This window comes from Nicoliella sp. ESL1149, assembly GCF_058107265.1.
Window position 1 is genome coordinate 230,686 of record NZ_JBYLUE010000002.1, and the last position, 230,686, is coordinate 461,371.

235 protein-coding genes, 30 tRNA genes, 3 rRNA genes and 2 riboswitches (2 of these 270 running past the window's edge) are annotated in these 230,686 nt (G+C 34.1%); of the genes, 49 read left to right on the forward strand and 219 right to left on the reverse strand.

What is annotated here, in order from left to right:
• The 13 genes from AC3B6G_RS01125 to AC3B6G_RS01185 form a co-directional block, all read right to left on the reverse strand.
• Positions 1-607: the beginning of a PolC-type DNA polymerase III gene (locus tag AC3B6G_RS01125; protein WP_489848624.1), read on the reverse strand. 3,710 nt of this gene lie to the left of the window's left edge; the window shows 607 of its 4,317 coding nt (coding positions 1-607); the start codon lies at positions 605-607; its stop codon lies off the left edge, out of view.
• 70 nt (positions 608-677) lie between these two features.
• Complete coding sequence (locus AC3B6G_RS01130; RefSeq protein ID WP_489848625.1) at positions 678-2,387, reverse strand: proline--tRNA ligase; 1,710 nt, start codon at positions 2,385-2,387, stop codon at positions 678-680.
• A gap of 16 nt (positions 2,388-2,403) precedes the next feature.
• Entirely contained in the window at positions 2,404-3,672 is a 1,269-nt protein-coding gene (gene rseP, locus AC3B6G_RS01135; RefSeq protein WP_489848626.1) for an RIP metalloprotease RseP, read from the reverse strand.
• Between the two features lie 24 nt (positions 3,673-3,696).
• The gene (locus tag AC3B6G_RS01140; RefSeq protein WP_489848627.1) at positions 3,697-4,482 is read right to left on the reverse strand and encodes a phosphatidate cytidylyltransferase; all 786 of its coding nucleotides are present in this window, start codon (positions 4,480-4,482) and stop codon (positions 3,697-3,699) included.
• 12 nt (positions 4,483-4,494) lie between these two features.
• Positions 4,495-5,247 carry an undecaprenyl pyrophosphate synthase gene (gene uppS / locus AC3B6G_RS01145; RefSeq protein WP_489848628.1) on the reverse strand — a complete coding sequence of 251 codons (753 nt, stop codon included), beginning with the start codon at positions 5,245-5,247 and terminating at the stop codon, positions 4,495-4,497.
• A gap of 65 nt (positions 5,248-5,312) precedes the next feature.
• On the reverse strand, positions 5,313-5,723 hold the full coding sequence (locus tag AC3B6G_RS01150) for a hypothetical protein (protein WP_489848629.1): 411 nt from the start codon (positions 5,721-5,723) through the stop codon (positions 5,313-5,315).
• Positions 5,724-5,736: 13 nt separating this feature from the next.
• The gene (gene frr, locus AC3B6G_RS01155) at positions 5,737-6,297 is read right to left on the reverse strand and encodes a ribosome recycling factor (RefSeq protein ID WP_489848630.1); all 561 of its coding nucleotides are present in this window, start codon (positions 6,295-6,297) and stop codon (positions 5,737-5,739) included.
• A gap of 1 nt (position 6,298) precedes the next feature.
• Positions 6,299-7,030 (reverse strand): UMP kinase, encoded by a 732-nt coding sequence (gene pyrH / locus AC3B6G_RS01160; protein ID WP_489848631.1) that lies wholly within the window; start codon positions 7,028-7,030, stop codon positions 6,299-6,301.
• Positions 7,031-7,157: 127 nt separating this feature from the next.
• Positions 7,158-8,033, reverse strand: coding sequence for a translation elongation factor Ts (tsf, locus tag AC3B6G_RS01165; protein WP_489848632.1), 876 nt, complete (start codon positions 8,031-8,033; stop codon positions 7,158-7,160).
• Positions 8,034-8,134: 101 nt separating this feature from the next.
• Complete coding sequence (gene rpsB / locus AC3B6G_RS01170; protein WP_489848633.1) at positions 8,135-8,896, reverse strand: 30S ribosomal protein S2; 762 nt, start codon at positions 8,894-8,896, stop codon at positions 8,135-8,137.
• A gap of 146 nt (positions 8,897-9,042) precedes the next feature.
• Positions 9,043-10,044, reverse strand: coding sequence for a D-2-hydroxyacid dehydrogenase (locus AC3B6G_RS01175; protein WP_489848634.1), 1,002 nt, complete (start codon positions 10,042-10,044; stop codon positions 9,043-9,045).
• A gap of 60 nt (positions 10,045-10,104) precedes the next feature.
• A complete protein-coding gene (locus AC3B6G_RS01180) occupies positions 10,105-10,368 on the reverse strand; it encodes a GIY-YIG nuclease family protein (protein ID WP_489848635.1) in 264 nt (87 codons plus the stop codon).
• Positions 10,355-11,104 carry a tRNA1(Val) (adenine(37)-N6)-methyltransferase gene (locus AC3B6G_RS01185; protein ID WP_489849549.1) on the reverse strand — a complete coding sequence of 250 codons (750 nt, stop codon included), beginning with the start codon at positions 11,102-11,104 and terminating at the stop codon, positions 10,355-10,357. The genes AC3B6G_RS01180 and AC3B6G_RS01185 overlap by 14 nt, the downstream gene beginning before the upstream one ends.
• Positions 11,105-11,190: 86 nt before the next feature.
• On the opposite strand from AC3B6G_RS01185, the gene AC3B6G_RS01190 reads away from it, so the two are divergent.
• Positions 11,191-11,832, forward strand: coding sequence for a lysophospholipid acyltransferase family protein (locus AC3B6G_RS01190; protein WP_489848636.1), 642 nt, complete (start codon positions 11,191-11,193; stop codon positions 11,830-11,832).
• A gap of 16 nt (positions 11,833-11,848) precedes the next feature.
• Here AC3B6G_RS01190 and AC3B6G_RS01195 read toward each other — a convergent pair whose 3' ends face one another.
• Together AC3B6G_RS01195 and AC3B6G_RS01200 are read right to left on the reverse strand one after the other, a co-directional pair.
• A complete protein-coding gene (locus AC3B6G_RS01195) occupies positions 11,849-12,064 on the reverse strand; it encodes a YneF family protein (protein ID WP_489848637.1) in 216 nt (71 codons plus the stop codon).
• Positions 12,065-12,131: 67 nt separating this feature from the next.
• Positions 12,132-12,383, reverse strand: a complete 252-nt coding sequence (locus AC3B6G_RS01200; RefSeq protein ID WP_489848638.1) for a DUF896 domain-containing protein — start codon at positions 12,381-12,383, stop codon at positions 12,132-12,134.
• 172 nt (positions 12,384-12,555) lie between these two features.
• Here AC3B6G_RS01200 and lexA point away from each other — a divergent pair, with 172 nt between their 5' ends.
• The gene (gene lexA, locus AC3B6G_RS01205) at positions 12,556-13,158 is read left to right on the forward strand and encodes a transcriptional repressor LexA (RefSeq protein ID WP_489848639.1); all 603 of its coding nucleotides are present in this window, start codon (positions 12,556-12,558) and stop codon (positions 13,156-13,158) included.
• A gap of 23 nt (positions 13,159-13,181) precedes the next feature.
• On the opposite strand, the gene AC3B6G_RS01210 is transcribed toward lexA, so the two are convergent.
• The 10 genes from AC3B6G_RS01210 to uvrC all read right to left on the reverse strand — a co-directional run bounded on the left by AC3B6G_RS01210 (position 13,182) and on the right by uvrC (position 23,515).
• A complete protein-coding gene (locus tag AC3B6G_RS01210; RefSeq protein ID WP_489848640.1) occupies positions 13,182-14,354 on the reverse strand; it encodes a hydroxymethylglutaryl-CoA synthase in 1,173 nt (390 codons plus the stop codon).
• A 57-nt stretch (positions 14,355-14,411) separates the two neighbouring features.
• Positions 14,412-14,657 (reverse strand): hypothetical protein, encoded by a 246-nt coding sequence (locus AC3B6G_RS01215; RefSeq protein WP_489848641.1) that lies wholly within the window; start codon positions 14,655-14,657, stop codon positions 14,412-14,414.
• Between the two features lie 17 nt (positions 14,658-14,674).
• The gene (locus AC3B6G_RS01220) at positions 14,675-15,802 is read right to left on the reverse strand and encodes a family 20 glycosylhydrolase (RefSeq protein ID WP_489848642.1); all 1,128 of its coding nucleotides are present in this window, start codon (positions 15,800-15,802) and stop codon (positions 14,675-14,677) included.
• A 107-nt stretch (positions 15,803-15,909) separates the two neighbouring features.
• Positions 15,910-15,997, reverse strand: a tRNA-Ser gene (locus AC3B6G_RS01225).
• A 73-nt stretch (positions 15,998-16,070) separates the two neighbouring features.
• Positions 16,071-16,589 (reverse strand): adenine phosphoribosyltransferase, encoded by a 519-nt coding sequence (locus AC3B6G_RS01230; RefSeq protein ID WP_489848643.1) that lies wholly within the window; start codon positions 16,587-16,589, stop codon positions 16,071-16,073.
• A gap of 22 nt (positions 16,590-16,611) precedes the next feature.
• Positions 16,612-18,918: a single-stranded-DNA-specific exonuclease RecJ gene (recJ, locus tag AC3B6G_RS01235; RefSeq protein WP_489848644.1), complete on the reverse strand. Its 2,307-nt coding sequence runs from the start codon at positions 18,916-18,918 to the stop codon at positions 16,612-16,614.
• 17 nt (positions 18,919-18,935) lie between these two features.
• Positions 18,936-19,292 (reverse strand): lipopolysaccharide assembly protein LapA domain-containing protein, encoded by a 357-nt coding sequence (locus AC3B6G_RS01240; protein ID WP_489848645.1) that lies wholly within the window; start codon positions 19,290-19,292, stop codon positions 18,936-18,938.
• Positions 19,293-20,240 carry a ribonuclease Z gene (rnz, locus tag AC3B6G_RS01245; RefSeq protein WP_489848646.1) on the reverse strand — a complete coding sequence of 316 codons (948 nt, stop codon included), beginning with the start codon at positions 20,238-20,240 and terminating at the stop codon, positions 19,293-19,295. It abuts the gene before it with no gap.
• Positions 20,241-20,379: 139 nt separating this feature from the next.
• Positions 20,380-21,666 (reverse strand): GTPase ObgE, encoded by a 1,287-nt coding sequence (gene obgE / locus AC3B6G_RS01250; RefSeq protein WP_489848647.1) that lies wholly within the window; start codon positions 21,664-21,666, stop codon positions 20,380-20,382.
• A 40-nt stretch (positions 21,667-21,706) separates the two neighbouring features.
• Positions 21,707-23,515, reverse strand: a complete 1,809-nt coding sequence (uvrC, locus tag AC3B6G_RS01255) for an excinuclease ABC subunit UvrC (protein ID WP_489848648.1) — start codon at positions 23,513-23,515, stop codon at positions 21,707-21,709.
• 83 nt (positions 23,516-23,598) lie between these two features.
• Between uvrC and AC3B6G_RS01260 the strand changes: the two genes are divergently transcribed.
• Positions 23,599-23,772, forward strand: a complete 174-nt coding sequence (locus tag AC3B6G_RS01260) for an SPJ_0845 family protein (RefSeq protein WP_489849550.1) — start codon at positions 23,599-23,601, stop codon at positions 23,770-23,772.
• A 27-nt stretch (positions 23,773-23,799) separates the two neighbouring features.
• On the opposite strand, the gene yihA is transcribed toward AC3B6G_RS01260, so the two are convergent.
• The 7 genes from yihA to rpsO all read right to left on the reverse strand — a co-directional run bounded on the left by yihA (position 23,800) and on the right by rpsO (position 31,734).
• Positions 23,800-24,378 (reverse strand): ribosome biogenesis GTP-binding protein YihA/YsxC, encoded by a 579-nt coding sequence (yihA, locus tag AC3B6G_RS01265; RefSeq protein WP_489848649.1) that lies wholly within the window; start codon positions 24,376-24,378, stop codon positions 23,800-23,802.
• Positions 24,379-24,430: 52 nt separating this feature from the next.
• The gene (clpX, locus tag AC3B6G_RS01270) at positions 24,431-25,669 is read right to left on the reverse strand and encodes an ATP-dependent Clp protease ATP-binding subunit ClpX (protein ID WP_489848650.1); all 1,239 of its coding nucleotides are present in this window, start codon (positions 25,667-25,669) and stop codon (positions 24,431-24,433) included.
• Positions 25,670-25,812: 143 nt separating this feature from the next.
• Positions 25,813-27,123 carry a trigger factor gene (tig, locus tag AC3B6G_RS01275; RefSeq protein ID WP_489848651.1) on the reverse strand — a complete coding sequence of 437 codons (1,311 nt, stop codon included), beginning with the start codon at positions 27,121-27,123 and terminating at the stop codon, positions 25,813-25,815.
• Positions 27,124-27,293: 170 nt separating this feature from the next.
• Positions 27,294-28,481, reverse strand: coding sequence for an elongation factor Tu (gene tuf, locus AC3B6G_RS01280; RefSeq protein ID WP_489848652.1), 1,188 nt, complete (start codon positions 28,479-28,481; stop codon positions 27,294-27,296).
• Between the two features lie 195 nt (positions 28,482-28,676).
• Positions 28,677-29,582, reverse strand: a complete 906-nt coding sequence (locus tag AC3B6G_RS01285) for a hypothetical protein (RefSeq protein WP_489848653.1) — start codon at positions 29,580-29,582, stop codon at positions 28,677-28,679.
• Positions 29,575-31,302 (reverse strand): ribonuclease J, encoded by a 1,728-nt coding sequence (locus tag AC3B6G_RS01290; RefSeq protein WP_489848654.1) that lies wholly within the window; start codon positions 31,300-31,302, stop codon positions 29,575-29,577. Before AC3B6G_RS01290 ends, AC3B6G_RS01285 begins: the two co-directional genes overlap by 8 nt.
• Positions 31,303-31,464: 162 nt before the next feature.
• A complete protein-coding gene (gene rpsO, locus AC3B6G_RS01295; RefSeq protein WP_489848655.1) occupies positions 31,465-31,734 on the reverse strand; it encodes a 30S ribosomal protein S15 in 270 nt (89 codons plus the stop codon).
• Positions 31,735-31,958: 224 nt separating this feature from the next.
• Here rpsO and rpsT point away from each other — a divergent pair, with 224 nt between their 5' ends.
• Positions 31,959-32,213 (forward strand): 30S ribosomal protein S20, encoded by a 255-nt coding sequence (gene rpsT / locus AC3B6G_RS01300; RefSeq protein ID WP_489848656.1) that lies wholly within the window; start codon positions 31,959-31,961, stop codon positions 32,211-32,213.
• Between the two features lie 71 nt (positions 32,214-32,284).
• On the opposite strand, the gene holA is transcribed toward rpsT, so the two are convergent.
• The 11 genes from holA to AC3B6G_RS01355 all read right to left on the reverse strand — a co-directional run bounded on the left by holA (position 32,285) and on the right by AC3B6G_RS01355 (position 42,758).
• Entirely contained in the window at positions 32,285-33,313 is a 1,029-nt protein-coding gene (gene holA / locus AC3B6G_RS01305; protein WP_489848657.1) for a DNA polymerase III subunit delta, read from the reverse strand.
• 6 nt (positions 33,314-33,319) lie between these two features.
• Positions 33,320-35,347, reverse strand: coding sequence for a DNA internalization-related competence protein ComEC/Rec2 (locus AC3B6G_RS01310; protein WP_489848658.1), 2,028 nt, complete (start codon positions 35,345-35,347; stop codon positions 33,320-33,322).
• Between the two features lie 197 nt (positions 35,348-35,544).
• Positions 35,545-36,027, reverse strand: a complete 483-nt coding sequence (locus AC3B6G_RS01315) for a ComE operon protein 2 (RefSeq protein WP_489848659.1) — start codon at positions 36,025-36,027, stop codon at positions 35,545-35,547.
• Positions 36,028-36,060: 33 nt separating this feature from the next.
• Positions 36,061-36,738 carry a helix-hairpin-helix domain-containing protein gene (locus AC3B6G_RS01320; RefSeq protein ID WP_489848660.1) on the reverse strand — a complete coding sequence of 226 codons (678 nt, stop codon included), beginning with the start codon at positions 36,736-36,738 and terminating at the stop codon, positions 36,061-36,063.
• A 65-nt stretch (positions 36,739-36,803) separates the two neighbouring features.
• A complete protein-coding gene (locus AC3B6G_RS01325) occupies positions 36,804-37,847 on the reverse strand; it encodes a SepM family pheromone-processing serine protease (RefSeq protein ID WP_489848661.1) in 1,044 nt (347 codons plus the stop codon).
• A 2-nt stretch (positions 37,848-37,849) separates the two neighbouring features.
• Positions 37,850-38,326, reverse strand: coding sequence for a pantetheine-phosphate adenylyltransferase (gene coaD, locus AC3B6G_RS01330; RefSeq protein WP_489848662.1), 477 nt, complete (start codon positions 38,324-38,326; stop codon positions 37,850-37,852).
• Positions 38,327-38,328: 2 nt separating this feature from the next.
• On the reverse strand, positions 38,329-38,886 hold the full coding sequence (gene rsmD, locus AC3B6G_RS01335; RefSeq protein WP_489848663.1) for a 16S rRNA (guanine(966)-N(2))-methyltransferase RsmD: 558 nt from the start codon (positions 38,884-38,886) through the stop codon (positions 38,329-38,331).
• A gap of 14 nt (positions 38,887-38,900) precedes the next feature.
• Positions 38,901-39,167 (reverse strand): DUF2129 domain-containing protein, encoded by a 267-nt coding sequence (locus tag AC3B6G_RS01340; RefSeq protein ID WP_489848664.1) that lies wholly within the window; start codon positions 39,165-39,167, stop codon positions 38,901-38,903.
• A gap of 5 nt (positions 39,168-39,172) precedes the next feature.
• Positions 39,173-40,366 carry an FtsW/RodA/SpoVE family cell cycle protein gene (locus AC3B6G_RS01345; protein WP_489848665.1) on the reverse strand — a complete coding sequence of 398 codons (1,194 nt, stop codon included), beginning with the start codon at positions 40,364-40,366 and terminating at the stop codon, positions 39,173-39,175.
• 107 nt (positions 40,367-40,473) lie between these two features.
• Entirely contained in the window at positions 40,474-42,309 is a 1,836-nt protein-coding gene (gene typA, locus AC3B6G_RS01350; RefSeq protein WP_489848666.1) for a translational GTPase TypA, read from the reverse strand.
• A gap of 170 nt (positions 42,310-42,479) precedes the next feature.
• Positions 42,480-42,758 (reverse strand): UPF0223 family protein, encoded by a 279-nt coding sequence (locus AC3B6G_RS01355; protein ID WP_489848667.1) that lies wholly within the window; start codon positions 42,756-42,758, stop codon positions 42,480-42,482.
• A gap of 73 nt (positions 42,759-42,831) precedes the next feature.
• Here AC3B6G_RS01355 and def point away from each other — a divergent pair, with 73 nt between their 5' ends.
• Positions 42,832-43,389 carry a peptide deformylase gene (def, locus tag AC3B6G_RS01360; protein WP_489848668.1) on the forward strand — a complete coding sequence of 186 codons (558 nt, stop codon included), beginning with the start codon at positions 42,832-42,834 and terminating at the stop codon, positions 43,387-43,389.
• 44 nt (positions 43,390-43,433) lie between these two features.
• On the opposite strand, the gene AC3B6G_RS01365 is transcribed toward def, so the two are convergent.
• Positions 43,434-43,874 (reverse strand): hypothetical protein, encoded by a 441-nt coding sequence (locus AC3B6G_RS01365; protein WP_489848669.1) that lies wholly within the window; start codon positions 43,872-43,874, stop codon positions 43,434-43,436.
• Positions 43,875-44,071: 197 nt separating this feature from the next.
• Between AC3B6G_RS01365 and AC3B6G_RS01370 the strand changes: the two genes are divergently transcribed.
• From AC3B6G_RS01370 to AC3B6G_RS01380, 3 genes are all read left to right on the forward strand, one after another.
• Positions 44,072-44,287, forward strand: coding sequence for a DNA-directed RNA polymerase subunit epsilon (locus AC3B6G_RS01370; RefSeq protein ID WP_489848670.1), 216 nt, complete (start codon positions 44,072-44,074; stop codon positions 44,285-44,287).
• Positions 44,288-44,289: 2 nt separating this feature from the next.
• On the forward strand, positions 44,290-45,972 hold the full coding sequence (rnjA, locus tag AC3B6G_RS01375; protein ID WP_489848671.1) for a ribonuclease J1: 1,683 nt from the start codon (positions 44,290-44,292) through the stop codon (positions 45,970-45,972).
• A gap of 109 nt (positions 45,973-46,081) precedes the next feature.
• Positions 46,082-47,023, forward strand: a complete 942-nt coding sequence (locus AC3B6G_RS01380) for a diacylglycerol/lipid kinase family protein (RefSeq protein WP_489848672.1) — start codon at positions 46,082-46,084, stop codon at positions 47,021-47,023.
• A gap of 27 nt (positions 47,024-47,050) precedes the next feature.
• On the opposite strand, the gene AC3B6G_RS01385 is transcribed toward AC3B6G_RS01380, so the two are convergent.
• From AC3B6G_RS01385 to AC3B6G_RS01510, 26 genes are all read right to left on the reverse strand, one after another.
• Positions 47,051-47,260: a hypothetical protein gene (locus tag AC3B6G_RS01385; RefSeq protein WP_489848673.1), complete on the reverse strand. Its 210-nt coding sequence runs from the start codon at positions 47,258-47,260 to the stop codon at positions 47,051-47,053.
• Positions 47,261-47,466: 206 nt separating this feature from the next.
• Positions 47,467-48,456 (reverse strand): aldo/keto reductase, encoded by a 990-nt coding sequence (locus AC3B6G_RS01390; RefSeq protein ID WP_489848674.1) that lies wholly within the window; start codon positions 48,454-48,456, stop codon positions 47,467-47,469.
• Positions 48,457-48,511: 55 nt separating this feature from the next.
• The gene (gene recD2 / locus AC3B6G_RS01395; RefSeq protein ID WP_489848675.1) at positions 48,512-50,926 is read right to left on the reverse strand and encodes an SF1B family DNA helicase RecD2; all 2,415 of its coding nucleotides are present in this window, start codon (positions 50,924-50,926) and stop codon (positions 48,512-48,514) included.
• A 16-nt stretch (positions 50,927-50,942) separates the two neighbouring features.
• Positions 50,943-51,671, reverse strand: a complete 729-nt coding sequence (locus tag AC3B6G_RS01400; protein ID WP_489848676.1) for a tetratricopeptide repeat protein — start codon at positions 51,669-51,671, stop codon at positions 50,943-50,945.
• A gap of 14 nt (positions 51,672-51,685) precedes the next feature.
• Complete coding sequence (locus AC3B6G_RS01405; protein WP_489848677.1) at positions 51,686-52,345, reverse strand: histidine phosphatase family protein; 660 nt, start codon at positions 52,343-52,345, stop codon at positions 51,686-51,688.
• A gap of 66 nt (positions 52,346-52,411) precedes the next feature.
• Positions 52,412-53,542, reverse strand: coding sequence for a tRNA 2-thiouridine(34) synthase MnmA (gene mnmA, locus AC3B6G_RS01410; protein WP_489848678.1), 1,131 nt, complete (start codon positions 53,540-53,542; stop codon positions 52,412-52,414).
• A 101-nt stretch (positions 53,543-53,643) separates the two neighbouring features.
• On the reverse strand, positions 53,644-53,991 hold the full coding sequence (locus AC3B6G_RS01415; RefSeq protein WP_489848679.1) for a cysteine desulfurase: 348 nt from the start codon (positions 53,989-53,991) through the stop codon (positions 53,644-53,646).
• A gap of 2 nt (positions 53,992-53,993) precedes the next feature.
• Entirely contained in the window at positions 53,994-55,151 is a 1,158-nt protein-coding gene (locus tag AC3B6G_RS01420; protein WP_489849551.1) for a cysteine desulfurase family protein, read from the reverse strand.
• Positions 55,152-55,160: 9 nt separating this feature from the next.
• Entirely contained in the window at positions 55,161-55,853 is a 693-nt protein-coding gene (locus AC3B6G_RS01425; RefSeq protein ID WP_489848680.1) for a 5'-methylthioadenosine/adenosylhomocysteine nucleosidase, read from the reverse strand.
• Positions 55,854-56,144: 291 nt separating this feature from the next.
• The gene (locus AC3B6G_RS01430) at positions 56,145-56,690 is read right to left on the reverse strand and encodes an NUDIX hydrolase (protein WP_489848681.1); all 546 of its coding nucleotides are present in this window, start codon (positions 56,688-56,690) and stop codon (positions 56,145-56,147) included.
• A 48-nt stretch (positions 56,691-56,738) separates the two neighbouring features.
• Positions 56,739-56,948, reverse strand: coding sequence for a cold-shock protein (locus AC3B6G_RS01435; protein WP_489848682.1), 210 nt, complete (start codon positions 56,946-56,948; stop codon positions 56,739-56,741).
• A 54-nt stretch (positions 56,949-57,002) separates the two neighbouring features.
• Positions 57,003-59,798, reverse strand: coding sequence for an isoleucine--tRNA ligase (gene ileS, locus AC3B6G_RS01440; RefSeq protein WP_489848683.1), 2,796 nt, complete (start codon positions 59,796-59,798; stop codon positions 57,003-57,005).
• Between the two features lie 214 nt (positions 59,799-60,012).
• On the reverse strand, positions 60,013-60,717 hold the full coding sequence (locus tag AC3B6G_RS01445) for a DivIVA domain-containing protein (protein WP_489848684.1): 705 nt from the start codon (positions 60,715-60,717) through the stop codon (positions 60,013-60,015).
• 16 nt (positions 60,718-60,733) lie between these two features.
• Complete coding sequence (locus AC3B6G_RS01450; protein ID WP_489848685.1) at positions 60,734-61,519, reverse strand: YlmH family RNA-binding protein; 786 nt, start codon at positions 61,517-61,519, stop codon at positions 60,734-60,736.
• 5 nt (positions 61,520-61,524) lie between these two features.
• Positions 61,525-61,788 (reverse strand): YggT family protein, encoded by a 264-nt coding sequence (locus AC3B6G_RS01455; RefSeq protein WP_489848686.1) that lies wholly within the window; start codon positions 61,786-61,788, stop codon positions 61,525-61,527.
• Between the two features lie 12 nt (positions 61,789-61,800).
• Positions 61,801-62,199 carry a cell division protein SepF gene (locus tag AC3B6G_RS01460; protein ID WP_489848687.1) on the reverse strand — a complete coding sequence of 133 codons (399 nt, stop codon included), beginning with the start codon at positions 62,197-62,199 and terminating at the stop codon, positions 61,801-61,803.
• 31 nt (positions 62,200-62,230) lie between these two features.
• Positions 62,231-63,508, reverse strand: a complete 1,278-nt coding sequence (ftsZ, locus tag AC3B6G_RS01465) for a cell division protein FtsZ (protein ID WP_489848688.1) — start codon at positions 63,506-63,508, stop codon at positions 62,231-62,233.
• Positions 63,509-63,531: 23 nt separating this feature from the next.
• Complete coding sequence (ftsA, locus tag AC3B6G_RS01470) at positions 63,532-64,860, reverse strand: cell division protein FtsA (RefSeq protein ID WP_489848689.1); 1,329 nt, start codon at positions 64,858-64,860, stop codon at positions 63,532-63,534.
• A 120-nt stretch (positions 64,861-64,980) separates the two neighbouring features.
• Complete coding sequence (locus tag AC3B6G_RS01475; RefSeq protein ID WP_489848690.1) at positions 64,981-65,898, reverse strand: cell division protein FtsQ/DivIB; 918 nt, start codon at positions 65,896-65,898, stop codon at positions 64,981-64,983.
• Positions 65,899-65,913: 15 nt separating this feature from the next.
• On the reverse strand, positions 65,914-67,008 hold the full coding sequence (gene murG, locus AC3B6G_RS01480) for an undecaprenyldiphospho-muramoylpentapeptide beta-N-acetylglucosaminyltransferase (protein WP_489848691.1): 1,095 nt from the start codon (positions 67,006-67,008) through the stop codon (positions 65,914-65,916).
• Positions 67,008-68,387 (reverse strand): UDP-N-acetylmuramoyl-L-alanine--D-glutamate ligase, encoded by a 1,380-nt coding sequence (gene murD, locus AC3B6G_RS01485; RefSeq protein WP_489848692.1) that lies wholly within the window; start codon positions 68,385-68,387, stop codon positions 67,008-67,010. Before murD ends, murG begins: the two co-directional genes overlap by 1 nt.
• Positions 68,388-68,400: 13 nt before the next feature.
• Entirely contained in the window at positions 68,401-69,351 is a 951-nt protein-coding gene (gene mraY / locus AC3B6G_RS01490; protein ID WP_489848693.1) for a phospho-N-acetylmuramoyl-pentapeptide-transferase, read from the reverse strand.
• Between the two features lie 17 nt (positions 69,352-69,368).
• Positions 69,369-71,519, reverse strand: a complete 2,151-nt coding sequence (locus AC3B6G_RS01495) for a penicillin-binding transpeptidase domain-containing protein (RefSeq protein ID WP_489848694.1) — start codon at positions 71,517-71,519, stop codon at positions 69,369-69,371.
• Positions 71,516-71,902, reverse strand: coding sequence for a cell division protein FtsL (ftsL, locus tag AC3B6G_RS01500; protein WP_489848695.1), 387 nt, complete (start codon positions 71,900-71,902; stop codon positions 71,516-71,518). Before ftsL ends, AC3B6G_RS01495 begins: the two co-directional genes overlap by 4 nt.
• A 13-nt stretch (positions 71,903-71,915) precedes the next feature.
• A complete protein-coding gene (gene rsmH, locus AC3B6G_RS01505; protein WP_489848696.1) occupies positions 71,916-72,863 on the reverse strand; it encodes a 16S rRNA (cytosine(1402)-N(4))-methyltransferase RsmH in 948 nt (315 codons plus the stop codon).
• 104 nt (positions 72,864-72,967) lie between these two features.
• Positions 72,968-73,345, reverse strand: coding sequence for a DUF3397 family protein (locus AC3B6G_RS01510; RefSeq protein WP_489848697.1), 378 nt, complete (start codon positions 73,343-73,345; stop codon positions 72,968-72,970).
• A 56-nt stretch (positions 73,346-73,401) separates the two neighbouring features.
• Between AC3B6G_RS01510 and AC3B6G_RS01515 the strand changes: the two genes are divergently transcribed.
• Positions 73,402-73,521 (forward strand): DUF4044 domain-containing protein, encoded by a 120-nt coding sequence (locus AC3B6G_RS01515; RefSeq protein WP_489848698.1) that lies wholly within the window; start codon positions 73,402-73,404, stop codon positions 73,519-73,521.
• A 32-nt stretch (positions 73,522-73,553) separates the two neighbouring features.
• Here the strand turns inward: AC3B6G_RS01515 and AC3B6G_RS01520 are convergent, their stop codons facing one another.
• The 4 genes from AC3B6G_RS01520 to yjbM are packed head-to-tail and all read right to left on the reverse strand — an operon-like array spanning position 73,554 to position 76,389.
• On the reverse strand, positions 73,554-74,069 hold the full coding sequence (locus AC3B6G_RS01520; protein WP_489848699.1) for a tRNA (cytidine(34)-2'-O)-methyltransferase: 516 nt from the start codon (positions 74,067-74,069) through the stop codon (positions 73,554-73,556).
• A 13-nt stretch (positions 74,070-74,082) separates the two neighbouring features.
• Positions 74,083-74,973 (reverse strand): RluA family pseudouridine synthase, encoded by an 891-nt coding sequence (locus tag AC3B6G_RS01525; protein ID WP_489848700.1) that lies wholly within the window; start codon positions 74,971-74,973, stop codon positions 74,083-74,085.
• On the reverse strand, positions 74,966-75,775 hold the full coding sequence (locus AC3B6G_RS01530) for an NAD kinase (RefSeq protein ID WP_489848701.1): 810 nt from the start codon (positions 75,773-75,775) through the stop codon (positions 74,966-74,968). The genes AC3B6G_RS01525 and AC3B6G_RS01530 overlap by 8 nt, the downstream gene beginning before the upstream one ends.
• Positions 75,772-76,389 carry a GTP diphosphokinase gene (gene yjbM / locus AC3B6G_RS01535; RefSeq protein ID WP_489848702.1) on the reverse strand — a complete coding sequence of 206 codons (618 nt, stop codon included), beginning with the start codon at positions 76,387-76,389 and terminating at the stop codon, positions 75,772-75,774. The genes AC3B6G_RS01530 and yjbM overlap by 4 nt, the downstream gene beginning before the upstream one ends.
• A gap of 174 nt (positions 76,390-76,563) precedes the next feature.
• Here yjbM and AC3B6G_RS01540 point away from each other — a divergent pair, with 174 nt between their 5' ends.
• Positions 76,564-77,181 carry a DsbA family protein gene (locus tag AC3B6G_RS01540; RefSeq protein ID WP_489848703.1) on the forward strand — a complete coding sequence of 206 codons (618 nt, stop codon included), beginning with the start codon at positions 76,564-76,566 and terminating at the stop codon, positions 77,179-77,181.
• Between the two features lie 39 nt (positions 77,182-77,220).
• On the opposite strand, the gene AC3B6G_RS01545 is transcribed toward AC3B6G_RS01540, so the two are convergent.
• The 3 genes from AC3B6G_RS01545 to AC3B6G_RS01555 are packed head-to-tail and all read right to left on the reverse strand — an operon-like array spanning position 77,221 to position 79,763.
• Positions 77,221-78,300 carry a competence protein CoiA gene (locus AC3B6G_RS01545; protein WP_489848704.1) on the reverse strand — a complete coding sequence of 360 codons (1,080 nt, stop codon included), beginning with the start codon at positions 78,298-78,300 and terminating at the stop codon, positions 77,221-77,223.
• 52 nt (positions 78,301-78,352) lie between these two features.
• Entirely contained in the window at positions 78,353-79,009 is a 657-nt protein-coding gene (locus tag AC3B6G_RS01550) for an adaptor protein MecA (RefSeq protein ID WP_489848705.1), read from the reverse strand.
• 19 nt (positions 79,010-79,028) lie between these two features.
• Complete coding sequence (locus tag AC3B6G_RS01555) at positions 79,029-79,763, reverse strand: MBL fold metallo-hydrolase (protein WP_489848706.1); 735 nt, start codon at positions 79,761-79,763, stop codon at positions 79,029-79,031.
• A 53-nt stretch (positions 79,764-79,816) separates the two neighbouring features.
• Between AC3B6G_RS01555 and AC3B6G_RS01560 the strand changes: the two genes are divergently transcribed.
• Positions 79,817-80,287 (forward strand): hypothetical protein, encoded by a 471-nt coding sequence (locus tag AC3B6G_RS01560; protein ID WP_489848707.1) that lies wholly within the window; start codon positions 79,817-79,819, stop codon positions 80,285-80,287.
• Positions 80,288-80,371: 84 nt separating this feature from the next.
• Here the strand turns inward: AC3B6G_RS01560 and AC3B6G_RS01565 are convergent.
• The 28 genes from AC3B6G_RS01565 to AC3B6G_RS01700 all read right to left on the reverse strand — a co-directional run bounded on the left by AC3B6G_RS01565 (position 80,372) and on the right by AC3B6G_RS01700 (position 93,318).
• Positions 80,372-80,446, reverse strand: a tRNA-Asp gene (locus AC3B6G_RS01565).
• A 4-nt stretch (positions 80,447-80,450) separates the two neighbouring features.
• A tRNA-Met gene (locus AC3B6G_RS01570) sits at positions 80,451-80,524 on the reverse strand.
• 31 nt (positions 80,525-80,555) lie between these two features.
• A tRNA-Glu gene (locus AC3B6G_RS01575) sits at positions 80,556-80,628 on the reverse strand.
• 8 nt (positions 80,629-80,636) lie between these two features.
• Positions 80,637-80,726: transfer RNA gene (locus AC3B6G_RS01580), tRNA-Ser, on the reverse strand.
• A gap of 5 nt (positions 80,727-80,731) precedes the next feature.
• A tRNA-Ile gene (locus AC3B6G_RS01585) sits at positions 80,732-80,805 on the reverse strand.
• A 4-nt stretch (positions 80,806-80,809) separates the two neighbouring features.
• Positions 80,810-80,880: transfer RNA gene (locus AC3B6G_RS01590), tRNA-Gly, on the reverse strand.
• Positions 80,881-80,902: 22 nt separating this feature from the next.
• A tRNA-Phe gene (locus tag AC3B6G_RS01595) sits at positions 80,903-80,975 on the reverse strand.
• Positions 80,976-80,982: 7 nt separating this feature from the next.
• Positions 80,983-81,057: transfer RNA gene (locus AC3B6G_RS01600), tRNA-Asp, on the reverse strand.
• A 4-nt stretch (positions 81,058-81,061) separates the two neighbouring features.
• Positions 81,062-81,135: transfer RNA gene (locus AC3B6G_RS01605), tRNA-Met, on the reverse strand.
• Between the two features lie 8 nt (positions 81,136-81,143).
• Positions 81,144-81,232 (reverse strand) — tRNA-Ser (locus AC3B6G_RS01610).
• Between the two features lie 22 nt (positions 81,233-81,254).
• Positions 81,255-81,328: transfer RNA gene (locus AC3B6G_RS01615), tRNA-Ile, on the reverse strand.
• Positions 81,329-81,336: 8 nt separating this feature from the next.
• A tRNA-Met gene (locus AC3B6G_RS01620) sits at positions 81,337-81,410 on the reverse strand.
• Between the two features lie 28 nt (positions 81,411-81,438).
• Positions 81,439-81,512 (reverse strand) — tRNA-Pro (locus tag AC3B6G_RS01625).
• A gap of 6 nt (positions 81,513-81,518) precedes the next feature.
• Positions 81,519-81,592, reverse strand: a tRNA-Arg gene (locus tag AC3B6G_RS01630).
• A 5-nt stretch (positions 81,593-81,597) separates the two neighbouring features.
• Positions 81,598-81,683: transfer RNA gene (locus tag AC3B6G_RS01635), tRNA-Leu, on the reverse strand.
• Positions 81,684-81,698: 15 nt separating this feature from the next.
• Positions 81,699-81,770 (reverse strand) — tRNA-Gly (locus AC3B6G_RS01640).
• A 6-nt stretch (positions 81,771-81,776) separates the two neighbouring features.
• Positions 81,777-81,849 (reverse strand) — tRNA-Thr (locus AC3B6G_RS01645).
• A 39-nt stretch (positions 81,850-81,888) separates the two neighbouring features.
• Positions 81,889-81,978: transfer RNA gene (locus AC3B6G_RS01650), tRNA-Ser, on the reverse strand.
• Between the two features lie 36 nt (positions 81,979-82,014).
• A tRNA-Val gene (locus AC3B6G_RS01655) sits at positions 82,015-82,087 on the reverse strand.
• Between the two features lie 7 nt (positions 82,088-82,094).
• A 5S ribosomal RNA gene (gene rrf, locus AC3B6G_RS01660) occupies positions 82,095-82,211 on the reverse strand.
• A gap of 71 nt (positions 82,212-82,282) precedes the next feature.
• Positions 82,283-85,198: ribosomal RNA gene (locus AC3B6G_RS01665) — 23S ribosomal RNA — on the reverse strand.
• 223 nt (positions 85,199-85,421) lie between these two features.
• Positions 85,422-86,998 (reverse strand): 16S ribosomal RNA (locus AC3B6G_RS01670).
• The 16S, 23S and 5S rRNA genes sit together here with 19 tRNA genes alongside, the layout of an rRNA operon.
• Before the next feature lie 425 nt (positions 86,999-87,423).
• Complete coding sequence (locus AC3B6G_RS01675) at positions 87,424-89,481, reverse strand: LTA synthase family protein (RefSeq protein ID WP_489848708.1); 2,058 nt, start codon at positions 89,479-89,481, stop codon at positions 87,424-87,426.
• Entirely contained in the window at positions 89,481-90,527 is a 1,047-nt protein-coding gene (locus tag AC3B6G_RS01680) for a lysylphosphatidylglycerol synthase transmembrane domain-containing protein (protein WP_489848709.1), read from the reverse strand. Before AC3B6G_RS01680 ends, AC3B6G_RS01675 begins: the two co-directional genes overlap by 1 nt.
• Positions 90,528-90,529: 2 nt before the next feature.
• Entirely contained in the window at positions 90,530-91,552 is a 1,023-nt protein-coding gene (locus AC3B6G_RS01685; RefSeq protein ID WP_489848710.1) for a glycosyltransferase family 4 protein, read from the reverse strand.
• A gap of 10 nt (positions 91,553-91,562) precedes the next feature.
• Complete coding sequence (locus AC3B6G_RS01690; RefSeq protein ID WP_489849552.1) at positions 91,563-92,747, reverse strand: glycosyltransferase family 4 protein; 1,185 nt, start codon at positions 92,745-92,747, stop codon at positions 91,563-91,565.
• 42 nt (positions 92,748-92,789) lie between these two features.
• The gene (locus tag AC3B6G_RS01695; RefSeq protein ID WP_489848711.1) at positions 92,790-93,053 is read right to left on the reverse strand and encodes a phosphocarrier protein HPr; all 264 of its coding nucleotides are present in this window, start codon (positions 93,051-93,053) and stop codon (positions 92,790-92,792) included.
• A 76-nt stretch (positions 93,054-93,129) separates the two neighbouring features.
• Positions 93,130-93,318 carry a hypothetical protein gene (locus AC3B6G_RS01700; RefSeq protein WP_489848712.1) on the reverse strand — a complete coding sequence of 63 codons (189 nt, stop codon included), beginning with the start codon at positions 93,316-93,318 and terminating at the stop codon, positions 93,130-93,132.
• Between the two features lie 171 nt (positions 93,319-93,489).
• Between AC3B6G_RS01700 and AC3B6G_RS01705 the strand changes: the two genes are divergently transcribed.
• Positions 93,490-95,637 (forward strand): ATP-dependent Clp protease ATP-binding subunit, encoded by a 2,148-nt coding sequence (locus AC3B6G_RS01705; RefSeq protein WP_489848713.1) that lies wholly within the window; start codon positions 93,490-93,492, stop codon positions 95,635-95,637.
• 49 nt (positions 95,638-95,686) lie between these two features.
• On the opposite strand, the gene AC3B6G_RS01710 is transcribed toward AC3B6G_RS01705, so the two are convergent.
• The 5 genes from AC3B6G_RS01710 to recX form a co-directional block, all read right to left on the reverse strand.
• The gene (locus AC3B6G_RS01710) at positions 95,687-97,111 is read right to left on the reverse strand and encodes a C69 family dipeptidase (protein ID WP_489848714.1); all 1,425 of its coding nucleotides are present in this window, start codon (positions 97,109-97,111) and stop codon (positions 95,687-95,689) included.
• Between the two features lie 12 nt (positions 97,112-97,123).
• Positions 97,124-98,698: a peptide chain release factor 3 gene (locus AC3B6G_RS01715; protein WP_489848715.1), complete on the reverse strand. Its 1,575-nt coding sequence runs from the start codon at positions 98,696-98,698 to the stop codon at positions 97,124-97,126.
• A gap of 122 nt (positions 98,699-98,820) precedes the next feature.
• Positions 98,821-99,237 (reverse strand): glycerol-3-phosphate cytidylyltransferase, encoded by a 417-nt coding sequence (tagD, locus tag AC3B6G_RS01720; protein WP_489848716.1) that lies wholly within the window; start codon positions 99,235-99,237, stop codon positions 98,821-98,823.
• Positions 99,238-99,335: 98 nt separating this feature from the next.
• Positions 99,336-100,442, reverse strand: a complete 1,107-nt coding sequence (locus AC3B6G_RS01725; RefSeq protein WP_489848717.1) for an AI-2E family transporter — start codon at positions 100,440-100,442, stop codon at positions 99,336-99,338.
• Positions 100,443-100,451: 9 nt separating this feature from the next.
• The gene (gene recX, locus AC3B6G_RS01730) at positions 100,452-101,249 is read right to left on the reverse strand and encodes a recombination regulator RecX (protein WP_489849553.1); all 798 of its coding nucleotides are present in this window, start codon (positions 101,247-101,249) and stop codon (positions 100,452-100,454) included.
• An 81-nt stretch (positions 101,250-101,330) separates the two neighbouring features.
• Between recX and AC3B6G_RS01735 the strand changes: the two genes are divergently transcribed.
• Positions 101,331-101,780 (forward strand): flavodoxin, encoded by a 450-nt coding sequence (locus AC3B6G_RS01735; protein WP_489848718.1) that lies wholly within the window; start codon positions 101,331-101,333, stop codon positions 101,778-101,780.
• Positions 101,781-101,794: 14 nt separating this feature from the next.
• Here AC3B6G_RS01735 and AC3B6G_RS01740 read toward each other — a convergent pair whose 3' ends face one another.
• Both AC3B6G_RS01740 and wecB read right to left on the reverse strand, forming a co-directional pair.
• Positions 101,795-102,703, reverse strand: coding sequence for a YihY/virulence factor BrkB family protein (locus tag AC3B6G_RS01740; RefSeq protein WP_489848719.1), 909 nt, complete (start codon positions 102,701-102,703; stop codon positions 101,795-101,797).
• Positions 102,684-103,811, reverse strand: coding sequence for a non-hydrolyzing UDP-N-acetylglucosamine 2-epimerase (wecB, locus tag AC3B6G_RS01745; RefSeq protein ID WP_489848720.1), 1,128 nt, complete (start codon positions 103,809-103,811; stop codon positions 102,684-102,686). The genes AC3B6G_RS01740 and wecB overlap by 20 nt, the downstream gene beginning before the upstream one ends.
• A 150-nt stretch (positions 103,812-103,961) precedes the next feature.
• Here wecB and AC3B6G_RS01750 point away from each other — a divergent pair, with 150 nt between their 5' ends.
• From AC3B6G_RS01750 to rbsU, 3 genes are read left to right on the forward strand one after another with little or no spacing between them, the layout of a single operon-like run.
• On the forward strand, positions 103,962-104,900 hold the full coding sequence (locus tag AC3B6G_RS01750) for a glycosyltransferase family 2 protein (protein WP_489848721.1): 939 nt from the start codon (positions 103,962-103,964) through the stop codon (positions 104,898-104,900).
• Positions 104,900-105,313 carry a GtrA family protein gene (locus tag AC3B6G_RS01755; RefSeq protein WP_489848722.1) on the forward strand — a complete coding sequence of 138 codons (414 nt, stop codon included), beginning with the start codon at positions 104,900-104,902 and terminating at the stop codon, positions 105,311-105,313. The genes AC3B6G_RS01750 and AC3B6G_RS01755 overlap by 1 nt, the downstream gene beginning before the upstream one ends.
• A gap of 14 nt (positions 105,314-105,327) precedes the next feature.
• Positions 105,328-106,206: a ribose/proton symporter RbsU gene (gene rbsU / locus AC3B6G_RS01760; RefSeq protein ID WP_489848723.1), complete on the forward strand. Its 879-nt coding sequence runs from the start codon at positions 105,328-105,330 to the stop codon at positions 106,204-106,206.
• Positions 106,207-106,261: 55 nt separating this feature from the next.
• On the opposite strand, the gene AC3B6G_RS01765 is transcribed toward rbsU, so the two are convergent.
• The 3 genes from AC3B6G_RS01765 to AC3B6G_RS01775 all read right to left on the reverse strand — a co-directional run bounded on the left by AC3B6G_RS01765 (position 106,262) and on the right by AC3B6G_RS01775 (position 108,440).
• Positions 106,262-106,334: transfer RNA gene (locus AC3B6G_RS01765), tRNA-Arg, on the reverse strand.
• 42 nt (positions 106,335-106,376) lie between these two features.
• Positions 106,377-107,660, reverse strand: coding sequence for a DEAD/DEAH box helicase (locus AC3B6G_RS01770; protein ID WP_489849554.1), 1,284 nt, complete (start codon positions 107,658-107,660; stop codon positions 106,377-106,379).
• 60 nt (positions 107,661-107,720) lie between these two features.
• Complete coding sequence (locus tag AC3B6G_RS01775; RefSeq protein ID WP_489848724.1) at positions 107,721-108,440, reverse strand: GH25 family lysozyme; 720 nt, start codon at positions 108,438-108,440, stop codon at positions 107,721-107,723.
• Positions 108,441-108,559: 119 nt separating this feature from the next.
• Here AC3B6G_RS01775 and gntK point away from each other — a divergent pair, with 119 nt between their 5' ends.
• On the forward strand, positions 108,560-110,107 hold the full coding sequence (gene gntK / locus AC3B6G_RS01780; protein ID WP_489848725.1) for a gluconokinase: 1,548 nt from the start codon (positions 108,560-108,562) through the stop codon (positions 110,105-110,107).
• A gap of 97 nt (positions 110,108-110,204) precedes the next feature.
• Positions 110,205-111,518: an APC family permease gene (locus AC3B6G_RS01785; RefSeq protein WP_489848726.1), complete on the forward strand. Its 1,314-nt coding sequence runs from the start codon at positions 110,205-110,207 to the stop codon at positions 111,516-111,518.
• Between the two features lie 38 nt (positions 111,519-111,556).
• On the opposite strand, the gene AC3B6G_RS01790 is transcribed toward AC3B6G_RS01785, so the two are convergent.
• The 11 genes from AC3B6G_RS01790 to AC3B6G_RS01840 form a co-directional block, all read right to left on the reverse strand.
• Entirely contained in the window at positions 111,557-112,015 is a 459-nt protein-coding gene (locus tag AC3B6G_RS01790) for an ASCH domain-containing protein (RefSeq protein ID WP_489848727.1), read from the reverse strand.
• A gap of 13 nt (positions 112,016-112,028) precedes the next feature.
• Entirely contained in the window at positions 112,029-113,399 is a 1,371-nt protein-coding gene (rlmD, locus tag AC3B6G_RS01795) for a 23S rRNA (uracil(1939)-C(5))-methyltransferase RlmD (protein ID WP_489848728.1), read from the reverse strand.
• Positions 113,400-113,453: 54 nt separating this feature from the next.
• On the reverse strand, positions 113,454-114,443 hold the full coding sequence (locus AC3B6G_RS01800) for a diacylglycerol kinase (RefSeq protein ID WP_489848729.1): 990 nt from the start codon (positions 114,441-114,443) through the stop codon (positions 113,454-113,456).
• Positions 114,444-114,461: 18 nt separating this feature from the next.
• Complete coding sequence (gene gatB / locus AC3B6G_RS01805; protein ID WP_489848730.1) at positions 114,462-115,883, reverse strand: Asp-tRNA(Asn)/Glu-tRNA(Gln) amidotransferase subunit GatB; 1,422 nt, start codon at positions 115,881-115,883, stop codon at positions 114,462-114,464.
• Entirely contained in the window at positions 115,883-117,343 is a 1,461-nt protein-coding gene (gatA, locus tag AC3B6G_RS01810; RefSeq protein WP_489848731.1) for an Asp-tRNA(Asn)/Glu-tRNA(Gln) amidotransferase subunit GatA, read from the reverse strand. Before gatA ends, gatB begins: the two co-directional genes overlap by 1 nt.
• A 2-nt stretch (positions 117,344-117,345) precedes the next feature.
• Positions 117,346-117,651 carry an Asp-tRNA(Asn)/Glu-tRNA(Gln) amidotransferase subunit GatC gene (gatC, locus tag AC3B6G_RS01815; protein ID WP_489848732.1) on the reverse strand — a complete coding sequence of 102 codons (306 nt, stop codon included), beginning with the start codon at positions 117,649-117,651 and terminating at the stop codon, positions 117,346-117,348.
• A 61-nt stretch (positions 117,652-117,712) separates the two neighbouring features.
• Positions 117,713-118,828 carry a CamS family sex pheromone protein gene (locus AC3B6G_RS01820; RefSeq protein WP_489848733.1) on the reverse strand — a complete coding sequence of 372 codons (1,116 nt, stop codon included), beginning with the start codon at positions 118,826-118,828 and terminating at the stop codon, positions 117,713-117,715.
• Positions 118,829-118,842: 14 nt separating this feature from the next.
• Positions 118,843-120,852 carry an NAD-dependent DNA ligase LigA gene (gene ligA, locus AC3B6G_RS01825; protein WP_489848734.1) on the reverse strand — a complete coding sequence of 670 codons (2,010 nt, stop codon included), beginning with the start codon at positions 120,850-120,852 and terminating at the stop codon, positions 118,843-118,845.
• Between the two features lie 24 nt (positions 120,853-120,876).
• A complete protein-coding gene (pcrA, locus tag AC3B6G_RS01830) occupies positions 120,877-123,135 on the reverse strand; it encodes a DNA helicase PcrA (protein WP_489848735.1) in 2,259 nt (752 codons plus the stop codon).
• A gap of 56 nt (positions 123,136-123,191) precedes the next feature.
• The gene (locus AC3B6G_RS01835; RefSeq protein ID WP_489848736.1) at positions 123,192-124,304 is read right to left on the reverse strand and encodes an ATP-grasp domain-containing protein; all 1,113 of its coding nucleotides are present in this window, start codon (positions 124,302-124,304) and stop codon (positions 123,192-123,194) included.
• Between the two features lie 33 nt (positions 124,305-124,337).
• Positions 124,338-124,910: a xanthine phosphoribosyltransferase gene (locus AC3B6G_RS01840; protein ID WP_489848737.1), complete on the reverse strand. Its 573-nt coding sequence runs from the start codon at positions 124,908-124,910 to the stop codon at positions 124,338-124,340.
• Between the two features lie 129 nt (positions 124,911-125,039).
• Here AC3B6G_RS01840 and AC3B6G_RS01845 point away from each other — a divergent pair, with 129 nt between their 5' ends.
• Complete coding sequence (locus AC3B6G_RS01845) at positions 125,040-125,351, forward strand: DUF2187 domain-containing protein (RefSeq protein WP_489848738.1); 312 nt, start codon at positions 125,040-125,042, stop codon at positions 125,349-125,351.
• A gap of 26 nt (positions 125,352-125,377) precedes the next feature.
• Here the strand turns inward: AC3B6G_RS01845 and AC3B6G_RS01850 are convergent, their stop codons facing one another.
• From AC3B6G_RS01850 to rpsL, 39 genes are all read right to left on the reverse strand, one after another.
• The gene (locus AC3B6G_RS01850) at positions 125,378-125,944 is read right to left on the reverse strand and encodes an ECF transporter S component (RefSeq protein ID WP_489848739.1); all 567 of its coding nucleotides are present in this window, start codon (positions 125,942-125,944) and stop codon (positions 125,378-125,380) included.
• A gap of 74 nt (positions 125,945-126,018) precedes the next feature.
• The gene (rpsI, locus tag AC3B6G_RS01855) at positions 126,019-126,411 is read right to left on the reverse strand and encodes a 30S ribosomal protein S9 (protein ID WP_489848740.1); all 393 of its coding nucleotides are present in this window, start codon (positions 126,409-126,411) and stop codon (positions 126,019-126,021) included.
• A 12-nt stretch (positions 126,412-126,423) separates the two neighbouring features.
• Positions 126,424-126,867 carry a 50S ribosomal protein L13 gene (gene rplM / locus AC3B6G_RS01860; RefSeq protein WP_489848741.1) on the reverse strand — a complete coding sequence of 148 codons (444 nt, stop codon included), beginning with the start codon at positions 126,865-126,867 and terminating at the stop codon, positions 126,424-126,426.
• A 118-nt stretch (positions 126,868-126,985) separates the two neighbouring features.
• Positions 126,986-127,783 carry a tRNA pseudouridine(38-40) synthase TruA gene (truA, locus tag AC3B6G_RS01865; protein WP_489848742.1) on the reverse strand — a complete coding sequence of 266 codons (798 nt, stop codon included), beginning with the start codon at positions 127,781-127,783 and terminating at the stop codon, positions 126,986-126,988.
• A 4-nt stretch (positions 127,784-127,787) separates the two neighbouring features.
• A complete protein-coding gene (locus tag AC3B6G_RS01870) occupies positions 127,788-128,585 on the reverse strand; it encodes an energy-coupling factor transporter transmembrane component T family protein (RefSeq protein WP_489848743.1) in 798 nt (265 codons plus the stop codon).
• A 4-nt stretch (positions 128,586-128,589) separates the two neighbouring features.
• Positions 128,590-129,450: an energy-coupling factor transporter ATPase gene (locus AC3B6G_RS01875; RefSeq protein ID WP_489848744.1), complete on the reverse strand. Its 861-nt coding sequence runs from the start codon at positions 129,448-129,450 to the stop codon at positions 128,590-128,592.
• The gene (locus AC3B6G_RS01880) at positions 129,420-130,259 is read right to left on the reverse strand and encodes an energy-coupling factor transporter ATPase (RefSeq protein ID WP_489848745.1); all 840 of its coding nucleotides are present in this window, start codon (positions 130,257-130,259) and stop codon (positions 129,420-129,422) included. Before AC3B6G_RS01880 ends, AC3B6G_RS01875 begins: the two co-directional genes overlap by 31 nt.
• 167 nt (positions 130,260-130,426) lie before the next feature.
• Positions 130,427-130,810 (reverse strand): 50S ribosomal protein L17, encoded by a 384-nt coding sequence (gene rplQ, locus AC3B6G_RS01885; RefSeq protein WP_489848746.1) that lies wholly within the window; start codon positions 130,808-130,810, stop codon positions 130,427-130,429.
• Between the two features lie 15 nt (positions 130,811-130,825).
• On the reverse strand, positions 130,826-131,776 hold the full coding sequence (locus AC3B6G_RS01890) for a DNA-directed RNA polymerase subunit alpha (RefSeq protein ID WP_489848747.1): 951 nt from the start codon (positions 131,774-131,776) through the stop codon (positions 130,826-130,828).
• A 91-nt stretch (positions 131,777-131,867) separates the two neighbouring features.
• A complete protein-coding gene (rpsK, locus tag AC3B6G_RS01895) occupies positions 131,868-132,257 on the reverse strand; it encodes a 30S ribosomal protein S11 (protein WP_489848748.1) in 390 nt (129 codons plus the stop codon).
• Positions 132,258-132,283: 26 nt separating this feature from the next.
• Positions 132,284-132,637 (reverse strand): 30S ribosomal protein S13, encoded by a 354-nt coding sequence (gene rpsM / locus AC3B6G_RS01900; protein ID WP_489848749.1) that lies wholly within the window; start codon positions 132,635-132,637, stop codon positions 132,284-132,286.
• 30 nt (positions 132,638-132,667) lie between these two features.
• Positions 132,668-132,781: a 50S ribosomal protein L36 gene (gene rpmJ, locus AC3B6G_RS01905; protein ID WP_489848750.1), complete on the reverse strand. Its 114-nt coding sequence runs from the start codon at positions 132,779-132,781 to the stop codon at positions 132,668-132,670.
• A 40-nt stretch (positions 132,782-132,821) separates the two neighbouring features.
• Positions 132,822-133,040 (reverse strand): translation initiation factor IF-1, encoded by a 219-nt coding sequence (gene infA / locus AC3B6G_RS01910; protein WP_489848751.1) that lies wholly within the window; start codon positions 133,038-133,040, stop codon positions 132,822-132,824.
• A 75-nt stretch (positions 133,041-133,115) separates the two neighbouring features.
• Positions 133,116-133,793, reverse strand: coding sequence for an adenylate kinase (locus tag AC3B6G_RS01915; RefSeq protein WP_489848752.1), 678 nt, complete (start codon positions 133,791-133,793; stop codon positions 133,116-133,118).
• Between the two features lie 28 nt (positions 133,794-133,821).
• Positions 133,822-135,138, reverse strand: a complete 1,317-nt coding sequence (gene secY, locus AC3B6G_RS01920; RefSeq protein ID WP_489848753.1) for a preprotein translocase subunit SecY — start codon at positions 135,136-135,138, stop codon at positions 133,822-133,824.
• Complete coding sequence (rplO, locus tag AC3B6G_RS01925; RefSeq protein WP_489848754.1) at positions 135,138-135,569, reverse strand: 50S ribosomal protein L15; 432 nt, start codon at positions 135,567-135,569, stop codon at positions 135,138-135,140. The genes secY and rplO overlap by 1 nt, the downstream gene beginning before the upstream one ends.
• Positions 135,570-135,592: 23 nt before the next feature.
• A complete protein-coding gene (gene rpmD / locus AC3B6G_RS01930) occupies positions 135,593-135,775 on the reverse strand; it encodes a 50S ribosomal protein L30 (RefSeq protein ID WP_489848755.1) in 183 nt (60 codons plus the stop codon).
• Between the two features lie 14 nt (positions 135,776-135,789).
• Positions 135,790-136,308: a 30S ribosomal protein S5 gene (gene rpsE / locus AC3B6G_RS01935; protein WP_489848756.1), complete on the reverse strand. Its 519-nt coding sequence runs from the start codon at positions 136,306-136,308 to the stop codon at positions 135,790-135,792.
• Positions 136,309-136,332: 24 nt separating this feature from the next.
• Positions 136,333-136,686 carry a 50S ribosomal protein L18 gene (rplR, locus tag AC3B6G_RS01940; RefSeq protein ID WP_489848757.1) on the reverse strand — a complete coding sequence of 118 codons (354 nt, stop codon included), beginning with the start codon at positions 136,684-136,686 and terminating at the stop codon, positions 136,333-136,335.
• Positions 136,687-136,730: 44 nt separating this feature from the next.
• The gene (rplF, locus tag AC3B6G_RS01945; protein ID WP_489848758.1) at positions 136,731-137,270 is read right to left on the reverse strand and encodes a 50S ribosomal protein L6; all 540 of its coding nucleotides are present in this window, start codon (positions 137,268-137,270) and stop codon (positions 136,731-136,733) included.
• A gap of 27 nt (positions 137,271-137,297) precedes the next feature.
• Complete coding sequence (gene rpsH / locus AC3B6G_RS01950) at positions 137,298-137,696, reverse strand: 30S ribosomal protein S8 (RefSeq protein ID WP_489848759.1); 399 nt, start codon at positions 137,694-137,696, stop codon at positions 137,298-137,300.
• Between the two features lie 30 nt (positions 137,697-137,726).
• Entirely contained in the window at positions 137,727-137,912 is a 186-nt protein-coding gene (locus tag AC3B6G_RS01955; RefSeq protein ID WP_489848760.1) for a type Z 30S ribosomal protein S14, read from the reverse strand.
• Positions 137,913-137,951: 39 nt separating this feature from the next.
• The gene (rplE, locus tag AC3B6G_RS01960; RefSeq protein WP_489848761.1) at positions 137,952-138,494 is read right to left on the reverse strand and encodes a 50S ribosomal protein L5; all 543 of its coding nucleotides are present in this window, start codon (positions 138,492-138,494) and stop codon (positions 137,952-137,954) included.
• A gap of 25 nt (positions 138,495-138,519) precedes the next feature.
• A complete protein-coding gene (gene rplX / locus AC3B6G_RS01965; RefSeq protein ID WP_489848762.1) occupies positions 138,520-138,825 on the reverse strand; it encodes a 50S ribosomal protein L24 in 306 nt (101 codons plus the stop codon).
• A gap of 33 nt (positions 138,826-138,858) precedes the next feature.
• Positions 138,859-139,227, reverse strand: a complete 369-nt coding sequence (rplN, locus tag AC3B6G_RS01970; protein WP_489848763.1) for a 50S ribosomal protein L14 — start codon at positions 139,225-139,227, stop codon at positions 138,859-138,861.
• A gap of 52 nt (positions 139,228-139,279) precedes the next feature.
• Positions 139,280-139,546, reverse strand: a complete 267-nt coding sequence (rpsQ, locus tag AC3B6G_RS01975) for a 30S ribosomal protein S17 (protein WP_489848764.1) — start codon at positions 139,544-139,546, stop codon at positions 139,280-139,282.
• 26 nt (positions 139,547-139,572) lie between these two features.
• A complete protein-coding gene (gene rpmC, locus AC3B6G_RS01980) occupies positions 139,573-139,767 on the reverse strand; it encodes a 50S ribosomal protein L29 (protein WP_489848765.1) in 195 nt (64 codons plus the stop codon).
• A gap of 1 nt (position 139,768) precedes the next feature.
• Positions 139,769-140,188 (reverse strand): 50S ribosomal protein L16, encoded by a 420-nt coding sequence (rplP, locus tag AC3B6G_RS01985; protein WP_489848766.1) that lies wholly within the window; start codon positions 140,186-140,188, stop codon positions 139,769-139,771.
• 2 nt (positions 140,189-140,190) lie between these two features.
• The gene (gene rpsC / locus AC3B6G_RS01990; RefSeq protein ID WP_489848767.1) at positions 140,191-140,886 is read right to left on the reverse strand and encodes a 30S ribosomal protein S3; all 696 of its coding nucleotides are present in this window, start codon (positions 140,884-140,886) and stop codon (positions 140,191-140,193) included.
• 12 nt (positions 140,887-140,898) lie between these two features.
• Positions 140,899-141,246 carry a 50S ribosomal protein L22 gene (rplV, locus tag AC3B6G_RS01995; protein ID WP_489848768.1) on the reverse strand — a complete coding sequence of 116 codons (348 nt, stop codon included), beginning with the start codon at positions 141,244-141,246 and terminating at the stop codon, positions 140,899-140,901.
• A gap of 17 nt (positions 141,247-141,263) precedes the next feature.
• Positions 141,264-141,542 carry a 30S ribosomal protein S19 gene (gene rpsS / locus AC3B6G_RS02000; protein WP_489848769.1) on the reverse strand — a complete coding sequence of 93 codons (279 nt, stop codon included), beginning with the start codon at positions 141,540-141,542 and terminating at the stop codon, positions 141,264-141,266.
• Between the two features lie 32 nt (positions 141,543-141,574).
• The gene (gene rplB / locus AC3B6G_RS02005; protein ID WP_489848770.1) at positions 141,575-142,414 is read right to left on the reverse strand and encodes a 50S ribosomal protein L2; all 840 of its coding nucleotides are present in this window, start codon (positions 142,412-142,414) and stop codon (positions 141,575-141,577) included.
• Between the two features lie 17 nt (positions 142,415-142,431).
• A complete protein-coding gene (gene rplW, locus AC3B6G_RS02010; RefSeq protein WP_489848771.1) occupies positions 142,432-142,719 on the reverse strand; it encodes a 50S ribosomal protein L23 in 288 nt (95 codons plus the stop codon).
• Positions 142,719-143,342 (reverse strand): 50S ribosomal protein L4, encoded by a 624-nt coding sequence (gene rplD / locus AC3B6G_RS02015; protein ID WP_489848772.1) that lies wholly within the window; start codon positions 143,340-143,342, stop codon positions 142,719-142,721. Before rplD ends, rplW begins: the two co-directional genes overlap by 1 nt.
• A gap of 17 nt (positions 143,343-143,359) precedes the next feature.
• Positions 143,360-143,992 (reverse strand): 50S ribosomal protein L3, encoded by a 633-nt coding sequence (gene rplC / locus AC3B6G_RS02020; protein WP_489848773.1) that lies wholly within the window; start codon positions 143,990-143,992, stop codon positions 143,360-143,362.
• 35 nt (positions 143,993-144,027) lie between these two features.
• On the reverse strand, positions 144,028-144,336 hold the full coding sequence (gene rpsJ, locus AC3B6G_RS02025; protein WP_489848774.1) for a 30S ribosomal protein S10: 309 nt from the start codon (positions 144,334-144,336) through the stop codon (positions 144,028-144,030).
• A 272-nt stretch (positions 144,337-144,608) separates the two neighbouring features.
• The gene (fusA, locus tag AC3B6G_RS02030; protein ID WP_489848775.1) at positions 144,609-146,702 is read right to left on the reverse strand and encodes an elongation factor G; all 2,094 of its coding nucleotides are present in this window, start codon (positions 146,700-146,702) and stop codon (positions 144,609-144,611) included.
• 114 nt (positions 146,703-146,816) lie between these two features.
• Entirely contained in the window at positions 146,817-147,287 is a 471-nt protein-coding gene (gene rpsG, locus AC3B6G_RS02035; protein ID WP_489848776.1) for a 30S ribosomal protein S7, read from the reverse strand.
• Positions 147,288-147,321: 34 nt separating this feature from the next.
• Positions 147,322-147,735: a 30S ribosomal protein S12 gene (gene rpsL, locus AC3B6G_RS02040; RefSeq protein WP_489848777.1), complete on the reverse strand. Its 414-nt coding sequence runs from the start codon at positions 147,733-147,735 to the stop codon at positions 147,322-147,324.
• Positions 147,736-147,915: 180 nt separating this feature from the next.
• On the opposite strand from rpsL, the gene AC3B6G_RS02045 reads away from it, so the two are divergent.
• The gene (locus tag AC3B6G_RS02045; protein ID WP_489848778.1) at positions 147,916-148,590 is read left to right on the forward strand and encodes a prepilin peptidase; all 675 of its coding nucleotides are present in this window, start codon (positions 147,916-147,918) and stop codon (positions 148,588-148,590) included.
• A gap of 40 nt (positions 148,591-148,630) precedes the next feature.
• Here AC3B6G_RS02045 and rpoC read toward each other — a convergent pair whose 3' ends face one another.
• The 15 genes from rpoC to AC3B6G_RS02120 all read right to left on the reverse strand — a co-directional run bounded on the left by rpoC (position 148,631) and on the right by AC3B6G_RS02120 (position 163,252).
• Entirely contained in the window at positions 148,631-152,278 is a 3,648-nt protein-coding gene (rpoC, locus tag AC3B6G_RS02050; RefSeq protein WP_489848779.1) for a DNA-directed RNA polymerase subunit beta', read from the reverse strand.
• Positions 152,279-152,295: 17 nt separating this feature from the next.
• A complete protein-coding gene (gene rpoB / locus AC3B6G_RS02055) occupies positions 152,296-155,901 on the reverse strand; it encodes a DNA-directed RNA polymerase subunit beta (protein ID WP_489848780.1) in 3,606 nt (1,201 codons plus the stop codon).
• A gap of 234 nt (positions 155,902-156,135) precedes the next feature.
• Positions 156,136-158,610, reverse strand: coding sequence for an ATP-dependent Clp protease ATP-binding subunit (locus tag AC3B6G_RS02060; RefSeq protein WP_489848781.1), 2,475 nt, complete (start codon positions 158,608-158,610; stop codon positions 156,136-156,138).
• A gap of 23 nt (positions 158,611-158,633) precedes the next feature.
• Positions 158,634-159,101: a CtsR family transcriptional regulator gene (locus AC3B6G_RS02065; protein ID WP_489848782.1), complete on the reverse strand. Its 468-nt coding sequence runs from the start codon at positions 159,099-159,101 to the stop codon at positions 158,634-158,636.
• 91 nt (positions 159,102-159,192) lie between these two features.
• Positions 159,193-159,266, reverse strand: a tRNA-Pro gene (locus tag AC3B6G_RS02070).
• Positions 159,267-159,295: 29 nt separating this feature from the next.
• A tRNA-Pro gene (locus tag AC3B6G_RS02075) sits at positions 159,296-159,369 on the reverse strand.
• Positions 159,370-159,380: 11 nt separating this feature from the next.
• Positions 159,381-159,454: transfer RNA gene (locus tag AC3B6G_RS02080), tRNA-Arg, on the reverse strand.
• A gap of 19 nt (positions 159,455-159,473) precedes the next feature.
• Positions 159,474-159,559, reverse strand: a tRNA-Leu gene (locus tag AC3B6G_RS02085).
• Positions 159,560-159,571: 12 nt separating this feature from the next.
• Positions 159,572-159,643 (reverse strand) — tRNA-Gly (locus tag AC3B6G_RS02090).
• Between the two features lie 5 nt (positions 159,644-159,648).
• Positions 159,649-159,722, reverse strand: a tRNA-Thr gene (locus tag AC3B6G_RS02095).
• A gap of 12 nt (positions 159,723-159,734) precedes the next feature.
• Positions 159,735-159,818, reverse strand: a tRNA-Leu gene (locus tag AC3B6G_RS02100).
• A gap of 29 nt (positions 159,819-159,847) precedes the next feature.
• A tRNA-Lys gene (locus AC3B6G_RS02105) sits at positions 159,848-159,920 on the reverse strand.
• 6 nt (positions 159,921-159,926) lie between these two features.
• Positions 159,927-159,999: transfer RNA gene (locus AC3B6G_RS02110), tRNA-Val, on the reverse strand.
• A 220-nt stretch (positions 160,000-160,219) separates the two neighbouring features.
• Positions 160,220-161,509 (reverse strand): serine--tRNA ligase, encoded by a 1,290-nt coding sequence (serS, locus tag AC3B6G_RS02115; protein ID WP_489848783.1) that lies wholly within the window; start codon positions 161,507-161,509, stop codon positions 160,220-160,222.
• 273 nt (positions 161,510-161,782) lie between these two features.
• A complete protein-coding gene (locus AC3B6G_RS02120; RefSeq protein ID WP_489848784.1) occupies positions 161,783-163,252 on the reverse strand; it encodes an amino acid permease in 1,470 nt (489 codons plus the stop codon).
• Positions 163,253-163,328: 76 nt separating this feature from the next.
• Positions 163,329-163,503: riboswitch (Lysine riboswitch) on the reverse strand.
• Between the two features lie 136 nt (positions 163,504-163,639).
• On the opposite strand from AC3B6G_RS02120, the gene AC3B6G_RS02125 reads away from it, so the two are divergent.
• Complete coding sequence (locus tag AC3B6G_RS02125) at positions 163,640-164,443, forward strand: lp_1002 family arylesterase (RefSeq protein ID WP_489848785.1); 804 nt, start codon at positions 163,640-163,642, stop codon at positions 164,441-164,443.
• A gap of 33 nt (positions 164,444-164,476) precedes the next feature.
• On the opposite strand, the gene AC3B6G_RS02130 is transcribed toward AC3B6G_RS02125, so the two are convergent.
• Entirely contained in the window at positions 164,477-165,142 is a 666-nt protein-coding gene (locus AC3B6G_RS02130) for a phosphatase PAP2 family protein (protein WP_489848786.1), read from the reverse strand.
• A gap of 120 nt (positions 165,143-165,262) precedes the next feature.
• Here AC3B6G_RS02130 and AC3B6G_RS02135 point away from each other — a divergent pair, with 120 nt between their 5' ends.
• Together AC3B6G_RS02135 and AC3B6G_RS02140 are read left to right on the forward strand one after the other, a co-directional pair.
• On the forward strand, positions 165,263-166,108 hold the full coding sequence (locus tag AC3B6G_RS02135; protein WP_489848787.1) for a sulfite exporter TauE/SafE family protein: 846 nt from the start codon (positions 165,263-165,265) through the stop codon (positions 166,106-166,108).
• Positions 166,108-166,488 (forward strand): DUF1634 domain-containing protein, encoded by a 381-nt coding sequence (locus AC3B6G_RS02140; RefSeq protein WP_489848788.1) that lies wholly within the window; start codon positions 166,108-166,110, stop codon positions 166,486-166,488. The genes AC3B6G_RS02135 and AC3B6G_RS02140 overlap by 1 nt, the downstream gene beginning before the upstream one ends.
• 22 nt (positions 166,489-166,510) lie before the next feature.
• Here AC3B6G_RS02140 and AC3B6G_RS02145 read toward each other — a convergent pair whose 3' ends face one another.
• The 3 genes from AC3B6G_RS02145 to AC3B6G_RS02155 are packed head-to-tail and all read right to left on the reverse strand — an operon-like array spanning position 166,511 to position 168,466.
• Positions 166,511-167,023, reverse strand: a complete 513-nt coding sequence (locus tag AC3B6G_RS02145; RefSeq protein WP_489848789.1) for a threonine/serine exporter family protein — start codon at positions 167,021-167,023, stop codon at positions 166,511-166,513.
• 13 nt (positions 167,024-167,036) lie between these two features.
• Entirely contained in the window at positions 167,037-167,789 is a 753-nt protein-coding gene (locus AC3B6G_RS02150; protein WP_489848790.1) for a threonine/serine exporter family protein, read from the reverse strand.
• A gap of 17 nt (positions 167,790-167,806) precedes the next feature.
• Complete coding sequence (locus AC3B6G_RS02155; protein ID WP_489849555.1) at positions 167,807-168,466, reverse strand: metal-dependent transcriptional regulator; 660 nt, start codon at positions 168,464-168,466, stop codon at positions 167,807-167,809.
• Between the two features lie 140 nt (positions 168,467-168,606).
• On the opposite strand from AC3B6G_RS02155, the gene AC3B6G_RS02160 reads away from it, so the two are divergent.
• Complete coding sequence (locus AC3B6G_RS02160) at positions 168,607-168,951, forward strand: hypothetical protein (RefSeq protein ID WP_489848791.1); 345 nt, start codon at positions 168,607-168,609, stop codon at positions 168,949-168,951.
• 71 nt (positions 168,952-169,022) lie between these two features.
• Here AC3B6G_RS02160 and AC3B6G_RS02165 read toward each other — a convergent pair whose 3' ends face one another.
• The 8 genes from AC3B6G_RS02165 to helD all read right to left on the reverse strand — a co-directional run bounded on the left by AC3B6G_RS02165 (position 169,023) and on the right by helD (position 178,694).
• A complete protein-coding gene (locus AC3B6G_RS02165; RefSeq protein ID WP_489848792.1) occupies positions 169,023-169,904 on the reverse strand; it encodes a cation diffusion facilitator family transporter in 882 nt (293 codons plus the stop codon).
• A gap of 77 nt (positions 169,905-169,981) precedes the next feature.
• Positions 169,982-171,691 carry a hypothetical protein gene (locus AC3B6G_RS02170; RefSeq protein ID WP_489848793.1) on the reverse strand — a complete coding sequence of 570 codons (1,710 nt, stop codon included), beginning with the start codon at positions 171,689-171,691 and terminating at the stop codon, positions 169,982-169,984.
• Between the two features lie 24 nt (positions 171,692-171,715).
• Positions 171,716-172,114 (reverse strand): hypothetical protein, encoded by a 399-nt coding sequence (locus AC3B6G_RS02175; RefSeq protein WP_489848794.1) that lies wholly within the window; start codon positions 172,112-172,114, stop codon positions 171,716-171,718.
• A 4-nt stretch (positions 172,115-172,118) separates the two neighbouring features.
• A complete protein-coding gene (locus AC3B6G_RS02180) occupies positions 172,119-172,901 on the reverse strand; it encodes a DUF1003 domain-containing protein (RefSeq protein ID WP_489848795.1) in 783 nt (260 codons plus the stop codon).
• 10 nt (positions 172,902-172,911) lie between these two features.
• Positions 172,912-173,787 carry an RluA family pseudouridine synthase gene (locus AC3B6G_RS02185; protein ID WP_489848796.1) on the reverse strand — a complete coding sequence of 292 codons (876 nt, stop codon included), beginning with the start codon at positions 173,785-173,787 and terminating at the stop codon, positions 172,912-172,914.
• 57 nt (positions 173,788-173,844) lie between these two features.
• Positions 173,845-175,398 carry a glutamine-hydrolyzing GMP synthase gene (gene guaA, locus AC3B6G_RS02190; protein ID WP_489848797.1) on the reverse strand — a complete coding sequence of 518 codons (1,554 nt, stop codon included), beginning with the start codon at positions 175,396-175,398 and terminating at the stop codon, positions 173,845-173,847.
• Between the two features lie 67 nt (positions 175,399-175,465).
• Positions 175,466-176,389 carry a type I pantothenate kinase gene (gene coaA / locus AC3B6G_RS02195; RefSeq protein WP_489848798.1) on the reverse strand — a complete coding sequence of 308 codons (924 nt, stop codon included), beginning with the start codon at positions 176,387-176,389 and terminating at the stop codon, positions 175,466-175,468.
• A 1-nt stretch (position 176,390) separates the two neighbouring features.
• Positions 176,391-178,694, reverse strand: a complete 2,304-nt coding sequence (gene helD / locus AC3B6G_RS02200; RefSeq protein WP_489848799.1) for an RNA polymerase recycling motor HelD — start codon at positions 178,692-178,694, stop codon at positions 176,391-176,393.
• Between the two features lie 124 nt (positions 178,695-178,818).
• Between helD and AC3B6G_RS02205 the strand changes: the two genes are divergently transcribed.
• Positions 178,819-179,472, forward strand: a complete 654-nt coding sequence (locus AC3B6G_RS02205; protein WP_489848800.1) for a histidine phosphatase family protein — start codon at positions 178,819-178,821, stop codon at positions 179,470-179,472.
• A gap of 77 nt (positions 179,473-179,549) precedes the next feature.
• On the opposite strand, the gene AC3B6G_RS02210 is transcribed toward AC3B6G_RS02205, so the two are convergent.
• The 5 genes from AC3B6G_RS02210 to AC3B6G_RS02230 all read right to left on the reverse strand — a co-directional run bounded on the left by AC3B6G_RS02210 (position 179,550) and on the right by AC3B6G_RS02230 (position 185,245).
• Positions 179,550-180,494 carry an ABC transporter ATP-binding protein gene (locus AC3B6G_RS02210; protein ID WP_489848801.1) on the reverse strand — a complete coding sequence of 315 codons (945 nt, stop codon included), beginning with the start codon at positions 180,492-180,494 and terminating at the stop codon, positions 179,550-179,552.
• Positions 180,484-181,542: an ABC transporter ATP-binding protein gene (locus AC3B6G_RS02215; protein WP_489848802.1), complete on the reverse strand. Its 1,059-nt coding sequence runs from the start codon at positions 181,540-181,542 to the stop codon at positions 180,484-180,486. The genes AC3B6G_RS02210 and AC3B6G_RS02215 overlap by 11 nt, the downstream gene beginning before the upstream one ends.
• A gap of 12 nt (positions 181,543-181,554) precedes the next feature.
• Positions 181,555-182,583 carry an ABC transporter permease gene (locus tag AC3B6G_RS02220; protein ID WP_489848803.1) on the reverse strand — a complete coding sequence of 343 codons (1,029 nt, stop codon included), beginning with the start codon at positions 182,581-182,583 and terminating at the stop codon, positions 181,555-181,557.
• 3 nt (positions 182,584-182,586) lie between these two features.
• Positions 182,587-183,513 (reverse strand): oligopeptide ABC transporter permease, encoded by a 927-nt coding sequence (opp3b, locus tag AC3B6G_RS02225; RefSeq protein ID WP_489848804.1) that lies wholly within the window; start codon positions 183,511-183,513, stop codon positions 182,587-182,589.
• 103 nt (positions 183,514-183,616) lie between these two features.
• The gene (locus AC3B6G_RS02230; protein WP_489848805.1) at positions 183,617-185,245 is read right to left on the reverse strand and encodes a peptide ABC transporter substrate-binding protein; all 1,629 of its coding nucleotides are present in this window, start codon (positions 185,243-185,245) and stop codon (positions 183,617-183,619) included.
• A gap of 152 nt (positions 185,246-185,397) precedes the next feature.
• Here AC3B6G_RS02230 and hflX point away from each other — a divergent pair, with 152 nt between their 5' ends.
• Positions 185,398-186,669 (forward strand): GTPase HflX, encoded by a 1,272-nt coding sequence (hflX, locus tag AC3B6G_RS02235; protein ID WP_489849556.1) that lies wholly within the window; start codon positions 185,398-185,400, stop codon positions 186,667-186,669.
• 27 nt (positions 186,670-186,696) lie between these two features.
• Here hflX and AC3B6G_RS02240 read toward each other — a convergent pair whose 3' ends face one another.
• The 7 genes from AC3B6G_RS02240 to AC3B6G_RS02270 all read right to left on the reverse strand — a co-directional run bounded on the left by AC3B6G_RS02240 (position 186,697) and on the right by AC3B6G_RS02270 (position 191,646).
• Entirely contained in the window at positions 186,697-187,548 is an 852-nt protein-coding gene (locus tag AC3B6G_RS02240; protein ID WP_489848806.1) for an amino acid ABC transporter substrate-binding protein, read from the reverse strand.
• 12 nt (positions 187,549-187,560) lie between these two features.
• On the reverse strand, positions 187,561-188,190 hold the full coding sequence (locus tag AC3B6G_RS02245; RefSeq protein ID WP_489848807.1) for an amino acid ABC transporter ATP-binding protein: 630 nt from the start codon (positions 188,188-188,190) through the stop codon (positions 187,561-187,563).
• Between the two features lie 15 nt (positions 188,191-188,205).
• Positions 188,206-188,859 carry an amino acid ABC transporter permease gene (locus AC3B6G_RS02250; protein WP_489848808.1) on the reverse strand — a complete coding sequence of 218 codons (654 nt, stop codon included), beginning with the start codon at positions 188,857-188,859 and terminating at the stop codon, positions 188,206-188,208.
• 428 nt (positions 188,860-189,287) lie between these two features.
• Entirely contained in the window at positions 189,288-190,118 is an 831-nt protein-coding gene (locus AC3B6G_RS02255) for a DUF6681 family protein (RefSeq protein ID WP_489848809.1), read from the reverse strand.
• A gap of 8 nt (positions 190,119-190,126) precedes the next feature.
• Complete coding sequence (locus AC3B6G_RS02260; RefSeq protein WP_489848810.1) at positions 190,127-190,594, reverse strand: hypothetical protein; 468 nt, start codon at positions 190,592-190,594, stop codon at positions 190,127-190,129.
• A gap of 63 nt (positions 190,595-190,657) precedes the next feature.
• Positions 190,658-191,224 (reverse strand): guanylate kinase, encoded by a 567-nt coding sequence (locus AC3B6G_RS02265; RefSeq protein WP_489848811.1) that lies wholly within the window; start codon positions 191,222-191,224, stop codon positions 190,658-190,660.
• A gap of 11 nt (positions 191,225-191,235) precedes the next feature.
• Complete coding sequence (locus AC3B6G_RS02270; RefSeq protein WP_489848812.1) at positions 191,236-191,646, reverse strand: bis(5'-nucleosyl)-tetraphosphatase; 411 nt, start codon at positions 191,644-191,646, stop codon at positions 191,236-191,238.
• Positions 191,647-191,721: 75 nt separating this feature from the next.
• On the opposite strand from AC3B6G_RS02270, the gene AC3B6G_RS02275 reads away from it, so the two are divergent.
• Complete coding sequence (locus AC3B6G_RS02275) at positions 191,722-194,151, forward strand: Xaa-Pro dipeptidyl-peptidase (RefSeq protein WP_489848813.1); 2,430 nt, start codon at positions 191,722-191,724, stop codon at positions 194,149-194,151.
• Positions 194,152-194,215: 64 nt separating this feature from the next.
• Positions 194,216-195,127, forward strand: a complete 912-nt coding sequence (locus tag AC3B6G_RS02280) for a proline iminopeptidase-family hydrolase (protein ID WP_489848814.1) — start codon at positions 194,216-194,218, stop codon at positions 195,125-195,127.
• A gap of 45 nt (positions 195,128-195,172) precedes the next feature.
• Here the strand turns inward: AC3B6G_RS02280 and AC3B6G_RS02285 are convergent, their stop codons facing one another.
• The gene (locus AC3B6G_RS02285; RefSeq protein ID WP_489848815.1) at positions 195,173-195,445 is read right to left on the reverse strand and encodes a hypothetical protein; all 273 of its coding nucleotides are present in this window, start codon (positions 195,443-195,445) and stop codon (positions 195,173-195,175) included.
• 59 nt (positions 195,446-195,504) lie between these two features.
• On the opposite strand from AC3B6G_RS02285, the gene AC3B6G_RS02290 reads away from it, so the two are divergent.
• Positions 195,505-195,756 (forward strand): hypothetical protein, encoded by a 252-nt coding sequence (locus tag AC3B6G_RS02290; RefSeq protein WP_489848816.1) that lies wholly within the window; start codon positions 195,505-195,507, stop codon positions 195,754-195,756.
• 34 nt (positions 195,757-195,790) lie between these two features.
• On the opposite strand, the gene AC3B6G_RS02295 is transcribed toward AC3B6G_RS02290, so the two are convergent.
• On the reverse strand, positions 195,791-197,344 hold the full coding sequence (locus tag AC3B6G_RS02295) for an ABC-F family ATP-binding cassette domain-containing protein (protein WP_489848817.1): 1,554 nt from the start codon (positions 197,342-197,344) through the stop codon (positions 195,791-195,793).
• Between the two features lie 101 nt (positions 197,345-197,445).
• Here AC3B6G_RS02295 and AC3B6G_RS02300 point away from each other — a divergent pair, with 101 nt between their 5' ends.
• From AC3B6G_RS02300 to AC3B6G_RS02330, 7 genes are all read left to right on the forward strand, one after another.
• A complete protein-coding gene (locus AC3B6G_RS02300; RefSeq protein WP_489848818.1) occupies positions 197,446-197,820 on the forward strand; it encodes a VOC family protein in 375 nt (124 codons plus the stop codon).
• The gene (locus AC3B6G_RS02305) at positions 197,810-198,487 is read left to right on the forward strand and encodes a CPBP family intramembrane glutamic endopeptidase (protein WP_489848819.1); all 678 of its coding nucleotides are present in this window, start codon (positions 197,810-197,812) and stop codon (positions 198,485-198,487) included. Before AC3B6G_RS02300 ends, AC3B6G_RS02305 begins: the two co-directional genes overlap by 11 nt.
• Before the next feature lie 125 nt (positions 198,488-198,612).
• Entirely contained in the window at positions 198,613-200,247 is a 1,635-nt protein-coding gene (locus tag AC3B6G_RS02310) for an APC family permease (RefSeq protein WP_489848820.1), read from the forward strand.
• 359 nt (positions 200,248-200,606) lie between these two features.
• On the forward strand, positions 200,607-201,608 hold the full coding sequence (gene trpX / locus AC3B6G_RS02315; protein ID WP_489848821.1) for a tryptophan ABC transporter substrate-binding protein: 1,002 nt from the start codon (positions 200,607-200,609) through the stop codon (positions 201,606-201,608).
• Complete coding sequence (locus tag AC3B6G_RS02320; protein WP_489848822.1) at positions 201,608-202,507, forward strand: ABC transporter permease; 900 nt, start codon at positions 201,608-201,610, stop codon at positions 202,505-202,507. The genes trpX and AC3B6G_RS02320 overlap by 1 nt, the downstream gene beginning before the upstream one ends.
• Positions 202,500-203,264: an ABC transporter ATP-binding protein gene (locus AC3B6G_RS02325; protein ID WP_489848823.1), complete on the forward strand. Its 765-nt coding sequence runs from the start codon at positions 202,500-202,502 to the stop codon at positions 203,262-203,264. Before AC3B6G_RS02320 ends, AC3B6G_RS02325 begins: the two co-directional genes overlap by 8 nt.
• A gap of 96 nt (positions 203,265-203,360) precedes the next feature.
• Positions 203,361-203,837, forward strand: a complete 477-nt coding sequence (locus AC3B6G_RS02330) for a hypothetical protein (protein ID WP_489848824.1) — start codon at positions 203,361-203,363, stop codon at positions 203,835-203,837.
• A gap of 53 nt (positions 203,838-203,890) precedes the next feature.
• On the opposite strand, the gene AC3B6G_RS02335 is transcribed toward AC3B6G_RS02330, so the two are convergent.
• Both AC3B6G_RS02335 and AC3B6G_RS02340 read right to left on the reverse strand, forming a co-directional pair.
• The gene (locus AC3B6G_RS02335; protein WP_489848825.1) at positions 203,891-205,417 is read right to left on the reverse strand and encodes a glycosyltransferase; all 1,527 of its coding nucleotides are present in this window, start codon (positions 205,415-205,417) and stop codon (positions 203,891-203,893) included.
• A gap of 17 nt (positions 205,418-205,434) precedes the next feature.
• Positions 205,435-207,057 (reverse strand): glycosyltransferase, encoded by a 1,623-nt coding sequence (locus tag AC3B6G_RS02340; RefSeq protein WP_489848826.1) that lies wholly within the window; start codon positions 207,055-207,057, stop codon positions 205,435-205,437.
• 178 nt (positions 207,058-207,235) lie between these two features.
• Between AC3B6G_RS02340 and AC3B6G_RS02345 the strand changes: the two genes are divergently transcribed.
• Complete coding sequence (locus AC3B6G_RS02345; protein ID WP_489848827.1) at positions 207,236-207,742, forward strand: YbhB/YbcL family Raf kinase inhibitor-like protein; 507 nt, start codon at positions 207,236-207,238, stop codon at positions 207,740-207,742.
• Positions 207,743-207,776: 34 nt separating this feature from the next.
• Here AC3B6G_RS02345 and AC3B6G_RS02350 read toward each other — a convergent pair whose 3' ends face one another.
• Positions 207,777-208,103, reverse strand: a complete 327-nt coding sequence (locus tag AC3B6G_RS02350) for a hypothetical protein (RefSeq protein WP_489848828.1) — start codon at positions 208,101-208,103, stop codon at positions 207,777-207,779.
• Positions 208,104-208,211: 108 nt separating this feature from the next.
• Between AC3B6G_RS02350 and AC3B6G_RS02355 the strand changes: the two genes are divergently transcribed.
• Positions 208,212-209,972: an FAD/NAD(P)-binding protein gene (locus tag AC3B6G_RS02355; protein WP_489848829.1), complete on the forward strand. Its 1,761-nt coding sequence runs from the start codon at positions 208,212-208,214 to the stop codon at positions 209,970-209,972.
• Between the two features lie 35 nt (positions 209,973-210,007).
• On the opposite strand, the gene AC3B6G_RS02360 is transcribed toward AC3B6G_RS02355, so the two are convergent.
• From AC3B6G_RS02360 to AC3B6G_RS02370, 3 genes are all read right to left on the reverse strand, one after another.
• Positions 210,008-210,622 carry an LVIS_2131 family protein gene (locus AC3B6G_RS02360; protein WP_489848830.1) on the reverse strand — a complete coding sequence of 205 codons (615 nt, stop codon included), beginning with the start codon at positions 210,620-210,622 and terminating at the stop codon, positions 210,008-210,010.
• Positions 210,623-210,685: 63 nt separating this feature from the next.
• Positions 210,686-211,477, reverse strand: coding sequence for an HAD hydrolase family protein (locus tag AC3B6G_RS02365; protein ID WP_489848831.1), 792 nt, complete (start codon positions 211,475-211,477; stop codon positions 210,686-210,688).
• Positions 211,478-211,571: 94 nt separating this feature from the next.
• Positions 211,572-212,588, reverse strand: coding sequence for a D-alanyl-D-alanine carboxypeptidase family protein (locus AC3B6G_RS02370; protein WP_489848832.1), 1,017 nt, complete (start codon positions 212,586-212,588; stop codon positions 211,572-211,574).
• A 217-nt stretch (positions 212,589-212,805) separates the two neighbouring features.
• Here AC3B6G_RS02370 and AC3B6G_RS02375 point away from each other — a divergent pair, with 217 nt between their 5' ends.
• Positions 212,806-213,000 (forward strand): LBP_cg2779 family protein, encoded by a 195-nt coding sequence (locus AC3B6G_RS02375; RefSeq protein ID WP_489848833.1) that lies wholly within the window; start codon positions 212,806-212,808, stop codon positions 212,998-213,000.
• Positions 213,001-213,023: 23 nt separating this feature from the next.
• On the opposite strand, the gene AC3B6G_RS02380 is transcribed toward AC3B6G_RS02375, so the two are convergent.
• Complete coding sequence (locus AC3B6G_RS02380) at positions 213,024-214,214, reverse strand: hypothetical protein (RefSeq protein WP_489848834.1); 1,191 nt, start codon at positions 214,212-214,214, stop codon at positions 213,024-213,026.
• Positions 214,215-214,223: 9 nt separating this feature from the next.
• A complete protein-coding gene (locus AC3B6G_RS02385) occupies positions 214,224-215,198 on the reverse strand; it encodes an asparaginase (RefSeq protein WP_489848835.1) in 975 nt (324 codons plus the stop codon).
• A gap of 94 nt (positions 215,199-215,292) precedes the next feature.
• Positions 215,293-215,390: riboswitch (purine riboswitch) on the forward strand.
• 47 nt (positions 215,391-215,437) lie between these two features.
• On the opposite strand from AC3B6G_RS02385, the gene AC3B6G_RS02390 reads away from it, so the two are divergent.
• The 4 genes from AC3B6G_RS02390 (at position 215,438) to AC3B6G_RS02405 (ending at position 218,367) form a co-directional block, all read left to right on the forward strand.
• Positions 215,438-216,748 carry a nucleobase:cation symporter-2 family protein gene (locus AC3B6G_RS02390; protein WP_489848836.1) on the forward strand — a complete coding sequence of 437 codons (1,311 nt, stop codon included), beginning with the start codon at positions 215,438-215,440 and terminating at the stop codon, positions 216,746-216,748.
• The gene (locus AC3B6G_RS02395) at positions 216,748-217,110 is read left to right on the forward strand and encodes a hypothetical protein (protein ID WP_489848837.1); all 363 of its coding nucleotides are present in this window, start codon (positions 216,748-216,750) and stop codon (positions 217,108-217,110) included. Before AC3B6G_RS02390 ends, AC3B6G_RS02395 begins: the two co-directional genes overlap by 1 nt.
• Before the next feature lie 53 nt (positions 217,111-217,163).
• Positions 217,164-217,505, forward strand: a complete 342-nt coding sequence (locus AC3B6G_RS02400; RefSeq protein ID WP_489848838.1) for a hypothetical protein — start codon at positions 217,164-217,166, stop codon at positions 217,503-217,505.
• Between the two features lie 148 nt (positions 217,506-217,653).
• Positions 217,654-218,367: an aquaporin gene (locus AC3B6G_RS02405; RefSeq protein ID WP_489848839.1), complete on the forward strand. Its 714-nt coding sequence runs from the start codon at positions 217,654-217,656 to the stop codon at positions 218,365-218,367.
• On the opposite strand, the gene AC3B6G_RS02410 is transcribed toward AC3B6G_RS02405, so the two are convergent.
• Positions 218,357-219,199 carry a DegV family protein gene (locus AC3B6G_RS02410; RefSeq protein ID WP_489848840.1) on the reverse strand — a complete coding sequence of 281 codons (843 nt, stop codon included), beginning with the start codon at positions 219,197-219,199 and terminating at the stop codon, positions 218,357-218,359. The two genes, AC3B6G_RS02405 and AC3B6G_RS02410, sit on opposite strands and share 11 nt — an antisense overlap.
• A gap of 103 nt (positions 219,200-219,302) precedes the next feature.
• Here AC3B6G_RS02410 and AC3B6G_RS02415 point away from each other — a divergent pair, with 103 nt between their 5' ends.
• Positions 219,303-221,675, forward strand: coding sequence for an ATP-dependent DNA helicase (locus tag AC3B6G_RS02415; protein WP_489848841.1), 2,373 nt, complete (start codon positions 219,303-219,305; stop codon positions 221,673-221,675).
• A gap of 22 nt (positions 221,676-221,697) precedes the next feature.
• Here the strand turns inward: AC3B6G_RS02415 and AC3B6G_RS02420 are convergent, their stop codons facing one another.
• Complete coding sequence (locus AC3B6G_RS02420) at positions 221,698-222,747, reverse strand: lactonase family protein (RefSeq protein WP_489848842.1); 1,050 nt, start codon at positions 222,745-222,747, stop codon at positions 221,698-221,700.
• A gap of 151 nt (positions 222,748-222,898) precedes the next feature.
• Between AC3B6G_RS02420 and AC3B6G_RS02425 the strand changes: the two genes are divergently transcribed.
• From AC3B6G_RS02425 to AC3B6G_RS02440, 4 genes are all read left to right on the forward strand, one after another.
• Positions 222,899-223,285: a hypothetical protein gene (locus AC3B6G_RS02425; protein ID WP_489848843.1), complete on the forward strand. Its 387-nt coding sequence runs from the start codon at positions 222,899-222,901 to the stop codon at positions 223,283-223,285.
• Positions 223,286-223,345: 60 nt separating this feature from the next.
• Positions 223,346-223,807, forward strand: coding sequence for a Fur family transcriptional regulator (locus tag AC3B6G_RS02430; RefSeq protein ID WP_489848844.1), 462 nt, complete (start codon positions 223,346-223,348; stop codon positions 223,805-223,807).
• A 142-nt stretch (positions 223,808-223,949) separates the two neighbouring features.
• Positions 223,950-224,624: a VIT1/CCC1 transporter family protein gene (locus tag AC3B6G_RS02435; RefSeq protein ID WP_489848845.1), complete on the forward strand. Its 675-nt coding sequence runs from the start codon at positions 223,950-223,952 to the stop codon at positions 224,622-224,624.
• Positions 224,625-224,640: 16 nt separating this feature from the next.
• Positions 224,641-225,333, forward strand: a complete 693-nt coding sequence (locus tag AC3B6G_RS02440) for a VIT1/CCC1 transporter family protein (RefSeq protein ID WP_489848846.1) — start codon at positions 224,641-224,643, stop codon at positions 225,331-225,333.
• Between the two features lie 79 nt (positions 225,334-225,412).
• Here AC3B6G_RS02440 and AC3B6G_RS02445 read toward each other — a convergent pair whose 3' ends face one another.
• The 3 genes from AC3B6G_RS02445 to AC3B6G_RS02455 are packed head-to-tail and all read right to left on the reverse strand — an operon-like array spanning position 225,413 to position 229,244.
• Entirely contained in the window at positions 225,413-227,377 is a 1,965-nt protein-coding gene (locus AC3B6G_RS02445; protein WP_489848847.1) for an alpha/beta hydrolase family protein, read from the reverse strand.
• A gap of 2 nt (positions 227,378-227,379) precedes the next feature.
• Positions 227,380-228,147, reverse strand: a complete 768-nt coding sequence (locus tag AC3B6G_RS02450; protein WP_489848848.1) for a YibE/F family protein — start codon at positions 228,145-228,147, stop codon at positions 227,380-227,382.
• Positions 228,144-229,244 carry a YibE/F family protein gene (locus AC3B6G_RS02455; protein ID WP_489848849.1) on the reverse strand — a complete coding sequence of 367 codons (1,101 nt, stop codon included), beginning with the start codon at positions 229,242-229,244 and terminating at the stop codon, positions 228,144-228,146. Before AC3B6G_RS02455 ends, AC3B6G_RS02450 begins: the two co-directional genes overlap by 4 nt.
• Positions 229,245-229,350: 106 nt before the next feature.
• On the opposite strand from AC3B6G_RS02455, the gene AC3B6G_RS02460 reads away from it, so the two are divergent.
• Positions 229,351-230,686, forward strand: the 5' portion of a protein-coding gene (locus AC3B6G_RS02460) for a M13 family metallopeptidase (protein ID WP_489848850.1). 587 nt of this gene lie beyond the right edge of the window; only the first 1,336 of its 1,923 coding nucleotides appear in the window; the start codon lies at positions 229,351-229,353; the stop codon falls past the right edge of the window.

The following is a 230,686-nucleotide window of genomic DNA, read 5'->3' on the forward strand; positions in this document are numbered from 1 at the left end:
GTCGTTGTTGATTAGCTTTTTGAATAGCAGCAACTGCTTTTTGAGCCATTTTAGCATCTTCAAGTTTTTTCTTTTCTTGAAATTCTTTGATCTTTGCTTGGGTATCTGATTGATTTACATAAACATGGAAATTAAACTTTGGAAAACCAACCTTTTGATACAATTCTTCAATGGACTCTAATGCATTATCAATAAAATATTTTTTTAATGCTTCATTATCAACAGATAAACTAACCCGATCATCACGAAAATCGGGAACAGTCCTTTCAAATAATTGTTTAAGAGTCGGTGCTTCGATTCTACTATTTTCACCAATCCAATTCCAATAACTTTTTAACAATTTATCATCAAAAGTAGCATTCTTGGCTTTAATTTCGCAACTAACTGACCCCATATTAGCAAAAGTAGCCTGTAATCTGTTATAAAAATTATTGAAAATATGGAACGGCCAGATATGATCTGTTTCTAAATGAAAAATCCATCTTTTAGTTCCAGTATATACATCAACATTATCCATTAAAACGTTTTTAAATTCTGAACTATTAGCTTCATCCTGCATTTGCAATTGTTCTAATAACTTTTCAAATAATTCACGTTTATTTAGCAAATCGTTAACTCCTTTCATCAAGATAGAAAAAGAGCTGATCAAAAATTCAGCTCTTTTTATTACATTAAAATTATTTTAATTCTTTTAAAAAGATAGAAATTGTATTTGGTAATTCATCATTTTTAACTTCAATTGTTTCGCCAGTAGAACGAATCTTAACTTCAACAATTCCTTCTTCCGCTTTTTTACCAACAGTAATTCGTAATGGGATTCCAATTAAATCAGCATCTGCAAATTTTACCCCGGCTCTTTCTTTACGATCATCTAAAAGAACTTCATAACCTTTTTCTGTTAATGACTTTTCGATACTTTCAGCCATTTCCATTTGTTCGGCCTTTTTAGCATTAACTGGAATCACATGAATATCAAATGGTGCAATGGACTTAGGCCATACTAGACCATTTTCATCGGCCTGTTGTTCCGCAATTGCGGATAACAAACGACTGACCCCAATTCCATAACATCCCATAATAATTGGACTCTTACGACCATTTTGATCAAGGACTTCTGCCTTCAATGCTTTGGAATACCTAGTTCCTAACTTAAAGATATGAGCAATTTCAATCCCCTTAGTAAATTCTAATTTTTCTTTTCCATTAGGAGCTAAATCACCAGGTTGTACCGTTCTAAAATCATCATAATGAGCATCTTTAAAATCACGTTCTGGATTAACATTGATGAAATCAAAACCGGTTTCATTTGCTCCAACAATGGTGTTAGTCATGTCTTTAACATATCGATCAACTAAAACTGTTACATCATCAGAAACATTCAATGGACCAACGTATCCTGCTTCTGTCCCTAAAATATCTTTGATTTGATCTTTTGAAGCTAAATCGAGGAAACTAGCTTTAAGATAATGTTTGACCTTGACGTCATTAATTTCATGATCACCACGAATAATAACTAAAACTGGCTTTTTATCAGCAATATATAGGATACTCTTGGTAAGTTTATCAGCAGTAGTATCATAAAATTTCGTCATCTTATCAATAGTAGCAGTATCTGGTGCTTCTTTTTTAACAAGTTCTTTTTCAGCTTCATCCGACTTTTTACCATTATAGGCATTCGTTGCCATTTCAATGTTAGCAGAATAATCACCATTGTCATCGTAAACAATTGTATCTTCACCGATTGCTGCAGGCGCTGAAAATTCAATTGAATCTGAACCACCCATTGCTCCAGCATCCCCAATAATCTTACGATAATCTAAGCCCATCTGATCAAATATTTTAGTATATGCCGTTTCCATTTTATTAAACATTTGATCAAGACCATCTTTATCCATGTTGAACGAATAAACATCTTGCATAATGAATTCACGACCACGTAAAACACCATATCTTGGGCGATCTTCATCACGATATTTGGATTGAATTTGGTAAAGTAATAATGGTAACTTCTTATACGAATCAACGGTATCATGCATTAGTTCCGCGAATGTTTCTTCATGAGTTGGTGCTAAAATGAAATCAGTATCATGACGATTCTTAAACTTAAATAGTTCTGGACCATATGTTTCATAACGACCAGAGTCTTTCCATAATTTGGCTGGTAAAATATCAGGCATTAACATCTCAACACCGTCAACAGCATTGGTCTCTTTACGAATTAATCCTTCAATTTTTGATAATACTCGAAATGCAAGTGGTAAATATGCATAAACTCCAGCTGAGACTTGATGAATATATCCAGCTCGTAACATTAATTTATGACTTAACGCTTCTGCTCCACTTGGATTTTCCTTTGTAGTAGGAATCAATAACTTTGATTGTCTCATTTAAACACTCTCCGTTCTAATGAATAAAGTATCTTTCTATATCGTTCCAGGTTACTAGTACCATTAATAATAAAATAATTGCAAATCCAGCAATTGTAATCGCTGTTTCAACTTTTTCAGATACTGGTTTCCGACGAATAAGTTCAATTATGTTCAATAATATTTTACCACCATCTAGAGCTGGGATTGGTAAAAAATTCATAATTGCTAAGTTAATTGACAAAAAGGCTAGTAATCTAACTATCCCCACGACTCCAAATTTAGCCGCTTGAGATGTACTAGCGTAAATAGCTACTGGTCCACCTAAATTATTTAAGCTAAAATGACCACTTACCATTGTCCATAAAACTCCTAAAATTTGTTTAGACATGTTCCAAGTTTCCGTGAATCCAGATAAGATTTTAGCACCAATACTGGTGTCTAATTTAGAAGTAATTCCAATAACACCATACTTTTGACCGCCATTCTTAACAGCTTTGGGAACTAATGAGATGTTTTTTTCTTGAGATCCACGTTGAACTTTCAAACTAACTTTTTTATTAGGATTTTCTTGGATTATCGTTTCTAATGATTGCCAGTTTGAAGTCGAATGATTATTAACTGCGATGATTCGATCACTATTTTGAATACCAGCATCTTTTGCAACTGATGAATCATTTGCTAAATTGACCTGGTTAGAAGGAACTCCACCTTGTAAAAAGGCTAAAATAATAAAGGTTATAATTGCCAATAATACATTATTAAAAATCCCTGCGAAGTTAGTTAAAATTCGCTTCCAAATTGGCGCATTTTGAAATTGGACATCTTCTGGAGCAATTAATACTTCCGTGCCATCTTGACCAATAATGGATGCATCATGATCAACTGAATAACTCTGCAAAGTGCTTTCATCATTATTTTGATATCCCTCAATATATAGCGAATGAACTAAATCAGATTTAGTAACCGTTAAAGGAATACTATCTAACATATGGTGCTTCTTATCAGCATTGATCCTAGTAATTTCATTATTAGAATTAAGTTTAATCCCAATCGTCATTCCAGGACGCAATTCATCATCTTGATCATCATATGCACCCGCCATTCTGACATAACCGCCAAGGGGTAATAAACGTAATGTATAAGTCGTTCCGTTAAATTGATGAGCAAATAATTTTGGCCCCATTCCAATGGCAAATTCACGAACCATAATTCCTGATTTTTTAGCAACAATAAAGTGCCCAAACTCATGGGCAATTACTAAAATTCCAAAAACAATAATGAAAGAAATGATTGTTTTTATCATATCAATTCATCCTTTCTAAAAATACTATATTAAATTCAATAAGTGAAGAATTGGTAAGACAAATAGTAGACTATCAAAGCGGTCTAATATTCCCCCATGACCAGGTAATATTTTCCCAGAATCTTTAACATGATAAAAACGTTTTAGAGATGATTCAACCAGATCACCAAATTGACCGGCAATTGATAAAATAATTGTTGTCAATAACGTCATAAAAATACCTAAACTATGAATTGGAAAAATCAAAGTATAAATCGTACAAATAATTGTAGCTAAGACACTTCCACAAATCGATCCTTCCCAGGTTTTATTAGGACTAACCCGAGGTGCTAATTTATGTTTACCAAACTTACGTCCGAAAATATAAGCTCCACTATCCGTTAGCCAAACAATAAATAATGCATAAAAGACCATTGCTATACTACTATCTCGGGCTAAAATAAAATAGTGAAACCCGGTCCCAATATAAATCATAGCTAAAGTCAAAACGCTGGCATCATCAAATGTAAACGTATTTTTAATAACTGTTCTTAACATCATCAACATTAATAATACGTAAAAAATAAACATTGGTGTTAAATAACTTGGTAAAAATGATAACCAGTGCTTTGGAACTGTGATGATCCACACACCAATAAATGAAAGAAATGCTTCTGGAGAAATCAAGAATTTCTTTTTCATTAAAAGAACTTCAATAATTGCAACCGTTGATAAAAACAGTGCTAATAAATCGGTCCAAATTCCACCTAAAATAACAAGTGGAACAAAAATAATCATAGCAATAATTGCTGTAATAACTCTTTGTTTCATTCCTAAACTTCCTTATTTTTGATTTAACCCGCCAAAACGACGATGACGATTTTGATATTCGATAATTGCTGATTTTAATGACTGCGAATTAAAGTCGGGCCATAATTGATCAGTAAAGACAAATTCACTATAAGCCAGTTGCCAAAGCAAAAAATTAGAAATTCTTTCTTCACCACTTGTTCTAATTAACAAATCAGGATCAGCAAAATCGCCTAAAGGGCCAGTCATTAATTGACTGGCAAATAAATCCTTATTTATTTCATTTGGTTCAATGACACCCAACTTAACATCATCAGCTAATCGCTTAGCAGCTGTGACAATTTCATCTCGACCGCCATAATTTAAAGCAAAATTTAAAATCATTCCATCACATTTGCTTGTATCTTGAATTGCGGTTTGAATTACTTTTTGAGTTGCTTCTGGTAATTGATCTAAGTATCCCATCACATTTATTCGAACATTGTTTTCAATTAATTCCGGAACAAAAGTACTAAAAAATTTTCCGGGAAGACTCATTAAATAATTAACTTCTTTATCTGGTCGTTTCCAATTTTCGGTTGAAAAAGCATATAAAGTTAATACTTTAATATTCAACTTACTGGCAGCAACCGTAATTTTCTTAACAGTCTGCATTCCATTCTTGTGTCCTATAATTCTTGGTAAATGTCTTTTTTGTGCCCATCTACCATTACCATCCATAATTATAGCAACATGTTTTGGAATTCTTGTTAAATCGATTTGGTTTTCTTTTGATTTATTAAACATATTTACCTCATTAAAACAAAAGAAAGGATGAGAAAATACTCATCCCATCTAATCATATTTATAAATTATTTGATTAATCGCCATTCACCATGATTAGTTTCTGACAATGTATTAAAGTATTTCAATAAATTGTTGGCTTCTTCAGGTTGACGTTGCCCTAGCATGTTTAATCCCTTACCTGTAGTAATTGGTTCTGATAAGTCAGTAATTTTATTCTTATTTTCAATTTTAGCTTGTGAAAAAGCAACAATCCAATCTTCCGCAATTAATTGGGAAACAATAAAAAATAAATTAAAGTTATCATCAACATAAGCTGGCATTACAAAAACACCTTCTTGAATTTTTTCAAGACGATTCCCCTGATAATCTAATAATTGAAGATTATTTTCATCAACTTTACCATTTAATCTAAAAACCATATTTTCAAATTCTTTAGAACCAGGTTGAATTTCAACATTATCTTTTTTATCAGCCATTTTATTTCACTCCTTATCCATTTTTAACTTCATTTTCTTTATCTTTAACAATGTTATCAACGCCATTGATAGCTTCATCAGTTAGTTTTTGAACTTTATCTTCAAAACCATGGACTTCATCATCACTTAAATTATCAGCTTTTTTGGCTTGATCCATTCCTTCACGACGAACATTTCGCACAGCAACTTTACTTTCTTCTCCAACAGCCTTAACTTGTTTGGCTAATTCTTGACGACGTTCATCAGTTAATTGAGGGATAACTAATCGAATCACATCTCCATCATTAGCAGGATTTAACCCTAAATCAGATTCGTAGATTGCCTTTTCAATGTTATCAAGTGAAGTCTTATCATAAGGTGTAATCATAATGACACGTGGTTCTGGGGTCGTAATTGAAGCAACTTGATTAACGGGGGTCGGAGCTCCATAGTAATCAACTGTTACCCGATTTAAAATACTAGCATTAGCACGACCTGCACGGATGTTACCTAATTCACGTTCTAGTGCCTGTTGAGCCTTTTTCATCTTAGTTTTTAATGTGTCTAAAACATTGTTTACATTAATCTCTGCCATTTTACTTACTCTCCTTACTTACAGTAGTACCAATTGAGTTGTCACCTTTAACAACTTTTTCAATATTACCAGGTTGATTAAGATTGAACACAACCAATGGGATTCCATTATCCATTGACAATGTTGTAGCAGTGCTATCCATTACGTTTAATCCTTTATCAATTATATCCATATAGCTTAAATGATTAAATTTCTTTGCATTGGGATCTTTATTAGGATCAGCTGAATAAATTCCATCAACACCATTTTTAGCCATTAAAATAGCATCAGCATTGATTTCAGCAGCTCTTAAAGCAGCGGTAGTATCTGTGGAGAAATATGGACTTCCTGTTCCTCCGGAAAAGATTACAACTCGACCTTTGTCTAAATGACGAATTGCTTTTCGGCGAATATATGGCTCAGCAATTTGACGCATTTCAATTGAAGTTTGAACCCGAGTTGGAACACCCTGTGATTCTAAATTATCTTGTAATGATAACCCATTCATAATGGTCGCTAGCATTCCAATATAATCTGCTTGAGCTCTTTCCATTCCCATTTCAGCTCCAGCTTCTCCACGCCACATGTTTCCGCCACCAACAACGATGGCAATTTGGATTCCTAATTCATGTATTGATTTTAATTCTTCAGCAATCGTTTTAATAACGGGTGGATTAATTCCAAACCCTTTTTTACCAGCAAGTGCCTCACCGCTTAATTTTAAAACAATCCGTTTATATTTTAAATCGGCCATTATATTCCCTCCAAATAATATTCATATATAATTTTATCATAATATAGGGATTAACAACAGCCAATTAATTTACGGTAAATAAAAAGAGACAATACTAAATTAGTATCGTCCCTCCTATAAACCCTAATTATTTAATTTGACTATTAACTTCATCTACAAAGTTATTTTCTTTCTTTTCGATACCTTCACCAACTTCGTATCGAACAAAGGCTTTTAATTCACCTTTTTGTGATTTAACGTATTCAGAAACAGTTTGGTCAGAATCCATAACAAATTCTTGATCAGCTAAACTAATTCCAGAAAGGAACTTGTTTAAACGACCTTCAACCATTTTTTCAACGATATTAGCAGGTTTACCTTCATTTAAAGCTTCTTGCTTAAGAACTTCACGTTCGTGATCTAAACGATCCTTAGGAACATCATTTCGGCTTAAGAATTCTGGATTAGCAGCAGCAACATGCATTGCAACGTGTTTTGCTGTTTCTTCATTAGCACCCTCAACTAATACTAAAGCACCAATTAATCCACCATTGTGAAGGTATGAACCAAAGTGTCCATTATCATCTTTAGTTAATACGGTGAAACGACGAAGTGTAATCTTTTCACCTGTGATTTGAGTAGTATGGATAATTGCATCATTTAATGTTTGACCGTTACATGGTAAAGCCAAAGCAGCTTCAACATCTTTAGGATCGTTATCAACAATAGTATTAACAATTAAGTCTACTAATTGTTTGAAATCATCATTAGTTGCAACAAAATCAGTTTCTGCATTAACTTCAACAATGGCAGCTTTATTGCCTTTAACAGCAATTCCAGATAAACCATTTGCAGCAATGTTGCCACTCTTCTTTTCAGCTTTAGCAATTCCCTTTTCACGTAAGAATTCAATTGCCTTTGCTTCATCACCATCGGATGCAACTAAAGCTTTTTTAGCATCCATCATACCAACACTAGTCTTATCACGTAAGCTCTTAACTTGCGCTGCAGTAATTTTTGCCATTTTAATGGCCTCCTTAAATTTAATTAAATCTTCAAAACAAAAAGCAAACTCAACTCAGGCCTTCATCGGTCTAAAAGATTGAGTTTGCCCAAGTATTTTAATTATTTATCTGAATCAGCATCTTTTGATGCATTGTCATCAGCATTTTCTTTAAAATCATTTTCTTTAACGTCGTTTTGTTGACCTTGGTTACCTTCAATAATAGCATCAGCCATAGTTGCAGTAATCAAACGAATTGCACGAATAGCATCATCATTAGATGGGATGATAACATCAACATCATCAGGATCAGTATTTGTATCAACCATACCAACAATAGGAATGTTTAAAATCTTAGCTTCGTGAATAGCAATTTGTTCTTTTCTAGGATCAACAACAAAAAGAACATCTGGAATCTTAGGCATATCTTCGATACCAGCTAAGAAGTATTCCAACTTAGCCATCTTCTTCTTAAGTAAGGAAACTTCCTTCTTAGGAAGACGATCAAAAGTACCATCTTCAGAAATCTTCTTTAAGTGCTTTAAGTATTGAATACGTTTTTGAATAGTATCCCAGTTAGTCAAAGTACCACCTAACCAACGATGGTTAACGTAGAATTGACCAGCACGAGTAGCTTCTTCTTCAACTGCAGTTTGTGCTTGTTTCTTAGTACCAACAAATAAGAAAGTAGCACCCTTAGATGCTTCATCCTTAACATAATTGTAAGCTACATCTACTAATTTAACAGTCTTTTGTAAATCGATGATGTAAATACCATTTCTTTCAGTAAAAATGTATTCCTTCATCTTAGGATTCCAGCGACGAGTTTGGTGACCAAAATGTACACCGGCTTCTAGTAATTGTTTCATTGAAATAACAGCCATGATATTTCCTCCATAAAAATAGTTTTTTCCTCCCCATTGATCAACTGTTTTAGGAACCCGTGGGCACTAGCTAAAACATCACAATAGGTGTGAAATCAGTAACGTTTAATAGTATATCTAAAATTAATTCATATTGCAAGTTAATTTTAACGAGGTTGAACTAACTTATCTGACTTACCAGTCTTTAAGACATCGCGGCAAGCGTCCATTGAGAAACGAACCATGTTCTTAACAGCTTCCTTTGTATAGAAAGCAACATGAGGGGTAACGATAACATTGTCACGCTTCATTAAGTTCTTTAATCTTTCATCTGGAATAGCATCAAAGCTACCGAAATCATTATTAAAAGTACCAACCTCATCTTCGTAAACATCCAAAGCAGCTCCTGCAACTTTTCCACTGTCTAGAGCACGAATCAAAGCATCAGTATCAACTAAAGTACCACGAGCAGGATTAACGATTCGAACTCCATCTTTCATCATTGCAAATGTTTTATCATTTAACATGTGTTCATTTTCTTTAACAGCTGGAGCATGAAGAGAAATGACATCTGATTGACGATATAATTCTTCAGGAGTATCAACATAAACCCCTTGTTTTTCTAATTCAGGGTTACGATAAATATCATATGCGATTACTTTAGCCCCAAATCCACGATAAATATTCAACGCAGCACGACCAATTCTCCCTGTTGCAAATACACCAACAGTCAATTGATCTAATTGTTCGGCAATGTTAGGAGCCCATCGTAAATCTCCCTTCATTGCTTTACGATCGTATGTTTTATTGTTTCTCAAAAGAGCCATTACTTGTGTAACAGCGTATTCAGCAATTGCTTCAGGAGAATATGCTGGAACGTTGGTAACCTTCATATCATTTGATTTAACTGCATCAAAATCAACATTATCAACACCAACATTTCGTAATGATAATACTTTTACACCATGTTGTCCTAAATAGTTAACGATCTCGGCAGTATATGGAGCTTGTTGAAATGCAACTACTCCATCAAAGCCATCCGCTTGATTCATTGTCTTTTCTACTAATAAATCTGAAGATAATATAATTTCAATGTCAGGATTATCTTTCTTCCAATCATCAAAATATTCTTTTTCATCTTCACGAACACCAAATGCAATAATCTTCATTACTTAATTCCTCCTAAAATGTAATTAATCAATTTCAGTTTATCATAATTCTAACTTTCATTAAATATTCACGCCACGTTGTTTCAAATAAATTAACTTTTTTTGTCTACTTTGATGTTTGAAACGATACTCTGCTTGTAATGCTAGATGCCTAGATAAAAATTTTTCATAATAAATCATTTTGACGGGCAAATGTGAACGCGTATACTTAGCACCTCGCCCAGATTGATGCATCAATAATCGGTGTTCTAAATCATTTGTATACCCACAATATAATGAACCATCTCCACACAATAAAACGTAGATATAATCAGTTTTTTCCATAAAGGACCTGCTTAATTTCATTTGTGTATTCCCCATTGTGATAAGTTATTATTGATGGTAAAATTTTCAAGCCTTCTGAACTACCACTTTTGATTGCTTCTACTAAAACGATATTGGCATCACTATCAGCTTTAGGATATACAAATTGAATCCTTTTAGGAGCTAAATCAAATTTTTGTAACCAATCCAACATCGTCAACAATCTATCCGGACGATAGACAAAAAATACTTTCCCCCCTGTTTTTAAAAGCCCACTGGTAATGTTACAAATAGATTCTAAATTAGTTGTAATCTCATGACGGGCAATTGCTAAATAGTGATTAGGATTCTTTTTACTGGTTGGAAGATCTTTAAAGTAAGGTGGATTACAGACAATAGTATCAACAGAATCCTTGTCTACATATTCATTAATATTTGCCAAATCAATATTTAAAACTTTAAAACGATCAGTAAATTGGTTTAATTCAATACTTCTTTCTGCCATATCTGCTAATTTAGGTTGAATTTCAACTTCAATAAATTGACCATTAGTTTTACTAGCCATAAATAAGCCAACTGCTCCATTTCCAGCACAAAGATCTACAATTTTAGTTTTAGAACTTTTTCTTATCTTCGCAAAATTAGCCAACAATACAGCATCCAATGAAAATGAAAAGACATTTGGATTTTGAATTATCTTAACATCCTGACTGTATAGTTGATCAATTCGTTCATCTTTTTTTAACAATTTTTCCACCACTTTATAAATTTACTTGCATTTAATATACTACTTATCATAATATTATCTTTAGTTTAAAACACGAAATCAAGGGAGAAATCATTTTGTTATACTCATTTCTAAGAATTGTTGCACGAATTATTTTTTGGATTGTGAATGGTCCAGTTCATGTTAAAAATGCTGACCGCATCCCGAAGGGAAACTATATCTTAGTTGGACCTCATAGGACATGGTTCGATCCTCTTATTTTTGCCTTAGCTGCATCCCCAACTAAATTTACGTTTCTCGCTAAAAAAGAACTATTTCAAAATCCAATCATGAACTGGATTTTAACAAAAGTAAGGGCTGTGAAAGTCGATAGACAAAATCCAGGTCCTTCAGTCATTAAAACCCCCGTTAAAATGCTTTTAAAAAATGAACTATCAATTATTATGTACCCATCTGGAACTCGTCATTCAGAACAGTTAAAGGGTGGTGTAGTTTTAATGGCTAAATTATCTGGAGTTCCAATCGTCCCCGCTGTTTATCAAGGACCATTATCATTTAAAAGGTTATTCTCTAGAAAAAAAATGATCATTGATTTTGGCAATCCAATTATTGTAGACCGTAAAATGAAATTGAATGAAGAAAATCAAAAAAAAATTGAAGATGAAATGGAAAAATCTTTTGATAAGTTAGACAATGAGATCAACCCTAATTTCCATTATGTTGATATTTCAAAAAAAAATAAAAACGTTAGCGAATAAATTCGTTAACGTTTTTTTATTGATGATTTTTCATCGTATTCATCATTTGACGAAGCTTCTTTTGCGAAGGCTTTTGACCCATTTGTTGCATCATTGCACTTAATTGGTTTTCATTAATTGGTGGATTAGACTTTAGGTAGTTTTCCATGTACTTTCTAGCACCAAAAAATCCACCTGCTAAACCAATTAGCAATGCTACAATTACGATTAGAATCCATAATGAAGTGGCCATTAGAAATCCCTCCTTAATTTTAACTTTACCTACTTATTTTACACAATAAGTTATTAAAATTAAAGTTCTAATCTCTCAACCCACGTTTTCGTTGGATATCCTTAACTTTTTTGGGAGTAACTTCTTTTCCTTCTTTATCAAATAACTTTGTCATTTCAATTTGGGAACGGAAGTTTTCACGAAATCTTTTAACATACTTATTTCTAAGTTCTTTTCGCTCAGCTTCTTCTAATTTAGTTAATCCTTCTTTTTTAGCTTTATGAGCTAATTCATTAATTCTTGGAATTAATTTCATTAAAATTGGATCATTTTCAGGCATAATATCATCCCTTCTTTATTAAGTGTTTACATATAGATTACATGATTTAACATTGATTATCAATCATTTAGCACGAACAATAGTTTGATTTTATCGATATGATATGATAAATTTAATATTAATATTATCTAAGTTCGAGGTGATCACAATCGCAGTTACAGAATCAAAACAAATGATGATTTTAAGATTTATTTGCCAAACAATTAATGTTCAAGGTTTCCCCCCTACAGTTAGAGAGATTTGTAATGGTGTGGGCTTATCTTCAACATCAACTGTTTATGGTCATTTAACTAGACTAGAAAAAAAGGGATACATAAAGAAAAATCCTAGTAAACAAAGAGCTCTTGAAGTTACCGATGCTGGTTTGAAAAAATTAGGATTTCAAACTCATAAAGATGAAATGCCAGTTATTGGTGATGTTGCTGCCGGAAGTCCGATTCTAGCCATTGAAAATACTACTGATTACTTCCCCATTCCTGAAGAATATAAAAGCATTAACGTTCCAATGTTCATGTTAACCATTCGAGGAAATAGTATGATTAATTGTGGAATCTATAATGGTGATCAAGTAATCGTTAAACAACAACCAACCGCTGAAAATGGTGACATTGTCATTGCGATGAATGATGATAACGAAGTAACTTGTAAACGTTTTTATCGTGAAAATGGTTACTATCGATTACAGCCTGAAAACGATGAAATGGACCCAATCATTTTACGACATGTTCAAATTATTGGTCTTGTGGTCGGTCTATATAGAAATAACATCAAATAAAAAGAACTCATAATGAGTTCTTTTTATTTGTTTTGATTTAAATATTTTCGTTTTTGATTCAAAATTCCAGATAACACAAATTGGGCATTATCATTACTTGTATCAAGATCGATCGAAAAGTCAGCAATTGGCAACCATTTCTGGAATATATCTTCGTATTCCTTAATTGTAATTTGTTTTCTGTTTTTCAATATGGCAATATCATTTTGTTTTCGCATTTCATCAAAGAATCCAGATTCCAATTTACCTGAATAGAATTCTCCTTGAGCACCTGAACCATAACTAAATAAACCAATCCGATCTCCACCTTTTAGGCTAGTCGCATTATCTAGCAAAGATAATAGACTTAAATAGAGTGATCCAGTATACAGGTTCCCAACTAACCGACCATAATAACGACTTGCTTCAAAATTATCCTTTAAAAGATCTTGCTTATTAGGATTTGCTTCCGGCAAAATTGTCCGCAAGGCTTTTAAGCCCATTTTCGTATAAGGTAAATGAAACGCAAATGCTTTAAAATCATCAATTGTTAAACCTGTCTTTTTACAATATTCTTGCCAAGTATTTTGAAAGAATTGAACATAAACATCATTTGAATAATGACCATCGACAACTGCTTCAGTTTTTGCTAAAGGTCGCCAAAAATCCATTACATCTTCTGAATAAAAAGTACTAACAGGATCAATACTCAATATTTTAGGATTAGAGCTAATGATCATTGCAACTGCTCCACCGCCTTGAGTTACTTCTCCAGGAGTATTCAACCCATAACGTGCCACATCAGCTCCAATCACTAACGCTTTCTTATCGGGATGATTATTGATATAATCATGAGCCATTTGAACTCCTGCTGTCGCACCGTAACATGCTTGTTTAATTTCAAAAGACCTTGTCCGTGGACTCAATCCTAATAAATTCTGTAAATAAATAGCAGCAGATTTAGAGTTATCTATTCCAGTTTCTGTGCCAAAAATAACTAAATCAATTTCTTTTAGATCATCACTATCAATCATCGGAAATGCAGCATTTGCAGCCATAGTAACAACATCCTGCGTATTAGGAATAACCGATTGTTTACTTTGTCCAATTCCAATCAAAAATTTATTAGGATCTTGATTCCTTGCAATTGCTAAATCTTTCATATCAATCATTAGATTAGGTGTGTAAAAACTAATTTTATCAATTCCGACTTTCATTTTTTCCCCCGATTAAAAAACGTTTGTTATTAATAACAAACGTCATTTCTATTAACTTTATTCAGTAAAATGAATTTTGTATTCATCATTTCCGTTCATTGATTTAATTACTTGACCTTCATTAAAACCACCTGTATAAACAAATCCTTCATGTTCATGTTCAGGATCAATAAACGTCCATTGAATCGTTGGTCCCTTAGGAAATGGTTGAGGAACTCTAATTCCAGATAGCTCTCCTAATGTTGAATCTGATAATACAACTGTTTGATTTGCGATGTGGGGATTAACATTTAATTGTAACATTTAAAAATCACGATCCTTTAAAAGTATTTATTAGTTTTTAGATATTGCACAAAATAGTTCATCAATGGGGCAACATTTTGATAAGTTTTGTATCCAGTTAGTGTTTTATCACCATCGTTCCAAATCGACAAAGATGTTCCAATGTTATTTGGACTCGTTGTTTTATCTTTTGTATCATCGTTCCAATAGGTTGGTTGCCAAGAATTTAATTCTTTCTTCCACTGACTTATGTCTGACTTGGTAAAACTATCTGAATCAGCAATAATATAAGTATAGTACTCATTAGAGTTAATGGTCTGCATTCCGGCATTATTAATTTCAGGTAACGTCGCTCGTTTAGTAACATTATAACTGTAGTCATCTGGATCATCAGTCTCACCACTTTGACTCCAATAATTAACTAAAATATTTTTATGATATTGCTTTAATGTTTTCTTGTGAATACTATCATTCCAAACCTGCATTTTCAAGTTAACAGAATTTAAATAATCATCAAGTGAATTATCAAAATTAACCAAGGCTTTTTCATCACTACTGCCACCAATTGAAAATTCGTCTCCACCGGTTGAAAAATAATCATTCGCTGGTAACATGTGAACATATTCGCCATACAATGATTTTACAAAATTAATCGTCGCAGTTTTATGATAATTTAGTTCATCACTAGCAGATTTAATTTGTTTATAAAGCTTTTGCTTAGATTTAATTTCACTCAACAGCTTTAACATTGCTTTATCATGACCAGGAACGTCAATTTCTGGTACAATTTGGACATTATGTTGTTCTCCATAGTTAATAATACTTTGTAGTTGTTGCTTACTTAAAAACGCTTTTTTAGTCGTCTTATTATAATATGTACCATTTTTGTAATCTGCATTTTTAGTGGTTTGATTCAATAATGAACTTTCGATTCCAAACCTTTCATTATCAGTTAGGTGCAATTGAAGATACGTCGCATTATTTGCAGATAAGACATCAATATAATGTTTTATCGTAGAAGGGGCATAATAAACCCGGGCGCAATCTATACATAGTCCAACTCTCTGTAATTTTACTTTTGTAGTACTTGCTTGAACAGAACTAACAAAAGTAATTGGTAGTACTAAAATTAAAGCCAGAAAAAATACCAGTATTTTATGTTTCATATTTCAATGCCTGCTCTCAATAATTTGATTCCATTATATCATTTTAAATAAAATTATGAATATTATAATCTAAAAAAGGATGTCCATTTAGACATCCTAACTATAAAAGGAGAGTACAGGAGTCGAACCTGCCCGCCGAGATTAATCGGTTCGCCGGATTTCGAGTCCGGTGCATTACCGCTCTGCCAACTCTCCACAAAGAGCACAAGAAACATTATAACAATCATCTTAATTATTGTAAATGATTTCTTATCCTCAAAATAATTAATTAATATTTAATCAAACTTAAAATATCATAATCTTTAATTTTATCACGACCATGCAAGTCCATTAGCTCAATTAGAAAGGCAGTCCCGACAACGATTCCACCTAATTTTTCGACAAGTTCAATCGTTGCCTTAATCGTTCCACCAGTAGCCAATAAATCATCTGTTACTAAAACTCTTTGACCCGGTTTTACGGCAGTTTTACTTAAATAAAGTGTCGATTCACCATATTCTAAACCATAACTTGCACTAATTGTTTCACCAGGAATTTTGCCCTTTTTACGAGCAGGAGAAAAACCAACTTCTAGTTGGTTCGCAATCGGACATCCTACAATAAACCCACGTGCTTCAGGGCCTACTACCATATCTACTTTACGATCTCTAGCATATGCTGCAATTTCTGAAGTTGCTTGGTGATAAGCAGTCCCATCTTCTAATAATGGTGACATATCGCGATATAAAATCCCTTTTTCTGGGAAGTCCTTATAAGTTGCAATATATTTTTTTAAATCTAAAGTCATCATAATACTCCCTTTTGCATTCTTATTTATTTAAACATTTATAAATGAAATTGAATAGATTTTGCTGATTTCCCAGTAAAATCTTATTTATATTCACTTTTTGAAGCCTTTTTTGATAAATACTTGCAGATTGTAAACTCTGCTTAGTTGGATTCGGATTAATGCTAACAATTCCATTTTGAATATCAATAAAATCAAGTTCGTCAAAAACCTGCAATATAAAGATTATCAGATTTTTAGGAAGTTGCAAATGTTCTTGTAACTTTACAAATGATTCTCTTAAGTTAAAATGTTCATTTTCCTTTATAAAATTAAAAACTGTCACAAAATCATTTCTGTTCGGCATTTTAAACTGTCCTGGCTGATAATAAAAATAAAATTTAAGTTCTTGTGTTTTCAAATTATTAATAACATTAGTAAATTGATTTTCAGTTAGCGGACAATCGACGATTGTAACTTTATCAAGTTTTAAGGGTTCGTCAATATTATTTGCAATTATAATCTTAGAAGAATCACTAATATATGGTTTTAATTTTTTAGCTAATGTGGAATCAAAAAACAAATAATAATAGTTATTATTAAACATCGATTTAGTTAAATGATTACTGCGATTATCAATTAAAGAAACTCCATCTGTCTTAATATCATCTAATAATAACTGTAAATTCTTGTGCCCTTGCCACTCGTTCAAATCGATTTTCCCAGCAACTGCAACTTTAATTCCAACATTTCGTAGATCATTAATTAATTCACCCTTCTTAAATGCAACTACAGAAACACGACCATTAACGGAATTAGCCATAAATTTCAAATGTTGTTTATTGTTTCCCATAACCATTATGTTACTAATATGATTGGGATGGATTTCAAAAATTGGTTCATCATTATCAGTTCCAAATGGTGCCATTTTTCTTATATCATCATATAAATTCAAATTTATTTCTTCAATTGGCAATACACTGGTAATATCTAATATGGCTTTTTCACTTTTTTCAGAATAATGATGATTATAAAAATCATCCAAACTATCTTCTAACAATTCAATTTTATTCTTAGCAACTGTTAATCCAACAGCCATTTCATGTCCACCAAATTTAGCTAAATCATTTCGAATCGAATCTAATGATGCAAATAAATTAAATCCAGAGATACTTCTCCCTGAACCTTTATATGAATCAGATGAATCTTGTTTGGTTAACACCAAAGTTGGCTTATGATATCTGTCTACTAAACGACTAGCAACAATTCCTAAAACACCCTCATGCCAATCATTAGAATAAATAACCAAAGTATGTCTTTTTTTATTCTTAGGGCTTTCAGCTTGTTCGACAGCCTCTTTTGTAATCTCACTAACCAATTGTTGACGTTCTTTATTTTTATTCTCAGTTAAATCAGCTAACTCTTTTCCCTTTTCAGGATCTAAAGTTGTCAATAATTCAACTCCAACATTAGCATCACCCATTCTACCCAGTGCATTCAAACGAGGTGCAATCTGAAAACTAATTTGATGTTCGCCAATTTCTTTACCATCTAATCCAGCATTTTTTATTAAGTTTGCTAAACCAGGCCGTTGAGTTAATTTAAGGGCCTCAAATCCAAATTTAGCAATAACACGATTTTCATCAGTTAAAGAAACCATGTCCGCAACTGTCCCAATCGTAACTAGATCCAAAACTTCTTGAGGAATATCATCAGTCAGAGCACAAGCAACTTTGAAAGCAACTCCAGCTCCAGAAAAGTCCCCAAACGGATATTCGTCTCCAGGAAAACGTGCATGAACAATTGCAAATGCGTTCGGTAAATTAGGTGGTAAATTATGATGGTCAGTGATAATAACATCACACCCTAGTTTATTAGCAACATCAACCGCTTCGTTTCCAACAATTCCATTATCAACGGTAATAATTAACTTAGTTCCTTCTTCAATCAACTTTTGAAAAACACTACTATTAGGACCATAACCATCCTTAAACCGATTTGGAATATAATAATTTACATCTGCACCGATTTCTAACAATGTTTCATATAAGATAGATGTACTTGTAATTCCATCTGCATCATAATCTCCATAAATAGTGATTCGTTCACCCTTACTGATGGCATCACTTATCCGATCGATTGCTTTACGCATATCATGAATTAAAAATGGGTCACGAAGATTTTCGGGACTAGGATTCAAAAAAGTCGTTATTTCTTTAGCAGTTTTCATCCCTCTTTGCCATAATATAGCAGTTAAAATTGGCGTAATTTTTAATTCATCAGCTAATGCATTTATTTCAGGACTAATTGTTAATTTATTAACATGCCAATTATATTTTGCAGAAATCATCTAAAGCTCCGTTCAATTTATTGTTTATTTGAATTATCCTTATTAGTATCTTTTACAGTTGTTTTAGCTGAATTATTTGCTTGTTTTAATTTTTGTTGTAATCCATTGATCTTATTCTTCAATGCTTTTATTTCATTAACAGATGCTTTCTTTTCCTTATTCCTATCAAAATGGGCATGCATATATGATGAGGAAGATAGTAAGAAGCTAATCAAAGCTCCAATTAATATCCAAAGAATCAACATGATGATCATTGGTAACTGTAACTTTCCAAAACCAAAGTTAACAGCCACTGATTCGACATTTAAGATAGCAAAAATAACGATTAATAATACTAAGACTAAAACCAAAATTGTTTTAATTTGTTTTTTCATTTATTTATTATCTCCTTTAATTTTTTTAAATGGAATGTCAACAACATCAAAATCATTAACGACCTTTGTATTTTTAAATACATCACGAGCTTGTTTTTGTAACATTTTTGCCATACTACCAGTGTATCTAGCAGAAATATGGGTTAATAATAATAGCTTAACGGCCGCTTTTTTGGCAAGTTGAGCAGCTTGAATATTAGTAGAATGATAATAATTTCGAGCAAGTTTACTTTCATCCTTACCGAAAGTACTTTCGTGTACTAATACATCGGCATCTTGAGCAAGTTTTAAAGAATTACCATTTTTTCTTGTATCTCCCAAAATGGCTACAGTTCGACCTGGTTGGGTTGGACCTAAATAATCTTGACCATTAATGACTCTTCCATCATCTAACGTAACCGTTTGACCATCCTTGATTCTACCATAAAGTGGTCCTGAAGGAACTTTATCTTCCTGCAATTTAGTAACGTTTAATTCTCCAGGATGGTCATGTTCAATAACTCGATATCCAAAACATTGAATGTTATGTTCCAGTTCTTCAGCTAAAACAGTAAAACCATCTTCATTAAATAACTGACGTCCATGGTCAAATTCAACGTACTTAATAGGATAACTAATTTTAGTTTTTGATACCCGTAGACTAGTTTGAATATATTCTTTAATTCCAATTGGTCCATAAATAGTCAATAAAGTATTACCACCTTGGAAAGAGCGACTACTCAATAATCCAGGTAAGCCAAAAATATGATCCCCATGAAGATGCGTTATAAAAATGCGATTAATTTTTCTTGGTTTCAAATTAGAATTCAATATTTGTTGCTGAGTTCCTTCACCAACATCGAACAACCAAACTGAATTACATTCATCTAATAATCTTAATGCTGTACAAGCAACATTTCTAAATTTCCCTGGAACTCCTGAACCAGTCCCTAAAAACTCTAATTGCATACAAGTTCCTCTTCCGTTTTTTATCAATTAATTTCCAAAATACATCTTTTTTATTATATCACAGCTCATAAATTGATTAAGGAGCTCAAAAAGGCCAGAATAAAATATTCCGACCCTCTTATTAAAAATCATTTTAAAATTATGCTTCATACGTAAATTGAAAATCTAAGATCGTAACCGTGTCGCCACCCTTAGCACCTGCTTCACGCAATGCATCATCAACGCCCATTCCATAAAGTTGACGTGAGAAACGAAGAACACTTTGTTCATGTTCCATATTCGTTTTCTTAAAAAGGCTTTCAATTTTATTACCACTAAGGACCCATGTCCCATCATCATCTCGACTAATTTTAAATGCTGGTTCATCATCAGATGACGAAAGAACTTCTTGAACATCAGGTTCATCAGTAATTGGAAACATAGGGGTTTCATCAAGCAAGTCAGCTGTTTTACCAATTAGAGGTTTTAATCCCTTATGCGTAATTGATGAAATTGGTAATACTAAATTTTTATTTCCACTCTTCTCAAGTTGGTGCTTAAATTCTTTTAAGTTAGCTTCAGAATCTGGCATATCCATCTTTGAAGCAACGATAATTTGAGGACGATCTAATAATTTAGAATCATATTGAGCTAATTCTTTATTTATTTTTTGGTAATCATCATAAGGATCACGACCTTCAGTTCCACTCATATCAACTAAATGTAAAATTACTCGCGTTCTTTCAACATGTCTTAGAAACTCAAATCCTAATCCAACTCCAGTAGATGCACCTTCAATCAAACCTGGTAAATCAGCAATAACAAAATCTCTTCCATCATCCAATTGTACCATTCCTAAATTAGGTACCAAAGTTGTAAAATGATATCCGGCTATTTTAGGCTTAGATTTGGTAATCGTTGATAACAAAGTAGATTTACCAACTGATGGAAATCCAACTAATCCAACATCAGCTAATACTTTTAATTCTAATCGAACATTTAAGGTCTCTCCTGGATTCCCATTTTCTGCAATTTCAGGAGCTTGATTTCGTGAACTCATAAAATGAGTATTTCCGCGACCACCACGACCACCATGAGCAACTGTAAATTGATCACCATCATGGATTAAATCACAAATTAACTCATTAGTATCATCATTATAAATAGAAGTTCCTTCAGGGACTTTAATAATTCTATCATCAGCACTGCGTCCCGTCATTTTCTTATTTCCGCCATCAGCTCCATTGGAAGCTTTAAATTTTCCATTATAATTAAAATCCATTAACGTACTCATCCCTGAATCAACTTTGAACACAATATTTCCACCGTGTCCTCCATCTCCTCCAGCAGGGCCACCATTAGGAACGAATTTTTCCCTTCTAAAAGCAACGGTTCCATTACCACCCTTACCGGCTTGAAGCTGTATTTTTACTTGATCTACGAACAAAATAATCGCTCCTTCGTCTTCTTTATTATTTTATATTATACTATATTTGCTTTTCCGTTTTTGCATGTTCATTTAAACTGAGCTTTATCGTTTGGGCAACTGTGTTTGAAATTCCTAATGAAGTAATATCATCGATCGAAGCACTAGCTATATTTTTTATAGCTCCAAAATGTCTTAATAATTTATTTCTTGTTTTCGGTCCGACACCTTTAATGTTATCTAATCTTGAACTCATTGAATTTTTAGCATGTAATTGACGATGGAACGTAATTACAAAACGGTGGACTTCATCTTGAATTCGCTGAACTAAATAAAATGCTTGAGATTTTGGATTTAAATTTAATGGCGTATCAGAATGACCAAACAATAAATCGGCAGTCTTATGTTTATCATTTTTTACCATTCCAGCAACTGGAATATTCAAATTCAATTCGTTCACTAAAACATCCTTAACTGCATTCATTTGAATTTGGCCACCATCCATTAGAATGAGATCTGGTAATTCATCTTCAGCATGTTCTTTTAACACTCTTGAATATCGTCGGCGAATTACTTCACGTGTGCTAGCTGCTTCGTCAGCATGATCAACCGTTTCTAACTTATATTTACGATACAATTTACGCATTGGGCGACCATCTTTAAATACGACCATCGCTGATACTAGATCAGCTCCTTGAATATGCGAATGATCAAAAGCATCAATTCGATGACCATGTGGTAATCCCAAATCATCCATCAATTCGTTCATTGCCCCATCAGTCTTTTGATAATTCAACTCTAACAAGCGAAATTTCTCCTCTAGAACTATCTTGGCATTTTTTCCTGCCATGTCCAGTAATGAACGTTTTTGTCCTCGTTGAGGCGTTCTAACTGGAACATCCAAGACTTCTTTAATAATATCTGCAGGTAAGTTCTTTGGAATTAATATTTCTTTTGGCAATGGTTGATGACGTTTTTGATAGAATTGAACAATAAAACTAACCATTTCTTCTTTTGGATCATTAATGATTGGATATAATCGTTTAATTCTCGTCATTAGGCGAGCTTGCCGAATACAGAAAACTTCAATCGACATCCATCCCTTATCAACATAATAATTAAAAATATCACGAGGTGTTTGATCCTGAGAAATAATTTTTTGCTTTTGAACGGTGATTTCAATATATTTTAACTGATCACGAATTTCTGCAGCTCGTTCAAATTCTAACTTATCAGCCGCTTTTCTCATTCTCTTGGTCAACATCTCTTTAGCAATCGTCACATCCCCATTTAAAAAGGATTTGATATGTTTAATTTGTTTATCATAAGTAGATTTAGGAACAGTCTTAAAACATGCTCCTAAACATTGCCCCATATGATAATACAAACAAGGTCGATGTTGAAAACCATTACATCGTCTCAAAGGATAAACTTTTTGAAGAAAATTAACTGTTTCATCAGCAGCATATACATTTGGATATGGGCCAAAATAGGATGCCCCATCTTTTTTGACATAATTAACAATTTTAATTTGCGGATCTCGTTCGTTAGTAATCTTAATGTAAGGATAACCACCATTTCCTTGCTTTAATTGAATGTTAAAATAAGGACGATGCTTTTGGATAAGGGTTATTTCTAACAAGAATGCCTCTTTATCAGTAGAAGTAGTTATATAAGTAAAATCAGCAATATTTGACACTAATTTAGCAGTTTTCCCTGTATGACTACTTTTAAAATAAGAACGAACCCGATTTTTTAAATTTTTTGCTTTTCCGATATATATAATGTGTTCATTTTTATCCCGCATTTGATAGCATCCAGGAAGATCTGGTAATAATTTTAGTTTATTCTCAATATGTTGGGAAGCCACTAATTATCCCTCCTTTTTTAACATAATTATTAAAGCAAATGACAAAACAAGTTATCTTTGGTATCATATCCTTAAATAAGGAGATGATACAGTTGGGTATTAAAATAAATCGTAAAGATGATTTAGATAAATTATTTGGTAAATTCGCTCAATTAAATCCTAATGATAATAAACGTGATGATTTCTTAAAAGATAAATCCAAAGAAAAGGAAAAGCAACGTAAGAATAGAATTTTAAAGCAAGACGAAACCAAATAATACTAAAAAGCCCTTTAAAGGGCTTTTTTATTTTATTGTGTTTTCTATCCAATCCCACACATCATTTTTTCCATCTTTAGTTGCAGCTGAAAATAGAATGATATCTGAAAATTGAGGCATCGCTTTCTTTACGATTGATAAAGTTTTATTCCATTTTCCACGAGCAACTTTATCCATTTTAGTAACCACTAATAAACATGGAATTTTAAAATATGAAAGCCACTCTGCCATTTGTAAATCATCTTTTGTTGGTTCGTGACGACCATCAATTAATTGAATTACCCCTCTTAACTCTTTTCTTTGGGTTAAATAGGTTTCAATCATATTAGCCCATTTTTCACGCTCTTTTTTGGAAACACGTGCAAAACCATAACCAGGAATATCAACAAAATATAAAATGTCATTAACGTGATAAAAATTCAAAGTTTGTGTTTTACCAGGTTGGCTTGATGTCCTAGCATAACTTCTTCTATCAATCAACACGTTTGTTAAAGAAGACTTACCAACGTTCGATCTTCCCACCATTGCAATTTCTGGCTGTTTTTGTCTGGGATATTGTTTTGGTTCCACGGCGCTAATTTCTAATTCAACATTATCAACTTTCATAGTCATCACCCTTAAAAAAGGACTGGGCAAACGCCAGTCCTTTTATTTATTGTTATTTCTTCTTAATTTCACGTGGTTTTGTATGTTTGTTTACTGATGAAGCAGTAACAACTACTTTTTCAATATCAGGTTCACTAGGAACTTCATACATAACATCTTCCATTACATCCTCAATAATGGATCTAAGGCCACGCGCACCCGTCTTTCGTTCAATTGCTTTTTTAGCCATGGCTTTTAAAGCTGTCTTTTGAAATTCTAATTCTACACCATCTAAAGAAAGTAATTTTTCATACTGTTTAGTTAATGAATTCTTAGGTTCAGTCAATACTCTAATCAAGTCTTTTTCATTCAACTTATTTAAAGCAGTAATGATTGGAATCCGACCAATAAATTCTGGAATCATTCCAAACGTTAACAAATCTTCTGTTGTAACGTGTTGCATAATCGTATCCTCATCTAAGTCAGATAACTCTTTTGAGTCGGTTCCAAAACCAATTGTTTTATCACCTAAACGATCTTTAATGATATCTTGAATTCCATCAAACGCACCACCAATAATAAATAAAATATTAGTAGTATCGATTTGAATGAATTTTTGTTGGGGATTCTTTCGTCCTCCCTGAGGCGGAACGTTAGCAACTGTTCCTTCAAGAATTTTCAATAGAGATTGTTGAACCCCTTCACCAGATACATCTCGTGTGATTGACACATTCTCACCTTTTTTGGCGATTTTATCAATTTCATCAATATAAACAATTCCCTTTTCTGCTCGTTCAACATCGAAGTCGGCATCTTGAAGTAATTTCAAAAGGATATTTTCTACATCTTCACCAACGTAGCCAGCTTGAGTAATACTAGTTGCATCTGCAATTGCAAACGGAACATTTAAAATTCGTGCTAAGGTTTGGGCAAGATAGGTCTTTCCAGAACCAGTAGGACCAATTAAAGCAATATTACTCTTTTGAAGTTCAGTGTCACCGGCTTTAGCATGAGCCATTGCTTGAACTCGCTTATAATGATTGTAAACAGCGACAGCTAATGTCTTCTTAGCTTCTTTTTGACCAATAACATATTCATTTAATTTATCAACAATATCTTTAGGAGTTAAAGATTTAAAATCAGTTTGTTCTTTATCATTATTAGATAATTCTTCATCTAATATTTCTTTACATAGATCAATACATTCATTACAAATGTATACACCTGGTCCCGCAATAATTTTCTTTACTTGATCTTCTGTTTTACCACAAAAAGAACATGTAACCGGACCCTTAACATCATCATCAAACAATGTTTAACCCCTCCTTTTATTTTTCATCACATTTTTTCAACTATATCATAATATCTAAAAATTAAAAAGTGATTTGCATAACTAAAAGAAGCCCATCAATCAGCAAATGCTAAAAAATGGACCTCCCTTCATTAACTCATTAATTATTTTTTATCGCTATCTTTACTAGTCTTTTCAACTTCTTTAGCGTTGTCAGTAATAACTTTAACAGCTTTTTGAATAGCAATATCATGCTTCAACATGTCATCAGTCAATGCACTACGAACTGCATCTTCTTTCATGCCATATTGTTTAGCTAAATCAGCAACTTCAGCTTTGATATCATCTTCGTTAGGTTCAATCTTTTCAGCTTTAACAATTGCTTCTAAAACTAAATTAGTTTTAACACGTTGTTCAGCGCCATCAGCAAATTGTTTCTTCAAATCTTCTGGCTTAGTACCAGTGATCTTAAAGTAAGTTTGAGCATTGATACCTTGTTGTTGCATATTAGCCATATATTGATCAGTTTGACGTTGAGTATCTTCATCAATCATAGCTTCTGGAATATCTTTAATTTCAGAATTATCTACTGCAGCATTAATTGCTTCATCTTCAGTAGTACTTGCAGCTTGATTGTCTTTTTGTTCTTGAAGATCTTTTCTTGTTTTATCTTCAAGTTCTTTCATATTATCAACATTTTCATCAACATCTTTGGCAAAGTCATCATTTAATTTAGGTAATTGTTGTTCCTTAACTTCGTGTAACTTAACCTTAAATGTTGCCTTTTTACCTTCAAGTTCTTTAGCTTGATAGTCCTTAGGGAATGTTACATCAACGTCAAATTCATCACCAGGTTTATGACCTTCAATTTGATCTTCGAAGTTATCAATAAATGAATGTGATCCTAATTCTAAGGAGTAGTTAGTAGCTTTACCACCATCAAAAGGCTTACCATCAACATAACCATCAAAATCAATGGTTACTGTATCACCCTTCTTAGCAGCACGATCAACTAATACTAATTCTGCTTGTGATTGACGTTTCTTTTCAATTGCAGCATCAACATCTTTGGAAGTAACAGTAGTATCTTGTTTTGCAACTTCAACACCCTTGTACTTACCTAACTTAACAGTTGGTTTAACACTAACCTTAGCAGTTAACACCCAAGGTTTACCCTTTTCTAAGGACTTAACAGCAACTTCTGGTTGAGCCACTGGTTCAATCTTAGTTTCTTTAACAGCATTTGAATATGCTTCAGGTAATAAGAAGTTCAAGGCATCTTGATATAGAGCTTCTTCACCATACATTTCGTTAAATACTTGACGTGTTACCTTACCCTTACGAAAACCAGGGATATTAATATTCTTTTTATTCTTATTGAAAGCCTTTTCTAAACCTTCTTTAATCTTATCTGTACCAATTTCAAAGGTTAATACACCATCGTTGGTACCTTTCTTTTCCCATTTTGCAGCCATTATATTCCCTCCGAAATGAAATATTTTATTCTGATTTACGAAAATAAGCTTAACAAGCTTTATTTCCACTACATATGGAATTATACCATCTAACTCATGTTGTATCAATTATCCTTATTTTTATGTACAAAAAAAGACTAGTTCAACTAGTCTTTTTTTAGAATCTAAAATTAGTCTTCAATCTTAGAAACGATTCCGGCACCAACGGTGTGACCACCTTCACGAATAGTGAACTTAGTACCTTTCTCAATGGCAACTGGCTTAGTTAATTCAACGTTGAATGTAACGTTATCACCAGGCATAACCATTTCAACACCGTCTTCTAGTTCAACAACACCGGTAACATCAGTGGTATGGAAGTAGAATTGTGGACGGTAGTTTGAGAAGAATGGAGTATGACGTCCACCTTCTTCTTTAGTTAAGATGTAAACTTCACCAGAGAACTTCTTGTGAGTCTTGATTGAACCTGGAGCAGCAAGAACTTGTCCACGAACAACTTGAGTACGGTCAACACCACGAAGTAAAATACCAACGTTATCTCCGGCTTCACCTTCGTCAAGAGTCTTACGGAACATTTCAAGACCAGTAACAGTAGTCTTGATAACATCTTCAACTAAACCAACGATTTCAACTTCTTCACCGACCTTGATAACACCACGATCAATACGACCAGATGCAACAGTACCACGACCAGTAATGGAGAAGACATCTTCAATTGGCATTAAGAATGGCTTACTGTCATCACGTTCTGGAGTTGGGATGTATTCATCAACAACATCCATTAATTCCATGATCTTAGCTTCGGCATCTTTGTCACCTTCAAGGGCTTTAAGAGCTGAACCACGAACAACTGGAATATCATCACCAGGGTAATCGTATTCTGAAAGTAATTCACGAACTTCCATTTCAACTAAGTCAACTAATTCGTCATCATCAACTAAATCAGTCTTGTTTAAGAAGACAACGATGTAGTTAACACCAACTTGCTTAGCTAAAAGAATATGTTCACGAGTTTGTGGCATAGGACCATCAGTTGCGGCAACAACTAAGATAGCACCATCCATTTGAGCAGCACCAGTAATCATGTTCTTGATGTAATCAGCATGTCCTGGAGCATCAACGTGGGCATAGTGACGCTTTTCAGTTTCGTATTCAACGTGCGCAGTGTTGATCGTAATACCACGTTCACGTTCTTCTGGAGCAGCATCGATATTAGCGTAGTCTTCAGCCTTAGCTAAACCTTTTTCGGATAATACCTTTGTGATGGCTGCAGTTAAAGTAGTCTTACCATGATCAATATGGCCAATAGTACCAATATTTACATGGGGTTTTGTTCTTTCATAATGTTCTTTTGCCATTAATGAAAACCTCCTGTTATTTTTCGAAAGATTTGTATGGGAAATTCCACACATCTTTTAGTATTATTATACTACATCTCAATAGAAATACAAAACTATATTCAGCATTTCTTCAAGGTTTTAGTATTGCACCTTTAATATTATATTAGTTAGTAATTTATTTGTAAACATCTATTGAACAATTTTTTTATTTTATTATTTGAAACTCATATCTGCTGTAATTTTGTTTAATTTTTGTTGCCATTTTTCAATTTCTTTGATTGAATCATTTGCATCGGTTATATTTTCTCCATCTAAATGAATATTTAAAACATCTATCCACTTAGATTCGCAACTAACAATTTCATCATTTAAAGGATACAAGTACATCATGTACAAATTGTAAGTACTTTGCAAATATCTGGTTTTAAAATGATCAATTGATGAAAACCGTTCAATAATATCTTCAATTCCAGTAACATAACTCTTACTTTTTGTTAAAGGAACAAGTGTTGAAATATCGACTATATGAACTTGATCATCAATACAATAAACTTTAATTTTCTTAGATAATCCTAAATTCTTTAAATCATTCAAAAGTTCACATCTTACAATCGGGTTAATAAATGGATTCATTAAGTTATATTCAGAAGTCGAAATAAAATCATCAATCGGTAACTTCTCTGCTAGTTCCAAAAGATATTTTTGTTGAGATAGTGTTGCTCTACTTAAGTCAATACATTTTCTTTTAATTTCTAAAATGTCATTTTCTTTATATTCTTTGAACCATTTTTCCTTTTGTTCAACCATTTTAAATAGTGATAATTGCATCACTTTATCGTTAATGGTATTAATGCTAATCCTAGCCTTTATAAATAAATTATTTTGTAAAAGAATGTTCACCATTAATTTAAAATCATCAATATTTTCATAAGTATTAATTTTTTCAAATAAATATTTACTTGCTTCTTTGAATTGATTATTGAAATAAAGTGCTTTAACTAACAAATGGTTCACCTTTACAGATGAACCATTCCTATTCAATTTAGTTAAAATTTTGATTGTTTTTGAATATTTTTGTTTGTCAAAAGAACGTTGGGCTAATTCGAATTCCTTATCCATTTTTCTTTTCGGATTTCTTAGCATGTTTCTTAGTATTCTTATGACGGCGATGTTGGTTAACTTCCATAATAACAGGCAAAATAACTGGATGACACTTTGTTTGTTCATATAGGTATGAATTCAAACTTTCTCGAACGTCCTGTTTAAGATGACTCCAATCAAATTCTTTATTGTTTAAATTATTTTGAACAGTTTTAACAATTAACTTTGCACAATTACTAATCAAATCTTTATTAGCTTTGACATATATGAAACCACGTGAAGTAATTTTAGGAGTTGAAACAATCGTCTTGTTCTTTCGATTAATTGTTACAACCGCAACAAAAATACCATCCTCAGATAGAATCTTTCTATCACGCAAAACGATATTCCCAATATCTCCAACACCAATTCCATCGATCATAACATCGCCACCCTGGACGCTGTTACCTCTTAACATCTTACCGTTTTCATATTCATAAACATCACCTTTAGATGTTAAGAAAATGTTTTCTGGTTTAATCCCAACTTCTGCCGCCAATTGAGCATGTGCATAAAGCATCCGATATTCACCTTGAATTGGAAAAAGATATTTAGGTTTTAAAAGATTAAGCATTAATTGTAAATCACTTCGACTTGCATCACCAGAAGAAGCTAAATCATCAGAAATCATCGCTACTTCTCCATCAGCACGATAAATCATATCCCTAGTTTTAGCAACGTTGGTTTCCATTGCAGGAGCAGGAGTCGTTGCAATTAATACAACATCTCCTTTATTAATATTAATCTTTTCTCTTTGGTTAGCCATTCTTTGAATTGCTTTTATTGGTTCACCAGTTTTTCCAGTTTGTAAAATAACCGTGTCTTCTGGATCTAATTTATCCAATTCTTTATATGAAGATATGATCATATCATCAGCAGGAACATTCAATTTGTTTAGCTTGATTGCAGTAGTAATAATTCTTTGTAAACTACGGTTCGCTAAAAATACCTTCCGTTCATTTTGATGAGCAACATTGAGAATTTGCTGAATTCTCAATAGATTATGAGCCGCACTAGCAACAATAATTCTACGATTCTGATAGTTTTGAAATACATCATTAATGTATCCTTCAACTTTATACTCGTTTACACTTGTCTTGTAATTTTCAGCATTTCTTGAATCACTAAGTAATGCTAAAACACCTTTTTGACCAAGTTGAGCTAATGCTGCTAAATCAGTTTTATATCCATCTTGAGCAGTCTGATCAAACTTAAAGTCACCAGTATATACAATTCTCCCAACGTCAGTTGAGAGAACCACACCCATTGATTCTGGAATTGAGTGGGTCGTATTAAAGAAAGAAACCGTTACATCATCAAAGACAATTTCTCTTTTTTCATCAATCACATTAAATTGATTATAAGAACGGGTTTCCTTATAATCATTAACAACCAACTTAGCCAAAGCAATCGTTAATTCAGAACCAAACACTGGAACGTCAAACTCTTTAAGAAAATATGGTAAAGCACCAATAGCATCATAGTGACCATGGGTAAGAAAAACTCCAACAATTTTATCTCTATTTTCTTCAAGATAAGTGAAATCTGGAATAACAAAATCAATTCCTAACATTTCATTTTCCGGATATTTTAAACCACAATCTAATACATATATTCCATCATTTATTTGTACTGCATATAAATTTTCGCCATCTTGGCGCACTCCACCTAATGGAATGATTTTAATATTTGTTTTCATAATTCACCTCAAAATTTATTTAAAAACCCAAACTAGGCTATACTCGATCTTACAAATTAAGTCTATTTTATCATACTTTATAAATTAACGGGGAAAAACAAACAAATCTATGTACAAAAAAGGTGAAGCTTCATATATAACGAAGCTTCACCTTTAAAAATATTAACGACGTAAGCCTAAGCTCTTAATTAATTCACGGTAACGTTGTACGTCATTGTTACGTAAATATGCAAGAAGGTTACGACGATGTCCAATCTTCTTCATTAATCCACGTTGTGAATGGTAATCTTTACGATTTTCTTTCATGTGATTGTTAATTTCATTAATGTCTGCAGTCAAAACAGCTACTTGAACTTCAACAGAACCAGTATCTCCTTCGTGACGTGCATACTTTTTCATAATTTCATTTTTACGACCTTGTGTAAGTGCCATAAAAAATCCCACCTTTCAATTTTTATATAAACCAATTACTGAGTCATCCGTCAGTGAGAAGCGAAAATAACTAAGCAATGGTCGTACAATTAACTATGATACTAGAAAAGATTCGAAACAGCAAGAATAATTTCAAAATAACTAAACAATGTTGCATTCATTTCGTTATCTATTGTATAATAACGAATGTTGCAATTATGAATATACATCTGGAGGTGAATTACATGCCAGTTATTAAATCAGCTATTAAACGTGTAAAAACTAATGAAACTGCTAACAAGCGTAACGCTAGTCGCTTAAGCTTAATGCGTAGTGCAATTCGTACTTTTGAAAAAGCTAAGGCTAACAACGAAAGTAACGTCGAAGAAGCTTTCCACAATGCCCTTAGTAAAATTGATCGTACTAAGTCAAAAGGCTTAATCAAACCTAACAAGGCTAGTCGTGATAAAGCACGTTTGACTCGTTTATTCAATAAGTAAACAAAAAAGCTCATATTATTTTGGGCTTTTTTATTTTACAAAATTTAAAAAGGGATAACTTATTAAATAAGTTATCCCTTTTTAATATAATTAGCAAATTTAATCATAAACATCTCAAATAGTAATTCTGGAGAAGTCGTTGCAGATTTTAACTTAGACTCAACATTAAATAATTCTAAATAAGCTAACTGTAATTGATCGATTTTAAATCCTCTAATAGTTTGAATCGCTAGTTTAATTCGATATGGATGTACTTTTAAACTAGTTGCTAAACTCCCCTGTGTATATCCCTGATTAAACAAAATCATAACTTGAATCAATAAGCGAAATTGACCTAATAGAATTGCATTTATTTGTAATGCAGCTTGACCAGATATTAAAAGATTATGATATAAGTCAATTGCATCTGTACTTTTTAGACTTAGAACTAAATTGATTAAATCAAAAACATTTTGAACTAATGAATTAGTAATTAATTCGTCTACTGCTTTTGCATCAATTTTTTTATTCTTTTGACAAAACAATAAAATTTTGGGTAGTTCATTCATAATTAATGATAAACTTCCACCCGTTTTAGTAATCAATAGTTCCATTGCATTTCTATCAATTTGGTATCCTTTTTTACTGATAATTGATTTTACATACTTTCTCATTTGAAATTCTGAAAAATTACTCAAATCAATTTTTACAGATTTCTTATTTAATAATTTATTAACTTTTTTTCGATTATCTAATTTATCATATGGTGCAATAATAACTAACGTTGTAGTTTCCATTGGCGTTTTCAAGTAATTGAGCAAAACATCAACGTCTTGTTTTACTTTCGACTTAGTATTTCCTGTTAAAAAAATAGGATTAGAGATCATTACAATTCTACGTTCACCAAAAAAAGGAGCAGATAAGGCATCATTGATAGCATCATTGATAGCAGTCACATCCATATCATAATTTGCATAATTCATTTCACGCTCTTCTTTAGGAATTAAACTTATAAATTTATTTTTTAAACGTTCAATCAGATAATCTTGTTCTCCCTGAATTAAATAAACAGGTTTTAAATTTTCATAATTTAAATCATGTAAAATAGTGGTGAAATTCATTTAAAATTACCTTCTTAACTTTGTTTCAAAATACCCGTCATTCTTAGAATATCGATATCTTATCATCCCATCAATCTGTGTATTATAAATTTTCATTTTACGTTTCATTACATTTTCAATAGTTTCTTCATTCGGGTGATTATATCGATTGTTTCTTCCAGCAGAAATAACGGCAATTTTAGGATTCAATCTATCCAAAAATTCTGGATCAGATGATGTTTTACTACCATGGTGTCCTAATTTTAACACATCAGTCCTTAAAAACGGATAATGATTTATCGTCTCTAATTCTCCCTTTCGATCTAAGTCCCCGGTGAACAACCACTTTAAACCACCTATTTCACAACTTAATACCATTGAATCTTCATTTTTACCCATCCCGGAATTAAAGGGGTGGTACACATTTAATGGAGTGTCCAAAATATGATTTCCTGCCTTTACAGGAATTAATTTAGTAGAATTGCTATTTAATTGAACTTTTTTCATAAATGAAGGATTATTTTGCATCCCATCAGGAATATAAATTTTATCTACGTCCATCAATTTAAGAAATGCTGGTAAATCTCCACAATGATCTGCATCTTGATGACTAATACAAATATTATTGATTTTACGAATTCCAATACTTTTCAAATAATTAATTGATGTTTGTTCTGCTTTATACTTATTAGGATCCTTCTGTTTACCAAATATTAAACGTCCCCCTGTATCAATTATGGTCACACTTTGATTCAAAGGTTCCCTAATCAAGAAACTATCTCCCTGTCCTACATCAAAATAACTCACTTCTCCTTTGACGGGAAAATGAATCCATAAAAACACACCCATATAGATACTTAACAATATAATTATTTTTTTGACTGTAATTGAATCAAACAGGGTAGCTGTTACTATTAGTAAAATAAAAATAATGCTGTAATGTGGTTTCCCAACTAAAATATTCCCCGGTAGTTTACTTATCAACATTGCAAAATTATCAAATATACTTATAATTCCAGCACAAGTAGTCCCAATAATTGGTATTACAGGATAAGTTAATCCGCCAATAATTACAGCTGGCATTATTAAAACTGAAAACAATGGTAATAATAGGATATTTGCTAGTAACGATAATACATGCCATTCATAAAGATAATAAATAATAATTGGTACCCCAATTAAATTCATTATAAATGTTTGTTTTAAAAGTGACATTTTATTTGTAAATAAGAGTCCAAATGAAAGAATATAACTTAATTGGCATCCCATTTGAAACAAGACTTGTGGATAAAATAATAAATTTATTATTAATACTAATCCCCATAAATCGACACCATTAAAATTAATGTTTTTTAAATTAAATATTATTCTTAAGCCACTCGTCAATACAGCACGCAATAACCCCACTGAAGAACCAGCAAATATAAAATATATTGGTAGAACTAATAGAATTAAAATTTGAATATTTTCTCTTTTTAAACGTAATCGTACCAAAAAAGATTCAATTAAATTAATTAAAAAATAAACATGAAATCCAGAAATACTGAACAAATGAATTAGACCTAATTGACGAAGTCCTTCAATTTCTTCCATTAATTCTTGATCCATTATTCCTAATATCAAACTAGAGAAATAAACCCCTAATGGATGGGGCAGTTTTTCTGAATATGTTATCCATTTTGCACGAAATTGATGAATTAATTGGGAAAATGTTGGCTTTTTACACTCATCAATAGTTACAATGTTTTCTAATTTTAGAGCATTCGTAATTCTCTGAGTCCTATAATAACGTCTCAAATCAAACTGATTAAAGTTAGTTGCCTCTGGGAAATCTTCAACGGAAGCATTTCCTTTAATATAAAGTGTCTTATTCTTAAGAAGATTAAGCTGTTTAATGTTATTATTATTAATCCTACCAAAAAAGGATATTTTCTGTTGTTTTATACCTAAAAGATTGGCTTTACCACTTATAAAACCATCATTAATTTTAAAGTCATCTGCATTAATGGTCATTTCAGCAGTGATTTCTTGATTTAATCTTTGATTCTTAATCAATCTATTTTCATGAAAACAAAATATTATCATCAAAAACGATAAAATGATAGACACCAAAATAGTTTTTATTGATCGAAAATAAATTAATTTTATTATCGACCAAAAACAAATCAATAGTCCAAGCCATAAACTACCCCAAAAAATTATCGTAATACTAGTTAATAGAAACGAACATATTAAAATTACATTGTTTTTAATTATTCATCAGAAGGAAGCGAATCAAATGGTAAATTTTCAATTGTGGATTTAGGAATTTTCACTTGTCTTAATTCGACATGCTTTAATTTCAAAAGATGCATTGCATAAGGGTCATTATGGTAATTTCTAAGATAATTAATCTTCACAATTCCTGCTTGTAACAACATTTTTGTACATTGTAAACAGGGAAAATCAGTTACATATATTTCAGCACCATCAGTTGGTTCTCCAAATTTTGCACATTGAAGAACAGCATTCATCTCTGCATGAATAGTACGTAAACAATGTCCGTCAACCATGTAACAACCCGCGTCTATGCAATGTTCATCTCCTGATACAGAACCGTTATAACCACCAGCAATGATTCTTCGATCTCTTACCAAAGTTGCTCCAACAGAAAGTCGGTTACACGTACTTCTGGTTGAAATTAAAATTGCTTGCAACATAAAATATTCATCCCACGGAATTCTTCTTTTTGTCATAGCTAATACTCCCTCTTCTTTAAATAGAGTATATCATATTGAAATTGAGTCTTTCATATTTTCCAACATTTTATCACCAATACCACTAACTTGTTTTAAATCTTCTATTTTTTTAAACTCGCCATGTTCTTTTCGATAATTTATAATTTGTTCTGCTCTTTTTTCACCAATTCCCGTGATTTGCTGAAGTTGAGTAACATCTGCAGTGTTTATATTAATTTTATTTCCTACTTCAGAAGTAGAACTTGAAGAATTATTTACCTGACTCGTTGAATCATTAACATTTGAATCAGGCACCTTTTCTCCTTTTTGAGGAATATATAATACCTGTTGATCATTAACTTTTTGAGCTAAATTTATCTTTTTTACATTAGCTTTTTTAGTTAATCCACCTGCCATGTCAATTACATTAGAGCAACGTAAATTAGATTTTAAACGATATACTCCTGGATTTTTTACGGCTCCTTTAATATCAACATAAATTTCTGTTACTTCTTCTTTATTTTCTTGAACAGATGCTCTACTTTCAACTTCACTATGTGATAAACTTGAAATTTCTGAATTACTTGTTAGATTATTTTTAGATGTTGAAGCATTTGGTTTATTAATAAATAAAACACTCAGCAATATTAACAATAACACAATTAAAGCAGCCATTCCTATCATAATTTGATTTCGATACTGATCAAAAAGCATCTTTATTCGTTCCATCCTTATTCTCCTTTCTCCATTAATAAAATACGAAAAAAAGAGCTAAATTAATTAGCTCTTCCAATTTATTTATTCAAATATTTTAAAGCATCGTTAAATGTTTTTATTGGAATTACTTTCATATTAGGAGCATACTTCTTAGCAGTTTGTTTAGCCAGTTGATAATTAGTTACATGATCTGGTTCAATAGATAAAATAGCTTTACTTGGTTTAATATAAGGGGCTAAAAAAATTGTTGCTCCTTGCTTCTTAGCCGTAATAACCTTTTTATCAATTCCTCCAATTTCACCAACTTGACCAGATGGTGAAATGGTTCCAGTACCAGCAATAATTCGTCCACGTTTTAAATTATGATTGGCTAATTGACTATAAACCTGTAAAGAAAACATCAAACCTGCTGAAGGACCACCAATTGCTCCAGGATTAATTGTAGTTGGTAATTTGGACTTAACTTTTAAATTATCTGTTAATGTAATCCCAATTCCCGAATTGTTCGTTTCAGGTAATTTAATCAACTTACCAGTTTCATTATAATAATGCTTCCCTCTTAAATACTGAATCCTTATTTTACTACCAATCCGATGATGCTTAATATATTTTTGATACCCAGAAGCATTAGCATATTTCTTACCATTAACTTTTAAAATAATATCTCCAACGTGTAATTTATTGAAAGTAGATTGTTTCAACTTACTTAAAACATAAATTCCCTCATTATGTAATTTTACTTTTGCATGAGCTGCTCGACTTCCTACATAAATTGCACTATTAATTGCACTTTGCATATAAAACTTTTGAACATTATTATATGTTGCCTCATTCTCCCCTTGAGTAACATCATTAATATTCTCTAAATTATAATAAGGATAAAATAAACTTTGAACATAGGAATATGGAGTGGCTTGAGAAATCCCGACAGATGTCAATAATAACTTTCCTCGATTATTATCGGGATGTCCCTTTATTGAAACCATAGTTTTTAAATTAACAGCTTCTCCTGGACCTTCTACTAATTTAGGAAGAGGAAAATTAAAGAATCCTAAAATTAAAACCATCAAAGAAATTATTCCAATAATTAATTTATATTTATGTTTATGAACCTTTTTCATTATTATTCCTTCTTTATTTTCATTGCTTTTAAGACATTTTTAGGAAGGTAAGAACTGACATTCCCGTTAAATTTAAATATCTCTTTTATCATTGTTGAGGAAATTGCTTCGTATTTTGAATCGGTAATTAAACAAACAGTTTCTATTTTAGAATCTAAATTCTTATTTAAAGTTGCAATTGCATGTTCATAATCAAAGTCAGTTGAATTTCTAATTCCCCTTACTATCACAGACACACCGTTTTTTTGAGCATAATCAATTATTAAGCCATCAACAATTCTCACATCAACGTTTTGAAGATTTGAAATTGTAGATTCAATCATTTTCTTTCTTTCAATCGGCGAAAATAAAGAGTTTTTACTAGTATTATTTCCAATTACAATCGTTAAACTATCAAAAAGAAGACTTGCTCTGGTGGCAATATCTAAGTGACCATTTGTAAATGGATCAAAACTTCCTGGAAAAATTGCTTTCACCATTCTTATTCCCCCTGATATGAGTAAATAGTCAATTGTGTAATTCCATAGTGTTTTTGTTCAACCATCTTAAAATTATTTATATTATTTTCCATCAAAGTTTTATCATCAGTTTCACATATGATAACAGCATTAGGTTTTAACAGATTTAAATCAATTAATTTCCCCATATCTTTTACCATTTGTTGTTTTTTATATGGCGGATCTAAAAAAACGTAATTGAATTTTATTTCTTCTTGATTTAATTTTTTTAACGCAGCATTGGCATTCATTTTCAATGCCATGAATTTTTCTGGTTCTTTTGTAATTTCAATATTTTCTTTAATAGTTTTAATTGCTGCAAATTGACGATCTATTAAAACTGCATAATCCATCCCACGAGAAATAGCTTCAATTCCAACATTTCCAGAACCAGCAAAAAGATCTAAAATTTTTCCGCCATCAAAATAAGGCCCAATCATATTGAACAACGATTCTTTGACTTTATCAGTGGTTGGTCTAGTTAAATTTGTTGGGACAGATTTTAATCTTCTGCCTCCATAATTTCCTGAAATAATTCGCAAAATAGGCCTACTTTCTAAATTTCATCATCATCTTCGTCTTCAACATCTTGAGTCTGTGAAAAAGTCTTAACTAAATCATTTAAAGGTGAGATACTAACTCGTTTTACTGAACCAATCTTTTTTAATTTGTTAATTATTATGTCATAATCATCAGTATTTACATAGATTACAATGTAACGATTGGATTTCGATGAATAAACAATAAAGCCCATTTTTTTAATCATATTAATATTTCGAAAAGAAGCAACCATTATAATCAATTTAACTTTCTTAGGAAACATATTAATTACCCTTCTTTAGAACTTATTTTTTGCTTATAACTAATTTTTAAAACGACTCCTAAACACAAACATAAAGTTACCATACTTGAACCTCCATAACTTATAAATGGAAATGTAACCCCAGTAATTGGTAATAAACCAATTACTCCTCCAATATTAAAGAAAGCCTCAATTAGTATAAAAGATGCAGTCCCATAACAAATCATCATATCTCTTATTGTATTAGTGTCCATCCCAATTTTAACAATTCTCATTATGAGTAACATCAAAATTAATATGATTAGAATTACTGTAAAAGCACCTAATTCCTCTGAAATAATAGCCATAATAAAATCCGTATTTGGTTCAGGCAAATAACCGGTCTTTTGAATACTATTTCCTAAACCCACTCCGAACAATCCCCCATTACTAAATGCATAATAAGAATTTACTAATTGTTGTCCAGATCCTTGAGCATGGATAAACGGATTAGAAAAAGCAATAATTCTTTGAACTTGATAATTATTCTTCATAAATCCATTACTAAAAATTGGAACGAAAACTTTCATTAATAGAAACCAAATTCCTAAAATAATTGCTGTACCATAACCAATTGATCTAAACTTATTTTTTTTAATTGATAACACCATCATTAAAATAATAAATAGATTAATTGCTGTTCCTCCCAAGTCAGGTTGTAACAGAACTAAACCTAATGGAATAGCTTCTAGATACGAAAAGTATTTTAAATTTTTTAGAAATGGGTGCTCATAAATACTCTTAGCATTTTTTTGGGCATAAGTTGCATAATACATAATATAAAAAAACTTTATAAATTCAGCAGGTTGTAATTTTAAAGGACCTAAATTAATCCATCCAGCTGAACCGTTTACAGTTTTACCAACAACAAGTAGACCCATTAATAAGAGAGCTATTAAAACATCAGTAAAAAATAAAAAACTAAGAGAAGAAAAATATTTATGCAAGAAAGGTTTATCAATTTTTTTAAATATAAACCACATTGAAAATATTCCTAATAAAACAAAAAAGCTTTGCTTAAATAAATAAGCAATTGGAGATCCACCATTTTGAATTGCAATATTAGAACTAGCAGAATAGACCATTATAATTCCTATAATAACTAGAACGATAAACGGTCCTAATATGTAGTAGTCTAAATTTTTAAAATTGATTTTATTATCATCGGTAAACCTATTCATTAATAATCCTTCTTTAAATAATAATTATAAATAATTATACCATATTCCAAAAAGACAAAGAAAAAAGGCAAAGAAATTTTAATTTCTTTGCCTTTCAAAATATTTAATTAGTTGTGACGAGCACGCTTAGCAGCTTTCTCACGTTCATTAGTGTTTAGAATTCTCTTTCTTAAACGAACACTTTCTGGAGTAACTTCACAAAGTTCATCTTCATTTAAGAATTCCAATGATTCTTCAAGAGTCAAATGTTCAGGTTCCTTGATCTTAGCCATATCATCTGAACCAGCAGCACGAACGTTGGTTAACTTCTTACCTTTGGTAATGTTAACGGAAATATCGTTTTCACGACTATTCTTACCAACGATCATTCCTTCATATACTTCAGTTCCAGGATTAATGAAAATCGTACCACGACTTTCAATACCCATAGTAGCGTAAGTAGTACTCTTACCTTGGTTCATAGAAACAAGCGCACCATTCTTACGACCTGGTTGCCACTTTTTGATTACTGGCATATACTTTTCAAAACTATGGTTCATAATTCCGTAACCACGAGTTAATGATAAGAAATCACTTGAATAACCGATTAATCCACGTGAAGGAACTAAGAAAGTCAAACGTTGTTGACCATTCCCAGTGTTTTCCATGTTTTCCATGGTTCCTTTACGTTGAGATAAAGTATCGATAATTGAACCAGAGTATTCTTCTGGGGTATCAATTTGAACTGATTCGAATGGTTCACACTTTTCACCATCAATTTCACGAATAATAACTTTAGGACGTGAAACTTGTAATTCAAATCCTTCACGACGAAGAGTTTCAATTAAGATAGATAAATGTAATTCACCACGACCAGAAACAGTCCATGAACCAGGTTCACCAGTATCTTCAACACGAAGAGAAACATCAGTGTGTAATTCATGTTTCAAACGTTCTTCAAGTTGACGAGCAGTAACGAACTTACCTTCCTTACCAACAAATGGTGAAGTATTAGTACCAAATGTCATTTGAAGGGTTGGTTCATCAATCCGTAATACTGGAAGTGGTTCCTTATCGTTAGGATCAACAACAGTTTCACCGACGTTAATATCTTCCATTCCAGATACACAAATTAAATCACCAGGGCGACCTTCTTGAATATCAACTTTTTGTAAACCAATGAATCCCATTAATTTACTTACACGGAAGTTTTGAGTGCTACCATCTAATTTCATAACAGTAACATTGTCTCCAACCTTAATCTTACCTCTGAAAACACGACCAATACCGATACGACCCAAAAAGTCATCATAGTCTAACATGGCAACTTGGAATTGAAGAGGTTCATCTTCGTTGTCAATTGGAGCAGGAATATCTTTTAAGATAGTATCAAAAATAGGCTTCATGGTATGCTCTTGAGTTGAAAGATCAGGATCAAAACTTGAAGTACCATTCATAGCAGAAGCATAGATAACTGGGAATTCAAGTTGGTCTTCATCAGCACCTAATTCAATAAATAAATCAAGAACTTCATCAACAACTTCAGCTGGACGAGCACCTGGACGGTCAACCTTGTTAATAACAACGATTGGAGTTAAGTGTTGTTCTAAGGCTTTCTTTAAAACGAAACGAGTTTGAGGCATAGTTCCTTCAAAAGCATCAACAACTAATAACACACCATCAACCATTCGCATAATACGTTCAACTTCTCCACCAAAGTCAGCATGTCCTGGAGTATCAAGAATGTTAATTTGTTTACCATCGTACTTAACAGCGGTATTCTTTGATAAAATCGTAATACCACGTTCACGTTCAATTGCATTACTATCTAAAGCTCGGTCTTGAATTTCAGTATGACCGTCTAAAGTATCAGATTGTTTTAATAGTTCATTAACCAAAGTAGTTTTACCATGGTCAACGTGGGCAATAATGGCAATATTTCTAATATCGTCTCTTGTTTTCAAAAGTATTTCTTCCCTTCATTAATTAAGCTTTCTCGAATTAAGTGCTATTAAATAGCATAAATATACATTTATACATTATAGTACAAACTTAATAATTTCTCAAAACGAACTTTAATTTACACATTATTTTAAAATTTTATCATTAAAGTAATAGATCAGTCAAAATAGTTCTACATTTTAACCATGTTGCCGAATGTTTTTTTTGCTTCTTGAATTGTTCGGTAAATATCATATCCAGAACTTTTTTGAAATTGACGTTCTAATTGTTTTTGTTCTCCTTTAGCTGGATTAATTTTTTGAAAGGCAGCAAACGCAGATAAAAGATCTTTCTTTGGAGCTCCCTTGTCATTTTCATATGAATTCTCTACTAACATATATAATTTACAAACTTGACGAAGCTCATCTTCTGACCAATCTTGAAAAATTGGATAAAAGTAATTATTATTCATAAATATTCCTTCTTTCTCAACGTCTTCTAAAATGTGATAAAATATAAGTATTATTAAATATGGAGTGAATATAATGTTTTTAATGAAAGATATTGTTAGAGATGGGGATCCTGTTCTAAGAAAACAAGCCAAAAAGGTTGAATTCCCTTTGAGTGAAGAAAATAAAATTCTCGCTAAAAAATTAATGGAGTACTTAGAGGTAAGCCAAAATCCTAAACTCTGTAAAAAATATAAACTAAGGGCGGGAGTTGGTTTAGCAGCTCCTCAAGTAGGTGAGAGTAAAATGATGGCTTCAGTTATGGTCCCATCAGAAAACCATGGGGAACCATTATTTAAAGATGTTATTATCAACCCTGTTATTCTATCTAACTCTGTTCAACGAGCAGCATTAGACGAAGGAGAAGGTTGTTTGTCTGTTGATGAAGATGTTCCTGGATATGTTCCAAGAGCTGCCAGAATTACTCTTCGTTATCAGGATGTTAATGGTGAAACCCATCAACTAAGACTTAAGAACTATCCTGCTATCGTTTGCCAACATGAAATCGATCATCTTCATGGAACATTGTTCTACGATCATATTGATAAAAAAGATCCTTTTTCTCGTTCAGATGATGAAATTTTTCTAAGTTAATAAATCAATAAAAGCTTTACTAATCTATCATTTTAGTAGAGCTTTTATTTTAATCGATTTAAATCATTAATGTATTCTAATGTTGAATCGTTACTCAAACAGGCGACATCAACGTGCAAAATTTCATCATAATTCCAAGAATCAGTGATAACTAGTTTTGGTTTATTTCGATATAAGATATGATTATTGACACAATAATTATTCAAAAGTTGTTTAAAATTAGTTAAAAATGGTTCTTCATTTCCTTCAATTCCAGTCTTAAATTTAAAATCGTATTCAAACACTAAAACTTGACGTCCCCAAACATCACTCAAAACACTGGCATTCTTCTTTTGAATCGGATAGTTAAAGGAACTCTCATCTTTCATTTCAGTAATAATTTTTTTGACAATCAGATTTGTAAAGTTTTTATATTCTAATTGATATTTTTTAGAACCATTAATAACGATGAAATGATGAATAAAATTATAAATAATTACAGCCACTATAAATCCCCAAAATATTTCCATAAACATTTTAATCACCACTAACATAATCTATTTTTATCATTCATTTTAACACGCTTTATTCTAAAGTGATAAGCTATACTTATTAATGATATTATGATAAACTTATAAAAGGTTTTCTATCGATAATTAAAAATACATAAATCAATAAATAAAAAATAAAGGAGTTAATAAAATTGATTTTTAAAGTACTATATCTTGATGATATTAAGACGACTTTACGTCGTGAAAATACAAAGAGTCTCTACGTTGAAGCTGATTCAGAAGTAGATGCCCGAATTAAAGTTCAAAATAACACTAATCATGATATTGAATATATTGAACCTTTAGAAGGTAATCACTTAGAATATGAAAAGAAACAACCTGATTTTAAAATAATGGAGTTTAAATAATTATGAATAAATTAAACGTCAAAAATAATGAAGTAGCTATTTATGGCGTTGGTGGATTAGGCGAAATTGGTAAAAACACCTATGGTGTTCAATTTCAAGATGAAATCATCTTAATCGATGCTGGAATTAAATTCCCAGAAGATAGCCTACTCGGTGTTAACTACGTTATTCCTGATTATCACTATTTAATTAAGAATAGAGATAAAATCAAAGCTTTAGTTATCACCCATGGTCATGAAGACCATATTGGAGGTGTGCCATATTTATTGAAGGACTTAAACGTTCCGATTTATGGTGGTCCTCTTGCACTAGCGTTAATTAAAAGTAAACTTGAAGAACGCGGTTTAGCTCGTGAAGCTGAATTACATGAAATCGATGAAAAAACTAAACTAAAATTTGGTAAAATGAGTGTTTCTTTCTTTAGAACTACTCACTCAATTCCAGATACTCTTGGTGTTGCCGTTCATACCCCTAACGGAGTAATTGTAGAAACTGGTGATTTCAAGATGGATCTTACACCAGTTACAAATCAATCACCTGGTTTTGCAGCAATGACAGATTTAAGCAAGGAAGGTGTTCTTTGCTTAATGTCAGATAGTACTAATGCTGAACGACCTGAATGGAGTAAATCTGAACGGTGGGTCGGAAAATCTGTTCGCCATATCTTTAATTCTGTTGATGGCCGAATTATTTTTGCAACTTTCGCTTCTAATATTTCTAGAATCCAAACTGCTTGTGAAGCTGCTGTTAAGCATGGTCGCAAAATTGCTGTGTTTGGACGAAGTATGGAAGCAGCCGTTGTTAATGGTCGAGAATTAGGTTATTTAACTGTACCAGAAGATATCTTCGTTGAACCTTCTGAGTTATCATCATTACCTGCAAACAAAACGTTGATTTTGTGTACTGGATCTCAAGGTGAACCAATGGCTGCTCTTTCTCGAATTGCTAATGGTACTCATCGACAAATTTCTATCCAACCTAACGATACAGTTGTCTTCTCTAGTAACCCAATTCCTGGTAACACAATTAGTGTTAATAAAGTTATCAATGAACTTGAAGAAGCCGGTGCTAGAGTTATTCACGGTAAGGTAAATAATATCCATACATCTGGTCATGGTGGTCAAGAAGAACAAAAATTAATGTTAAGATTAATGAGGCCTAAATACTTTATGCCTATCCACGGTGAATACCGGATGTTAAAAATTCATACTGAACTAGCCCGTCAATGTGGTGTTCCACTAGATCATAGCTTCATTATGGAAAACGGTGATGTTCTAGCATTATCAAAAGATAATGCTAGAATTGCCGGACATTTCGGCGCTGGTGATGTTTACATTGATGGTAACGGAACAAGTAGCGTTGGAAATGTTGTTCTTCATGATCGGCAAATTTTAGCAGAAGAAGGTTTAGTAATTGTTGTTGCAACAATCAATCTAAAACGCCATGAAGTTCAAGCAGGTCCAGACTTATTATCTCGTGGTTTTGTTTACATGCGTGAATCTGGTAAATTATTAGATGAAGGTCGTCGCCTTGTATTTAATAGTATTGTTAGAACAATGCATAATAAAAAAATAAATGAAGCTTCATTGCAAAGTGCAATTGTTAATGATTTACAAAAATTCTTATTTAACAAAACTGAACGCCATCCACTGATTTTACCAATGTTAATTATGAACAATAAATAAACGCATTGAAAATCAAAAAGCGAATTCATTTTTGAATTCGCTTTTTATTTGGGCATAACTCTATACTACCTAAATATAAATTTCAATAATATACAAGGAGGGAATCTAATTGCGATCAAAATTTTTAGTAGTTATTAATCCGACTGCGAACGGTGGAAAAGCTAAACAAATTGGAGAACAAGTAATATCCACATTAAAATCTAGAAATATTCCTTTTGAACATCGTGCTTCTAAGTATGCTGGAAATACTGAACAAATTACTGAACAATTAGTCAAAAATAGTTTTAATCAATCAACTTACCACTTCGTAATTGTTGTAATCGGTGGTGATGGAACTGTTAATGAAGTTATCAGTAGTATTAATAATACTACCAATGATGATCATCCCTTAATCCCGGTTGGAATTATTCCTGCTGGAAAAAACAACAACTTTGCAACTGTCCAAAAAATCCCATTAAAATGGGAAGATGCCTTGAATCAAATCATTAATTGTAAATCTGCGAAAAATTTATCAATTGGTCATTTTTACGATAATAATAGTCATAATGATTCCTATTTCTTAAATAATTTAGAAATTGGCATTGGAAGTGATTTATTGAATGAAGCTCAAAATACTTCTTCCCGTTTTAAATTTATCAAATTTTTCAAGAGAATTATATCAATTTTCTCAACACTCTACAATTTAGATACCTTTAATCTATATCTTAGAATTCATAATCATTATGAAAATTTCTCAGATACTGCTGATTTAATCATTCAGAATAATCCATTATGGGATAATAATCGTAAATTAATTAATCAAGAAAATATTCCAAGTGATAAATTAAGAATTCTAATTTTAGAAAAGAAAAACTTCTTTTTAATGTTAGTTCATATTTACTATTTATTAAGAGGTAAAAAAATTAAAACAAAATCATTTCATAATTTTTATGTCTCAGAGCTATCAATAAATGATTCTGTTCTAAAATACGGAAATATAGATGGAAATGTCATTGGTAGCAAATTTTTTGATATCAATTGTAATATTATTAAATTTCCATTTTGGATATAAAAAAGCCCAAATTAATTTGGGCTTTTTTTAATCTTCGGATGCATCCATTGCATCTAAAATCATACTTAATGTATTGCATTTTTTCGTAAGTGCCATCATTTTTGCACCGAATACCGGTTCAATCTTAACAGTTCGATCATTATTAACTCTTGCTGTATCAGCTTCTTTTTGTTTTAACCGATTAAGCTCATTAAAAGCCTGTCGATACTCAACCATAATCTCAAATCGATTACTCATATTGAACCAACTCCCCCATTAAAAATAATATCAGAGTAGTGTAATAATAAATTCATAAATAAATTCCCAAAAATTACCACCATTTTTAAAAGTTTTTAAAGAATTTATTATTAAACCGTATTCAAAATATAACACTTTTTTTGTAAAATGTTAACATTTTTTTGATTTTTATGTACGGCAAGGTCTTTTGACCTTGTTCGAATAAATTAATTTCGATAAATTTTATCAATTGCATCTAATTCATCTTTAGAAAAAGTAGTATTATCCAAAGCAGCTAAATTATCATCAAGGTGTTTAGGATTAGAAGCTCCAGTAACAACACTTGTAACAACAGGATTGTTTAATAACCATGCTAATCCCATTTGAGCTAATGATTGATTTCTGTTTTTAGCAATATCATTTAATTCATTCAACTTTTTAACAACTTTATCCGTTCCATTCTTTAAGACGAAGTCATTTGTAAAATGAAGTTTAATATCATCTGGAATGCCCTTCAAATATTTGTCCGTTAACAATCCCTCAGATAATGGACCATAAGCAACAATCCCCTTATTGTTATTCTTCATAACATCAATCGTACCATCATCTTCAATCTTACGATTCAATAAATTATAAGACATTTGATTAACGACAAATGGTGTATGAAGTTCCTTAAAGTAATTAATAATTTCTTGTGATTCTTTACTATAGTAATTAGAAATTCCTACATAAAGTGCCTTTCCAGATCGAACCGTGGAATCCAATGCTTCAGCTGTTTCAGCTAAATCAGTATTAGGATCAAATCGATGACTATAATAAATATCAACATAATCTAATCCCATCCGTTTTAAACTACGATCTAAAGCGGCGATAAGTGTCTTTCTAGAAGAAAATGATCCATATACACCTGGCCACATATGATAACCAGCCTTAGTCGTAATAATTAATTCGTCACGGTATGGTTTTAAGTTAGCTCGATACACTTGACCGAACATGCGTTCAGCAGCACCTGATCCAGGCCCGTAATTATTGGCTAAATCATAGCTAAAAATTCCCTTGTCAAATGCATGTAGCATTGCTTTTTGACTGTCTTTAAAATTAGCATCGTCACCATAACTATGCCACATTCCAAACGAAATTGCTGGTAATTGTAATCCAGAATTTCCAGCTCTACGAACTACTACATCATCATAACGTTGGTCACTAGCTTTATACATCAAATCAATCCTTTCCAATATACTAATTTTAGTTTATGATAACTAAATCTAATTATCAAGAATTATAATCCTGAGGAGTTACCCCATCCATTCCAATAAGTGGGTTAATCTTATGCTCTCTAATTAAAGTATTTGTAAGTATCTTTGGACCTAGTAATGATTCTTCTTTTTTTAAATCATCAGTTTCTTTATCAATCTCTTTATTAGAATCACTATGTTCAAAAATAGCTTTTAAACGTATTTCCAAACCAGTCGAACGATTTATTCCTTGAGACTCTACACATCTCTTAAATGAATCATAATCACCAAGTAAAACTAATACATCACTCGCTCTAGTAATTGCTGTATATAAAAGATTTCTTTGTAACATTCTTGAATATTGAGGAACCATAGGTAAAATGACCATTTTAAATTCACAGCCTTGGGCTTTATGAATAGATGTACAATATGCTAACGTAATTTGATCCCAATCTTTTCGACTATAAGTGACTTCTATCTCATCAAAAGCAATAATCAACTTATCATTACTTTTGTTTTTAGGATTAATGTCAATCCCAACAATTTTTCCAATATCACCATTAAAAACATTATTCTCAGAATCATTAACTAATTGTAAGACTTTATCGCCAATCCGATACGTAAAATTACGATCACTAACTTCTTTTTGTTGAGCAGATTTTTTAGGATTTAAAATATTCTGAATCACTTGATTTAAGTTATTGATTCCAACTTCACCACGATACATTGGTGCAAGTACTTGCATATCCATTGAATCAAACTTCTTTGCGTGAGCTTTTTCAACAATTTGTCCAATTGCAGAATCGACTTGACTTGAATTACATCTTATGAACGAGCGATCAGGTTCCTTACTTATAAAGTCATCAGGCAAATGACCCTTTCGAATTGCATGAGCTAGTTCAACAATCGTTGAATTCTTGCCTTGACGATGAATCTTATTCAATTCAATTTTAGGAATAACATTTGAATCAATCAAATCATGAAAAACTTGTCCAGGACCAACTGAAGGTAATTGATCTTTATCCCCAACTAAAATTACTTTCATATTGTCTGGAATTGCATTCAAGAGCAAATTAAATAGTTGGGTATCCACCATTGACATTTCATCAATTATCAATAATTTCCCATCAATGGTTTGATCCATATCAACAGTTTCATTATCATCCCTGCCATTTAATCCTAATAATCTATGAATCGTACTAGCTTCAACACCAGTAGTTTCTTTCATTCTTTTAGCTGCTCTCCCAGTCGGAGCTGCTAATAAAAATGGGAACGAATCATCATAGTCATCGATTCGCATTGATAAATGATGCAATTTAGCATATAACATGATTATTCCCTTAATAATGGTTGTTTTACCAGTCCCAGGACCACCGGTTAATAAGAAGAATGAAGACTTCATTGCCATTTTTAATGCATGAACTTGTGAATCATCATATTTAATTTTTAGATAATTCGAAACACTATCAATAGTTTTATCAATTTTGTTTTCAGCAATTTCTTGAGTGTCATCACCCGCATCTTGTAGACGTTTAATATTCTCAGCAATATTAAGTTCATCTTCATACAAAGAAGTTAAATACACGCTATCTCCATCACCAATAATCTTACCATCAGTAGCTAATTCCATAATTTGATCAGCAATATATTGCATCTTAATCATTACATCACTACTAGAATTTAACAGGTTAAACGTTTCATTGATCAATTGTTTCAAAGAAGTATACGTTCCACCCTCCTTAATTGATAAATCTTTTAACGCTGTCATTACTCCAGCCCTAATTCTTCCAGCTGAATCTGCTTTGAATCCCATTTGACGAGCTACATTATCAGCTTTTTTAAAGCTAATTCCTCTAACATCTTCAACTAACTGATAAGGATTCTTTTTAATTACTTTTAGAGTCTCTTCATGATAACGATTATATATTTTTGATGCTAACTGACTTCCAAAGCCATAATTATTCAATCCAATAATAATTTGTTCTGCTCCATTTGTAGATTGAATTCCCTTAACAATCGTATCAGCCTGTTTATTATTTATCCCAGTTGACTTAATGATATCTGGATTACTAATAATATCTGCAATTAGATTATCACCCAAATCATCAACAACTTTTTCAGCTGTTTTTTTTCCAATTCCAGGAAATTCATTACCAGATAAATAAGCAACCAAGCCAACTTTTGATGTTGGTTTATCGGTTTCATAATTATTTGCCCGGAATTGTTTTCCATACTTTGGATGATCAACTAATTCTCCATAAAAGATATAATCAGTTTCTGGCGCAATATCAGCAAAGTCGCCAATCACAACGATTTCGGTATCTTTCCAATCAAAATTAGCTTCTTTAACATTAACTAATAATACTTTATAAAAACTATCATTACTCTGAAAAAAAGTTGTAATAATAGTTCCTTTTAAAGTTAATTCACCATTTGATAAGGATCCTGCCATATTGACACTCCTTCAATTATTTTTTATTATTTTTTCTTTGGAATTTTATGAACTGTTCAACATCCTTCAACTTTTTTTGACCTTCTTCAAAAGTCTTTAGATCTAATTGCTTTGCTTTTGCAAAATAATCAGCATAATGTTCACCCAATACCATTGCAACTAATCCGCGATTAAAAATTGCTCGAGCATTTTCGGGTTGTCCTTTAATGGTTGTGTCATAGAATTGAGCCGCTTCTTTAAAATTACCTAAGGCTAATAAATTGTCTCCTAACAACTGGTTTATTTCAGGATCCTGTCGTCTAAATCCTTGAGCAGTTAGCGCAAACACAATTGCTTTTTTATAATTTTTTTGCGCCATGTAACTTTGCGCTAACATAACATACGCATCTGTCTTTAGTTTTTCATCTTTTACTTCATTAAATTTTTTGATTGCCTTATCATAATCTCCAGCAGAATAATAAACGTTTCCAAGACCGTAAGTTAAAACATTTTTAGCTTTTTGACTCCGGTCGGCAAACATTCCCAACGCTTTTAACATAAGTTCTTCTGCCTGCGTATAATTTTTTAATTGAACTAAGAAAGTTCCCAAATCATAATAAGTACGATAATCATGTGGATGATCATCAATATCCTTAACTAATTTATGAAGTGTATCAGCAGCTTCCGCCTGCTTTTTTTCTCTTAATTTACTGACTTTTTCTTGATGTTTTTGATTTTGTTTTTGTTTGAAATCTTCTTTATCCATGTTGTTCACCACTTTTAAATTGTATCAGTTGCGTCTATTTTCCGAGTTAGATATTCAGTATCATTCCACTTTATTAACTGAAAACTTCTTCCTAAATCATTAGTTTCTAAAATTGTGGTACTTGTGTTCGTAAGTCCACCACGTTTTCTAGTATTTGCAATTGAAACTCCTAATAGTGAATTAATCAATGCATTTAACGCAGCCCCATGACTAACGACCATAATATTATCATCTGGATTAGGATATACTTTTGCGATTGTTTTAATTGCGGGCGTCATTCGATTAATAACATCTTGAAAAGTTTCACCACCAATTAAATGTCCGTCGTATTTTTCGGGATGATTGATAAAATCATCGTATTCCTCTGGAAATGCTTTTTTAACATCTGAAAAACGTTGTCCTTCCATCTTCCCTAGATTGAATTCTTCTAAGCGACTCCATAAACTTAATCCTGTCTGATGATCCAACCCCTCGTTAATTTTAGCAGCAGTGATTCGAGCTCTTTTAATCGGACTAGCATATATTCTTCTAAACCTAACTTTGCGAAAAAAATTAGCAAGTTGTTTCATTTCTTTAAAACTCTGTGGAAGTAAAGGTGAATCACCTCCTGCTCCTTGATAACGACTTTCCAAGTTCCATTCTGTTTTTCCATGACGAACAAAGTATAATTTCATTCTTATTCATCCTATCTACTTCTAATTAGTAAAATAAGGAACCCATTAAACTGGATCCCTTATTCTTTAAATATATTGTAACTCATTATCTTTTTGATATGCAGCATCAATAATTCCAGAACCTAAACATTCATCCCCATCATAAAGAACGACTGCTTGACCTGGAGTCACTGCTCTGGCAGGTTCATCAAAAGTTACTTTCATTGATTTGCCATCGTCAGCAACATGAACTGTTACTCCAACATCTTTTTGACGATATCTAAACTTAGCTGTACATTTAAAATCTTGACCATATTTAGTAACAACATCATTGACCCAAAAGATGTCTGAAGCTATTAAATAATCAGCGTAAAGATTTGGATTTTCAAATCCCTTTCCAACATATAAAATATTCTTAGACAAATCCTTACCAACAACGAACCAAGGGCGATTATCTTTTCCGTCGCCACCAATACCAAGGCCCTTACGTTGACCAATTGTGTAATACATCAACCCAGCATGTTGACCCTTTACTTCGCCATCAACAGTCATCATTTTTCCAGACTTAGCTGGTAAATATTGGCTTAAGAAGTTTCGAAAATTCTTTTCACCAATAAAACAAATTCCAACAGAATCCTTTTTATTAGCAACAGCTAGTTTAGCATCTCGAGCAATTTTTCTAACTTGAGGTTTAATTAAACCACCTAGCGGAAACATTACCTTGTCTAATTGTTCAGCTGATAATTGACTTAAAAAGTATGTTTGATCCTTATTACCATCTGTTGCACGAATCAAATGATTATGACCATTTTCATCACGTCTTAATTGAGCATAATGACCAGTTGCAATATAATCAGCACCCAATTGTAAGGCATAGTCTAAAAATGCTTTAAATTTAATTTCTTTATTACATACAACATCTGGATCAGGAGTCCGCCCTTTTTTATATTCAGCTAAAAAGTATTTAAACACGCGGTCCCAATACTCTTTTTCAAAGTTCACTGAATAGTAAGGAATCCCAATCTGATTTGCTACTTTAGCAACATCCTTGTAATCCTCAGTTGCAGTACAAACACCATTTTTATCAGTATCATCCCAATTTTTCATGAAGACACCAACAACATCATATCCTTGTTGTTTCAAGAGGTAAGCCGTAACCGAAGAGTCAACTCCTCCACTTAATCCAACAACGACACGAGTTTTACTATTATCTGTCATTAAAATATCACCATCATTTCTTTAGATTGTTTAGAATCTACGATTGAAGGTCGCATTTCTAGTACTAATAAATAATAACGACGATATGCAACTTTTGCAAATCATTTGGCAATTTGTAATACTTTTCTAGTAATTAAATTTTGAAGAACAAATTCAAGTTGTTTTTTCTCTGCTTGATACATTGTTCCCTTAAATAAATTGATTTTACGAAGTCCTTTTCCATCTAAGGTCTCCATTTTAAAACCATCTAATTTTGCATTAACCACTAGTTTTAATTGGGCCTTTACTACCTTTGACTCTCCTAAAACAGTTAGTGGTTGTCTAAGTTCCATGTCACCATTGTTCTTTTTATTAAATCCTAAGTCAATTAGCGTGTAACGTTTTAGCTCTGGACTTAATTCATATTTAGTTTGATCTCCCATTAATTGAATTTGTTTTGCAAATGCCATTTCTAATCATTCCTTTTTTTCAATCGATTAACAATTTTGATCAATTCTGTCGTAAAAGTATTGATATCATTTTCAGTAGTGTATCTGCCAAAACTAACCCGAATAGATTCCTTAATTCGAGGACTATTATCCCCATACATCGCTGTTAAAACATGGGATGGTGAAATACTTCCAGCTGTACAAGCTGAGCCACCAGAAACTTCAATTCCTGCCAAGTCTAGATTAGCTTGCAAAACTTCTGTTGGAACTCCTTTTATCCATAAATTAAAAACATGATGAAGACGTTTCTGACTTAAGTTCCCATTAATTTCAAAATCAATGTCGCCATTATTTAAATTTTTTATGATTAATTGTTTAAAATCAAAGTATCGCTTTTGTAATTTAACCTTCTCATCTTTATCTAACTGTTCAACTGCAGTTGCCATTCCAGAAATTGCAGGAACATTTTCAGTTCCAGCGCGTCTTTTATCTTCTTGTTCTCCACCCTTAATAAAACTAGGAAAACTAATATCTTTATTTCGATATAAGAATCCCATCATCTTAGGCCCATTAATTTTATGAGCAGAGGTTGATAACATATCAATATGATCTTTTTTAACATCAATATCTAATAATCCGTATGCTTGAACTGCATCTGTATGGAACCATGCTTGATGGTCTTTTAAAACTTCCCCAATTTCATGAATAGGCATGATACTACCAACTTCGTTATTTCCCATCATAATAGTAACTAAAATTGTTTCATCATCTAAAGCTGCTTTAAAATCAGCAAGATTAATATTACCATCCTCATTAACTGGTAAATAAGTCACACGATAGCCATTCTTTTCCAAGTATTGAAGGGGTTTTAATACCGCTTCATGTTCGACTGCGGTTGTTATAATATGCTTACCTAATGATTTCCTAGCGATTGCTGTTTGCATAATTGCTGTGTTATCGCTTTCAGTTCCCCCACTAGTAAAGACAATTTCGTTATCGTCAGAATTAATACTGTTAGCAATAACGTGACGGCTCTCTTCCATTACATGTTTAGATTGACGACCTAATTTATACAGAGTGGATGCATTGCCATATAAATTTTTGAATTTATCCATCATGTCAGAAAGAACTTCAGCAGAAACTGGCGTAGTAGCAGCATTATCTAAATAAATCAAATCGATACCTCCAAATTATTTTTGATTAGCTAGTAAATTCAACATCATTTTTGCAGACCGATGACCTGCTTCAATCACAAATTCATCAAAACTTTGATCAGCATTTTCATCAGCAGTATCTGACATTGCTCGAATTACAACATATGGAACCTTAAACTGGTTTGCGACTTGACCAACGGCAGCACTCTCCATTTCACATGATAGGGCATCAGGAAAATGTTCTAATATTTTATCTGTTGCTTCTTTACTAGCAACAAATTGATCTCCAGAAACAATTAACCCGGTATGTGCATTTAATCCGACTTCTTTAGATGCATTAATGATCTGCTTTACCCATTTATCAGAAGCTTTAAAACGGGCTGGTTGTTGAGGTAATTGTCCATATTCATAACCAAATGCAGTCGCATCTGCATCGTGATATGCTGTTTCAGTTGACACAACAATATCGCCGACTGAAAGTCCCTTTCCAATCCCACCAGCAGAACCAGTGTTAATAACAACATCTACATCAAAACTAGTAATTAATAATGCAGTTGCAATTCCAGCTTCTACTTTTCCAATTCCAGAACGAACTAAAACCACTTTTTGTCCCTTAATTGTTCCAATAAAAAACTCTAACCCTTTAATATCAGTCGTATGGGCATCATTAAGTTCAGACTTTAGATCCTTAATTTCTTCATCCATTGCACACAAAATTCCAAATATCATTTTTTTCTCCTTAATTGACAAAATATAAAATCAAATACGTTATCACAATTAGAATAATTAAAATGATAATAATTTGATCCAGACGATGAGCAAGTCGAGCTGATTTTTCTTGAGCAGAATTTAAATTATTGGAACTAAAATCATCTGTATTGAAATCATTTGAATTTGAATTATCATCCGTATCATTTTCATGAAATGAATTACTTTCATTGAAATTATTTTGTCGTTTTCGATATGCTTTTCGACTAACAAATGGTTCATCTGAATCAAAATTATCGATAATTATTCACCTCAATTTTGCATTGTCTGCCAATATAAAATTGCCATAGTTGTTTTTGCGTCTTTAATTTTACCAGAGTTTAGTAATTCTAAAGCTTCTTGTAAAGTATGTTCAGTAATTTCTAAAAATTCTCCCTTATCACGGGGTAAATCAACTTTTACTGGAACTAAATCAGTAGCAAGGTATAAGTCTAAATATTCATCAGTAAATCCAGGAGATGAATAAAAACCAGTTAGATGTTCAACTCTGTTGGCATGATAACGAGTCTCCTCATTTAATTCGCGGTTCAATGCATCTTTTGACGATCCTGAATCCCGATTATCTAATTTACCAGCTGGAATTTCTAAAACTGCTTCTTCTACAGGAGCTCGCCACTGCTTTTCAAGAAGCATTTTATTATCTTTTGTAATCATTAATGCAGCAACTGCTTTGGCATGATGTACAACATCACGATGAGCCTCTTGACCATCGGCTAAACGAACCGTTTGCTGTTCAACATTGATAATTTCTCCATTATATTTTGGTTCATTTTTTATTACTTTTTCTTCTAATTTCATTATAATCACCTAATAATTTATTTTATCGTTGAATTTAATTATTTGCAATTACTCTATTACAATTGGACTTACTTTAGCAGCAATTGGTCCTTTTTTACCATAAGCAACTACATACGTTACTTTTTGACCATTCTCGAGAGTTTTAAAACCGCCCCCTAAAATAGCACTATAATGAACAAATAAATCATTTCCATTCTCTTCTTTAATGTATCCAAAGCCCTTTTTTGTATCATAATCTTTGACTGTCCCAATTAACATGTTTTTAGCTTCCTCCTAATAAAAGACTGGGAATTATCCCAGTCTTTTATTTTTTTATTTATCAAAATCTTGACCAACTGTTTCTGGGAATTCAGTTCTAACGATTTTTGCACAACGAGCACAGAAATCAGGATAATCTGAATCACTACCAACATCAGTCTTAATTAAACGACAACGTTGACAAGTTTTACCTTCAGCAGGTGTAACCTTAATTGCAATTTCATCTTTAAAGTTTTGAGCATCACTTGGTGCATCCGATAACTTACCCACTGACATTTGAGATGCTAATAACACTTGACGAACATCAGTATTGAGACTATCAAACACATTTTGAGTCCCTTCACTAAGGTAAAGATTTAACTTAGCTTCTGAAGTTTTCCCAATAAGTTTTTGATCACGAGCTTCTTCAAGCGCTTTAAGAACGTATTCACGAACTGACATAAATTGATTCCAGTTCTTTAATAATTCATCTTCATCATCAAAATGTTTAACTTCTGGCATTTCAGAAAGTTGAACAAAGTCTTCTTTTTCCTTCAAGAATCCCCATACTTCTTCAGTAGTGTGCGGAATAATTGGAGTTAATAACTTAGTCAAACCAACTAAAATATCATAAATAACAGTTTGCATTGAACGACGACTTAAACTATCTTTAGCATCGATATATAAAATATCCTTTGCAACATCTAAATAAAATGCGGATAAATCATTATTGATGAACTTTAATACTTCTCTAAAGATTGGTAAAAAGTCATACTTATCATAATCGTTCTTTAAATCCGCAACTAATTTATTGTATTTAACAAGCATATACTTATCTAATGATGCTAATTGATCATAAGAAACAGCATTCTCTTTGGGATCAAAATCACTAGTATTTGCTAACATATAACGAAATGTATTCCGAATTTTCTTGTAGCTATCGGAAATTTTAACAAAGTTTTCAGTAGATACTCGAACATCAGCAGAAGTATCAACAGATGTTACCCACAAACGAACGATATCCGCACCCATCTTGTCAATAATATCTGAAGGGGCAATGGTATTCCCTAGTGACTTACTCATTTTGTGACCCTTACCATCAAGAGTAAATCCTTGTGATACTAATTGCTTATATGGAGCTTTCCCAGAAAATGCAACACTTGTAATAATACTAGAATTAAACCAACCACGATATTGATCCGATCCTTCAAGGTACATATCAGCAGGATAGTTCAAATAATCTCTTTCTGCTAAAACTCCTTGATGAGAACTTCCTGAGTCAAACCAAACGTCCATGATATCATTTTCCTTAGTGAACTTACCATGAGGAGAATGCTCATTAGTATAACCATCAGGAAGAAGATCCTTAGCTTCTCTTTCGAACCAGATATCTGAACCATATTTAGCAAACAAGTCTGCAACGTGATTAATGGTTTCTTGATCTAAGATTGGTGTTCCATCTTCAGCATAGAAAATTGGTAGTGGAACCCCCCAAACACGTTGTCTGGAGATAACCCAATCGCCACGATTTTCAATCATATTATGAAGACGTTTCTTACCCCAATCAGGTTTAAACTTAACGGTTTCAATTTGGGCTAAGATTTCATCTTTAATCTTATCAACAGAAGCAAACCATTGTTCAGTTGCTCGATAAATAACTGGTTTCTTGGTACGCCAATCGAATGGATAACTATGCTTAATTGGCATGTAATGAAGTAATAAATTCTTTTCTTTTAATTTATCAATTGAGATTTGGTTGGCATCTTCATAAAAAACACCTTCAAAATCTTTCCCTGCATTAGCCATCAAATGACCTGTTTCATCAACATCAACAAAGACATCTAAACCATATTTCTTACCAACGTTAAAGTCATCTTCCCCAAAACCAGGTGCTGTATGAACTAATCCAGTACCAGCATCAAGAGTGACGAAGTCCCCTAACATAGTTAAAAGAGTTCGATCCATAAATGGATGTTGGGCAGTAACACCCTCTAAATCACGTCCTGCAACGTGTTTAACAGTTTCATAATTATCCCAACCAAAGTATTCAGCTGTTTCCTTTAATAGTTCGGTAGCAACAACAAATTTACGATCATCATCAGCTGGTTTAACAACTGAATAATCAAAATTAGCGTTTACTGTAATCCCTTGTGAAGCAGGCAAAGTCCATGGAGTAGTGGTCCAAACAGCCATATAGGTGTTATCATCTAGAACTCCCTTCCCATCTAGAACCTTTTCAGCAAAGAAGATTGAAGGAGATGTAACATCTTCATAGTAAATTTCAGCTTCGGCAAGAGCCGATTCAGATGACCATGACCAGATAACCGGTTTTTTACCACGATAAATCATGCCTCGTTTAGCCATTTTACCAAAAACTTTAATTTCTTGTGATTCAAATTCAGGAGCTAAAGTAAGATATGGATTATCCCATTCACCAGCTACTCCAAGTCTCTTAAATTCTGCCTTTTGACGTTCAACTTGCTTTAAAGCATAATCATGACATAATTTACGAAAATCATTCGTAGACATCTTTTTACGGTCATAACCGGCTTGAGTTAATTTTTGTTCAATTGGAAGTCCATGAGTATCCCATCCAGGAACGTATGGTGAACGAAATCCGTTCATTGATTTGTAACGAACAATAATATCTTTGGAAATCTTGTTCATAGCATGTCCCATATGAATATCACCATTTGCATATGGAGGTCCATCATGAAGAATAAATGCTGGTTTCCCTTGATTCAATTTTTGACGTAATTGATAAACATCATTTTCTTCCCAGGCTTTTTGACGTTCAACTTCCTTAACAGGTAAATTTCCACGCATCTTAAACTTGGTCTTACCTAAATTTAAAGTATCTTTTACTCGCATACTGTCTCACTCCTTCAAAATTTTTTGAAAATAAAAAGACTACATCCAAAGGGACGAAGTCTTCCGCGGTACCACCCAAATTAAAGTTATTTAATAACTTTCACTTTAAAAATTGACTTAATTGAGCTGATCTACTTTAATCATTGGATTACTGATCTTTCACCATCATCAGTTCGCTAAAAATAATAAATTAAAGTTTTCTATTCTCTGTCAATTAAATATTTAACTTTTTACTAGAACCATCTGGATAGAATACAACAACACTATCTAAATCATTCGAATAATTACCTTTAGATTCTACTCTTGAATGTTGTTGATTGTCAAGATTTTTTGATTCGCTTTGTTCATTTCCTTGATGATTTTGTGGTTGTTCAATTGGTTGATCGTTATATTCAGCTTGGAATTGTTTAGTATCTTCTTCATTACTTTTAAGTAACTTATCCCAAGTTGAATTCTTTGTAAATTCAAGTTGAGCTTCAATTAACGTTTGAATTTTTTCACGGAATTCTTCCGTTCTCTTTTGTAATGATTGTGATTCCACTAATAACTTACTGATTTTTGAGTTATATTCATTCGCTTGTTTTTCAGCTTTACTTTGTGCATAATTAAGAATCTTATATGCCTTTTTATTTGCTTCATCAACAATTTGAGCACATTGAACTTCGGACTCACGTTTAACTTTATCAGCAGCATTTTGGGCAACTAAAATAGATTGATTTAATGAATCCTTCATCCCATCATAATGTTTTAATTGTGATTGTGTATAATTCAAAGCAGATTTTAAATCATTATTTTGCTTCATAGTGATTTGATAATCCTTCACAATTTGATCTAAGAAGTCGTTAACTTCATCAATATTATATCCACGCATTTTAACAGTGAATTCTTTATCATGTATATCTTGCGGACTTAAAACCATTTTTTTAGCTCCTAACTTATTTTTTTAAAACTGATAATTTAATTTTTAACTTTCCACGTTTAGAACGTCCCTCAATTTCATTAACCATAACACGACCAAATCCTCTAACTGAAACGACATCATGAAGATCAAGTTCATAATCGGGACGAGTAAAAGTACGCCAGTTTAAACGGACTTTTTCATTTTGAACTAGTTCTTTTGATTGATGTCTCGATAAATTAAACCCGTTAGCGATAATAATATCAAGTCTCATGGACGAAACAGTTTGGAAAGTATTTTGCCACTCATTAATCGGAACTACAATATCATCAAGATGCTCTTTAACTAGTTCTACCTTATTTCGACCAATTCTATTCACGTTGTTAATCACAAATGATGACATTTGCTTAGCAATCAAAAATTGCCATTCTTTACCATCAGTTAGAATATCACCTAAAACGTCCCTTTTAATTCCAGTTCCTAGTAAAGTTCCTAAAATTTGGCTATGATGTATTGAAACAAATTTTATTGGATATTTTACTTTAATCAAATCAATTTTAAAATCGTCTTCATTAGGAATGTAATATTCAGGATAAATTAACCCGCGCTTCATTTCAGAATTTAAATATCCACCATTAAAACTTAATTTAATGTTGGTATCACTGTTGACCATTACAGTTAATAAATATTGTTGACGTGGATTTAAAAAATAAGTTAATACTGGACTATACTCCAGTTGAGCTTTACTAATTAAATCTTCACATTCATTTAAAAATGGGATTTCGTCTGTTCTAAAATGTTGCTTTACATTATCACTTATCATAATGATTATGCACCTAAAATTAGTGCTAATTGATTTATTAAGTTTTGAATAACATCCAAAATTATGATAGCTATAACTGGTCCAAACCCAATTGAACCAATTGTTGCGAAATTAAATAACGACAAGAATGGTTCAACGATTTGCCCTAACCATCGGCCAATTTTGGAATCTTGAGCTCCAGGAAACCAGGATAATAAAACGTAAACAACAATGGCTAGAGTATAAATCCAAATTAACCGATTTAAAGCATAGAAAATAAAGTTTAACATTTTCATTCTCCCTTATTCATATCGATGATTCACTTCTGAATTTACATCACCAGAAATTGAGTAGTTATTAGGTGTAAATAAAAATACTTTTTCAGATATTCTTTCAATATTCCCATTAATAGTAAAAATGGTTCCATTTAAGAAATCAATAATTCTCTTAATTGAATTATTATCAGCATTTTCAAAGTTAACAATAATAGCATTATTATCAATTAGTTTCTTAGCAATATTTTTTGAATCAGAATAAACATGTGGTTCAAAAAGTGAGATTTCACTTTTGTTCAACCGTTTCTGGTGTTGCATCGAAATTACTTTATTGCTCTGTTCACTTTTAGGTTGCTTGGGTAATTCTTCTTTATCTATTTCTTCTTCCTCATTACCAAAAAAATTACTGAAACTAAATTTAGCCATAATGATTCACATCCTTTTGAAGAAAAAACATTTATTTATCGTTTCGCTTACGATACTTGAAAAATGGTGGTAAATTGTCACTAGAATCATCATTATTTTTTGTTTCATTGCTTTCAACGGTATTAGCATCAAAAGGATCGAACTTTGGCTTTTTAGTAGAGGCAAAGCGTTCATCATTAACTTCATTATCCTTATTAGGGCGATTTCTAATATCCCAGTTCTTTAAAGGATCCTCATTATTGTTCCTTCGAGGTTGAGCTACATTTTTATTATTATCATGTCGAGGCATGGCAACATTATTATTACTAGATTGACTCATCTTCGGTACTGCATTAGTATTTGAATCCTCAGATTTTCCATCAATTCCAGTCGCAATTACGGTAACTCGAACTTCATCACCTAAATCTTCATCTATTGAAGTACCAAAAATAATGTTAACGTCACTACTTGTAGATTGTGAAACAATATCAGAGGCAGCTTGCGCTTCAAATAATGATAAGTCAGGACCACCAGTAATGTTTAACAATACTTGTTGAGCTCCATCAATTGATGCTTCTAGTAATGGTGAAGAAATAGCCTTCTTAGTAGCTTCGCTAGTTCTGTTTTCACCAGTTGCAGAACCAACTCCCATAAGTGCAGAACCTTGATTTTGCATGATGGTTTTGACATCCGCAAAATCCAAGTTAACATAACCTGGATTAGTAATTAAATCAGATATTCCTTGAACACCTTGGCGTAAAACATTATCTGCTTCACGGAAAGCTTCCATCATTGGTGTTTTCTTATCAACCATTTCTAGTAAACGATCATTTTCAATTACAATCAAAGTGTCAACATTTTCTTTTAATGCTGCCACACCTTCTTCTGCATATTTAGAACGCTTAGGTCCCTCAAAAGTAAAAGGCTTAGTAACTACTCCGACAGTCAATGCTCCTTGATCCTTAGCAATTTTAGCAACAATTGGCGCAGCACCGTTACCAGTTCCTCCGCCCATTCCAGCTGTGACAAATACCATATCTGCACCCTCAAGGGATTCAGCAATACTCTCTTCACTTTCTTCAGCAGCCTTGCTTCCAACTTCTGGATTAGAACCTGCTCCTAATCCTCTCGTTAATTTAGGGCCTAATTGAATCTTTGTTTCAGCACGTGAGGTGTCTAATGCTTGAACATCAGTATTAGCTACAATAAATTCAATTCCTTTAACATCATCAGAAATCATTCGGTTAACAGCATTTCCACCACCGCCGCCGATTCCAATAACCTTAAGTTTTGCTCCTTTTTGTTCAGATGAATCTAATGAAAAATCCATTTTCTTTCCTCCAGTCAATATTGCTAATCAAAGAAATCCTTAATAAATTTCGTAAAACCACCAGGCATTTTTTTAGTCTTTGGCTTTGTTTTATTGGAACGTTTTGTATCTTGTTGAGCAAAACCTGATTCCATGGCATTCCCGTCATCAGTATCTACGTCATTAACCTCATTAAAGTGAGCACTCATTTGTTCATCTAAAGCTGAACGAACAAGTAATTCAATCTCACTCATATTTGCACGATAGTTCACCAGTGATAATGCTAAAGAAAACGAAGGATGTCTCAATCCCATTTGGTCAGGAATATAAATTTTAACGTTAGTGTTAAATCTATCAGCTGCTAAATTAGCGATTCCAGGTAAAGCAGCTACACCACCAGTTAAAACGATTCCACCAGGTAATGACAAGGCCGAAACTCGACTTAATTGTTTACCTAATCTTTCAAAAATTTGTTCCAATCGAGCTTGAATAATTTCGGATAATAATTTTTCAGATACTTGAGATGGCTGACTTTGACCCACAACATCAATTGGAAATTCATTATCTTCAGATGCCTCTACAGAATCAGCAAAACCATAATCACGCTTTATTTTTTCTGCACTTGCCATTGAGGTATTCAAAACAACGGAAATATCCTTTGTTATGTAATATCCTCCCTCTTTATCAACAACAGAGTATTTTAATTGTTGGTCATGAATGACTGATGCAGTTGATTGTCCACCACCTAAATCAATTAAAACGGTTCCAAAATCTTTTTCTCCATCATCTAATAAATAGTTACCTTGTGCTAATGGACTAATAATAGTGGATTCCACGTTCAAACCTGCTGTTTCAACAGCTTTTTTTATATTATGAATAATTGTTTTAGGGCCAGTTATCATACGTCCCTTCATCTCAAGACGCACTCCAACCATTCCTCTAGGATCTTTAATTCCATCAAATCCATCAACAACAAATTCCTCTGGAATTGCATCAATGATTTGTCTTTCAGGTGGTAAATTTTGTACCATTGCTGACAACGTAACTTGTTGAACATCTTCACTTGTAATTTCTCTAGATTGATCCGATATTGCTACCATCCCACTACATGGATCAATTTTCATTAAATTAGCTGGTACACCAACTACAACATTATTTATTTTTATACTAGCTTTTTCTTCTGCTTGGCTTATTGCGTTTTTAATTGATTCAGCAGCTTTATCGATGTCAATAATGATGCCTCTATCAACACCCTTAGATGGTGCATTCCCCACACCAAGAACACTTATTTGTCCCTTAACTTGTTCTGCTACGATAACTTTTATCGAGGTAGTTCCAATATCCAGACCAACGTACATCCCTGAATTATCCATAATAGCAGGTACCTCCTATGTTATTTATAGTAATTTTTGCTTTTTAAGTACCTTTTGATAAATTTGAGTTTAAATCAATATAATTCTAACATAATAAACAATGTTTCAAAAGTCCATTTTTCAACGTTCACTTGATTTACGCTCTTTTATAACTTTTTTAGGATTTGATTTTTTAACTTTGTTCTTTACACTTTTCTTTGATTCATTTAATTGATATGAGTAGGCTCCTAATTCAAAATTAATGACTTGGGGCTTTTTACTCTTACTACTAATTGAGTTATAGTATTGCATTTTATCAGCAAGTGACGGAATTGATGCATATACTTGATTACCATCGTTCATGTATAAATGAATTCGATTATAATTAATACTTGTTGGTTCAAATGTAATATAAGAAATCATGTTTTGCGTGTTAATTGGTAATTCCTTATATTGTTGTAGCATCATCTTTAGCTTATTTTTTTTATTGAATAATTTTAAAACTGGAATTCCTGTCTTTAAATTATTAATACTTTTATGAAGGATAATCCCATTACTTAAGATTGGTTCATACTCACCGCCGTTCGTTTGTAAATAACCGGCTGTTCTATATTTACTTAAAGTTAAATTAACATGATTAAAATGATGAATGCTTAATTTAACTTTTTTAAATTGAGGATAAGCATGTTTGATTTTACGTTCAATTTTTTTATCATGGTGATAAATATGTAAAATAAACTGATGTTTGTTTAATTTAAAACGTTTTTTGATTGTTGTTTCGCTAACAATATCATTCCCGTTTATTTTTACATCAGCAATTTTACTGAATGGAGAAACAAAATAAATATTAATTATTAAAAAGATACTCAAAAAAAATAATATCGTTAAAAATTCGATTAATTTTTTATTTTCTTTTACATTCAGTCGGTTTAATTTAATTATTTTCTTATCACGGATAAATGATACTTTTAAATTTTTTTGAGATTCATTTTGATATTTTTCCCAAGGGGTAAGTTCAGAATTATCCTTTTTATTATTAAAAATATTAAATTTATCCATGATATCACCTCTAAACTATTCTTTAATTAAATCAGCCATTACATTATACAATTTAATAGCAGCGTCCTGAACGCCCATTTTTTGGGACTTATTTGCCATTTCAGTTCTTTCATCTTGATTATGCATTAACTTATCAATATTTTCTACCAAAGACCTATGATTCAAATCTTCTTCAGTAATCATTAAAGCTGCTCCTTCATTAACAAGACTCTTAGCATTCTTGGTCTGATGATCAGCAGTTACATATGGACTTGGAATTAAAATAGCTGGGATTCCAATCGCTGTAATTTCAGCCAAACTGGTTGCTCCTGCTCTTCCAACAATTAAATCAACTTTCGGTAAAACCTCTGGCATATTTGAAATATAAGGTTTTACAACAATGTTACTATTTACATTTAAATCATTAATTGCTTCTTTGATATGTTCATATCTCTTCTGACCAGTCACAAAAACGACTTGATAGTTTCTAGTATTAAAATCTTCAATTGCTGCAACTGTAGCTGAATTTATTTTTAGTGCTCCTTGACTTCCACCGAAAATTAAAACCGTTGGAACATCATCTGATAACCCATATTCAGACCATTTAAAATTACTTTTTATATTTGCAGCCTGTTGAGCTCTTGGATTTCCAGTAAAAACTACTTTATTTTCTGGAAACTGAGTAGCTGCATGATGAAACGCAATTCCAATTTTATCAACATAATGGCTTAAAAATCGATTAGTTAAGCCAACCATACTATTTTGTTCATGAATCATTGTTTTAACATGCATCTTAGCAGCTGCATATACAACTGCTCCTGAAACATATCCACCAGTTCCAATTACAATATCAGGTTTAAAGTCTTTTATAATCTTTTTTGACTGATGAACGCTTCTTAAAAATAACGCTACTGTTTTTAAATTATCTAATGACAATGAGCGTTTAAATCCTTGGATTTTCAATTCTTTAAAATCAATTCCTTTTTCAGGAACAATTTTTTTCTCCAATCCTCTTGATGAACCAATATACAAAATCTTTGAATTTGGTTCTTTTTTTAAAACTTCTTCAATTAACGCTAATGCTGGATAGATATGACCACCAGTACCACCACCAGAAACGATTAAACGCATTATTTCTCCTCCTGCTTTCCAGTTAATTTTTCCACATCTTTTATAAATCGATCTCCACGTTCTTCAAATGTTTTAAACTGATCCCAACTAGCATTAGCTGGAGAGAGTAAAACAATATCGCCATCTGAACTAAAATTGTATGCCACTGGAACTGCTTGATCGATATTATCAACTAGTTTAATCTCTTTAATTCCAGCTTTTTCAGCAGCATCTTTAAGTAAATTAGCCGTTTCTCCAAACAAAACAATTGCTTTAACATGCTTTTTTAAATCTGGAACCAATTTATCAAAAGTATATCCTCGATCCAATCCTCCCGCTAACAAAACGATTGGTCTTTTAAAACCACGAAGTGCCATTTGCGTTGCTTCGATATCAGTTGCCTTAGAATCATTATAAAAACGTCTACCATTAGCAGTCATAAAATACTGATTACGATGTCTAACTCCACCAAACGAGACCAATACTTTCTTAATCGCTTCATTACTAACCCCCTGAAGTTTGGCAACTGCAATTGCAGCAAGCGCATTTTCAACGTTTTGTTCTCCAGGAATCCTAATGTCATCCGCATCCATTATGTATTCATCCTTAAAATACAATTTACCATTTTCTTGATAAGAGCCTTCCTTAGATTGACATGTTCTTGAAAATGGAACTATTGTAGCCCTACTCTGTTTACTTAATTCACGCCATTCTTCAGAATCAAAATTAACAACAAAATAATCATTTTTAGTTTGGTTCATTGTAATTCTCATCTTAGCTTTAACATAATTTTCACGAGTTTTATGATAATCTAAATGATTAGAAAAAATATTTGTTAGGACCGCAATGTGAGGATGCAATGAAGTAATTCCTAGTAACATGAAACTAGATATTTCCATTACCATTGTATCACTATCATTCATCTTTTCAGCAACTTGAGAAGCTGGAATTCCAATGTTCCCAGCAGCATATGCTTTTCCGGATTCAGATAACTGATTTAACATTTTTGTGATTAATGTTGTAGTTGTAGTCTTACCATTACTTCCAGTCACACAAATCAATTCACCAGGATTAATTTCACTAGCTAATTCAACTTCAGTAATAATTGGTAAATTCATTTCCTCAGCTTTTTTAACAACTGAATTTTCATAATTAATTCCTGGATTTTTAACCATTAAATCATAGTTATTATCAAGAATATCAGGTGATTGTTTACCAAGTATCAACTTAACATTATTTTTTCTTAACTGATCTATACTATCTAGCTTATCCGCTGATTGTGAATCACTAAGTGAAACTTTCGCTCCCAATTTATTTAATAAAATTGCTGCGTTAATTCCACTTTTACCAGCACCTAATACCAACACTTTTTTATTCAGATAATTAGTAATTTTTTTCATTAAAATTCCTCCGTTAAAGAATGACTAGTAATCCTGTAATTGCAGTAAATAACCCAATGCACCAAAATACAGTATCAACTTTCCATTCGCTCCATCCCAACATTTCAAAATGATGATGAATAGGTGTCATTTTAAAAACTCTTTTACCAGTTAATTTAAATGAAGTAACTTGAATAATAACGCTTGCTGTTTCTAAAACAAATACTAATCCTATCCATAATAAAGACAATTCATGATGCAGTAATATTGATACAGCAGCTAATGACCCACCTAAAGCAAGTGATCCCATATCACCCATGAAAATTTTTGCTGGTTTATGGTTGTACTTAAAGAAAGCGATCATAGAACCTACAACAGTCATACAAAAAATTAAAACGTCAAATTGTTTTTGTGCATAAGCAATAATTCCATAAGCTGTGAAAGCAATAAATGATAATCCGGTTACTAATCCATCCAGACCATCAGTTAAATTAACGGCATTGGAGAATCCAATTAACCAAAAGATAATAAATATAATATATAACCAACCAAGATTAATATCACCTAGTCCTGGCACTTCCAATGCCAAGGGAAAAATACGACTAAAAACAAAAGCAAATATTAAAGCACCAATAATTTGACCACTAAATTTTTGAAGAACCGTTAAGCCTTCATTTTGACGTTCAAAAATTTTAATGCTATCATCCCACATTCCAAGTAGTCCATACATTAAAAGAATAAATAATAATATTAGTAAAGGGGCATTCATAATCCCATAAACTGCCCCAACAACTAAAGAAGAAATAATAATTGAAATGATAAAAAGCAATCCACCCATTGTAGGAGTTCCAGACTTCTTTTCATGCCAACTAGGTCCTTCTTCTCTAATTGTTTGGCCTTCATGTTTAGATCTAAAATATTTTATTAAACTAGGCATTCCTAAAAATGTAATTATGAAACTAAGAATAATTGAAAATAAAATCATTTAATTGTCATTCCATTCTATTTAAATTTTACAGATAATGTTTGTGATTCTTTAACTTCATTTCCACTTGGGATATTTTGTTCTATTACTTTATTTCCTGAACTGTTTACATTAATTTTAATGTTAGCCACATCAGCAAACGATTGAACTTCATTCCGTGTCCATCCCTTTAAATTAGGAACTCTTGTAACCCCATCCGTAAGAAGAACAACGGTTTGATTTTTATTGACATAGTCACGATTATTAATCGATTGTTTAACGATTCGATTCCCATTTCCAACAATTTTACAGTTAAGGCCAACTGCTTTTAATTTCTTTTGAGCAGTGGAAAGCGAATTACCAATTACATTAGGAACTGAAACTTTCGTATTCTTGTAATTTTGATCTTCTTGAAGTGCTCTTTTCAAAACTGGATTAAATACTTGAGCCAACAGTTGTGTTGCTGATTTAGACCCCAATGTAGGTTGCTTCATTGTTACATACATTACATATTTAGGATTATTAGCAGGTGCCATCCCAGCAACTGAATATAGATAACTATCATCTCCAGAAGCATATCGCTGACCATTACTTACTTGAGCTGTTCCTGTTTTAACCGCAACTCGATATCCTGGAATCTTATAATCAGAACCAATTCCATAAGGTTTATAAACAACATCTTCCATATGTTGACGAACTTTTTTTGCAGTATCAGCAGTTATAGGATGACCCACAACCTTGACTGGATAATTTCTTACCACTTTATTTGTATCAGGATTTACGATTTTTTTAATAAAAGTTGGTTGAAGCATTGCTCCATTATTCGAAACAGCAGATAATGCTCTCATTATTTGCATTGCAGTAACTTGAATTCCTTGACCAAAGGCGGTATTAGCCTGTTCGATTGGATAATTAAATTGAATCGAACCATTACTTTCATTTGGAAAACCAGTATTTACATTCTGTAAGAATTTAAATCGTTGGATGTAACGATACCATGTCTTGGGACCCATTTGTTGTTCAATGTGGGCCATTGCCACATTACTAGAGAGTGCAAAACCTTTATTATAAGTTATTTCTCCCCACCCACTAGGATTCCAATCGGGTACAATGTTGCCATCAATGTTATATTTACCTGAATTATAGTAAGCATTTCCATTATAAGTGTGATTGTTAATTGCAGCGGCAATTGTAAAGACTTTCATTGTTGAACCAGGTTCATATTGATCTTGAATCAAAGTATTTCGCCAAATGCTATTTAATCCTAATTTTGTTGTGGCATTAAATGTTGGCCTCTGTGTTGCAGCAAGAATACGACCCGTTTTTGCATTCATTAAAATTGCATTCATATTATTAGGGTGAACCTGATCATAAACAGCACTCATTTCAGCTTCTAATAACGTTTGAAGACGATAATCAATGGTGGTATAAATATTATCACCATTTTTTACTGGTTTGTTTTTGTCCTCAATTCCTTTTAATTGATATCCATAGGTATTTCTTTGAGAACGACGAAATCCATTAGTTCCTCTTAAATAATTATTAAAAGCCTTCTCAATCCCAATTTCACCAACCAAATTAGTTGTTCCTGTTTTAGGATTAACTTGTGGTGAAGCTAGTCCAATTAAATGAGACGCAAAAATCCCATTTGGATATAAACGTGATTGCTGTTGAACAAAACTCAATCCCCCAACCTTAGATTGTTGAATTTTTTGTTTAGTCGTTAATGATATGTTTTGACCTGCACTTCCAAATTCAACTTGAAATGCAGGATGTTTAGCACTTGTTTTTGGATTTAAAGTTTTTAAAGCTTGTTTATAAGAAATGGGCAAATTTTTAGAAATAACACGAGCTGTTTTTTCCTTATTTGTAACAAATAGTGGCTTGTGATTCAACCCAAATTGATGCTTATCTAGAATCGCAACTAATTTATAAGTACTTGTATCCTCTGCAATTGGTTGTCCATTAGCATCATAAATTGTTCCTCTTTTGGCTTTTAACACTCTAGATTGCGTATATAAATTTTGAGTTTGTTTACTTAAATCAACATTACTGATTCGTTTAAAAATTCCAACATATGAAATTCTAAAAATTGAAATTAAAAAAAGAAGGAAAACGACAGCAATCAAGAATAAACCATATGTTTTCCGGCTTCTTTTGACTTTTTGCAAAGTCGATTGTTTTCTCATTTTCCAACATTCCTTATATTTTTATTATTTAATGACAAGTGTTGTTTTTGGGCAATTTTCTTTAATCTACCATCACTTTGTAATTCAACGATTTCTTGTTTCAAATTATTATTGCTATTGTGAAGCGAAATAATTTTAGAATTAGTATTTTGTAATTCTTGTTGCGAATTACCTAAATCCATTTTCAATGATAACAATACTAGTGATAAAACTATTCCTGTGATTATGATTATTCCAATTTCCAACCATTCGAACTTAGAAAAGTTATACCACTTTTTTTCAACAATTTTTTTAGAAGAATTATTACTATGCGTATTTTGATTCTTGTCAAAAGTAGTATGTAATTCAGAATGGTTCTGTTGCGTTACATTACTCAGTAACATAACAATATCTCCTTTAATTTTTAATTTTCTCGATAATTCTTAATTTTGCACTATGGGAACGATGATTTAATTTAAGCTCGTTTTCAGAAGGTAAAATTGGCTTTCGATTGATAAGTTTGAATTTAGGCTTAAATTCATCTGGAATAATTGGTAAATCAACAGGGACATCCTTAATTGATGTAACCTCTTTAAATATTGTTTTTACTAAACGATCTTCCAATGATTGAAAAGTAATTACACTAATTCTCCCACCAACGGACAACATTCTTAAAGATGCTTCTAACGATGTTTCTAATGCACCGAGTTCATTATTAACTGCTATTCTAATTGCTTGAAAAGTTTTTTTAGCAGGATGCCCACCATGACGACGAGCCGCAGCAGGAATTGCTTCTTTTATAACTTCAACCAATTCAAATGTTGTATCAATTGGATGTTCCCTTCTTCTCGTTTCAATTCTTCGTGCAATTGACTTGGCAAACTTTTCTTCGCCGTAACGAAAAAGAATTTTAACTAATTGACTATAAGACCATTCATTAACTATTTTCCACGCATCTAATGATTGTCTTTGATCCATTCGCATATCCAAGCGAGCATCATAATTATAACTAAAGCCCCTTTTGCTATCATCAAATTGTGGTGAAGAAACTCCTAAATCGTAAACAATTCCATCAACTGTATTTATTGAAAAATCATTCAAATCTTTTTTTAAATTTTCAAAATTATCATGGATAAATGTTAATTGTTTATCTTTTAAAAAATTTGCCAAGTGCTTTTGATTATAATCAATTGCTGTTTGATCCTGATCAAAAGAATAAAGGTGTCCATTTTCATCAAGACTAGCAAGGATTTTAGAACTATGTCCACCGCCACCTAACGTACAATCTACGTAGATTCCATTCGGCTTTATATTTAATCCCTTAACCGCTTCGTTTAATAAAACAGTTGTATGATTATAATTCATTGCCAATTCCCCTTAATAAACATTTCTTCACAATACTACATAATAGAATTTTAACACTTTAATAGCTTTAAAACTACCACTTTCAAAGATTTTAAAATCATTTCTTACAATAAATTAATAATTAGTAATAGTATCCAAATTACCAAAAAATATAAATCAGCAATTCTTAAATTAAATAAGAAGTACTTACTAACAATGAATTCATTATTTTTAAAATAAAAAAAGAACAAACTAATGAAACAAAATATTAACCATGGTAACAAAATATATGGCAAAAAATAAAAAGTTGCATTAAAAATACATAATTTATAAATCATAAATAACATGAAAGGAAGTAGACAATCTAATACTTTTACACTTTTATTAACGTGCAGCAATTTAATAATTACTTTAAAAATAATACTCAATAACAATAAGATTAAAATTTGAAGAAAAATTTTTCCCATAATGAGACCCGCTTTCCATAAAGTTTGCAAACTCATCTTTCTAAATGTAAACTATAAAAATAGATATAGCTTTTAGAAAGCGAGGATATATTTTGGCTAAGAAGAAAAAAAGTACCTTTCAAAAAATAACAATGGTCTTCATTTGGATCATGATTTTATCAACACTATTTGGTGTCATTCTTGGTAGTGTTACTCAATTAACTGGTATTTAATAGTTAAAAGAACCCTTTAAAAGGGTTCTTTTTTATTTTAATTTATCATGATCATAATGATGTATGCGTTCCAATCCATTAAATGATTGTTGACGCAACGCTTCATAAATAACAATTGCACAAGTATTAGATAAATTTAATGCTCTAATGTGAGAATCATCTTGTGGAATTCGAATCGCCCACTCTGGATGTTTTCTCATAAATGGTTCTGGTAATCCAGTAGTTTCTTTTCCAAAAATAAAATAAACATCCCCATCAATTGATTCATTATAGTCTGGGTCAGTATAATCTTGATTTGCAAATTTAGAAACTAAAAAAACATGAGAACCATTTTTAACACTGTTCATAAAAGCTGGTAAATTTTCATGATAATTAATATTTACCTTATCCCAGTAGTCAAGCCCTGCTCTTTTTAAATGTTTATCATCAACCGAAAAACCTAAAGGCTCAATTAAGTCTAAAGTGGTGTCCGTTCCTGCACATGTTCTTGCAATATTACCAGTATTAGCTGGCATCAATGGTTCAAAAAGTACAATATGATTTGTCAATTTTAACATTCCCTTATAACTTATTATTAATTGTTTGTTGAATATCATCTGGAATTGGAGCTTCGCAATTAATCATTTTATCATCAAACTGATTGTAAAACGAAAGCCGATAACAATGAAGAGCTTGACGTTTCATTCGATGATCAATTGGATTATAAAGCCAATCACCAAGTAATGGGTGCCCAATTCTAGTAAGATGGACTCTAATTTGATGTGTTCGTCCAGTGTGCAGTCGAACCTTAAGTAATGAAATATTCCCATTAGTTTGTTCAACCCAAAACTCAGTTCTTGAAGGTTTCCCATCCATTCTTACCATTCTTTTAACAAAAGAATGGTCTTCACGTCCAATTGGTAAATAAACATCCCCATGCTGGTAAGAAAAAGTTCCATTTACTAACGTTAAATATTCCTTTTTTATTTGATGTCGTTTTAATTGTTTATCCAAAATTGAACTTGCTAAATGATTCTTAGCAAATAAAACTAGACCACTTGTATCACGATCTAATCTAGTAACAATATGCACCGTTTTATTTTCATAATTCATCCGGTGATAATATCCACTAACTCGATTAATCAAAGTATCATTAGAATATCCATGAGCTGGAACTGAAGCAACTTTAGCTGGTTTATTTAAAACCAGAAAGTTATCATCCTCATATATAATATTAATCGGCAAATTAGAAATAACAACGCTATCATTAGCTGGTTCAGCAGGTAATACTAATCTAATTTTTTCATTTTTTTTTAAAATATAGTTTGCCCGTCGTTGAATTCCATCAACATATAATTCTCCACCATGAAACTTAACTTTTTTCAAAAGGGTTCTCGACATCCCATGTAATAATAAAAATGTTCTCAATTTTTCATGAGCATCTTTATTATAAACCCACTTAAAACTAGTCATTATCAGATACTCCAATAAAGGAATTACTTACTCTACGCCAGAAATGAGTATGTCTATATTGAGCAAATGAAATTCTTTTCTTAGAAATTCGATACGAAATCGATTTTATTGGCCGGTCTTTAATTAATAATTGATCACAGGTCAAAATATTGTCATTGGGATTATCAGGAACCAATGTAATCCATTCTTCTGGTGGAATAATCATTGGAGATCCCATTGTTCTAAAAACTCGATTATTTATTGAAGCCATTTCTGAAACCTGAATCGCATTCAACTGTGGGCTAATAATCGCACCTCCGACAGCCTTATTATAGGCTGTTGAACCAGTTGGCGTTGAAATACAAAGACCGTCTCCTCTAAACTTTTCGAAAAATTCATCCTTAATATAAATATCAGTTACCATCGTACTACTAACCCTTTTAAAAGTTGATTCATTTAAAGCAAGCATTTTATCAAATGCCCCACCATCGCAATATTCAACTTTGATTGATAATAACGGATAACTGACACTCTGACGATTATCTTTTTCTAATCCCGCAACTAACTGATCTACCTCGTAATCACGCCAGTCAGTATAAAAACCTAAATGACCAGTATGAATTCCAACAAATCTAATATGAGCCAGGGCATCATTATAATGGTGAAAAGCTGATAATAATGTTCCATCTCCACCAACAGAAATAACAATATCGGGATTCAATCCATCTAACGTTAATGTTTTAGATTGAACAATCTTATTCTTTAATTCTGAAGCAACTTGATTTGATGTACTTCCATTATTACTAAAAATTGCAACTTTCATTTATTTATTCCTTCATTATCTTTAAATTCTTTTAATTCAGATCGAATCTTTGACATCTCTTCATCCAATCTAAATGTCATTTCTGCTACTTCTTGAAGTCTATCTTCAATTCCTTCTGGATAAACTCCTTGATGTTTATAATTTAACGAATGTTCTACAGTAGCCCAGAAGTTCATTGCTAAAGTCCTAATTTGAATTTCAGCAAGTAATTTTTGACTACCATGAACAGTTTGAATATTATATTCAAATACAATGTGATAAGATCTATATCCGCTGGCCTTTTCATTATGGACATAATCACGTTCTTCTAAAATATTCATATCAGATCTCAAACGTAAAACATTTACGGTCGTATAAATATCTTCAATAAAAGGACACATAATCCTCAAACCAGCAATATCTTCCATATCCTGGGTCAAACGTTCCTCATTAATATGACGACGATTCATCTTTTCTTTAATACTATCAACAGGTTTTACTCGACCCGTAACAAATTCAATTGGTGAACGTTGATTCATTTTTTGATATTCTTTTCTAATTCCACGTAATTTTACTTTTAACTCGTCAACTGCTTGTTGATAGGGAATTAACAGTTTTGACCAATCTTCAATCATTTAATTCCCTCCTTTATCTTTAATAATTTATTTTAACATAAAAAATTTATCCTACATACATGTCAAGTGAAATTAACATATTTTAAGCAAAAAATTTTTCATTTTTGTTTTTTTTTGGTATTCTAGAGTATGCATATAGTAATGTTAACGAATGATTTTATGGAGGAGTTTATAATGTTAGAGGCATATTTATTTATTGATCCTTTATGCAACCATTGTATTCGTTCAGAAAAAGATTTTTTAAAATTAGCTAAGAATTTGAATAATAAATTTCTTTATCAGTTCATTCCAGTACTAAGCATTCAAATGCAACATCATGATAATGAGTATTATAAAGCTAATAATTTAACGGAAGCTCAAGAGTTTCGTTTAAACTATTATGCAGTATTGGATTATTATGCTGCTCTTTTTCAAGGGAAAAGAATTGGTCGTAAGTTTTTGTTAGTACTTCAAAAACGACTTTTAAAAGAAAATTATAGTGATACTTTAGTCCTAGATATTGCAAAAAACATTGGATTGGATTTAGATATGTTTGAGGAAGATCGCCGCTCTGATTTAGCTAAGCGTAGTTTTGAACATGATCAAAATCTAGTTCATGAGATGAATATCAAGAAAACCTCATCTGCTGTAATTTTTGATTGTAACTCTGATAATGATGGAATTCGTTTTGAAAGCTTTAATTATCATGATTTATATAATGCTTGCCAGAACTTTTCAAATGATAAAATGTTTAAAAATGGTTTAGGTGGGTATCGTATTCCAAACCTATCAAATATTAAGCTAAATTTATAATATGAAATTAATCTCTGAAAGGATATATAATATATCTTTTCAGAGTTTTTTTATATCTTCAATTTTTTGATTACTTGTTTCATACCACTTAAAAGACTTAATTTGAATTAAATTATCATTATAAATATTAATATAACGATATTTAAAAAGTAATTTAATAAATTTCATTACTCGTTTATCAAACAAATTAATTTTTAAAATGCAAAAAGTTTGATTTAAATTCAATTTTCTTTTTAAATTCAGTAACAAACAATTTAAATTAATTTTCTTTGATCTTTCAATTTCAATTAGAATTAATGCATTAAGTTCAATTCCTTGATTAACAAAAAAGGGATAATTAATTTCAGGGTAATGACAAATAAATGGACATCCAGCAATATTCTTGCCCAATCGATAACATATATTCTGGAATAAGATAACATTCTTTTGTTTTAAATATAATTTACGTTGAATTTTTTGAGTTTCTTGAAGTAGTAACTTGCGTTTATATTTAAATTTATATTTTTTTAATTTAAAAATGTTTTTTAATTCCGCGTATGTGTTCACCTTTTTTTCAATATAAGTTATTTTCCCATTTAAATCGCAAATATGATACCTAATAATTAATTTATTTATTTCTTCTAACCAAAATAACATGTAAAAACCAACATTTTTATGATACTGCAAAAATTGCATATACATTTTTGAATTAAAATTTTTTAAATAATATTTTTTCCCTAGTATCCATTGACTTTGGATATCTAAAGATTTATATCCTGTTAATCGTTCTTTCAATCTTTTAGTAGTTATTGGACTACATTGATACTCGACTACTTTACCTGTATCTAACCAAATATCAGGACGCTGATTTATCTCAACTAAATATTTTTCTAATTGAATATCTAAATATTGATTCTTAAAGAAGATCATTAATTGTTTTTTTCCAGTTAAATGTGACCTAGACTCAGGTTCACTAAAAGAGACACATTTTGACTGTTTATGATGAGCAAAATGAGGCATCATAAAATTACCTCTTTTTAAAATCAATAGTTCTTTACAATCTGGACAATTGTATTCTTCGCCCTTCAAGGCCATCTCGGCATTAATGAGCTCGAATTTTTTATTAATTCCAAATAACAAATTACATCACCTATAAATATGTACGAAAAAAGAGAGAATTTCTTCTCTCTTTTTATTTAAAATAATAACGAATTAACTCAATGGCACTGGTATCCATTACTTTTTTTGCATTCTTATTTAATTCACTTACAGATATGGTCGTCGGTTCACCAAATTCATAAGCAATTGCTAAATTATTATCTGAATATGATTCTGTACTTCCATCAACATTTAAAAAGAAAATTAGATCCAAATAATAACGATGATTATATAAATATAAATTAGAAGCTCCATTATGAAAATCTAACAAATTAGCAACTGCAATCAAATCTTCAAATGATTTATATTCAATCACTCTTTCCATTGCATTATTACTACTATTCGTTGAATATTGTTCTAATTCTTTAGTGACTTTTTCGATATTTCCAATTGGTTTTGAAGGATCAATAATATCATTATTTTGGCTCCCATCCATTGGTAAGTCATCTAAATCAGATTTTTTAATAAAAATTTCTAATCCATTATTACTTGGTAAGACTTGAAAAGTGAGTGCTTCTTCATCTCCACGGAACTCATTTAATGAGTCAGCTTCTTCTAAAATATCCATAAAGAACTTTTCAATTTGATCATGATCACCTAATAAATCCAAAAAAGTTAATCCATGTCGATTCAAATCTTCTTTATCGACAACGACTTTTAAGGTATCTTTATTAATTCTTTCAATCTCCAAGTTATTCCCCCCCTTATTACTATAATGTAATTGACAAGTCTTTCTTGGCAATTAAACATTTTACATTATTACCTGCAACTTTTTGACTTTGTTTTAATAATGTATTTAAGTTGCCTTGTTGTGGCAAATGTGAAATTAAAAGATATTTGACCATTGATTTTTTAGCCAACATTCCAGATTCAGTAGATGTCATATGCCAACGAATTTTTTTATCATTATCAGCAAAATAATTCGTATCCGTAATTAACAAATCAGCATTTTTAGCAATGCCTATTAACTGATCAAAATAATTAGTATCAGCAGTATATGCTAATATCTTTTGACTTGTTTTCTCAACTATTCTCATTGCAAATGCTGGTACAGGATGATGAGTTCTCATAAAACTAATTGTAAATGGTCCTAAATCCAAGGGTTCTAATACCGAATAAGGCTTAGCCATTGTTGCTGAGTCCCAATTTAATCCAGAAAAATTTAAAGGATCTTCTGTATTCCCATATATTGATAATTTATGATTTTTTTCATGCAACTGCCAATAATATTGTAAGACACCAACATCAGCTGTATGATCATGATGATAATGAGATAAAATTACAGCATCAAGCTTCATGGGGTCAAGATGTTTTTCTAGTTCCAATAAGGCTCCACTTCCGCAGTCAACTAATAAATTAAAATTATTCGTTTGAACCAAATAACTACTTGTTCCAATTCCGTTATCTGGATAACCGCCATAATATCCTAAGATTGTAATTTTCATTTGTGTCATCTCCAAGATTGTGTATTATAATTTATGAGAAAGGACTGATCATTTTGAAAAGTATTTATATAACTTTTGGTAGTAAAAACATTCTAACTAACATGATAAAGAAATTTCCTAATCATAATTTATCATTATATGAAGGAAACAATGATTATGAACTTGTTGATTATGATTCTAATGAATCAATTTTCAAAATTCCAATTAAATATAACATCATTAACGTTTTTGGACAACTAAACGTTAAGCTTGATAAAAATGTAACTTGGATAACCATTAATCATGATGAATTAGTGATTTTAATTAATGATTTAAAAACTCTTTTTAATAATTCAAATCATCCAATGAATAGTATTATTATATCAAAAGAAATGAAGAATGAGGATAGAATAAATATTACCAGTTATTGGAATGATATTAGTGAAGCAAATACTTGGTTTAAAAATAAAGATAGTGACTTCATAACAAAATATAAATCAACTGATAATGATTACCTATCTACCAATTATTTAAACATTAATTAAATAAAAAACAGTGACTAATCACGTATTAATCACTGTTTTTATTATAATATAAAAAAAAATCACTTAAAAGTGATTATATCATGACGGTCCGTACGAGACTCGAACTCGTGATCTCCTGCGTGACAGGCAGGCGTCCTAAACCAACTAGACCAACGGACCATAATTGCGGGAGCTGGATTTGAACCAACGACCTTTGGGTTATGAGCCCAACGAGCTACCGAACTGCTCCATCCCGCGATAATATTATTAAATTAAAATGATTATATTATGACCCGTACGGGATTCGAACCCATGTTACTGCCGTGAAAGGGCAGTGTCTTAAACCACTTGACCAACGGGTCAAACAAAATGGAGAATGAGAGATTCGAACTCTCGCGTCGCTATAACGCGGCCTATACCCTTAGCAAGGGCACCTCTTCAACCACTTGAGTAATTCTCCATCAATGGGCCTAAATGGACTCGAACCATCGACCTCACGCTTATCAGGCGTGCGCTCTCACCAACTGAGCTATAGGCCCATAAAGCGGGTAACGAGAATCGAACTCGCGACAACAGCTTGGAAGGCTGTGGTTTTACCACTAAACTATACCCGCATAATGAATATTTAATTTTAAATGGCGCGGGACAGAATCGAACTGCCGACACATGGAGCTTCAATCCATTGCTCTACCGACTGAGCTACCGAGCCATAATAACGGTCCGTACGAGACTCGAACTCGTGATCTCCTGCGTGACAGGCAGGCGTCCTAAACCAACTAGACCAACGGACCATAATTGCGGGAGCTGGATTTGAACCAACGACCTTTGGGTTATGAGCCCAACGAGCTACCGAACTGCTCCATCCCGCGATAATAAAAGGAGAATGAGAGATTCGAACTCTCGCGTGGGCAGAACCCACCTAGCGGTTTTCAAGACCGCCCTCTTCAGCCACTTGAGTAATTCTCCATAATAACAAAAACAAGGTTAATGGACCTTGTAGGACTCGAACCTACGACCGAACGGTTATGAGCCGTTTGCTCTAACCAACTGAGCTAAAGGTCCGAGGCCAATCGCGGCGGAGGGAATCGAACCCCCGACCTCTCGGGTATGAACCGAACGCTCTAGCCAGCTGAGCTACACCGCGATTAAAACTAAAATAATATATAACTCAATCGGGAAGACAGGATTCGAACCTGCGACCCCCTGGTCCCAAACCAGGTGCTCTACCAAGCTGAGCCACTTCCCGATGTAATGCACCCAGTAGGAGTCGAACCTACAACCTTCTGATTCGTAGTCAGACACTCTATCCAGTTGCGCTATGGGTGCATAAATGCCGAGGACCGGGATCGAACCGGTACGGTTATCACTAACCGCAGGATTTTAAGTCCTGTGCGTCTGCCAATTCCGCCACCCCGGCAATATGCGTTACAAAAGCGGAAGACGGGATTCGAACCCGCGACCCCCACCATGGCAAGGTGATGTTCTACCACTGAACTACTTCCGCATAATATGCCGACTAGAAGATTCGAACTTCCGACCTCCTGTTTACAAGACAGATGCTCTGCCAACTGAGCTAAGTCGGCATAATATGACAAGAAAATATTATATTAATGGTCACATAGTGGAGAATGAGAGATTCGAACTCTCGCGTCGCTATAACGCGGCCTATACCCTTAGCAAGGGCACCTCTTCAACCACTTGAGTAATTCTCCGTAACTATTATTCCAATATCATTAAATAAATGATAATGGAGGATACAGGGCTCGAACCTGTGACCTCCTGCTTGTAAGGCAGATGCTCTCCCAACTGAGCTAATCCTCCAAATATTGCGTGGCAACGTCCTACCCTCGCGAGGGGCGATCCCCTAACTACTCTTGGCGTGCGGAAGCTTAACTTCTGTGTTCGGCATGGGAACAGGTGTATCCTTCCGGCTATCGCCACCACACAATTGTATGATGAGAACTTCGTTCTCTCAAAACTAGCTAATATTAATTCTTTCTGGTGAGAACACCTTACTTGGTTAAGTCCTCGACCGATTAGTAATGGTCCGCTTCACATATCACTATGCTGCCACTTCCATCCTATCAACCTGATCATCTCTCAGGGGTCTTACTTTCACAAGGAAATGGGAAATCTCATCTCGAGGTTGGCTTCACACTTAGATGCTTTCAGCGTTTATCCAATCCATACATAGCTACTCAGCGATGCGCCTGGCGGCACAACTGATACACCAGCGGTATGTCCACCCCGGTCCTCTCGTACTAAGGGCAGCTCCTCTCAAATTTCCTACGCCCGCGACGGATAGGGACCGAACTGTCTCACGACGTTCTGAACCCAGCTCGCGTACCGCTTTAATGGGCGAACAGCCCAACCCTTGGGACCAACTACAGCCCCAGGATGCGATGAGCCGACATCGAGGTGCCAAACCTCCCCGTCGATGTGAACTCTTGGGGGAGATAAGCCTGTTATCCCCAGGGTAGCTTTTATCCGTTGAGCGATGGCCCTTCCATACGGTACCACCGGATCACTAAGCCCGACTTTCGTCCCTGCTCGACTAGTCAGTCTCGCAGTCAAGCTCCCTTGTGCCTTTACACTCAGCGAATGATTTCCAACCATTCTGAGGGAACCTTTGGGCGCCTCCGTTACTGTTTAGGAGGCGACCGCCCCAGTCAAACTGCCAATCAGACACTGTCTCTCACCACGCTTAGTGGTGAAGGTTAGAGTGTTCACACAACGAGGGTAGTATCCCAACAACGCCTCCATCGAGACTAGCGTCCCGATATCTACGGCTCCTACCTATCCTGTACAAGTCATGTCAACACCCAATATCAAATTACAGTAAAGCTCCATGGGGTCTTTCCGTCCTGTCGCGGGTAACCTGCTTCTTCACAGGTATCTCAATTTCACCGAGTCTCTCGTTGAGACAGTGCTCAGATCGTTACGCCTTTCGTGCGGGTCGGAACTTACCCGACAAGGAATTTCGCTACCTTAGGACCGTTATAGTTACGGCCGCCGTTTACTGGGGCTTCGTTTCTGAGCTTCGCCGAAGCTAACTCTTTCACTTAACCTTCCAGCACCGGGCAGGCGTCAGCCCCTATACTTCATCTTACGATTTTGCAGAAACCTGTGTTTTTGATAAACAGTCGCCTGAGCTTCTTCACTGCGGCTGCACGTTAGTGCAGCACCCCTTCTTCCGAAGTTACGGGGTCAATTTGCCGAGTTCCTTAACGAGAGTTCACTCGCTCACCTTAGGATACTCTCCTCGACTACCTGTGTCGGTTTGCGGTACGGGTAGTTAATTACTAACTAGAAACTTTTCTCGGCAGCGTGACATCGACGACTTCCCTACTAAATTTCGGTCCTCGTAACAACTTGTCAACCCGGTGATAAGCATTTGACTCATCACCTGACTTGTTGCTTGAACATACATATCCAACAGTATGCATCGTTTAGCCTTCTGCGTCCTTCCATCGTTCGAACATAATTAACTAGTACAGGAATATCAACCTGTTATCCATCGCCTACGCTTCTCAGCCTGGGCTTAGGTCCCGACTAACCCTGGGAGGACGAGCCTTCCCCAGGAAACCTTAGTCATGTGGTGGACCAGATTCTCACTGGTCTTTCGCTACTCATACCGGCATTCTCACTTCTAAGCGCTCCACCAGTCCTTACGGTCTGACTTCAACGCCCTTAGAACGCTCTCCTATCACGCAACGTAGTTGCGTCCACAATCTCGGTAATATGCTTAGCCCCGGTAAATTTTCGGCGCAGAATCACTCGACTAGTGAGCTATTACGCACTCTTTAAATGGTGGCTGCTTCTGAGCCAACATCCTAGTTGTTTATGCAACTCCACATCCTTTTCCACTCAGCATATATTTAGGGACCTTAATTGGTGGTCTGGGCTGTTCCCCTTTCGACAATGGATCTTATCACTCATTGTCTGACTCCTGGATATAAATCATTGACATTCGGAGTTTATCTGAACTCAGTAATCCAAGACGGACCCTTTATCCAAACAGTGCTCTACCGTCAAGATTCTTTACTCCAAGGCTAGCCCTAAAGCTATTTCGGAGAGAACCAGCTATCTCCAAGTTCGTTTGGAATTTCACCGCTACCCTCAAGTCATCCCAGCACTTTTCAACGTACACGAGTTCGGTCCTCCGGTGTGTTTTACCACACTTTCAACCTGCTCAAGGGTAGATCACCTGGTTTCGGGTCTATCATTACATACTAAAACGCCCATTTCAGACTCGCTTTCGCTACGGCTCCGATTTTTCGTCTTAACCTGGCATGCAATCATAACTCGCCGGTTCATTCTGCAAGAGGCACGCCATCATCCATTAACGGACTCTGACTGCTTGTAAGCACATGGTTTCAGGAACTATTTCACTCCCCTTCCGGGGTGCTTTTCACCTTTCCCTCACGGTACTGGTTCACTATCGGTCACTAGAGAGTATTTAGCCTTGGGAGATGGTCCTCCCAGATTCCGACGGAATTTCACGTGCTCCGCCGTACTCAGGATCCTGAACTGAGGGTATTCGATTTCGTCTACAGGGCTATCACCTTGTCTCGCAGAACTTTCCAGATCTTTTGACTATCGAATACTTTGGTAACTCAAATGTTCAGTCCTACAACCCCAATGAGCAAGCTCATTGGTTTGGGCTGTTCCCCGTTCGCTCGCCGCTACTAAGGGAATCGAAATTTCTTTCTCTTCCTGTGGGTACTGAGATGTTTCAGTTCCCCACGTCTACCTTCAACTGAGTATGTATTAGTCAGTTGATAATGATCGATTAAGATCATTGGGTTTCCCCATTCGGAAATCTCCGGATCAAAGCTTACGTACAGCTCCCCGAAGCATATCGGTGTTAGTCCCGTCCTTCATCGGCTTCTAGTGCCAAGGCATCCACCATGCGCTCTTAATAACTTAACCTATCTAACCACTGCGTGGTTGATTTGGTTAATTGAGTAAATACGAATTGAACTATATTAAAAAACTCAAAATAACGCGGTGTTCTCGGTTGAAATTATATAAAATATAAAATCAAATTTGAAAAAATTAATATTATCTAGTTTTCAAAGAACCAAGTTAAGAGAGGTAGACCTCTCAAAACTGAATAAGATTGACATGCGTAAGGTTCCGTATTATTCCTTAGAAAGGAGGTGATCCAGCCGCAGGTTCTCCTACGGCTACCTTGTTACGACTTCACCCTAATCATCAGTCCTACCTTAGACGGCTTACTCCTCAAAAGAGGTTGTTGCACCGGCTTTGGGTATTACTAACTCTCATGGTGTGACGGGCGGTGTGTACAAGACCCGAGAACGTATTCACCGTGACATTGCTGATTCACGATTACTAGCGATTCCAACTTCATGCAGGCGAGTTGCAGCCTGCAATCCGAACTGAGAACGACTTTAGGAGATTAGCTCCACCTCGCGGTATCGCAACTCTTTGTATCGCCCATTGTAGCACGTGTGTAGCCCAGGTCATAAGGGGCATGATGATTTGACGTCATCCCCACCTTCCTCCGGTTTGTCACCGGCAGTCTCACTAGAGTGCCCAACTAAATGCTGGCAACTAGTAACAGGGGTTGCGCTCGTTGCGGGACTTAACCCAACATCTCACGACACGAGCTGACGACAACCATGCACCACCTGTCATTCCGTCCCCGAAGGGAACGCCTAATTTCTTAGGTTAGCAGAAGATGTCAAGACCTGGTAAGGTTCTTCGCGTAGCATCGAATTAAACCACATGCTCCACCGCTTGTGCGGGTCCCCGTCAATTCCTTTGAGTTTCAACCTTGCGGTCGTACTCCCCAGGCGGGATACTTAATGCGTTAGCTGCGGCACTAAAGGGCGGAAACCCTCTAACACCTAGTATCCATCGTTTACGGCATGGACTATCAGGGTATCTAATCCTGTTTGCTACCCATGCTTTCGAGCCTCAGCGTCAGTTGCAGACCAGACAGCCGCCTTCGCCACTGGTGTTCTTCCATATATCTACGCATTTCACCGCTACACATGGAGTTCCACTATCCTCTTCTGCACTCAAGTTCCCCAGTTTCCGATGCACTTCTTCAGTTAAGCCGAAGGCTTTCACATCAGACTTAAGGAACCGCCTGCGCTCGCTTTACGCCCAATAAATCCGGATAACGCTTGCCACCTACGTATTACCGCGGCTGCTGGCACGTAGTTAGCCGTGACTTTCTGGTTAAATACCGTCACGGAATGATCATTTCCTATCATACTCGTTCTTCTTTAACAACAGAGTTTTACGAGCCGAAACCCTTCTTCACTCACGCGGCATTGCTCCATCAGACTTTCGTCCATTGTGGAAGATTCCCTACTGCTGCCTCCCGTAGGAGTATGGGCCGTGTCTCAGTCCCATTGTGGCCGATTACCCTCTCAGGTCGGCTACGTATCATTGCCTTGGTGAGCCATTACCTCACCAACTAGCTAATACGCCGCAAGACTATCCTAAAGCGATGCAAACGCACCTTTTAAACGAAGACCATGTGGTCTTCGTTGTTATACGGTATTAGCACTTGTTTCCAAGTGGTATCCCCTACTCTAGGGCAAGTTCCTTACGTGTTACTCACCAGTTCGCCACTCGCTTCGATGTTAAGTCAAGTTGATGCAAGCACCAACTATCATTAACGGAAGCTCGTTCGACTTGCATGTATTAGGCATGCCGCCAGCGTTCATCCTGAGCCAGGATCAAACTCTCATATTATAAATATGAATAGCTTAATTTAGCTCTTCAAATATTGTTTCTTTTTTACGAATTGACATTCGCAAATGTTTTAATTCATTTTACTAATGTAAAATGTCCTTACACATTTATTGTCATATCTTATTCAGTTTTCAAAGATCTACTTATAAGAAAAATTGCTATTTTAACGCAACTTCTTAATTATGCCACAACTACATATGATTGTCAACAACTTTTTAAATTAATTCTTAATTTAAAATTATCATCAACTTGTAGTAACCAGCGATGTTTATAATAATATCAAAGTTGAAAAACAATGTCAACAACTTTTTGTTGAATTCATATAACAAAAATCAACATTTAATATAATATCAAATCAAAACCACTTTGACAAGAGTAATTTCAAATAAAAAAGAGCAATTCTTTTATGAATTGCTCTTTTCTTATTATTTTAGTTCGGGTGCATCTGTCTTATAGACTAACTTAGACTTATTTTTAACTTTATTTTCTAAATCTGTTTTATGCTTTTGATCAGCTTTTCTTAATTCTGGCAATGAATTTGAAGGTCGATAATTATAAGCTCCCTTGTTTACTTTGGTAAACCAATCTGGTTTATAAAATCTTAAAAGATCTCCCCAAATAACCTTGTCAGAAAGACTCAATTCGGTCGTAACATGATTTTGAATCTTGTTAATTTGTTTTTGTTGTTTAGAATTTGGCTTAATTTGTTTACCTGTCTTAGTTAAATAAACAGTACTCCCCATGACTGTATATTTAGGAGTGACAAAACTACCATCTCTAAACGCAACCGTTTGATTACGATCTTTAGATAACAAATCATTTCCAAATTGAACACTACCTTTATCTTTGATTCCTAATAAATGAAGTAATGTTGGTAAAACATCAATTTCTCCACCATAAGTATGATCAACAAAGCCCTTAGCACCTGGATAGCTAATCATAAATGGTACTTTTTGGAATTGTGCTAAATCATAACTATTAATGTTCTTTTTGTGCAATAACTGTGAGATTGCAGGACGATGATTATTAGAGATTCCATAATGATCACCATATAAAACAACCATACTCTTCTTATCTAAACCAGTTTGCTTCAAGTAGCGCATAAATTCACCAAATGCTTGATCTAAATAATGGGCAGTTTGAACATAAGGATCAACAGTATTATCGCCGGTTTTAGTAGCAGGAAAATCACGATTTTGTTTATCTAATTCATATGGATAGTGATTGGTTAACGTAATTAACTTAGCATAGAATGGTTGGGGTAGTTTTTGAATATATTTAGAAGCATCCTTAAAGAAAATCTTATCCTTCAATCCGTATCCAACATTATATGCTGGCTTTTCTTTATAAAAGTTGGAATCAAAGAAGTATTGGTATCCCCACGACTTATAGGTATTATCTCTATTCCAAAAACTTGGAACATCCCCATGAAAAGCAGCAGTCGTATACCCATGTTGATCTAAAATTGCTGGAGCTGCCTCATAAGTATTTTGAGTTCCATAGGTAGTCATCGCTGATCCTTGTGGTAGTCCAAATAAGGAATTTTCTAACATCATTTCAGCATCAGAGGTCTTTCCTTGTGCAACCTGATGATAGAAATTATCAAAGGAAATCGTATGTTTACCATGATAGAACTTATCTATATTAGGGGTAACAAGCTTCCCATCTACCTTATAATCAATAAGGAATTGTTGGAAACTCTCCAAATGAATAATGAAAACATTCTTTCCCTTAGCTTTACCAAAATAATGAATATTTTCACCAGAACGATTATGTTTTAAATAATTTAGAACACTATCTATATCACTCGCTTTGGCATTGGATCTTGTAGCACTTTCTTTTTGCGTTTGATAGTAGTTCAATGCCGCATATTCATTTAATCCAAGATACTTAACAATATAATTATTATCGAACGTTCTAGTAATCAATCCTGAACGATCAGCGTTTGCAATTTTGTATTCACCAAAAATCAAAGCACAAGATACGATCGATAATAAAAATGCATATCTAATCTTATACTTCCGCTTATCAATTTTAATCACTTTGAAAATCAATAAAAGAATCAATACAACAATATCAATAAAAACAATAAAATCTGTTGGATGAATGATTTGAGAGATACTTTTCCCTAAATTATTTTGAACATCCCCCGAACCCTTAATAATTCCCAAGGATAGAAAGTCTGAAAATTCACGATAATAAATAATATTCGCAAAAATCCAAATTGATTGAATTAAATCAATTAACAGCATTAACCAATATGACCAACGACCCCTAAAATACAATGCAATTCCAAATAATAATAAAGCTGTTGGAATCGGATTAACGACAAGTAAAAATTGTTGAACACCATCATTTACTCCTAAAGTAAAATCAGTTCGATACGCAATATATGTTTTAATCCAAAACAAAATCAATACCAGCAGAAAAAAGCCCATTCTAGTATTGATAAAACTTCCAAATTTATTTGTCTTTTTAGACATTACTCTGCCCCCATGTGTTTAGATTCATTTTTATTCTCTATCTTAGTTGGCTTTATGAATATGGCAATTCCACCCAGAATCATTCCTAGGTAGTATGTCAAAATTCGCCATAAAATCAAAGCTAAAATCAATTTACTGTTACTAGTAATAAAACTAGCAAATAACGTTTTGAAACTATATTCGGCACCGCCAGATCCACCAGGAATTGGAAATAGTGAAATGATCATAAAGATTAAAGTATGCAAACATAGAATCATCACTATATTAACTTTTTCATACCCTAGAGATAGCATAATAAAATATGGAACTAAATAATAAAATAACAATTGAAATAAGGTAATAATAGCAATCTTAATTATTAAACGCCATTTATGAGCAATTCGCAAACTTTCTGTATGAAAATTTACAATTTTTTCATCTAGTGTAGTTGCTAATTTCAAGTAGCGCTTTTCACTCATAAATAACTTTAGTGGTAATATTACTAATCTCAACATTTTTTTAGTAAATGAATACCAGTACATAATCAATAATAGACCAACAATAACAAATAAATGAATTAAAAAGCCGAATAATACGAGCCAGGCTAAATAATGCATTTTATCAATTAAGTAATTAAATCCAATTACTAAACTTAACACGAACGTTACTACGATCATTGCTTGAAAAACAACAAATTTCATTAAAAGAATCGAACTTGCTCTTCCACCATCAATTCCGCTTTGAATCATTACAAACAATTGTCCTGGTTGGCCTCCAGATGAAAACGGTGTAATCCCATTAAAGAATTGTTCTACTAATGGGACCCGAATCGCATCTTTAACACTAAAAGGTTGCTTTATCTGCTCACTTACCAATGTCTTAACGACAATACTTTCAAATCCAAAATAAAGTAACATACATAAGATGGCCACCAGTAACCAATTCCAATTGATGTTCAAAAATTCTTTAACTAAAACTGATAAATTAATATCCCTTAAAAAGTAAGCAAAGATGCAAATACCAACCAAACACATTCCGAGAAATGAAAATAAATTTCGTTTACTCATACTTAATCCTTCCTAGCTTGTGATAAATAAAATCGATGCCATATTTTGGCTAAGTGGTCCTCTGAATATCGATCAGATGCTTTTAAAGATTGTTTATGCATTTCATCTAATTTTGGTTTATCATTTACCAATTTTCTAATCAATGAATTTAATCCGTCAAAATCAGTGAATTTTTCATAATATCCCCCAATAATTTCTTGATATAGAATTAAATCACGTAAAACAACCGGTTTTCCACAAGAAAAAGCTTCCAATACTGACATTGGGAATAATTCATTAAAAGATGGTAATAAAAATAAATCTGAGAGATTATAATAATCAACTAATTTTTTTCGATCAACAATTCCAGGAAAAGATAAATTAGCTGGCGGATTATCAACAATTTTTTTCAATTTATCATAACCATCAGTAATATGCCCAAAAGAAAATCCTCCTGCCCAAATGAATTGAATTTCAGGATTGCTTTGTGCTAATTTAACAAAATCAAAAATTCCTTTTCTGGTTTGAATTTGACCCGTTCCAATTATCGTAAATTTATCAGCATCGTAATTATATTTTTGACGGAGTTGTTTTTTTACTTTGTTATCAACTGGATAAAACTCTTTTTTATCAACAAAATTAGGAATATATGTAACCTTATCCCTCGGAATTCCATAAGCAACTAATTTATCAATAAATGTTGGATTAACGACGACAATGTGATCCATTCGTTTATAAAATGCAATTACGTACCAATAAAATAATCTTTTGAATACCCATGGCATTTTTAAGCTACCTTCTAGAGTTTCAGGTAGAAAATGAACATAACCAATTTTTTGACCACGTTTTTTAGAAAAAGTAGATAAATAAAAAGGAAAATTAATCGTATGGTAATGACTAATGTCACTACGATCATATTTATTAATCTGAATTTTAAATTCACCTTTGAATTTTCTTCTTAGCATTGCAATCAATTCATCATATGCACTCCCAACTCCTTGACCTTTAACCTTGTCAGCAGTTGAAAACATGTTTATTTTTAACATCTCAAGCTCCTCAATAATCAATTCTTGTTTTTCCTTGAACTGCGTTTTCTAACTCCAGTTGAGCACTTCTGTAAAACTCAATAATTTGTTTGGCAAAATAAGTATCAGAAATACTATTAAGTTTTTCTTTCCGAAGTTCAATGCTTGGTTGCCCTTCTTTTGCAGGATATTTTAGATAATCGATTACATCATCAATAAATTCTTTTTCAGTCGCAAAGGTCATTCCTAAAGAACGGTAATTTAATAGATCATCTGTATATGGGCTTTTAGCAACAACTACTTTTAGACCACTTGCAAGAGCCTCAATATAAGTTAATCCCTGCGATTCAGAATTAGAAGTTGAGACAAATAAATTAGCCATATGATAATACTGATTAACATCATCATTACTAATCTCACCAGCAAAAATGACGTGCTGGTTTAATTTTAATTCACTTACTTGTTTTTCCAATTCATCTCTATAAGGTCCACCTCCAACAATCATCAATAATGCATTGGGGATTGCTTTTAAAATTTGAGGAAAGGCATCTAACATTTCATGAATGTTTTTTTCATATGATAAGCGACTAACTGATAGAAGGACTGGCGTATCCTTACTAATATTGTATTTTTTTCTTAAATCTTGATAGTTCTTTTGATTATACTTATCAATATTAATTCCAGTAGGAATCACTCGCATCGGACTTTTTACACCATAACCAGTTAAAGTATCTAAAACACGCTTACTTGGAGCAACTACTCCATTCATGTTGTGACAAAAAGCAAGGGTTCCTTCTTTAACATGAATTGGTTTGATGATTTTTCCATTCGCAACATAATGGAGATAATCTTCATACATCGTATGATAAGTGTGTAAACAAGGAATTTTTAAATTCTTTGCAACAAATTTGCCGATCAAGCCCATTGAAAACTCTGTTTGGGTATGGACAACATCTAAATTCAATCTTTTAGCAATCATATAAGCTTGGAACAGGCCTCTAATAGCAATTCGACGATCAGAAAAAGAAACGAAAGGAATACTTGAAAACCGAAAGATATTATTTTCATAATCTCCTCGCGTTACCTTTGGATCTGTAGTAGTGAATATATATACCTGATGACCATCTTTTGTTAACCGGTTAGTTAATGTTTTTATCGAAGTTGCCACTCCACTGACCTGGGGAAAATAGGTATCCGTAAAAATTCCTATATTAATTACTCATCAACTTCCCTTCAAAAATATTTATAATCATTACAGTTAAATTAGAGCTTCTTGTTTTAAAGTATTTGCAATTGCATCAATTGCTTGTTTTTCATCCGACCCATTTGCTGTAATCGTAATCTCGGCATTTTGACCGACACCAAGTGACATTACTCCCATAATAGATTTTAAGTTAACAGATTTCCCATCATACTCTAAACTAATGTCCGATGAAAAAACACTGGCAGCTTGAACAAGCATCGTTGCAGGTCGAGCGTGAATTCCAGTTTCTAAAACAATTCTAAAATTACGTTTCTCCATAATATTAATAATGCTCCTTATAATTAACAATTGTTTAAACTGTTGCTAGTATATCATATTTTAACATTTTGCCATGCTATGCGTTAAAAAGATAAGTGTAAGTTACTTTTCCACCAAGATGGGCTTTCCCAACAACTTTTTTCCGGCTGTCAAAATCACTTAATGCTTTTTGAAAGGCCATAAAGTCTTTTGGTTCCACTTCTAAATTAGTAATTTCTTTATTTTTTAATTTCATTAGTAATGACTGATATTCGTTCACTGTCATAATATCACCTCAAATAACTATTATAATAAACTTTTCTGTTGGGAAAAGCTATTTTCAAACAAATTTCTTGAACCAATTTTAGTAAGTTGTATAATTTAATAAATAGTCAGTAAAGGTCAAATGTCCTTTTTAATACAAATACAAAATATAAATTTTAGAAAGAGTGGTAAAATGTTATGTCAAAAATGTCATAAAAATGAAGCTACAATTCATTTATATGTTAATCGTAATGGTCAAAGACAAAGAATTGATCTTTGTCAACAATGTTACCAACTTCTAAATCAACAAAATCAAGAAAATAATGGAGGTTCTGATATGGCACAAGATCCATTTGGATTTAATAGCTTAGATGATATGTTTAAGGCCATGCAAGGTGGCAATAATCCACAAAATAATCAACCTAATCAACAACAAAATACAACACCAACCGTTCTTGGTCAATATGGAATCAATATGACTGAGTTAGCCAAACAGGGTAAAATTGATCCTGTTATCGGTCGAGATAAGGAAACTTCACGAGTAATCGAAATTTTAAATCGTCGGACAAAAAACAATCCCGTTCTAATTGGTGAAGCTGGGGTTGGTAAGACAGCAGTTGTTGAGGGATTAGCATTAAGAATTGCTAATGGTGATGTTCCTGAAAAATTAATGAATAAAAAAATTATTCGTTTAGATGTGGTTTCATTAGTTCAAGGAACTGGAATCAGAGGTCAATTTGAAAAACGGATGCAAGCACTAATTAAAGAAGTTCAAAAAGATCCAAACATCATTCTATTTATCGATGAAATTCATGAAATCATGGGTGCTGGTAATGCTGATGGTGGTATGGATGCTGGAAATGTCTTAAAGCCAGCTTTAGCACGTGGTGAATTTCAATTAATTGGAGCAACCACATTAAAGGAATACAGACATATTGAAAAAGATTCTGCTCTTGCACGTCGTTTCCAAAAGGTAACTGTTCAAGAACCAACTCCAGAACAGGCCATTAAAATTCTTAAGGGAATTCAAGGTCATTATGAGGATTATCATCATGTTAAATATAGTCCTGGAGCAATTAAAGCTGCTGTAAAATTATCTGATCGTTACATTCAAGAACGATTCCTTCCTGATAAAGCAATTGATTTACTTGATGAAGCTGGTTCTAGAAAGAATTTAACATTAAATACAATTAATCCAGAAGTAATTGATGAACGGCTTCAAAATGCTGATAAACAAAAAAATGCTGCTTTGCAAAAAGAAGATTATGAAAAAGCAGCTTATTATCGTGATCAAATCAGTAAATTAAAACACATTAAGGAAAATCATAATATTGAAGGTGAAAAGAGTCCTGAAGTAACTGTTCATGATATGGAAAAAATCGTTGAAGAAATGACAAACATTCCAGTTGGAGAATTACAAGCCAATGAACAAAAACAACTTAAGGATCTCGCTCCAAAACTTAAAGAACAAGTTATTGGCCAAGACAATGCTGTCGACCAAGTTGCCAGAGCAATTAAACGAAATCGAATTGGTTTCAATGGTTCTGGAAGACCAATTGGTTCTTTCTTATTTGTAGGTTCCACTGGAATTGGTAAAACGGAATTAGCTAAACAATTAGCTTATCAACTATTTGGTTCTAAAGATTCAATGATTCGTTTTGATATGTCAGAATATCGCGAACCACAATCCATTGCTAAATTGATCGGTTCCGCTCCTGGTTATGTTGGCTACGAAGATGCCGGACAATTAACTGAAAAGGTTCGTCGTAATCCTTATAGCTTACTTCTATTCGATGAAATTGAAAAAGCTAATCCAGATGTTTTACATGCTTTCTTACAAATCTTAGATGATGGTCGACTAACTGATTCACAAGGACGAACAGTTTCATTTAAGGATACTGTTATCATCATGACCAGTAATGCTGGTACTGGTGATACTGAAGCTAACGTTGGTTTTGGAGCAGCTGCTAATGGTAATACTCACAAAATCATGGATAGACTTCAAAACTATTTCAAACCAGAATTTTTAAACCGTTTTGATGACATTGTTGAATTCAAACCATTAACAAAAGATAATCTTAAAAAGATTGTTAGTTTAATGATTGATAATGTTAATGATATGTTAGCTCAACAGAACATTCATCTTAATGTTACTGACGGCGCTAAAAACAAACTAGTTGATTTAGGATATAATCCAGCTATGGGTGCACGTCCATTAAGAAGAGTCATTCAAGAAAACATTGAAGATAAAGTTGCTGATTATTATTTAGATCATCAACAAGTAAATAATTTGAACGTTGAACTCAATAATAAAAAGCAAATCGTTATTAAAGCAAAATAAATATTAAAATAAAAGACACCGTCAATTTAAATTGACGGTGTCTTTTATTTTAAAGATTTTCATCCATATCATAAGTTAATTTTGAATAGTTTAAAGAAGTTTCTAATAAATGATTCATAAAATGATGAGTTCTTTTTCTCATTTTCTGGGTTATAAAATGATTTTGATAAGTTAAGTATGGTCTAACTAATTCTGAATCTATCATTTTAGCATGGATAATTGTATCTTCAACGTGTTTTCTAAAGAGTTGATTATTATCATCATTAAAATCAATATCCGCTTGAATCAAATGAGCGTAATATGCTTCAACAATTACTGATAATTTACGATACATCCAATATGCACTTTCATCATCCATATGAAGAGGCGTGTTTTTATATGTTGAATCAATATCATCTGCATTCGTAAAGAATGGAACATATGGTGAATAAGTTGGAATACCGAAACAAACCCACATGATTGCACTCATACTACTTGGAACATCATTTCTAATTTGTAGAACATGAGAATTCTGAGTTCGGTTCAATGAGATTGGACGATAATGTAATTTATCTTCGTCCTTTGATTTCCCCATTGGATCATATGGAGTTTCATTATAATGGGAACTAAGAATGGTTTCGATATCTTCAACACTGATCTTACGGTTAGCATGGCAAATAAAAGGCATTTCACTTGAATCGATCATTTGAACATGGTCCGGCGTTAAATAGCGTTGTCCATACCAAACTCTAGGCAAATTATAAAAACGATCTTTGGCATTGTTCGTTCCAAAAATATGACGGAAATTAAAACCATCAAAATCCGGATTCAAATGATATTGATCAACAAACTCACGAATGTTTTCTGAATACATAAAATTATCAGGGTCATCAAAATCAACTTGCTGAATGGCAACTTGATTTGCACAAACAGCATAAGCATCATCTGGAATTCGTTGAGCGACCCAATGATGACCGGTAACTATTTCCATGTACCATACTTCATTAGCATCACTAAATAAGACGCCGTTCCCTTCTGGTGAGCCATATTTAGAAATTAATTTTCCCAAACGTTTGACCCCATCACGAGCACTATCAATATATGGTAAAACAACTGATGGAAGTGAATCTTCAGCCACTCCATCCCTTACTAGTGGATCATAAGAAAGTGCCTTGGGATTCCCATAAACACTTTCTGTTGCACTAATGGCAACGTTTTTTTCATTAATTCCACTTTCAGCGTAAAAACCTTTAGTTTCTTCTTCTACATTTGGAGTTAATGTATAACGATACCCATCACGAGGTAAATCCATCTTAAACCCATTTTGAGTTGATACCCAAGTTCGATATTCATCATGATAAGCGGGTTCTACATACAATCTTTGAGGGGTCAATGGCAAGAATGTATCATCATTTCTGGCAATCATTGTTGATCCATCAATTGATGCATCTTTTCCAACTAAAACACTCGTACATGCTGATAAATGTTTGTTCATTTCAGATCACTCCTATAATTTAGCAGTTAATTTCACATCTGGATACTTATCATGGAACCATCTTTCGGCAAATGCATTTTCAAATAAGAATAATGGCTCATCATTTGTGTCACGAACTAAAATATTTCTTGAAGAAGACATTTTTTCATCCAATTGTTCAGGATCAATCCAACGAGCAATCTTATGGCCCATTGGTTCCATTTCAACTTCAGAATTATATTCATTTTTCATTCTAAATTGGAAAACTTCAAATTGAAGTTGTCCAACTGCACCTAAAATATAATCATTAGTAGAATAAGTTGTGTATAATTGCACAGCACCTTCCTGAACCAATTGATTAATTCCCTTATGAAATGATTTTTGTTTCATTACGTTCTTTGCTTGAACCCTAACAAATAATTCAGGCGTAAATTGAGGCAATTTTTGAAATTTAATATCTTGATTCCCAGTATAAATCGTATCCCCAATTTGAAAATTACCAGTATCATATAATCCAATAATATCACCTGCAACAGCAGTTTGAACATTTTCTCTGGTATTTGCCAAAAATTCAGTCACGTTCGACAAACGCATTTTCTTTTGCGTTCTTTCTAACGTCACATCCATCCCTCGTTCAAACTCACCGGAACAAATCCGCACAAAAGCAATTCGGTCTCGATGACGAGGATTCATATTTGCTTGAATCTTAAAAACGAACCCGGAAAAGTTCTTATCATCAGGTTCTATCTTAGTACCCTCTTGAGTAATATGAGCTGCTGGTTTAGGAGCAAAATCTAAATAAGAATTAAGAAAAGTTTCAACTCCAAAATTGGCTAATGCAGACCCAAAGAAGACTGGTGTTTGTTCACCATTCATTATCTTTTCACGGCTAAACTGATTTCCAGCTTCTTCCATAAGTTCAATATTTTCTTTAGCGTCTTGATAGAGCTCATTATCCAATAATTGGGGATCATCAACATCACCATCATCATTTAATGGTAAATACTTTTTATTTTTATCCTTTGGACGGTATAAAGCTACTCGTTTATTATAACGATCATATAATCCCTTTAAAATCTTACCAGAACCAATTGGCCAATTCATTGGGTACCCTTCAATCCCAAGAACATCCTCCAATTGACTGATTAATTCCATTGGATCACGACTATCTCGATCTAACTTATTCATAAAGGTAAAGATTGGGATTCCCCGCATTTTACAAATCTTAAAAAGTTTTTTGGTTTGAGCTTCGATTCCCTTAGCAGCATCAATAACCATGACTGCGGAATCCACGGCCATCAATGTCCGATAAGTATCTTCTGAAAAGTCCTCATGTCCTGGGGTATCCAAGATATTAATTCTTTTCCCGTGATAATCGAACTGCATTACAGAACTGGTAACTGAAATTCCACGTTTCTTTTCAATATCCATCCAATCGGATTTAGCAAAATTACCAGTTTTTTTCCCTTTAACCGTTCCTGCTTGTCTGACAATACCTCCATAAAGTAATAATTGTTCAGTAATTGTGGTTTTCCCAGCATCAGGGTGAGAAATAATTGCAAAAGTCCGTCTTTGATCGACCATTGCATCTAATTTATTTTCAGTCATTATATGATCCTCTCATTTGCGTATTAATACATATTATTGTAACATAATCAATTTTTTAGGACAGCCACCACTTAATGTTTCCAAAATAAAAATGCTTCGGAACTTCCGAAACATTTCATCATCTATTTTTCTGTTTTCCAATCTTCATCATCTTGAATTCCAAGATCATGTTTAATTTTAGTAGTAGAAATTCCTTCGGTTCTGGGAAGGTAAACGACCTTACATTGATCCTTCAAGAAATCAAATTTACCAGTCCAATCATCACCCATAACGAAAGTATCAATATCGTGATCTTTTACATCCGTCGTCTTTTGATTCCAACCCTTTTCAGGAATCACTTCATCAACATAACGAATGGCTTCTAAGACATATTTACGATCAGCATATGAAGTATATGCCTTTTTCCCCTTTTCAGCATTGAATTCATCAGTTGACAAACCAACAATAAGGTAATCACCCATTTCCTTAGCACGTTTCAAGAGACGAACATGTCCCTTATGCAAAAGGTCAAAAGTCCCATAAGTAATAATTTTTTTCATTTTTTACATTCCTTTTTAATTAAGTTAATTTAATTATTAATAAGTATCTATTCTATATCATAAATATCTAATTCGCAAAATTAAGTTACTAACCAAAATCACTCTTCATTTTTTTGAAGTAACCAAATATTATAAACATGTTGAACAATAACTTTTACAACCGCATATAATGGGATTGCAAGAATCATTCCCAATAATCCAGCAATATTTCCAGCTGCCAATAAAATAACAATAATTGTTAATGGGTGAATTTGAAGTGATTTACCAATCACGTTTGGATAAACTAAATTTCCATCCAATTGTTGAACAATCAATACAACAATTACAACATATATCAATTCGCTAATATTGCTAGATAGTGCTACTAATAATGAAGGAACAATTCCAATATATGGACCTACATATGGAATAATGTTACAAATTCCCGCAAAAACACCTAATGGTAATGCGTATTTTTGACCAATTAAAATGTAGCCAATTGATGTAAACACACCAACAAATAAACATTCGATCATTTGACCGCCAATATAACGTGCAATTGTTTGATTCATTTTCTTTAATAATTCAATTGTCTTATCACGTCTTTTATCGGGTAACATTTTGGCAATCGTTGGCATTAAACGATGACCATCTTTTAACATGTAGAATAAAATCACTGGCGTTGTAATCAGTGTTACAACAACACTAGTAGCCATTGAAATTAAGCTACCTACACTTCTAGTTAAACTTCCAATCACATTTTGGGAATATTTTTGAAGTGATTTTTGAATACTGTCAGCATAATGGTTAACGTTCACGTTTTTTAACCCAAAGTGATTCAACAATTGATTCAATGTACTTTTGGTACTATCCGTTATCGAAGACAAATGATTGAACAAATTACTTAATTGGGAAAACAACTTTGGCACAAAGGAAATCCCCAAATAAATAAGGATTCCCAAGAAAAAGATAAAGATGATCGAAACTGCTAATGTTCGGGAAACATTCCAATTTCCAATTTTTATCTTTCTTAGTAGGTTAACAATTGGATTTAACATGTAAAAAAGAGCTCCAGCTAACAAAACTGGAACAAATACAACCGAAATAAAAATTCCAATTGGGCTGAACACAAAACTAATTTCTTTACAAACAAAAACGATACAACAGACAATCAGTATTTCTAGAGACCAAAATAAAAGATTGCCCTTCTTTCCTTCTCTGAACATTTTATTCTCCTATTCATTATGGGCTTCATCAATCAGATGATTGATTGCATCAATTGAAAAACCCTTCCGATACAAAGTTTGTTTTGTCTTTTGACATCTTTTTAAAAAACTTTCATTTCGATTTCGATGCCAAACTTTAGTAAATTGTTGATTCAATAGATCATTTTCGCGTTCTTCATCGATGGGTAATTCAATCGTACTAAAAACATGTGAAATTACATCGAAAGGATATCCCTTTCTAACTAGCGCTGTTTTTGTCTTTTGAATTGTTTTTTGATAAGCATCTCGTTGATAATGCTTAAACAATTTTTGGGCCTGAAATGAACAATTATTAATGACTTCTTCTTCTGGATAAAATTCAGCTAATGCTTGTTGAGTTTTATTCGCATCAATCCCCCTTTTAAACAAATATTGCTTTATCTGTTGAGGACCTTTATCTCTCATGCGAACTTCACTTCGCACGTAACTATTTGCATAATTTTGATCACTTAAGAGATGATTAACTTTTAAACGCTTTAAAATAGCATTAATTGCTTCTTCACTAGCTTCTTCTTTTGTTAATCGTTCAATGACTTCTTTTTGGGTCCGTAGTCGGTGAGCTAAGTAATTAATTGCAATTTGATAGTAATGATCTAATTGTTCAGCATGAACCAACTGGCTACGCAATTGATCATCAATTGGCATGCCTTTTAACAACTGGTATTTAATCAGAACATTTTCACTAACTGGAAAAGCATACTGATTATCAATGTAAACATTATAACGACCCCGTCTTTTTTGAGCCATAATTTTAGTAATCTCAGCGATATGGAACCCTCCTTAGAAATTAACAATTTAAATTTTTTTTGATATACTTAATGAACTAATAAACAATAAAGGAAGATTAATATGATAAAAGCACACGTTGTTTTTGCCACAATTACTGGTAACAATGAAGACATTGCAGATATTGTTACGGAAGGTCTGGAAGATTTAGGTGTTGAAGTGACAGAAACTGAAATTTCTCAAACTGATCCAAAAGAATTTAAAGATGCAGATATCTGTGTAATTTGCGCTTATACTTATGACGGTGGTCATTTACCAGAAGAAGGATTAGATTTCTATGAAGATTTACCTAAAATTGATTTAAATGGGAAAGTATATGGCGTTGCTGGTTCTGGAGACGTTTATTATGAGGAATCATATAATGTTTCCGTTGATAAATTTGATCAAGCTTTTCAACAAACTGGTGCCACTAAAGGAAGCAATAACGTTAAAATTAACTTAGAACCCGATGAAGATGACATTGAAAAACTAGATCAATTTTCAGCTGAGCTAGTTCAAAAAGTACAAAAATAAAATTACAAACATCGTTATTTCTTACGGTGTTTTTTTATTTGATTAGCTAACTCTTTGTCCATATCTTGATGCTTGATTGTTCCAGTTCTATATTCTTGAATCGTTGCATTCAAAACAGCACTAAATAGGAGAATCATTCCGATAAAATAAAGCCAAAACATTAAAATAATAAACGTACTTAGTGTTTGATAGGTGTTAACACTTTTCATAAAGTAATGAATGTAAAGTGAGAAAAATTGAGACAATAATAATAATCCAATCGTGGTAATTGCAGATCCTTGCCACGTATAACGAAATTTAGTTTTAACATTTGGTACAAAATAAAACAGTAGGTTCATTAACAAGAAAATAACAACCAATGAGATTATCCAACTCAATGATTGAAAGAAAATCAAAAAATGAGGATCAAAATTCAAATTATGACCAACGTATTTAAGAACAAAGTTTCCAATTGTAAAAACTGCCATAACAACAACGATTAATATTACTAATAGCAGAAGCCATGCAAAAGAAGTTAATCGACTTAAAAAGGCATTTGGGCGTTTAACATATCCATATGCTAAATTAACTGTCCTTTGAAATGCAGCAATTGCTTGACTAGCAGACCAAACTGCCATAATAATTCCAAAAGAAAGTTGTCCATTACTACTACCCTTTAAAGTTGAAATAATAAGTGGTCCTAAACTATTTTTGATTGAACTAGGTAATAGGAAATGATTTTGTTGAAATAGCTCAACTGCATTAACGTCAAATAACCTAAACAAATTTCCAATAATAATTAGGATTGGAAAAAGAGATAGCAACAAATAAAATGCTAAAACGACGGCCCCATCAGACAAATTGGTCATCTGATAATGTTTGTTGAATACTATTAAAAAACGTTTAGCCTTACTAACGTCATTACTAATTGTGAATGCCTCCAATCGTATCTTTAATTGCTTTTAAGATTCTTTCACTAGCATGACCATCTCCGTATGGATTCTTTGCTTGGGCCATTTTTTGATATTCTATTTTTGAATCTAATAACGTTTCCATACTTTGCGTTATCTTAATAGGGTCAGTTCCAACTAATTTCAAAGTTCCAGCTGTAACCCCTTCTGGTCGTTCAGTTTCTTCTCGTAAAACCAAAACTGGTTTCCCTAAAGAAGGTGCTTCTTCCTGAACCCCACCTGAATCAGTCATTATAAAGTAACTTTTAGCAGCCATATTATGAAAGTCTACGACCCCAAGCGGTTCAATTAAGTGAACTCTATCAATGCCATCAAAACATTCATGGGCAACAGATTGAACTGCCGGACTCAAATGAACTGGATACACTACTTCTACATCCGGATGCTTTAATAGTTCTTTTTTAATTGCTTCAAATGTTCTTCGCATGGGTTCACCATGATTCTCACGACGATGCATTGTTAAAAGAACAATTCGATGATGACTATCGATATCATTCAATACGGAGTGATGATAATCATCACTCACGGTTTGTTCTAAGGCATCAATCGCCGTATTACCAGTCACAAAAATGTGTTTAGGATCATGATTTTGTTTTAATAAATTGGCTTTACTTAATTCTGTTGGGGCAAAATACAAGTCTGCTAAAATATCCGTTAGTTGACGATTCATTTCTTCTGGAAATGGTGAGTATTTGTCCCAAGTTCTTAACCCAGCTTCAACGTGACCGAGTGGAACTTGATGGTAAAAACTACTGATCGATGCAGCAAATGTCGTTGTCGTATCCCCATGAACCAAAATAATATCAGGTTTTGCTTCCTCAATGATTGGATCTAATTTCGTAATAACAGTCGTTGTAATTTGACTTAGGGTTTGATTTTTCTTCATCACGTTCAAATCATAATCAGGTTGAATTTTAAACACATTCAAGACCTGATCTAACATTTCACGATGCTGAGCAGTAACAACCGTAATTGGTTGAAAAGATTCGGGTCGTTGTTGCATTCTTAAGATTATTGGAGCCATTTTAATGGCTTCTGGTCGAGTGCCAAATATTGACATCACTTTTATTGGTGAATTCATTTAATCGTCTATCCTCCAAAATAATATTATTTTCATTATAACAAATATTTAACGATTTGCTGATTTTATCTTAAAAGAAAATTATCGTGGAAAGATTTATGTTAAAATTATAAGTGCTTTTATTTTTGTACGCTTAAAGGAGTTTGTTCCATGGAAAAAATTAGCATAATCGTTCCTTGTTTTAACGAAGAAGAATCAATCCAATTATTTTATGATACGACAGAAAAAATTCATCAAGAATTAAACCAAAATCAAGATAAATATGAATTTGAATACATCTTCATTAATGATGGTTCAAAAGATAATACTTTAAATGTTCTTAAAAAACTTCAACAAGAACATCCCCAAGACGTTCACTACATTTCATTTTCAAGAAATTTTGGTAAAGAAGCTGCGATGGCTGCTGGGCTACGAAATTCCACTGGTGAATATGTTGCTGTTATGGATGTTGATCTACAAGATCCACCTTCTTTATTAATTAAAATGCTACATATTATAAATACAGAAGATTATGATTGTGTCGGTTGTATTCAAGAAACAAGACGACAGGGAGCTGTTAGAGCATTCCTATCAAGTCAATTCTATAAGGTCATCAATCTTATCTCAGAAGTCCCAATTGAACAAAATGTCCGTGATTATCGACTAATGAGTCGCCAATTTGTTGATAGCGTTCTCCAATTAACAGAATACAATCGTTTCACAAAGGGCATCTTTAGTTGGGTTGGTTTTAATACCAAGTATCTAAAATATAAGGGTCAACCACGAGCTGCCGGTAAAAGTTCATGGTCACTATATCAATTAATGCAGTACTCTGTTGAGGGAATTATTGATTTTTCTGATGCTCCATTAAAAATTGCAACATTTATTGGTTTCTTCTCATGTGTTCTATCTGTAATTGCCATTCTTTTCATTGTTGCAAGGGCTGCTTTTTTTGGTGGATCAGTATCTGGATGGCCTTCCTTAGTATCAATTATATTATTGATTGGCGGAATTCAACTATTCTGCTTAGGAATTGCTGGAAATTATATTGGCAAAATTTATCTTGAGTCAAAACATCGTCCCCTCTATATTATTAAGGAAAAGAAATAATGTTAAAAAAATTAATTAACCTTTATCAAAAACATGCAGAAGTATATAGTTATTTATTTTGGGGTGTTTTAACCACTGTTATCAATATTGTTATATACACTGTTTTAAATCTAACAACAAGCATCAACTACCAAATCAACAATGTCATTGCCTGGATAATCAGTGCCTTATTTGCTTACTTTACAAATCGTAAATACGTCTTTCATTCCAATAGTGTTGGATTAAAGAATTACTTTCGCGAAATGGCATCATTTATGCTAGGTGGTCGTTTAGGCTCTCTAATCCTTGAAAATATTATTTTATATATCGGGATTTCTTTATTAGGATTTAACTTTATTATTGTTAAAGTGATTGGTGAAATTTTTGTTGTTATTTTTAATTACTTTTGGTCTAAATTAATGGTATTTAAATAGAAAGGATTTATACAATGAGTTTATTTGATCTTTTAATCGGTCTTGGACCACTTATTGGGTGGGGATTTTTCCCAACGATTGCTTCTAAGATTGGTGGGAAACCATCCAATCAATTATTAGGAACAACAATTGGAACGTTAATTTTTGGAATTGTCTTCTTTATATTTGGCCCACGTGAATTACCAACTGGAATGCCCTTATTATTGGGAATCATTTCTGGATTAGGATGGGATTTTGGGCAAATTATGGCTTTTAAATCTTATCAATTAATTGGTTCGTCACGTGTAATGCCCATTACTACTGCTTTTCAATTGATTGCTACTTCTCTTTGGGGCGTATTTGCACTTGGCAACTGGCATGAAGGAAATGCAATGTACATCGGTTTCGCAGCTTTATTCATCATTGTCATTGGAGCTGCAATGACTTCATGGTCTGAAAATAAAGAAATTGCTAAATCAAAAAATCTTTCAAAAGCGGTTGTCCTATTATTGATTGGAACAATTGGATACTGGGCTTACTCAGCTGCCCCACAAGCTGCCCATGTAAACGGTGAAATTGCCTTTTTACCTCAAGCAATCGGAATGCTATTGGGAGCCATCATTTATGGCTTAATGAGATTAAAGAAAGAAAATATTTTCAAAGAAAGTGTTTCTTATAAACAAATCATTGCTGGATTTTTCTTTGCTTTTGCAGCATTAACATACTTAATTTCAGCTCAACCATCTGTTAATGGCTTAGCAACTGGATTCTTATTATCACAAACTTCCGTTGTGTTAGCTACTTTAAGTGGTATTTTTATGCTTCATGAAGATAAAACTAAAAAAGAATTGATTGTTACCATTATTGGTTTAGCATTAATCGTAATTGCGGCTGCTGTTACAACCAGGCTTTAATTTTAAACTAGATATAATAAAAAGGAGTGAATCTAAGATTCACTCCTTTTTATTATGACCCCACCCGGACTCGAACCGGGATCAGCCGCTTAGGAGGCGGTCGCCCTATCCAGTTGTGCTATGAGGCCACGATGGCTTTATTTTCTCATGAAATGATTTTAAAGTAAAGATTATTTAGAATTCTTCGTATCACGATCTCGCCATTTCTTTCGCATTCCTTTATTTTTAGAATGTTTTTTCTTCCGATGTTTCAGTTGTTTTTTGGTAATCCTTTGTGGCTCTTCTTTGACAGGTTTCTTGCTGACGTTACGACTTGTTATTTTATCCTTAGTCGTTTCTTTTTTAGATTCATTTTTTGATGTTTCAGTCTTTTTTTCAGGTCTAACTTTTTTAGGCTTAATTTCTGTCAATTCGTTTTCAGCAAAATAAACGGGTTTAATTGTAACTTCAGAATCCCGAAGTAATTTTTTCAAATCACGGATATCATGGTCATCACCAAAATTAATAACCAAACCCTTTTCACCCATTCTTCCAGTTCTCCCAGTTCGATGAATGTAATCATTCTTAGTTGTTGGTAAATCATAATTAATAACTGCAGGCAATTGTTGAATATCTAACCCTCGGGCAGCAACATCAGTAGTTAAAAGTAACTTCACTTTTCCAGTTCGAAAATCTTTTAACGCTTTTTGACGTTGAATTTGGTTTTGATTACTTGTTAGACTGGCAACTTGAGTAAAGTGAGCATGATAAAAGAAACTAAACGCTTGATTCAAATCTGAAACTTGTTTAAAAAAGACCAATGCTTTAAATCCATCGATGTGTAACAATCGTTTTAGCATTTGATTACGTTTTCGCTGTGATACATCTAACCAACGATGTTTAACTTCACCTGCAGACTTGTCTATTTTCCGAACGTCAATTCGTTCTGCTTCTCGACCAAACCATTTATGTAATTCATGTAAAATGGCCGTATCAGTAGCTGAAAAATAAGTTAATTGAGTTTGTGAAGGCACTGCCTGCATAATTGAACGAACTGTCTCTAAAGTTTCCCCTTGCAATAATTCATCAGCTTCATCAATGATTGCTAATTTTAACTGATCACATTTTAATTTCTTTTCATTAATTAAATTTAAAATTCGCCCTGGAGTTCCAATAATGATAGCTGGTTTCTCTTTTAATTTTTCGATTTGGCGCTTTATATTCGCACCACCAGTTAAGGCTAAAACTTTTTGATCAAATGGTTTAGCCCATTGTCGAAGTACATTAGTCGTCTGCATTGCTAATTCTTGGGATGGTTCTAAAATTAAGACTTGCATTCCAACAACGGCTTTTTCTAATTTAGCAACTGCTGGCATTGCAAAAGCAACCGTCTTTCCAGATCCAGTTGGTGAAAGACCAACAACATCTTTTCCCGTTATTATTGGTTCATAAACTTGTTCTTGAATGGGTGTCATATCTTGATACCCAAAAGAATGAAACAATTCTAAAATTTCTGTTTTCACAATATCACTCCATTAATTTAATAAATCCCTTTGCCACTTCTTTTTATTCCCATCAAAAACAACTTGATGGAAAAGTTGTTTTTGCCCATCTAATTGAATCGGTTGTTTATTGTTAACACTAACTAAGCAATCACGATACTTTTCAGGTTGTAAGTTCCAAAATAACAGCTTAGAATCCCTAAGTTGTTCATAAACCGTTGGAATTGACCATATCATTATTTTTTTCTTTGGGTAATATTCACTAATTTCATTTAAAAAATGTTTAACAACATTAATTTGCGCTTTAGATAGCTTACCAGTAGAAACCTGAATTGCAATGGGGAGATTTCCTGTATTATCACTTACCGTCGTCACAAAATTTTTAAATTGTTGCTTGGATTGACTATCAAAGCTAAAGACGTGGTAAATACCAACATTTATTCCGGAACCAATACTCCGTTGGTAATTACCATTAAAGTTATCGTCAGAATAAATGGCTCCTTGTGTCGCTCTCAGATAAACAAAATTCTGTCCAGCATTTTTTAAAGCAACAAAATCAACATACCCATCTTGTTGTCCAATACTTACCCCTCGAATAGAATACCCATCAAACCGATTCATTTGATATTTTTGATATTGTTGAAATAAAAACATTCCACCACAAATAAAAATAATTATAATTAAAAGACTGATCATAAGTTTAATTCGGTTTCGACCAATCGATTTCGCTTGAGTTCGCTTTGGCGAATTCATTTTTAATCATCCCAATTAATTGATATTAACATTATACAATGAATTTCCGTTTAACTTGAAGCAAAATGAAGATTTCCATATAATTAAACCATAATGCATTTAAACGAAGGAGACAAAATATGAATTACATTATCGGAGTTGATATTGGAACTACTAGTACAAAAGTCGTTTTATACGATGAAAATGGAAAAGTTTGTGGCTATGAAAATAATGGCTACCCACTAATTCAAGATACCCCAGATATGGCGGAAGAAGATCCCGAAAAAATACTACACCAAGTCGTTTACGGAATTAGAAACGTGGTCCGTAAAGTTGATCTAACTACAAATACATTAAGAGGGGTTTCATTCTCTTGTGCCATGCATAGTTTAATTCTATTGGATAAAGACCATGAATTATTAACCAACGCGATTACTTGGGGTGATAACCGTGCTGTTAAGTATGCTGATCAATTAAGAGAAAACGGAATTGGGATGGAACTTTTCAAAAAAACTGGGACTCCAACACACCCTATGACTCCCTTAACTAAAATTCTTTGGATCAAAAACGAGAAAAAAGATCTTTATGCTAAGACCCGATGGTTCATTGGAATTAAGGAATACGTCTTTTATAAATTGTTCGGCGTTTTAAAGGAAGACTATTCAATTGCTAACGCTACTGGAATGTTCAACATCTTTAAAATGGATTGGGACGACCAAGCACTTGAACTAACTGGCGTTAAAAGAAAACAACTTCCTGAACTAGTTGATACAGATTTCCAAATTAAGGGAATGAAAAAAGTTCTTGCAAAAATTATGGGAATTGATCCTCAAACACCATTTATAATTGGTTCATCCGATGGACCCCTTGCTAATTTAGGAGTGGATGCCATCAATTCTGGCGTTGAAGCTGTTACAATTGGAACATCTGGTGCTGTGCGGGTGGTCACTAATAAGCCAAAGATTGATCCTAAAGCGCGGGTTTTCTGTTATTACCTTGCCAAAGACATGTGGGTTGTTGGAGGTCCTGTCAATAACGGAGGGAGCGTCTTTAAGTGGGTCTGTGATCAACTTTGTGCCCCTGAAAAAGTTACTGCTGAACAATTAAAAATTAGCCCTTATGACTTACTAACCAAAATTGCTTCTACGATCAATGCAGGTTCAGATGGCTTAATTTTCCACCCTTATTTAGGTGGTGAAAGAGCTCCTATTTGGAACGCAAATGCCAGAGGTTCTTTCTTTGGATTAACCAGAATCCATACTCGTGCTCATATGATTAGAGCTGCTTTAGAGGGAATCGTTTACAATTTATATACCGTTAGTCTAGCTTTGGAAGAAGTAGTCGGTAAACCCGTTAAAATTCAAGCAACTGGTGGTTTTGCCCGTTCTGGACTATGGCGTCAAATGTTAGCAGATATTTTTGAATCTGACGTTAATATCCCAGAAGCATTTGAAGGAACAGCCTTAGGTGCCGCTACTTTAGGAATGAAGAGTCTTGGAATGATCGATCATTTTAGTGATGTCTCTAAATTCATTGGTAAAACTGACTCATTACACCCTAATCCTGATAATTACGAAGTATATCGAGAATTAATTCCAATTTTCATTCGTTTATCTAGATCATTAGGAAAAGAATACAAAAACATTGCCGATTTTCAACGTGCTCATGACGTTGACTTGGACAATTAATTAGGAAAAACAGTTCTACACATTTATGTAGAACTGTTTTTTAGTTCAAAAAATGTTAAAATTAACTGGTTTGATAACAACTTTGGAGGAATCAAAAATGAATAAAAAAAATAACAATAGCATTGGACCGTTTTCTGCCTTTGCTACTGTAATGGGAACCGTAATTGGAGGCGGAGTCTTCTTTAAGACTGCCAGTGTTGTTGCTAATACCTACTCCTTTGGATTAACATTATTGGTTTGGATCGTTTCAGGATTATTAACGATCTGTGCTGGTCTAACAGTTTCTGAATTAGCGGCAGCTCTTCCAGAAACTGGTGGTCCTGTTAAATTTTTAGAATATGGTTATGGTAAATTAACTGGTTTTTTGTTTGGTTGGGCTCAATCATTAATATATACCCCTGCTAACGTTGCTGGATTATGTTTAGTTTTTGGGACACAATTCGTTACTCTTTTCCATCTTTCAATTAAAACTAGTTTTCTAATTGCTGTAATTTGTATTTTAAGTATTACTGGTATTAATTTAATGGGGGCAAAGTTTTCCGGCCGTTTCCAGTCAGTTGCTTTAATTGTTAAACTAATCCCCATTTTAATCATTGCTTTAATTGGCCTTTTTATTCCAGGACAAGTTCATGTTCAATTATGGCCTATGACACCTATTAATCATGCCAATATATGGACAGCTTTTGGTCAAGGATTATTGGCAACGATGTTCGCATATGATGGTTGGATTGGGATTAGTAACATTGCTGGGGAACTAAAGAATCCTAGAAAGGATTTACCAAAAGCAATTATAATTGGTTTAAGTGCTATTACAATCATCTATACGTTGATCAATTTTGTTTTCTTAAAGAACATGCCTATTTCTTCAATTGCCGGAAATCAAAATACCGCTGCTGAAGTTGCAACTACGCTTTTTGGAGCATACGGAGGAAAGCTAGTTACCATCGGAATTTTAGTTTCCGTTTACGGAGCTATTAATGGATATACACTAACTGGAATTCAAATTCCACGGGTTCTCGGAAGTGAGAACATGATTCCATTCAGTAGATCTTTTGCAAAAGTTACTAAGAATGGCGCTCCTTACATTGCCATCATCTTCCAACTATGTATTGCTGTGTTAATGATGATGTCAGGCAGTTTTGATATTTTAACCGATATGTCGATGTTTATTGTATGGTCATTTTTCTGCTTACTATTTGTAGAAGTAATTATGTTAAGAAAAAAACGTCCTGATTTACAACGTCCCTATAAAGTTCCTGGATATCCAGTTATTCCTATTATTGCTCTTCTGGGAGCATTATTTGTATTAATTATCACGATTTTTACTCAAACTGGATTAGTGATTGCCGCTGTTTTAATAACTGCAATTGGAATTCCAATTTACTATCTTCATCAAAAAATGATTAAATAAATAAAAAAAGTAATCACACCTTGTGATTACTTTTTTATTTAAAACCGATAAACTACTTTAAAAACCTCGCATAAACAAGGGATTTTTTCATTGAATAAAAGATGTTCTTTTTGATATTCTTGTTTGAAAAAAGCTAAATGAACTTTTCGCCAATAATCGTATGAACGATTACCTTCACCTTCATGATAAGCATGTTCATGACTTACCTCATCAAAAGGAACGACTTCAGATACTACCGTTTGGGTAATGCAAACAGGTCTATCAGAACCGTCTAAAATAAGATTATAATCTCCAACTTGTGGTAAATATTCATGATCATTATATAATCCAAACGCAGAACTAGTTGCGGTTTTTATTCCACTATTCACTAATTCAGCTAAATTATCAGCCATTTCTTTACTATTGCCAAAAGCATAAGTCGAACTTAAATGAGCATCTCGAACGTCGGTATCATTAATAAATTTTTCCCAATACGTTTTCTTTACTTGTTCATCCATATTCGATCACCAACTATTTTTGATTGAAAACCGTTACGGTTTCAACATGAACTGTTTGAGGGAATTGGTCGACTGGTTGGACAGGTTGATCAATATGATACCCATGGCCTTTTAACAATCCAGCATCTCGGACTAGAGTTGATGGATTACATGAAACATAAACAACTTTCCGCGGGTTCAAAACGGCAATTTGATCGATAAATTCGCTCGAAAGTCCTTTTCTTGGGGGATCAACCATTACAACATCTGGCTTTAATCCTTCATCTGCCCACTTTAACATTTGTTTTCCAGCGTCGTTAACTACAAATTGAACATTGGCAATATTATTTAACTTTGCGTTTCTTTTAGCATCTTTGATTGCTTCTGGAATCAATTCCACCCCATAAACTTTTTTAGCATGTTCTGCCATTGCTAATGAAATAGTTCCAATCCCACAATAAGCATCAATTACGATGTCATTTTTATCAATTTCAGCGTTTTTCACTGCAAGTGAGTATAATTTTTCAGTTTGAACTGGATTAACCTGATAAAACGAATTTAAGGAGATATCAAAAGTCAGTCCTAATAATTTATCTTGGATATATTTCTTTCCCCAGATTAATTTACTTTCGGAACCTAATAAAACATTGTTATCTTGCAGATTAATATTTTGAACAATACTTTTTACTTCAGGTAATTTCTTAGCAATTTCTTGAACAATTGGTTCAATATTATGAATTTTCTTAGTTCTTGTAATCAAACCAATCATCATTTGATGAGTATAGTATCCCCGTCGAACCATAATGTTTCTGATGACTCCTCGATGACTCTTTTCATTGTATGGTTCGATATGAAATTTAGCTAAAATATCTCTAACGACTGTAATTGCTTTATCAATTTCAGGTTGTTGAATATAAAAATCCTCAATTGGAACTAAATCGTGAGAGTTACGACGATAAAAACCGGTCGTCATTTTGCCTTTTACCATTCTAACCGGAATTTGAGCTTTGTTTCGATAATGATATGGTTCTTCCATTCCAATCGTTGGTAAAACATCCACATCCATGTGGGCCTTTTCGAATAAAGTTTGAACTTGATGCTGCTTAAACTTCAATTGAGCAGGGTATTTTAAATGACTAAGGGGTGCAATTCCAGTTTGAAGAAAAACTTTTTTAGCATCATCGTTCCGATCTGGACTAACTTTTTTGAGTTCAACCAATTTACCGAAAGCATATTTACTATAAGTTTTATTAACTTTAAAAGTTATTTCTTCCCCCGGTAAAGCATTTTCAACAAAAATTGGAAAATCATCAATTTTAACAACTCCAAGTCCTTGATAAGTTAGATCAATGACGTTTCCTTCATATTGTTGATTTACTTGAACTGGTAACGGTTTTTTTGACATATTTTACATCTCCATAATAATAATAAAGAATTTTGCCGCAAAACGACAAAATTCTTATTTTTTAGGTAACTTATCAACTTTTTTGACAAATTCTTTTTCAGCTTTAGCAACATTATAATCATTCATTGCACTATCGGGAATCTTATCAATATTTGCATACATCTCAATATGTTGCTTTAAATTCTTAAAGGTCATTGGTGCATCCCCACCATATTCACCATCAAGATTGATCTGCATCGCTGTTTCCACTGGTTTGGCAACTAATGTACTAGTCTTTTTATAAATAATTCTTGGATCATCAATATGTTTTCCACCATTTATTACCTTCGAAAGTAAGTGCATAATTTGAAAAACATTACATGCTTTTACAATGATCATTGTAAATTGACCATCATCCAAAGAAGCATCAGGAACAATTTGTTCCAGACCACCAATTGAATTCGTCATTGCTAACAAGAACATTGAAGCTTTTCCTTGATAATGACCACCATCATATTTTAAATCCATCTTGATGGGCTTAATCCGGGGTAACAATTCCGCCCCCCGAACAAGATAGGCTAAATAACCAAATATGGTTTTTAATTCGGAAGGTACATCATAAGTTAATTCAGTCAATAGCCCTCCACCAGCAATATTAATGAAATATTTATCATTAGCTTGCCCAATGTCAATTTTAAGAGTTTGATGTTTTAAAATAATTTTTGCAGCATCAACAGGATCCTCACGTGGAATATGCAAAGCACGAGCAAAATCATTAGTCGTTCCAGCCGGAATAATTGCCATTTGGGGTCGTTTGGGAAGTCCTGCAATCCCATTCAAAACTTCATTGATCGTTCCATCACCCCCAGCTGCAACAATTAAGTCAATCCCATTAAGGGCAGAACGGGTGGCCTCATGTTGAGCAGAATTAGGTTCTGGAGTAGTTGGAAAAGCACTCGTTTCAAATCCAGCTTTTTCAATGATATTTAAAATGTCAATCATTTTTCCCTTCAATACCTCATGGCCTGAAGTTGGATTATAAATTATTCGTGCTCGCTTACGCATATTTCAACAACGCTCCTATTATTTTGTTAGTGATTTAGTTAACAATTCGTTAACAACTTGTGGATTAGCTTTTCCACGAGTTTGTTTCATAATTTGACCAACCAAGAAGCCCTTAGCACGATCTTTACCGTTCTTAAAGTCTTCAATTGATTGAGGGTTATCAGCTAAGATCTCATCGATAATTGGTTGTAACTTAGCTGGATCTGATAATTGAACCATGCCTTTTTCTTCAACAAATTTCTTAGGATCCTTATCTTCAGTGATTGCTTTAAAGACTTTCTTAGCCATCTTAGTAGAGATAGTTCCATCAGAAATTAACTTGATCATATCAGCTAAATGTTGAGGAGTAATCTTAGTTTGATCCAAATCAACTTGTTCATCATTCAAGTATTCGTTAACGCTTCCTTGTAAGTAGTTAGAAGCCATCTTAGGATCAGCACCCAACTTAACGGTTTCATCAAAGAAGTCAGCCATTTGTTTAGTTTGGGTCAAAACCATTGTATCGTAATCAGTTAAACCATATTCATCAATGTAACGCTTCTTACGAACATCTGGCATTTCAGGCATTGCTGATTTGATTTCATTAATCCATTCATCAGAAATACTTAAAGCTGGTAAATCGGGTTCTGGGAAGTAACGATAGTCGTTTGCCCCTTCCTTAGAACGCATTGAAACAGTCGTTCCATTCTTTTCATCATAACGACGGGTTTCTTGAACGATTTTTTCTCCAGACATGATCATTTGTTGTTGACGTTGTTGTTCATACTTAATTGCAGTCCGAATAAAGTTGAATGAGTTCATATTCTTCATTTCAACTTTCGTTCCCATTTTATCTGAACCTTCAGGACGAATAGAAACGTTAACATCAGCCCGCATGGAACCTTCTTCCATCTTAACGTCAGAAATACCAGTAAATTGAATTCGTTGACGCAACGTTTCAAGATAGGCAATTGCTTCTTCAGCTGATGAAATATTTGGTTCAGAAACAACTTCGATCAAAGGAGTACCTTGACGGTTCAAATCAACATAAGAATAGTTACGACCGTGACTATTCTTACCAGCATCTTCTTCAATATGCATTTCGTGGATACCAATCTTTTTCTTTTTACCATCAACTTCAATTTCAACGTATCCATCATGAGCATCAGGACGGTTGTATTGAGTAATTTGGTACGCCTTAGGATTATCAGGGTAGAAATAGTTCTTTCGGTCAAAGAAAGGATGCTTTTCAATTTCGGCATGCAATGCAATTGCTGCCTTTAATCCGTCAGCAACAACTCCCTTGTTAGTAGTAGGTAAAACACCTGGATATCCCCAATCAATAACGTTAGTGTTTTCATTTGGTTCATCACCATAATCAACAGGTGAAGGACTAAAAATCTTGGAATTTGTCTTTAATTCGAAATGGACTTCAAGTCCAACGTTAGTTTCAAAATTCATTATTTTGCCCCTCCCATTTTTGGTAATTTCTTATGGAAATCAGTATTTTGTTCAAATGCATATCCAGCCTTGTAGATTGTAGCTTCATCGAATGGTTTTCCAATCAATTGCATTCCGATAGGCATTTCATCTTCAAAACCAGCAGGAATCGACATTGCAGGTAATCCAGCCATATTAACTGGAATTGTCATTGCATCATTCAAGTACATCGTAACTGGATCAGATTCTGATCCGATATTAAATGCTGGTGTAGGTGCAGTTGGAGCTAAGATCAAATCATAGTCCTTAAAGATGTTCTTGAAATCATTGATCATTAAAGTTCTAACTTTAGCAGCTTTGTTAAAATAAGCATCATAAAAACCAGATGACAATGAGAACGTTCCTAACATAATTCGACGTTTAACTTCATCACCGAATCCCTTGGAACGACTACCAACATAAACTTCTTCCAAATTCTTAGCTTCTGGATCACGGTATCCATAACGTATTCCATCAAATCTTTGTAAGTTTGACGAAGCTTCAGATGAAGCTAAAACGTAGTAAGCAGCAATTCCATACTTAGTATGTGGTAAGGAAACTTCTTCCACAGTTGCTCCTAATTTTCGGTAAGTTTCAACTGCTTCATTAATCGCTTTTTTAACTCCTTCATCAACACCTTCTCCAAGGTATTCTTTAGGTAGCCCAATCTTAAGGCCTTTAACTCCATCTTTAATAGTAGTAGTGTAGTCAGGAACTTTCTTATCGGAACTAGTTAAATCGTGTTTGTCATGACCAGAGATAATATTTAAAACTTGTGCATTATCCATTACATTTCTAGTTAATGGACCGACTTGGTCAAAACTAGATCCGAAGGCAATCAAGCCCCATCTTGAAACTCGTCCATATGTTGGTTTCATTCCAACGATTCCGTTAAATGCGGAAGGTTGACGAATTGAACCACCAGTATCAGAACCTAATGCAAATAAGATTTCTCCAGCAGCAACGGCAGCGGCAGAACCACCTGAGGAACCACCAGGAACCTTGGAAGTGTTCCAAGGATTATGAGTAATCTTGAATGCAGAGTGTTCAGTAGACCCACCCATTGCAAATTCATCCATGTTCGTTTTACCAACTGGAATTGAACCAGCGGCAACTAATTTTTTTACAACCGTTGCATCAAAAATTGGCACAAAGTTTTCTAACATTTTAGAAGCAGCTGTCGTTGCAATATTCTTGGTTAAAATGTTATCTTTAATCGCAACCGGAATTCCAGCCAAAATTTTATCTGGATCAATTCCTTTTTGATCAATTTCTTTAGCAGCTTTTAAAGCTCCCTCTTCATCTAAATTAATGAATGCATTAATGTTAGAATCAGTTTCTTTAATCGCATCAATAGTTTGTTGAGTTAATTGTTCAGAGGTAATTTTTCCTGAAACTAAATCTTGATGGAGACTATTAATATCAGTATCAAAATAGTTCATGCTTAGTCCTCACTTTCATCAATAATAGTTGGAACCCGAATTAGACCGTCTGCAGTTTCTGGAGCATTATGAAGTAATGCATCTTTTTGTCCCCAGTTATCCGCAACGTCTTCACGCATTACGTTCAATTGATCAGTAACACTAAAAGTTGGTTCAACATTATCAGTGTCGACTTCGTCCAATTGATCAAATAGGTTCATGATATTTCCTAATTCTTTAGTGAAATATGCTAACTTTTGATCATCAAAATGTAACTTTGCTAGTTCAGCAACATGTTCAACTTGTTGCTTATCTATATTAGTAGCCATTAAGATTCTCCCCTTTTATTAAATTACAAACTAAACTCATCTTTTATTTTAACATACTAAATTAATAACTATTGAAAACATGAGAAGAAAAGTTCTTAGAATCTGAATTCCTTGAAAGATAACTTTGCATCCCAGTTGTGGAACTCACTTTAATATCGATTGGAATCCCTGTTGGAAGATACTTATTAGCTGCAGATTGAAGATATTGAGTAAAGCTAATAATTTCCGTTTGACTATAGAATTGAGTCGTAATGTTAACATGCATTCCTGATAGGGAACCATTAGTATAATGAGCTTGGGCAGTAACACCACTTAAATTAGGGAAAAAGTTTTGAATTTGAGCCTTAAAGTTATCAAAATCATTTTCATCATTACTGTTAGGGCCTTTACTCCCAGATGGAATTGGGAAAACATAGTTCTTTTCATTGATTTTAGTCCAAGATGAAACAGACCTAGTACCAGGTTTATTAACAGAATAGGCAAACATATTCCCACCGACTAAACTATCATTAGATGCTTGACGATATAAGGCAATTACGATTGGAATATTTCGAAGGGATTTTTGTTTTCTCAAACGAGCTAAAATCTCATTTGCCATTGCCTTTCCTTGAGTTTTAACAACGTTAGTATCAAGATTCTTATCATAAGTATTGCCATACTTTTGCTTTTGATAGTAAAAAACAGAATTCAGGCCTAATCCAACGGTCATCCCACTCATCTTTAATGAATTACCATCTTGAGTTAAGAAATCTTGTTCATCCATTTGTTGAAGATATATTGGCGTTTTGCTATTTCCCTTTGGATTTAAACCATTGGGATTACTCTTACTTTTTCGTCCCAACCAATCTTCTGTTGTACTGGTAGAAATATATTGACCTTCTTGAAAAATATAATTCTTAGTGGAAAATTGGGTTTTAGAAAGGTTCAACAATTCATTTTCAAAACTCTTCAAATTAAATTGATTTGAATCTTGTTGAACGTTCACTCCCCTAGACTTACTAGTTAAATAATGGCCATTCTTAATTACCCCTTGGTAATTACTTCCATTTGGTTGCCCAGTCAATTGCGTTGCATTTCCAGACTTGGTACTACTGGTAGAATTATTAATACTACCCCCACAGGCTGCTAATAACAACGATGAAGCAGCAACTGTTAATACTGTACATAAACGTTTCAAAACGTTTCCTCCTCTTACTTCATTTCATTTATAAAATGTTGTTCATCCCAAACATCAATATTAAGGGACTCAGCTTTTGTTAACTTACTTCCAGCATCTTTTCCGGCAATTACAAGGTCAGTTTTTTTGGAAACACTACTTGTAACATCAGCTCCATGATCTGCTAGCCATTCTGAAGCTTTTGAACGGGTCATTTGTTCTAATTTACCTGTTAACACAACACGTTTTCCATTAAAAAACGAATCAATTTGAGCTGTTTCAGTTAAATCACGACCATGATATTCCATATTAACACGAGCATGTTTTAATTCTTGAATTAATTGTTCGGCAGGGCCACTAGCTAAATAAGTCGCAATACTGTCAGCAATTACTTTTCCCATTGAATTAATTTCAGCAATCTCATCAGAGCTAGCCTTTATCAAATTATCCATTGTTTTAAAATGAGCTGCAATAATTTGAGCGTTTTTGGCTCCAACATGTCTTATTCCTAAGGCAAAGATTAATCTTTCTAACGAATTATCACGACTTGCATTGATGGATGCTAATAAATTATCAGTTGATTTTTCACCAAAACGATCTAATTTTAATAAGTCTTCCCTGGAAAGCCCATACAGGCTTGCAACATCATCTAATAGATGATTGTCAAACAACTGTTGAACAATTCGAGGACCTAACCCATCAATACTCATTGCATTCCGTGAAGCAAAATGATTAATCTGTTCCGTAAGTTGTGCTGGACACTTAGGATTAATACATCTTAAAGCAACTTCATCATCTAAGTGAACTAGTTTGGCATGACAAGAAGGACAATTTTCTGGAATTTGATATGGTTTACTATCTGGGGAACGTTTATCTTTAACGTAATTGGCAATTTCAGGAATAATATCGCCAGCCTTATGCAAGCTAACAACATCACCAATTCGAATATCTTTATCTTCCAAATAATCTGGATTATGCAATGATGCTCTAGAAACAATCGATCCAGCAAGTTTTACCGGTTCCATCACAGCAGTTGGCGTGACTACACCAGTTCTTCCAACTGTCCATTCAATATCTAAAACTTTTGTTGTTACTTCTTCTGGCGGGAATTTATATGCAATTGCCCATTTAGGAACCTTAACTGTCGCCCCAATTTCCATTTGAAGATCTAATCGATTGGTTTTAACAACGATTCCGTCAATGCCATATGGTAAATCAGCCCGCTTTTGTTGATACTTTTCAATATAGGCATCAACATCATCCATACTTTTAGCGACCTGATAATCATGATTAATGGTAAAACCTAAATCTGCTAACTCTTCAAGTAGTCCGCTTTGGGTATTTGTTTTTAAATCACCATAATCAGCAACATTATACATGAATGTACTTAAATGACGATGAGCAGTTATTCTAGAGTCCAACTGTCTTAAACTTCCTGCAGCGGCGTTTCTAGGATTAGCAAATGGTGCTTGTCCTTGTTTTTCGCGTTCCTCATTTAAGGTCACAAATGAACGTTTCGGCATATAACATTCACCCCGAGCTTCAATATTAACGGGCCGTTTCAACTTGTGTGGAATTGAAGGAATTGTCATTAGATTTTGTGTAATATCTTCACCAATTCTTCCGTTTCCCCGAGTAGATCCTTGGACTAAAATGCCGTTTTCATATCGCAATGAAATTGAAAGCCCATCAATCTTTAATTCACAATTATATTCAGTATCTTGAGGATAATTTTCCTTTAAGCGTTCAATAAAATCTGCAAGTTCTTCAGAAGAAAAAACGTCTCCTAAAGATAATAATGGAATCTGATGGGGAACCTTTTGAAATTCATCTAATACTTTGCCCCCTACTTTTTGAGTAGGTGAGTCTGAAGAAATCAAATCAGGAAAATCTTTTTCAAGTTGGACTAACTTTTGATAGTTCTCATCATAAATGTGATCCTCGACACTTGGTTTATCATTAACATAGTATTCTTTACTCCACTGATTTAACTTTTTTCTTAATTCCGCCGCTTGTTTCTGGGCTTCAGAATGAGTTAAGGCCACAGGTAATCATCTCCATCGCTTATACTATTTTGCATGTTGAATTGGGGCAAAAGCTGCTAATAAACGCTTAACTCCTTGTTCAGGAAAGGCAATATCTAATTCCATATCATCACCATTACCTTCGATTTTTACAACCGTTCCAATTCCCCATGATTTATGAGCTACTCGGTCTCCAATCGTCCAAGATGTTTTATTAGCACCAGTTTCTTTAGGTTTATCAACAAATTTAGTTCTTCGATATGGTTGTGAAAATGCTTTTTGATTTCGATTATTATTATACGAATTAGAAAATGGCACTTTTAAAGTTCCAGAATTATTACCATTAGAATCGATTTGATCAATTAAATTTTCGTTTATTTCACCAATAAACTCGGATTGAGGGTTTGATTGACGGCGACCATAAAGCATTCTAGAAAAACTATTTGTTAAATATAGTTTCTTTTGAGCACGTGTAATTCCAACATAAGCTAATCGACGCTCTTCTTCTAATTCAGATGGTTCTTGAATTGAACGTGCTAATGGAAAGATTCCTTCTTCCATCCCAATCAAGAAAACGACCGGGAACTCAAGTCCCTTAGCTGCATGCAAAGTCATTAAGGTCACTTGGGCAGTTTCTTCATCAACATCATCTTGATCAGAAACCAATGATAGATCAGAAAGAAAATTAACGAGCCGTTCATTTTCATCCATATCAGAGTTATTATCATCAAATTGTTTCGTAACGGATAAAAATTCATCAATATTTTCTAATCGAGATTGAGCTTCTAAGTTATTTTCGGCTTGAAGTGTTTTTCGATAACCACTTTGATCTAAAATGGCTTCAGTTAACTCAGTCACTGATAATGATTTAAATTGTTTTCTTAAATCCGCAATTAAATTCCCGAAGTTTCCAATTGAGGTTCTTGCCCGTCCGCTAATATTATTAGCTAATTCAACGTTTTGAGCTGCTTCCAACAAACTCCAATTATTATCATTTGCAAATTGGGTTAGGTGCTCAATACTTGTGTTTCCAATTCCACGTTTAGGAACATTAATAATCCGAGTCAAACTCATTGAATCACTTGGATTAGCAATTAAAGTTAAATATGCCAAAATATCCTGAATTTCTTTTCGGTCATAGAACTTATGACCTCCAACAATATTATAAGGAATATTAGATTTTAAAAGCGTTTCTTCAATTACCCGAGATTGGGCATTAGTTCGATAAAGAACCGCAAAATCACCGTAAGACAATTTTGGATCTTTAGTCATTAACTCTTTAATTTGAGCAACAACAAATCTAGTTTCATCGAATTCACTTTGAGCTCGATAGTAAGTAATCTTATCTCCCGTTGAATTTTCGGTCCATAATTTTTTAGGCTTTCTCTCAACATTATTTTGGATCACATCATTGGCCGCATCCAAAATCATCTTAGTTGAACGATAATTCTGTTCCAAGAGCGTAACGTGAGCATCGGGATAATCATCTTGAAAATCTAAAATATTATTCATGTTAGCACCACGCCAACCATAAATACTTTGATCAGCATCCCCAACAACACAAACATTTTTATATTTATCACCCAGCATGTGGACCAATTTATATTGTGCTTCATTAGTATCTTGATATTCATCAACATGAATATACTTAAATTGATTTTGATAATGTTCCAAAACAGAAGGTACTTTTTCAAATAATTGAATCGTTAACATAATCAAATCATCAAAGTCAACTGATTCATTTTGATGTAAAGCCTTTTGATATGTCTTATAAATTTTACCTACAACGTCAGTCAATGGGTTATTATCACTAGCATGTTTTTCTAAATAGGCATCCGGATCTAATAAATCATTTTTAGCATTGGAAATCATTGATAAAATCGAACGAGGATTAAATTTTTTCGGATCAATATTCAAATCCTTCATTACGTTTTTAATCAATGTTCTTTGCTCACTAGTTCCCGCAATGGTAAAGGAATTACTATACCCAATTTGTTCAACATTTCTTCTTAATATCCGCACACAAAGGGCATGAAACGTCGAAATCCAAACTTGATTGGCAGAGCCACCAAGTAATTTTTCAACCCGTTCCTTCATTTCACGAGCGGCTTTATTCGTAAACGTAATCGCTAAAATATTCCATGGTGCAACATGTTTTTCTTCAATTAAATAAGCAATCCGATGAGTTAAAACTCTTGTTTTTCCACTTCCAGCACCTGCCATGATCAATAGCGGACCTTCTGTGTGTAAAACAGCTTCGCTTTGCTTATCATTCATTCCTTTAATTAGACTTTCTTCAGTCAACCAAACTCCGCCTCTCTAAAAAAGTTATTATTTCATTATATCATTATTAAATTGCGTTAATCATTCCAAATCTCAGTATCTTCTAGCTGATTTAAAGTTTCATCAATAGAATCAGTTGCAATGTTAATATAACCTGCAATATTTGAATCTGAATCACTATAAAAATGAAATTGCCACTTTGCTTTCAAAGCCCATTGTAATTTAATGCGTTGAAGTTGGCTATAATCAAACGTATGAATTACACACGGATTAATATTTGTAATTTCAGTGGTAGTAACTCCCGCAATAGCTTTAATCAACTGTTCATACTGATTAAACCCAGATTCATTCAATACTAATCCGCCAGAGTTTAAAAATGGGCTAACACTCTTTACGTAAATGTTATCATCTGAAAGAATGAAATTAACCCGAATTATCCCTGCATAATCAATATTATTACCAATCTTATTTGCAAGTGATGCTAGTTCTTCACTTACTGAGGAGTTAATTTTAGCGGGAATTAGGGATGCTTGCAATTCTCCATTTTTATACTGACATTGGATAGGTGGTGTAATTTGTATATTACCTAATAAATCATGAGTTACCAGGATCTCTGCTTCTTTTTTATCAGTTAAATAACTTTCTAAAATATATGTGCCACTTTCTAGTAACAAAGCTGCTTTAGCAACATTAGCTTCATCATCAATTATAACTTGTTTATCATTATTCAGTCCCCGTTGAATCGGTTTTAAAATTGCTGGAAAACCTAACGATATTGCGGCTTCATATATATCTTTTAATTCCAGAACGGTAGTATATGGCAAAATGTTAATGTTCAATTGTTCCAAAAAGGTTCTTTCAATTAAACGATCATCCCTTATTTCGAGCGCTTCACTACCTTGAGGTACAAAAGTATAATTGCTCATCCACTTAACTGTATCTGAGTCTAAAAGATCATTGACATAAATCACGAAATCACTTTTTTCAGCGAAAGCTTGAACGACTTCATGGTTCAAATTTTTTGTTGAATAATAATAATCTGTTACCGATTTCAATGGTAATTTTGAATCTGTAGTTAATACTCCCACCTTAAATCCAGAATCGATTGCGGTATTAATTGCATTAATTAAATTAACGCCGCTCCCAACGAATCCAATGGTAGCTCCTGGATAAAATACTCTTTTCTTCAAAATAGCCACTACTTTCTCTTAATTTTTAAATTATCAATTTAAGAATTGAACTTTTCCATCATGCAATGATGCAACACGTGCTAATGAATAAACATCAATTCCTTGAGCATTTAATAATTTTCGTCCTTTTTGGAAGCTTTTTTCAATTACAATTCCAATTCCCGCAAGGTTAGCGTTAGCAGAATTAACAATATCGATCATTCCCTCAGCCGCTTGACCATTAGCAAGAAAATCATCAATGAACAATAAATTATCATTTCGATCAATGAAACGCTTAGCAATACTAATCTGATTATTAACTTTCTTGGTATAAGAATAAACATCCGCTGTATACAAATCATCATTTAGAGTTACACTCTTATGTTTTCTTGCAAAAATAACTGGTACATTTAAATGAAACCCTGTCATCAAAGCTGGAGCAATTCCAGATGATTCTACAGTTACAATTTTAGTAACTCCACTAGATTTAAAATGTTTGGCAAATTCTTCTCCGATATGATTCATTAATTGTGGATCGATTTGATGATTTAAGAATTGATCGACTTTTAAAATATCATCAGAAAGGACACGTCCATCCCGATTAATTCTTTCTTCAAGCTCTTTCATAATTCGCAACACCCCTCAAAGTATATATGTATTATTTTAAATTGAAATAAGAATAAAAACAAATACATTGACAAGTATTATAATATTCGTTATATTGCATAAGATGAACAAATTTTGGAGATGATGATTTTGGTAAAGAATAACGAACCAAGTCCACAACAAGCAAAGTTCCGTGTTGGTGACGTCGTTAAGTTTAAATTAGAAAAAAAAGACTACACTGGAACAATTGAGAAGGGATACACTAATTCTTTCTTAGTTACATTCGAATCTAAAGACCCAGCAATTATTGATAAGTACCATAATAAAGTAATTATTAACAATAAACATTTAAAAATAATCAAAAAGGTTCCACGCGAAAAAGAATCTAAAGAAAAAGATTCTGATGAAGAAAAAAAGACTACTGAAAAAGATAAAAAAAGTTCCAGCAAAAAAGACAAATAAATAAAGCCAACCTTTAAAGGTTGGCTTTATTTATTCCTTTTTAAAATTGGATTAACAACAAGGGGAAGAAGAATCGCATCAATAATCATTTCTGGAATTCCATTAGTAAAGAAAGTAATTATGGCATACGGGATCATCGCCTCTTTATTAATTTGATAAATTGGTTGATAATTATTTTTAAAAAATAATATCATTAGGCCTAAAAAAAGAATCGTGTTTATTAATGATCCTAACATCCCTAATAAACTTAACTTCCAAACTTTAACTTTAGAAATCACAAATCGATGATAAACTATCCCCACTAAAAGCCCAATCATCACTCTAGGAACTATTGAAATAACCGGGTTCGTTAAAACTAATGCTAATGGACTAGTTGGTGCAAAAAAGGCTCTAGTAAATACAATTACTCCCCAAATAAGACCAAGTAAAGTTCCTGCTTTTGTGTCAATAACTATACTTGCAAACATTATTGTGACTGGAATAATGGTTAAACTTAATGGACCAATTGGTAAATAACCAATTCCTGGTACTACTGTTTGAATAAATAATATTGCAATCAATAACGATAAAATACTTAAACGATGCGTATTCAATTTTACCTCCATAAATAAAAAAAGTTCCACTTAAAAAAGTGGGACTTTTTAAAATTGTAATAAGTAAACCAATTTTAACGCTTGGAGAATTGACCTGCTTTACGGGCTTTCTTCAAACCAGGTTTCTTACGTTCTTTCATTCTTGGGTCACGAGTTAATAGACCTGCACTCTTTAAAGAAGCACGGAAGTCTGGATCAACTTCAAGTAAGGCTCTTGAAATACCATGACGAATAGCACCTGATTGACCAGAGTACCCGCCACCATGAACGTTAACCAATGCATCATAGTTACCTAAAGTTTCAGTAACATTGAATGGTTGCATGATAACTTCACGTAAGCTAGCAAAAGGAATGTAATCTTCAGCAGCTTTATCGTTAATAACAACTTTACCAGTTCCTGGTACTAAACGTACTCGAGCAACTGAATCTTTACGACGGCCAGTGCCGTTATATTGTACTTGTGCCAATTGAATTCCCTCCTAAATTAAATCCTTAATGTCTAATACTTCTGGTTTTTGAGCAGCATTATCATGTTCTGCACCAGCGTAAACATGTAACTTAAGTCCTTGTTTACGTCCTAAAGTGTTATGTGGAAGCATTCCCTTAACGGAAATTTCGATTAAACGTTCGGGTTTAGTTTCGCGTAATTCACCGGCAGTAATTTGTTTAATTCCACCAACAAATCCACTGTGATGGTAATAAACTTTCTTAGAAGCCTTACGGCCACTTAATGCGACTTTGGAAGCATTAATAACGATAACGTGATCACCAGTATCTACATGTGGAGTATAAGTAGGTTTGTTCTTTCCTCTTACAATAGAAGCAACGACTGTTGATAAACGACCTAATTCGATACCATCAGCGTCAATAACATACCATTTACTTTCTACTTCGCCTGGTTTTGCAATATATGTTGTACGCATTTTATTTCCTCCATGTTTCTGTGTTTGTTCGACACCAACTAAAGTTTCCGGGGCTTCGTGGGGCAAACAATACCAACTACAATGATACAAATAATTAACACTAAAGTCAATACTTATTCTATCTTTGATGTGGTGGTAATTTTGTTGGGTGAAGTGGATCTTCGCCTTCATAATAAACCCGTTTTAAGTATAATCCACTTGCTGATGCAGTTCTTCGTGCTTGAGTTCTATCTTTAACTTCATAAAGACGTTTGATATCATGTACTGGTCTCTTGTCAGCCCCAATTTCAACCAACACACCGACAATAATTCTTACCATATTATATAAAAAACCGTTCCCATAAAATTCAAAAATTAATTCATTTTGAGTTGGATCAAATTTACAAGTAGCATCATAAATTGTTCTTATATTGCTTCTAGCACTTGATCCAGAAGCGACAAAACTAGTAAAATCATGTTCCCCAATTAAATCAGGTAAAGCCTGTTCAATCTTATTTAAATCAAGTTGAGACCGCCAATGGCCTGTATAAAGTCGTTTAAATGGATTGCGAAATGGACTCAGATCTAAACGATACTGATATCTCTTTCCGGAAACATCATATCGAGCATGAAAATCATCAGCCATTTTTTCAACTTTATTAACTTCAATGTCTAATGGTAATGAACTATTTATTCCTTTTAACATTGCATCTTCGCTAATGTCATAAGGAAAATCAAAATGAGCCACTTGAGCTAGTGCATGTACTCCAGCATCAGTTCTTCCAGATCCATATACTTTAATCTCAGGATTTGGACGTTTTCCCATTCTATTAACGACCTTTTTTAATTCTCCCTCAATTGTTCTCTTATTAGGTTGCTGTTGGAATCCAAAAAAATTAGTTCCATCGTATGCAAATGTTATTTTATATCTTGGCATTTAATCACCTGCTTCTTAATAATAAGACTGCAAAAGCTACTAACATAAATATTATAATCGTCATCCAATCAGACTTAGAAAAGTGATATTGACGATAACGAGTTCTTTTTACACCATTTTGATATCCACGGGCTTCCATTGCCATTGCTAAATCTTCAGCATGTTTAAAAGAACTAATGAATAATGGAATTAAAATTGGAATAAATTTTTTGACTCTTCTAAAAATGTTCCCGCTATTAAAATCCATTCCTCGCGACTTTTGCGCGTTAATAATTGTATTCATATCATCCGTCAACGTTGGTACAAACCTTAGTGCAATCGAAATCATCATCCCCAAGGTATCTACTGGAACATTTAACTTTTTTAATGGTGTTAAGACCCTTTCAATTGCATAAGAAATCTCTAATGGAGAAGTAGTTAAAGTAAATAACGTGGATACTATAATTATTAAAAAGAAACGCATTGCGATAAAAAAAGCAATTTCAACTCCGTTACTAGTTATACTCAACCAACCAACTTGAAAATAAACGTTTCCACTATTTGTAAATAACAGTTGAATAATTACAGTAAATAATATCACCCACAACAGTGGTTTTATTCCTTGAATAATAAATCTTAATTTAGTGCGACAACATATAATCGAAACAATCATTAAAAGAATTAAAGACAAATAAGATAATGGATTATTTGCAAAAACAACAACTAATACAAAGATAAAACTAACTAATAACTTAGTTACTGGATTTAACCTATGAGCAAATGAATTCCCTGGTATATATCGTCCAAATACAAAATTATCCATAAATTTAATCTTCCATTCTCTGCTTTAAAATTTTAATCAGTTCACTTTTTTTTATCGGTATTTTTTCAAATTCAAATCCATGAGATTCTAACTCTTTAGCAAATTTAACAACTTCTGGTAAGTCGACTCCGGATGATTCAACAAGATTCGAATTTAAAAAAAATTCTCTCGGTGTACAAAGAGAATTAATCTCTCCATTCTTCATTACAATGACATTATCAGCATACTCAGAAACAATATCCATTTGATGGGTAATGAGAATAATTGTCAATCTTTTAACTTGATGAAGTTTTTGAATTAAATCTAAAAATTTCTTTTTGGATTGATCGTCAAGTCCAACAGTAGGTTCATCTAATATTAAAATCCTTGGTTTACAAGCCAAAACTCCTGCTATTGCAACCTTTCTTTGTTGTCCACCTGATAAATCGAACGGCGATTTATTTAAAATATCAATTGGTAATCCAACACTTTTAACGGCATCTAAGGATAAAGACTTTATTTTTTCTTTATCATCAAAATAATTACTGGGACCAAATTCAATATCTTTTAAAACTGTTTCACCAAATAGCTGTTTTTCTGGAAATTGAAATACAATTCCAATTTGTTTTCGAATTGGATATAATTCTTTTTCTTTTGTGTTGGAAGTTATATGACAACCATTAATATTAACATATCCACTAGATGGCTTTAACAAACCATTAATATGTTTGATCAAAGTAGTTTTCCCACTTCCGGTTTTTCCAATAATAGCATTAAAAGATCCAGATTTGATATTTAAATTAATATTTTTTAAACCGTAAAACTCATTATCAATGCCATCTTTATATAAATGATTTACTTTTTGGAAACTAACTTCATAATCCAATTGATAAACTCCTCATTTTTTAGATATTGATCTGGTACATTATTAATACCTGAAGTGATTAAATCTTGACGAAGTCGTTCACTAAACGGAATCGAAAGCCCTAGCCTCCTAATTTCGTCAATATTACTTAAAATTTCTGAAACAGGTTTTTCTTTAATAATTTTACCATTATTCATTATCAAAATTCTATCTGCATAACTAAGTTCTTTAGAATCATGAGTAACAGAAATAATTGTCATATGATATTTTTGCTTTAATTTTTTAACAAGATTCATTATTTTTTGACGACTTAATGGATCCAACATACTAGTAGCTTCATCTAAAATTAATATTTTAGGCTTTAAAGCTATAATTCCAGCCAATGCAACTCTTTGTTTTTGGCCCCCAGACAATTCATATGGTGATCGTTTATTGTTATTTTCCATACCAACCATTGGCAAAACATTATTGATAATTTCTTTCATTTTAAGAGGGGAATACTGACGATTTTCCATTCCAAAGGCAATATCATCTTCAACTGTACTTCCAACAAATTGATTATCAGGGTTTTGAAAAACGATTCCAATCATTTTCCTAATTAAAAATAAATTTTCGTTATTTAATTTTAATTGATCTATAAAAATTGATCCTTCTGTAGAATCAATTAATCCATCAATTAATTTTATCAAAGTAGATTTTCCGCTTCCATTTCTCCCTATAATTGAAACCCATTCACCTTGATTTATAGAAAAAGAAACATTTTTCAAAGCATAATTTTCTTGATTATCATACTTATAATTTAAATTCTGCACTTCTATCAATTTTCTCATGGAAACCTCTACTTTAATAAATTTATGTATTAAAAAATCACTAATAAATTAACAATGCATAGATATATAATACCTACATTCAAGCTAGACTCGGAAAATCCATCATCATAACGCTTTATATTGTTAATTCTAGTGATTCCGTAAAATATTAAAATGACAAACTATAATTAGTCAACCAATTGTAAAATAACCATAGCAGCACCGTCACCACGACGTGGCATTAACTTGTACATACGAGTGTAACCACCATTACGATCTTTGTACTTAGGTGCAACGTCAGCAAAAAGCTTTTGTAAAGCAGTTTGAATTTCAACGCTGTCATCATTTTCTTTAACGTCAGCAACAACATTTTGTAAAAATGCAGCAGCTTTACGACGTGCACTTAAATCGCCACGTTTAGCTAATGAAATCATTTTATCAGTGGTAGAACGAACTTCTTTAGCACGTGCTTCAGTTGTTTCAATCTTACCATTAACAATTAAGTCAGTGGTTAAATTTCTTAACAATGAACGACGATGAGCGCTAGTTCTTTGTAATTTACGGTAACCCATTTTGATATCCTCCTTTTAATCTTCTTTTCTAAGAGATAAGCCTAGGTTTTCTAGTTTAAGTTTAACTTCATCTAATGATTTACGTCCTAAATTACGAACTTTCATCATGTCTGGTTCAGACTTACTAGTTAACTCTTGAACAGTATTGATTCCAGCACGTTTCAAACAATTGTATGAACGAACAGATAAATCAAGCTCCTCAATGCTCATTTCTAGCATCTTTTCTTTGTGTGTTTCTTCCTTTTCAACCATTACTTTCGTATTCTTGGCTTCATCAGTAAGATCAACAAACATTTTAAGATGATCAGTTAAAATCTTAGCTGAAAGACTAACTGCTTCACTAGGTGTAATTGAACCGTTAGTCCAAACATCTAAAGTAAGTTTGTCATAATCAGCTCGATGACCAACACGTGCATTTTCTACTTGATAGTTTACACGTTCAATTGGGGTATAAATGGAATCAATTGGTAAAACACCAATTGGCATTCCCTCTTTACGTTGCTTATTTTCATCAGCAGAAACATATCCACGACCACGATTTGCAGTAAGACGCATATGGAAAGTAGTTCCTTCGGAAACAGTAGCGATGTGAAGATCTTTATTGAGAATCTTACTATCACCATCAACTTGTATGTCACCAGCAGTAACATTAGCAGGACCTGTAACATTGATTTCATAAGCTTTTTCTACATCTTCAGGACCATCAATTTTTAAGTTGATCTTTTTAACATTTAAAATGATTTGCGTTACATCTTCTACTACCCCTTTGATAGTAGAAAATTCATGCAAAACATTATCAATTTGGACGCTGGTAATAGCAGCACCTGGTAGAGATGAAAGTAAAATTCTACGTAAAGAATTACCAATTGTTGTTCCATAACCACGTTCTAATGGTTCAACAATGACTTCACCATAGTTATCAGTTTCATCAATTTTATGAATATCTGGTTTTTCAAATTCAATCATGTTTAATTTCTACCCCTTTCAAAACGTAAGAAAATACCATAGTAAAATAAAGATTGAAAACTATTTATAATAATTTTCATCCTTTAAAAAACTATACACGACGACGTTTTGGAGGACGAGAACCATTATGAGGAACTGGAGTAACATCACGAATTGCAGATACTTCAAGACCAGTTGATTGTAATGCACGAATTGCAGATTCACGACCAGAACCTGGACCCTTAACTGCAACTTCAACAGTCTTCATACCGTGTTCCATTGAAACTTTAGCAGCTGCTTCTGCAGCCATTTGAGCAGCGAATGGTGTTGATTTACGACTACCCTTGAAACCTAATGATCCAGCAGATGACCATGAGATTGCGTTACCTTGTTTGTCAGTAATCATAACTAAAGTATTATTAAATGTTGAATGAATATGTGCTACACCATTTTCAACATTCTTTTTTACTCGACGCTTGCGACTATTTTGCTTTTTTGCCATGGTAAATAATAACCTCCTTTATTTAATTATTTTTTTGCGTTCTTCTTACCCTTACGAGTACGAGCATTGTTCTTAGTACGTTGTCCACGAACAGGTAATCCACGACGATGACGCATTCCACGATATGAACCAATTTCTTGAAGAAGCTTAATGTTCATACGAACCTTACGACGTAAGTCACCTTCGATTTCATAGTTATCAACAACTTCACGAATCTTATCTTCTTGATCAGGTGTTAAATCACGAACACGAACATCTTCAGAAACCTTTGCTTTAGAAAGAATTTCTTGTGCACGAGAACTACCAATACCAAAAATATAAGTTAAACCAATAACAATACGCTTATCACGTGGTAAATCAATTCCAGCTATACGAGCCATTTATTCCACCTCCATTTAAATAATTTATTTTTAACCTTGACGTTGTTTGTGCTTAGGGTTAGAACAAATAACCATTACACGACCCTTACGTCTGATAATTTTACAGTTTTCACACATTTTCTTAACAGATGCGCGTACCTTCATTTTTTTACCTCCCAAGCAAATGTCGATCAAATACTAATCATTATTTAAAACGATAAGTAATACGACCCTTGCTTAAATCGTATGGTGACATTTCAACAGTGACTTTATCACCAGGTAAAATTCTAATGTAATGCATTCTAATTTTACCCGAAATATGAGCCAAAATTTCATGACCATTTTCTAATTCAACACGAAACATTGCATTTGGCATTGTTTCTTTAATTTTGCCTTCAACTTCAATTACATTATCTTTTGACAAAGAAGTACCTCCATCTACATTTAGAACAAATCATAATAACTATAATAATATCATAGTTCACACTAAATAAACAAATTATTGTAAACTATCAATTACCTTACAAATATCTTGATTAACATCTTTGACATTTGTTTCAAAGTCATTACTCTGTCTATCATTAATTTTATAAAGCAAGTTACGCTTTCCATAAAAATCAAGTAATGGAGCATTCATCTTTCCGTTAACTGATAAGCGGTTCTTAACTGTTTCAGGTTTATCATCATTTCGTTGAAAAAATTCATGACCGCCACATATATCACAAGTATTTTTTACTTTAGGAAGATGGAACTCCTTATGGTAACTAGCTCCACAATTTTTACAAATGAATCGACCAGATAGTCTTTTAACTAATGCATTCGGATCAGCATCAATATAAATGACAGCATCAATTTTGCGGTTCAATTCATCAGCAATTTTTTCTAATTGTTCGGCCTGACTTAGAGTTCTAGGAAAACCATCTAAAATGAATCCTTTTTTCGTATCATCCTCAGCTAAACGATCTTTAACGATTCCGGATGTAACATCATCAGGAACAAGTTCACCTTTATCAATAAACTTTTTAGCCTCTAAACCCATTTGGGTTTCATTTTTCATAGCTTCTCTAAAAATGTCACCAGTTGAAATATGAGGAATATCATATTCCTTTATAAGAAGTTCACACTGCGTTCCCTTACCTGCACCAGGCAAGCCCATTAAAATTAAATTCATTGACATTTAAAAGACCTCCGTAAAAAACAAAAAATTATAAATTACTTGGTCTAGGGGTTTTAATGAATCCAACATATTCACGCTTCATCATTAATCCCTTAATTTGACGAATGGTTTCAATTGCAACTCCAACAACGATAAGCAAACTAGTACCACCTAAACCAATTGATTCATCAAGATTCCATACATCTTGTGCAATCAAAGGAATGATAGCTACAATTCCAAGGAAAAGTGAACCAACAGTACTTAATCGCATCAATAGTCTGGATACATAATCTTGTGTAGCACGACCTGGCCAAACACCAGGAATGTAACTACCTTGCTTAGTCAAATTCTCGGCTAATTTTTCAGGATTAACCTGAACAAATGCATAGAAGAATGTGAACACAACAATCAATAATGTGTATAAAATTGCTCCACTCAATGTCTGCATATTAAAAATATTAGACATGATCTTGTACCAACCATCATTAGCATGGTTATTAGCAAAGTAAATTAATATAGTTTGCGGAGTTGAAACGAAAGAACTCGCAAAAATAACTGGAATAACACCAGCCACATTAACTTTAAGTGGTAAATAACTGTTATTGGAAGCTCCAGTAACACGCTTTGTATATTGAATTGGAATTCTTCTTTCGGCCTGTTGAACCCAGGTAACAAAAGTTACAATCACCAACACAATTACAAAAATTGCAGCAATAAAAGCAACCCCACTCCATAGAGCTGAACCACTTTCACCGACAATATAATCAGTATACAATTGTCTAATTCCAGTAGGAATTCTAGCAATTATACCGGCAAAGATAATCATTGATACACCTTGGCCAATTCCACGATCAGTGATCATGTCACCCATCCATGTTGTCAGCATAGAACCACCGGTTAAAATAAGTCCTAAAGTAACATAAGTTCCAATACTAGGATTTTTAACTAAATGCAAACTACTTAAACTATTAAAACCAGCAGTAATCCCAACGGATTGGATAAATGCTAAGAAAACTGTTAAAAATCGTGTTACTTGATTTAACTTGCGTCGTCCAACTTCCCCTTGCTTACTCCATTCCACAAACTTTGGAACAATATCCATTTGAAGCAATTGAACAACAATTTGTGCAGTAATATATGGAGAAACACCCATAGCAAAGATGGAATAATTAGTTAATCCACCACCACTAAAGGTGTTTAAAATACTAACTAAGCCAGAAGAGGAAACGCTTTCTAGAGCCTTTGCATTGATACCAGGAACAGTAATAAATGAACCTAATCTAAATACGATCAAAACTCCTAAAGTAAATAAAATTTTCTTACGAATATCTTTTACTTTAAAAGCGTTTATCAAGGTTGTTAGCATTAAATCACCTCAGTTTTACCGCCAGCATTTTCAATAGCATCTTTAGCTGCCTTTGAAAATTTATTAGCTTTAACAGTAAGTTTCTTTGAAACCTTACCATTACCAAGAATCTTAACTCCACTCTTGAAGCTCTTTACGATTCCTGCATCACGTAAAGCAACTGGAGTAACTTCTGCACCATCATCAAATTGATTAAGTGCATCTAAATTAACAACAGCAAATTCTTTACGATTGATGTTAACAAAACCACGTTTTGGCATTCTACGATAAAGAGGCATTTGACCCCCTTCAAAACCTAAACGAGTCTTGCCACGTGCTTTTTGACCTTTTTGTCCACGGCCAGAAGTTTTACCTTTACTTCCACGTCCACGACCAATACGAGTACGAGAAGAACGTGATCCTTCAGCAAATTTTAATTCATTTAAATTCATTAAAATCGCACCTCCTTATTTAATTATTTAACTTGTTCTACTTTAATTAGATGTGCAATTTTAAATAATGCACCACGAACAGCTTCAGTATCATCTCTAACAACAGTACTATTTACGCGATGTAAACCTAATGCTTGAACGATTTGACGTTGCTTAGGGTGACGATGCGTAACACTATGTGTTAAAGTAACTTTTAATTGAGCCATCTTCTAACCCCTCCTTACTCTGCTAAATGTTGAGCAGAAACACCACGTAAAGAAGAAACTTCTTCAGCACTCTTTAATGAAGTTAAGCCAGCAAAAGTAGCACGAACAGAATTAATTGGGTTATCTGATCCTAAACGCTTACTTGTAACATCAGAAATACCTGCCAATTCCATAACGGCACGAACAGCTCCACCAGCAGTAACTCCGGAACCTTCAACAGCTGGCTTAAGCATAATCTTACCACCATCAAAAATACCAGTAACTTCATGAGGAATCGTGGTACCAACAATAGGAACTTTAATCAAATGACGATGACCATCTTCTACAGCTTTACGAATAGCATCTGGAACTTCTTGGGCTTTACCAGTACCGAAACCAACGTGACCCTTGTGATCTCCAACAACAACTAAAGCAGCAAAACGTAAACGACGACCACCTTTAACAACCTTGGTAATACGACGAATTGCAACAACAGTATCGTCTAAATCTAACTTATCAGGGTTAATTTGATTAGGTCTAATTTTTTTAGTCATGTGTAGATTATTCCTCCTTTTTTATTAGAATTCGAGTCCGTTTTCACGGGCTGCATCAGCTAAGGCTTGAACACGACCATGGTATAAATATCCTCCACGATCAAATACAACCTTTTTAATATTTTTCTTGTTTGCGCGTTCAGCTACTAACTTACCAACAGCTTGAGCTTGTTCAGTTTTGTTAGAACCGTCGCTAGTATCAAGAGAAGAGGCACTAGCAAGCGTTACACCCTCTACATCATCAATAACTTGAGCGTAGATGTTTTTATTAGAACGGTAAACATTCAAGCGTGGGCACTCAGCAGTACCAGAGATCTTGGCACGGACACGAAAATGACGACGTTGACGTGTCTTGTTTTTATCTGGTTTTGAAATCATTTATAGTCACCTCTAAATTTTTTAATACAAGTAATATTTTAATATTACTTACCAGTCTTACCTTCCTTACGACGAATGTGTTCGCCTTCGTAGCGAATACCTTTAGCCTTGTAAGGTTCTGGTGAACGAACAGCACGAACACGTGCAGCAAAATCACCAAGATGGATATTGTTAATTCCAGAAATTTCAATAGTAGTATTATCTGGAACCTTAACTTCTAAGTCTTCTGGAATAGGCATTTCAACAGGGTTGGAGTATCCAACATTAAGAACAAGTGTCTTACCCTTCATTTGTGCTCTATATCCAACACCGACTAACTTCAAAGTTTTAGCAAAACCCTTAGTAACACCTGTTACCATGTTGTTCACGTTAGCACGTGCTGCACCATGGGCTGCACGAACCTTATCGCTGTAACGAACAACAGGTTCGAAATCTAAGACATTGTCATTAGAATTCATTTTGATTGAATCGGCAATATGAGTTGATAATGATCCTTTAGGACCCTTAACAGTAATAACATTGTTGTTATCACTTACTTCAACGCCTTCTGGTAAAGTAATTTTCTTATAACCAATACGACTCATTGTTACACCTCCTAACGAATTAAAATTTTACCAAATGTAAGCTAATACTTCTCCACCCACGTCTTTTGCGCGAGCTTCTTTGTCAGTGATAACACCGTCAGAAGTAGAAAGAATAGCAATTCCTAAACCGTTTAAAACCTTAGGAACATCATTTGAACCAACATATGAACGTAAACCAGGTTTAGAAATACGTTTTAACCCAGTAATAACACGTTCATTGTTCTTACCGTATTTTAAGAATACGCGGATAACACCTTGTTTGTCATCGTCAACATATTCTACATCGCGTACAAAACCTTCACGTTTTAAGATTTCAGCAATTGCACGTTTAATATTAGATGCAGGTACTTCAACTGATTCGTGACGAACCATGTTCGCGTTACGAATTCGAGTTAATAAATCTGCAATCGGATCTGTCATAGCCATTAAAGTAAACCCTCCTTTTGGTTAAATATTTTACCAACTAGCTTTCTTCATACCAGGGATTTTGCCATCATGAGCTAATTGACGAAGACAAATGCGGCATAAATGAAATTTTTGATAAACTGAATGTGGACGACCACAACGTTCACAACGAGTATAGTTACGAGTTGAGAACTTAGCGGGTCTCTTTGACTTAACAACTAATGCTTTTCTAGCCAATATAAAGCCTCCTAATAAGTAAATTCAGTAACAGATGAATTATTTAGCGAATGGCATACCAAATTGAGTTAACAATTCTTTTGATTCTTCATCTGTATTTGCAGTAGTAACAATAACGATATCTAAACCTCTAACACGGTTAACGTTATCGTAATTAATTTCAGGGAAAATTAATTGTTCACGAACACCTAAAGTGTAATTACCACGACCATCAAATGATCTGTTGTTTACACCATGGAAATCACGAACACGTGGTAAAGAAACGGAAATTAACTTGTCTAAGAATTCATACATTCTTTGACCACGTAAAGTAACCTTAGCACCAATTGCCATACCTTCACGTAAACGGAAACCGGCAATAGATTTCTTAGCTTTAGTAATTAATGGTTTTTGTCCAGCAATTAAAGCTAATTCGGAAACAGCTTCATCTAAATTCTTTGAATTTGATGTAGCGTCACCAACACCCATGTTTAAAACGATCTTATCAAGCTTAGGAGCTTGCATTACTGATGAATAGTTAAATTTATCAACTAATGATTTAACAATTTCATTAGAATATTTGTCTTGTAAGCGACTTGGCATAAAAATATTATCCCCCTTTCTTTAATTAGTCGATTGGTTGGTTAGTCTTCTTGGAAATACGAACTTTCTTTCCATCGTTGAAACCAAACTTGATTTTAGTAGGTTCATTGTTTGAAGGATCAATGATCATAACATTTGATGCATCGATAGGTGCTTCAACATCGTTGATTCCACCTGCATTACCTTGTGAAGCTTTTTGATGCTTCTTAACAATATTTACACCTTCAACAACAACGCGGTTTTTGGAAGAAAAGATTTTAGTAACATTTCCTTCTTTACCCTTATCTTTACCGCTGATTACGCGAACTTTGTCGCCAGTTTTAATGAACATTCTATGGCACCTCCTTGACGTATAAAGATGATATTAAAGTACTTCGGGTGCTAATGAAACAATCTTCATAAAATTACTATCACGTAATTCACGAGCAACCGGTCCAAAGATACGAGTACCTTTAGGACTTTTATCATCGTTAATAATAACAGCAGCATTTTCGTCAAAACGGATGTATGAACCATCACTACGACGAGCAACTGACTTAGTTCTAACAACAACAGCTTTTACAACGTCACCTTTTTTAACAACGCTACCTGGTGTTGCTTCTTTAACAGTAGCAACAATAACGTCACCAATTCCTGCATATCTTCTAGTGGATCCACCTAAAACCTTAATAGTAAGGATTTGTCTAGCACCAGAATTATCAGCAACTTTTAAACGACTCTCTTGTTGAATCACAGTTGGGATCCTCCCTTCATGGTTTAATCAGAATACGATAAAATGTATTAAATTAAATAATAACAGCTTTTTCAATGATTTTAACTAAACGGAAACGTTTAGTAGCTGATAATGGACGAGTTTCCATGATTTCAACAACGTCACCAGTTTTAGCTTCATTATTTTGATCATGAGCTTTGTACTTCTTAGAGTATTTAACTCGTTTACCATATGCGGGATGTTTTTTATAAGTTTCAACAACAACGGAAATAGTCTTATCCATCTTGTCAGAAACAACACGTCCGCGTAATACTTTACGATTATTACGTTCTACGCTCATTAATAATCCTCCTTTTTATCGTATTCTTATTTGTTTAACTCTTCTTGACGCAATGCAGTCTTAATTCGAGCAATGTTCTTACGAACTTGTTTTAATCTTGCAGTGTTTTCTAATTGACCAGTAGCTAATTGAAAACGAAGGTTAAAAAGTTCTTCTTTATAACTTTGTTCTTTTTCGTGCATTTGTTGAGTGGTTAATTGACTAATTTCTTTTGCCTTCATCTTATTCGCCACCTACTTCCTTTTTAACAATCTTAGTGCGAATTGGAAGTTTAGCAGATGCTAATTTCAACGCATGTTTTGCAACTTCGTCGGAAGCTCCACCAACTTCGAATAAAATCTTATCACGTTTAACAGGAGCAACCCAACCAGCTGGAGTACCTTTACCATTACCCATACGAACACCAACACCTTTTTCAGTGTATGATTTTTGAGGGAAAATTTTGATCCAAACTTTACCACCACGTTGCATATAACGAGTAATAGCAACACGACAAGCTTCAATTTGGCGGTTAGTAATCCAATGTGATTCTAATGCTTTCAAACCGTAATCACCAAAAGCTACTTCTTTACCACCCTTAGCATGGCCACGTAACTTACCACGGTGTTGACGACGGAATTTAACACGTTTAGGAACTAACATGTTTATTTGCCTCCTTTGCTACTGTTCTTCTTTGAACGACGATCGGGATCGTTAGCAAGAGATGGCTTTGTTGGTAAAACTTCACCACGATAGATCCAAACTTTAACACCGATAGCACCGTAAGTAGTATGAGCTTCAACCCATGCATAATCGATGTCGGCACGTAAAGTATGCAATGGAACTTTACCATCAGAGTAAGATTCACAACGAGCCATATCTGCTCCGTTCAAACGTCCAGTTGCTTGTACCTTGATACCTTTAGCACCAGAACGCATACTTCTTTGCATAGCTTGACGTAAAGCACGACGGAAAGCTACACGACCTTCTAATTGACGAGCAATGCTGTCACCAACTAAGATAGCATCTAAATCAGGCTTCTTAATTTCAATGATGTTTACATGTACTCTCTTACCAGTTAAAGCATTTAATTCTTTTCTAAGACTTTCTACTTCAGAACCGCCTTTACCGATAACCATACCAGGCTTCCCAGTATGAATTGAAACGTTAACTCGCTTAGCAGCACGTTCAATTTCTACGGTTGAGACAGAAGCATCGGCAAGTCTTTTTGAGATGAATTTACGAATCTTTAAATCTTCTGCTAAATTGCCAGCAAAATCTGCCTTATCAGCATACCATTTTGCTTCCCAATCGCGGACGATACCAATACGTAATCCATTTGGATTAATTTTTTGACCCACGCGTTATACCTCCTATTTTTCTGATACTTCGATTATGATGTGACTTGTTCTCTTATTAATTGGTGAAGCAGAACCCTTTGCACGAGGACGGAAACGTTTTAATGTTGGTCCTTCGTTAACAATTGCTTTGCTTACGAACAAATCTTCACGATCTAAGTCAAAATTATTTTCTGCGTTTGCTACAGCTGATTTAAGAACTTTAGCAACAACTGGGGAAGCTCCTCTTGGAGTGAACTTCAAAATGGCAGTTGCTTCTGCTACATTCTTACCTCTGATAAGGTCAACAACAAGGCGAACCTTACGAGCGGCAATGCGAACAGTTCTTGCAGTTGCTTTAGCTGATGTAACTTGTTCAGGCATTTGTTATCCTCCTTGTCTTAGACGGTTTTCTTATCATCGCTACTACCGTGACCATGGAAAGTACGGGTAGGAACGAATTCACCTAATTTATGACCAACCATATCTTCTTGAATGTATACAGGAACGTTCTTACGACCGTTGTAAACAGCAATAGTATACCCAATGAAGCTTGGGAAAATGGTAGATCTACGTGACCATGTCTTGATTACGCTTTTCTTATCTGAATCCTTTTGAGCATCAATCTTTTTTAATAATGATTGATCAGCAAAAGGTCCCTTTTTTAAACTACGACTCATAGTTAACCTCCTTCTACGCTATTATTGAATGACTATTTTCTAGCCTTGCGACGACGTACAATAAACTTGTTGGAACGAGCCTTCTTAGAACGAGTCTTCTTACCAACAGTCTTCTTGTGCCATGGAGATAATGGAGATGGATAACCAACTGGTGCTTTACCTTCCCCACCACCATGAGGGTGATCGTTAGGGTTCATTACAGAACCACGAACATGAGGACGTTGACCTTTATATCTAGTCTTACCAGCTTTACCAACATTAATTAATTCATGTTCTTCGTTACCAAGACTACCAATAGTAGCACGGTTAACAGATAAAATCATTCTTACTTCACCAGAAGGTAATTTTACTAATACATATTTATCTTCCTTACCAAGTAATTGGGCTGAATTACCAGCAGAACGAACTAATTGACCACCTTTTCCAGGCTTTAATTCAATGTTATGAATGATAGTACCAACTGGAATATTCTTCAATGGTAAAGTATTACCAGTCTTGATATCTGCATTTGAACCTGATTCAACTTTGTCTCCAACCTTTAATCCTTTAGGAGCAAGGATGTATGACTTAATACCATCAACATATACAATCAATGCAATGTTAGCAGTACGGTTAGGATCATATTCAATTGACTTAACAGTAGCAGGAATATCATCTTTGTTACGTTTAAAATCAATGATACGGTATTGACGTTTGTTACCACCACCACGGTGACGAACAGTCATTTTACCATGGCTATTTCTACCAGCACGTTGCTTCTTTGAAGCTAATAACGTTTTTTCTGGCTTAGCAGTGGTAATGACGTTGCCATAATCAAGGGTAGTCATATTACGAGTACCATTGGTGATTGGTTTGTATGTTTTAATCGCCATTGTTTTTCCCTCCTATATTATTCTTCGCTGAAAAGCTTGATTTCTTTAGAATCAGAGGATAAAGTAACAATCGCTTTACGACGCTTCTTAGTATAACCTGAGAATGCACCTTGGCGTTTCATTTTACCCTTTAAGTTCATAATATTAACTTTTACAACTTTAACGTTAAAGATGTCTTCAACGGCCTTCTTAACTTGCGTTTTAGTAGCTCGTGTATCAACATCAAAAGTATAAATCTTGTTATCCATTAAAGCAGTGGAAGCTTCAGTAATAACAGGACGTAAAATTACATCACGAGATTGCATTATGCAAGCACCTCCTCTACTTGAGAAAGAGCGGCTTTTGTGAATAATACTTTATCACTATTAACGAGATCTAAAGTATTAACACTCTTAGCATCAATTACAGTAACATTTGGAAGATTCCGAGCTGATAAAGCAACTTTATCATGTTTGTCTTCTAAAACAACTAAAACTTTAACATCAGCTTTAACGTTAGTTAAAACTTGCTTAAATTCTTTTGTCTTAGGAGTGTCAAAACTTAAGGAATCAACAACGACTAACTTATCATTCTTAACCTTATCGGAAAGTGCTGACTTAACAGCTAAACGAGTAACTTTCTTAGGTAAGTGATAAGCATATGAACGAGGAGTAGGGCCGAATACGACACCACCACCACGCCATTGTGGTGAACGAATGGAGCCTTGACGAGCACGACCAGTACCCTTTTGGCGCCATGGCTTCTTACCACCACCACGAACAGCACTTCTGTTCTTTACAGCATGTGTTCCTTGGCGTTGGGAAGCTCTTTGCATCATGATAGTATCAAATACTACATTTTCATTAGGTTCGATGTTGAAAATTGCATCGTTTAAATCAACAGTACCATTTTCACTACCATCTTGTTTGTATAATGCTACGCTTGTCATTTATGGTTCCTCCTTTCTTATTTAGTAGTTTTAGCAGCAGTACGTACGAATAAGAATGACTTATTAGCACCAGGGACATTACCCTTGATCAATAATACATTATTATCAGTATCTGCTTTAACAATTTCAAGGTTTTGAATAGTAACTTGTTTGTTACCCATACGACCTGGTAACTTCATACCCTTAACAACACGGTTAATAATAGGGCCTAAAGAACCTGGACGACGGTGATATCTAGAACCATGAGTTTCTGGTCCACGTGATTGACCATCTTTGTGGACATTACCTTGGTATCCATGACCTTTGGTTGTTCCAGTTACATCGACAACATCTCCAGCTTGGAAGATATCTGCCTTGATTTCATCTGCGACATTATAATCTCCTAGCTCAACATTGCGAATTTCGTGAATGAAGCGCTTAGGAGTAGTTTTTGCTTTTGCTACATGACCTTGTTCAGGTTTGTTACTCAATACTTCACGTTTGTCATCAAAACCAAGTTGGATAGCTTCGTAGCCATCATTTTCCATGGTTTTCTTTTGTAAAACAACGTTAGGAGTAACATCAACTACTGTTACAGGAACTAACTCACCGTTTTCATCAAAAACTTGAGTCATTCCAATTTTTTTACCTAAGATTCCTTTTTTGGTCATGAGTACACCTCCGATATATTTGTTTTATTTAAAAATTATAATTTGATTTCAATATCAACACCACTTGGTAAATCAAGTTTCATTAATGAATCTACAGTTTTTGGTGTAGGATTCAAGATGTCGATTAAACGCTTGTGTGTTAACATTTCGAATTGTTCTCTAGACTTCTTAAACTTATGTGGTGAAGCTAAGACAGTATAGATTGTACGATCAGTTGGTAGTGGAACTGGACCTGAAACCTTTGCACCAGTTCTGAAAGCAGTAGCAACGATCTTTTCTGCTGATTGGTCTAAAGTACGGTGTTCATATGACTTTAAACGAATCCGAATTTTTTGTTTTGCCATTGTATTCCCTCCTTCGTCTATTTTCAAAATAAGACTAACTCCGTGGAAATTACCGACATTCCCGTATGGCAATGCTCCCGGGTGTGTCGCAACCTTTCACATCATCGCTAATATTCAGTCTTGTGTTTAGGGCATAGCAACCCCTCAAAAACAAGTACTCTTATATATTACTAGAAAAGCCATACCAATGCAAGTTTTTCTAGGGGTTATTTTAATTTTTGAAATAAAAAAGCATTGAAGAAAAAGTCTTCAATGCTTAAAAATATTTTTAATTATTCAGCGTTTCCACCATTTTTCTTAATGATGTCTTCTTGAATAGCTTTTGGAACAGCTGAGTAGTGATCAAATGTCATGGAGAATGTACCACGACCTTGAGTAGCTGAACGTAAAGTGGTTGCGTAACCGAACATTTCTGATAATGGAACAAAGGCATGAATTAATTGAGCCTTAGAACGGGATTCCATTCCTTCAACGTTACCACGACGAGCAGTAACTTGACCCATAACATCACCCATGTTGTCTTCAGGAACAACGATATCAACCTTCATGATTGGTTCAAGAATAACTGGACCAGCAGTTTTAGCAGCATTCTTCAAAGCAATTGATGCAGCAACCTTAAATGCAGCTTCACTAGAATCGACATCATGGTAACTACCATCATATAACTTAGCTTTAACATCAATCAATGGGTATCCAGCAAGAACACCATTAGCCATAGATTCTTTCAAACCTTGTTCAACGGATGGAATAAATTCACGAGGAACAACTCCACCAACAATGGCATCTTCGAATTCGAAACCTTTACCTGGTTCATTTGGAGTAAATTCAATCCAAACATCACCATATTGACCTTTACCACCAGATTGACGAACGAATTTACCTTGAGCCTTAGTAGCTTTAGTAAATGCTTCACGGTAAGCAACTTGAGGAGCACCAATGTTAGCTTCAACGTTAAATTCACGTTTCATACGATCAACAATGATATTCAAGTGAAGTTCACCCATACCAGAGATAATAGTTTCACCAGTTTCAGGGTTAGTTTCAGCCTTGAAAGTAGGATCTTCTTCAGCAAGCTTTTGTAAAGCGTTATCCATCTTGTCTTGGTCAGCCTTAGTCTTAGGTTCAACAGAAACACTAATAACTGGATCAGGGAATACCATGGATTCAAGATGTAATGGATGATCAGGATCAGTTAAGGAATCACCAGTAGTGGTATTCTTTAAACCAATCGCAGCAGCGATATCACCAGAGAATACTTCAGGAATTTCTTTACGGTGGTTAGAGTGCATTTGTAATAAACGACCAACACGTTCACGTTTGTCCTTAGTAGCATTAAGTACGTAAGAACCGGATTGTAAAGTACCTTGATATACACGAATGTAAGTTAAACGACCAACGAATGGATCAGTAGCAATCTTAAATGCTAAGGCAGCAAATGGCTTGTCGTCGTTAGCCTTTAATTCAACAGTATCACCAGTGTCAGGATCAGTAGCTTGGTAAGGACGAACATCTAATGGTGATGGTAAGTAATCAAGAACGGCATCTAACATCATTTGGATACCCTTATTCTTAAATGCTGAACCAGCTAAAACTGGGAAGTATTCAAGATTTAAAGTAGCCTTACGAATAGCAGCCTTAAGTTCATCCTTGGTGATTTCTTCACCTTCAAGGTACTTGTTCATGATATCATCATCAACATCAGCAACAGATTCAATTAATGCATCATGACGCTTTTGAGCTTCTTCCTTGTAATCATCAGGAATATCAACAGTATCCCATTCTGAACCAAGTTTATCTTCGTCATAGATATCAGCTTTCATTTCGATCAAATCAATGATACCAATGAAACTATCTTCAGCACCAATTGGCATTTGGATAGCATGAGCATTTGCATCCAAACGATCATGTAATGATTGAACAGATGCATCAAAGTCAGCACCTAATTTATCCATCTTGTTAGCAAAAACGATCCGTGGAACGTTGTAGTCTGATGCTTGACGCCAAACAGTTTCAGTTTGAGGTTCAACACCGGCAGCAGCATCAAGAACAGTAATCGAACCATCAAGAACACGTAATGAACGTTCAACTTCGGCAGTGAAGTCCACGTGTCCTGGGGTATCGATAATATTGATACGGTAATCCTTCCATTGTGCAGTAGTAGCAGCAGAAGTAATAGTAATACCACGTTCTTGTTCTTGTTCCATCCAGTCCATTTGTGAAGCTCCATCATGAGTTTCACCAATCTTATGGATCAAACCAGTATAGTACAAGATACGTTCAGTAGCAGTAGTCTTACCAGCATCAATATGGGCAGTAATACCAATGTTACGTGTCTTTTCAAGCGCGAATTCTCGTTTGTTAGCCATGTATAAATGTTTCCTTTCTCAAAACAAATGTTTTGTTTCAAATAAAAGTGGCTAATAATTTTTAATTAGCCACATAAGTATCGATTACCAAATATTATTTTCGGTAATCTCAGATTACCAACGATAGTGAGCGAAAGCACGGTTAGCTTCAGCCATACGGTGAGTATCTTCACGTTTCTTAACGGAAGCACCCGTATTGTTAGAAGCATCGATGATTTCACGAGCTAAACGTTCAGTCATAGTGTGTTCACCACGTAAACGTGAGTAAGCAGTGATCCAACGAAGACCTAAAGTGGTACGACGACCAGGACGAACTTCGATTGGAACTTGGTAGTTAGCACCACCAATACGACGAGCCTTAACTTCAAGAACTGGCATAACGTTCTTCATTGCTTCTTCAAATACGTCAACTGGTTCGTTACCAGTTTCGTCTTTGATCATCTTGAATGCTCCGTAAAGAATATTAGTAGCAGTACCACGCTTACCACCAATCATTAAATGATTGATTAAACGGGTAACTAATTTAGAATTGTAAATTGGGTCAGGTAAAACTTCTCGTACCTGTACATGTCCCTTTCTTGGCATAGAATTATCCTCCTTTTATTCGTATATTAAGATATTATTCTTTTGGTTTCTTAGTACCGTACTTAGAACGGCTTTGACGACGGTCAGTAACACCAGCAGTATCAAGAGTACCACGAACGATGTGGTAACGAACCCCTGGTAAATCCTTAACACGACCACCACGAATTAAAACAACACTATGTTCTTGAAGGTTATGACCAATACCTGGGATATAAGCAGTAACTTCAATTAAGTTAGACAATCTAACACGGGCATACTTACGTAATGCTGAGTTAGGTTTCTTAGGAGTCATGGTACCAACACGGGTAGCAACTCCACGTTTTTGAGGTGATGGATAACGAGTATTGTGTTTCTTATAACTATTGTATCCGAAATTTAAAGCAGGTGACTTTGATTTAGAACTTCTAGATTTACGACCTTTACGAACTAATTGGTTAATAGTAGGCATCTAAAAATTCCTCCTTTCATATAATTATCAATTTTAAGTCCACACAACCAGGTGTTTCTTTTTTAGTAAGAGAACCCTTTTTACTATCTGAACTGTATCAAACAATTAATAATGATATCACTATGGAAATTAACTGTCAACAACAGATTTAACGTATTTAATATTGGGAGGTTTTAATATATGTTTGTTTTTAATTGTCTTTTTAGTTTAGTGTGGGGATCTTTCACTGCCCTTGTTGCTGATAGAATCCAAAATAGTGAATCAATTGTTTATCCCAACTCTAAATGTTCAGCTTGCCAACACCCATTAAAATTTTATGATTTAATTCCAATTTTTAGTTATTTAATATTAAAAGGAAGGTGTCGCTATTGTCATAATAAAATTCCAATTTCTTTATTAATAATTGAAATAAGCTCATTTATCTTATCACTTATTATTTATTTTCGAGTTAACACCATTCTAATTATGTTTTTCATTTGGTTACTTTTTTTATTGTCAGTTTGTGATTATCAAACTTTGTTTATCCCGACTTGGGGATTATTTTTTCTTCTAGTACTGACAATTATCGAAAAAATTATAAATTATCGGTTAAATATCTTAGAATGTGTAATCATTCTTTTTATCTATCTTATTACTCTATTCATTAATTATAAATTAAAAATTATTGGCAATGGTGATATTGACTTACTATTCATTATTCTTTTCCTTACAAATATAAATATAATTATCAATGTAATATTACTAGGCAGTTTATTAGGTTTAGCTTACTATCTTATTACTATTAAATATAAAACTCAAAAAACAATTCCATTTATTCCATTCATTAGCATTGCGTTCATTTTTATTTATGTATAAAAATACCCACCATTATAAATAATGGTGGGTATTACATTAACTAATTTTTAGTGTCTTCTTCTTTCATTTTTTGTTCTAATTCACTAATTGAATAAACACCATCGGTATTAGATTTACCTTCTTCTTTGGTTTCAAAATCATTGTAAGTATTCATACCAGTACCAGCAGGAATTAACTTACCAATAATAACATTTTCTTTAAGACCAACTAATGGATCATTCTTACCACGAATTGCAGCATCAGTTAATACACGGGTAGTTTCTTGGAATGAGGCAGCAGATAAGAAACTATTAGTTTCAAGAGCTGCTTTAGTAATTCCAAGTAGAACTGGACGTGCAGTTGCAGGAATTTTACCGGCAATAACTGTATTAGCATTACTTGTCATAAAGTCATGAATATCCATTAACTTACCAGGTAGCAAGTCAGTATCACCCGGATCCATGATTCTAACTTTTTGTAGCATTTGACGAACCATGATTTCCGCATGCTTATCAGACAAGTCCACCCCTTGCATACGGTAAACTTTTTGAACTTCACCTAATAGATACATTTCAGTAGAAATTGTATCACGAACTTTAATCAATTCCTTAGGATCAACAGAACCTTCATTCAATTGATCACCACGACGAACAGTTTCGCCCTCTTTAACGGTTAACTTAGCATTAATAGGAACACTGTACTTTCTAGTATCAGTATCACCCTTAATTGTGATTTCACGTGTTCGATCAGCAGGATTTTCTTCAATTAAGGTAACCTCACCAGTAACTTCTGTGATTTCAGCTTTACCTTTAGGGTTCCGTGCTTCAAAAATTTCTTGAATACGAGGAAGTCCTTGGGTAATATCTGAATTCCCGGCAACACCACCGGTATGGAAGTTACGCATGGTTAATTGAGTACCGGGTTCACCAATTGATTGAGCAGCAACTGTACCAACAGCTTCACCAACTTCAACTGGATCACCGGTTGAAAGGTTACGACCATAACATTTAGCACAAACTCCGTGAACACTGTTACAAGTAAATGCCGAACGAATTTCAACTTCTTTAATTCCAGCATTTTTAATCTTATCAGCGATATCATCATTGATCATATGATTCTTAGCAACAATTACTTCATTCGTCCGAGGATCACGAACAGTCTTCATTGCATTTCGACCAACAATTCGATCATGCAATGGTTCAACAATTTGATCACCATTGTATAGCGCATGCACAATTAAACCACGATCGGTACCACAATCATCTTCACGGACAATGACATCTTGAGCCACATCAACCAAACGACGGGTTAAATAACCAGAGTTAGCAGTCTTCAACGCAGTATCAGTCATACCTTTACGAGCACCATGGGTAGAAATGAACATTTCCAAGACTGATAATCCTTCACGGAAGTTCGAAGTAATTGGTAATTCCATAATTTCACCATTAGGAGCAGCCATTAACCCACGCATACCAGCTAATTGAGTAAAGTTAGAAATATTACCACGAGCTCCAGAATTCATCATCATAAAGATTGGATTTTGAGCATCAAAGTTATGAGATAAATCATCTTGAATTACATCTTTAGCATCACTCCACACTTGAACAACTCTTTCGTAACGTTCTTGGTTGGTAATTAAACCATGACGGAAGTTTTTAGTAATTGCATCAACTTTGTCGTGAGCTTCTTTAATAATCTTAGGTTTTTGCTTTAAATCAGTAACGTCGGTAATTCCAACAGTTAATCCTGATTTAGTTGATTTATCATAACCAATATCCTTAATTCGATCCAATAACTTAGAAGTTACCGTAACCTTATATTGCTTATAAACTTGAGCAATAACGTCACTAAGATCACCCTTCTTAAATGGTGGAATCAATGGTGCATTCTTCAAATAGTCATGAATGTTTTCACCAGGTTTTAAGAAGTACTTATCAGGAACAAAACCGTTCAAATTAGTATCAGTGGATTCATTTAAGTAAACAAATCCTTTAGGTAAAATGTGATTGAAGAAAATTTTACCTACACTAGTAACTAAGATTTTATCTCTTTGATCATCAGTAAATGGCTTTTCAGGCATTGAAGAAACTCTAATTCCGACACGACTATGCCAGTTAACTTGACCATTTTGATAAGCTAACACAGCTTCATTGTAATCGTTAAAGATTGCTCCTTCACCATCAGTATTATTTTCTTCTAGGGTAAGATAATAATTACCAATAACCATATCTTGAGATGGCGTAACAATTGGGCTTCCGTCACGAGGTGCAAGAATATGACTAGCAGCAAGCATTAAAATTCGTGCTTCAGCTTGAGCTTCATCAGATAGAGGTAAATGAATAGCCATTTGATCCCCATCAAAATCGGCATTATAAGCTTCACAGGCTAATGGATGAAGACGCATGGATTTACCACTTACCAAAATTGGTTCAAAAGCTTGAATTCCCAAACGGTGAAGAGTAGGAGCACGGTTCAATAAAACTGGATGTTCCTTAATAACATCTTCTAAGACATCATAAACAGCATCTTCTTTACGTTCAATTTGACGTTTAGCATTCTTAATGTTAGAAGCAATTCCACGTTTAACCAATTCACGCATAATGAATGGCTTGAATAATTCCATTGCCATTGGAATAGGTAATCCCATTTGATTAAAGTGTAAGAATGGACCAACATCAATAACTGAACGACCAGAATAATCAACACGTTTTCCAAGTAAGTTTTGTCTGAAGCGACCTTGCTTACCCTTAAGCATATGCGATAAGGACTTCAGTGGACGGTTACCAGGACCAGCAACAGGACGACCACGACGACCATTATCAATCAATGCATCAACAGCTTCTTGAAGCATCCGTTTTTCATTTTGAACAATGATTCCAGGAGCATTTAATTCAAGAAGACGTTTCAAACGATTATTACGGTTAATAACCCGACGGTATAAATCATTCAAATCAGAAGTAGCAAAACGGCCACCTTCAAGTTGAACCATTGGACGAAGATCAGGTGGAATAACTGGAACAGCTTCCATTACCATCCATGATAATTTATTATCGGATTGAAGGAAAGATTCAAGAATATCCAAACGACGAACGGCACGGGTCCGTTTTTGACCGGTTGCTTTCTTTAATTCAGCTTTTAATTCTTGAGTTTCCTTTTCAACATCAACATTTTCGAGCAAAGTCCGGATAGCTTCAGCACCAATTCCAGCCTTAAATTTGTCACCATATTTTTCTTGATCTTCACGATATTCCCGTTCAGATAAGAGTTGCTTATTTTCAAGTGGAGTTTCTCCACGATCAGTAACAACATATGATGCAAAGTAAATAATTTCTTCAAGCGCACGTGGACTCATATCCAAAACAAGTCCCATTCGGCTAGGAATACCCTTGAAGTACCAAATATGAGTAACAGGAGCAGCTAATTCGATGTGTCCCATTCGTTCACGACGAACTTTAGAACGCGTAACTTCAACTCCACAACGATCACAGATTACCCCACGGTAACGAATTCGTTTGTATTTCCCACAGGCACATTCCCAGTCTTTACTAGGTCCGAAAATCCGTTCGTCAAAAAGTCCTTCTTTTTCTGGCTTTAAGGTTCTGTAGTTAATGGTTTCTGGTTTTAAAACTTCACCATAAGACCAACTTCGAATCTTGTCAGAAGATGCTAGGCCAATTTGCATACTTTCAAACTTATTAACATCAACCAATTGATCGGCCTCCTTAATTATTTCTTAGTGTTCGTTTCATGTTCTTCTTTGTCATCTGAAGATTCTTTTTTCTCATTTGTTTTTTCTTGAGCTTTTTGTTCTTGATCTTTAGCTAACTTCGTCAATGCATCAACGTTAACAACATCTTCATCTTCACTTTCCATATCACGAAGTTCAACTGGTTTGTGATCTTTATCAAGAACTTGCATATCAAGACCTAATGCTTGAAGTTCTTTAATAAGAACACGGAATGATTCAGGAACACCTGGTTTAGGAATTGGTTCACCCTTAACAATTGCTTCATAGGTCTTAACACGTCCTACAACATCATCAGACTTATAAGTCAAAATTTCTTGTAAGGCATAGGCAGCCCCATAAGCTTCAAGAGCCCAAACTTCCATTTCACCAAAACGTTGGCCCCCAAATTGTGCTTTACCACCAAGTGGTTGTTGAGTAACTAACGAGTATGGTCCAATAGCACGAGCATGAATCTTATCATCAACCATGTGGGCCAACTTAAGATAATGCATAACTCCAACGGCAACTCGCTTGTCAAATGGTTCACCAGTCCGTCCATCATATAAGATTGTCTTAGTATCAGGTGCAACACTAGCTTCTTGTAATGCATCGTCAATATCTTCATCACGAGCACCATCGAAAACAGGAGTTGAAACATGAATTCCAAGTTTTCTAGCTGCCATTCCCAAATGCAATTCCAATAATTGACCAATGTTCATCCGGGAAGGCACACCCATTGGACTTAACATAATATCAACTGGGGTACCATCAGGTAAGTATGGCATGTCTTCTTCAGGAATAACAATAGAAACAGTACCCTTGTTACCATGACGACCTGACATCTTATCTCCAACTTGAATCTTACGTTTTTGAGCAATGTAAACACGAACCATTTCATTAACACCAGGAGCTAATTCATCACCGTTTTCACGGGTGAAAATCTTGATGTCTTGAACTATTCCACCAGCACCATGAGGTACCTTTAAGGAAGTATCACGAACTTCACGTGCTTTTTCACCAAAAATAGCATGAAGTAATCTTTCTTCGGCTGATAATTCAGTCACACCCTTAGGGGTAACCTTACCAACTAAAATATCACCATCATGAACTTCAGCACCAACACGAACAATTCCGCTTTCGTCCAAGTTTTTAAGTGCATCGTCACCAACATTAGGAATTTCACGAGTAATTTCTTCAGGTCCTAACTTAGTATCACGGGATTCGGATTCGTATTCTTCAATATGAATTGAAGTATATACATCTTCCTTAACTAGCCGTTCGTTAATGGCGATGGCATCTTCAAAGTTATAACCTTGCCAAGTCATGAAGGCAACTAATGGGTTTTGACCTAATGCTAATTCACCATTTTCCATTGATGGACCATCAGCTAAGATTTCATTGCCATCTACATGGTCGCCAATCTTAACGATAGGATGTTGGTTGTAGTTCTTACCACCATTAGAACGTTGAAATTTCATTAACTTGTAAGTATCTAAGGCCCCATCATCACGACGAACACGTACTTCACGTGAATCAACGTATTCAACAGTTCCTTCATGCTTACAGATCAAAGCAACTCCGGAGTCATGAGCAGCACGGTATTCAATCCCAGTTGCAACTAATGGAGCATGTGGGTTAACCAATGGAACAGCTTGACGTTGCATATTAGCCCCCATCAAAGCTCGGTTGGAGTCATCATTTTCCAAGAAAGGAATACATGCACTGGCAACGGAAACAACTTGCTTAGGTGAAACGTCCATGTAGTCAACGTCTTCAATCTTAGCAACAATGTTATCAGAACGGTGACGAGCCAAAACAGTTGGGTTTTCAAATGAACCATCATCATTTAATGGTGAGTTCGCTTGAGCAACAACATACTTATCTTCTTCATCCGCACTTAAATAATCAATCTTGTTAGTAACTTTATGGTTCTTCCAAGAAACACGACGATATGGAGTTTCAACAAAACCATATTGATTAATCTTGGAATAAGTGGATAAACTATTGATCAATCCAATATTAGGACCTTCTGGTGTTTCAATCGGACAAATTCGACCATAATGAGTATAGTGAACGTCCCGCACTTCATATCCAGCACGATCACGAGTCAAACCACCAGGTCCTAAAGCAGAAAGACGACGTTTATGAGTTAATTCACCTAATGGATTGGTTTGATCCATGAATTGAGAAAGTTGTGAAGAACCAAAGAATTCCTTGATTGAGGCAACAACTGGACGAATGTTAATTAATTGTTGTGGAGTTACAGTTGAAATGTCTTGAATTGACATTCTTTCACGAACAACACGTTCCATTCGTGCTAACCCAATTCTAAATTGATTTTGTAATAATTCACCAACCGAACGAATCCGACGATTACCCAAATGATCAATATCATCAGCTTCCCCAATTCCTTCTTGCATGTTGAAGAAATAGTTAATAGCAGAAATGATATCGGCTGTCGTAATGTGCTTAAAATCAAGAGGAATATTGTCGTTACCAATAACAGGAACAACATGATCAGGATTATTCTTGGAATAAACCTTAATAATTTGAACAGTCATTGGAGTTGTAACAACTGATTCTTCAGATGGTTGGAAAGTGTAAGCTTTAAAATCATTCCGATCAAGATAAGAAGCTAATTTTTGCATCAACTTCCGATCAATCAAAGAATCCTTCTTAGCAATAATTTCACCAGTATCAGGATCAGCTAATGTTTCAGCTAATGTTAAGCCAACTAAACGGTTCTTTAAGCTTAACTTGTTATTTGTCTTGAAACGACCAACTGGAGCCATGTCATAACGTTTAGGATCAAAGAAACGAGTAGTTAACAAGTTTCTAGCTGATTCAGCAGTCTTAGGTTCACCTGGACGTAGACGTTCATAGATGTCCTTTAATGATTCTTCAACACGGGAATCATCACTATTCTTGTGAACATCTTTTTCAAGAGTTAATGCTAAACTATCATTACTACCTAAGATATCAGTAATTTCGCTATCAGAACCGAAACCTAAAGCCCGAACTAATTCAGTAATAGGTAATTTACGCGTTCTATCAATACGAACATAAGATAGGTTCTTAGCATCAGTTTCAAATTCCATCCAAGCACCACGGTTAGGAATAACAGTAGTTCCGTATGAAATTCGACCACTCTTGCTTTCTTCTTTATGGAAAAAGACACCTGGAGAACGAACTAATTGAGAAACAATAACACGTTCCGCACCATTAATAATGAAGGTTCCTTGTTCAGTCATAAGTGGGAAATCACCAAAGAAAACATCTTGGGTTTTGATTTCACCAGTTTCATGGTTAGTCAACTTCAAAGTAATGTGAAGAGGAGCTGAGTAGTTAGCTTCATGTGCTCTTGCTTCTTCTACCGTATACTTAGGATCTAATAACTTATAATCAACGTATTCCAAAGATAACTTACCTTGGAAATCTTGGATTGGCATAATGTCATTAAACATTTCCTTTAGGCCTTTATCTAAGAACCATTGATAAGAATTAGTTTGAATCTCAATCAAGTTAGGTAAATCAAGAACTTCCTTGATTCGAGAATAACTTCTACGGATACGGTGTTTTCCATATTTAACTAAATGTCCTGCCAAATCATTCACCTCTCTAAATTTTACGCTAATTGAAATATTACATTTATGTTACAAAACATATTTTTTGATATTTTGACCGTATTTTGAGCAAAAAAAAGCCCAAAATAAGATTTCTCATCCTACTTTTGGGTCTTATGAGAACTACATACGGACAATATATCGCAGTAATTCATTTCAATTCGCAAACATACAACTATTATCATACCCAAATTAATATAAAAAGTCAACATTAACTTAGCTATTCAAAACTTTTGCGCTTTTGTCATTTACTTTAAAAGTTAACTTACCTGAATGAGAACCAATTGTAATTTGATCACCACTAGCTACCTTTCCAGATAATAATAATTCACTAATCGGATCTTCTAATTGATTTTGAATTGCTCGTTGAATTGGGCGAGCACCATATTCAGGATCAAACCCATCCTTTGCAACAATATCAATTGCAGATGGCGTAACCTTAATCTTAACATTTTGCTTTTCAATTCTATCAATCAAAGTATGCAACATTAATTTTACAATTTGATGTAATTGTTTCTTATTAAGTTGATGGAAAATAACAACTTCATCAATTCGATTTAGGAATTCTGGTTTAAAGTATTCTTTCAATTGATGGCGAATTGTAGCAGCCATCTCTTTATAGCTATCAGCATTAGCTTTTTCGGCACCAAAACCAACCGTCTTTTTATCACGTAAAGTTGCGGCTCCTAAATTAGAAGTCATGATGATAATTGTATTCCTAAAGTCCACTCGACGCCCTTTGGAATCGGTTAAATACCCATCATCCAAAACTTGAAGTAATAAATTAAAAACGTCTGGATGAGCTTTTTCAACTTCATCTAATAAAACAACTGAATATGGATGTTGACGAACTTTTTCGGTCAATTGACCCCCTTCGTCATAACCAACATATCCAGGTGCAGAACCAATCAAACGACTAATGGAGTATTTTTCCATATACTCACTCATGTCCACTCTGATTAAATCTTTTTCGGATCCAAACATTGCAGAAGCAAGTGACTTGGCTAATTGAGTTTTTCCAACTCCAGTAGGTCCAAGAAAAATAAATGATCCAATTGGCCGTTTAGGATCCTTTAATCCACTTCTAGCCCGTCGAACCGCTCTAGCAACTGCTGAAACCGCCTCATCTTGACCAATCACTCTCTTATGCAAGATATCTTCAAGATGAACTAATTTATCAGCATCTTGTTTTGTCATTTGAGTAACAGGAATCTTAGTCCATTCAGAAACGATTTGAGCAATATCTTCAGGAGTTACCTTTAGTTTATATTCATGATCATTTTTCTTTTGTTGTTCCGCATCTAATTTATCTAGTTTATCTTGAGCAATTTGAGCTTCTTTTCTTAGCTTAGCTGCTTTTTCGAAATCTTGTTCTTCAATCGCCTTTTCTTTTGCTTGATCTAATTTCCGAACTTCATTTTCTTCTTTAGATAAATGACTGGATTGGTTATCAATTCTAACCTTTGCTGCAGCTTCATCAACCAAATCAATGGCTTTATCTGGTAAGAAACGATCTTGAATATAACGACTTGATAGGCTCACGGCTGCTTTGATTGCATCGTCACTAATATTAACGTGATGATATTCTTCATATTTAGGCCGCAATCCAGATAAAATTTTGACGGCTTGTTCTTTCGTTGGCTCATCAACTTGAACCGTTGCAAAACGACGTTCTAATGCTGAATCAGACTCAATGTGTTTTTGGTATTCATCAAGCGTTGTTGAACCCATCACTTGAATCGTTCCTCGAGCTAATGAGGGTTTCAAAATATTAGAAGCATCGATTGCTCCTTCTGCTCCTCCAGCTCCAATTAAAGTATGAAGTTCGTCAATGAAAAGAATAATGTTCTTTGCAGCTTTCATTTCGTCGATTACTTTCTTTAGACGACTTTCAAACTCTCCACGATACTTTGTACCTGCGACTAATGATCCCATATCTAACATCATTAATCGTTTATTCATCATGTCAGCAGGAACTTCACCTTCAACAATTTTTTCGGCAATTCCCTCTGCTACAGCAGTTTTACCAACCCCAGGTTCTCCAATTAGAACTGGGTTATTCTTAGTTCTCCGACTTAAGATTTGAATTACTCGTTTAACTTCTTTTTTACGTCCAATAATTGGATCTAAGCGATTTTCACGAGCTTCTTCCGTTAAATCAGTTGCTAAAGAATCCAATGTAGGCGTTGGTCCCTTTGGTTGAGAATTTCGATTAGCATTCAATTTTGCCTGTTTAGTAGAAACACCGCTAACACCCATTTTTCTAAGCGTAACCTTTCGAACGGAGTTAATATTAAATCCAAGGTTGATCAATACCCGTGCTGATAAAATTTCATCACTGCTAATCAACGCTAACAAAAGATGTTCCGTTCCTACTTTAGTTGCTCCGTACTGGCGGGCAATTGCGCCTGCAGTTGATAAAACATCCTTTGCTTTAGGTGAGTATGGTAAGTAGGTATTTTCATCAATTCCGGTTAAGTTTCCAAAACCAGTCAAATGTTCAATTTCTCCTCTTAGGTCATCTTCATTGATTGCTAATTGCTCCATCGTTTTATAAGCAATTCCGCTAGGCTCCATCGATAAAGCTAGCAATAAATGTTCTGTTCCAACAGCTTGATGTTTAAATTGGCGTGCTTGTTCTTGAGCAATTACTAATACATTTCTTGCGCTTGGTGTAAATAAATTTTCCATAACGAGCCTCCTACTTTTAAACTTTAGCTATCATATCTCAAACGATTTAGAATTGAGATAAGAATCCTTGCTCGTAGTCGTTTTTCATTTTTAGAATCCTTACAGTTAAGTGCATTATGACTAATCGTAGTTAGCAATAATACACTTTCCCGCTTTGAAATTAAACCATCTCGATATAACGAATGAATAACTGAATTCCCATTGCGCAGAGATATTTCATCACCAATCATTTCAATTAAAGAGTCCAAAATCTCTAAGTTATCTAGCAAACGAACTTTTTCAATTTTAATGTATCCTCCACCACCTCGTTTACTTTCTACGACATATCCATTTTCTATAGTAAAGCGAGTCTTTATAACGTAATTAATTTGCGATGGAACAACATGAAACTGATTTGCGATTTCTGATCGGCGAATTTCTATTTCTGCATCGTTAGATAGAACTTGCTTTAGATATTTTTCAATCATATCAGAAATATTTTTACCATGCATAATGTCCACCTAACTTTGACTAATATTGACTTTCATTATACGAATATATTTACGAAATTAAAAGTATTTTGATTTTAAATAAAATAAAAAATCGGGAAAACAAGATTCGAACTTGCGACCTCTGCGTCCCGAACGCAGCGCTCTACCAAGCTGAGCTATTTCCCGATGTTTCTTTTTATATTCAGTTTTTCGAATCGGGAAGACAGGATTCGAACCTGCGACCCCCTGGTCCCAAACCAGGTGCTCTACCAAGCTGAGCCACTTCCCGAAAATAAAAAATGCACCCAGTAGGAGTCGAACCTACAACCTTCTGATTCGTAGTCAGACACTCTATCCAGTTGCGCTATGGGTGCATTATATTAATATTAAAAATGCCGAGGACCGGGATCGAACCGGTACGGTTATCACTAACCGCAGGATTTTAAGTCCTGTGCGTCTGCCAATTCCGCCACCCCGGCAGTAGATTAAAAAGCGGAAGACGGGACTCGAACCCGCGACCTCCACCATGGCAAGGTGGCGTTCTACCACTGAACTACTTCCGCATTTATGCCGACTAGACGATTCGAACGCCCGACCTCATCATTACTAGTGATGCGCTCTAACCAACTGAGCTAAGTCGGCATGGGATTTAAGTGCGGGCGAAGGGACTCGAACCCCCATGTCAATTAAGACACTAGAACCTAAATCTAGCGCGTCTGCCAGTTCCGCCACGCCCGCATACATGCAATATTAAATTTTTCTGGCAATGAGCCGTGGGAGGTTCGAACTCCCGACCCTCTGATTAAAAGTCAGATGCTCTACCGGCTGAGCTAACGGCTCGAAAGATGGAGGATACAGGGCTCGAACCTGTGACCTCCTGCTTGTAAGGCAGATGCTCTCCCAACTGAGCTAATCCTCCATAATCCATCTTTCATGTGTTAACGCCTTGCTCCGATAAGCAAGACAACTATTTAATAATAACATTTCGTTAATTAACTGTCAACTACTTTTTATTATTACTTTGTCATCAAGTTGATATATCTTGACAACAGAAATTAATTATACATGATACATTTTTAATTGTCCACCCAAAAAATAAAAAAATTGGAATTCATTTTGAATTCCAATTTTTTAAAATTTTAAAATTGTGTTTCCTTAGTAATTTTCTTCATTCCATGCATATAAGGTTGAAGAACTTCTGGAACATTAACAGTTCCATCTTCATTTTGGAAGTTTTCCAAAATAGCAGCAACAGTTCTACCAACAGCAAGCCCTGAACCATTAAGAGTATTTACGTATTGTAAACGACCCTTTTCATCACGATATTGAATGTGGGCACGACGAGCTTGGAAATCAGTCGTATTTGAACAACTTGAAATTTCACGGTAACAATTTTGGGCAGGCATCCAAACTTCCAAATCATGAGTCATTGCAGCAGTGAAACTCATGTCACTAGTAGTTAATGTAATTACATGGTATGGAATCTTGAGTAACTTCAATAGTCTTTCAGCTTCATTAGTAATTTCTTCCAATGCTTGCCATGATTCATCAGGTTTAGTAAATTGCACCATTTCAACCTTGTTGAATTGGTGCATCCGAATTAAACCACGCGTGTCACGTCCAGCACTTCCGGCTTCAGAACGGAAAGCAGGAGTTAATGCAGTGAATTTAATTGGAAGTTGATCAGCTGGTAAAACTTCATCCCGATAGTAATTAACCAATGGAACTTCAGCAGTTGGAATCATAGTTAAATCACTATCTGCAATTTCAAATCCAGCCTTCTTTTCCAAAAATTTAGGGAATTGACCAGTTCCGTACATTGATGCTGAATTAACCATGTATGGTGGGATAATTTCCTTATAACCTACAGAAGTATTTTGATCTAAGAAAAAGTTATAAATCGCACGTTCTAATAATGAACCAGCACCAATGTAGTATACAAAACGACTTCCAGCAACTTTGGCACTTCTTTCAAAGTTCAAAATTCCTAATTTTTCAGCAATATCCCAATGATGCTTTGGTGTAAAACTGAATTTTGGAATATCGCCAACTCGACGTAATTCTTTAGAACCATCTTCAGTTAAACTAATTGGCACCCCATCAGCGGGAATGTTTGGTAAGTGAGCTGCTAAATTCTTTTCGTCTTCCTTAACTTGAGCAAGTTGGGCATCTAATTCTTTAACCCGTTTCCCAACTTGTTTCATTTCATCAATTGCAGAACTAGCATCTTCCTTGTTCCGTTTCATAGTTGCAATTTGATCAGAAACAGTATTTCTTTGTGCTTTTAACTGTTCACTTTCTAAGATTAAATCACGACGTTGCTTATCGTATTTTAAAAGTTCATCGATTGCTTCTGGTTTAATTCCTCGGGTAGCAAGTTTATCTTTTACCCAGTCTTCTTTATTTCGAATCATTTTTAAATCTAACATTTTTATATCCTCCCCAAAATAAAAAGAAAGCCTCCGTCACAGGGACGAAAGCTTTCTTTTCCGCGGTACCACCCAAGTTTCTAAATTAATAGACCCTCAAAAGTGATAACGGCACTGACCGTGTAGGATTGACTACCATTTTTGTGTATCGGACTTTTCGATTAGTAATTCTCAGCACCATTACTTCTCTGTATTATCTACTTATAAATACACATTAATTTCGATTTATTTATACTCTAATAGTATTACAAAAATCTTAAAACAACAAGCATTTTAGCTCTTTTGTTTTTCATCCTTTAAATTAGTTGGACTTACATCAACTTTATCTAATGGAATCAAATGCGTCTTATTCTTGATCTTATAAACAACGTATAGAATCAATACTAATGGCACACTGATATAAGTAATCCCAATTTGTTCCCAATCAAAATCAGCAAAAGCTTGTAAGTTTTGACCAACAATAACTAAGATACATAAGATCAATGACAAGATTGGTCCTAACGGGAACCATGTTGCATGATATTTTAATTCACTTAACTTATGTCCTTGTTTAATAAAGGCTCTTCTAAATCTAAAGTGTGAAATTGCAATTCCCAACCATGCAATAAATCCAGTTAATCCAGATGCAGCCACTAACCAAAGATAAATCTTTGGACCAGCAATACTAGAAATAAAGGTTGCTAACGAAATAAACGTTGTTACTACTAAAGCAGCCATTGGGACTCCTCGTTTGTTAACCTTACTGAAAATCTTAGGAGCATATTTATCGTCCGCCATTGAATAAAGCATCCGAGTAGAAGCATACATTCCGGAGTTAGCAGAAGAAATTACTGAAATTAAAATAACGGCATTCATAATACTTGCTGCCGCAGCAAGTCCAGCCCGTTTGAATACTAACGTAAATGGACTGATGGCAATATCAGACGCACTAGAACCTAATAGGTCATGACTAGTGTATGGAATAATTGCTCCAATGATAAAAATTGTAAAGATGTAGAATAAAATAATTCTCCAGAAAACAGAATGAATCGCCTTTGGAACACTGTGACGAGGATCATCAGATTCTCCAGCTGTAATTCCAACTAATTCAGTTCCTTGGAAAGAGAACCCGGCAACAACGAATACTCCTAAAATCGCTGGAATTCCACCAACAAATGGAGCTTGTTTATAAGTGAAGTTTCTCATCCCGATTGCGTGACCGCCACCCATAATCCCGATAATCGTTAAAACCCCAACTACCAAGAAAATGATAACCGTTACAATCTTGATCAAAGACATCCAAAATTCGATTTCACCGAAAGCACCAACTGAAATTGCGTTAATCGCTAAAATCAAAATTAAAACGATTAAACTCCAAATCCAGCTAGGGACACCTGGTAACCAATATCCCATAACAAGGGCAGCCGTACTGATATCAACGGCAACCGTAATGGCCCAGTTGAACCAATAATTCCATCCCATGGCAAATCCTAATGCTGGATCAACGTATTTTGCAGAATAAGCCGCAAATGAGCCAGAAATTGGCATGTTAGTAGCCATTTCTCCTAAACTGGTCATTAAAAAGTACACCATTGCTCCCATTAATAGATAAGCAACTAAACTTCCTCCTGGACCAGCTTGACTAATTGTAGATCCACTAGCAACGAACAACCCGGTTCCAATACATCCCCCAAGGGCAATCATCGAAACATGACGGGTCTTTAACTCTCTTTTAACAGAGTTAGTTCCTTTTTTTTCACTCATTTTTTTCCTCCAACAATCGTGAATTATAACAATAAAAAAACCTCTTACAATAAGAGGCCGCTTAACAATCGTTCGAAGTCTTAGAAGCACTCCGCCAAATTGGCGACAGTCCTAACGATATTATCATTAGGCCCAGTCTAACAATGAAAAAGCACTGTCATCCTTCGGCAAGGTTCCCTTTCACAAAAGATCGTAGCTACTTAATTAGCTCCCTTTTGACTACTATTTAACCCTGCACCTCTTATAAGAAATTAAGGTATTTAATTTATTTTTAACTATATACTAATTTATTTTAAAATGCAATTAAGAATTTAAGAACTCCTTTAATTTTAGTGGATTCATTATACAATGATTTTAATTAATTAAATTTCAATAGGAGTTCCGAACATGCAAATAATTAAAAAAAAGTTATTGGAAAATTCAAATGCTTATTTACAAGGGTACGTCCGGCCATCAGATGTTGAATCACAACATTACAAATACCCAGCCGTCATTATCGTTCCAGGTGGTTCATATAACCACATTTCACCTCAACAAGCTGAAAGTTTTGCATTGTCTTTTACAGCTCAAGGATACCAAAGTTTTTATCTTCGCTATAGTTTTGATATGGAGAAACATCCACTAATGCCTTGGCCCTTACTAGAATTAGCCAAATCAGTTGAGTTATTGAAACAAAACGCTTCGAAATGGAATATCGATCCAGACCAAATCGTAATTATTGGTTTTTCAATCGGTGGTCACATCGTTAGCCTCTTCAATAACCTTTATCAAAATCCGAAATTCTTGGCCCAAACTCATTCTAAGGAATCACTTAAGCCAGCTGCAACGATTCTCTCCTATCCAGTGATTGACCTTAAAATGGGTTTCCCCAAAAAAGAAGAAACCATTTCAAATTGGGTCAATGCTGATTATCAAATTAGAGCTGAAGATGGTGTCAATGATAACAACGTTCCCACTTTTATTTGGCACACTGTTGATGATCCATTCGTTCCAAGCATCAATTCATTAAAATATGCTGAAGCTCTTAATGCTCATCATATTGATAATGAATTACATCTTTTCCATCATGGTCCCCATGGGATGGGGATGGCAAACGACCTTACGGCTTGGAACTCTAAATCCAGCGATCCACATGTTGCCCAGTGGTTCCCACTTGCTTTAGAATGGTTGAATGATATTTTAAATAAATAAAGAGTGATGAAATTAATCATCACTCTTTTCTTTTTAATATTTAGAATTTCTAACAAATCTAAATTGACGTAACCACGGAGCCACTCTTATATATAACCACTCTGAGGCTTCTAACCAACCATATGCTAATAACGCCGCTCCAATTGTATCTGTTGGATAATGAGCATTTAGATATACCCGTGATAACATAACAAGAAATACAATTATAATACACAACGTTCTTAAAATAACTTGGGTACTTTGTTTCTTGAAAAGGGGCACAACTAAAACCCAAATAATAGATAATACCAAAAAACTTCCCATGACATGTCCACTTGGATAACTAAAACCCGTATCACTTGCCATATGCATCATTGGTCGTGGTCTTTGGATCAAATGTTTAATGATCGTTCCAATCACGTCACCACCGATTATTGTGAATAACGCCCATAATGCAGGTATTTTATACTTAAATCCCCATAAAAGAAACGCTGTTATGAAGACCCATAAAAGATCCATTTTAGGACTGGCAATAGCGGAGATAAAAGTATAGAAAAATTCTTTTACTCCACTTTGACGACCTTGAACGATTGAAGCAATCGTTGAATCCAAAAAATTTAAAAATGCTGAATTAAAAGCTACTGAAATGGTAACAAATAAAGATGCGAGCAAAGTAATTATAAACCGAAAGCCTCGGTTCGAATCCCTTTCAATTAGCATTAAATCCTCCTCGAAATAATTAATTACCTTAATTATACCACAATAAATAATTCATTTATTTCAATGAAATGTACTATAATTAAAGTATTCTACTAATAGACTAAGGGAGTTGAATTGTCTATGTTAAGCTCTGCTTTATTGATGATCATGGTTGGTGTCTTTGCAGGAATTGGGGGTGCAATCCTTGGATTAGGTGGGGGAATTATTGTTACCCCCATTTTAACTTTAATGTTTGGTTTAGACATTAAATATGCTATTGGGGCTAGTATTATTGTTGTTATTGCGACTAGTTCTGGATCTACAATTGCTTATTTAAAAGATTCCGTTTTGAACTTAAGAGTCGCTATGTTCTTAGAAATTGCTACCACAATTGGAGCCGTTGCTGGATCATTATTGACCGGCATTCTAAATCCAAAATATCTTTATCTTTTATTTGGATTGTTGTTAGTATTTTCTGCATTCAACATGATTCGCAAATTACGAAGTAAAGATGATGATACTGGAATTTATAGTGATGATAAATTCGCTGCAAAATTACAATTGAATGGCCAATACTTCGATAAACAATCTAAAAAAACGATCAAATACCAAGTTACCAACATTCCTGGTGGTCTATCAGTAATGTTTGGGGCTGGATTAGCGAGTGGCTTGTTAGGGATTGGTTCTGGAGCTTTTAAAGTGATTGCAATGGATACGTTCATGAAAATGCCGTTAAAACCATCTAGTGCGACCAGTAATCTAATGATGGGAGTCACAGCCGCAGCAAGTGCAACTGTCTATTTCTTTAATGGTTCAATTCTTCCTAATATTGCGGTTCCACTAGCATTAGGAATTTTAGTGGGTGCCACGATTGGTTCTAGAGTTATGCAAATTCTCCCCGTCAAACTAATTCGAATTGTTTTTATTCCAATTTTAGCTTACATTGGAATTAATATGCTTTCACAAGGATTTGGGGTGAAGTTATAATGAAGACACCAAAAAAGACTAATTTAACCTCTGAAATGAATGATATCGAGTTGATCATTGGAAAGATCCTCCGAATTGGAGTTCTGATTTCAGCAACTATTATGATTATTGGTTATCTTTTATTTGCCATCAGCGGAAAAAGTGGTTATCCTGCTCACGTTGTGCCAACGTCTTTTAAAGTCATCTTACCAGGAATCATTCATTTAAAACCATATGCAATTATGATGTTTGGCGTTTTTTGTTTGATTTTAACACCTGTTTTACGAGTCGTTGTGTCTATTTATTCCTTCTATAAGGAACACGATATGATGTATGTCTACATCACCTCATTCGTCCTATTAATTCTAATTATTAGTTTCTGTATTGGGGCCATTAAATAATAAAAACCGTTATGAAGTTTATTCATAACGGTTTTTTATTTTTAGCCCGCCGTCTTAATCGTAAGATATGATAATGTCGCGGTGAACGATAATGACGAGCTTTAAAAATTTCTTGATTGAATAGTTCCGAGGCTAGAAAACCAGCAGCTATCGAGCCAGCAATAAAAATAACTTGAATCATATTCGCTTTGGCGACACTATACTGAGTCATCGCCAATGAACGCATAACTTGATAAGCTTGTCCACCAGGAACTAATGGCAATAATGCTGGAATATTATAAATAATAACGGGCAAATGCTGCCGTCTAGCCGCTATCATACTAAATACCCCAATTGCAAAAGTCCCCCAAAAATTAGCTCCAATGTAGCCACCAATGAAAGTGATGTATAGATAATAAATGACCCAAGCAATAACTCCAACTATACCTGCAAAATTCAAACTGCGGCGTGGCGAATTAACAATAATTCCAAATCCAATCGTTGCCACGTAAACAAAAAAGATATCAATTAAAAATTGCGAAAATGACAATGACAAACAGCAATCCCTCCTAAAAAACAGTTAATGCAAATGCAACTCCACACCCTAATGAACAAGCAATCAGTAACGCTTCCAATCCTCTAGCAGGCCCGCTTAATAAGTTTCCCGCTAAAGCATCCCGAACCGCATTTGTAATTGGTACCCCTGGAACTAGCGGCATGATTCCACCAATCACTAAATCATCCATACTATTTCCTAAATGTAAGCTAATGGCTAAAATTGACAACCCGCCAACGACAAATGCTGCAAAAAATTCACTCATAAATTGCACATGAATTCTTTCAGAAAGTAAATAATAGGTAATCCAGCCCATTAACCCAACTAATGATGCTGCTAAAAAATCTGTTGGATCATTTCGAAAAACAACTTCCAATGTTCCACTAATCAATGCAGCTGAAATACATTGCATCCAAAATGGAAAATCATTAGTTTGTTTATCGATATGAAGTAATTTCATATAAAATTGTCGTAATGAAATCTTCTTTTCCGCAAATTGACGTGAATAATCATTGACCGTTGCTACTTTTTCTAAGTTAAAACTCCGTTTTTGAATCACGGTTACCTGCGCCCCAACCCGACTACTAGCAGACATAATTATCCCAGTCACCGTCACATATGCTCGAGCACGATAGGCATGGGCATTTTCCGCAATTCGATAAATCGTATCGGTAACTCGGCTCATTTCGGAGCCATTTTCAATCATAATTTTACCAGCGAGCAAACATGTATCGATAATCAAAACGTCCTTGCTTACCTTTGCCATTCTATCAACTCCATCTTTTATTTATTAGCTGGTTCGACAAATATATGGTGAGAAGCTTTATAGCTAACTTCAATTTCTTTATTGTCAGTTAAATTAACGACTGTAATAGGGCCCTCAAAAGGTGAATGTTTAATTACTTGTAACTTATCTCCAACGTCTAATTTAATATCCCCTAAATAAGTTAAAAGGTCATGATTATCAATAAAACGTTGAACTCTGACAATTTCACCATCTTGAGTATCATTTAAAAGTGTATGTGAATCTTCGATATAATGCCCTTGCATATCAGGAATTGCACCACCATGGGGACATCTTGATGGATGATTTAATTTTTCATATAATGCCTTCATTAAACGTGGGCTGGAATCATGTTCTAAAACCTCAGCTTCATTATTAACATCGGCAGCACTATAACCGAGTTCTTGGACCAAATACACTTCCCAAATTCGATGATTTCGAACTAAATGTTCAGCAATTTTCATTCCTTCATCAGTTAAAGTTACCCCAGCGTATGGAACGTGTTTGGCTAGTTTTTGATCAACTAATTTTTTAATCATTTCAGTTACTGAACCTGGAGCCACTCCCAACGCCAATGAAATTCTTTTATTAGAAACTTGGTTCTTTGTTCCACCAAGTTCAAAAATAACTTTTAGGTAGTCTTCTTTCATTGGACTAATTTTTTCCATTTTTTAAACATCCTCACTTCTATTTATCCATCATTGAATTTATGTTTTACGAAATCGCTCTAAAAAGATATAATTAGATTATAACCCATTTAGTAACAGCTAACAAAAGTAAGCAAAAAGGAGTTTTCAACATGAGTAAGGACTTAGTTGATTTTAGTGAATTAAGTGATGATGCTAAGCAAAATGCCATCACTGATTTTGCTAAGTTTTACATTGAATTAGTTAGAAAAAACGATATGGAACTTATCACTTCATATGATAAGAACGGGATCGTTCAAGATATTAATCGAGATTTATTCACCAATCAATACAACACGATTAATAACATCATTAAGGATTCTGTTTCAGACCGCTCTAACAAGTACGGGATGCTTTTAGAAAACATTGATCAAAAGTTTTTTGAAAACGGAAATCCTGAACTTGAATGGCCAAAATGGTATGCTGCAAAGTACCAAAAAATTGCCCGTGGGCTTTAATCTATAAAATAAATAACGTGAGTTTTAATTAATTGCTAATTAAAATTCACGTTATTTTTTTACTATTTTGATTAACCCTTATTAAAGAATTGTGCCGTTCGACCACGATTGACCTCAATTTGAATCGTAACGTGATCAACATGGTACTTTGTCTTCATCAATTCGTTAATTGGAACATATATTTTCTCAGCTTCACTAACTAACATATCATCTACATTAATGTGAGCAGAAAAGATAATACTATTTTCATCAATCATCCAACTATGAACATGATGAACACCAATCACCCCATCAATTAACATTAAGTCATGCTTGATTTGGGGATAATCTAAATTAGCTGATCCTTGCATTAAAATCTTGGAAGTTTCTTTAATTACTCGCCAAGTTTCAAATGAAATGTAAACGGCAACTAAAATAGTAACAATCGGGTCAGCAATCGTCCAACCAAAACATTGAATCAAAATTCCAGCAATAATAATTCCAAATGAAGAGAGTGAATCACTCAACAAGTGAAGATATGTTGCCCGAATATTTAAATTGTGTTTTGATCCATGACTAAGCATTCCAGCTGAAATCACGTTTGCAACAACTCCAACTACGGCAACCCAAAACATCAATCCACCATCAATTTTTTCTGGATGAAAAATTTTTTGAATAGCTTCAACAAACAAGAAAAAAGAAAGTACCAATAGAAAAATTGAGTTTAAAAAAGCCGAAATAATTTGAGCTCTTTTAAAACCAAATGTATTCTGTTGTGTTTGAGGCCTTAAACTAACCCGATGAGCCCAATAACTCATTACGATTGAACCAGAGTCTCCTAGATTATGCACTGCATCAGAAATCAATGATAAACTTCCTGATAGGAAGCCGCCTAAAAATTCGATGACGGTAATTACAACATTTAAAACCGTTACAAAGAAGAAGCGTCTTCCTGATAGATCATGTTCGTGCATCTAATCACCTCCTCATATTTACATTATCGTAGCATTTTTTTGAAATGTAAATATGGTAAAAAGTAAGTGATTTTAAACTAAAATAATCTGATAATTCCTAGGATAATCAAAATTAGCCAAGCAAGAATGGAAATTCCCATTAAAACCAAGAACCACATTGCTGGATGATAGGATACTTTTAAAGTACTTATTCCAGGTTTAATCGGAATTTTTAACACGCCAATATCACTGGTAACAAAATTTTTTAAAGGCTTCCCATTAAGCGTCAAACTAGTATGTGCATATTTAAAGATGGATGTTTTTATTGTCTTAGTATGATCAGTACGATTATTTAGTCTTACAAGCATTTCACCATCCTTAACGGTATTAGTTGGATGCTCCGTTCTTTCAATAATTTGCCGTTTATATTCACCATATGGTCCTAATTTATGATAATCAGTAATAATCATTTTATGCTTTAGTGGAACGTAATCCGGCGTTGGTTTGTAGACCAGGCTTAGAATCTTTTTCGTATTGCTAGAGCGAAGAGCATTTCTAAGATGTTTGGGATTTTTATTCGTTACATAGTACAAATTAGTTTTATTAATTACTTTTGGACCATTAAAAACTGATATTTTATAATCAACATTTTGTAAATCTTTTCTTACCAATAAAATAACTACCAATACAGACAGACCAATCGCTATATATCGTGACCATTTGATTGATTCATCAGATAAACAAATTCCAACTGATAATAATAATAAAACACAAGGGACAACGAATAGTCGAACTGGATCTTGTAAAACTGAATCAATTAATGGAAAATAATGTTCCAAAGTTGCCCATGGAAAATAATGAGTCGAAATCCAGAAAACAAAAAAACCAGTTAATGAAATTGTTTTTACATAAATTGAAATATGTTTCCAACGGAATAACAAATACAATAAAACAATTATAAATAAAATAAGTGTGCTATGGGGTACTCTTGTACCTCCACCTAACAAATGAATTGATGAACTGGCAATTGGATATTCAGGAACTGTCGGTAATAAATTATTAGATAGGGAAACCTCGAGTAAGCCTCCCCAAACATTTGCCGCTAAAATTAATGTTAAAGCAATTGCTTTTAATAAATCTAGTATCATTTTTTTCTTATTACTAGATAACATTAATCCGACCATAAAAAACGGAATCAAAGTAATTACACAAATGGCAGTTGTAACATTATGAACTTGTAACATCAGAGTCATAGCTAACGCTAATTTTATCCAATGAATTTTATGTTCACGCATCATATTAGTTCCCATTAACATGATTAATGGGAAGAATGCTGCACCCCAAGCTGTAAATCTTTGACCATTAATCCAATACAAAATTGGCATTGAAAACATATAGGTAACTGCTATTAACATCCCTAAAATTTTTTTAACATTATTAGCAATACACAAATGATACATGAGGATTCCCGATAAAAATAAAATTAAGAATGTTGTTATAATCTGATAATTGACCCAATTTTTAGCAATTAATAATATTGCGCCATTGACATAAGCAAAAGCAGGACCATAAACAGCATTAACAATTCTACCAGATTGATTAAAACCAAAAAAAGTTGGAAAATAATTATAATTACCTGTTTTAATTTGCATCATTGCATCGTAAAAACGATTCATATGAAAAAGTGAATCTATACCAATAAATGCAGCTTGCGCGTGCCACTGTGGAATAATCGTAACGAAAGCCAATAATGTAATGATTAAATATGGGTAAAGCACTTGAAACTTATTTTTTAAAGAATTATTCATTTTTATTTCCTTCTACTATAATCATTATTCTTCAACCATTCGCCAATCACCCTCATTAGCTCGTGAAATTAAATTAATGAACTTTAAGACATGAGCAGCACGGTCTTTATTATGCTTTACTAATTGATTTAGTCCCTTTCCAGTCGTCATTGGTTCTCCAAGACTAAAGTCACCATTGTTAAATTGTCCTTCGGAAAATGCAATTACCGTTTGACCAGTTTCAATTTTAGTAAAAATAAAAAAGATACTGTAATTATCATCAGCCTTCATGTATGCAGGCATGGCCCAAATATCATCAGCAATTTCTTGCATCTCTTCGTTTAAATATCGATAATCCTTATGATTAGCCTTAGTAATTGGTTCTTTTAAAGTAAATAACATGTTATCGAATACTGGATCACCAATTTTAATATTATCTTCCATTTTACTAGTTCCTCTCTAATTCTTGTTTTTGTTTAATCAAAGCTTTCTTTTCATCAATGATTAACTGTCTTTCATCACGTAGATGATTCAGTTCAATTCGTATTTCACCCAACATTTCTAATTCAATTTTTTCAATTTCCAGACTATGAGGCATTTGATTCTGGTTCAAATGATCTAACTTAGCATGTAAAATCCGCAATTCATGTTCTGATTTTAAGTTAACATGATAATCGTTCTCAGAATTAAGCCGATCATGTTCAGCTGTCCGATTTTGGCTCATCATGATAATGGGGGCCTGAATCGCAGAAATGCAACTTAAAGCTAAATTTAATAAAATAAATGGGTATGGATCAAAATGAGCTCCCATTAGATGAAAAACATTGATTATCATCCACCCAATTAGAAAAGACACAAAGAAAAAAATAAATCCCCAGCTACCACCAAAACGAGCAACATTATCTGAAACTCGTTGACCAAAAGTTAAATGTTGATTTAAAGTTTCGTTAACGTCAGTAACTTGATAATCATCATTTGATAACGTTCTGGTTAGTTTCCGGTTTATTTTTTTATTTCTGGATTGATCTGTATTAATCAATTTTTTCACCTGTTGAAGTCTAAAACTCAAGAGATGATGATTGCAAACAAATGCATTATCATCAGCTTTAGGAAATTGATGTTTAATCAAATTTCTTAAACTACCATCCAATTCAACTAATGTTTTCCCCTCATTTTGTGGACACACTTGTTCATCCACAATACAATGACGCATCTTTACATCTTCAATCATTTTCACCCCGTTATTGAATTAATTTTACAATTTCAGCTGGTATCCTTGTTTTAAGCATAACCTCTTTATCATAAAATGGATCAACGAACGTTAGTTGATGTGCATCTAAAGCTTGATGATCTACCCCATCAATAATTGGTCCATCATATAATTGATCACCAATCAATGGATGCCCAATTGATGCTAAATGAACTCTAATTTGGTGCGTTCGTCCAGTTCGCAAAGTTAATTCGACCAATGTCCGATCATCCAAACGTTTTAAAACCTTGAACTCAGTTATTGCTGATTGTCCATCTTCTAATATTTGGCGCTGAATCTGATTATCAACTCGACCAATTGGTCGATCAATAATTCCCTGATCATCATTAATAATTCCAGAAACAACCGCTAAATAGCGTTTATGAATTTTTCTTTCCTGATTCATTTGAACAGCAATACTATTAGCTAATTGATTTTTAGCAATCAATAATAAGCCACTAGTATATCGATCTAATCTTGAAATAAGATGAGGCTTTATGTTTTCAGAACCATGATTGATTAAATATCCCTTGACCCGATTCACTAACGTATCTTCACGATTACTAGGTCCAGGGACAGATGTCAGTCCTGCTGGTTTGTTAACGATCAACCAATTACTATCCTCATAAGCAACATCAATTGGTCCGTTACTAATTAAAACAGTTGGATCACTATCTTCTGGTGGTAAATCAATCCCTACTAAATCATTATATTTCAAGAGCACATTCGTGCGTTGAATCTTTTGATTAACTTTAACATTATTATTATTTCTTAATTTTAAAAATAAACGATGACTAACTCCACGTTGACGTAAAAAATTCTTTAAATGAATTGGTTCAGTTGCTTTAAAAGTCCATTGAAATTGCATTATTAACCTCTTATCAAATAAAAAAGGAGATGACTAAACAGCCATTTCCTTTTTAATTTATTCCCATTCAATAGTTGCAGGTGGTTTACTCGTAACATCATAGACTACTCGGTTAATTCCCTTAACGCCGTTTACAATTTCGGTTGAAATCTTGGACATTAGGTCCCAAGGAATATGTGCAAAATCAGCTGTCATCCCATCAATGGATTTAATTGCTCGAATGGCAATCGTATATTCATAAGTTCTTTCATCACCCATAACTCCGACACTTCGGAAACCAGGTAAAACAGTAAAGTATTGCCAAATGTCGTCCTTAAGCCCAGCATCAGCGATTGCTTTTCTTAAAATCGCATCACTATCACGAACAATCCTTAATTTATCTTCGGTAATTTCACCAATGACCCGAATTCCTAGACCTGGGCCAGGAAATGGTTGACGCCATACTAACTCTGAAGGAATTCCTAATTTTTCACCAAGAACCCGCGTTTCATCCTTAAATAATGAACGAAGTGGTTCAATCAATTTAAGTTTCATATCTTTTGGTAGTCCCCCAACGTTATGGTGAGACTTAATGGTTTGAGCAGTATTAGTACCACTTTCAATTACATCAGTATAGATAGTTCCTTGAGCTAAGAAGGAAACATCCTTTAACTTTTTAGCTTCTTCATTAAAGACTTCAATGAATTCTTTTCCAATAATCTTACGTTTCTTTTCTGGATCAGTAACACCCTTTAACTTATCCAAGAATCGTTTTTGAGCATCAACTTTAATGATGTTAACTCCTAAACCATCCTTTAGGTTCTTCATTACTGATTCCGCTTCATTCTTTCGAAGAAGACCATGATCAACAAAAATACAAGTTAATTGGCTTCCAATTGCTTTGTGTAATAATACGGCAACTACACTAGAATCAACCCCACCAGAAAGAGCTAAGATAACTTTCTTATCCCCAACTTCTTTTCTGATACTATCAATTTGTAAATCAATAAAGTCATCCATGGACCAATTTGGTTTAGCGCCACAAATGTCAAATGCAAATTTCTTTAATAAATCAATTCCATATTTAGTGTTCCGAACCTCAGCATGGAATTGAATTCCATAAAAATTCTTTGCAGTATCTTGCATTGCTGTGATTGGACAATCTTCACTTGTTGCAACTGATTCAAAACCATCAGGAACTTTCTTAACTAAATCGCCATGACTCATCCATACAGGTTGTTTTTTAGGAAGACCAGCAAACAACTTCGCATCATTAGCAGTAACATCAATATCAGCACGACCATATTGACCGTTACTAGATTCAACATCACCGCCACCTAAAGTGTAGGCCATTAATTGCATTCCATAACAGATTCCTAAAATTGGGATTCCCAATTCAAAAACCTTGGGGTCAACTTTGAGGGCATCCTTATCATACACACTATTAGGACCACCAGAGAATACAATTCCCTTGGGACCCCATTTTTTGATTTCTTCCGCAGACATATCGTGTGGTTTCAATTCCGAATACACACCAAAGTCACGAATCCGTCGGGTAATTAATTGATTGTACTGACTACCAAAATCCAGTACTAAGATTTTATCAAATGATGATAAATCAATGTTCGCCAATCTTGCCCACTCCTTTAGTTTTATTTAATTTAATAATAGCGATAAATGCTGATAAAAGCAAATAAAATTAGTACTTTCGCAAGTAGATTCCATCGATTCGATGATTGTTAGTTTTATGAATTATCATATCTGCTCGACTTCGGGTCGGTAGAATGTTATCTCGCAGATTAGGTAGATCAATTTGATTCCAAACATCCTTTGCGATTTGAAAAGCTTTTTTGCGATCACCAGTTGCATAATCGTAATAATAATTGGTGGGATTTTGAAATGCTGTATCCATCAACTTACCAAATCGTTCTAGATACCATTTTTCAATTAAATCCGCTTGCGCATCAATATAAATCGAAAAATCAGTAAAATCACTTACGTAAATCTGTTGATTACTAGGTAATTGCAAAGTATTAATTCCTTCAATAATTAAAACATCTGGTCGATCAATGATATCATAACGGTCTTTAATAATATCGTAAGTTTGATGAGAATAAACAGGCGCTTTCACTTCTGGCTCACCATCTTTAACGCGATCCAAAAATGAAATCAACCGATTCATATCATAGCTTTCTGGAAAACCCTTTCGTTCCATTAAATTCCGTCGTTTCAATTCTGATGTGGAATATAAAAAGCCATCCGTCGTAATCAATTGAATTTTTTTCCCATTGAAATAATGTTTTAATAACACTTCTAACAAACGAGCCGTTGTGGATTTTCCAACCGCAACACTCCCAGAAATTCCAATGATAAAAGGAACTTTCCGTTGTTCCTGTTGTAAAAAATTCGCTTTGGTATTCTGCCAATGGTCAAAATGATCAATCAATAAGTGTAAAAGCCGCACTAATGGGATATAAACGTCTTCCACATCCTGGATTGAAATTTCATCGTTAAACGCCTTAATCTTTTTTAAACTTTTTTGTGTTAGTGGAACCGTTGATTCTTTATATAGCTCACGCCAACTTTCCTTACTATAAGCGTAGTAATTAATTAGTGGATGCATCTTAAGCCTCCGTGTGCAGATCATATAACGATTTATTGATATCTTTAAGAATCGGGGTCAATTCCCCATTGGTAATGATTGCTAATTCGTGCATGGAACGGGTACAAATGGTATAAACCAGTTTACGATCATCTTCACCTGGATACGTTTTATCATTTGCATCCCACATCACAACAGTATCAAACTCTAATCCTTTAGCTAAATAAGATGGGACAATGATGATTCCCTTTGCTAGCCGTTGGTTTTCAGTTTGGAGTAGCGTTGCCTTAACATTATCAGCTTTCAATTGAGTGGCTAATTTCTGACACTGAGTTAAGGTTTTCCCGATAATTGCAATTGTTTCATCTTTTCTAGTTTTCAGATAATTTTTTAACGTCACTAATGACGATTGAAAATCTGAAGTTACCATCAATTGTGGTTTGGGTCCATGACGATCGAACGGCTCGATATCACTATTAGGTCCCAAGATAGCGCTACTATAGTTAGTAATTTCAGCAGTTGAACGATAGGATTGATTCAGTTTAATCACGCGGACTTTTTCAGGATCAAAGAATGTCGCCATATCGTGAACTAAATTGTTACTATTATCATGGGTGAAAATTGCCTGATTTAAATCACCAAGTAAAGTAAAGCGAGCATTTGGAAAACTACATTTCAAAAAGGCAAGTTGAAAAGAAGTGTAGTCTTGAACTTCATCAATGAAGAAATAACGAATATCTCTATTACCATGCTTTCCAGTAATTCGATCATACAAAAAGAGATATGGTGAGACGTCGGCCATCGAAATTACTCCAGACTTCATCTGACTAACCGTTTTTTTGATTCCTAATTGCCAATCCTCACGATTTAAACCAACTTGCTTTAAATCAATTATTTCAGGAATTGCCTTTAACATTTTCACAAATTGACGATTGATTGCAATGAATCGATTTCGTTTAATCTGATTCTTGATCGTCCGAAATGCACCAATTACAATGTGCTTAGCTAAGAATTGATATTCAGTATCTGGATTTTGAAAATCTTCAGGATGACTCATTCGAACCGTTTTTAACTGCTCATCATTCATATTTTGAATTGCAGATTCGACCCATTTAGATTTCATCTCTTTTTTCATTTTACGATTTAATCGTTTTAAGAGCGCTTCTTTGGTGTAATCAATTCGATTTCGGAGATTATAGTTGTCATTAAAGCTATAGTAAATTTCTGCAATTTGATCTTTGCTGAATAAGATTTGATCTTGGAATTTAATGTTCTTAAATTGCATTCCTTGTTGATTCAAACCCTTAATAAAACTATCAACAGCCTTAAAGTATGCCAAACTTCCCTTTAAATCATGAACCTTTTTAGCAGTTCCTTTGATTTCATTATCCTGTTTAAAAAGTTCTGCCAACGTTTCGACTTTAAATAATGGTAATCGATGACTAGCATATTGATAAAAGGTCATCTGAACCATATTTTGTTCCCCTAATTCAGGAAGCACTTCATTAATATAGTCGTTGAACAATTGATTGGGTGAAAATAATAACACTTGTCCAGAATTTAAATTACCTCGATAACGGTAGAGTAAATACGCAATTCGTTGCAGAACGGCTGCAGTTTTACCAGAACCAGCAGCTCCTTGAACGAATAGGAGCTCACTTTTAGTATCACGAATGATTTGATTTTGGGTACTTTGGATCGTAGCAACGATACTTTTCATTTTAGTACTGGAATTATTACTTAAATTACTTAGGAGTAATTGATCACCAACCGCTGCTTCAGTATCATAGATCGTTTCAATCTGACCATCTTTAATTTGGAATTGTCGCTTTAACTTGACGTTAACCGTTTGAAGCCCATCTGGAGCTTGATAAGTTACATCACCTAATTTATTTTCATAATAAACACTAGAAATGGGTGCTCGCCAATCATAAATTAAATAATGACCTGGTCGATCCGTAAAAGAGGCTAGCCCAATGTATATTTTCTCAACGTCACTTTCGCCATCTTCTTGGATATCTAAGCGAGCAAAATAAGGCCGTTTTTCTAATTTTTGAATCTGTTTTAAACGATGCGACGCTGAATTAAAGCTAATTCGGCGTTCTGCTAACATTTGTTGTTGTTGTTGAATTGAAACTGATGTTTCCATCATTCCGCTATAAGTTTCAGTGTTCAAACGAACATCATTGTAATAATTTTTTTGAATCGCTGCTTCATCATTTTGAGCAACGTTGATTTTTTTTTGATACTTCGCTTTTGCGGTTCTTAATTTAATCTCAACGTCATCTAAATGATTTTGTTCAGCAATCTTAATTTGATCGGCCATAATAAACCCCCATAAAATAAAAAGTTAGTATAATATGTTATCACAATTTAATGACAAAACAAAACAATCAATCTAATTGAATATGATAAAATATAGGTAAATATAATTTTAAGGAGGAGCTTTAATGCCTAAAAACATCAATATTTACTTTGTTCGCCATGGACAAACGTTCTTAAATCACTATAATCGAATTCAAGGAATCATCAATGCTCCCTTGACTGAAAGTGGCATTCAAGATGCTATTAATGCTGGTAAAAGACTTAGTTCGATCAACTTTGCTGCAGCTTACTCTAGTGATGCTCCAAGAGCAATTCAAACTGCTAAATATATCCTAAAAGCCAATCCAAATGATATCGAAGAACCAGTTGTTGACACTGCCTTTCGAGAAGAAAATTTTGGGTATTTTGAAGGAAGTGATTCTGGATTAGCATGGCACATCATTGGTGGAGCTAAGGGATTTGATACCTATAATGAAATGATTGCTAAACTTACGATGGGGGGAGCCGTGGATATGATTGCTAAAGCAGATCCTTATGGAGATGCTGAAAGTGATGCCGACATTAAAAAACGGTTCGAACCTGGGCTTAAGCGAGTAATTGATAATGCCAAAGATGGTGATGACGTTTTAGTTGCTGCTCATGGCAGTATCATTCGTTGGATCACTAGTAAATACAATCCATCAATTGATGTCGCTATTGGACCCAAAAATGGTAGTGTTACTAAAATGGAAGTTCGCGGTTCAGATATTAAGGTCGTTTCATATAACAAAGTTGATTAGAAATGGTTTAATAAAATGGTTTTAAATTAACTCACAAAAAAGATGACTTTTGGGATACACTCCCAAAGCCATCTTTTTTATTTGTTTTGATATCGATTTTTATAAAATTCAACTTCACTTGAAGTTGCTCGTACAAAGTGACGCGGTGCAATTTCAACTAATGTTCTTTCTTGACCATCATTTTCTTTACTATCGTCATAATCAATAATATGACGATGGCGTTCTTCTTCCGGATCAGGAACTGGAACAGCAGATAATAGACTTCTTGTATAGTCATGCAACGGATGATCATATAGATCGTCTGAATCAGCAACTTCTAAGAGCTTTCCTTGATGCATCACGCCAATTCGATCACTGATATATTTAACCATCGATAAATCGTGAGCAATAAATAGATAAGTAAGTCCCTTATCTCTTTGAAGCCGCTTCATTAAATTCACGACTTGAGCTTGAATCGAAACATCCAAAGCTGAGATTGGTTCATCGGCAATAATAAACTTAGGATTAACAGCTAAAGCACGAGCAATTCCAATCCGCTGACGTTGCCCTCCAGAAAACTCATGCGGATATCTAGTAGTATGTTCCTTATTCAATCCAACTGTTTCTAAAAGATCATTGACCATTTGGTTTCGTTCCTCATTGTCTTTGGCTAAATGGTTAATGTCAATTCCTTCGGCAATGATGTCACGAACCTTCATTCGTGGATTCAAGGAAGCATACGGGTCTTGAAAAATCATTTGAATATCTTGATGAAATTTTTGCTTATCAGCTTTACTTTTTAATTTTGAGACATCTTGTCCCTCGAACACAATTTTACCGGCAGTTGGGTCATACAAATGAATAATGGCTCGGCCCGTTGTTGTTTTTCCAGAACCAGATTCACCAACTAATCCAAACGTTTCCCCTTCATAAATATGCATACTCAAATCGTCAACAGCTCTAACTTCGTCTTTTTTCCCTTGATCAAAATACTGCTTCAAATTAGAAACTTCTAAAATTTTTTTCGCATCTTTATTCAGCATTTAATTCACCACCATTTCGTGCAAATTTATGTTGCCGTTCAACAATTACATCCGGCGGGGTTACCTTTGGGGCTCTGTTATCTAATAACCATGTTGCTGCATAATGAGTATCGCTGACCTTGAAAAATGGCGGCTGTTCAATAGTATCGATTTTTAAAGCATATTTATTTCGCGCAGCAAATGCATCCCCAGTTGGTGGATCTAATAAATCTGGTGGCGTTCCTGGAATTGATGGTAAAACATCACTATTAGTATTCAATGTTGGCATTGAGCTTAATAACCCCCAAGTATAAGGATGTTTAGGGTCATAAAAAATTTCATCAACCGTTCCATATTCAACAATTTTACCAGCATACATAACTTCAACTCGATCAGCAATTCCAGCAACTACTCCTAAATCATGGGTAATAAAAATGATTGAAGTATTAACTTCTTTTTGTAATTTTTTCATCAATTCAATAATCTTAGCTTGAATCGTTACATCCAAAGCTGTTGTTGGTTCATCTGCAATAATAATTTCTGGAGCATTGATCAATGCAATTGCGATCACAATTCTTTGTCGCATCCCACCAGAAAATTGATGCGGATAATCATTAATTCGATTCTTCGCATTTTCAATCCCTACTTGTTCCATCATTCGTAACGCTTTTGCCATTGCATCTTTACGACTTAGATGTTGATGAATAATTAGTGGTTCAGCAATCTGCTTGCCAACTTTCATGGTGGGATCTAATGATGTCATTGGATCTTGGAAAATTTCAGCAATCTTATTTCCCCGAATCGAACTCATTTCTTGATTACTAATCTTTAATAGATCTTTGCCATGAAACATAATCTGACCAGCTGCAATCTCAGCATTATTATCCATCAATCTTAAAATGGAACGCGTTGCCACTGTTTTTCCGGAACCAGATTCACCAACAATTGCTAATGTTTCTCCCCTTTTAAGATCAAAACTAACATTACGAATTGCTTGGACCTTTCCAGCGTAGGTTTTAAAGTTAACTTCCAGATTACGTACCTCTAAAATGTTGTCTTCTTTTGGCATCTAACTTTCCTCCTACTCTCTAGACTTTGGATCAAATGCATCGCGCATTCCATCTCCTAGAACGTTAAAGGCAATCATCAATACAGATAATACAATTGCGGGTTCCCACATTTGATATGGTAGGAACTGAAAATTACTCTGCCCATTACTGATCAACGTTCCCAATGAAGCCCCTGGGGTTTTGATTCCGATCCCAATATACGATAGGAAAGCTTCAAAGAAAATGGCATTGGGGATCGTAAACATCGTATTGATAATAATGACACTTAAAGTGTTCGGTAGTAAGTGCTTGATTGCAATTTTAACTGGCGATTCTCCGAGGGTTCGGGAAGCTAAAACGAATTCACGATTCTTCAGCTCTAAAGTTTGAGCCCGAACTAAACGTGCCATGTTGATCCAACTGGTAATCGCAATTGCTAAGATGATTGATAACATTCCTGGTTTTAAAATTAAAATTAATAAAATCATAATTACCAAATTAGGGATTGAAAGCAAAATTTCAATAAACCGTTGCATTACAATATCGACTTTACCGCCGATCCAGCCAGAGACTAAACCATAAACGACCCCAATTGTTAAATCAAAGAAAGTCGCAACAACCGCAATCGTCAAAGAAATTCGCGTTCCATAAAGGATTCGAGAAAGTAAGTCCCGACCTAAATAGTCGCTTCCTAAAAGATAATAGACATTTTTAGCAACATGCGCTTGTGCATACGCATCAACTCGTTGTCCCCCTTGAACGATGGTCCCATTCAAACCAGGAATGTCGATCCAGGGCAATTTAGGTGGTAAATTGGCATAGTTAGGATGCACCGTATTAGGATTAGCAGGAGTCCAAAGAAGCGAGCCAAATGCAACCACAAATAAAATAATCAAGAGCCACAAGGAAATCATCGCAGCTCGATTATGTTTTAGTCGGCGCCACGAGTCTTGCATAAAGGTCAATGAAGGAGCGGTTATCTTTTCGCGATCGATATGACTCCGCTCTTGATCAGTTAGTGGAGTAAACGCATCTGTTGGTAATTTTTGCTTATCTGACATTTTTTACTCCTTTCCTTTAATTCGAATTCGGGGATCAACGATTCCATAAATCACATCGGTGATCAATAATATGACACATAACATAAAGCTATAAACAATCGTCAATCCCATTATTGTAGGATAGTCGTTCGTTAATACGGATTTAACAAATTGTTCTCCGATTCCTGGAATCGAGAAAACATTTTCAACAACCATTGAACCAGTCATAATATTGACTGCTAATGGTCCAATAACCGTAATTAAAGAAATTAAGCTGTTTCGTAACGCATGGTGATAAATAATTCCAACTTGTTTCAAGCCCTTGGCTTTTGCCAACTCAATATAATCAGAATTTAAAACATCAATCATTTCCGTTCGAACGAACCGTGCTGACTCTGCAAATGGTAACGCTGCTAAGGCTAACGTTGGTAAGACCGTTGACATCCAACCATTCCAACCTGCTAACGGAAATAATCGTAGTCTTAATCCGAACCAATTCTGAAGAACGATCGCGAGTACGAATGATGGGACAGAAACTCCCAATACTGCAACGATCGTTGCAATAGTATCGATCCATGTATTGTGTTTAATTGCTCCAGCAGAACCAACCACTATTCCTAATAGAATTCCAATAATCATTGCTTGAGCTCCTAATTGAAGAGAAACCCCAATTCGGCTCTTGATCAAATAGGATACTGGTTGGTCACTAAATTGAAAGGATGTTCCGAAATTACCGTGAACCGCATTGACCAAATAATTAATATATTGTTGCCATAACGGTTTATCTAAACCGTATTGTTTATAAATTAAATGAATTTCGCTATGACTTAATTTATCTTGGTTCGTTAATGGTGTCCCTGGCATGATCTTCATCAAAAAGAACGTCACCGTTGTTACAATAAATAACGTTAAGACCAGATAAAAAATTCTTTTGGCTAAATATTTGGCCATCTAACATTCACTCCTTACTAAATATTTAATAATTTATATTATACCCGATTAAATTGATATCCAGAATCTAGTTCGATTAAGAATTTTAATTTAACCTGCTTTATTATTCCACACTCATAAAACGAAAGTCCCATTGCCCTCCAGTCTGAGAAACGCCGAGTCCCTTCACTCTTGATTTAATCACTTGTGGTTGAACTTTTTGATATAACGGAACAATTGCAACTTTTCTTTGTAAGATTTGATCAGCTTTAATCATATCCTGCCATCTTTTTTGCGGATGTTCAGCATCTTTATTCTCAGCTAGTTCGTAATTCTTCTCGAATTCGGCATCATTCCATTTACCATAATTATAAGGACTATTTTTCGAATTCAATTGTAAGAAATCAATTGGATCTGGATAATTCGCAAACCAACTCGTTACTAAAATATCAAATTGTCCTTTTTGACTATGGATAAGTTGTGTCCTAAAAGAGTAGTGTTTTTTGTTAACATTTAATCCTGGTAACTTATTTAATTCTGATTTAACAAAATTAAGCGTTGATTTACCAGTCGGCGTATCATCAGATAACATCTCTAGGTTCAAGCTCTTTTTCCCTAGTTCTGATAATCCGAGACGGAATTGTTTCTGAGCTGCAGAAAAATTATAACCATTTAATCCCTTAATCGTGGAAGCCTTGTAAAAACTAGTTCCATTTAAAGACCCTAAATTATGAGGAATATTGTTAGTAATTGGAATTGAATCGTCACCTAAAGCAGAAGATGTTAGTTTTTCGCGGTCTATTGCCATCGAGATGGCTTTTCGGATATGAATATTTCGTAAAGCTGGATTTTTTCTATAATTAAAAGCTAAATAAACCGTTGCTGCTGGATATCGAAAATGTAACTCAGAATCATCCTTGAACTTAGCCACCCGGTCTGATTCATTCAAAATCATTTCATCTAAAATCCCACTTTGATACTCGTTCAAGCCAGTATTACCATTTTTGACAAGATTAATTCTAATTCGCTCTAATTTAGTTTCATTATTTGCATAATAATTTTTATTCCGAACCAAATTCCAACTAGTACTATCATGTTTCCAATTCGTAACCTTAAATGGACCGCTATAAATCATCTTATTGCTCTGCGTACCATATTTACTACCATATTTTTGAACGATCGTTTTACTTTGCGGTCCCAATGGAGCAAGCGCTAAGATATATTTAAAATCTGGTTGTGGTTTCGACAGCTGATAGACCACGGTATATTTACCATCTGCTTTAACTCCTAGTGCTTGAATTGGGAGTCGCTTTGTTATCACTTTTTCATAATTCTTGAGATGATTCAACAATGATGATCCCTGAGAATTAGTTTTGGGATCAACAGTTCTTTGGACCCCATAAACAAAATCACGTGCAGTTAGCTGCTTCCCATTACTCCACTTCGTTTTTCTTAAATGAAATGTATATGTTTTTCCATTCTGACTAACATGATAATCTTTGGCTAATCCCATTGTTAATCTATTTTGATTCCCATTAACTAATAATCCTTGATTACTATTTTGGAGGGTAGTTGCACTGATTTGATTGGTTGCTTTAGATGGATCTAGGGTAGGGAGATTCGCACTTGTTGCCCAATTAATGGTTTTTAATTGTTTTCCTTGATCACTATTATAATTTTGCCCACAAGCAGTTAATCCAACAGCGGAAAGTAAAATCACAGTTCCAATGGCAAAAACAGCACTCAACTTCATCTCAATTCCTCCTTGTTGGTAATATTATGTAAATCACTTATAATAGGTTGATAGTATAGTAATTCTAGCATTAAATTGTACACTAGACAATGAATGAACCTGTTGAACACCACAAAAACAAGTAAAAAATTAAGGAGAACAAAATGCAAGAAATTGATTTAGACCATAAAACACCCATCATTACCATCGGCTTAAACGTTAAAGATGATCATTTTGATTATTCAATGCAAGAACTAAACAATTTAGCCGTCGCTAATAACATGGAAGTTGTAGATACCATCACTCAAAAAGCAGATCATATTGATTCTGGAACTTATTTTGGAAAGGGAAAAGTTGAACAAATTGCTGAAATGGTGAAAGTTCATGGCGTTGACACTGTCGTTGCGAACGATGAACTAAGTCCTAGTCAAATTCGAAATTTAGAAAATCGAACGGAAGCCAAAATAATCGATCGAACTGGACTCATTCTTGAAATTTTTTCTAATCGGGCGCAAACCCATGAAGCAAAACTCCAAGTTCAATTAGCTCGTTTACAATACCAACTTCCGCGCCTTCACACTAGTGCTAGTCAACGATTAGATCAACAAACTGGGGCTGGTGGAGGTGGATTTACCAGTCGTGGAGCTGGTGAATCCAAATTGGAAATGAATCGCCGAACGATTCAAAATCACATTACCCATATTAAAAATGAATTAAAAGCCATTGCGGTTGCTGATAAAACTAAAACCCAGCGTCGTGAAAAACAACCATTTCCATCCGTTGGACTAGTTGGGTATACGAATGCTGGTAAATCAACGATTATGAATGAATTAGTAACTCGTTATGGAATGAAAACTGATAAAACTGTCATGACTAAAAACATGCTCTTTGCTACGCTAGATACCAGCGTTCGGAAATTGATTTTTCCTGATAACAAGCAACTAACTCTTAGTGATACGGTTGGATTCGTCAGTCGTTTACCCCATCAATTAGTAAATGCCTTTCGTTCCACTTTAGCAGCTGCCAAAAATGCTGACTTATTAGTTCAAGTTGTTGACAGCTCTGATCCTGATCGCCAGGTAATGATCGAGACCACTAACGATACTTTAAATCAAATTGGCGTCACTGATGTTCCAATGATCACCGTTTATAATAAAGCAGATTTAACGGATGATCATTATCCATTCCGAGAAGGAAATAACATCATCATTTCTGCTAAGGATGAAAAATCGATCGATGAATTAATTGCGATGATAAAAGAACAGGTCTTTCATAACTACGTCACAAAAGATTTCTTGATTCCCTTTGATAAGGGCCAAATTGTTAATCAATTGAATCAAGAAAGTAACGTTTTAAAAACTGCATACCAAGACGATGGAACTCGTTTGACTGTGGAATTACCTGAACGTGATGTTGCTAAATATAATAAATATCTGACAAAATAAAAAAGTTATCCTAATCAGATAACTTTTTTATTTTTGATTATTTTTAATCAAAGGCGAATCATATTCTTTACCAAACCACTTTTGAGTAATTTTCTTTAATTCACCGTCTTTTGCCATTTGATTTAAGGACCGATTAATTTTTTGACGTAGAGTTACGTCTCCTTTTCGCATCCCGACCGCAAATTCAGATCGAGCAAATGGACCATTAAAGGTATAATATTTCTTGGCGTTTGATTGGTGGCGAATATAATAACCAGCATAAGTACTATCAATCAATAGGCCTTGAATTCGTTTCGCATTTAAATCAATAAAGGCATCTGTGAACGAATCATATAAAATAGCTGACTTATTTTTAACTTTATTTTTGAGTAACTTTGGTTGAGCATCAAAATTAATTAAATCTGCAGATCCATTTTGGGTTCCAATTACCTTGTTTTTCATATCTGATAATTTACGAATCTTAGATTGTTTTAAGGTTACTAATTCCTCATCGTTGTACAAATAAGGTTCAGAAAAAGCAATCTGTTTCTTTCGTTCTGGCGTAATCGTAAATCCGTTCCAAATCAAATCAATCGTTCCATTTCGTAATTCAGTGACGTTCATCGACCAATCAATCGGTTGAAAGGAAACTTTAATTCCATAACGTTTAAAGACTTCTTTAGCAAGATCAACATCGTATCCGGTAATCTTACCACCCTTCGTTTCAAACCCAAAGGGAACAAAACTATCATCCAACCCAACGACGATTTCTTTTTTGGCTTTAATCTTATCCCAAGTATTTTCAGTTTCAGATCGTTGCACTACTGACTGACATCCACTAAGTGGAATCACAGTTATCAGTAATAATGCAATGGCTAACCATTTAAATCCTTTTTTCATCCCATTTCCTCCTTAATTAAAAGGCGTTACTGTTAACATGTTATCTGCAATCTTTTTAGCAAATTCCATGTCATGAGTAACCACAATTTGAGTTACTTGGGTTTTCTTTAATTCTAAAATAATCTTAGCAACTTCATTTCTTAAATTAGGATCCAATGCCGAGGTTGGTTCATCGTAACAAATAATTTTGGGATTCATTGCTAACGCACGCACAATTGCCACCCGTTGCTTTTGCCCACCAGATAATTGATATGGATAAAGATTTTCTTTTCCATTCAAATTTAACTTATTCAAAAGTTCTTGACCGACTTGTTCAGCATCCGCCTTTGATTTTTTTAATACTAACGTTGGGGCTAAAGTTATGTTTTGCATAACTGTTAAATTCGGAAACAATTGAAAATCTTGAAAAACAACTCCAATCACGTTATTATCCTTAGCCATTGGATCAAACGGTTTCCCATCTAAAATAAATTGACCGGTATTAACGGCTTCAAGACCACTGATACATCTTAATAACGTTGTTTTACCAGCTCCAGATGGTCCCACAATACAAGTAATTTGATTATCTGGAATCTTAGCGTTCAATTTATCAATAATCGTTTTATCACCGAACCGTTTTGTAATATTTTTTAGTTCAAGCATCTTAGTTTCCCCCTTTTATTTCCAATTTCCAAAACGACCTTCTACTTTTCGTAAACAGAAAGTTAAAATTGCTGTTAATAATAAATAGATAACTGCTACCAATACTAATGGAATCAAAGTTACATCCCGAGCAGAAGCCACATTTCCAGCTCTTAATAGATCCCCAATTCCAATTACATAGACTAAAGATGAATCTTTAACTAAGTTAATAACTTCATTTCCAATTGACGGGATTACGATTTTAATTACTTGAGGAACAATAATTTTTCTAAAAGTTTGCCAATAGCTCAATCGTAATACCTTAGCACTTTCGTATTGTCCCTTTGGAATTGATTGAAGCCCGCCACGGAAAATTTCAGCAAAATAGGCCGTGTAATTTAAAATGAAGGCAAATAATGCCGCATCAAATCTTGGAAAAACAATTTGCACTCCTGGTAACATTGGCAACCCGTAAAAAACAAAAATCAATTGTAATAGTAATGGTGTTCCCCGCATGATCCAAACATAAAATTTTAATACATCTGCCAATGGTTTAAACTTCGATGTTAAACCAACCCCAGCAATAATTCCTAATGGAATTGAACAAATTAAGGTGAAAAAGAAAATCTGTAAAGTAACTTTTACCCCTGACAATAATGAAGGTAAAATCTCAGTAATATAATTGAACATTTTAAAACCCCTCTCTAAAATAAAAACGCCCACTTAGAAATTAATCTAAGAGGACGTTAATTAACGTGGTGCCACCTCAGTTCATAGTTCATTCACATGAACTATCTCTGTGAGTTCAATAAATAAAAAATCCCCTTAGGCAAAAAAGCCTAAGAGGACGAGTGAATCGCGGTTCCACCTCAAATTTTTTCATTGTTCACACAATGAAACTCAATGAGTTTATTTACTAAACTTCAACAATAACGCGTTTAACCGGAAATTTTCTACTAGAATTCAAAAATATCGACTCACAGGTGTGAAGAATAACTTAATTTGCCTATATCCCATCATCATAAGCTTTCTGAAGAATTAAATAAATTCCATTCCTGATCAACATCTTTATTCTTTTTTAATGATTATATCTAAATTATAATCAATCGTCAATATTTTTATTTTTTAAAAGCGATTCGTGCTCGAACGGCATAGTCTCCATAATTACTCATTGGTTCATTTCTGCCCATGGTAACATAGTTTCCGCCCACAAGAACCAATGAAGCCGGATATAGGTGAACTTGTTGGGTATTTAAAGAGGTAACAGATTGTAATCCAACACTTTGTAAAATGCCGACACGATAACAATGAGCCATATTTAATCCTGCATAAACAACATACTGTTGATTTTCCCATCGAATATCAAAGTAAGGGATTAACGCTCCTTTACCAATTGCATAAAGTGGTAAGTTGCCATTTCGACGTAGTTGTTGGAACAGTTGCTTTTGACTTTGGCCATTATAGTTAGTTTGTAATAAACCTTTTTGACGCATATCTTCAGCAACTCGATTGATCATTTGGGTATCTTGTTCATCTACTACTAGCTTTGCTGGTAGAACGTGTTGGGCTGGAAAATGGCCATTCAAATCATCATGATATGCATTTTGAATTCCATTTTCATTCGACATCACTCGATGAGGAGTTTCTTCAACATCTTCTTTTGGTTTAATATGCAAAATTTTTGCTAATTTAGCCGAAATATCGAACGGCGCTTGATATTTAGAAAAGAAATAATAGTAATTCAAATATAAATAATATCCAAAAATAAGGGCTACTAATAAAATTAGTCCCCCACGTAAATAGTATTGGTTCGCTAAAAAACGAAATGAAATATAAAATAGATAAAAAACACCTAGTGTTCCGGCAATATTATATACACGATTCTTTATCTTCGTATTCATGTTGATGTAACCCAAATACTGATTGATTAGATCTAAAAGACTAAACATTTTTTCACCTACTGTTCATTATCGTTACTGTTGCTGGTTTGAGTATCATTTTGCTTGGTTTGGTTATTTTGATCATTCTGTTCATTTTGATTCGATTTGGTTGATGAACTGGAACTATTACTGCTTTCACTACTCTTATTATCACTAGAACTCTGAGCTGACGAATTATCTGATTTAGAATGGTCAGAAGAACTTTCACTACTAGAATTATCCTTATTATCATCGTGATTGGAACTAGAGCTCGAGTTGGAACTGCTATCACGACTTTCTTTACTATCGTCACTGCTGCTATTCTTATTGTTCATTTTTTTATTTGACCGAGGTTGGTTAAAAGGTGAACGAGTTGGCTGACTCGTTTCCGGAGCTCCTTCTACGGAGTGGGTAATTTTATTATTCACAACGTTAGCTGCTCCAATCGCAAGTGAAATTGATAAAATTGCAAAAGGAGTCAGTAACGGTGGTGTTCGATGATCCATGTTTATTCATCCCTGTCATACGTATTATTTACTTTAAAATAGCAACTTTTAATTAACTTTGATTTAAGAATTAATTACTTTTTTAATAATTTTATCCAATTGTTTTTGGCAATGCGTCCAATTATCATTTTGGACAACGATTGCATGTCCCTTCAGTGATTCTGGGACATCGTAATCGCGTTGATTCGTCTTACTAGCTAATCGTTTCTGGATTTGTTGTTCAGAATCCCCACGTTTTTCCATCCTTAATTTAAGGATATTAGGATTTTTATTGCCAACCGTTAAAAATAAAACAATAATTCGATCATTCGTTTTTTCTAGATAAGAGCACGCTCCAGTTGTATCTAAAACAATACAAGCAAGGGGTGTCTTTTGCCATGCACTTTGGAGTCCCTCTTTAGAGGAACCATACTCCGCATTTGAATAGTGGACAGCTTCAAAATAATGATGCTTTTTAAAACTAACGGGAGTTTCAAAATAATAATCAACCCCGTTTTTTTCACCAACACGAGGCGCTCGAGTTGTATGTGTAATTACCCGAGTAACAGGGTAATGCTGACAAAGATAATGACAAACCGTTGTTTTCCCTGTCCCCGCTGCTCCAGTAATAATAAACAGCGTTTTTTTCATTATCAAAACTCCTATTTTTCTAAATACTTATTAACAGCTTCTAAAACAGGCTTTAAATTATCATAAGTTAACTGTTCTAACCCCTTTTGATAATCAAACCAACCGTAGTTACTGATTTCTTCTTTTTGGCGGGTTACGATTGCATCACTATCAACTTTAGCCGTATAGAAAACAACCTTCTTATGATGACCATTGGGCATATCATATTCTAGTTCCGTATTGAACTTAGTATCAGGATGAACATCCAAATTAGTTTCTTCTTTTGCTTCTCGAATTCCTGCTTGAAGATAATTTTCATTATTTTCATTATGTCCCTTTGGAAAACCCCAGAAATCACTAGTTGCACTTCTTAATAAAAGATATTCGATTTGATCATTTTCAATTCGATAAATAATAACGCCACCATCTTGTTCTGTAACCATTTTAAAGACTCCTCTTTGTTTTTTATTATGTGACAGCTTATAATTCATTATAACAAATTATAGGAGGGGTTCAGTATGAAAGACCATCAATTTGCTCTAATACCAACTGACTTTGACCAAGAAGTAAGTGAATTAAAAACGATTCATTTTCTTGAGTCAGATGAATGGAAACAACTGTCGACTACCACGTTATTTTCAAAGTTATTAGTTAAGACTCAAGTCAATCAGTCAACTACATCCCAAAAAGAAGCGATGCTCCATAATCTTCTGTTGGATGATCAACACAATGGTAGTCAAATTAGCACCTGTTCCCAAGTAAATGCCACTAATTTTTATAACGTTGCTCTTCAACTCCTTGGCTTTTTAGTCGAAACCGACTTTAAAATCGATCATTCAATCGATGCAATGCAAAAAATGAACCTCCCCATATATCAAAGTAATCACGAGAATTGGGATAATCAAGATTTGATTCAAGCTTGGTACTTATTATTGAACACTCGCGGTAAAAATGGCCAACCGTTCCTAGACGTTTTGGCAAGTCAGGGCTATTTTAAAGCATTCTCTGATTTACCACATCCGTTAGTGTTCAACGGTAAATCCCAAGCGGTCTTCGATACTGACAAGTTAATTCGTGAAGTCGTTTACGTCGAAGCTCCTCTCGATACTGATCATGATGGTAAACGTGATCTATTAAGAGTTGAAATTACTCGCCCTAGTGAAACTAACCAAGGCCTAAAAGTTCCCGTTATTTTTACTGCCAGTCCTTATAATCAAGGGACAAATGATGAAGATGGTTTAAAAATGACCCATAATGTTAACACTCCATTAAAACATAAACGACCTGGTGTTGAAACAATCAAAACAACTGAACGCCCTGACAATACCGCCATTCCTGAGAAAAGAAAAATTAAAAGTGAAACTGATTCAACAACCGAAACCTTTGAAGATGATTGGACGTATACTTTAAATGATTATTTCTTAGCCCGCGGATTCGCAGTTGCATATTCATCTGGAATCGGTACCAAATATTCTGATGGTTTCAGAACAACGGGTGACCAATTAGAAACGATTTCAACTACCGCCGTCATCGAATGGTTAACTGGAAACCGAGTTGCTTTCACGAACAAAACCGATAATCAGGCCATCAAAGCGTGGTGGTCAAATCATAACATTGGAATGACGGGACGGTCTTATTTAGGAACACTCCAAATTGCGGCAGCTGCCACTAACGTTAGTGGATTAAAGGCTTGCATTCCGGAAGCTGCCATCTCAAGTTGGTACGATTATTACCGGGAAAATGGACTGGTTGCAGCCCCTGGTGGTTTTCAAGGTGAAGATGCTGATGTTTTAGCCGAAGAAACGTTCAGTCGCCAACAAACAGCTGGTGACTATTGGCAAATTCACCAAAAATGGCAAACCCAACTTCAATCGATTGCGAAGGGTCAAGACCGGGATAGTGGTAATTATAATCAATTCTGGGACAATGCCAACTACATCAAAAGAATTAATCAAATCAATGCTGGCATGTTAATTGTTCATGGTTTAAATGATTGGAACGTAAAACCACGAAACTCAAATCATCTGTGGAAAAAAATTAACCAACTCGATGGTAAGCATAAAATTATTCTCCATCAAGGTGAACATATTTATATCAACAATTTTCAATCGATTGATTTTTCAGAAATTGCTAACTTATGGATGACAAAGCATTTGCTTAACGTCGATAACCAAGTAGAAACACACTTACCAAATGTCATGATTCAAGATAATGTGTTACCCCAAACATGGACGAGTTATTCCAATTGGGACCATTCAGAAAAACAAGAACTTTATCCACAGGCAAGTGGACAACTAACTAGGACCAAAAGTCCTCAAAAATTATTAAAATACCAGGATTCACTAACTCAAAATCAATTGATAGCCTATACTATCAACCAAAAGAACGGCGACTATACAAAATGGATCAATGATTTGTTCAATTCAGAATCGCCACTTACAAACCAACGATTATTATTTAAAACCAAACCGTTATCCACAGATATGTGGATAGATGGAACTGTCACGTTAAAATTAACAATTAAATCAGACCATCAAATTGGTCTTGTATCTGCTTTTTTGATTGATTATGGTGATGCTAAGCGCTTTACCATCACTCCACAAAACATTGGGATTGGAAATATTAATCTTGGTTATCATTGGCGAAAGGATACTTTAAGAGACTTTAAACTTCAAGACCACTCCACTCCATTCAAAAAAATCAGTGAAGCTCATTTAAATTTACAAAATATCAATGGTGCTGATAAAGTCAATGAAGTCATCCCCAACCATGCATATCATTGTCAATTCAACTTTCAACCAACATTTTATCACTTGCCAAAGGGGCGCCAATTAGGATTAGTTATTTGCGGAACTGATTTAACAACTACGATTCGTGATCTTGAACCGATAAATTACCAAATTGAGTTATCCACAAGCTGTTTACAAGTTCCATTTAAGCAAAAGTAATTGTCGAAATATTCATAATAGTGTTACGATTAATGTAATTTAACTTTGAAATGAGGTCATCAAAATGAAACAAGGTTCTAAAATTATTACTCTAGATAATGGCTATCACTTATGGACACACACTGATGGGAAAGGCCCAATTCACTTGTTAGCTCTTCATGGTGGTCCTGGTGGTTGTCATGAATATTGGGAAGATACTGCTGCACAATTAAAAAAACAAGGATTAGATGTTCAAGTTCATATGTACGATCAATTGGGTTCATGGTACTCTGATAATCCTGATTTTGATGATCCAAAAGTAAAAAAAGATGTCTTAACTTATGATTATTTCTTGAACGAAGTTGAAGAAGTTCGCCAAAAATTAGGAATCGATAAATTCTACTTAATTGGCCAATCATGGGGTGGATTGTTAGTACAACTCTATGCTGAAAATTTTGGTGAACACCTTAAAGGTGCCATTATTTCATCAATGGTCGATGATATTGATGATTACACTAAACATTTAAATCAAATTCGCGAAAAAGAATTCTCTCCAGACGAATTAGCATTCATGCAAAAATGTGAAAAAGAAAACACTTACGATAATAAACGTTATCAACAGGATGTGGATAAGTTAAACCGAGGTTACATTGATCGTAAACAACCTGCTGCGATTTCCCATCTTAGAGATATTTCTAATACTACAATTTACAATGCCTTCCAAGGTGATAATGAATTTGTTATCACTGGTAAACTGGGTGAATGGCATAATACTGATAAATTAAAGGATATCAAAGTTCCCACTCTTGTCACTTTTGGTGAACATGAATCCATGCCCATTGAAACTGGAAAACGAATGGCTAAAATGATTCCAAACGCTAAGTTCGTTTCAACACCTAATGGTGGTCATCATCATATGATCGATAATGCACCTGTTTACTATAAACATCTCGCAGATTATATCCGTGAAGTTGAAGCCGGCACTTTTAACAAGTAATCTTATAATCAAAAAACGCTCCGTCACATTTGACGAAGCGTTTTTTTAATGTTGTTTTTTAAATTGATTATACCCATTCATAAAAGCTACGATTTCATTCAAACGTCCTCTAAGCAGTTTGTTCAAAAATTGCCAAAATTTAATCGGATAAAGTTTAAATCTTTTCTCAGCTTTAAAATCTTTTTCTGCTTGTGAGTAACCTTGTTCAAAATCTTTACCAGCGTTTGGATTAAACTTTTGTTCGTAATTTGAATATTGATTATTATAATCACCATTTTGATAGTGTTTCTTGATATTATCATGAATGTCTTTTAACATCATTTTACCTCGCTTCCGATCAATTTAATGTTATAATTCAGCATAAAAGGAGTGATCATTTGTTAGATATTGAAAAATACAAAGCCGCTCTAGAACATGAATCACCAGATGCTGTTTTGGGCAGCATCATGAATGAATTAAAATTTCCAAAGTTAGATGGAATCGGAGATGCTTGCGACATTGCTAATTCATTTCATAATAAACATGATTTAAATTTAATTGACCTTAACCAACCAATGTTTTTTAATTATCAACATCACCGTCTCATTAATAAGCAAGATGTATTGAATTTATTAAAACAATTCAAGTAAAAACGCCAACGACAATTATCGTTGACGTTTTTGTTTATTCCGGACGATCCTTTAAACTTAGTTTTTCAATATTCAAGATCTTGTTGACTAAATTATCATAAAAATCAGTTTCGTGACTAACAATAATCACGTTTCCAGGGAAACGATCAATTGCTTGTTTTAATGACTCCTTAGTTTCATCATCCAAGTGATTCGTTGGTTCATCCATGATCAAAAAGTTACTTGGCACAAATTCAGCTAACGTTAACTTAACCTTCATTTGTTCCCCACCAGAAAGTTCTTTAATAGGCTTCATGGCATTATCAGAAGTTAATCCACATTTAGCTAATTTTGTTCGAATATCTTTTGGTGATAATTGATCATTTTTATTTTGAACGATTTGGATTGGTGTTTCCATTCCATTTGACCAAACTAAATCTTGACTAAAATAGTTCACTTTGGCAGATGGCGAGAATGTCGCCTTTCCACCTAATGGTTTAATAATTCCCAAAATACTCTTAATCAAGGTTGATTTACCAACCCCATTAAAACCTTTCAAGCCGATTTTTTCATCGGTCGTTACTGAGAAAGTAATTGGCTTAAGTAACGGTTTGTCATATCCAACTGATAAGTTCTCTACCCGTAGTGCATTTTGCGAACCAGTATCAATATATGGAAAATCAAAATGGGCATGCACATTACTTGAAGGTGGATCAATTTGATCCATTCGCGCTAATTTCTTTTCCCGAGACTTAGCCATCTTGGAACGAGACCCAGCCTTATTCTTTCGAATAAAGTTCTTGTCCTTTTCGATTTCAATCTGTTGCTTATCGTAAGCTTTCTTTTGAGCTTTTTCGCGTTCATCTTTTTGACGCATTGCTTGTTTAAAGCTGCCGCGATACATATTGATTTGGCCAAAGGCAACATTTAAAATACAGTTCGTAACTTGATCTAAGAATCCGTAATCATGAGAAACGACCATAAACGTTCCATCAAATGAATTTAAGAAATCCACTAGCCAAGCAATGTGGGCCACATCCAAATAATTGGTTGGTTCATCTAACAGAATTACGTCTGGATGTTCCAAAATTAATTTTGCCAAAATCACCTTGGAACGTTGTCCACCACTCATTTCATCAACACGGTGATCATTGCCCATTGAATCTAAGCCTAAACCACTCATAACCTGATTGATTTTAGTATCAATATCATAAAAATGATTGGCTTCTAAGTCTTCTTGAATTCGACCAGCTTGCTCAAGCAACTTATCATCCATTGTCGTTGCATAATCTTCATACAATTTTGACATATGGGCTTCCATATCATAGAGATTTTGATAAGCCGTGTGAAGGAATTGAATCAAAGTCATCCCTTCTGGAATATCAGCATATTGGTCTAGATATCCAATTGAAACATTATTTTGCCAATTAATTTTCCCGGTCAAGGGTAACTCGGTTCCGGTGATAATTTTTATTAAGGTACTTTTTCCTACCCCGTTTTGACCAACAATTCCCATATGATCACCCTTGTTCAATTGAAAACTGGCATCTTCATATAAGGTCTTATCAGCAAAACTCATACTTAAATCACTAACTTCTAAGAGCGCCACTGTAATCCTCCTCTATTTTTAATCAATGTTTTAATTGTAACCTTAAAAAGGGGTTTTGACTAGCTTATGCTATAATATTCATCGAAGAAAGGATGTTTTAAATGAAAATTAAAGATATTGATCATTTAACAATTATCGCAAACGACTTAAATCAAATGATGCGTTTTTACCATGAAGTCTTCGATCTTCCAGTCATTAAAGAATCTGATGAAGTCTTAGAACTTCAACTCGGCCATCAAAAATTAATTTTTACCAAACAGGCCCCTGTGAATCCTAAAAATAACATTGCTGGTTCTGCCAATTTTTGTATTATTACCAAGGATTCTTTGAAGGATGTTACCAATCATCTTGCCAATTATGGTGTTGAAATCGTGAAGGGACCTATTGAAACTCGTGGCGCAAATGGAATGATGAATGCTGTTTTTGTAAATGATCCCGATGGCAACGTTATTGAAGTGTGCGAATATGTTCGTTAAAAAATTTCCTAGTTGGTTGGTATATCCAATCAATATTCTTCGATTTATATGCTGGCTAATAATTTATGGAATCGATTCTCTGATCCTAATTGCAGCAGTAGCAATTAAGCCTGGAATCCAACAAGATAAATTATTGATTCTTTTTGTCATCTATACCCTTATTTCATTAGCAGGATTGATATTTAGTTACCATAAACAACTAACCAAAATAAAATATTGGAACTCAAAACCATTTAACTTTAAACAATTTTGGACCATTATAATCTTTGGAATCATTATCATGGGAATTCAAATCGGTTGGGAATTACTGATCCAACACCAATTCCTTAATACTCCTAATAATCAACAAATCATTGATCAGCAATACCGGTTGTCTCCATTTTGGAATCAACTTGATTCAATCGTTATTGCCCCTATCTTTGAAGAATTGATTTTCCGAGGGTTGTTTTTCAATTACTTTATTCACAATTTCACTCGGCTGAATCAAATCATTGGTTTGATCGTTAGTTCATTATTATTTGGTTATGCCCACGAACTAAGTTTTGACCCCACGATGCTTTTATATTCGCTAGGCGGATTAGTTCTTGGATGCTGCTATCTTCATTTTCGTGATATTCGTTATAGTATTGGAATTCATATTTTTAATAATTTATTTGCCATCTTGTAATGCCTATTATTAAGCCCATCTTCCCGCCAGATGGGCTTTTTATAATCATATTTTACCCGATTATTTTTTTACAACTCTAAATATATTTGATAACATATAATTCATAGATATTTGAAAGGAGAACTATGAGTAAAAATAAAAGTAAAAAAATAGGTTTGTTTGAAATCGTGATGTTAGGGCTTAGTTCCATTATTGGTTCTGGTTGGTTGTTCGGTTCTTGGGAGGCTTCTAAAGTTGCCGGCCCTGCCGCCATTCTTTCCTGGATCATTGGAGCGGTCGTTATTGGATCGATTGCATTTAACTACATTGAATTAGGAACCATGTTTCCAGAAAGTGGGGGAATGAGTAAATATGCTCAGTACTCTCACGGTTCATTATTAGGTTTCATTGCCGCTTGGGCTAATTGGGTTTCATTGGTTACGTTAATTCCAATTGAAGCTGTTGCTGCTGTTCAATACATGAGTAGCTGGCCATGGTCATGGGCTAATTGGACAAAAGGATTCTTAAGTAATGGTGAAATTTCCAATGAAGGTTTACTGATTGTCTTTTTATTCATTCTTGTCTTTACTTTATTAAACTATTGGTCTGTTAATTTATTAGCTAAGTTCACAAGTGTTATTTCCATCTTTAAGTTAGTAATTCCGTTATTAACGATTATCTTATTACTAATGTCTGGATTCAACGCTGGGAACTTAGTTGGTGAACACATTGGTGGATTTATGCCATATGGTAGTGCTGCTATCTTTGCTGCCACTACTTCTTCCGGGATTATCTTCTCATATAACGCTTTCCAAGTTGTTATTAATATGGGACGAGAAATCCAAAACCCAAAGAAAAACATTGCACGTGGAATTATTATTTCATTATCAATTAGTGCTGTAATTTACATTCTTTTACAATTCACATTTATCGGTGTTATTCCTGATAACAAATTGGTTAATGGCTGGCATGGAGTTAACTTTGAATCCCCATTTGCTGATTTAGCCATTTTATTAAATGTTTCATGGTTATCAGTATTGCTATACATGGATGCATTCATCTCACCATTTGGGACTGGAGTTTCATTCGTTGCCCAAACTGGTAGAACTTTAGCTGCGATGGTATCTAACGAACATATGCCTAAGTTCTTAGGTAAGATCAACAAACGTTGGGGTGTACCTCGGGTTGCTATGATCGTTAACTTATTCGTTAGTGTGGCCCTAGTTGCTGCATTTAGAAGTTGGGGTACTTTAGCTAGTGTTATTTCTACTTCAACTTTAATCGCTTATCTTACGGGTCCAGTTACGGTTACCACTTTAAGAAGAATTGCTCCTAATTTCAAACGACCAATTCGTTTGAAGATGCTACAATTCATGGCTCCATTTGCTTTCGTATTAGCTAGTTTAGCTACTTACTGGGCAATGTGGCCTACGACCGTTAAGGTTATTGGAGTTATTCTATTAGGATTACCATTCTTCTTCTACTTTGAATGGAAAGCTCACTGGAAGGAAACTAAGAAACAATTCATTAGTAGTTTATGGATGATCGTTTACTTAATCTTCTTATCAGTCATTTCTTATCTTGGTAGTTCTAGTTTTGGTGGAATCAACGCCATTCCTTATCCATTCGACTTTATCGTAATTATTATTGCTGCATTAATTTTCTACTTCTGGGGAATTTCAAGTTACAGTTTCCAAACCGACGAAGACCTTGAAAAAGCTGAAGAAGTTAATAATACAGTTGATATTAATATGGGACAAGACAATACAGAAAACAAATAATATCTAACCAAAAGGATTCTCAATTTGAGGATCCTTTTTATCTTGACAATTGAAAAACCTTATATTATCATTAATACAATCTTAAAACGAAGAAAGGAGAAAGGACTAATGAACAATTATGATATTAAAATGAATGTTCGTTGGCAAAACCGGTGATCAAGTCGTAATCAATTTAGATACGACTTGAACTTACGCAAGTTTAAGCGTATCTAAACCGGCTCCTTTCTCATGCAAAAAGCGCCCGTTTGGATAACAAACTCCGTTCCGGGCATAACAAACAAGTGTCATGCTTAGAACTAAGTATGGCGCTTTTTTTATTGCTTTGTTCAAGTTAATTATTTATTAAGGAGTTTTAGAATATGAAAAGATTGTACGCAGCAATTGCGATTATCCTTGTTTTTCTAGGCTTTGCCTACGTTAAAGAAAATCAATCAAGTAACTCATTTTCAGATAATAGCAAGGTCAAAACCGTTGGAATCCTCCAATTGATGTCCCATCCTTCTCTAGATGCCATTCATCATGGAATCATAGCTGGATTAAAAGATAAGGGATACACCGTTGGTAAGAACCTTAAGATCGATTATCAAAATGCGCAAAATGACCAAGGAAATTTAAAAACCATGAGTAGTCGCTTTGCGAATGAAAATTTAGATGCTTCGATTGGAATCGCAACCCCTTCTGCTCAGGCATTAGCTAATACGATTAACAAACGTCCCGTTATCATGGGAGCAATTAGTGATCCAGTTGGTGCTGGTTTAGTTAAGAACTTGAATCATCCAGGCAACAACGTAACTGGGGTTCAAAATGGGTTCCCAATTCAAAAACAATTTGATGTTATGAAAGCAATCATGCCCCATCTTAAAAAATTAGGAATCATCTATACATCTAGTGATCCTTCCGCAACTGCTCAAGCTAAAATGGTTAAAGCGATGTGTAAAAAAGAGGGTATCACTTTGAAAGCTTTCACAATTGCTAATTCAAATGATTTAAATCAAGTTTCTGAATCAATGGATGGTAAAGTTCAAGCTGTCATTGTTACTAACGACAATACAATTGCTAGTGCAATGCCAACATTGATTGCAAACACAAATAAGGCAAAGATTCCTGTATTTCCTGCTGTTGATCTAATGGTCAAAGCTGGAGGCCTAGCAACCTATGGAGTTGACCAATTTGGAATGGGAGTTGCAATTGGAAAGATGACAGCCGATGTCATTTCTGGTAAAGCTGATCCATCTAAAACTGCTGTTGACCGTTACCAAGCTGGTAAAGTAATCATTAATCGAGCAGAAGCAAAGAAACTTGGAATTAAAATTCCTGCTAAATTAATGAAAGAAGCAAGAAGTAAAGGAGTTGTTTATTAATGAGTGTTATTGTCTCTGCAATTGGTCAAGGGCTCTTATGGGCTGTTTTGGGAATTGGCTTGTTCTTAACATTTCGAATTTTAGATTTTCCTGATATGACTGTCGAAGGAACTTTCCCAATGGGCGCTGCAACAGGTGTTGCTGCAATTGCTCACGGTTATTCACCAATCGTTGCCACACTTCTCGCATTTGTTGTTGGCTGCATTGCTGGTGCTATCACTGGCCTTTTATTCACAAAAGCAAAGATTCCTGCTCTTCTAGCTGGGATTTTAGTTATGACTGCTGCCTATTCAATTAATTTAAGAATTATGGGCCAAGCTAATATATCATTACTTGGAAAACCAAATTTATTAAATGCTAAAATTTTCAGTGGACTTCCCGCTTACTTTAACAGCGTTGCACTTGGAATGATCGTCATTATTATCATCATTGGATTGCTAGTTTACTTTCTCCAAACTGATTTAGGACAAGCGTTCATCGTTACTGGTGATAATGAGTTTATGGCTCGTTCTATCGGAATCAATACTGACCGAATGAAAATTATGGGCGTAAGTGTTTCAAACGGAATTATTGCCATGGGTGGCGCACTAATTGCTCAAAATAATGGATATGCTGACGTTAACATGGGAATTGGAATTATCGTAGTTGCACTTGCATCAATCATCATTGGAGAAGTTGTTTTTGGTGAATTAACGATGAACGCCCGTTTGATTGCCATCGTTTTAGGTAGTATCATCTATCGACTTGTTTTACTCGTTGTTCTCCAACTAGGCTTAAATCCTAATGATTTGAACTTGATTTCGTCAATTATTCTTGCTCTCTGCATGGGCTTACCTGCTTTCAAAGATAAATTCAATTTACTTCATACTTTCAAAAGGGGGTTAAAGACTAATGAATAAACCAATTTTAGAATTAAATAACATTGTTAAAACGGTTAATTCAAATAAACCAATCAACATTTTAAATCACATCAATTTAAAAGTTTATTCCGGTGATTTCATCACAATTCTGGGGACTAATGGGGCTGGTAAATCAACCCTTTTCAATTCAATTAGTGGAAATTTAACCCCGACTTCAGGTGAAGTTAAATTAAAGGGAAAAAACATTACTAACGAATCGGTGGTTAAAAGAACCCGTTTTCTCGGGCGTGTTTTTCAAGATCCGAAAATGGGAACTGCTCCTCGAATGACCGTTGCCGAAAATTTATTACTAGCTGAAAAACGTGGTAAAAGCCGTGGCTTAGTTCCACGCCGACTTAAAAGAAGAATCGACTACTACCGAAAACTTACCGCCCAAATGAACAATAATTTGGACAATCGTTTAGATACTCCAACTGGAAATTTATCTGGTGGTCAAAGACAAACCTTAAGTTTTCTAATGGCAACCATTACCCAACCAGAATTATTATTATTGGATGAACACACGGCGGCATTAGACCCCCAAACTTCGCGCCAATTAATGAAAATGACAAATGAAACCATTACTCGTGACCATTTAACATGCTTAATGATTACTCATGATTTAAAAGATGCTCTTCAATACGGAAATCGATTGGTAATGCTTAGTCATGGAAAAATTATCCATGACTTTAACCAAGAAGAAAAAGAAAAGTTAACGCTAGATCAGGTTTACAACTTGTTTGATGATTTAGATTAATAAATAAAGAGAATCCGCAAAAAGCAGCAGATTCTCTTTATTTTTGTTATAATATAACTATTGTTCTTTGTGAACTAGGTCTGGAGGGATTATTTTTTGAACAATCAAGAACCAGAATCTCGAGTAAGACGATATGACTTTAATCAAGATAATTTAAACCAAGACGCCCTGAAAACAAAGCAATTTCGGGTATGGCCTTGGATCGTTCTACTAATTATAATTGTTGCTGTGTTAGTTGGTGGAATTAAGTGGTTGAACTATGCCCATACAAGCCCAACCAATCCTGCTACAATGAGTAGAAAAATGAATGCGACATCAAAGAAAAATAAATCAACAAAAGTTAGTAAAAAAATTGAACAACCTAAGGGAAAACAAAAGGTTCAACAATCAAAAGCTCAACCTGCTACTGCTAAAAGTAATGATGATTTTTCCAATAGTCGCCAATTCGGTTCTGTCCAAGATGCCCAAGCTTGGGCAAAAGCTACTCAACAAAGTTGGTTAAATGCTGGTTATAATAACTACACCATTTCTTCTGATGGTCAAGGTTACTATGTTTTAAAATTTACGCGTTAAAAAAAGACTCAATTCTTTAAAAGAATTGAGTCTTTTTTATTGGTTTAAATTAATTATTTAGTAATTTGTTCCCATTGTTTTGCAACAGTCTTGGAATCAAATTGTTGAGCCTTAACTAATGAACCGTTACTTAACTTCTTAAAGATATTATCATTTGATAAGATTGAAGCAACATCGTTAGCAGCATTTCTGATATTACCAGGAGCTACTAAGTACCCATTACCTTCATTATCAATAATATCCTTAGGACCATAGTTAACATCATAAGCAACTTCTGGAATACCATATTCCAAACCATTAACTAATGACATACTCAAACCTTCACCGAATGAAGTTTGAATCATAACCTTAGCTTTGGATAAGACCTTTTCTTTGTCTTCGCCAACTAAGTAACCCTTGAAGTCAACATTGTCCTTCAAGCCTAACTTGTTAACTTGAGCAAATAATTTGTCACGGTATTCGTTAGATTCAAAGTAACCAATTACATCCAAATGAATGTTTGGAACCTTGTTCTTAGCGAAACTGATGATTTGAATTAATTGATCAATATGCTTGTCTGAGAAAATACGACCAGCATAAACCGCATTTGGTTCAGTTCTATTAGGAATTTGTTTTCTGATTTCTTCCACTTTCTTGTTGAACAAAGCAGTATCGTAAATAGCGTAAGTATTTACTTCTGGGAAGAGCTTGTTTAAGTCCTTCTTTTGTTCTTCAGTAGAAACAATTAAACCATCATACTTGTCTAATTGTTTGTGGAATAAGTCTTCTAAGATTGGGTATAACTTACCCTTAGGACTACCAGCTAAACTAGCATCAGTAGTTTGTTCGTTGTGTAAGCATTGGTATCTAGCAGCAACGTTTTCAACCTTAGCAACAACGTTAGTTAATGTAGGACGGTCATTGATTAATACAGTAGAGTTCTTATCACCAATTTCATTTAAGAAGAATTCAAATAAATCATCTTCAGTATTGAAACGGTGGTTACGACCCTTGTAATTCAATAACTTGTACATAGTTGGATGAACTTCACCATTAATATTCATGTGAGTGATTTCCATAACTGGTTCACCAGTCGTATCAAAGAGAATTTCATGGCCAACTTTACCATCTGGATGTAAGTATTGAGTCTTAGAACGGAATCCACGTCCATCCCAAACATCACGACTACTTACGTTACCAAATTGATCGTAGTATTCAACAGTTCCAATTTCACCAACAGTTAATGGGAAAATGTTAACTCGTGCTACTACTTGACCCTTACGTTCAATTAAGGAATGGTTGTTATCAACACCATCAATCTTGTATTCTTGCTTATCAACCATATCAGAGTAACGTAAGAACGCATGTTCATGCTTTACGTCTGTCGTGTTTTGGAAGTAATCATACATATTAATAATATCGCTACTATCTAAACCATATTTTTCAATTTCTTGATGTAACCCTTGGTTGTAGTTACGAGTTACAATTTTTGATTTTACACCGGCATCTTTAAATAACTTTTGTCGGTTCATTGCTGAAAATTCTGTACCTGAGTTAAAGGTAAAAATATTTTCATTTACAAATAAAAATGTCTTTTCCATAGTTATTTAACGCTCCCTTAATCTAATTTTCCAAGACCCTTTTGAATGTCTGGACGGTATAATGCCCACTTCTTCTTCCATACCTTGTCGGCATCGTCCAATAACTTCTTCCAAGCTTTCCATACATTAGTTTCAGAGTAACGTTTGGATAGTTCGTAAGCTTCATCAGAGAACTTTTGTAATAATTCAGGATCATTAAATAATTTAACCATCCGGTCAGCCATGGCATCAGTGTCACCATAAGGAACCACGTAACCATTCTTGTCATCTTGAACCAATTCGTTAGGACCGTAGTTAACATCATATGTGATACCTACGTCACCTTCGGATTGAGCTTCCATCATAGCAAGGTTAAATCCTTCCATGACAGATGCAAGTCCATAAACTTGAGCTTGTTGTTGAACAACGGAAACATTGTTAACATAACTGTGAATGTTAACAACATCTTTCATGCCGAATTCATCAATTTCCTTGTTGATTCGTTTCATAGCAATATTATCGTTAGAACGGTCAATATAACCATATAAATCAACAGTTAACTTAGTCTTAACCTTCTTTTGAGCAATACCAACAGCACGAATAACTTGGTCCAAACGTTTTTCAGGAGCGATACGAGCAGTAGCAATAACACTACCAGGACGACGATCCTTCATTGGAATCCGTGGTTCATCAAAATGCTTGTCAGGAATAACCCCAACAGGAATAGTGAACATTGCAGCCTTTGGTGCAAACCGCTTTTTAACATCACGAGTTTGCTTGTTAGTAGCTGAAATGATTGCATCATAACGGTTTGCATCAGTCAAACTGTATTCGTAATTATTATTCATAATCGAAGTGTTTGGTTCTTGAGCATCACCGGCATGTGAGTTGTGCAAATGCAATACGTTGTATGATGGTTGACGTAATTCTGGTAATAATTCTTCATATAAGTCAGAACGGTCCATAATAAAGATATTAGGATGTTCTTTGCTTAAGTACTTTTCGTTGTTTTCGTTTAAGAATTGTAATAAAACACCGTCAATTGTGTTGTATACACGAACAGTACCCTTCTTATCGATTGTCTTCCAACCAGACTTAGCCATTTTACCTTTAGCATTCAAACGGTAAAAGTCTTCAACAACTGGACGACCAGAAGGAGTATACCATGTTTCAGTAGCAATCTTGTTATCTGGAGTATACCATTGAACCATTGACTTGAATCCACGAATATCGTAGAAATCAACTCGATATAAGTTAGCAAATCCATCAAATAATTCAACAGATTGAACAACCTTATCATCGGTAATATCATCACCGAAACAGTTAATTCTGGCAATAATCAACTTATCTTTGAAGACAATTACACGGTGGTTCTTGTCATCATTTTGGTAAGTTAAGTTGTCAACACCAAAATCAATATCTTCCGGATGTAAAGTATTAGTCTTTACATCTTCTGCTTCTTGAAAGTAATCAAACATGTTAAGAATTTCATCGTCATGGATTCCAACATTATTCAAATGAAAATGTAATAATGGATTCCATTCACGGAAGACCAACTTATAGGCTTCCTTGTTTTTACGGAAAAGAAAGGCACGCTTTAATTGAGCATGTTCAATCCCTGAATTCTTAGCGTTAAAGCTTGAGTTCATAAAAAAGTTCATAAAATTACCTACCTTAATAACGCTTATTTTCTTAATGACACGAATTTATTATATAATAAATTTTCTTATTTAAACAGTATAAAGTAACAACTTTTTATTTCATATTAGTACTTTTCTTATATATAATATTAATTAGTAAGTTGTTTTTTATTAAATTTAAATGAAATGGGGTTTGATCATGAAAGTAAATGTTCAATTAGATAATGGCTTTTTGCCTGATAAATACACAAAACATGCAGAAGCTTCTGAAATGGACCATGGAAATCCCATGATTTCATTTCCATTTCAAATCAAAGATGTTCCAGAAAGGACGAAATCAATTGCTTTCAGTTTAATTGATTACGATTCAATTCCAGTTTGTGGATATGCTTGGATTCACTGGAGCGGAGCAAATTTACCAGCTGATATAACTTCTGTTCCGGAAAATGTAAGTCAATCTGGTAAAATCGATATGGTTCAAGGAAACAATAGTACCGATATCCCTCACCAAGTCAATCCACTTAAAACTAGCCATCGTTATACGGGACCAAGACCACCATTTGGTGTTCATAATTATACATTAACGGTCTTCGCCCTTGATAAAAAACTAGAATTACATGATGGTTATTGGTTGAACGAAATGATTGACCAAGCTAAGGGCCACACAATAACAACTGCTAAAATAGATTTACCAGTAAAAGCATAATAAATAAAAATCACCTTTATTAAAAGGTGATTTTTTAGTCAATTGCAACTTTAGAAGCCCAGTCTTCCAATTTTAATAATAATGTTTGCGGATTTTGTTTAAATTGTTCAACAAATGGCATGGCTCCACTTTGATATTTTTGTCCAGGATGTCCTAAAATATCTATAATCTGAAAAGTAAAATCATCAATTAATTTACAAGTGTCATAATGACCCTCTTCAGCACTATCAATATAACTTTGAAAGATATCAACAACTGTTTTGGCAATCAAATCATCCTCGTTTACTTTTTCACCTTGATCGTTTAGATCCATCATTTTCAACCGAATCTCTCTCATGTTTTCTGGAATCATTTCACTCATCAATAATCAACTCCTTAATGCTTAATTTTACCATATTAGACTTTGAAACTTGCATTTCACTTATTATCATTAGAAGATATTAGTAAATACTATTCAGGAGGACTTCATATGAAAATTGCAATTATTGGAGCTGGTCCAAGAGGCCTTCTCATTGCCGAACAACTATTAAAAAAAATTCCACTGCCAGAAATTCATTTATTTGATCCGTTCGGAATTGGCGGCGCTAATTGGCAAGTTGATCAATCACATAATTTAGTTATGAATACTCCTGCGCAACAGATTCAACTGTTCAAAACAGCTTTGCCTTTTGACAGATGGTGTCACGATCTTGCAACGACATTTATTCATAAAAACGACAATATAAGTGATGACCTCATCAATGATGCTCAAAACATTGCTCCTCAAAGCTATGCTCCGCGAAGATTATACGGAGCTTACTTAAAAGCTTGTTTTAAAAATTTGAGTAGTCATGAAAAAATAATTTTCCATCAAACTACCGTTAATTCAATGGACAAACATGACGATGAAATTACGATAAGTTTCGATGGTAAACTAGAGACCTTTAATGACGTTATTTTAACGATCAATAACGGTAAGAATCAATTAAATCGGGACGAAAATGCTTTAGCGCAATATGCAAAACAAAATAATTTAACTTATGTTGAACCAATCAATAATATTTCAATGATTGATTTTGATTCATTCAAACCCCATCAAGATATTTTAATTCGTGGACTGGGACTTACCTTTACCGATATAATCAGTGAATTAACTCAAGGACGTGGTGGTAAGTATTACCGTGATCAAAATGATCAATTACAATACCAACCATCTGGAAAAGAGCCTCATGTCATTGCTGGTTCACTACGGGGAGTTCCTCCTTACCCTAAACCAATCGATCAAGACGGTGCTGATATCGAAAGAAAACCCATCTTTTTAACAATTCCCAAAATCAACCAACACATTAATGACCATTGTGATTTCTATCAAGCTTTCCAGGATATGTTAAGTTTAGAAATTGAATATCGATATTATTCAAACTTGATCCAACAACAAAAACCAGAAATTGATTTACAAGAATTTCAAGCTACCTTCATTGCAAACGAAGCTCTTCCTGACATGACCATGTTTAAACCAGCGGAATTGTTTGATTGGGATCATATCCAAAATCCGGTTGCTGGAGTAGCAATTACCACTGTTAGTGACTATCAATCAAAAATTACTAGTTGGTTAGAAAAAGTCACTTCTGATGCAAAAAAAGGAACTCAAGATAGCTTGATTGGGTCCGCTTTAAACGCTAGTCGCCAATTAAGAAATCAAATCAAACGAATTTTAGCTGCAAAACAGGATGACCCCGTTTTCCTTAAAAAGTTTATTACTGAATTTGTCCCTACAAATACTTTTTTAACTTCTGGGGCTCCATGTTTTCGTTTGGAACAGTTAGCAGCATTGATCAGAGCAAAGATTGTTGAGATTATTCCACCGCAAATGAGAGTTATTGGAGCCAATCAATCTTTCGTTGCCCTTTCGATGTTCTATCAAAAAGAAAGATTCAAAACTACCACTTTAATTGAAGCTAGAATGCCTAAAACTAATTTATTTACGACTACCAACAGACTATTACAAAGTGGTCGTCAAAATAAACTTTTAGATAATCCCCAAATTAAAATCAACAATCAGCTTATGCAATTAACCTGCGTAAATACCAACCATCTTTATCAAGCCGTTATCAATCAAAATAAACCAATCCCAAACTTGTTTATTTTTGGCCAATTAACAGAAGGACAACATTGGACAACTAACATTTGTCCACGGGTTGGTGATGATCTAAGTCGACAAGCTGCGATTGAAATTGCGAATTTAATCTAAAAAAATAAAACCATTTCGTAATTAACGAAATGGTTTTATTTTTGATTATGAATAAACGTATTATTAGGCACCCGAATTAATATCGAACGACTTGCAACTGATCCAGAACGTAACGATAGACCATTAAGCCAGTTATGCTTATATTTTACAGTAATTCGAATTGTCCAAGCTTTTTGATATCTAAGATCCAATTTTTTGACCTTTGCCGTACTAGTTTCATATACTAAAGGCAATTTACCAACTTTATCTGCATAAATAACAGCTTTAGAGCTTGGAACATATTCCCGATGACCATTAGTTAAATATGAATATAGTTGTGGATTTAAAGGGTTTCGTCGATCTTGAACGTTAACATAATAAGAATGTTCACCGTTCGTATCTAAAACCATTGGTTCATAATACTTTTTGATCAAAACGTTTTGGCTACTGTTATCACGATGGAAATGTAAAAACAGCATCCCCGAAATTAAAGCCACCAACAATATTATTCTTAAAGCAATTGATACCACATATTTAACTATACTTGTCCGTTTACCATCTTTTTTTAAGAACTTACGACTAGAGTAGTGTAGATAAATTACAATCCAACAAAAATATAATCCAATTAGGATCCATGCCGCTATTCCAATCCAATTCCAGGCGATTTTCATAGAAACTCTCCTTTAGTAATCGGCGTGAATTTAATTGTAACTTATTTTAACAGGATTGACAAACTATGCTTTAATTAAGCTATCGATCGTATCAGCAACCGAATTATTTATCAAAGGTTGGGCAATTTGATGCATTTCTGGCACAGCATTGTTAATAGCAAACGGTTTAGCAGCATGTTTAAGGATGATTAAATCATTTAAATCAGCTCCAATAGAAGCTACCTGATCGTCTTTTATTTTAAAATCTTTTTTTAGCTTACTAACGCCACGTGCTCGATTAATTTCAGGGTCCATTACAAAAACAGTGTGGGCACCCCCAATTTCAGCGGCCACTTCGCCTCTAAACTGGTGATTAATTTCTTGCATTAAAGCAGCTGCATTCCCATCAACAAAATCGATCCTAATTTGATAAATCTTATCAATAACTAAACTTAGATTTTTAGATGGATAGATTCCTTGATAAATTTGGTTGATTTTATTATAAAAGGGACTCAACTCATTGACCATCCCATAGGCATTCATCTTTCCAGAAAGGGTAATGTTCAATCCACTAATACTCTTTTGTTGAAGTAACCATTCGATCACTTTATTACAAAATTGATGGTCTAAATAAGCTTCATCAGAAATAACACCATGTTCGCTCACTACGGAACCATTTTCGCCAACAAAATTCAATGGTCCCTTAAAATCAGCAAAATAACGTAAGAATCTGGAATAAGGTGAATCACTAGTCAATGCTAGTTCAATCCCTTTTTCTTGCATTAAGTTAAGCTGTTTTTGGAATCGTTCTTTATCAAATTCGTCATCGTTAGCAAAAAAAGCTCGTTCTAAATCAATTGTAATTAACTTGATCATTTAAATTCCTCCGCATTAAAAAACTCACGATAAAATCGTGAGTTTAATTTCTATATTAAATTATATCATGTTTCATTTGATCTGAAATCCACTTTTACTTCAAAGACGCGTTATTATAAATAAACTTCATGAAATCACGAGTATCAGTAAATTCAGCGCTATCGTTCAATACAACCGTTAATAAACGATGTTGTCCCGGCTTTTGACTCGTTGCAACTAAACAAAGGCCAGCTCCTGGAGTATAACCGGTTTTAAGACCATCTACATATAAACTCTTTGTATAGAATGTGTTTCCCTTTAATAATCGATTTTCGTTCGTTAATTTTTGACCATCAACGTAAGCTACTGATTTCTTCGAATCGTTTACAATTGCTGGGTATTCATCAATCAAATTCTTAGCAATCGTCAACAAATCTTCAGCACAGACTTTGTTTCCAGCATAGTAACCACCCTTAACGTAAAAACCATAAGGTTTTAAATCGTTGTTGTCTAATCCAGATGCAGAAACAAATGACGCATCCATGTCCCAATTTTCAGCTTGTTTGTTCATCATTGCAATAAACTTCTTATTGGATCCTGCAACCCATTGGCCTAATGCAATTGTAGCATTATTCGATGATTGAATTAATGCTGCTTTGTATAACTCACGAACAGTATAAGAATGACCTGGTTTAAATTTAAAACCACCGACACTGGCACTATTTCCCATTCTTCTAAGTCCCGAACTATTCGTCTTCACGATTTTATTCCAACCATTAGTTGCTTGTGCTTTCTTAACAACGAGGTATAAACTCATTAACTTACTCAAAGAAGCAATCTTTCGATTTGTTAATCCATTTTGAGTGTAAATAATTTTCCCGGTCGTTTCATCCATTGCAGCAGCTGCTGAAGCATGTTTGACCTTATATGGAGTAGTAATTAAATCATAATTACTATCAGAATTAGATGCATCATCAGTTTCATCCATTGCTTGGTAGGTATTATTGGCATTCTTTGAACTCAACTTCACACTTTCAGCTTGAACGTTAAGCGATTGAGTCATACTCCCCGCCGTTGTCAATCCCATCATTGCCACTAATGTTAAAATGGCAGTTTTAAAACTCTTTTTCAATTCGACTTCCTCCTCAAATATATCTCATCCTTAACTTAGCATGATTAGCCACTGGGAACAATCATTTCACCAATTTGTAATCAACTGGTAACTTCAGTTTAATATTTGAATTCTAAAATTAAATTTATTATTCCCATCACATTATTAGTTCTATATTAGTCATTTTTTTAATTATTGGTTATAATAGAGTTAGAATCTTTTGAGGAGGATACTACCAATGGCAGAAAACTTTAGTCGCGTTGCGATGGAAATCATTAACTTCCAAAAGGAAAGTTCAATTCCTGATACTCAATTTGCTTTCAACCTTCATATGAGTGTTGAACGCCTCCATGATATTAAATCAATGGAAAAAGCTCCTACCAATGAAGAAATCGATAACATCGATCACTTCGTTGAACATAATAAATTATAAAAAAGAGACGATAAGCAAAATGCTTATCGTCTTTTATTTTGGCGGTTGATAAATTGGGTCTGAGATAAAATTACATCTAAATATCCAAAAGCAACTTCTCCTAACTTACGCCACGGAATTGGGTTATTAGGAAGCATCTCAAAAATCAAATCATCAAAGTGTTCAAATTCGATTTTTTGATCATCTAGTCGAATGATTACACCAACTTTGGTTCGCTGACTGTCATCAGTTGTTTGTAATCGTAAAAAACGTTTCATTCTAACATCTAATTCCAACACACTTTTCATCATGTTCGTTTTGCTATCAAATTCACGCTCATCATTTAAAACTGGTTGGAGATAGCGTTGATGTTCTCGATTATTTTGAATACAAGCTTTCATATATGTTAAATAATCATCTGACTGCCATAGCGTTTTAATACTATCCCGTCGCAAAATGGAATAGCCACCAAATTGGCCGTTCATATCAACCAATTTCAATACATATTGATCATTATTAAATGCCTTAACGGTTCCAACATAAAAATAACGATTCGTTAGGTTCGATTCAATTTCAACCAGAGATTGATTATCAATAGACTTTTGAAGGGCATTATCTACAGCATCCTTTTCACGAATCGGTTCCCGTTCGATATGAGGAGTCGCCAATAATAATTCTTGATGCCGAGTCATTTGCGTCAAGTCTTCTCCTAAAAACTCGACTACTCCAATATCTACATAACGAAATTGAACAATTTTGCGTCTATCAAAATGGTTCTTATTCAAAACCATAAAACTAAAATATTCAGTCCCTAATTTCTGAACCATTCCCTCAATATTTGTAAAATGATTATTATCATCAAAGACAATCAGCATTACGACTTGTTGCTCAACATATGATCTGCCAAGAATTTCTTTGATCCAATGATGTGATTGCTTTAAGTACATTTGAAAGTTCGTTGCAACACTAATTAAATTTAACTTCTCACTCAGTTGAATTCGTTCACGCATTAAATCGATATCTTCGCTCTCTAGTTCAATTTCGCTTATACAATCCAACTTCAAAAGACTCATACCATCAACAAGTCCTAAATAATCAAAAGTCCTTAAAACAACTTCTTGGTTATCAAGATACTCAACGTATCCAGTGTAAAAAATTTGATCATCAATACGATAAACATTAATTAATAACTGTTTCTTTTTTGCAATTTGTAAATCAGAAACAATTTCGTTCATAAATACCTCCTAAGAAATTGCGTTGCTCATTAAGCGGTCTAGTTCCTTTCCCTTCTTACCACTACTAAGGGCAACAATTAGTTTGATTCGCGCTTTTTGACCGTTTAAACCACGACAAAGTTGAACTCCCATTTTTTCAAGTTCAATTCCGCCGCCTTGGTAATCATAAATATCCTGAGCAAAACCATTATAACAACGAGAGACTAATATCACGGGAATTTTACGATTTAAAATCCGTTGAAGTGCGGATAAAGTTTCTGGCGGCAAGTTTCCAGAACCCATTCCTTCAATCACTAACCCGTTTGTTCTATCGTTATCCAAGGCATCGAACAACGTTCCATCCATTCCAGCAAAAGCTTTTAATAAGAAAACATTGTTCGTAACATGCTCTACGGATAACGTTTCACTATGCAGTGGCTCTTGGTAAAAATATGGAATATGTTTACTAATGATTCCTAATGGCCCAAACGTTGGGGTCTTAAAAGTAGCAACGTTCGTTGTATGGGTTTTTGTAACGTAACGGGCAGAATGAATTTCGTCATTCATGACAACGAGGACTCCCTTCCCCTTTGCTTGATCTGAACTTGCGACTTCGATAGACGTTTCAAAATTATACAAACCATCGGAGCCAATCTCATTTGAAGAACGCATTGCCCCAGTTAAAACGACCGGATAATCAGTTGGTAACGTTAAATCTAAGAAATAGGCTGTTTCTTCTAGACTATCCGTCCCGTGAGTAATTACAACGCCATCGTAACCCTCAGTTTGCGCTTTTTGAATTCGTTTACTTAGTTTTAGCATTCTTTCTGGATTCATGTGGGGGGAAGGTACATTAAAAATGGATTCATTAGTCAAATCAACCGTTCCACCAAGGCTAATGTTTTGATTAGCGATTGGATTTTTATCATTAGTAGAAACACCACCATTTTCATCTTGTGACATCGAAATTGTCCCGCCGGTGTGTAACGCTAAAATTTTCTTCATGATATTCTCCCATCCGTCTTTAAAATGTTTTATTGTCCATTATATCACTATCATTATGCGGTTTGTTTTCAATTCAAAAGAATGCTAAAATTTAGTTAAACAAATACGATTTGCCGATATAAGGTCATAATACGGTTGACCGTTTCTACTTCTGCCCGTAAAGCAGAATCTATGGACAATAACGCCCTTTGATATCGTCAAGGGGCCTTTTTTATTGGCAATCATTAGGAGATGTAATATTGCAAGAATCTGGTTTGGTTCAAAAGCACTTAAAAGCTGCTATTTTAGGTTTTCAACATTTGTTAACAATGTACTCAGGAGATGTAATCGTCCCGATTTTAATCGGAACGGCCCTTCATTTTAGTACCAGTGCAATGACATACTTAATTGCCACTGATATTTTTATGTGTGGGGTGGCAACACTACTTCAACTAAGAAAAACTCCATTGACCGGGGTCGGATTACCAGTTGTTTTAGGATGTGCAATCCAATACGTTGCGCCTTTAAAACAAATCGGTAATCAATACGACGTTGGAACCATGTATGGAGCAATCATTGGTGCGGGAATCTTCATCTTTTTGATTGCTGGACTTTTTTCCAAGATCAAAAAACTATTTCCTCCCGTTGTCACTGGTTCTTTAATTACCGTGATCGGTTTTTCTTTAGTTCCAGTTGCTGTCCAAGATTTAGGAGGCGGTCAACCCACTGCTGCTAATTTTGGTGACGGTAAAAAGTTACTGATTGGATTAGTAACATTATTAGTTATTATCTTATTGAATATGTTTGCAAGTGGTTTTATGAAAGCAATTGCCGTCTTAATGGGAATGCTTTGTGGAACCGCATTAGCTGGAGCAATGGGATTAATTTCACTCAGTGCTGTTGGACAGGCTCAATGGTTCAGATTACCACAACCATTTTACTTTGGGATGCCACATTTTCAAGTATCATCAATCATTACTTTAATTTTAGTTGCCTTAACAACCATGGTTGAATCAACAGGTGTTTTCTTTGCTTTAGGAGATATCGTTGGTACTAAAATTGATAGCGATGATTTAAAACGTGGTTATCGTTCTGAAGGTTTAGCTGCCATTATCGGTGGGATTTTTAATACCTTTCCTTACTCCACCTTCTCAGAAAACGTTGGTTTAGTTCAAATTTCTGGAATCAAAACCCGTCGGCCAATTTATTATGCCGCTTTCTTTTTGATGTTATTAGGAATAATGCCTAAAGTAGCAGCATTAGCATTAATTATGCCAGACTATGTTTTGGGTGGAGCAATGATCGCTATGTTCGGGATGGTCGGAGTTCAAGGAATTAGAATTTTACAACAAGTAGATTTCAAAGATAACAATCAATTGTTAATCGTCGCCGTTTCAGTAGCTCTTGGTTTAGGAGTTACCGTTTATCCTCAAATCCTGAACTCACTTCCCGACTCGATCAAGATCATCTTAGATAACGGAATTGTGGTCACTAGTATCACAGCGGTCGTCTTAAACATCTTATTCAATATTTTAGGATTTAAAACTAAAAACGCAAAGGCGGATGAATAATGGATCGTTACTATCAACCCCAAAACTCAAAAGACGCCATGCGTCAAATTGAAAAACTATTTAATCAATATAAAGATGCTCCTTTAACACAAGAATTAGCTGACTATCACCAAAAATTATTAGATCAAATGCAAACCCAAGTTTTACCAGTTGCTAAACAAGAGAATATTAAAAACAGAATTGAAGCTGCTACTTCCATGATCGATATTATGAAACGGTGGTTCCAGATTAAAATGAATGGAAAATCTTTTGACGGCCGGATGCATCATTTTAAATTTGAACCCAATAATAGTCGGCCCGAATTTAAACGTCATAACGTTAAAATCAACGGCAACAGTAGTTTACGTTCAACTCGACATTAGGTTTGCAGTTCCTTTCATAATCAGTTAAGATAGACTTCATATGAGGTGATATTTTGAAAAGAAAGTTCGAACGAGAAGAACGTCGCAAGTTCATCATTGATATGAACGACTTCTTAATCATTTATGCAATGCAAGTACTCGGTCATGATACTGATAACCTTGCTGGTAAAATCTATGATGCCGGAAGTGAAGATCTTAAGGGTCTTGACTATTTATTCAACGACAGTGGTGTCGGCCGCCTAGTTAAATATCACGATATTGCAGAAGGCTGTGCCCGAAATCTTTACGATTACGATACAGAACAAGCTCAAACTGAAGCTGATATTCTCTGTGATGAGGCTATGGATTACTTAGGAAAGCACCTTGCTGACTTTAACGCTTGGGTTGCTAACTAATCAACAAGCATAATAAAAATGGACTAACTTGATTGAAGTTAGTCCATTTTTATTTATTTCACCAATTCCATCATGGCACTTATCTTTAATTTATTTAATAAATTCATTATAATGATGTCATAGATTATTTTATAAGGACGGAAAAACAATGTTACCAATTATCGGCGAATTTATCGGAACCTATTTAATGTTAACTTTTGGATTTGTAACTAGTGAAATTATTAACTATTTTTTGTATCCAAAATTACAGACTCGCTATATTAGTGGTTTTTATTGGGGAATTAGTATTTACATTCCTTCTCTTTTTTGTACCAAGTTTTTCAATACCGCTAATTTTAGTCCCATCTTCTCTGGAATTCAGTTTTTAAACGGTCAAATCAGTTGGTGGGTAATGTTAGGTGAATTCTTCGTTCAAATCATTAGTGCCTGGCTAGCAGCCTACACGACTTGGTATATTTGGGATCGTTATCTCTACACCCTTCCCGTCAACTTGAACTTCTTTGCCACTGTTCCTCGATATCAAGGCCGAAACTGGTACAACCTTGGTTGGGAAGCACTCGGAACTGGAATCATTGCTGTTAATTCTCAAGTTCTAGGATTATTCACGAGTGGCTTTATGGGAAATTGGTTCATTAAAACCACAATTACGTGGTTCGTATTGACCTTTGCAATCAGTATGGCTTCTCCAATTACTGGTGCCGCTTACAATCCTACCCGTGATTTAGTTCCCCGAGCATTTTTCAGTCATAAATTTGGAAGTGCTGCTTCACAATGGAACTATTGGTTTGTGCCAATGTTTGGCCCAATTGCAGGTGGTTTGATCGTCATGATTATCAAATGGATATTAGAGGCTATTTTTTAAAGATAATGATTCCGCAAGCATCATTACCAACGTGAGTAGTTACAACTGAACCAGTGTGTGTTATTTTAACTTCTGCTTCAGGACAATTTTCTTCGATTAAATCACGAATAAAATCAGGATAATCATTATTTCCCGTGTAACTTAGACCAATGTAAGCAATATTTTCATCTTTTAGGGATCCCATTAATTCTCGAGCCCACTTTTTCAGTGTCTTCATTCCGCGCCCCTTAACGATCGTTTTTAGTTCAGTATTCGTTAATTGAAGTGCAACATGTAGATTGAATAATTTAGAAACCATTCCGGTCACACTACTGATTCGACCACCACGAACTAAATTTTGAAGAGTACTAACTCCAATATATAAACTTTGTTTTTCCATTAAATCATTTAATTTGGCTACAATATCATCAACTGAAAAATCACCACTACTGGCCATTTCAGCTGCTGCATAAACTTCTCGTTGTAAACCTTGATCAATGGTATGAGAATTGACCACGGTAACATTCGTGTTCGTAATTCGTGATGCTTGAACCGCCGTCTGTTCAGTTCCACTTAGCAGATCAGTCATATGAATAGAAATAACGTCACTTCCATCTTTTCCAAGTTCATCATAGACTTGAATAAAGTCACCAATTGCAGGTTGACTAGTAGTTGGGAAGGCCTTATCAGGATTGTTTACAATATAATCATTTAACTTTTTACCATTAATTGTTTCACCATCTTTATAGACTTGATTGCCAATTACGACATTTAGTGGAATAACAGTAATATTTCTTTTTTGGGCTTCTTCTTCAGAAATTAATGAAGTTGAATCTGTTACGATTTTAATCAATTTATTTCCTCCTTTGATGTTTGAATATCACATCAATATACATAGACTCATTTTAAATTAACTTAACTAAAAAATGCAAACTATAAATTCAGAAGGGAGATTCATGATGGCTGCATTCAAGATTGGCGTCCGCCAACTAATTGAATTTACTCTGAGAAGCGGTGATTTAAATGCCCGATTGAATAGTGATAACACCGTTAAACAGGGAGCCAGAATCCACAGGAGAATTCAAAAACAACGTCCCCAAAATTATCACGCTGAATATCAACTCCAACATTTATTTAATATTGAAGAATATTCTTTATTAGTCCATGGTCGTGCTGATGGAATTATATTAAAAAAAGTTCCAGAAATCGAAGAAATTAAAACCTCTGATATTGAATGGAATGCATTACCAAATAACGTTAAAACTCTTTATTGGGGCCAAGTTAAGACGTACGCCGCTTTATTATTTCTGGAAAATAAGAAGATTCAAAAAATCAATTTAAAATTAACATATGTTCAAACTCCTGATCAAATTAGTTCAAACGAAAAAATAACCATCACTCGTGAAAATGCGATTCGTTTTTTAAACGCTCGTTTAAAGGAATATCAGGAATGGCTTGCTTTACGAGCTCAAATCAACACTGAAACAGTCTTATCCGCTCATAAACTGACATTTCCCTTTAAAACTTACCGTCCTCATCAACAAAAATTAGCTCAGGTCGTTTATAAAACAATTTATGCGCATCGTAACTTAATGCTTGAAGCCCCTACTGGAACTGGAAAAACGATGTCGACCCTATTTCCAACAATAAAAGCGCTTGGGGAAAAAATCATTAGTCAGTGTTTTTACCTAACAGCTAAACAAAGCACGCGGCATGTTGCAGAAAATGCAATCTCCTTAATGATGCAAAAAGGACTTAAAATTAAATCAATTACGATCACCGCAAAAGAACAAATTACCTTTGCTGAGGAGGCTGAACTAGCACCTGAAAATAATCCTTACATGATTGGTTATTATGATCGAATCAAACCAGCGTTAAAAGAAGCATTAACTCACGAAAATGCATTTACTCGTGATGTCATTGAAAAATATGCTCAAAAATATAAATTAGATCCGTTTGCTCTTACTCTAGATCTAAGCGAATTTTGCTCCGTTATTATTTGCGATTACAATTATTTATTTGACCCATTGATTCAACTCGAACGCTTTTTTAAACTTAGTAGCACTGAAAAATGTTATTTAGTTGATGAGGCTCATAATCTTGTCGATCGATCCAGGGATATGTATTCAACTAGTTTAAATGATGAACTTTTAATCCAAATTATCGCTACCATCAAAAAACAACCGACTGGTAAGAAACGCCTTTTAAAACAGCTAGAACAATTAAGTCACGAATTTAAAGATTTAAAACAATTTCTAATTGAACAAAAACCAAAAGATAATCAAATTAGTCAGATCGAACCGTTCAAACCGTTCAATCAATCGGTAAATAAAACCGCCCGTCAATTGCATAAGTGGTTCAGCAAACATGATGAAGAAAACGAATTGAACGAAAATCTATTAACAATTTACTTTGGGATGATAAAATGGATCAGAATCAATGATCTTTACGATGAGACATACCGAACCAGATTAATCCAAACCCCGTCCAATTTCACCGTCAAACAATTTTGTATCGATCCAAGTAGCAGATTAAAAGAAACGATGGATACTGGTGGAAGTACAATTCTATTTTCAGCTACTCTCTCACCGATGAATTATTATCAACGAGTCCTCGGTGATGATGATGATTTATTAAAATACAGAATTCCTTCTCCCTTCCCTCCTGAAAATCAATGTTTGATCGAAACCCCTTATATTCACACCACTTATCGTCAACGAAAAAGTAGCATTGACCCAATCATCCAAAACATCGTAACGATGCTCAATGCCAAAAAGGGACACTACATCTTCTTTTTCCCATCTTTTGTTTATTTACAACAAGTTGCTGAACAATTTATCAAACAATACCCTAAGATTAAAATCGTCGTGCAAAAAAATCATATGAATGGTGAAGAACGGCAAAGGTTTATCACTGCTTTTAAATCTAATTATCAAGATAACTTAGTTGGTTTTGCCATTTTGGGGGGATTATTTAGTGAAGGCATTGACCTTAAAGAACAGCAATTAATTGGCGTTGGGATCATTAGTGTTGGACTCCCTAAAATCAATCCAGAAACGAATTTAATCGTTGATTATTTCAATCAAATCAACCATCATGGTTTTGAATATGCTTATCAATTACCGGGATGGAATCATGTTGTTCAAGCTGTGGGTCGTTTAATTCGGACCCCTCAAGACGTGGGAGTCGTTACTCTAATGGATACCCGTTTTTCTCAAAATCGTTACCAAAATCTCTATCCGAATAACTGGTATCCAATTCAAGTTCATAATGTTAATCAATTAAGTTTAATTATCAATAAATTCTGGCAAAAGAAAAAGCCCCGCTAATGCGGAGCTTTTTTATTAAAGATTAGTCTTTAGCGACACAAACACCTTGGGGAACTGTGAAATCTTTTTCAACGACCGTTAACTTACCAGTAATAGCATCACGAGTGTATAATGTAGCATTATCACTTTCTTGGTTAACAACGATAACTAATGATTCATCTGCATTAAAGTTGAAATCACGAGGAAAATCACCTTCAACAGAAGCACGTTGGACAAAGGTTAAATTTCCTTTTGCATCTGATTCAAAAACAGCAATCGTGTTATTTCCACGATTAGAAACATAAACGAATTTGCCATCCTTAGAAACTCGAATAGCAGCACAACCATTGTGGGCAGTCCAATCGTCTGGAATCGTAGAATAAATTTTATCTAAAGTGAATTTAGCAGTTTTATCATCATGGTCATAATTTAACACTGCAACATTACTACTTAATTCACCAACTAAATATGCAACACCCTTGTTATCATCAAAGACAATGTGTCTAGGACCATAACCAGCAGGCATTTGTAATTGGCTAACTGGGCTTAACTTACCCTCGTCACTAACATCGTATAGATAAACCCGATCTTGACCTAAATCAACAACGACTAATCGACCATCTGGAGTTAAATCAGCAAAATGAGGATGAGCTCCATCAGCTTGTTCTGGACGAGGACCAATTTCACCCTTATCTTGAACAAAATCAGTCTTAGTCAAAGTTCCATCATCAGCAATCTTGTAAACGTTCACAAAACCAGTATGATAATTAGCAGTAAATACTAATTGACGTTTTTCATCAACTGTAATGTAGGCTGGATTAGTTCCCTTATCGAAGTCAGTTTCAATTTCATTAGCAGGAACGTTCCCATCTAATACTAAAACGCCACCCTTAGTATCAGCATCAGTCTTACCAAGGACCTTATCTACGGAATAAACAATACCCTTCTTAGACTTTACAACGTATGTTGGATTAGTTGCCTTTGCAACCAATTTTAAATCTGTAAATTTTTGCGCATCAGAATCTAAGCTTAATTCATAGATTCCTTCACTAGCTTTTGATGTATAAGTTCCAATTAAAAATTTTTCAGTCATTTTAATCTTCCTTTCTTTATTCAAAGCACCTCTATTATTACATATTTAGCTTTAAATCAAAATGAAAAAGTCGATTGGATCCATAAAATTTTATTATTTTTATCATTTCAGGTACAATAAATCTTAAACCATTTCAAAGGAATCAATTAAAATGATCAACATGGAAGCATATCACCCCATTAACACCCCCAACTATAAGCTTGATTGGTTCACTGCTCCTTCATTAAAAAAAGTTCATCACCTACGGGTTAAGATGTTACCAAATGAAACCATTCAAGACACTATTCAGTTCGTTAGTAAAACAATGCGATTAACGATGAGCAGTCAAAAAATATCTTGGATCATTATTGCCAGCCAAGATAAATTAGCTGGATGGGTAACAATTCAACGATTAAATAATGTAACGGCGAGCCTTATTTTTTCACTTTTGTCTACAAATGAGGTTCCACAAATCAAAAGTGAAATCGAATCCAAACTACTTAAAATTACAAAAGGATTACAAATTAAAATTATAAATACTTCTACTTGCTTATTTTAAAGTAAAGAATTATATTAAATACTAGATGATAATAATTATAAATAAGAAGAAGGGATTAGAATGGCTAATTCAGATCGATATAACAAAGCTATCGATACACTTAAAAAAAACCACGTTCGGATTACTCCACAACGACAAATTATTTTAAAATATCTCATTACACATCATAATCATCCATCAGTTGAAACCATATACAAGGATTTAGCTGAAGAATTTTCCAATCTAAGTGTTGCAACAATCTACAACAACCTTAACTTATTTGAAAAATTCGGAATCATTATTGAATTACCCAACAACGATGGCGGTGTTCGATATGATTTTTATGGAACTCCTCATTTTCATGCTATCTGCGAGAACTGTGGGAAAATATTTGATATTGAATACAGTAAATATGACGAGTTAAATGCTAAGTTAGGTCAATTAGCTGAAAAACAAGCTAATTTTAAAATAACAAGTTCCAAAATTGAAATTTTTGGAATTTGTAGTGAGTGTCAAACCAAAATGAAACGTGAAAACGCCTAGATAAAAGATCAATGATTTTAATAATCATTGGTCTTTTTTTAGCGTCTCCAAAAAATTGATCATAATCATTTACAAATCTTGTTCACTGATTTATAATTAATATCAAATAATAATGATTATAAACAAAAGGGAGCATTGATTTATGAAGAAACAAACTTTAGCACAACGAATTAATATCATTCGAGCTAGTGTCATGGGAGCTAATGATGGAATTCTATCCGTTGCCGGAATCGTTATTGGGGTGGCTGGGGCTTCCAGTAATACATTTGCCATCTTAATTTCAGGAATTGCCGGAATGATTGCCGGAACCGTTTCAATGGCAATGGGAGAATGGGTTTCAGTAAGTACCGAAAAAGATTCACAACGCCGGGCCATCCAAAGACAAAAAGAAGCCTTAAAAGATAATTATGATCAAGAATTTAACTATGTAAGAAATAAATACTTAAAAACTGGAATCAAACCAGAACTTGCTGATCAAGCAACCCAAGAAATGATGAAAAAAGATTCTTTAGTTACGACTGTTCGTGAACGATTTGGTTTTAACGTTAATGAATTCACTAGTCCATATGCTGCTGCAATCGCTTCAATGATTTCATTTCCAACCGGTTCAATCTTACCATTAGCTGCCATTTCTCTATTTCCAACTGATGCCAGAATTATTATGACTTTCGTCGCAGTTGTTATCGCTTTAGCAATTACGGGATACATTGCCGCAATTTTAAGTAAAGCCAACCGGCTTAAATCTTCAATTCGAAATATTATTTCGGGAATGTTGACCATGATCGTTACATACATTATTGGATCACTATTAGGTTAGTTAGGAGGAGTTAAAAATGGCAAAAAAGAAATCAAAACAAACGATGAGTGAAAAATTAAACACTTTACGGGCTGGAGTATTAGGTTCTAATGATGGAATTCTTACTGTCGTTGGAGTCCTGTTTTCAGTTGCAATTGCGACTACTAATCAATTCACAATTTTCATTGCGGGGCTATCAGATTTACTGGCATGTGCTTTTTCAATGGCATCTGGTGAATACGCTTCTGTTAGTTCACAACGAGACGCTGAGAGTTCTGTTGTTGAAACTGAACGCGGGATGTTAAAAACGAAGTTAAAAGAAGAAATCCAAACTGTTAAAAATTTTTACATGGAAAAAGGAATTTCAGAAAATACTGCTTTAGCAATCGCCAAGGACTTATTGCATAAAAAGCCATTAGAAACGGTTGTTAGTATTAAATACAACATTACACTAGGACATTATATGAACCCTTGGAATGCTGCATTTTCATCCCTTTTCTCAGCTTCCTTAGGTGGGATCTTACCACTATCAGCAATGACCCTCTTACCAATGGGGCTTAAATGGCCAGGAACCATCATTGCTGTTATCATTTCCGTTGCTATAACCGGTTTTATGAGTGCAAAGTTAGGAAATGGACTTGTTAAGACCGCCATCATTAGAAATATTATCGTGGGAATTTTAACGATGATCATTCACTATTCGATCGGTAAAATCATGAACCAATTCTAATTCCACTCTAAATGCGAATTTAATCCAAAATAAAAATGCGTAATAATTTTAAATTATTACGCATTTTTTGTTTATAAAATTAAGCTTTATAACGATTGAACCATTCCATAATATCATGAATTCTTTGAATCCTTAGGTTAGGCAAACCGGTTCTTGAAAAGCCATGATATGATTGTGGATACCGGATGTAATCACAATCAGTTCCGGTTCTCTTAACAGCCGTGTAGAAAGCTTCACTTTGGTTAACTGGACACCGCATATCATATTCACCATGTTGAATACGAACGGGAGTTTTCACTCGATCAGCATAAGCCAAAGGTGACTTTTTCCAATAAATATCATGAGCTTGAGCATCCCCAAACAGATCACAGCCTAATTCAGCATTAGCATATCGAACTCCGATATCACTAGTACCATATAATGACTGCCAATCAATTATTGGGCGTTGAACTATCGCTGCATTAAAACGATTATTATGGCCAATCGTCCATGCAGACATAAATCCACCATAAGAACCACCAGCAATAAAGACATGATTAGGATCTAAATCATCAAAATGAGCCAAAGCATAATCGAAACCTGCCATAACATCATCATAGTCACATTCCCCATAATGAGTTAAGACTGCTTTTTCAAAATCCTGTCCATAAGTGGTGGAGCCTCTTGGGTTCACATATACAATACTAAAACCATTGTTTGCCAAAGCTTGAAATTCATGGAAGAATGTTTCTCCATATGCAGAATGTGGGCCACCATGAACATATAAAATCACGGGTCTCTTTTCCTTATCACTAATCCCATGCATTACCCATCCATCTATGGTAACTTGTTCATCTTTTGATGGGTATTCGAACTTTTCAACTTGAGCATATTGATGGTCTTTTTCGTATTCAGCATTAGGATTGTAAAGTGTCGTTTCTTCTCCAGTTTCTAATTCTAATTCATTTAATAAACTAGGTTCTTCTGGCGTAGATGAACAAAGTACCGCATGATCATCATCAATTAATGTAAAATCAATGATTTCTCGTTCACCATCGGTTAGGACCTCAATGTCTTCGCCATCCCAAAGATAAAGTTCACTGTGAGCATGACTATAAGTAGCAAAAATAAATCTACCATCAGTTGTCCAATATCCGCTAACTGCTCCTTGGTGTTGAACAAAATCAGATGCTAACGTTTGAGAATATCCAACGTCAATATCATCATACTTTTCGGTAACATTCGTAAAATTGCCATTTTCAATATCGTACATATATAAATTATTAGCGGTAGCACTAGCATACTCTTGAGTATTTCCAATAAAGGCAATTTTACGACCATCCTTAGAAAAAATGGCATCACTGAATTGGCCTTCTGGAATTAATGCCGTAATAAAAGTGGAGGTTTGATTATCAACATTGAATAAATAGACACCCTTCGTATCATCAAAATCCGTCTTCCAATCAGGATGGGTACTAGCAATGTACAAAATCTTAGTTTGGTCGGGACTGATCGATTGAAAACTAAAATCATTTCGATTGGTGAATAGTTCAATCGTTTGATGAGTTTTTAAATCAAATAATGATAGTGTATATCTACAATCATTCGGTAACCAACCAATTCCATCGGCTCGGTTTTGTAACTTCATAATGTGTCTTATTTTTGGACGATCACTGGTCGTATACTTGGTTGCAGTTGGGGTATGAACAGTTTTAAACACTAAGTTATTTTGATCATTGGTCAAGTGTAATTGACTAATGGAATCACCATTAGTTAATTGTTTAGCAACTCCACCTTCGATTGGCATTTCCATCAATTGAAAACGGCCCTCATCATCCTGATGAAGATAATATAGTTTATTCTGACATACCAATGGTGATAAATTCGTTCCACCATCTGTCCATTGATGAACTTGTTTTTGGTCATCAATACTTAAAATATCTGCTGTGTAGTCGTTACTTTCTTCGTTGACTCCATTTTGAACAAAAAAGACTTGGTTTTGAAACGTAAAAGGTTGTGTAATCGATTTTAATTTAAATAGATCTTCTACTTTAACTCCTTGCATCCCTATTCCTCCTTTTGATGTTTACGATGTTCAAACTGCGTGGCCATTACAAATGAAGTAATGGGAATCGTAATAATCACACCAATTAACGAAAATAAAATTGCAATTAATTGTGCTGCTAATATTTTATCATTAAAAATCGTCCCAATCGAATAATGTAGCCCTGAGAACCAAATAAACAATGATAATGAACCCCCAAACAAGCCAAAAAATAGCGTATTTAAAGTGGTTCCAATAATTTGTTTACCAATACTAATTCCATCATATAAAAGCCGTTTCGATTCAATTTGTGGGTGTTGTTCTATAATTTCAGCCAGCCCTGAAGCAATGGCCATCGTTGCCTCGGCGATTGCTCCTAAGGTACTTAGAATCGTGGTACTGATCGCAATTTTCACAAATGGGATTCCAATTAATAATGACATTCCTTCCAAATCATCACTGTCTTCCAAGCCAAAGCCTTGAACTTGAGCCCAATGAATTAATGGGATGATTCCAACGATCAAAACCAATAAAACACATAACGAAGCGATAAAAGCAATAATACTAGTCTGATCGTCACTACCGCTTAAAAAGATCGTAATTGCCAGAATAATTATACCCGCAATTAACGTAACAATTAACGGAGAAAGCTGGAATGCTATTAAAACCAGTGCAGCAAATAAGAATCCAAAGTTCAAAACTAAACTGAAAAAGGATTGCACCCCTTGTTTACCACCAACAATGGCCATTAAAACCAGTAATACTAATCCTAATCCCATAATGGTACTCATGAGCGGACCTCCTTTTTAATCAATAAGCTAGCCATTAATCCTGATAGTGGGACTGCTAAGACAATTCCAATGCCGCTGATCAGACTTTGAACCATTCCTAATGACATGTTCATTGAAAATGAGTATGCCCAGCTGTTTCCATTTCTTAAGAATAATAATGCCATTGATAACGTTTCTCCCATAAAAATAAAGAAAAGAACGTTAATTAATGGGCCCATTATGGTTCGGCCAATTTGTCTTCCAGATAAGAAAATCTGCATCCGACTAATTTGAGGACGTTCTTTCTTGAGTGTAAATAATGATGAAATAATATCAGTTGATTCATCCATCACGGCTCCTAATGATCCAATCATCGTTTCTGCTAAAAAGAGTGGCCGGGGTAATTGGGTTACATACTGCATTGACTCATAGTAAACTCCTCTTTCATGGGTGAACATAAAGACAATCAAGGCTACAGTAATTGCCACTCCCGTCCCCAACAAAGTGGAAAATAGCGTTGCTAACATTTGACGAGTGAACCCAAGGATCAAAATCAAAGTTACCGTTGAAAAAACAGCAACTAGAATCGAAAACAGCAATAAGACTTGATCCCCATGGGTGCTATTATTAATCATAATAGCAACTCCAAAGATCAAACTATTTATAATAATACTTAATATTGCTGTTAAGCCACTCCATTTCAAAAAGACTAACATTAATACGATTGCCGTTAAAATCAACGTTACAATTGGCACATCTCGTTTATAGTCCTTAATTGTGGCTGGACTCTTTTGATGCAGAATAATAAAAGCTTCTTGTCCAACTCGATAACGATGGTCCATAGCTCCAGAAAGCGTTGATTGGTTCATTACCGTAATCTGTTTACCGCGTTCCTTCCCATTCATTATCTTACCAGTCAATTTTTGATTAGTTTGATAATCAACATTATGAAAATCATCAGTTTGTTTTTTAGGTGAACTATTTTGAACTGCTGTAATTTTCATAATTGGCTGTTGATATAACCGTTCATCATGCGTTGTTCCCCAAATTACCAATAAACTAAAGGCGATTAACCCAATTAATAACTTCCAAGGGATTCGATCAATGATTCGCTTCATTCATTTCATCTCGATTTCACAAATTTACTAATATTTTAACACTTAGCGTTACATTATCGCTATTTTTTGGTACACTTTATGGTAACTATATTTAGGAGGTCGTTTTATGTCCAAAGATTCAGTTAATCATGAATTAATTAAAGATAATCTTTACGAAGCCGTTAATGGTGAATGGCTCAAAACCGCAAAAATTCCTGCTGACCATTCATCAACTGGAGGATTCATGGATTTAGTGGATTCAATTGAAAAACAACTCCGGCATGATTTTAAAGAACTTAGTGATGGGAAAATGAAACCCCAAAATGATGAAATGAAAGAATTCAAGAAATTCTATCAAATGACTCATAACTTTAAGAAACGAGAAGCTGATGGTGGAGAACCACTCAAACCAATTTTGAACCGAATTGAAAAGTTAAAATCATTTGCTGATTTAAATGAACAGATCAGTGATTGGTCCTTAACTGGGCTTCCACTTCCATTTGGCTTAGATACTGAAGTTGACATGAAAAATGCGAAAAGATATGCTCTCTTTGCGGATAGTGCTGGCTTATTCTTACCAGATAAGACTTACTATGAAAAGGGAAATCAAGCTGCTAAAAAACTAATGCCTGTCTTTACTAAAATGAGTCAGGATCTATTGGTCATGAGTGGCTATTCCGCAAGTGATGCTGAAGATATTGTTGAAAAGGCAAAGTTGTTTGATAAGTCAATTGCTCCTCACGTTAAGTCTTCAGAAGAAGCTGCTGATACTGTCAAAATGTATAATCCTCAAGAATTCAAGGTCTTCGTTGAACATAGTCAATATCTAGATTTAGCTAAAGAAATAACCGATTTAATTGGCCAACAGCCTGAACAAATAATTGTTACAGAACCTGCTTATTATGCAGCTATTAATGAAATCGTTAATCCCGATACTTTTGAGAACATGAAAGATTGGATGTTAGTAAAAGTTGTTAATGGTTTTAGTGGGGTCTTATCTGAGGACTTTCGCCAAACCGGTAACATTTACAGTCGCGCTATTTCCGGAAAAAAAGAAGCTTCTAGCAAAGAAAAAGCTGCTTACTATTTAGCAACCGGAACCTTCAGCCAAGTCGTTGGTGATTATTACGGTCGTAAATACTTTGGTGAAAAGGCTAAAGCTGATGTTCGACAAATGGTCGTTAATATGATCAATGTCTATAAAAAACGTTTAAGAACTAATACTTGGTTAAGCGAAGCCACCCGCCAAAAAGCCATCGTAAAATTGGATGCATTAAAAATCCACGTTGGTTATCCTGATCAGATCAACCCCCTCTTCAAGAAATTTAAAGTTGTAACTGAAGATGATGGTGGAACAATCGTTAATAACTTAATGCGGTTCACTAAAATCTCGATTCAACATGAATTTAGTAAATGGAATCAATCTACTGCTAACCCAGAATGGGAAATGAGTGCAGATACTG

Coding starts and splice junctions, on each gene's coding strand:
- AC3B6G_RS02380 (WP_489848834.1), bottom strand. CDS start 214,214: ATGAACGAAATTGTTTCTGATTTACAAATTGCAAAAAAGAAACAGTTA.
- AC3B6G_RS01450 (WP_489848685.1), bottom strand. CDS start 61,519: ATGATAAGTGATAATGTAAAGCAACATTTTAGAACAGACGAAATCCCA.
- ftsZ (WP_489848688.1), bottom strand. CDS start 63,508: ATGGATTTTTCATTAGATTCATCTGAACAAAAAGGAGCAAAACTTAAG.
- AC3B6G_RS01680 (WP_489848709.1), bottom strand. CDS start 90,527: ATGAGTAAACGAAATTTATTTTCATTTCTCGGAATGTGTTTGGTTGGT.
- AC3B6G_RS02065 (WP_489848782.1), bottom strand. CDS start 159,101: ATGCATGGTAAAAATATTTCTGATATGATTGAAAAATATCTAAAGCAA.
- AC3B6G_RS01415 (WP_489848679.1), bottom strand. CDS start 53,991: ATGGCATTTGCAAAACAAATTCAATTAATGGGAGATCAAACTAAATAT.
- AC3B6G_RS02165 (WP_489848792.1), bottom strand. CDS start 169,904: ATGCACGAACATGATCTATCAGGAAGACGCTTCTTCTTTGTAACGGTT.
- AC3B6G_RS01495 (WP_489848694.1), bottom strand. CDS start 71,519: ATGAGAAAACAATCGACTTTGCAAAAAGTCAAAAGAAGCCGGAAAACA.
- AC3B6G_RS02395 (WP_489848837.1), top strand. CDS start 216,748: ATGGATCGTTACTATCAACCCCAAAACTCAAAAGACGCCATGCGTCAA.
- AC3B6G_RS02450 (WP_489848848.1), bottom strand. CDS start 228,147: ATGAGTACCATTATGGGATTAGGATTAGTATTACTGGTTTTAATGGCC.
- ftsL (WP_489848695.1), bottom strand. CDS start 71,902: ATGTTACTGAGTAATGTAACGCAACAGAACCATTCTGAATTACATACT.
- murD (WP_489848692.1), bottom strand. CDS start 68,387: ATGAAAAAAATTACTAATTATCTGAATAAAAAAGTGTTGGTATTAGGT.
- AC3B6G_RS02060 (WP_489848781.1), bottom strand. CDS start 158,610: ATGGAAAATTTATTTACACCAAGCGCAAGAAATGTATTAGTAATTGCT.
- AC3B6G_RS02230 (WP_489848805.1), bottom strand. CDS start 185,245: ATGAAGTTGAGTGCTGTTTTTGCCATTGGAACTGTGATTTTACTTTCC.
- AC3B6G_RS02365 (WP_489848831.1), bottom strand. CDS start 211,477: ATGATCAAGTTAATTACAATTGATTTAGAACGAGCTTTTTTTGCTAAC.
- mraY (WP_489848693.1), bottom strand. CDS start 69,351: ATGATTTTATTTTCAATTATTCTTAGTTTCATAATTACATTTTTAGGA.
- rpsM (WP_489848749.1), bottom strand. CDS start 132,637: ATGGCTCGTATAGCTGGAATTGATTTACCACGTGATAAGCGTATTGTT.
- rplF (WP_489848758.1), bottom strand. CDS start 137,270: ATGAGTCGTATTGGTTATAAGAAAATTACTTTACCAGAAGGCGTTGAA.
- AC3B6G_RS01725 (WP_489848717.1), bottom strand. CDS start 100,442: ATGTTCAGAGAAGGAAAGAAGGGCAATCTTTTATTTTGGTCTCTAGAA.
- AC3B6G_RS02405 (WP_489848839.1), top strand. CDS start 217,654: ATGTTACCAATTATCGGCGAATTTATCGGAACCTATTTAATGTTAACT.
- AC3B6G_RS01455 (WP_489848686.1), bottom strand. CDS start 61,788: ATGTTAAACTTTATTTTCTATGCTTTAAATCGGTTAATTTGGATTTAT.
- rpsJ (WP_489848774.1), bottom strand. CDS start 144,336: ATGGCAAAACAAAAAATTCGGATTCGTTTAAAGTCATATGAACACCGT.
- AC3B6G_RS01890 (WP_489848747.1), bottom strand. CDS start 131,776: ATGATTGAATTTGAAAAACCAGATATTCATAAAATTGATGAAACTGAT.
- rplO (WP_489848754.1), bottom strand. CDS start 135,569: ATGAATTTAAATGAATTAAAATTTGCTGAAGGATCACGTTCTTCTCGT.
- ftsA (WP_489848689.1), bottom strand. CDS start 64,860: ATGGATAATTCAGGGATGTACGTTGGTCTGGATATTGGAACTACCTCG.
- AC3B6G_RS01405 (WP_489848677.1), bottom strand. CDS start 52,345: ATGAAATTATACTTTGTTCGTCATGGAAAAACAGAATGGAACTTGGAA.
- AC3B6G_RS02310 (WP_489848820.1), top strand. CDS start 198,613: ATGAGTAAAAATAAAAGTAAAAAAATAGGTTTGTTTGAAATCGTGATG.
- AC3B6G_RS02185 (WP_489848796.1), bottom strand. CDS start 173,787: ATGCAATTTCAATGGACTTTTAAAGCAACTGAACCAATTCATTTAAAG.
- AC3B6G_RS01800 (WP_489848729.1), bottom strand. CDS start 114,443: ATGCGTAAGCGAGCACGAATAATTTATAATCCAACTTCAGGCCATGAG.
- rplX (WP_489848762.1), bottom strand. CDS start 138,825: ATGTTCATTAAAACTGGCGACAAAGTTCGCGTAATCAGCGGTAAAGAT.
- AC3B6G_RS01390 (WP_489848674.1), bottom strand. CDS start 48,456: ATGTATAAAGCTAGTGACCAACGTTATGATGATGTAGTAGTTCGTAGA.
- rpmD (WP_489848755.1), bottom strand. CDS start 135,775: ATGGCTCAATTAAAAGTTACTTTAACACATAGTGTTACGCATCGTCAC.
- AC3B6G_RS01715 (WP_489848715.1), bottom strand. CDS start 98,698: ATGACTGAAAATAAATTAGATGCAATGGTCGATCAAAGACGGACTTTT.
- AC3B6G_RS01355 (WP_489848667.1), bottom strand. CDS start 42,758: ATGAATAATAATTACTTTTATCCAATTTTTCAAGATTGGTCAGAAGAT.
- AC3B6G_RS02260 (WP_489848810.1), bottom strand. CDS start 190,594: ATGGATCATCGAACACCACCGTTACTGACTCCTTTTGCAATTTTATCA.
- AC3B6G_RS01705 (WP_489848713.1), top strand. CDS start 93,490: ATGTTATGTCAAAAATGTCATAAAAATGAAGCTACAATTCATTTATAT.
- AC3B6G_RS02305 (WP_489848819.1), top strand. CDS start 197,810: ATGTTCGTTAAAAAATTTCCTAGTTGGTTGGTATATCCAATCAATATT.
- rpsQ (WP_489848764.1), bottom strand. CDS start 139,546: ATGAGCGTAGAACGTAATAATCGTAAAGTATTACGCGGACGTGTTGTT.
- def (WP_489848668.1), top strand. CDS start 42,832: ATGTTTTTAATGAAAGATATTGTTAGAGATGGGGATCCTGTTCTAAGA.
- AC3B6G_RS02170 (WP_489848793.1), bottom strand. CDS start 171,691: ATGAATAATTCTTTAAAAAATAAGTTTCAAGTGCTTTACCCATATTTA.
- AC3B6G_RS01290 (WP_489848654.1), bottom strand. CDS start 31,302: ATGAAAACAAATATTAAAATCATTCCATTAGGTGGAGTGCGCCAAGAT.
- AC3B6G_RS02355 (WP_489848829.1), top strand. CDS start 208,212: ATGAAAATTGCAATTATTGGAGCTGGTCCAAGAGGCCTTCTCATTGCC.
- AC3B6G_RS01695 (WP_489848711.1), bottom strand. CDS start 93,053: ATGGAGAAACGTAATTTTAGAATTGTTTTAGAAACTGGAATTCACGCT.
- AC3B6G_RS01340 (WP_489848664.1), bottom strand. CDS start 39,167: ATGTTTCCTAAGAAAGTTAAATTGATTATAATGGTTGCTTCTTTTCGA.
- AC3B6G_RS02360 (WP_489848830.1), bottom strand. CDS start 210,622: ATGAAAATCGCCTGGAATTGGATTGGAATAGCGGCATGGATCCTAATT.
- AC3B6G_RS01385 (WP_489848673.1), bottom strand. CDS start 47,260: ATGAGTAATCGATTTGAGATTATGGTTGAGTATCGACAGGCTTTTAAT.
- rpsS (WP_489848769.1), bottom strand. CDS start 141,542: ATGAGTCGTAGTTTAAAAAAGGGACCTTTTGCTGATCAATCATTATTA.
- mnmA (WP_489848678.1), bottom strand. CDS start 53,542: ATGACAGATAATAGTAAAACTCGTGTCGTTGTTGGATTAAGTGGAGGA.
- rplQ (WP_489848746.1), bottom strand. CDS start 130,810: ATGGGTTACCGTAAATTACAAAGAACTAGCGCTCATCGTCGTTCATTG.
- AC3B6G_RS02285 (WP_489848815.1), bottom strand. CDS start 195,445: ATGTTAAAAGACATTCATGATAATATCAAGAAACACTATCAAAATGGT.
- AC3B6G_RS02455 (WP_489848849.1), bottom strand. CDS start 229,244: ATGAAGCGAATCATTGATCGAATCCCTTGGAAGTTATTAATTGGGTTA.
- AC3B6G_RS01140 (WP_489848627.1), bottom strand. CDS start 4,482: ATGAAACAAAGAGTTATTACAGCAATTATTGCTATGATTATTTTTGTT.
- AC3B6G_RS02275 (WP_489848813.1), top strand. CDS start 191,722: ATGAAAGACCATCAATTTGCTCTAATACCAACTGACTTTGACCAAGAA.
- AC3B6G_RS01880 (WP_489848745.1), bottom strand. CDS start 130,259: ATGAGAAAATTGATAGAAGTGCAGAATTTAAATTATAAGTATGATAAT.
- rplW (WP_489848771.1), bottom strand. CDS start 142,719: ATGCAATCTCGTGATGTAATTTTACGTCCTGTTATTACTGAAGCTTCC.
- AC3B6G_RS01345 (WP_489848665.1), bottom strand. CDS start 40,366: ATGAATAGGTTTACCGATGATAATAAAATCAATTTTAAAAATTTAGAC.
- AC3B6G_RS02130 (WP_489848786.1), bottom strand. CDS start 165,142: ATGCTAATTGAAAGGGATTCGAACCGAGGCTTTCGGTTTATAATTACT.
- AC3B6G_RS01200 (WP_489848638.1), bottom strand. CDS start 12,383: ATGCCTGAAAATGATCCAATTTTAATGAAATTAATTCCAAGAATTAAT.
- AC3B6G_RS02140 (WP_489848788.1), top strand. CDS start 166,108: ATGAAGACACCAAAAAAGACTAATTTAACCTCTGAAATGAATGATATC.
- AC3B6G_RS02175 (WP_489848794.1), bottom strand. CDS start 172,114: ATGGAAGATAATATTAAAATTGGTGATCCAGTATTCGATAACATGTTA.
- AC3B6G_RS01685 (WP_489848710.1), bottom strand. CDS start 91,552: ATGTTAAAAATAAACATGTTTTCAACTGCTGACAAGGTTAAAGGTCAA.
- AC3B6G_RS01435 (WP_489848682.1), bottom strand. CDS start 56,948: ATGTTAATTGGGACAGTCAAAGATTATGATACAAAAAAGGGCTTTGGA.
- AC3B6G_RS02320 (WP_489848822.1), top strand. CDS start 201,608: ATGAGTGTTATTGTCTCTGCAATTGGTCAAGGGCTCTTATGGGCTGTT.
- AC3B6G_RS01400 (WP_489848676.1), bottom strand. CDS start 51,671: ATGGATAAAGAAGATTTCAAACAAAAACAAAATCAAAAACATCAAGAA.
- rpsO (WP_489848655.1), bottom strand. CDS start 31,734: ATGGCACTTACACAAGGTCGTAAAAATGAAATTATGAAAAAGTATGCA.
- rpsB (WP_489848633.1), bottom strand. CDS start 8,896: ATGGCTGTTATTTCAATGAAACAATTACTAGAAGCCGGTGTACATTTT.
- AC3B6G_RS01555 (WP_489848706.1), bottom strand. CDS start 79,763: ATGAAAATTACAATCTTAGGATATTATGGCGGTTATCCAGATAACGGA.
- AC3B6G_RS02335 (WP_489848825.1), bottom strand. CDS start 205,417: ATGGAAAAGACATTTTTATTTGTAAATGAAAATATTTTTACCTTTAAC.
- frr (WP_489848630.1), bottom strand. CDS start 6,297: ATGGCAGAGATTAATGTAAACAATGTTTTAGACACATTAAAAACTAAG.
- AC3B6G_RS01840 (WP_489848737.1), bottom strand. CDS start 124,910: ATGAAAGAGCTTGAAGAAAGAATTAATCGGGATGGACGTGTCCTTTCT.
- rpsK (WP_489848748.1), bottom strand. CDS start 132,257: ATGGCAAAAAAGCAAAATAGTCGCAAGCGTCGAGTAAAAAAGAATGTT.
- AC3B6G_RS02265 (WP_489848811.1), bottom strand. CDS start 191,224: ATGAAAAAAACGCTGTTTATTATTACTGGAGCAGCGGGGACAGGGAAA.
- recJ (WP_489848644.1), bottom strand. CDS start 18,918: ATGATTTCTGCAAAATATAATTGGCATGTTAATAAATTAACAATTAGT.
- gatA (WP_489848731.1), bottom strand. CDS start 117,343: ATGAACTATTTTGATACTGATATTAATAGTCTCCATCAAGATTTAGTT.
- AC3B6G_RS01320 (WP_489848660.1), bottom strand. CDS start 36,738: ATGGAACGAATAAAGATGCTTTTTGATCAGTATCGAAATCAAATTATG.
- AC3B6G_RS01425 (WP_489848680.1), bottom strand. CDS start 55,853: ATGATATTTGGAATTTTGTGTGCAATGGATGAAGAAATTAAGGATCTA.
- AC3B6G_RS01540 (WP_489848703.1), top strand. CDS start 76,564: ATGTTAGAGGCATATTTATTTATTGATCCTTTATGCAACCATTGTATT.
- AC3B6G_RS02435 (WP_489848845.1), top strand. CDS start 223,950: ATGAAGAAACAAACTTTAGCACAACGAATTAATATCATTCGAGCTAGT.
- AC3B6G_RS01710 (WP_489848714.1), bottom strand. CDS start 97,111: ATGAACAAACATTTATCAGCATGTACGAGTGTTTTAGTTGGAAAAGAT.
- ileS (WP_489848683.1), bottom strand. CDS start 59,798: ATGCGAGTAAAAGATACTTTAAATTTAGGTAAGACCAAGTTTAAGATG.
- AC3B6G_RS01775 (WP_489848724.1), bottom strand. CDS start 108,440: ATGAATTCGCCAAAGCGAACTCAAGCGAAATCGATTGGTCGAAACCGA.
- AC3B6G_RS01915 (WP_489848752.1), bottom strand. CDS start 133,793: ATGTCAATGAATTTAATTTTAATGGGCTTGCCTGGTGCAGGTAAGGGA.
- AC3B6G_RS01315 (WP_489848659.1), bottom strand. CDS start 36,027: ATGACAAAAAGAAGAATTCCGTGGGATGAATATTTTATGTTGCAAGCA.
- AC3B6G_RS01180 (WP_489848635.1), bottom strand. CDS start 10,368: ATGGAAAAAACTGATTATATCTACGTTTTATTGTGTGGAGATGGTTCA.
- AC3B6G_RS01325 (WP_489848661.1), bottom strand. CDS start 37,847: ATGAAAAAGGTTCATAAACATAAATATAAATTAATTATTGGAATAATT.
- tsf (WP_489848632.1), bottom strand. CDS start 8,033: ATGGCAAAAATTACTGCAGCGCAAGTTAAGAGCTTACGTGATAAGACT.
- AC3B6G_RS01260 (WP_489849550.1), top strand. CDS start 23,599: ATGATACAGTTGGGTATTAAAATAAATCGTAAAGATGATTTAGATAAA.
- recD2 (WP_489848675.1), bottom strand. CDS start 50,926: ATGGCAGGATCCTTATCAAATGGTGAATTAACTTTAAAAGGAACTATT.
- serS (WP_489848783.1), bottom strand. CDS start 161,509: ATGTTAGATTTAAAAATGATTCGAAATAAAGAAGACTGGGTAAAAGAT.
- AC3B6G_RS01750 (WP_489848721.1), top strand. CDS start 103,962: ATGGAAAAAATTAGCATAATCGTTCCTTGTTTTAACGAAGAAGAATCA.
- AC3B6G_RS02345 (WP_489848827.1), top strand. CDS start 207,236: ATGAAAGTAAATGTTCAATTAGATAATGGCTTTTTGCCTGATAAATAC.
- AC3B6G_RS02425 (WP_489848843.1), top strand. CDS start 222,899: ATGATCAACATGGAAGCATATCACCCCATTAACACCCCCAACTATAAG.
- AC3B6G_RS02240 (WP_489848806.1), bottom strand. CDS start 187,548: ATGAAAAAAGGATTTAAATGGTTAGCCATTGCATTATTACTGATAACT.
- AC3B6G_RS02205 (WP_489848800.1), top strand. CDS start 178,819: ATGCCTAAAAACATCAATATTTACTTTGTTCGCCATGGACAAACGTTC.
- AC3B6G_RS01525 (WP_489848700.1), bottom strand. CDS start 74,973: ATGACTAGTTTTAAGTGGGTTTATAATAAAGATGCTCATGAAAAATTG.
- AC3B6G_RS01735 (WP_489848718.1), top strand. CDS start 101,331: ATGATAAAAGCACACGTTGTTTTTGCCACAATTACTGGTAACAATGAA.
- lexA (WP_489848639.1), top strand. CDS start 12,556: ATGATGATTTTAAGATTTATTTGCCAAACAATTAATGTTCAAGGTTTC.
- gntK (WP_489848725.1), top strand. CDS start 108,560: ATGAATTACATTATCGGAGTTGATATTGGAACTACTAGTACAAAAGTC.
- AC3B6G_RS01220 (WP_489848642.1), bottom strand. CDS start 15,802: ATGAAACATAAAATACTGGTATTTTTTCTGGCTTTAATTTTAGTACTA.
- rnz (WP_489848646.1), bottom strand. CDS start 20,240: ATGCAATTAGAGTTTTTAGGGACTGGTTCAGGAGTTCCAGGGAAATTT.
- uppS (WP_489848628.1), bottom strand. CDS start 5,247: ATGTTTAATAAATCAAAAGAAAACCAAATCGATTTAACAAGAATTCCA.
- rlmD (WP_489848728.1), bottom strand. CDS start 113,399: ATGTCAAAAAAACCGTTACCAGTTCAAGTAAATCAACAATATGAAGGA.
- AC3B6G_RS01150 (WP_489848629.1), bottom strand. CDS start 5,723: ATGGCTGATAAAAAAGATAATGTTGAAATTCAACCTGGTTCTAAAGAA.
- AC3B6G_RS01510 (WP_489848697.1), bottom strand. CDS start 73,345: ATGAGTTTGCAAACTTTATGGAAAGCGGGTCTCATTATGGGAAAAATT.
- rbsU (WP_489848723.1), top strand. CDS start 105,328: ATGAGTTTATTTGATCTTTTAATCGGTCTTGGACCACTTATTGGGTGG.
- fusA (WP_489848775.1), bottom strand. CDS start 146,702: ATGGCTAACAAACGAGAATTCGCGCTTGAAAAGACACGTAACATTGGT.
- trpX (WP_489848821.1), top strand. CDS start 200,607: ATGAAAAGATTGTACGCAGCAATTGCGATTATCCTTGTTTTTCTAGGC.
- AC3B6G_RS01755 (WP_489848722.1), top strand. CDS start 104,900: ATGTTAAAAAAATTAATTAACCTTTATCAAAAACATGCAGAAGTATAT.
- tuf (WP_489848652.1), bottom strand. CDS start 28,481: ATGGCAAAAGAACATTATGAAAGAACAAAACCCCATGTAAATATTGGT.
- rnjA (WP_489848671.1), top strand. CDS start 44,290: ATGAATAAATTAAACGTCAAAAATAATGAAGTAGCTATTTATGGCGTT.
- AC3B6G_RS01195 (WP_489848637.1), bottom strand. CDS start 12,064: ATGGCCACTTCATTATGGATTCTAATCGTAATTGTAGCATTGCTAATT.
- rsmH (WP_489848696.1), bottom strand. CDS start 72,863: ATGAATTATAATCATACAACTGTTTTATTAAACGAAGCGGTTAAGGGA.
- AC3B6G_RS02445 (WP_489848847.1), bottom strand. CDS start 227,377: ATGCAAGGAGTTAAAGTAGAAGATCTATTTAAATTAAAATCGATTACA.
- rplV (WP_489848768.1), bottom strand. CDS start 141,246: ATGCCTGAACAAGTTACATCAGCTAAAGCAACTGCAAGAACTGTTCGC.
- AC3B6G_RS02120 (WP_489848784.1), bottom strand. CDS start 163,252: ATGAGTGAAAAAAAAGGAACTAACTCTGTTAAAAGAGAGTTAAAGACC.
- AC3B6G_RS02125 (WP_489848785.1), top strand. CDS start 163,640: ATGCAAATAATTAAAAAAAAGTTATTGGAAAATTCAAATGCTTATTTA.
- AC3B6G_RS02255 (WP_489848809.1), bottom strand. CDS start 190,118: ATGTTTAGTCTTTTAGATCTAATCAATCAGTATTTGGGTTACATCAAC.
- rpsL (WP_489848777.1), bottom strand. CDS start 147,735: ATGCCTACTATTAACCAATTAGTTCGTAAAGGTCGTAAATCTAGAAGT.
- AC3B6G_RS02215 (WP_489848802.1), bottom strand. CDS start 181,542: ATGCCAAAAGAAGACAACATTTTAGAGGTACGTAATCTGGAAGTTAAC.
- holA (WP_489848657.1), bottom strand. CDS start 33,313: ATGAATTTCACCACTATTTTACATGATTTAAATTATGAAAATTTAAAA.
- rplB (WP_489848770.1), bottom strand. CDS start 142,414: ATGGCGATTAAAACATACAAACCAATCACCAATGGTACTCGTAATATG.
- AC3B6G_RS01700 (WP_489848712.1), bottom strand. CDS start 93,318: ATGACAGTGAACGAATATCAGTCATTACTAATGAAATTAAAAAATAAA.
- AC3B6G_RS02375 (WP_489848833.1), top strand. CDS start 212,806: ATGGCAGAAAACTTTAGTCGCGTTGCGATGGAAATCATTAACTTCCAA.
- rplR (WP_489848757.1), bottom strand. CDS start 136,686: ATGATTTCAAAACCAGATAAAAACAAGACACGTCAACGTCGTCATTTT.
- rplM (WP_489848741.1), bottom strand. CDS start 126,867: ATGCGTACAACATATATTGCAAAACCAGGCGAAGTAGAAAGTAAATGG.
- AC3B6G_RS01675 (WP_489848708.1), bottom strand. CDS start 89,481: ATGTCTAAAAAGACAAATAAATTTGGAAGTTTTATCAATACTAGAATG.
- AC3B6G_RS01445 (WP_489848684.1), bottom strand. CDS start 60,717: ATGGTTTTAAGTCCGCAAGATATACATGATAAAGAATTCACTGTTAAA.
- tagD (WP_489848716.1), bottom strand. CDS start 99,237: ATGAAAAAAATTATTACTTATGGGACTTTTGACCTTTTGCATAAGGGA.
- pyrH (WP_489848631.1), bottom strand. CDS start 7,030: ATGGCCGATTTAAAATATAAACGGATTGTTTTAAAATTAAGCGGTGAG.
- AC3B6G_RS02325 (WP_489848823.1), top strand. CDS start 202,500: ATGAATAAACCAATTTTAGAATTAAATAACATTGTTAAAACGGTTAAT.
- truA (WP_489848742.1), bottom strand. CDS start 127,783: ATGCCAAGATATAAAATAACATTTGCATACGATGGAACTAATTTTTTT.
- rplD (WP_489848772.1), bottom strand. CDS start 143,342: ATGACAAGCGTAGCATTATACAAACAAGATGGTAGTGAAAATGGTACT.
- AC3B6G_RS01215 (WP_489848641.1), bottom strand. CDS start 14,657: ATGTTACAATTAAATGTTAATCCCCACATCGCAAATCAAACAGTTGTA.
- rplP (WP_489848766.1), bottom strand. CDS start 140,188: ATGTTAGTTCCTAAACGTGTTAAATTCCGTCGTCAACACCGTGGTAAG.
- AC3B6G_RS02385 (WP_489848835.1), bottom strand. CDS start 215,198: ATGAAGAAAATTTTAGCGTTACACACCGGCGGGACAATTTCGATGTCA.
- yihA (WP_489848649.1), bottom strand. CDS start 24,378: ATGAAAGTTGATAATGTTGAATTAGAAATTAGCGCCGTGGAACCAAAA.
- AC3B6G_RS02340 (WP_489848826.1), bottom strand. CDS start 207,057: ATGAACTTTTTTATGAACTCAAGCTTTAACGCTAAGAATTCAGGGATT.
- AC3B6G_RS02150 (WP_489848790.1), bottom strand. CDS start 167,789: ATGGCAAAGGTAAGCAAGGACGTTTTGATTATCGATACATGTTTGCTC.
- rpsE (WP_489848756.1), bottom strand. CDS start 136,308: ATGACTAAAAAAATTAGACCTAATCAAATTAACCCTGATAAGTTAGAT.
- rpsH (WP_489848759.1), bottom strand. CDS start 137,696: ATGGCTATGACAGATCCGATTGCAGATTTATTAACTCGAATTCGTAAC.
- rplE (WP_489848761.1), bottom strand. CDS start 138,494: ATGCCAAGTCGCTTACAAGACAAATATTCTAATGAAATTGTTAAATCA.
- AC3B6G_RS02250 (WP_489848808.1), bottom strand. CDS start 188,859: ATGTTCAATTATATTACTGAGATTTTACCTTCATTATTGTCAGGGGTA.
- AC3B6G_RS01240 (WP_489848645.1), bottom strand. CDS start 19,292: ATGAAAAAACAAATTAAAACAATTTTGGTTTTAGTCTTAGTATTATTA.
- AC3B6G_RS01770 (WP_489849554.1), bottom strand. CDS start 107,660: ATGACACCCATTCAAGAACAAGTTTATGAACCAATAATAACGGGAAAA.
- AC3B6G_RS02415 (WP_489848841.1), top strand. CDS start 219,303: ATGATGGCTGCATTCAAGATTGGCGTCCGCCAACTAATTGAATTTACT.
- gatC (WP_489848732.1), bottom strand. CDS start 117,651: ATGGCTACTAATATAGATAAGCAACAAGTTGAACATGTTGCTGAACTA.
- gatB (WP_489848730.1), bottom strand. CDS start 115,883: ATGAATTTTGAAACTAACGTTGGACTTGAAGTCCATTTCGAATTAAAG.
- coaD (WP_489848662.1), bottom strand. CDS start 38,326: ATGGTGAAAGCAATTTTTCCAGGAAGTTTTGATCCATTTACAAATGGT.
- AC3B6G_RS01175 (WP_489848634.1), bottom strand. CDS start 10,044: ATGAAGATTATTGCATTTGGTGTTCGTGAAGATGAAAAAGAATATTTT.
- AC3B6G_RS01210 (WP_489848640.1), bottom strand. CDS start 14,354: ATGAAAGTCGGAATTGATAAAATTAGTTTTTACACACCTAATCTAATG.
- helD (WP_489848799.1), bottom strand. CDS start 178,694: ATGGCCGATCAAATTAAGATTGCTGAACAAAATCATTTAGATGACGTT.
- AC3B6G_RS01870 (WP_489848743.1), bottom strand. CDS start 128,585: ATGGATAATTTTGTATTTGGACGATATATACCAGGGAATTCATTTGCT.
- AC3B6G_RS02210 (WP_489848801.1), bottom strand. CDS start 180,494: ATGCTGAATAAAGATGCGAAAAAAATTTTAGAAGTTTCTAATTTGAAG.
- AC3B6G_RS01130 (WP_489848625.1), bottom strand. CDS start 2,387: ATGAGACAATCAAAGTTATTGATTCCTACTACAAAGGAAAATCCAAGT.
- rpsT (WP_489848656.1), top strand. CDS start 31,959: ATGCCAGTTATTAAATCAGCTATTAAACGTGTAAAAACTAATGAAACT.
- AC3B6G_RS02220 (WP_489848803.1), bottom strand. CDS start 182,583: ATGTCAGATAAGCAAAAATTACCAACAGATGCGTTTACTCCACTAACT.
- AC3B6G_RS02270 (WP_489848812.1), bottom strand. CDS start 191,646: ATGGTTACAGAACAAGATGGTGGCGTTATTATTTATCGAATTGAAAAT.
- AC3B6G_RS02350 (WP_489848828.1), bottom strand. CDS start 208,103: ATGAGTGAAATGATTCCAGAAAACATGAGAGAGATTCGGTTGAAAATG.
- yjbM (WP_489848702.1), bottom strand. CDS start 76,389: ATGATTGAAGATTGGTCAAAACTGTTAATTCCCTATCAACAAGCAGTT.
- AC3B6G_RS02280 (WP_489848814.1), top strand. CDS start 194,216: ATGAAACAAGGTTCTAAAATTATTACTCTAGATAATGGCTATCACTTA.
- AC3B6G_RS02430 (WP_489848844.1), top strand. CDS start 223,346: ATGGCTAATTCAGATCGATATAACAAAGCTATCGATACACTTAAAAAA.
- opp3b (WP_489848804.1), bottom strand. CDS start 183,513: ATGGCCAAATATTTAGCCAAAAGAATTTTTTATCTGGTCTTAACGTTA.
- AC3B6G_RS01475 (WP_489848690.1), bottom strand. CDS start 65,898: ATGGATAAATTTAATATTTTTAATAATAAAAAGGATAATTCTGAACTT.
- murG (WP_489848691.1), bottom strand. CDS start 67,008: ATGCGTTTAATCGTTTCTGGTGGTGGTACTGGTGGTCATATCTATCCA.
- AC3B6G_RS01285 (WP_489848653.1), bottom strand. CDS start 29,582: ATGGATAAGGAATTCGAATTAGCCCAACGTTCTTTTGACAAACAAAAA.
- AC3B6G_RS02180 (WP_489848795.1), bottom strand. CDS start 172,901: ATGATTGAAGATGTAAAGATGCGTCATTGTATTGTGGATGAACAAGTG.
- rseP (WP_489848626.1), bottom strand. CDS start 3,672: ATGATAAAAACAATCATTTCTTTCATTATTGTTTTTGGAATTTTAGTA.
- rpsG (WP_489848776.1), bottom strand. CDS start 147,287: ATGCCAAGAAAGGGACATGTACAGGTACGAGAAGTTTTACCTGACCCA.
- AC3B6G_RS02300 (WP_489848818.1), top strand. CDS start 197,446: ATGAAAATTAAAGATATTGATCATTTAACAATTATCGCAAACGACTTA.
- AC3B6G_RS02440 (WP_489848846.1), top strand. CDS start 224,641: ATGGCAAAAAAGAAATCAAAACAAACGATGAGTGAAAAATTAAACACT.
- coaA (WP_489848798.1), bottom strand. CDS start 176,389: ATGCATCCACTAATTAATTACTACGCTTATAGTAAGGAAAGTTGGCGT.
- AC3B6G_RS02045 (WP_489848778.1), top strand. CDS start 147,916: ATGTTTGTTTTTAATTGTCTTTTTAGTTTAGTGTGGGGATCTTTCACT.
- rpmJ (WP_489848750.1), bottom strand. CDS start 132,781: ATGAAGGTACGCGCATCTGTTAAGAAAATGTGTGAAAACTGTAAAATT.
- AC3B6G_RS01790 (WP_489848727.1), bottom strand. CDS start 112,015: ATGGATGAACAAGTAAAGAAAACGTATTGGGAAAAATTTATTAATGAT.
- secY (WP_489848753.1), bottom strand. CDS start 135,138: ATGCTAACAACCTTGATAAACGCTTTTAAAGTAAAAGATATTCGTAAG.
- AC3B6G_RS01230 (WP_489848643.1), bottom strand. CDS start 16,589: ATGACTTTAGATTTAAAAAAATATATTGCAACTTATAAGGACTTCCCA.
- AC3B6G_RS01430 (WP_489848681.1), bottom strand. CDS start 56,690: ATGAAATTAGAAGAAAAAGTAATAAAAAATGAACCAAAATATAATGGA.
- tig (WP_489848651.1), bottom strand. CDS start 27,123: ATGGCTGCAAAATGGGAAAAGAAAGGTACCAACGATGGTGTATTAACC.
- wecB (WP_489848720.1), bottom strand. CDS start 103,811: ATGAATTCACCAATAAAAGTGATGTCAATATTTGGCACTCGACCAGAA.
- AC3B6G_RS02420 (WP_489848842.1), bottom strand. CDS start 222,747: ATGACTGAAAAATTTTTAATTGGAACTTATACATCAAAAGCTAGTGAA.
- AC3B6G_RS01530 (WP_489848701.1), bottom strand. CDS start 75,775: ATGAAAGTTGCAATTTTTAGTAATAATGGAAGTACATCAAATCAAGTT.
- AC3B6G_RS01785 (WP_489848726.1), top strand. CDS start 110,205: ATGAATAAAAAAAATAACAATAGCATTGGACCGTTTTCTGCCTTTGCT.
- rpmC (WP_489848765.1), bottom strand. CDS start 139,767: ATGAAGGCAAAAGAAATTAGTCAATTAACCACTCAACAAATGCACGAA.
- AC3B6G_RS01460 (WP_489848687.1), bottom strand. CDS start 62,199: ATGGCTAAATTTAGTTTCAGTAATTTTTTTGGTAATGAGGAAGAAGAA.
- rplC (WP_489848773.1), bottom strand. CDS start 143,992: ATGACCAAAAAAGGAATCTTAGGTAAAAAAATTGGAATGACTCAAGTT.
- AC3B6G_RS02160 (WP_489848791.1), top strand. CDS start 168,607: ATGAGTAAGGACTTAGTTGATTTTAGTGAATTAAGTGATGATGCTAAG.
- AC3B6G_RS02135 (WP_489848787.1), top strand. CDS start 165,263: ATGTTAAGCTCTGCTTTATTGATGATCATGGTTGGTGTCTTTGCAGGA.
- AC3B6G_RS02245 (WP_489848807.1), bottom strand. CDS start 188,190: ATGCTTGAACTAAAAAATATTACAAAACGGTTCGGTGATAAAACGATT.